Origin of the sequence: Pseudomonas sp. DNDY-54, from assembly GCF_019880365.1 — a bacterium.
Lineage (GTDB): Bacteria > Pseudomonadota > Gammaproteobacteria > Pseudomonadales > Pseudomonadaceae > Stutzerimonas > Stutzerimonas stutzeri_P.
In genome coordinates, this window is sequence record NZ_CP082271.1 from 1023562 (window position 1) to 1254247 (window position 230686).

Below are 230686 nucleotides of genomic sequence, written 5' to 3' on the forward strand. Positions count from 1 at the left end.
GACAACCAGAGCCCGTCGACGCAGTGCCGAATTACGGTTCCGAGCAAATCCTGAGCGACGATCTGGGCGTCCCGATCGAAAAAGCGTTCGTCGAGGTACTGCTGAGGTGGTTCGGTGAGGCTGTTCATCGGGGCTCCGGCTCAGGCTGGTCTGCCTGTTCCGACCGCGTAAGCGGGGCGAATATTCCCCAATCGGCGAACCGATTTGATGCCAGTCGTCAGACAGAACGCTGGATCAGGTGCTTTAACCGCATTTCATAGCGACGGGTTTGATTTTGGAACTTAAAACCACGCGTGAGCGAGGAGGGTTTCAGGTGCCACCCGCGGGGGGAGCCATCTCAGCGTCTGACCTCACGGGCCGTGGGTGGCATTGGTCAACAGGCTATCGCCACCTTGCTCGTTGAAGCGGCGCGCGGCTGCCCGGGCACATACGCTTAGCGCCTGTGCGTGCTGTGTTGGCAGAGCCGCTCTGCAACGCCCGCACATTGTCGCTGGCGCCGTAGTGAAAAATACCTGCAACGTTGGCCGTGCCGATTTGGCTGACGTGTGCGTAGTTGCCTTCGTTGAATTGCGAGGCCTGGATGATGTTGCTGCCGCCGTCCTGCTCACGATCCAGCGTCTACCTCGCCGACTCCAACCTGAACGGTCGCGATGTTGTCGTCGTTCCCGGCTGTCGCCACTTTGAACGCGTTGCCGACCCCAGACTGCGAGAGGCTGGCGGTATTACGATCTCGGACTTACGCCTGCAGTCGATAGCTCGGAGCTGCCCGAGATGCGTGCGGGTAGTTCCTAAAGCGAAAGGCCGCGCTAATGCGCGGCCAGCAAGTGTTTCGTTAGGTGATGAAGTTTTACGAAACGGGCTGAAGGTGCTGCTCTGGCTAAACGTTGAAGCGAAAGTGCATCACGTCGCCGTCTTTGATGACGTACTCCTTGCCTTCCAGACGCCACTTGCCCGCTTCTTTCGCGCCGGCTTCACCCTTGTATTGGATGAAGTCGTTGTAGGCGACGACTTCGGCGCGGATGAAGCCCTTCTCAAAATCGGTGTGGATAACGCCTGCGCCTTGTGGCGCTGTTGCGCCGACCTCGACGGTCCAGGCGCGCACTTCCTTTACCCCAGCGGTGAAGTAGGTTTGCAGGTTGAGCAGCCCGTAACCGGCACGGATCACGCGATTCAGGCCCGGCTCGTCGAGGCCGAGGGACTCGAGGAACATATCCTTCTCTTCGCCATCGTCGAGCTCGGCGATTTCCGCTTCGATCTTGTTGCATACCGGGACTACGACAGCGCCTTCTTCGGCGGCGATGGCGTTTACAACGTCAAGGTGAGGGTTGTTCTCGAAGCCGTCTTCGGCAACGTTGGCGATGTACATCACCGGCTTGCTGGTCAGCAGGTGAAAGCCCTTGGCCAGCTGGACCTCGTCGTCACCCAGCTTTTTCAGCAGCGTGCGCGCCGGCTTGCCTTCGGAGAAGTGCGGGATGAGTTTTTCCAGCAGCGCTTTCTGCGCCACGGCTTCCTTGTCGCCGCCCTTGGCGTTACGGGTGATGCGCTGCAGCTGCTTCTCACAGCTGTCGAGGTCGGCGAAGATCAGCTCCAGCTCGATAATCTCAATGTCGCGCTTGGGATCGACCGAGTTGGAGACGTGAATGACATTGTCGTCGTCGAAGCAACGCACCACGTGGGCGATGGCATCGGTTTCGCGGATGTTGGCGAGAAACTTGTTACCCAGGCCTTCGCCCTTGGAGGCGCCTTCGACGAGGCCGGCGATGTCGACGAATTCCATGGTGGTTGGCAGGATGCGCTCGGGCTTGACGATGTCAGCCAGCGCCTGCAGACGCGGATCAGGCATCGGCACGATGCCGCTGTTTGGTTCGATGGTGCAGAAGGGGAAGTTTTCCGCAGCGATACCGGATTTGGTCAGCGCGTTGAACAGGGTGGACTTGCCGACGTTGGGCAGGCCGACGATGCCGCAATTGAATCCCATGGTGTCTTGCCTCGGTATTGGCTGGCAGCGCTGCGCTACCGGCTTGGCCAAACTGCGTTAAACGACTTGAGCGTCGGGCCTGGTGCCCAGTCAGTCGTTGCCTTGTCTCGTATGCCGTCGCTGCGTACAGGCACTCAGGCCTTCTGGCTGTGCAATCGTTGCATGGCGCGTGTCCAGTCACCCGCCAGAATCTCGGGCAGCACCTCGAGGGTGAAATCGATACTGGCGTCGAGCTTCTCGCGTTCCGTCTGCGGCGCGCGGCCCAGCACATAGCCGGTCACCAGGCTGCTATGCCCCGGATGGCCGATGCCCAGACGCAGGCGGTAGAAGTTGTTCTGATTGCCGAGCCTGGCGATGATGTCGCGCAGACCGTTATGCCCGCCATGGCCGCCACCCTGCTTGAGCTTGGCGACGCCGGGAGGCATGTCGAGTTCATCATGGGCAACCAGGATGGACTCGGGAGGAATTCGGAAAAATCCGGCCAGTGCCGCCACCGCTTGACCGCTACGGTTCATGAACGTGGTGGGAATCAACAGGCGGACGTCCTCGTCCTGATGGCGAAACTTGCCAACCAGGCCGAAGTACTTACGATCTACGCTGAGATTGACGCCCTTGTGGGCAGCCAAGCGCTCAACGAAAAGGGCCCCTGCGTTATGCCGGGTCTGGTCGTATTCGGGGCCTGGGTTACCCAGGCCGACGATCAGTTTCACGGCAGTCACGACAGAGGCCCTTCCTCAGATGCTTGCGAGCAGATTACTCGGCAGCGTCTTCTTCTTTCGGAGTGTCTTCCTTGCTCACGCGCGGTGCGTGAACGTTGGCAACCGGCAGGTCGCTGCCGTGTGCCAGGGCGACCAGCTCAACGCCTTTCGGCAGCTTGAGGTCGGTCATGTGCAGAACCTGACCGACTTCAACGTTGGCCATATCGACCTCGATGAACTCCGGCAGATCCTGCGGCATGCAGGAGACTTCCACTTCGTTGATGTTGTGCAGGATTTCGCCACCTTGCTGCTTCACGCCAACCGAGGTTTCCTGGTTGAGGAAGTGCAGCGGAACGGTAGCAGTCAGCTTGTGACCTTCGACAACGCGGACGAAGTCAGCATGCAGAACGAAGCCTTTGGCCGGATGACGCTGCAGTGCCTTGATCAGAACGGACTCGTTCTGGCCGTCGACGTTCAGGGTCAGCACGTGGCTGAAAGACGCTTCGGTTTCCAGCAGCTTGGTTACGTCTTTCAGCAGCAGGCTGATGGATTGCGGAGCCTTGTCACCACCGTAGATTACGGCTGGAACGAGGTTGGCGTTACGACGCAGGCGGCGGCTCGCACCTTTCCCCAGGTCGGAACGCACTTGGGCATTCAGGGTGAAGTCAGTCATTGTGTTTCTCCAGGATAACAACGCGCCCGATGCACTCGCGACCAGCGCTATCGGCGGTTGGGCAAAAAACCCCGCACGAGGCGGGGCACATTTTCGTTCTGCGCGACGGGCTAAGTTTCTGGCTTAGCGGAACATCGCACTGATCGATTCAGCATTGCTGATGCGGCGAACCGCTTCAGCCACCATTGGTGCGATGTCCAATTGGCGAATACGGGTACAAGCTTGTGCCGCTGCGGACAGCGGGATGGTATTGGTCACGACCAGTTCGTCGAGGACCGAGCCTTCGATATTCTCGATGGCGCGACCGGACAGAATAGGGTGAGTGCAATACGCGAAGACCCTGGACGCGCCATGATCTTTCAGGGCAGTTGCGGCATGGCACAGGGTGCCGGCGGTATCGACCATGTCATCAACGAGGATGCAGGTACGGCCTTCGATATCACCGATGATGTGCATCACTTCGGACTGATTGGCTTTCGGACGACGCTTGTCGATGATCGCCAGATCCACGCCCAGTGATTTGGCAACGGCGCGAGCGCGCACCACACCACCAATATCGGGGGACACGATCATCAGGTTCTCGAAGCGCTGAGCCTGGATGTCATCGACCAGGACTGGCGAGCCGTAGATGTTATCTACTGGCATGTCGAAGAAACCCTGGATCTGGTCGGCGTGCAGATCAACCGTGAGGACGCGATTGACGCCCACCACATCGAGCATGTCGGCCACTACCTTCGCACTGATCGGCACACGTGCGGAGCGCGGACGGCGATCCTGGCGGGCATAACCAAAGTAGGGGATGACGGCTGTGATGCGGGTGGCGGAGGACCGGCGGAAGGCGTCTGCCATTACCACCAGTTCCATCAGGTTATCATTGGTGGGAGCACAGGTCGGCTGGATCAGGAATACGTCCTTACCACGAACGTTTTCATTGATCTCGACACTGATTTCGCCGTCGGAAAACTTGCCGACGTAGGCATCACCGAGAGGGATATGCAGCTGACGTACAACACGCCGGGCCAGGTCGGGGTTGGCGTTCCCCGTGAAGACCATCATCTTGGACACGCGCAGTACCTGCCTGAGGGTGGATCCGATGAAACAAAAAGCTGTTCGAAAGGCCAGGCGTTTTGAACAGCTCTCGTGATATTTGGCAGGGGCGGCTGGATTCGAACCAACGCATGCCAGGATCAAAACCTGGTGCCTTACCGCTTGGCGACGCCCCTGTAGATGTAACCTTGAAAGTGCTTGCGGTTGTCTAACCCCGAAAGGTTATGGCAGGGGCGGCTGGATTCGAACCAACGCATGCCAGGATCAAAACCTGGTGCCTTACCGCTTGGCGACGCCCCTGTAACGTACAACCTAACCACTTACTTCCTGTGCCAGTTGCGCGAGCCGTCGGTGCAGCATCGAAATGTTGCGCCCTTGAGCGACGAAAGCTGGTAAATCGGCTGGAAGTTGGCGGCAAACTCTATCAGCCTCACCTTTGTTTGGGAAGCTCCCAAACACACAAGATCCAGTGCCGGTCATTCTTGCTGGAACTAAATTGTTCAACAAGCTCAAAGCGTTACGTACTTCTGGATAACGCTTCTCGACCACCGGCTGACAGTCGTTACGACCGCCCCCTGCAAGAAGGCTGCGAACTGTAATGGCCGGGGTATTGCGTGTCAACTCTGGGTCGGAAAATATTTCCGCTGTACTAACAGAGACTTGCGGGGCGATGACGAGGAACCAGGGCTCGCTCAATTCGACCGGCTGGAGACGCTCTCCGACCCCTTCGGCAAAGGCCGCGTGGCCTCTGACGAACACCGGTACGTCGGCGCCGAGCGCTAGGCCGATCTCGGCCAGCCGATCCACTCCCAGGCGCGTTTGCCAGAGGTGGTCCAGGCCAAGCAGAGTAGTGGCGGCATCGGAGCTGCCACCGCCAATGCCGCCGCCCATGGGGAGACGTTTGGTCAGCTCGATATCAGCGCCGAGGGTGCAGCCGCTTCGGGCCTGGAGCAGTCGGGCCGCGCGGACAATGAGGTTGCTGTCATGGTCGACACCGGGCAACTCGGGCTTCAGCTTGATCTGGCCATCGGTCCGGGCTGTGAAGGTCAGCTCGTCGCCATAGTCGAGAAATTGGAACAGCGTCTGTAGCTCGTGATAGCCATCAGCGCGACGCCCCAGAATGTGCAGCATCAGGTTGAGTTTGGCTGGAGCGGGAAGTGTCAGTGACGACATCAGCGACCGAGCTGGCGCGGCTGCCAGTCCTTGACCACAAGAGTGATCTTCAGGTCGCGGCCTGCGAGCTTGATACGCGACGGCAAGCTGTAACCGTCTTCCTCGCTGTAACCGAGATATTCGACGTCCCAGCCATCCTGCTGCAGTTTGGCGAGACGGCCATCGGCGTCCAGCTGAATGCGACTGCGACTGTCCGGCGCGGGCAGGCCGCGCACCCACCAGAGCAGATTTGACACGGGCAATTGCCAGCCGAGCTGGCTCTCAACCAGCGCTTCTGGTGAATCGGCTTCGTATCGACCTTGCCCTGCCACTTCAAGTGCAACGGCTTCCGGGCGACCAGTCAGGCGGGTCGCGCCACGACCCAGCGGGCCTGATAAACGAATGTCGAAATAGTCCTGGCGCTGTAGCCAGAACAGCGTGCCGCTGCCTGAATCCTGCGGCGCCTGGATACCGATCTTGCCGCTGATCTGCCAGCCGTCTATTTCACTGATTTGCGCTTTATGTGCATTCCAATCTTGAGCGTTACCGGGCCCTTCGACAGATTCCTGCGGGCCTAGCCCAGCGCAGCCGGCCAACAGCAGGGCAAGGAGGGGAGGCAGCACGTTGCGCATCAGATTCATGGGTCAGAGTTTCTCCGAGCCGGTCAGGCGTTTTATGGTTTCTTGTAGCACTTCGCTGTCTGGCTGTTGCTTCAGCGCTTCAGTCCAGACAGTCCGGGCGGCGCGCTGCTTGCCGGAGGACCACAGCACTTCCCCAAGATGGGCGGCGATCTCGTGGTCAGGGAAGCGCTCATAGGCTTTGCGCAGCTGGGCTTCGGCCTCGTCGAGATTGCCCAGGCGATAGTTCACCCAGCCAAGGCTATCGAGAATGGCTGCGTCATCAGGATTGAGCTGGTAAGCCTGCTCAATGAGCACGAGGGCTTCGTCGTAGCGGTCGGTGCGGTCCGCGAGGGTATATCCCAGCGCATTGATGGCCATGGCATTGTCGGGCTCGCGCTCGATGATGAAGCGCAGGTCTCGCTCCAGTTGCGCCAAGTCGCCGCGCTTTTCGGCAATCATGGCCCGGGTATAGAGCAAGTTCAAATCGTCTGGAAACTGCGACAGCGCTTGGTCGGCGAGCTGCCACGCGGCTTCGAGCTGCTGCTTGCCTGACAGCGCTTCGATTTCAATTAAATACAATTGGATCGCATAATCCGGCTGCTCGTCGCGGGCACTGGCCAGCAGTCGTGACGCTTCCTGCATCCGGTCGAGGGAAAACAGAAGCTCGGCTTGCATGAGCTTTGCGGGCAGATATTCGTTGCCCGGGCCAACCTTGGCGAAAGCAGCGAGTGCCTGCTCATGCTCGCCCAGTTCGCGGTATGCGCGGCCGAGGTTGAAGTGAGCGGGATCCAGATGGCTGCCGCGCTCGATCAGATCTTCCAGGTAGACAATGGCTTCGCGCCACGCCTCTGCTTCGAGGCAGACCAGTGCCATCGAAAAGCGCAAGTCGTCGTCGCCTGGATGTTGCTGGACGAGCGTGGCGAATTCGCCCATGGCCTCGTCCAGGCGGTCCTGCTCGACCAGCAGACGCGCATACGTCAGTCGGAGGCGTTTGTCCTCGGGGTGCTCGCGAAGGCTTCTCTCTAGTAACGGTAGCGCTTCATCGCTGCGTTCAAGGATTTGCAGGAGTCGAGCCTGCAGTAGAACCGAAGGGATTTCACGCTGGCCGGCGGGCTGTTCTTCAAGCAGCGCGAGCGCTTCTTCAGGGCGGCCGTCCTGTTGCAGCAGTACAGCCTTGCCAAATTTCAGCTGTGGGTTTTGCGGGTGCTTGATCAGTAGCTGATCGAAGCTTTTGAGTAGCCCGGCACGCGTGTCTGGGTCCGTTTCAGCGGCGGAGAGTGCGAGAAAATCGAAGTGCGTATTGCCTTGACCCTGTAGCACCTTTTCCATGTATTCCATGGATTCTGCGTAGCGTCCGGCACGCGCCAGTTGTACGGCCGCAGCACGCTGTGCGTCGAGGCTGTCGGTCGCGTTGCCTGCCCAGATCAGTGCAGTGTCAAGAGCCGCCTGCTCGGCACCGAGGTACTCGGCGATGCGGAAACCACGCTCGGCGACGCCAGCATCCTGCGTCGCATTGGCCTGCTGGACGTAGTTGCCCAAGGCAATGTCGAACCGATTGCGCTGGCCAGCCAGTTCGGCCACCAACAACGCATAGAGCGTGTCGCCGCTGAATGAGCCCGATTCACTCGGGCTTGCTTCGACAACTTCCGGCGAAACGTCCTCGACCGGCGGGCTGCTGTCGGGAGTGCTCTGCATGAAGCTTTGGCAGCCACCGAGAAGCAGGACGGCGCTGAGGGCGAGGAGTTTTTTCATAGGAATAAAGGCTGGTCTGCGGTCGCGGCATGATGACACAAGCCGTCAGGCAAGCACATGGGCTGGCTCGCCGGGTAAATCGGACGGCTCGAGCAGACTCAGACAATGACCGGCAACGGTTGTTCTGAAGCAGGCGAAGTAGGAGAATCGCGCGCTCCGTTTTCGAATCAGCGACCTGCATGGCTTTCATCGCGCTTGGCATCAATCACAAGACCGCATCGGTGGATGTGCGCGAGCGTGTTGCGTTCACGCCCGAACAGATGGTCGAGGCGCTTCAGCAACTCTGCCGTGTCACGCCGACGCGCGAGGCAGCGATCCTGTCGACCTGCAATCGCAGCGAGTTGTATCTCGAACAGGACCAGATCGAAGCTGACATGGTGCTGGCATGGCTGGCCAGTTACCATCGATTGAATCTCGCGGATCTCAAAGCCTGCGCCTACGTTCACACCGACGACCAGGCGGTTCGGCACATGATGCGCGTTGCATCGGGTCTGGACTCCATGGTGCTCGGTGAGCCGCAGATACTCGGCCAGATGAAGTCCGCCTATGCGGTTGCGCGTGAGGCCGGTAGCGTCGGGCCGCTGCTGGGTCGCTTGTTCCAGGCGACGTTCAGTACAGCCAAAACCGTGCGGACCGATACAGCTATCGGCGAGAACCCGGTCTCGGTGGCCTTCGCGGCGGTTAGTCTGGCCAAGCAGATTTTCGCCAATCTGCATCGCAGCCAGGCCTTGCTGATCGGAGCAGGGGAGACCATTACGCTGGTGGCGCGCCACCTGCATGAGCAGGGCGTCAAACGCATCGTCGTGGCCAATCGGACACTCGAGCGCGCCAGTGCGTTAGCAGAGCAGTTCGGTGCGCATGCCATCCTGCTGGCTGACATCCCTCAAGAGCTTTACAACAGTGACATCGTCATCAGTTCGACCGCCAGCCAGTTGCCGATTCTCGGTAAAGGAGCGGTGGAGCAAGCGCTGAAAAGGCGCAAGCACAAGCCGATGTTCATGGTCGACATCGCCGTGCCGCGCGATATCGAAGCGCAGGTCGGTGAGCTGGACGATGTCTATCTTTATACAGTCGACGATTTACACGAAGTCGTAGCGGAAAACCTCAAGAGCCGCCAGGGTGCCGCCCAGGCCGCTGAAGAGCTGGTCGCGGCCGGTACTGATGACTTCATGGCCCGGTTGCGTGAGCTGGCCGCGGTGGATGTGCTCAAGGCCTACCGGCAGCACGCCGAGCGGATTCGCGACGAAGAAATGCTCAAGGCTCAGCGGCTACTGGCCAACGGCGGCGCGCCCGAGGATGCGCTTGCACAACTCGCCCGCGGGCTGACCAATAAGCTGCTGCACGCACCCAGCGTTCAGCTTAAAAAACTTTCAGCCGAAGGGCGTGTAGAGGCACTGAGCATCGTTCAGGAACTCTTCGCCTTGCATGACAGCACGGATAAAACATGAAAGCGTCGCTGCTCAACAAACTCGACACGCTGCAGGACCGTTTCGAAGAATTGACGGCATTGCTGGGGGACGGCGAAGTAATCAGTGACCAGACCCGCTTCCGCGCCTATTCGCGTGAGTATGCCGAGGTCGAGCCGGTCATTGCCACGTATCGCGAGTTTCTAAAAATGCAGTCCGACCTTGAGGGTGCCCAGGCATTGCTCAAGGACAATGACCCCGATGTGCGCGAGATGGCCGAGGAGGAAGTGACCGAAGCCCGCGCCAAACTCGAGGACATCGAGGCTCGCCTCCAGCGCATGCTGCTGCCGAGGGACCCAAAGGACGGTCGCAACGTCTTTCTCGAAATTCGAGCGGGTACGGGCGGCGACGAAGCGGCGATTTTCTCCGGGGATCTGTTTCGCATGTATTCCCGCTATGCCGAGCGACAGGGGTGGCGTGTTGAAATCCTGTCTGAAAGTCCCGGCGAGCATGGCGGCTACAAGGAAGTCATTTCGCGGGTCGAAGGCGACAATGTATTCGCCAAGCTCAAATTCGAATCCGGTGCGCATCGTGTGCAGCGAGTGCCCGAAACCGAGTCTCAGGGACGTATTCATACCTCCGCCTGCACCGTTGCGGTGCTACCGGAGCCTGACGAGCAGATCGCAATCGAGATCAATCCGGCCGATCTGCGGGTTGACACCTACCGGGCCTCGGGCGCCGGTGGTCAGCACATCAACAAGACCGACTCGGCGGTCCGCATCACGCACATGCCCAGCGGCATCGTGGTGGAATGCCAGGAAGAGCGCTCGCAGCACAAGAATCGCGCGCGCGCCATGTCCTGGCTCGCTGCCAAATTGCAGGACGTGCAAGACAGTGCGGCGCACAAGGAAATTTCGGATACCCGCAAGCTGCTGGTTGGTTCGGGTGATCGCTCCGAGCGCATACGGACGTACAACTTCCCACAGGGGCGGGTAACCGATCACCGCATCAATTTGACGCTGTACTCGCTCAACGAAGTGATTGGCGGCGCGGTTGAGCAGATCATTGAGCCGTTGCTACAGGAGTACCAGGCAGACCAATTGGCGGCGCTGGGTGATTGATCGCAAGGCGTCGCATCGTGCAGCCCGTTCGTTCGGTCCTGTGACAACCCGCTCGATTGCGGTATGCCGCGCCTGATATCCGGCTCCCACGGAAACACCCACATGGCTACCATCGAATCACTTTTACGTGCTGCCGCTCTGCCGGGATCGCCCTCTGCCAGGCTCGACGCCGAATGGCTGCTGGCAGCAGCGCTGGGAAAGCCTGCTAGCTACCTGCGCACTTGGCCGGAGCGTGATGTGCCCGCCGATAGCGAAGCGCGTTTCGTCGCTGACCTGGCGCGGCGCCGCCAGGGGGAGCCCGTGGCCTATATTCTCGGTCGGCAGGGTTTCTGGAGCCTCGATATCGAGGTGGCGCCCCAAACGCTGATTCCCCGGCCGGATACCGAGCTATTGGTCGAAGCTGCACTCCAACTGTTGCCCGTGACCCCGGCGGAGGTACTGGACCTCGGCACCGGCAGTGGTGCAATTGCTCTGGCGTTAGCGCATGAGCGCCTGGCATGGCGTGTCACTGGCGTCGATCGTGTCGGCGAAGCTATCGCCCTGGCGGCGCGGAATGCCCAGCGCTTGCGCCTCGATAATGCAGCTTTCTACGAAAGCCAATGGTTCTCTGAGCTCGCTGGAAAGCGGTTTGCTCTGATCGTCAGCAATCCGCCTTATATTCCGATGGGCGACCCCCACCTTGAGCAAGGCGATCTGCGGTTCGAACCGAGCAGTGCGCTGGTGGCCGGTCCGGACGGTTTGGACGACATTCGTCAGATCATCGCGAGCGCGCCGTTGCATTTGCTGAATAACGGTTGGCTGTTGTTGGAGCACGGCTACGATCAGGCGCTCGCCGTTCGCGAGTTGCTTGTTGAACGGGGATTCATCAATGTCGAGAGCCGCAGGGATCTCGGCGGGCACGAGCGCATCAGTCTGGGTCGCCTGCCATGACGTATCAGCTAGGAGAACGACATGCTCAGCGATGATGAACTGCTGCGCTACAGCCGACAGATCTTGCTGAAACAGGTCGACATCGACGGCCAATTCAAGCTTAAGCAAAGTCGAGTGCTCATTGTCGGCCTGGGAGGGCTGGGCTCTCCCGTGGCGCTGTACCTGGCCGCCGCTGGTGTCGGCGAGCTGCACCTGGCGGACTTCGACAGCGTTGATCTAACCAATTTGCAACGGCAGATCGCTCATGACACCGCGTCGGTTGGTGTGCATAAAGTGGATTCGGCTATGTCGCGTTTGTCAGGGCTCAATCCATTGCTGACGCTGGTACCGCACCGCACCGCGATGAACGCTGACTCGCTCCGCGCCGCGGTGGCCGCGGTGGATCTGGTGCTCGATTGCACCGACAACTTTGCGGTGCGCGAAGCGGTCAATGCGGCCTGCGTCGCCGCTAAGAAGCCGTTGGTCAGCGGCGCCGCAATCCGCCTTGAGGGTCAGCTGTCAGTGTTCGATCCGCGGGTGGCCACCAGCCCGTGTTATCACTGTCTTTATGGGCATGGCAGCGAAGCTGAGTTGACCTGCAGTGAGGCGGGGGTGCTAGGGCCAGTCGTCGGCATGATTGGCACGCTGCAAGCGCTTGAGGCCATCAAGCTGCTGGTGGGGTTCGGTGAGCCCTTGGTGGGTCGCTTGTTGCTCGTAGATGGATTGTCCAGCCGATTCCGCGAGCTGAAGGTCAAGAAAGATCCGGCCTGCGTCGTATGCGGTAACAGCCATGGCTGACAATGCACCGATCGGTGTCTTCGACTCCGGTGTTGGCGGCCTGTCGGTACTGCGTGAAATTCGCGCGCGACTCCCACAGGAGTCGCTGCTCTATCTTGCCGACAGCGGGCACGTGCCCTATGGCGAAAAAAGTCCCGAGTTTATTCGCGAGCGTTGCCGATCAATTGCCGCGTTTCTGCTGGGGCAGGGGGCCAAGGCGCTGGTGTTGGCTTGCAACACGGCGACTGCCGCAGGCGTGAGTGAGCTTCGCGAGCTGTACCCGGATATTCCGCTGGTGGGGATGGAGCCTGCGGTCAAGCCCGCCGCGCAGGCGACTCGCAGTGGCGTAGTAGGGGTGCTGGCAACCACCGGTACCTTGAAAAGCGCAAAGTTTGCCGCGTTACTTGACCGCTTCGCCAGCAATGTTCGCGTTATTACCCAGCCCTGTCCCGGCCTGGTTGAGTGTGTGGAAGCGGGTGAGCTTGACAGCGAGGCGACCCGCTCCTTGTTGCAAACCTTCGTCCAACCTTTGATCGAACAGGGTTGCGACACGCTCATTCTCGGTTGTACCCACTATCCCTTTCTCAAGCCGCTGCTGGCCGAGCTGCTGCCCACGACGATTACGCTGGTAGACACCGGGGAGGCGGTTGCGCGGCACCTTGAGGCGATCCTGTCGACGCGAGACCGGCTGGGAGACAAGCCGGCCGCAACACGCTTCTGGAGCAGTGGCGATCCTCGTCGATTAGCCGACGTGTTGCCGGTACTTTGGGGCGAAACGGGGATGGTCGACGAATATCGAGGCTAGGAACTCCCCGCTGCGCCTGCTTTCTGTATTTCATGAACGCTCAGTAAACACGCGATGCCTACTTCGATAAGGAACTTCAAGAATGAAAAAACTGATCACTATTGCGGCGGTTGCCGGGCTGTCGTTGGGTCAGGCCGCCGGTGTTCATGCGCTGGATTTAACGGCTGCCGTTGGGCAGACCGGTGAGTCGACGATGACTTATCGCCTCGGCGCCCAGTTCGATTTCAACCGGAGCTGGTTCCAGACAAGCGTCGGTCGGCTCACCGGTTACTGGGATGCTGGATACACCTACTGGGAAGGCGACGAAACCTCCAGTAATCACAGTGTTTCGCTGGCGCCGGTGTTCGTTTACGAATTCGCTGGCGATTCGGTGAAGCCATATGTGGAAGCCGGTATCGGCATCGCAGCCTTCGAAAATACCGAAGTGGAGAACAAGGATCTCGGGTCGTCGTTCCAGTTTGAGGATCGATTCGGCGCAGGGCTGCGTTTCGCGGGTGGGCATGAGGTCGGGATACGCGCGATTCACTACTCCAACGCGGGTCTCAAAAATCCGAACGACGGTATCGAGAGTTACGCGCTGCATTATCGTGTGGCGTTCTAGGTCTTTCAAAACAGCGCAGCTGACGGCGAGACCGTGCCGTCAGCGTGCGTCCAGATAAGCAGATACAGAGCCTTTACGTTCTTCAAGGCAGTCTTCTGAACCCAGTTCAAATTCTCTACAGATCAGTGGGCGTCGCGTATAGATTGTGCAGCGCATGCTGTCTCGGTCGAGGGCTGCGCACCAACCGTCCTCCAGCCGGCGCATAACCTGACCGCCCCAGTCGTCCTCATCAATGAACCGTTCGGGAACCCCGGTATCGGTGAGTAGCAGGACTTCGAGCCGGCAGCAGCAGGCGGCACAGGTTGAGCAGCTGACGCTCTGTTCTGGCAGTTGACGGTGGGGAATGGTGGCGTTGGACATGACCGCAGTCTACGCCCCTTGTGGACAGGCTGCAGGCGTGACTTGCCTATGGGCGAGGCGCCAGCACGAGCGTGCTGGCGAGGTGGGTTCAGCTGTTCTCTTCGAGCTGCTTGTTCTTCCAGCCTTCGCCACCCGGCAGCACGAGGTTGAGGATTAACGCAATGATGGCGCACAGCGAAATGCCGGACAGGCTGAACTCGCCGTAGCCGAATACCATGCCACCAATGCCAAACACCAGTGTCACCGACACGATGATGAGGTTGCGCGCTTCAGCCAGGTCCACCTGGTGGCGGATCAGTGTACTGAGGCCGACAACGGCAATCGAACCGAACAGCAAGCAGAGAATTCCGCCCATTACCGGCACGGGAATGCTCAGCAGTCCCGCTCCGAATTTGCCGATGAACGCCAGCACGATGGCGAAGATTGCCGCCCAGGTCATGACCTTCGGGTTGTAGTTCTTCGTCAGCATGACGGCGCCCGTAACTTCCGCATAGGTCGTGTTCGGCGGGCCACCAAACAGGCCAGCGGCTGATGTCGCAAGGCCGTCGCCCAACAAAGTTCGGTGCAGGCCGGGCTTCTTGATGAAGTTCTTCCCGGTTACGCCGCCGATCGCTACCACACCGCCAATGTGTTCGATCGCTGGTGCCAACGCCACCGGGACCATGAACAGGATCGCGCCCCAATGGAACTCCGGCGTAACGAAATTCGGAACCGACAGCCAAGGAGCTGACGCGATACCGGCGGTATCCACGACCCCAAAGACGAATGAAAGACCGTAACCCACCGCGACGCCTGCCAGGATAGGCACCAGGCGGAACAGACCCTTGCCGAGGACCGCAACCAATAGCGTCGTCAGCAATGCCGGCATCGAGATCATCATTGCCGTCTCATAAGGGATCAGTTGGGCGCTGCCGTCTCCCGCTTTACCCATCGCCATATTCACGGCCACAGGCGAAAGGGCCAGCCCGATGGAGATGATTACCGGAGCGATCACCACAGGCGGAAGCAGCCGGTCGATGAATCCGGGGCCTTTCAGGCGAACCGCGAAGCCGAGGATCATATAAACGACGCCCGCAGCGACCACGCCGCCCAGTACCGCAGGTAAGCCGAAGTCGCCTTTGGCGGCGATGATTGGCGCAATGAACGCGAAACTTGATGCCAGGAACACCGGCACTTGGCGTTTGGTCACCAGCTGAAAAAGCAGCGTGCCGATGCCGGCTGTGAACAGCGCAACGTTAGGGTCCATGCCGGTAATCAGTGGCATCAGCACCAGGGCACCGAAGGCTACGAACAGCATCTGCGCACCCGCCAGTACCTGGCGTCCGAGCGGCTCTTCCATGGTTTGCGACATCTTAGATGTCCTTCTGCTTGGTGCCGAAGATCTTGTCTCCCGCGTCGCCCAGCCCGGGCATGATGTAGCCGTTCTCGTCCAGTCGATCATCAATGGAGGCGGTATAGATAATGACGTCCGGGTGTGCTTTCTCGACGGCCTCTATCCCTTCGGGGGCGGCGACCAGAACCAGTGCCCGGATTTCCTTACACCCGGCTTTCTTGAGCATGTCGATTGCAGCAACCATCGAACCGCCCGTTGCCAACATCGGATCGATGATCATCGCCAGGCGCTGATCCAGATCGTCTACCAGGCGTTCGAGATAGGTATGCGCCTGCAGCGTTTCCTCATTGCGGGCGATGCCGACCGCGCTGACCTTCGCGCCAGGTATCAGGCTGAGCACGCCATCGAGCATGCCGATACCCGCTCGCAGGATCGGTACTACAGTGATCTTTTTGCCGGAGATCTTTTCAACCTGGACCGGACCACACCAGCCGTCGATGCTGTAATTTTCGAGCGGCAGATCGCGAGTCGCTTCGTAGGTCAGGATCGAACCGACCTCCTGCGCCAGTTCGCGGAAGTTCTTGGTACTGATGTCGTGTCGGCGCATCAGTCCAAGTTTATGGCGAATAAGCGGGTGGCGGATCTCTCGGATGGTCATGGGTGGCTCCGGCGGTCAAATAAACCGGCGTAGATTAATGCATCAGGGTGTTAGCGGCTATTGATGCATCAAACGGGGCTTGCCTGCCTATGGGGGCATCGGTATCGTCGCGCCCCTTAATTTTGTGCGCAGCCGAACAAGCTGCTTCCATTCTCAATTGTTTTGGAGCATCGCGATGTCCGCCGATCTCGCACACATTCGCCAGGTCATGGCTGAAGCTGATTGTTTACACACCGAAGCCGAAGTCGAAGCGGCGATCGATGCAATGGCCGCAACGATCAATGAAGAGCTGGCCGAGCGTAATCCCGTTGTTTTTTGCGTGATGAACGGCGGGCTGATTTTTTCCGGCAAGCTGGTGCCCAAACTGAACTTCCCGCTGGAGCTCTCTTACCTACACGCGACTCGGTACCGCAATGAAACGAGCGGCGGCGAGCTGTTCTGGAAGGCCAAGCCAGAGGTGTCGTTCATCGATCGCGATGTGTTGATCATCGATGACATTCTCGATGAGGGTCACACGCTTGGCGCGATTATCGATTTCTGTCGGCATTCTGGTGCGGCCGCCGTGCATACCGCTGTTCTGGTCGACAAAGATCATCAGCGTAAGGCGCGTCCAGATCTGAAGGCTGATTACGTCGGGCTCAGCTGCGTTGATCGCTACGTATTCGGCTACGGGATGGATTACAAAGGGTATTGGCGGAATGCTCCTGGTATCTATGCGGTCAAAGGAATGTAGAAGTCTCTGCCAGGGCTGAGCGTCGTTCAGCCCTGACGGCAACCGCAACGGATGTCGTCCTGCCCCACCTTGCATCCATCAGAGCCCTCACTCTCCAGCGCGTCGGCATTGTCTTACGTTTCCTTCCACGAGCCTTACGCTCGTGTTTTGGTTGCTCCGCAGTGTTTCGTTTTGCCCCAAACGCAGCACATCGGTAACGCTTCGACGCGCTGTGCGTTCTCTCCAATGTCAGATGTGGCAAGACGCTGCTTAGAGGAACTGCCTATCAGCCAAGCCAATAACTGATCGTCGGCCCCATTTGACTGAAAATTCCACCAACGCCGTCGCAGCTGCTCTATTTCGGGGGTTGCACCAATTTCCGTTCCGGCTAAGCTCTCGGTAGCTTCGCTACGGGCGGCAGTGGAGACTGCAAGGTTCCTCTGCACCCCCGTAGCGGCAAGGCTGTTCATACTTAAGGATTACAAAACAAATCAAACCTTAGTGCGCTTAACCCCCTGCTGCCGTGTGGTTAGGGTGAACGTACTTCGAACCAACCAGGAGCGCCTCATGACAAAAACAACAAGGCAAGGAATCTTCCAGCCAAAGACCCTGGCCCTCGCGGTCGCATTGGGCACCGCCGCACCGGCTTATGCAGTAAATTTTAATATTGGGGAAATTGAAGGTCAGTTCGATTCGTCGATGTCGATTGGTGCTAGTTGGGCGATGGATGATCCTGATATGGATCTGGTCGGCAGTGCTAATGGTGGTACTGGCTACACTCAGACTGGTGACGATGGTCGTCTAAATTTCGAGAAAGGCGAGACTTTCTCGAAGATCTTCAAAGGCATTCATGATCTCGAATTGCGCTATGGCGATAGCGGCGCGTTCATTCGTGGTAAGTACTGGTATGACTTTGAACTGAAGGATGAAGATCGTCTTTTCAAAGATATCAGCGATAGCAACCGTAAAGAGGCTGCGCAATCCTCCGGTGCCCAGATTCTCGACGCCTTCCTCTACCATAACTATTACTTAGGCGAACTGCCCGGCACGGTGCGTGTCGGCAGGCAGGTCGTGAGCTGGGGTGAAAGTACCTTCATCGGCAACTCGATTAACTCGATCAACCCGCTCGACGCCGCGGCCTTCCGCCGCCCTGGCGCGGAAATCAAGGAAGGTCTAATTCCGGTCAATATGCTGTACGTGTCCCAAAGCCTGAATGATCGCCTGAGCATGGAGGCGTTTTATCAACTGGAATGGGACCAAACCATCGTCGACAATTGCGGAACTTTCTTCTCAAGCGCGGACGTAGCGGCCGATGGCTGTGATAGTAATTATCACGTCGGGCCTGCGGCACTGGCGGGCGTTCTTAATAGTTCGTTGGGCGGAATCGCATCGGAGAACGGCGTCAGCTATTCGAGCGAAGGCGTAATGATTCCCCGGGGCGGAGATCGTGATGCAAGAGACTCGGGGCAGTATGGTTTAGCGTTGCGCTGGTTGGGGGATGCTACCGAGTACGGCTTTTATTTCATGAACTACCATAGTCGTACCCCAATTCTAAGTAGCAGTACCGCGGGTGCTTCTACCTTCCTGGCCGCCCAAGGGGCAGGTAACGATGCTGGTGCTGCGATCTTAGGGCCGGTTATCCAGCAAATCATGGCTGCGAATCAAAGCTTAACTTTAGGGCAGGCAGCTGCTGTCGCGCAACGTACGGCGGCAGGGCCACTAGCTGCGAGCGCGGGCGAGGCTATCGGTGGCGCGGTATTGCTAGGTAACGGCCAGTACTATCTGGAATATCCAGAAGACATTCGCCTCTACGGCATGAGCTTCTCCACCACCCTACCCACTGGCACTGCCTGGTCAGGTGAAGTCAGCTATCGGCCGAATGCACCCATCCAGATCAACACCACAGACGTGTCTGGAAATCTAACCAATGTCGCGCGGGCTGGCCTGGATAACAGGGGTTACAACCGCAAAGAAGTAACTCAACTGCAAACGACCTTTACGCACTTTTTTGATCAGGTGCTAGGTGCCGGTCGCGTAACTGTGGTTGGTGAAATTGGATTTGCCCATGTGGGCGGTCTCGAAAGCACCAGTGACCTGCGTTACGGGCGTGATGCGAATTTCGGTTCTCCGGTAGGAGGGCAGCCAGCTAATGCGGAGTCCGAAGCGCGCCATGGCTGGGACGGTTTCGTAACATCCAATTCCTGGGGCTATCGCCTTCGCGCGCTTGCTGATTACAGCAACGTATTCGCGGGTATCAACCTGACGCCCAACGTCTCTTTCTCCCACGACGTTGACGGCTACGGCCCTAACGGCCTGTTCAACGAAGGTGCCAAGGCGGTTAGCGTTGGCGTGGATGCTGTATACCAGAACACCTATACCGCCAGTCTGTCCTATACCGATTTCTTTGGAGGGGACTACAACATGCTGACGGATCGTGATTTCCTCGCGCTGAGCATGGGCGTGAACTTCTAAGGAGGCAGCTTCATACGTCAGCCTGCGAAGGCCCTCCACGGGCCGCCGCGGGCTGATAAGCGATACGCAAGGCCTCCGGCCAAAACAAGATCAAGAGGAACTGGAAGCGTATGAAAACAACAAGAAAACTATTCAGTGTCTTAGCCCTGTCGTTGCTCGCAAGCAGCGTTATGGCTGCAGTATCTCCCGAAGAAGCCGCAAAGCTTGGTAACTCGCTGACTCCGCTCGGTGCGGAAAAGGCAGGCAATGCTGACGGAACAATCCCAGCCTGGACTGGCGGTCTATCCGCTGATGCAGCGCCGCTAAAAGACGGTCACCTCACGAACCCCTTCAAGGATGAACAGCCAGAGTTCGTCATCACCGCGCAGAACGCAGATCAATACAAGGACAAGTTGACTGCAGGCCAGCAGGCAATGTTCAAGCGGTATCCGGACACTTACAAGATTCGCGTATTCCCTACACACCGTAGCGCTGCCGTGCCAGACCGCATCTACGACGCGGCCAAGAAGAGCGCTTTGAATGTTGAGCTCGTGGATGGCGGGAACGGTATCGCCAACTTCGCCGACAGTCGCTACTACGCGTTCCCGATTCCTAAAACTGGCCTTGAAGTCGTTTGGAACCACATCACTCGTTATCGTGGCGGCAACGTACGCCGCAACATCGTGCAAGCCACGCCGCAAACAAACGGTAGCTACACCCTGGTGCACTTCGAAGATGAAGTAGCATTCCCAAGTGATATGAGTGACCTGGATGCGGAGCGCGCGAAGAACGCGCTGCTGTTCTTCAAGCAGCGAGTGACCGCACCCTCGCGCCTCGCGGGTAACGTCTTGCTGGTTCATGATTCGCTGGATCAGGTTAAAGAGCCGCGTCAGGCTTGGATCTATAACGCGGGTCAGCGTCGTGTGCGTCGTGCGCCACAGGTCGCTTATGACGGACCAGGTACTGCAGCCGATGGTATGCGGACCACCGACAACTTCGATATGTTCAGCGGCGCTCCGGACCGTTACGACTGGAAGCTGGTTGGCAAGAAAGAGTTGTATATCCCGTACAACAGCTATGAAATCAATTCCAGCGAAGTGAAGTACAGCGACATCCTCAAAGCAGGTCACGTCAATCAGGACCTGGCTCGTTATGAGCTGCACCGCGTATGGGAGATCGAGGCCAACCTGAAAGACGGTGAGCGAAACATCTACGCTAAGCGTCGTTTCTTCGTGGACGAAGATACGTGGCAGATCGTTCAGTCCGAGCTCTATGATGGTCGTGGTCAGCTGTGGCGCGTTGGTGAGGCGCACCTGCTGCAGTATTACCAGCACAAGGTCCCCGCCTATGCCTTCGAAGCGCTCTACGATGTGATTTCCGGCCGCTACATTGCGATCGGTATGAGCAACGAAGAGAAAGCTCACGAGTTTGGCTACAAGGCGTCGGCACGAGACTTTACCCCCGCTGCGCTACGGAACGCCGGGGTGCGCTGATCAGATAACATCTGTGTAGTGAATAAGGCGGCCTGTTGGCCGCCTTTTTTTTTGTTGTTACGCGGGGGATGATACGTTTTAGCCATTATTGCCCTGGCATCGGCCCAGGCGGGCCGCCTGTTGCATACGAGTCGACAAACCGAGCGTATTCGTGCAGGTTGTTCCGCCTAAGCGCTCCGATTCAGCTTGGGTCCTCTCGCTTCGAAAGATAGTGGATGCGCTGATTGCGCTGTTCAACGGATTGATACGAATAAGAGAACGCTAGCTATGTCTGTACGCTTCAATCCTGGTGTACTTAGCACAGAAGCCACCGCGCGGCTTCAGGCTGCGCCTATTCCCCGTCTACCTCCATTGCACGTTTCCAGGCCGCGGCTGGTTGAAGCTTTGCTCGAAGCCCACTGTCGGCTGCGTTTGCTATGCGCGCCGGCCGGCTTTGGCAAAAGTGTATTGATGAGCGAATGTGCTCGACTCGTACCGGTTGATACGCGCCTCGTTTGGCTTGATCTTGGGGGGCGACCTTTCTCGGCTGAGGCGTTGTACGCCCAGCTGAGTCGAGCCCTGAACTCCTCATCCTTGTCGGGCGGAGATGTGCAGCAGGATCTGATCGACTTGCTCGGCAATCAACCGCAGCCGCTTTGGATCATGTTGGACGACTATCCCAGGGAGACTGCGGCAGATTTTGATGCCTGTCTCGACCTGCTTATTGAAAGGGGCCCCGATTCGGTCAGTTGGTGGGTGACCAGCCGCCGACAGCCTGCCTGGAAGCTGCCACGCCTCTTACTTCAGGGCGACCTGTTTGAAGTGGAAGCGGAGACGCTAGCGCTCAATCCAGGTGAACTCAGACAGGTACTCAAAGCTCACTGCCTAGAGCTTGCTGACGATACGTTCCAGCAGCTAATGGCGGGAAGCGAAGGGTGGCTGGCCGGCGTAAGTTTGCTGCTGCTGAATGCGAACGAACAGGCGGTACGTGAACGGCTCGTAGCGGGGACACCGTTGCTCAGGGATTACGTACAGCGAGAGGTACTCGAGGGGCAGAGCGAGGATATCCGGCGGGCGTTGTTCGCGCTGGCGAGAATGCCACGTTTCTCTGCTCAGCTCTGCGAGCACGTCCTCGACGGAATCGGTAGCGACATTCTTGATGTGCTGAAAACATTTCAGTTGTTCATCCGCCAGATTGACAACTGCGGTGAGTGGTTTCGACTGTGGCGTCCGCTGGTGTTGGTGCTGCAGCGGGTGCCTGAATCGACATCGCCTACGCAGACCCACTTACGGGCCTGTCAGTGGTTTGCGACCCGAGGCGAGATGCGCGAGGCGGTGGAGCATGCGCTGTGGGCAGGGCAGCCAGAGGTGGCCGCCAATTTTCTGCAACGTTACGGACAGGAACAGCTACTCATCGGCGATAACGTCTCGCATTTCATGAAGTGGCGCAGCGAACTCCCGCAAGACCTGTTCAACAGCACGACTCGGCTAATCGTGCTGCACGGCTGGGCGCTGATCATTTCCGCTCGGCTTGATGAGGCCGACGATTGCTTGGCCGACCTGGCGAAATTTTTCCCCCAGCCCGATGCGCGACGCCAGGCACAGCTGCTCGCTCAATGGCTGGCATTGCGCGGCTTTCTGGCCAGGTTGCGTGGCGAGCCTGAGGCCAAAAGCTATTGTCTCCAGGCGCTGGAAGTCTTGTCCGATCACGCATGGGCACAGCGGGTGCTCTGCTACCAGGCGTTGTCGCAGCAGGCGATGGCTGAAGGTCAGCTCGAGCTGGCGCAGCGCTATAACAGCGAAGGCATGAAACTCGCACGGCTCAAAGGCAGTGTGCTGTATGAGGCAATGCTCAACGTCGATCGAATTCAGCTGCTGGAGGCGACTGGAGAATTGGAGCGGGCTGTCGGCGTGCTAGAAGAATCGCTTTTGGTGCTACGAGACAGTGTTGGACACAGCCCGATTATTGGCCGCTTGAAGCTGCTGCAAGGTCATTTATTGGCCTACCAGGGCTTCGATGAGGCTGCCCGCCAAGCCTTCCAACAAGGGCGGGTCGAGACCGAAACCTGCGGTGATTCCTATGTGTTCTTCGGCTATGTTGGGCTGGCGGAATTGGCTGCCCGCAACCAGGAAATTCCGACGGCTTATCACTGGTTACGCGAAGCCGAGCGGTTGACCCAGTGGCGGCATGTACCCGAAGCACGCTTCCGCGGCATCCTGCTACTGATAACCGGGCTAACCTGGCTGCATCAGGGGCAACTCAAACAGGCCAGAAGCGCATTCCAGCAGGTGTTGGATCTCTATCAAGGTCATACTTACCTGGCGCCTTCCGGTTTCTACGAACTCCTTCCTCGAGTACAGCGCTATCTAGCCGTGATCGATTTGATGACGGGGCGCACCATGTTGGCGATAGACACTCTCCATGAATTGATCGAGCAAAACCTTCGCTCACAGCGGCTGGGGCTGGCTTGCGAATGCCGATTCACCCTTGCAGAGGCGCTTCAGCAAGAGGGCAAGCATGACGAAGCCCAGCTTGAGCTTCATAAAGCGCTCTTCGAGGCTGCCAGGCAGCACTTGGTCAAGCCGCTCTACGAACTACAGCATCGCCAGCCGCAGTGGCTTGCCAAGGTTTTGCCTGCTGGGAAAGGGGAAAGTCTGCGTGACCGGCTACTGCAATTCGAACGCGTTCCCGAAGACGGCGTGGCCACCGTGGATGAGGTCATCCTGAGTAATCGAGAACTCACGGTGCTGCGTCTTATTGCGCAGGGTTGCTCCAATCTGGAAATCGCCGAGCAGCTGTTTATCTCGCTGCATACCGTCAAGACTCATGCGCGCCGAATCAATACAAAGTTAGGCGTAGCCAGGCGTACCCAGGCGGTGGCGCGCGCTAAGGCATTAGCTTGGCTCTAACCGAACCAAGCCAAGTGCGGGTACGACAACTCGGCGCTTCGCTTCTGCATACACACATGCAAGACGACAGCGCCGGAGAAGGTTGGGTGAGTGTTTTATTGTTGTCAGGAGGGGCAAGGGTTTCAGCTTCGCAATGTCAGCATTCAGGCGATGCTTACTGAGCGAGTGGGTGCGAGTGTTTGGTCAGTCTATAAGAAGTCGCTTGCTCGCCACGCTCGATCGCGAGACTGAACTGCAGGCTGGTGATCAAGCGTTCGAGTTGATCCGTGTCTCGCCATTGGCTGGAGCTTATGAAGCGCTTTACCGCTACGCCAGCGGCGTCGGTCAGCGTAAGCAAGATGCTGCCGTCGGGTTTCTCGATGCTGAAGTTGACGTTGTAGTCTGGTTGAAATACGTCGCTGATCTTCTTGAATGGACTGTCCATGCCGGATACCTGAATGAGATGACTGCACCCAATGGACCGAGGACGGATTAACTAGTTTCGCCCTCTTGGCATGACCCCCCTGTGGCAAAACGTAGCGATGCCAGGGCAACAAGACTGATGAGGGCGCGCCTTAAGTCGATTCGCCAGCTGTCGTCAGCTCCGCCAAGACTTCAGGATTATTCTTGAACGCCTTCGCAAACAAATCCCGGTGTCTGGCCATGTAGATGCCGATGTCATCGGCTTGCTGCTCACTTAGGGATGGCGAAGCCAACTGAAGGGCAGCGGCCAACGCCTCGGCCAATTCAAGCATTTTGTCGTGACGATCAGCTTCGGCTTTATCCATGAACAGGCGCTCCAGATCCCGGCTGCTGCGGTATACCACTTCGACGGCCATTTACCACCTCGGCTCAGTAAGTACTGGTTGTCTGTACAGCATAAGCTGCCGGGTGCATATTGAAAAGCGCCTATGTCACTTCGCCAGCTTATTCTTCAAAGTGTCCCTGGAGTCGTTCAGCTCGAAACTCAAGGCTGCTGCTGCGGTAGCCCGGACGCAGCGGGGGCAGTGGAGCGCAGGACTGCCAGCGTTGACCAGGCTGCAGGTCACCGGGGCCGCGGTATTGCGGAGCATCGTAGTTCGATGTAACGAGATTGAGGCCGGAGCCCGGTGCGTACGCGCCGACTTCCCAGCGCAGAGTTCGGAGCGGGCGCTGGCTGTGGTTGTCGAGCGTTATTCGTAGTGGCTGCGCGGCCGGACAGCTAGCGGGCTCGTACGTCAACCGCAGCTCGAGTTGAGCCAGAAGATGCTCTTCACGCTGCTCCTGCCAGATCACCCAGGCCGCGACGACGCCCAGGCCAAGGAGCGCTCCCAGAGAAATTGGAACCGCTCGGAGCGGGTAGCGAATCACCAGTATTACCCAGCTGGCTACCAGCAGAGCGCCGATTAGCATCGCGAATTATCACTTGAATGGTCAGGCATCGATACCTCGATTGTCGGGTGATTCTGTACGCATGCTAACGCGAGCCCGGGCAGGTTTCGACGTTCTCTACCAGCACGTTGTTTCACGTGCTCGTCAGTCCTCTTCGGCCGACTGTGCATGACTGGCGAGTCGCTCAAGCGCCGCCTTGAGCTTGGGGTCCGTAATGCCGCGTGCAGTTTCCTGAATGTTGTTCGCTGCGCGTACCGACAATATCGGGGCGGGCCCAGGCGTATGCCGGGGCGTCTCGGGAGGCTGGACCTTGAACTGAATACGACTGAGGCCACTGAAGGCTTCCATGCATAGCAACTGACGCTGCAACCGGCGCTGCTGGTAACGCAAACGAGTCGCCCAATGACCATCGGTAACGATGAGCAGCAGCGTGCCTTCGCGCCATGACGCCACCCGGCAAAATTCCCGTGCTGCTGGTTGCAGCTGGCTTTCGACCAGTTGTTGCAAGCGTTCAAGCCGTCTCGCCTCGCCAAACAAGGCCTTCAACGGCTTTGCCTCACGCAGCAGCGTCGCAGGCGCGCGAGCCGGAAGGGGACGCAAGGACATGGTCAGGCCGTGGTAGAGAGTGAGCGGCAATCTTAGCAGATGCATTCCTGCGTTATAGCTCGAGCGTTATCCCTGTCTGACGGCTGCTAGTGTGTAACGCCGCGCTACATGGTGACGGTGCTAATGGCTGCTGGCAGATTGCCTGCGGCGAGGCGAATGTGACCGTAAAGTCGGCGGGTTTGCGCTCTCGCCGGCTACCGTTGCTGCGCAGTAGGCACCTTTCCTATCGGGCGTTTCCGAGTAGAATGCCCCCTTTGCACGCAACCGTGGTGGCCCTGCGGTCGTGCCTCCATCCCCAGCATGGAAGTCTTTGTCGATATGTTTGCGCCTTTAATGAAGAAGCTCTTTGGTAGCAAGAATGACCGTGAGGTCAAGCGCATGCTCAAGGCGGTACAGTCCGTCAATGCGCTCGAAGAGCAGATGCTGTCTCTGTCCGATGAGCAGCTGCGGAGCAAGACTGAAGCGTTCAAGGCCCGCCTCGGCCAAGGCGAGACCCTCGACCAGATCCTTCCCGAAGCCTTTGCTGTTTGCCGTGAAGCCGGTAAGCGTGTCATGGGCATGCGTCACTTCGACGTACAGTTGATCGGCGGTATGACGCTGCACGAAGGCAGAATCGCCGAGATGCGTACCGGTGAAGGCAAGACCTTGGTAGCGACGCTGGCGGTTTACCTCAACGCCTTGGCTGGCAAGGGCGTCCACGTGGTGACGGTGAACGATTACCTGGCCCGGCGAGACGCTAACTGGATGCGTCCGCTGTATGAATTTCTCGGCTTGACGGTCGGCATCGTAACGCCGTTCCAGCCCCCGGAAGAAAAGCGCGCGGCTTACGCTGCCGATATTACCTACGGTACCAACAACGAGTTCGGCTTCGACTACCTGCGCGACAACATGGCGTTCAGTCTTGAAGAGAAGAACCAACGTGAACTCAATTTCGCGGTCATCGACGAGGTGGACTCCATCCTCATCGACGAAGCGCGGACCCCGCTGATCATTTCCGGCCAAGCGGAAGACAGCTCCAAACTCTATCAACAGATCAATCAGCTGATTCCGTTGCTCAATCAGCACATTGAGGAAGAAGAGGGCGTCGTTACCCAGGAAGGCCACTTCTCCATTGATGAGAAAACCCGTCAGGTCGAGTTGAACGAAGCGGGCCATCAGTTCGTCGAGGAAATGCTGACCCAGGCAGGTTTGTTGGCAGAGGGCGAAAGCCTCTACTCGGCGCACAATCTGGGATTACTGACACACGTCTATTCCAGCCTTCGCGCGCACAAGCTGTTCCATCGCAACGTCGAATACATCGTGCAGAACAACCAGGTGCTGCTGATCGACGAGCACACCGGCCGTACCATGCCGGGCCGTCGCCTTTCCGAAGGGCTTCACCAAGCCATCGAGGCGAAGGAAGCGCTGCCGATCCAGCCGGAAAGTCAAACCCTCGCATCGACGACGTTCCAGAATTACTTCCGCCTGTACAAGAAGCTGTCGGGCATGACCGGCACGGCTGACACCGAAGCGTTCGAGTTCATGCAGATCTACAGCCTGCCGGTCATGGTCATCCCGACCAACAAACCGCTCGCGCGCAAGGACTACAACGACTTGGTCTATCTGACTCAGGAGGAAAAATTCGCTGCGATCATTGCCGATATCAAAGATTGCCAGAACAATGGCCGTCCGGTTCTTGTCGGTACTGCCACGATCGAAAGTTCGGAATACGTATCGCGTCTCCTTGAGAAGGAGGGCATCGAGCACAAGGTGCTCAATGCCAAGCATCACGACAAAGAAGCTGAGATCATCGCCCAGGCTGGGCGTCCTGGTGCGGTGACCATCGCGACCAACATGGCTGGTCGTGGTACTGACATATTGTTGGGCGGTAACTGGGAAGTCGAAGTCGCAGCGCTTGAGAATCCGTCAGACGAGCAAGTTGCGCAGATCAAAGCCGATTGGCAGAAGCGCCACCAGGCGGTACTGGAAGCGGGCGGGCTGCACGTCATTGCGTCCGAACGTCACGAATCGCGTCGTATCGACAATCAATTGCGTGGCCGCGCGGGTCGTCAGGGGGACGCTGGTTCGAGCCGTTTCTACCTGTCGCTGGAAGACAGCTTGATGCGTATCTTTGCCTCCGATCGGGTGAAGAACTTCATGAAGGCGCTGGGTATGGAGTCCGGCGAGGCTATCGAGCATCGCATGGTTACCAATGCCATCGAGAAGGCTCAACGCAAAGTCGAGGGCCGCAACTTCGACATGCGTAAGCAGTTGCTTGAGTACGACGATGTCGCCAACGAGCAGCGCAAGGTCATCTACCACATGCGCAACAGCTTGCTGGCCGCCGACGAAATCGGCGAGACCATCAGCGAGTTCCGCCGTGAAGCGCTCGACCATGCAATCAGCCAGCACATCCCGCCGCAGTCTTTGCCAGAACAATGGGATATTGCCGGTTTGGAAGCGGTGCTCTACAGCGATTTCGGGACGCGTCTGCCGGTTCAGCAGTGGCTCGACGAGGACGAGAAGCTCTACGAGGAAACCCTGCGTGAGCGCATCCTGCAGGCGTTGGTCGACGCTTATCACGAGAAGGAAGAGTTAGCTGGCGCCGAGGCGCTACGCACCTTTGAGAAGCAGATCGTCCTGCGTGTGCTCGACGACTTGTGGAAGGATCATCTGTCCACAATGGATCACCTGCGTCATGGCATTCACCTTCGCGGATATGCCCAGAAAAACCCGAAGCAAGAATACAAGCGTGAGTCCTTCACGCTGTTTCAGGAACTGCTCGAATCCATCAAGCGCGACAGCATCCGCGTGCTTTCCCACGTACAGGTTCGCCGCGAAGATCCAGTAGAGGAAGAGCAGCGCCTGCGTCGAGAGGCTGAAGAGCTGGCGCAGCGCATGCAGTTTCAGCATGCAGAAGTGTCTGCACTGGAGCCGTCCGAAGAGGAGCCGGAAGCCGAGGGTGGTGTAGCCACAGCCGCCGCGCCAGTGCGCACCGAGCAGAAGATCGGACGCAACGAACCCTGCCCGTGCGGCTCCGGCAAGAAGTACAAGCATTGTCACGGACAGGTTCAGTAACTGGCCCGTCCTAAGCGACCCACGCCGCGACCGGCTTAGCCGCTCGCGGCGTTTTTCTCCCCGCTTTATAAGATGGCTGAAAGCCATCCAATCGTATTAAGGAGTGCATCAATGGCTGTCGGTCTTGGTCCCTTACCTACACTGCATCCGGTGCCTGGCTTCGAGCTCGGCATTGCCTCGGCCGGTATCAAGCGGCCCGGGCGAAAGGATGTCGTGGTGATGCGTTGTGCGGAAGGATCGACCGTTGCCGGCGTGTTCACCCTTAACGCGTTTTGCGCTGCACCCGTAGTGCTAGCCAAGCAACGAGCGCAGGGAGCAGTGCGTTACTTTCTCACCAATACCGGCAACGCCAACGCCGGCACCGGCGAGCCGGGTATGCAGACGGCGATGCGCAGCTGCGCCAGCCTCGCCAGTTTGGCGGGGGTGGCCGAACAGGCGATTCTCCCATTTTCCACCGGCGTGATCGGAGAGCCGTTGCCAGTCGAAAAAATCGAGGCGGCGTTGCCCGCTGCCCTGGCAGACCTGGATGAAAATCATTGGGCCGAAGCGGCCACCGGCATCATGACCACGGATACCCTGCCTAAAGGTGCCAGCCGGCAATTCGAGCATCAGGGCGTTACCGTGACCGTCACCGGTATTTCCAAAGGTGCTGGCATGATTCGCCCGAACATGGCGACCATGCTCGGCTACATCGCCACGGATGCCAAGGTCAGCCAGGTGGTGTTGCAGGATCTGGTGCGCGATGCGGCGAACAAATCCTTCAACCGCATCACCATCGATGGCGACACCTCAACCAACGACTGCTGCATGCTGGTAGCGACGGGCAAGGCGGCGCTGCCGGAAGTCACCGAGGCCAAGGGAGAGCTGTTTACCAAGCTCAAGCAAGCCGTGTTCGAGGTGAGCATGGACGTGGCGCAGTCGATCGTTCGTGATGGCGAAGGCGCGACCAAGTTCGTCACTGTTGTGGTTAATGGCGGTGCGAATTATCAGGAATGTCTCGATGTCGGCTACGCGGTTGCCCACTCGCCGCTGATCAAAACCGCTCTGTTTGCGTCGGATCCGAACTGGGGACGCATTCTGGCGGCCGTCGGCCGGGCCGGCGTGCCCGATCTGGATGTCAGCAAAATTGACGTCTATCTCGGCGGGGTCTGCATCGCCGCCAAGGGTGGTCGCTCCTCCAGTTACACGGAAGATCAGGGCGCCGCGGTGATGGCGAAGGAAGAAATCGAGATTCGTATTGAGCTAGGGCGGGGCAGTTGCAGCGAGACAATCTGGACAACCGATCTGTCCCATGAGTATGTGCGTATCAATGCCGAATACCGTACCTGATGCCGCGGCGGCAAGGCGCACACGCCGGCACCGGTTTCTAACCCAGGTTCGCTGGCCATCCGGAGCAGCCACATGAAACGACTGCACGTGGCTGCTGGCGTAATTCGGCGCAGTGACGGCCATGTGCTAATCGCCAGGCGCCCGCTGGACAAACACCAAGGAGGGTTGTGGGAATTCCCTGGGGGCAAGGTCGAGGAGGGCGAGACGGCTGAGACCGCGCTCGCTCGTGAGCTGGCCGAAGAGTTGGGCATTGATGTGGCGGCCGCGCGACCGCTGATCAAGATCAGGCATGATTATCCGGACAAGCAGGTCCTGCTGGATGTCTGGGAAGTCCTGACATTTTCTGGCGAACCGCACGGCGCAGAGGGCCAGCCGTTAGCCTGGGTGGCTCCCGACGATCTGCCCAGTTACAGCTTTCCTGCTGCGAACCATCCAATAATCTCTGCGGCACGCTTACCGGATCATTACCTCATTACCCCGGACAATCTCCGTCCTCGTGAATTGCTCAATGGATTAGCGTTAGCGCTTGATGCAGGGATCCGCCTTGTCCAGTTGCGCTCGCCCTCCCTTGATGAGGCTGACTACCGGTCGCTAGCAGCTGAGGTTTTGGACATGTGTATCGGCCGTGCGAGGGTTATGCTCAAAGGGCCTTTGGAGTGGGCCAGCGAGTTTCCAGAAGCCGGCTGGCATTTGACAACCCAGCAATTACGCCAGCATGCCAAGCGGCCGATAGTGCCGGGGCGCTGGCTGGCGGCCTCATGCCACAATGCGGCTGAAATGAATTTGGCCTCGATGATGGGGGTTGATTTCATTACGGTCTCGCCGATACTGCCTACCGCGACCCACCCCAAAGCACAGCCTCTGGGCTGGCAATGCGCCGCTGAGTTATTAACCGGCTTCGGTCTACCCGCTTATTTGTTGGGGGGGCTCGGTCCGGGCGATTTAGCTCAAGCGTGGCGCGCGGGCGCACAGGGCGTCGCTGGCATCCGGGCGTTCTGGCCGGATAAGACGGCTTGATCGAGCTATGGCCGGGTGTCCGATTTGGACGAAGCTTCCGAATTGCCGGGCGAAGTCGCTGTCGTATCGGGTTACCGTCGCATAGGTTGAGTCAATAGCGTCAGGCTATCGACATGATTCCTTCAATCAATTAACCGTATGCGGGAGTCTGGAGTATCGTAGGCCCCGTTAAAGTTCTGAATCCCAAAAGGAGTTAGCAGATGTCTCTGATCAACACCCAAGTCCAGCCGTTTAAAGTCAACGCTTTCCACAACGGCAAGTTCATCGAAGTCACCGAAGAGTCCCTCAAGGGCAAGTGGTCGGTGCTGATCTTCATGCCCGCAGCCTTCACCTTCAACTGCCCGACCGAGATCGAAGACGCTGCCAACAGCTACGCTGAGTTCCAGAAGGCCGGTACCGAGGTGTATATCGTCACCACCGATACCCACTTCTCGCACAAGGTTTGGCACGAGACTTCCCCTGCCGTCGGCAAGGCCCAGTTCCCGCTGATCGGCGACCCGACTCACCAGCTGACCAACGCGTTCGGCGTACACATCGCTGAAGAAGGTCTGGCACTGCGCGGTACTTTCCTGATCAACCCGGAAGGCGTCATCAAGACCGTTGAGATTCACTCCAACGAGATCGCTCGCGACGTTTCCGAGACGCTGCGTAAGCTGAAAGCCGCTCAGTACACTGCCGCTCACCCGGGCGAAGTCTGCCCAGCCAAGTGGAAAGAAGGCGAAGCCACTCTGGCCCCGTCGCTGGATCTGGTTGGCAAGATCTAAACGGCCATAGGACGCTGCGTCTTGCGCAGCGTCACCAAGGTTGTTTTTCGGACGATTCGTCGGTCCGAGCTCCAACGCCTGGGCGTGATCCGTCCGGGCGTTTTATTACCTGAATTTCGTAAGAAGGGGATCGCTGCTCATGTTGGACTCCAATCTCAAAACGCAACTGAAAACCTACCTGGAGAAGGTCACCCAGCCGTTCGAGATCGTTGCGTCCCTCGGTGACGGTGCTAAGTCCCAGGAAATGCTCAGCCTGCTGGAAGACATCACCAGCCTGAGCGACAAGATCACCCTACGTACCGACGGCGATGACGTGCGCAAACCGTCGTTTGCACTCAACCGTATCGGTGGCGACATCAGCCTGCGTTTCGCTGGCATCCCGATGGGCCACGAATTCACCTCGTTGGTGCTGGCCCTGCTGCAGGTCGGTGGGCATCCGTCCAAGACCGCACCTGAGGTCATCGAGCAGATCAAGAATCTGGACGGTGAGTACAACTTCGAAACCTACTTCTCGCTGTCCTGCCAGAACTGCCCGGACGTGGTCCAGGCGTTGAACTTAATGGCCGTGCTCAATCCGAACATCCGCCACGTCGCCATCGACGGTGCACTGTTCCAGGAAGAAGTCACTGTTCGCCAGGTCATGTCCGTACCGAGCATCTACCTCAACGGTGAACTGTTCGGTCAGGGCCGCATGGGCGAAGAAGAAATCCTCGCCAAGCTCGACACCGGCGCGTCAGCGCGCGACGCCGAGAAGCTCAGCGCGAAGGACGCCTTCGATGTGCTCGTCGTCGGTGGTGGCCCCGCCGGCGCCGCAGCGGCCATCTATGCTGCGCGCAAGGGCATCCGGACCGGTGTCGCGGCCGAGCGTTTCGGCGGCCAGGTGCTCGACACCATGGCCATCGAAAATTTCATTTCGGTCAGCGAGACCGAAGGCCCGAAACTGGCGCGCGCGTTGGAAAACCATGTACGCGAATACGACGTCGACATCATGAACCTGCAGCGCGCCGCACAGCTGATCCCTGGCTCCGATGGCAGCCTGCACGAGATCAAGCTGGAGAACGGCGGCTCGCTGAAGGCCAAGACGCTGATCCTCGCCACCGGCGCCCGTTGGCGCGAAATGAACGTGCCGGGTGAGCAGGAATACCGCGGCCGTGGCGTGGCCTACTGCCCACACTGTGACGGCCCGCTGTTCAAGGGTAAGCGCGTCGCGGTCATCGGCGGCGGCAACTCGGGCGTGGAAGCGGCCATCGACCTAGCCGGAATCGTTGCCCAGGTTACGCTGCTCGAGTTCGACAGCCAGCTGCGCGCCGATGCCGTGCTGCAGAAGAAACTGCACAGCCTGCCCAACGTCACCGTAATCACCAGTGCGCTGACCAGCGAAGTCACTGGCGACGGCAAGAAGGTGACCGGGCTGACCTACAAGGACCGCAACTCCAGCGAGTTCCACGAGCTGGAACTGGAAGGCATCTTTGTGCAGATCGGCCTGCTGCCTAACTCCGATTGGCTGAAAGGCACCGTGGAGCTGACGTCGCGCGGCGAGATCATTGTCGATGCGCGTGGCGAGACTTCGCTGCCGGGTATCTTCGCCGCCGGCGACGTCACCACCGTGCCGTACAAGCAGATCGTCATCGCCGTCGGTGAAGGTGCCAAGGCCTCGCTGAGCGCCTTCGATCACCTGATCCGTAGTTCTGTCGACGACTGAGCCTGACGCTCGCAGCTGTTCGCAACAAAAAAGGGGGTGCAGATTTCGATCTGCTCCCCTTTTTTTGTAAGCGGGGCTTATTGCGGTGCTGCCGACGGGGTTACGGGAAGGATAGATAGCGCAAACAAGGGGTCTACTCGATTACACCGGGTCCGCTTTGATCGGGTGGAAACGAGCGAAGACGGCGGTTTTTCATCGCCTCTTCGTCATGTACCAGTAGTCCATGGAGCGAATCCACCTATGAAGAGTGCGGATACGCCGCAACACTCTCGAGGGGCCGTAGTGACCCTTGTGAACCGAAACAATGAGCCCCAGCACGAAAAGGCTGTCCACGATCAGCTTGCCCAGCGCCTGGCGGCGCTGCAGGGCTTCGCCTTTCTCGGTGAGTATGACCGCAGCGCCAGCTATGCACAGCCGCTTTACTTCGTTCCTTCCGCCACGCTGGTTGGGAGCAAGCTGGCACGCGAGCTCGGGATCACGAGCGAGCGGGACCTGTTCGGCGGCGTCGTGCCGCATGCGTTCACTGAAACGAAAGCGATCACTCATCCGCTGGTGCGCCTGGACGCTGATTCGCCTATCGGTTGGTCGCGGGATTTCGCTCGGCAGGTCACGGGCAGTGTTCTGCCCGGCTACAGCGCGTTCTCGTTGCCCGATGCGCGCGAGGCCGGACGGCGATTATTGAATGAAGGGGCGCTGAGAATCAAGCCGGTACGAGCCACCGGTGGCCGGGGGCAGGAGGAAGTCACCTCTGTCCAAGCGCTTGATCATGCGCTGGAAAAGATGGACGAGGCGGAGCTCGCTCAATATGGACTGGTCCTGGAAGCAAACCTGGATCATGTCACCACATTCAGCGTAGGCCAGATCCGCGCGGCGGGGAGAACCTTGAGCTACTACGGCACCCAGCGACTGACCCAAGACAATACGGGTGAGACCGTTTATGGCGGATCCGATCTGCTGGTCGTCGAAGGCGATTTCGAGGCATTGCTTGGCCTGGATTTGCCTGAGCGCACCCGTCTAGCCGTCTCACAAGCACAGGTCTATGACGATGCCGCGTCGGCCTGCTTCCGCAATTTCTACGCGTCCCGGCGCAACTACGATATCGCCCAAGGCATCGATGCGAGAGGGCGCGCCTGCTCGGGGGTGCTGGAGCAATCTTGGCGCATTGGGGGTGCCAGCGGTGCGGAAATTGCCGCCCTGGAAGCGTTCGCTCAAGGCGGCCACGGCTCCGCCATTCGGGCGTCGACCGTTGAGGTCTACGGTGAAACAACCGTGCCCGAAGGAGCAACGGTCCTATTTCGCGGGGACGATGCGGAAGTCGGATTCATAACCAAATACGCGATGGTGAAGGATCATGGCAACCCATAGTGAAAGCGTTGACATCCTTGTCGATGATGAGCACATCGCCGGTACGTTTCTCTCACCTCCGACCAAGCTCCCCGGCGTGCTGTTCGTGCATGGCTGGGGCGGTAGCCAGGAACGCGACCTCACACGTGCACGAGGCATCGCCGGGTTGGGCTGCATCTGTCTGTCATTTGATTTACGGGGGCATGCGTTGACTTTGGCGCAGCAGCAGACCGTCACCCGTGAGCAGAACCTGCGAGACCTGATGGCCGCCTACGATTTGCTGGCGCAACACCCGAATATCGATCCTGCCGCAATCGCCGTGGTTGGGACCAGCTATGGCGGTTATCTGGCAGCGCTGCTCACCTCTTTAAGACCCGTGAGATGGCTGGCGATGCGGGTGCCCGCCTTGTACAGAGATGATGATTGGGCCGTGCCGAAGCGGCAGCTGGACCGCGAGTTGCTCAACCAGCTACGCGGCCGGCGGGTGGCGCCAGAGGAGAATCGCGTGCTGGCCGCCTGTGCCGAGTTTCGTGGAGACGTGCTTATTGTGGAGTCGGAGCATGATCATCTGGTCCCGCACAGTACGATCATGAGCTATCGCGCTGCGTTCCAGCAGACGCACTCGCTGACGCACCGGATTATTCTTGGTGCCGACCATGGTTTGACGAACGAGAATTGTCAGCGGGCTTATACGGATATTCTTGTCAAATGGGCGACCGAAATGGTTGTCGGTGCACGCATTGATCAGCAACACGGCATGGCCGCCGCGCGGTAATGCCTCCTTTGCCCGGGTCTCGCCATGGCTCATGGAACCAAGGGGCCGGCGTGACAAGGGGACCGCTTAGCGCGGGGGTGTCGGCGGCTCGATCGGACCGACGAAGCGGCTCCAGCGTCGGTCCAGGACCTGCTGTTTAAGCACCTCGATGATGTCAACCAGTAGCTCCTCCAGTGCGAGATCGGTGTTCTCGTCCTGATACACCCAGGTTTCAAAACACTCGTCAGCCAGGCTGCGGGCCAATCGCTGAAACTGGGCGCCCTGCAGTCCGTCTACTGCGCCCTGTAACAGGCGCGCTGCGATGTCACTGAGTGCCTCGTCCAGTGTATCGGCGACGCGGTCGCCCAGAGGCAGGCGTCGCAGGCGGCCTACCTCCGGATTATTCGCCAATGCCTGATGGATCAGGCCGCCGACATAACCCTCTATAGCACCACGGTTGTCCCGGTAGCCGCTCTCCAACATGCCGTTCAGCCGCCGCGAAAGGTCGTCCAGCAGCCGCTCCTTGCGAGGCCGCACCACCTCTTCCAGCAGTCGTCGGGACAGATCATCGCTCGCCCCAATTTCCTGCTGCATCCGGCTGAATAGCCGAACCATGACGCGATCGGAGAGCTCCTCCAGCAGTAGCAGGTAGTATCGGTGGATCAGTCCGTAAACCGGCCACCGCCTCATATCGATAAGACCCAATCGCTGCAGGCGTACCAGCAAGCTACCCACTCGCAATACGCGTAGCCAGCGGAAGCCGGTCAGCGGAATACAGCCCAGGACGTCGTACCAGTGGGCGAATGGGTAGTAGTACCAACGTGCGTAGCGGCGCTCGAACAACGCAACCGTCCAACCGAGCAGGACGTCAAGCAGGAACACCGCGACGAAGCCGAGATCGATCAGCTGAAAATTACGATGGATTTGTGTTTCGTAGCGCTGATGCAAGTCGGGTAGCCACTCGGCAAGCGCCTGGTTGATTGGCTGCACGATGAACAGGCTGTCGAACAGGATCAGCCCGAGATTGATGCACACCAGTACCACGATGAACATTTCCCAGGCCGCATGCAGCCCGTCCCGGAGGCGGTCCTGCCGAGCTGCTGTCGGCTCAGGCATCTGGGTTGGCAGGTGCGCTGGCGGCATGCCAAAGAATCTCGGCACAACCCTGGCGTCGCGCAATCAGACGCGCCACAACGAAGAACAGGTCCGATAGACGATTGAGATAGGACAACCCCACCGGACGCAGCGGCTCGACGGCGTTGAGCTGCTGGCAGCGGCGCTCGGCGGTGCGCGCCATGCTGCGACACAGGTGTGCGAGCGCAATCAGTCGCGTGCCGCCCGGCATGATGAAATCCTCGAGGGGGCCGAGCTCATCATTCCAGTGATCGATCGCGGCCTCCAACCGTGCCACCTCGGCGTCTGTCAGGGCCTGGTAGTCCGGCATCGCCAGTTCACCGCCCAGATCAAACAGGCGATGCTGACAGGGGCCTAATACCTCGATCAATTCGGCCAGGTCCGGCCAGCGCGTCTGTGCTTCTGCCAGTTCGGCAAGCAGCAGGCCCAGCTGGCTATTGAGCGTGTCGACCTCACCCATGGCTTCGATGCGTGGATGATCCTTTGGCACTCGGCGACCATCGGCCAGGCCGGTTTCTCCGGTGTCACCGGTGCGGGTGTAAATCTTGGATAGTCGATTGCCCATCTGTGGTTCCTGATTCAGCTTGAGTTGGCGTCGGCGGCCGATGTCAGCGGCAGGCGCAGGGTGAAAATCGTGCCCTGATCGGGCCTGCTCTGCACTTCCATCTGGCCCTTGTGATTGTTGGTGATGATGAAATACGAGACGGAAAGGCCCAGGCCGGTTCCCTGACCGACCTCTTTGGTGGTGAAAAACGGTTCGAAGATGCGCTTGCGGATGTGCTCGGGAATCCCTCCGCCATTGTCTTCGACCTGGATCTCGACCCATGGCGGATTCAGACGGGTCCTTAGCGTTATCTGGCCGCGGCCTCGCTCCGGTTTATGGTGGATGGCTTGCGCGGCATTTTTCAAAAGATTCAGCAGCACCTGTTCAAGTTCGTTGCCAATGCAGGGGACGCGGTCCACCTGTGGGTCGAAATCGCGGATGATTTCGATTGAACGGAAGTCGAATCCGTCCATCAGCGCGAAATCGCTGCCGGCAATTTCCAGGGCCTGATCGATCAGGACACTCAATTGGCATTCGGCTAACTGCCGGTTGCTCAGGCGGCTGAAACTCAGCATGTGGCTGACGATTTTGGCTGCTCGGGAGCCTGCCTGCTGGATGCCGTCCAGTAGCTGGGGAATTTCACGGCGCTGCAGATATTGATTCACCGCGTCCAGCAGGACGCCGGTCTCATCGGCGGCTTCGCGGTTTCGTTCCAGTTCCGGTGACAGCCGTCGGCGGATGTTCTGTGTGTTATGGAGGATCGCGCCGAGTGGGTTGTTAATCTCGTGCGCCATGCCGGCGGCGAGACTGCCGACCGACAGCATTTTTTCCGACTGCACCATAATTTCTTCCATATTGATGCGTTCGGTAATGTCATCGATGCGGATTACAACCCCACGCCCGCCACCGCCCATCAGGGGATACAGCGTCAGCGCGAAGTGGCGGGGCTCCTCGTAGACGGTCCACGTGACCCGCTCGATCTTTTCCACCTGATGGTGTTCGGAGGTTCTGCGAATCTGTGTCAAAAACGGCCTGAGTGGCTCGAATGCGATGAACACAGGCTGGTTCAGGGCGTCGTCGATGGAGGTGCCCGAAAGTGTGCTGGCCTGCTGGTTCCACTGGGTCACGTAGAGCTGTTCATCCAGAGCGATGAGCACCGACGGCATGGAGTCGATGATGCTGTTCAGGTAATTCTGAAAGCCGGTGAGCTTCTTCTCGATCTTGCTGCGGACCTGAACTTCCAACTCGAGCTTGCGGTTGGAGTGGCGGGTTTCTTCTGCCAGCCCCTGTGCATGATCGAACGCCTCCTGAGCATCGTCACGGGCACGCTTGAGTTGCTGCTCGCGGGCCTCCATACGCGACAGCATGGTATTGAAGGCATCAGCCAAGCGCCCGATTTCGTCCTGGTTTCGCGGCGTTGCCCGCAGGGAATAATTTTCCTCTCGCGTGACCTGGCGGGACAGGGTCTCGAGGTCCCGGATCGGGCGGGTAATAAGCTGCCGTATCTGCCGTGCCACGAGTACCCAAAGCAGCAGGCTGGCTAGAAGGATGGCAAGACTGGCAGTCAGCGTGCCCGTATAAAAGGCGCCTGGTAATTCGCTGCTGGCGACGATCAACAAGTGCCCGGGTGGACCGGCGGTTTGCGGGAGTTCCACCAGTAGGTTGGCGCGCATCTCGGTCTTCTGCCATGCGCGCAGTGCGCTTACCTGCTGCGGTAAGTCCAGCGGATCGCCACGAAACAGTTGCGCCAAGCTCTGGCCGGTGTTGTCGTAGATCGCCGCTGCGCGGAGCGGTGCGTAGTCGTTCAGCTTCTGCAGCAGTTCGTCCGCGGCCGCGTCGGATTTCAGCGCTCGATTGCTCAGTTCCGGCGTCGCGAACAGCGCGCCGAGTGTGTGCATAGCTTGGGGCGCGACGCTCTGACGGGAGATCCAGTAGGCCGCGCTGATGAACGCCAGGTTGGACACCAGCAGCACGGCTGCAAGCAGCACGAGCAGGGCGAGCAGCAACTTGCGACCGACCGGGAGATTTTCAAGACGCTGGCGCAGGGTCATGACAGGTAACAGGCGAGGGGCGTTTCAGCAGGGTAGCGGTGCCTCAGTCTTCGGGCAATCCGCGACCGCGCAGGAACGCTTGTATTTGCTGTAGCAGTCCGCTCAGCTCGGGCACCTCGAGACCCTGCTCGTGGGCAGCCTGGCAGGCCTGACCGAGCAGATAGCTGATTTCTGTCCGACGCCCGCTCTTCACGTCCTGATGCATCGAGGAATAGTTGTTGGCCGTTGCCTCGATAATGCGGAGCACTTCGGCTTCGAGTCCATCGGCTGCGCCGCCCTGATTGCAGGCAACAAGCAACTCGCTGAGCTCATTGCAAAGCCGGTGCACCTGTTCGCGGTAGGCAAGCAGATCCCCGTTGCGGCAATCATGCAGGACGGTCAGCGGATTAATGGCGCAATTGATGGCGAGCTTGCGCCACAGCTTGCTCATGACAGCGTGGGTCCAGCTGTATGGAATATTCGCCGCCTCAAGCTCGGCGAGCCACGGCGGCGGCTCGCCTTGACCTGCCTCACCCAGCCAGTTATGGCCCTGACCCGCATGAACAATGTCGAAGCTCGCCTGACGAAACGCCCCTTCGGTGCTGGAAACGAATACGCAGCGGCTTTCAGGCCAGCGGGCCGCAATGGCTTGCTGACTGCCCAGCCCGTTCTGCAACAGGAGGATTTCCGACCCGGTGGATAGCCGAGGCGCAACCTCGGCAATGGCGGCTTCCGCGTCGTAGGCTTTGCAGGCCACTAGCAGTCGGGTAATCGGCTCAGTTGCATCGGCTAGTTCGGCGGGCACGCGGTAAATCCGTGAGACTCCCTGCTCGACTAGCTTCAGGCCGCCGGCAACCTGGTATTCCGCCAGTCGATTCGTACTGCGCAGAACCAGCCGCACCGGTAAACCGGCGCGAAACAGGCGCGTGGCCCAGAGCCCGCCAAGGCTCCCAGCGCCGAGAACATGCCAGGTGCTGTTCATCAGGCGGGTTGTTTGTAGCGTAGCGGCACGATGCGGCCGGTGGTGTATGCGTCTGGCAGTAGGGCCGCGGCGCGCTCGATGATCTGCGGGACTTCGACCGGCAATGCGCTCGCATCGAGGCTGACCATGCCGATACCCGCCTTCACCGAGATGAAGCCTTCACTGGTCTTGAATGCCTTCAGATTGAGGCCTTCATGCAGTCGTTTGTAACTGCTCGGCGAGCAGCTGGCCAGGTTGTCGGTCAGGGTAAGCAGGCCAAAGTGGCGCTCATCCAAGCGCGTGAGTATGTCCAGCGGCCGCACCAGCTGTTGCAGACGCCTCGCCACGCCTCTCAGCAGTTCCTGATGGAAATGCTCGCCATAGCGCTCTCGCTGGCTGCTGATCTCCGGCAAACCTATCGACAGGTAGCACAACGCGCCGCCACGACTTTCGATCTGGCGCAGGCTGTCGCCGAGCCGCTGGCGGAGGTATCGCGCATTACCGAGCCCGGTAATCGGATCGATCAGATTCCTTTTCTCAAGGCTGGCAATGTTTTCGGTCAACAGGCGGTTTTCCCGCATCAGCCTTTGCAGCGAGGCGCACAGCCGATCGGCCGCATACACCCGGGGCACCAGTTGGTCGTTCATCGCCGACTTGCCAATGAAATCATCGACGCCTTGGTCGAAGGCTTTGCTTAGCACGTCTTGGCCGTCACGCCCGGTCAGCAGGATGATGTAGGTGTAATGATCCGACATTTCGTCCTGCTGGCGGACCTGGGCGGTCAGTTCCAGGCCATCCATTTCAGGCATCAGCCAGTCGGCAAGCAGAATGCTTGCCGGGCGCTCCTCGATCAAGGCGAGGGCAGCGCTGGCGCTATTGGCGAACCGAACGTCTTCGTAACCGGCCTTGGAAAGGGCTCGGCCGATCATCACGCTGGAGAACTTGGCGTCGTCGACCACCAGGATGCTGAGTTGAGGGTTGGGCATTCATTGGCTCGAAGAAGGGAAGTGCCGTAACACTGGTGGTCGGGCGTAATCGGCCCGAGCAGTTATAATGATGGCCCATTTGAACCGTCAAGCTAAGCGCGCTGGGTCACACCGTTGCGCCGTTTATATAGGAGGAAGCTCATGCCTTCGTTCGACGTGGTGTCCGAATTGGACAAACACGAAGTCACTAACGCGGTCGACAATGCGCTCAAGGAACTGGAGCGCCGTTATGACCTGCGCGGTAAAGGCACCTTTGAGTTCAAGGAACTCACGGTCAGTCTGACAGCCGATGCCGACTTTCAGCTGGAGCAGATGCTCGAAATCCTGAAGCTAAGTCTGGTCAAGCGCAAGATCGACATTCAGTGCCTCGAGTTCAAGGATCCTTACCCATCCGGGAAGTCAGTGAAGCAGGACGTCGTGCTGCGTGAAGGTATCGATAAGGAGCTTGCCAAAAAAATCGTCGCCCATATCAAGGATGCCAAGCTGAAGGTGCAGGCGGCCATCCAGGGTGAGCAGGTTCGGGTGACTGGCAAGAAGCGCGATGACCTGCAGGAAGCGATTGCGCTGCTGCGCGCCAAGGACTTCGGCATGCCGTTGCAGTTCAACAACTTCCGCGACTAATCCCCTCTCAGCACGCACGCACGCGTGCTTTCGCTTTAGCCGAGCGGCCTGTCGGTGCGCTCGGTATGCATAGGACCTGTTACTGATGGATTTGAGTGTCGATTATCTGGTCGATTTGTCCGAGGCCTGGTTGCCCGTCGTTCTGCAATACGGTGCTCAGCTGCTGCTGGCGCTGGCTACGTTCCTGCTCGGCTGGTGGCTGATCAATACCCTCGTCAGCAAACTGGGCGGTCTGCTACGGCGTCGCCAGGTCGACCCTTCGCTGCACGGCTTTGTCGAGAGCCTGTTGAGCATCATCCTGAAGGTGCTGCTGCTGGTCAGCGTGGCGTCAATGATTGGGGTCGAGACGACATCGTTCATCGCGGTGATCGGTGCGGCCGGTCTGGCGATCGGTCTGGCACTGCAGGGCAGTCTTGGGAATTTCGCCGGTGGTGTGTTGATCCTGTTGTTCCGTCCGATTCGTGTCGGCGAATGGATCGAGGCGCAGGGCGTCGCCGGGACCGTACATGCAATCCAGATCTTTCACACAGTGCTCAAGTCGGCTGATAACAAGACCATCGTGGTGCCCAACGGCAGCCTGTCCAACGGACACATCACCAATTACTCACGCGAGCCGCGGCGTCGTGCCGATATCAACATTGGCATTGACTACAGCGCGGATATCAAACTGGCGCGAAAGATTCTGTTGGAAATCGCCCAGGATGAGCGTGTACAGCGAGACCCGGAGCCGGTGGTTTTTGTAACGGGGCTGGGTGACAGCTCGGTGAATCTGTCGCTGCGGGTCTGGGTGGCTACCGGAGACTTCTGGCCAGTGACCTTCAGCTTCACTGAGCAAGTGAAAGAGCGCTTCGATGAAGCGGGGATCGGTATTCCGTTTCCGCAACGTGTCGTGCATCTGGTTCAGAGCTGAGGTTCATAGCGAAAAAGAAAGCCGGCGATTGCCGGCTTTCTTTTTTATCAGCTTCGTTCGGTGCTGGTCAGCGGCTCGGCCGTTTCAGGCTGCCGGCGGCTGCGTGACCACTGCCAAACGATCAGTACCAAGGTCGGGACGCCGAGCAGTGCCGTAACCAGGAAGAAGTCGCTGTACCCGAGCTGTTCGACCATCACGCCTGAGTAACCGCCCAGCAGGCGCGGCAACAACAGCATCAACGAACTGAGCAATGCATACTGCGTCGCGGAGAATTTCAGGTTGGTGAGGCTCGACAGATAGGCTACGAAGGCCGTCGACGCCAGTCCCCCGCTGAAGTTGTCGCAGGAAATGGTGACGATCAGCATGTTCAGGTTCGCGCCCATTTCCACCAACAGCATGAACATGAGGTTGGTGGCCGCAGAAGCAACGCCGCCGACGAACAGGATCGGCAAGATACTGAAGCGTACGATCAGCAATCCGCCAAACGCCGCGCCAAGCAGGGTCATGATCAGCCCGAATAGCTTGCTGACGCTGGCGATCTGATCTTTGCTGAAACCCTGGTCGATGTAGAAGACATTGGCCATGACGCCCATCACCGTGTCCGACATTCGGTACGTGGCGATCAAACCCAGCAGTAACAGCGCCTGCCAGCGGTAGCGCAGGATGAAGTCGGTGATAGGGGTTAGGACGGGGCCCATCAATATCCGTCCGGGGCCAGACAGACAGCCCCAGCAGATCAGCAGGTACATGGTCCCGCGTGGCCAGTAGCCGCCCCAGTAAGACTGAAACATGCCGGTGGTCGACACCATGAGGATAATGAGCACGATCACCGACACGGCCTGATGCACGAAATCGAAGCGTGCCGGGCGCTGGCGCTGCCCTGCCTGGCTCAGCATCTGTCGAACGGGAACCAACAGAGCACGGCCCCAAGGCGACAGTGATCCAACGATGAACAGCAAGTACAGAATTGCGCGCGGCCAGGCCTGTGCAATCAGCGCGTTGATCATCGCCGGAACGGATATCAGCAGTACCAGCAGCAAACCAACGCCCGCCAGCTGATGGTTAAAACTGAACATCGAGGGCTCGTTGGACAGCGGCGCGGCGCCTTGCGGCTCCGGAATCAGCAAACTAGTGACCAGCCCCGGCAAGATGAGAAGGGCGAAGGCGATGTAGGTAGTCGCCCAGGCGCTCTGGCTGTATTCCAGATTGGTCGATCCCAGCCATTCGGCAAGAAACAGCGCGCCGGCACTGGCCAATAGCATGGCGATGCGATAACCGGTCATGTAGCTCGCCGCTAGCGTTGCCTGCAGTTTGTCCTCGGCGATTTCCAGGCGATAGGCGTCGATAGCGATGTCTTGCGTCGCCGAGGCGAAGGCCACCGCGACGGCGAGGGCAATCAGCATGGTCAGATTCTGCTGCGGGTTGCACAGCGCCATGCCGATAAGGCCGACGGCGATGACCGCTTGCGACAGCACCAGCCAGGAGCGTCGCCGGCCCAGGGCGCCGATCCAGGGTAGGCGCCACTGGTCGAGCATGGGCGACCAGACCCACTTGAAGGCATAGGCCAGGCTGATCCAGCTGGCAAAGCCGATGGTCTCGCGTGAGACACCCGCTTCACGCAGCCACACCGAGAGCGTGGAAAACACCAGGATTGCAGGCAGGCCGGCGGCGAAGCCGAGCACCAGTAGCGTCAGTGAGGCAGGGCTGGCGTAGGCAGCGAGCGCGGCGCGCCAGGTTTCACGGGACATATGACGGGACGGATATAGACATGAAGCGCGCACTCTACCCGCTGTGCTCCGCCGAATGCCAGCCATGCCGACGTATGTCCACGCGGTCGTTGACGATGGTCACGCCCTCGGCGCGCAGCCGCATGCGCTGCTCGTGTCCTGCGGCGCTGCCGGCGGGCAGGCTGAGCCGTCCACCGGCCGCGATTACCCTGTGCCAAGGCAGGCTGGTGCCTTCCGGCAGCTGCGACATTAGCCGACCGACCCAGCGTGCGGCTCGTCCGAGACCGGCCATCGCCGCGACCTCGCCATAGCTCACTACTTTGCCTGCCGGGATCTGTGCCATGACCAGGAAGACCGCTGAGCGGCGCGACTCGGCGTCGACAGCGGGGGGTAATAGAGGTGTTTGCTCACTCATTCCGGAGTTTCCTGTAGACGGCGGGTAGCGTCAGCAGCATCTGAACTCCCGTTCCGTTCAGCGGTCAGTGCTTGCTGTGACTAGACGCATAGGGATAATGCCTGCCTTTTTAACCGCTCCTACGCAGAATTTCAGCCCTCCCTATGTTTTCCAGAACCCTGCTTTGCCTATCGCTTTCCGTATTCACGCTGCCATCGCTTGCCGATACCGTCTGGTTGAAGAACGGCGATCGCCTGACCGGCAAGATCAGCGTGCTCGACGGCGGCAAGCTGTTGATCGAGACCGACTACGGCGGGTCGATCCCAGTGAAATGGAGCCAGGTCGCCACCCTGGAGAGTAATCAGCAGTTGCTGATCAAGCAGGATGATGTCTCCGGCGAGATGGCCAAGTCGCTCCAAGCGGCTGACGACGGCAAGGTCACGCTAAGCAACGGCGGCGCGGTGCGCACGGTTGAACTGGCCAGCATCACGCAAATGATCCATCCCAAGCCGGTTATTCAGGATCTGACCTGGAAAGGCAACGTCGACGTTGCGCTGGACTACAAGCGTGCAGAGACCGATACGGACGACTATGACGTATCCTTCGACACCTCGGCGCGCCACGGCCTTTGGCGTCATAACGGAATCGCCAATTACAACCGCGAATTCCGTGACGGAGTGACCGCGACGGATAACTGGGACGCCGAATACGCCCTGGACCGCTTCATCGATGAGCATTGGTTCTGGCAAGGGCGCTTCGAATACAAGCGCGACAAGGTCGAAGATGTTCGCCGCCAACGGACCCTGGGTACCGGTCCTGGCTACCAGTTCTGGGATAACGAACTGGGCGCGTTCTCGCTGGCCTCGCTGGTCAACCGCAGCGACTACGAGTTTGCCGATGGCAACAAGGAGAGCTTTTACTCGCTCGCCATGAAGTGGGACTACAACCGCTATCTGGTCGGTAAGACCTTCGAGCTGTTCAGCAATGGCGAAATCGGCAAACCGCTGGAAAACGTGGCCGATTACGAATTCGATGCTGAGGTTGGGTTGCGCTACAAGGTGACCGACTGGGCCTCGTTGAATATGAAGGCGGAGAAGGACATCGTCAGCGGCTCGGACAGCGAGATGGACGAAACGCGCTACAGCATCGGCTTCGGCGTGGGCTGGTAAATCAGCTCCAAATAAAAACGGGCGCCTAGGCGCCCGTTTTTTTGAGGGGCGGTTACAACCGTAGCCCGCCATCGAGCTCAAGAATACGCCCGGTGTAATAGTCGTTCTCGAAGATGTAGGCAACCGAATGGGCGATCTCCATTGGCTTGCCAAGGCGCTTGAGCGGGATGCCCGCGGTCATCTTTTCCAACGCTTCGGGTTTCATGCTGGCGACCATCTCGGTCTCGATGAAACCGGGCGCAACGCCGGCGACTCGAATGCCGTAGCGCGCCAGCTCCTTGGCCCAGACGACCGTATCGGCTGCCACGCCGGCCTTGGCCGCCGAGTAGTTCGCCTGCCCCATATTGCCGACACGAGAGATGGACGAAATGTTGACGATAGCGCCCTGGCGCTTCAGTTCGATCATCTTCGCGGCCACTTCACGCGTGCAGAGGAAAACACCGGTCAGATTGACATCGATCACCGCCTGCCATTGGGCCAGGCTCATCTTCGACAGCTCGCCATCCTTGACCTTGACGGTCAGCCCGTCACGTAGGATGCCGGCATTGTTGACCAGTCCATCGAGGCCGCCGAAGTCGTCGCTGACCTGGCTAACCATGTGACTGACTTGTTCTTCATTGGCGACGTTGCACAGGTAGGCCCGCGCATCTCCGCCGGCTGCCTTGCAGGCTGCCACCGCCTCGTTCAGCCGTTCCTGATTGAGATCCACCAGTGCCAGCCGTGCGCCTTTGCCGGCGAGGTATTCGCCCATCGCACGGCCAAGCCCCTGGCCACCGCCGGTGATGATGATGACTTTGTCTGTTAACTGCATGCCTGACTCCTTCGATACATGCCGACCCCGCCAAACGACGTCGGCTGTTGAAACCGTTATGCTGGTGCCTCGCCGAACCGATAAACCCTCGAGGAGCCCCAGTGAGCGCTGAAGCCGCCAAGCATGCCCGACAACTCCTGCTCAAGGAATACCGCGGCGTGCTCTCGACGCACTCCAAGGCCATGCCCGGATTTCCCTTTGGCTCAGCGGTCCCTTACTGCTTGAACGAAGCAGGCTGGCCGCTGATCCTCATCAGTCGGATTGCCCAGCACACGAAGAATCTTCAGGCCGACCCGCGTTGTTCGTTGCTGGTTGCCGAGCGGGGCGCAGACGATGTGCAAGCGACCGGCCGGTTGACTTTACTGGCCGAAGCGGTGCTCGTTACTGACGAGGCAGCGGTCATGGCGGCGGCGGAACGCTATTACCGCTATTTTCCAGAGTCGAGTGACTACCACCGCGTTCACGATTTCGATTTCTGGAGGCTTCAGCCGGTGCGCTGGCGTTACATCGGCGGCTTTGGCGCCATTCACTGGCTGGACCATGTCGCCTTGGCTAACCCGTTTGCGGGTCTGCAGGCCGGCGAGCGCGGCATGTTGGAGCACATGAATCAAGACCATGCCGCGGCCATTGCCCATTACGTACAGCAGGCAGCACTGCCCGCCACGCCAGAGGCCTGCATGGTTGGCATCGACAGCGAAGGTTTTCATCTTCGTATAGGCCATGCCATTCATTGGCTGGCGTTTCCCCACAGCTGTACCAGCTCCGGCGCGGTACGGCAGGCACTGGTGGCGATGGCCAGGCGCTGATTAAGTCTGGGGTAAGCGCATCGGCGAATAATCCGGTTACAGCCTCTTTCGCGGACGGGTTGAATTCAGGTCAGCCTGCCGTCATCTACACGAATTCGGAAGCCGTTCTTCCGCCAAGGACTATCGATGCGAATTTTCTTACTGCTGTTTCTCCTGTTTCCGCTGGCCGAGCTGGCATTGCTGATCAAGGTTGGCAGCTCTGTCGGTGTGCTGCCGACCATCCTGCTGCTGATCATTAGCGGCATGGCCGGCATCCTGCTGATGCGCTTGGCCGGTTTTGCCACCGCCTGGCGTGCCCGAGAGCGCTTGGCTCGCGGCGAGTTGCCCGAAAGGGAAATGCTCCAGGGCCTGATGATGGCTGTCGCAGGCGGGCTTCTATTTCTGCCTGGTTTCCTTAGCGACATTATTGCGTTGCTGGTACTTTTCCCGCCCTCGCGCAAGCTGTTTCTGGGCTTCGTCGGGCGTCGTGTTGAGGCGCAAGCCCAGCGTCGCAGGGCCTTCTCCGACGACCTGCGTGAGCAGCAGGCGCATCGGGACGGGCCGCAGCGGCCCAACGTCATTGAAGGCGAGTGGGAGCGCCGCGATAAATAAGCGTGCTTCGACGAAAAGGCATGCAGAGGCATGCCTTTTTTATCGTCACGAATGCAAAAAATCCGCGTTCAGCCCTTGAAATCATTTTTGACGCCCGCATGTAGCGGTCACCGCAAGGTCGCTGTCGCATTTTGACAGTCCGTCTTCTGCGGCTCGCATTGCGGGCCGCAACCGGCACCGCCGGATTTGCCCAACCCGCCGATGAGTATGCATCGGCATGGAAACCACTGTACTAGGAGAGATCGACAATGAAGCTTCGTCCTCTGCATGACCGCGTCGTAATTCGTCGCAGCGAAGAAGAAACCAAGACCGCAGGCGGCATCGTGCTGCCGGGCTCCGCTGCCGAGAAGCCAAACCGCGGCGAAATCGTCGCTGTAGGCACTGGCCGCGTTCTGGACAACGGCGAAGTCCGTCAGCTGGCCGTCAAGGTTGGCGATCAGGTTGTATTCGGCCCTTACTCCGGCAGCAACACCGTCAAGGTTGACGGTGAAGACCTGCTGGTGATGAGCGAGAACGAAATTCTCGCCGTCGTCGAAGCCTGATCAGCGCTCGCTTATAGCGAACAGCGTTCCATCAACAGAATTTGAGGAAGAATCAACATGGCTGCTAAAGAAGTTAAATTCGGCGATTCCGCTCGCAAGAAAATGCTGGTTGGCGTCAACGTCCTGGCTGACGCGGTAAAAGCGACCCTCGGCCCGAAAGGCCGTAACGTCGTCATCGAGAAGAGCTTCGGCGCTCCGACCATCACCAAGGATGGCGTTTCCGTCGCCAAGGAAATCGAGCTGAAGGACCGTTTCGAGAACATGGGCGCGCAGCTGGTCAAGGACGTTGCCTCCCGTGCCAACGATGACGCTGGCGACGGCACCACCACTGCTACCGTTCTGGCTCAGTCGATCGTCAACGAAGGCCTGAAGGCCGTTGCTGCCGGCATGAACCCCATGGACCTCAAGCGCGGTATCGACAAGGCGACCATCGCCATCGTTGCTGAGCTGAAGAACCAGTCCAAGCCATGTGCCGATTTCAAGGCCATCGCTCAGGTTGGCACCATCTCCGCCAACTCCGACAACTCCATCGGCGCCATCATCGCCGAAGCCATGGAAAAAGTCGGTAAAGAAGGCGTGATCACCGTTGAAGAAGGCTCGGGCCTGGAAAACGAACTGTCCGTCGTAGAAGGCATGCAGTTCGACCGTGGTTACCTATCTCCGTACTTCATCAACAAGCCGGACACCATGGTGGCCGAGCTGGAAAGCCCGCTGCTGCTGCTGGTCGACAAGAAGATCTCCAACATCCGCGAAATGCTGCCGGTGCTGGAAGCTGTGGCCAAAGCCGGTCGTCCGCTGCTGATCGTGGCTGAAGACGTTGAAGGCGAAGCGCTGGCGACCCTGGTCGTCAACAACATGCGTGGCATCGTCAAGGTTGCTGCGGTCAAGGCGCCTGGCTTCGGCGATCGCCGCAAGGCCATGCTGCAGGACATCGCGATCCTGACTGGCGGTACCGTGATTTCCGAAGAAGTCGGCCTGAGCCTGGAAACCGCTACCCTGGAGCACCTGGGTAACGCCAAGCGCGTCGTACTGAACAAGGAAAACACCACTATCATCGATGGTGCTGGTCAGCAGGTCGACATCGAAGCCCGCGTTGCGCAAATCCGCAAGCAGGTCGAAGACACCACGTCCGACTACGACAAAGAGAAGCTGCAAGAGCGTCTGGCCAAGCTGGCTGGCGGTGTTGCCGTGATCAAGGTCGGTGCCGGTACCGAAGTCGAAATGAAAGAGAAGAAGGCCCGCGTTGAAGACGCCCTGCATGCCACTCGTGCAGCCGTCGAAGAAGGCGTGGTTCCTGGCGGCGGTGTTGCGCTGGTTCGCGCCCTGCAGGCGATCTCCGAGCTGAAGGGCGAGAACGCCGATCAGAACGTGGGCATCACTCTGCTGCGTCGCGCTGTCGAAGCGCCGCTGCGCCAGATCGTTGCCAACTCCGGTGGCGAGCCGAGCGTTGTGGTCGACAAGGTCAAGCTGGGCAGCGGTAACTACGGTTACAACGCTGCGACCGACGAGTACGGCGACATGATCGAGATGGGTATTCTCGATCCGGCCAAAGTAACCCGTTCTGCTCTGCAGGCCGCGGCTTCCATTGCCAGCCTGATGATCACCACTGAAGCGATGATTGCTGAAGTGGCTGATGACAAGGCAGCTGGCGGCGGCATGCCAGATATGGGTGGCATGGGCGGTATGGGTGGCATGGGCGGCATGATGTAAGCCAGCCGGCACCCGCAAAAAAAAAGCCCCGCCTAGAGCGGGGCTTTTTTATGCCTGTTGTCCCGTCCTGAATAAGGTTTACACCTTCGGCCCGAGAATCTGGAGGTCTCGATGGATCAAGGTGTAAAGCGGACTCAGCGTGATTACTCGCTGACTTTTAAATTGGCTGTGGTTGATCAGATCGAAAAGGGCGAGCTGACCTACAAGCAGGCACAGGGTCGGTATGGGATCCAAGGCCGGTCTACTGTTTTGGTATGGTTGCGTAAGCATGGTCGGCAGGATTGGAGCCAGGGGGCCTCGATTCGAGCCGACAGGAGCCAAACCGTGGCCGACCCGAAAGATCTGACGCCCGAGCAACGCATCAAGGAGCTGGAGCAGCAACTGCAGTTCGTGAGCCAGAAGGCCCAGTTCTTCGAAGCTGTGGTCGATGTGTTGGAGAAAGATTACGGCGTTTCGATCGTAAAAAAGCGACCCGGCAAGTCCTCTCGCAAGAACAAGTCAAAGGGCTGACTATCGTCAGGGCTTGCCAGTTTCTTTCCATCAGTCGTCAGGCTTACTACAAGCGCAACCGTGCCGCTGATCAGCGCCATATGCAGGCCGAGCAGGTGGCTCGCTATGTCGAACGAGCTCGGCTACGCCAGCCGCGGATCGGCACGCGCAAGCTGCATCACCTTCTGCACAACCAGCCCGATAACAGCCTGAAGATCGGGCGCGACCAGCTATTCAGGATCTTGGCCGAACGTCGTCTGCTGGTGCTGCCCAAGCGCGCGTACCACAAGACTACCCATAGTTTTCATCGGTTTTATCGGCATCCAAACCGGCTCAAGCCTGGCCCCGAGCAGATCACGGTGGCTGCGCCTGAACATGTTTGGGTGGCTGATATCACTTACCTACCTGCTCGAAGTGGTCCTCTGTATCTAAGCCTAGTCACTGACGCCTACTCACGAAAGATCATCGGCCATCATGTCCATAAGGGCTTGCATGCCGAGTCCGTGGCGATCGCCTATAGGCAAGCACTGAGAGGGCGCCAGGGTCATCAGGTGCTGGTCCACCACTCTGATCGCGGCATCCAATATTGCTCGGCGCTTTATCAGGCGCTGCACAAACGCCACGGTGTGCAGTGCTCAATGACTGACGGCTACGACTGTTATCAGAACGCGCTTGCGGAGCGGGTGAATGGAATCCTGAAGAACGAACTGCTGCTTCGCAGCCCCAATGATTTGGAACAGGCTAGAACGATGGTCAGCGAGGCCATCAGGATCTACAACACGGAGCGGCCGCATCTGGCCCTGAAATACAAAACGCCCGATGCGGTGCATCGGGCGTTTTAGGGACCGAAATCCAGCTGAAACGGTGTAAACCTATTTCAGGACTAGACATGTCATTCAATGAATCCAGTCGTTTCGAATCGATGCTGTGACCCTGCGTAGTTGAACGAGTCGACTGCTGAAGCTCGCATCCTTTCCAAGATGTGCGCCACTTGTCATTTTTTCGCGCGTCAGCCAGATATGTCGTCTATGGTGAGCTTCTCGATTCACCTAATAACAAAGGCTTGCGCAATGAAGCTTGAAATTGCACGAGGACTTTTTCTGGTCGGTTCACTGGGTGTCGCCTCCCTGTGTGCGGCCGCATGGAGCGAACCGGACGCGCGGGTTATAGCGCGGAGCGATGTGAGCGATTACTGTGCAATTCCACGCGAAGCCAGCGTTTCGGTGTTGGACGTTCGACCTGATCATGACCTGCTGTTGTTCATGTACGGTTTGTCGCAAAGCTTGGTGGGGCGAGGCTAACCGCAACTGCATTGACCCGTCCGCCAGACGATGCGGACGGGTCACATCACCCGTCGTCAACGAGCCGCTGCTGCTGCCTGCGTCGCAACGCGTTCCGGGCTTGCCAGTACGGTATATACAGCCGGTAGCACGAACAGTGTGAACAGCGTGCCCACCGTCATGCCGGTGGCGATCACCATCCCGATATCGAAGCGACTCACGGCTCCGGCTCCGCTAGCGAGTATCAGCGGAACCATGCCGAATACCGTAGCTGCGGTGGTCATCAGCACGGGCCTGAGTCGAATTGCCGCCGCTTCCTCCACCGCTTCGCGACGACTCATGCCCTGTTCCCGGCGCAGTTGGTTGGCGAATTCGACGATCATGATTCCATGCTTGCTGATCAACCCGATCAGCGTCACCAGCCCGACCTGGGTGTAGATGTTCATGCTCGACAGCCCGAGAAACAGCGGCACTAGCGCACCGCAGATCGACAAGGGCACCGTAACGAGGATGACTAGTGGATCGCGGAAACTCTCGAATTGTGCTGCCAGCACCAAAAAGATGACCGCCAACGCAAGCGCGAAGGTCGTGTACAGGGCAGTGCCTTCCTGGATGTACTGACGGGACGCACCTGCATAGTCGTAGGTGAACCCCTGTGGCGCTTCGTCCTGCGCGATGGTGCGCAGCGTATCGATGGCTTCGCCCATGCTGACGATCGGAAAGCCTTGAATGGTGGCGGCATTCAGTTGCTGGAACTGGCTCAGTTGAGTCGGTCGCGCACGGTCACGCACAGTGATCAAGGTCGACAGCGGAACCATCTCGCCCTGGTCATTCTTTACGTAGTAGTTGCGCAGCCAGCCAGGATTGTCCCGGTAGGCCTGCTCGACCTGGGCGATCACCTTGTAGCTGCGGCCTTCTATGGTGAAGCGATTGATCTCGCTTTCGCCGAGTAGGGTCGCCAACGTCACGCCCAGATCTTCCATCGTCACGCCCATCTGGGCTGCCTTTTCGCGGTCGATGTCGACTACGATTTCTGGCTTGTCGAATGCGAGGTCCACGTCGAGAAAGGCGAATTTGCCTGATGCCTGCGCCTTTTCCTTGATGCGTTCGGTCACCTGAAGCAACGACTCGTAGTCGCTCGCCGTGTTGATCACGAACTGGAAGGGCAGGCCTTCTCCTGTGCCTGGCAGGGATGGCAGGTTGAAGCCGAAGACCTGCAGGCCAGGAATCTTGTCGATCTGCGCCTGGACCTCGGGCAGCACCTCCATTTGAGTGCGGTCCCGCTCGTCCCACGGCGTCATCAAAAAGCCGCCAATACCGCTCTGCACGCCGTTGAAGCCATTGATCTGGAACCAGGAGTAGTACTCCGGGAAGGCCTGGAAGATCTCCAGAAACTGATCCGTGTAGGCATTGAGGTAATCGAGGTTGGCGGTCTGAGGCGCGCTGGCCATCATGAAAATAATGCCCTGATCCTCCTCGGGCGCCAGCTCGCTTTCGGTGAACTTGAGCAGTACGGGGATCAGGCCGAGTACGAGCACGGCGAATACCAGCACCACCGGGCGGGTGTTCAAGGTGCCGTGCAGTGCATGCTGGTAGCGCAGCTTCAGCCGATCGAAGATCAGATCAAGCCGGTGTGCAAGCCCCGAGGGATTTTCTTCGTGGCGCAGCAGGCGCGAGCACATCATCGGTGACAGCGTCAGCGCCACCACGCCGGAGATCAGCACCGCGCCGGCCAGCGTCAGCGCAAACTCCTGAAACAACGCGCCGGTCAGGCCCTGCAGGAAGCCGATCGGTGCATAGACGGCCGCCAGGGTGATGGTCATGGTCACAACCGGCATGGCGATCTCGCGAGCGCCGTCGAGCGCGGCCTGGAAGGGCGTTTTGCCTTCTTCTATATGGCGATGAATGTTTTCCACCACCACGATGGCATCGTCCACCACGAGACCGATCGCCAAGACCATCGCCAGCAGCGTCAACAGGTTGATCGAATAGCCCATGGTCTGCATGAAGAACATCACACCGATCATCGACAGCGGGATGGTGACCACCGGTATCAGTACCGAGCGGAGTGAACCTAGGAACAGGAACACCACGACGATGACGATCACCACCGCTTCGGCGAGCGTCTTGACCACTTCATCGATCGAGGCCTGAATAAAGCGGGTGGCGTCATAGGCGATGGTGACTTTCAGGCCTGGCGGGAGTTGCGATTCGATCTCCGGCATCACCGCACGCACTTCGCTGATGACATCCAGCGGGTTGGCGCTAGGGGTTCCCTTGATGCCGATATAGACCGAGGGAATGCCATCGAACGAGCTGATCGCGTTATAGCTTTCAGCGCCCATTTCGACCCGCGCCACATCCCCAAGCAGCACGCGGCTGTCGCCCTGGGTCTTCAGGGGAATGGCGGCGAAGGCTTCAGGGGTCTTCAGTTCAGTATCGGCGTTGATGCTGGTGACGACGTATTGGCCTTTCACCTCCCCAGCGGCGGCGAGGAAGTTGTACTGGCGTACTGCCTCGTTCACATCGGCGGCGGACAGGCCATAGGCAGCCAGCTTCACCGGGTCCAGCCAGAGGCGCATGGCGAAAACCTGGTTGCCGAGGATCTCCGCTTCGGCCATGCCGGGCAGGGTGGCCAGTTTGGGCTGGATCACGCGCGACAGGTAATCGGTGATCTGCGGGTTGCTCAGTTGTTCGCTGTAGAAACTGATGTACATGAGCGCCGTGGAGTCGGCGGCCTGTTTGTTTAGCACCGGGTCCTCAGCGTTCTGCGGCAGCTGGTTCTTGACCGAGTTGGCCTGGCTCAGCAGCTCCGTATAAAGACGATCGGTGTCGGCCCCTATACGGGCGTAGACGGAAATGATTGAGACGTTCTGCTGGCTGACCGAGGTCATGTAATCGACGCCCTCAGCGCTGGCCAGACTCTGTTGCAGCGGTTGCGTGATATAGCCCTGAATGGTTTCGGCGTTAGCGCCGGGATACGCGGTGGTGACCGTAATCAGCGCGCTTTCCATCTGCGGGTACTGGCGAATCACCAGGCTGTTGAACGCCTGAAAGCCAAGCAGCACGATCAGCAAGCTGATCACGCTGGCCAGCACGGGGCGGCGGATGAAGGGATCGGTAAAAGCCATGACGATCTATGTCCTGTAGTCGGCGCCCTAGCGGGCGTTGGACTCGCTATTTGGCTCAAGTTCGAGCGTGCGCTTCTCGGCGATGGCGACATGCGCGCCGTTGTCCAGCTTGAGCTGGCCGGCAATGACGACCTGCTCACCCACATCGAGCCCTTCGAGGATCACGACGCGGCCGTCGCGGCGCTCTCCGGTCTTGACGAAGCGGCGCTCCACCACCAGATAAGGTTCGCTGCGCTCGGGTGCTTCAGTGACCACCTCGGTATCGTCCTCGGGGGTAGGCGCCTGTCCTTCTTTAACTACCAGCACCGAATTGCCGTAAAGCGTGTACGTGATGGCGGTTTCCGGTACGACGACCTGCGGTTCTTCGCTGGGTAGTAAGACCTGCAGATCGGCAAACATACCGGGCAACAGGCGCTCGCCGGGGTTGGCCAGCTCTGCACGCACTTGCACGTTGCGGGTGGTGATCTCCACCTTGGGATTGAGCGCAACGATCTTGCCCTCGAACTGCTCACCTGGAAACGCGGCGACCTGGAGGTGGACGGGTTGCCCGATGGCCAGCAAGGGCACCTGTTGCTCGGCCAGGTAGAAGTCGACGAACAGTGTCGATAAGTCCTGCAGCGTGGCAATGGGGGTGCCTGCGGCGACGAAGTCGCCGACATCAACCTGGCTGATGCCGATGGTTCCGGAAAACGGTGCAAGGATGCGCTTCTTCGCCAGGCTGGCCTTCAGCTGTGCAACCGTGGCCGCCGCTTTTTGTGATTCGGCGTTGAGTCGATCGAACTCGCTGCGTGAAATGGCCTGACGGTCAACCAGGCTGCGGGCCCGTTCGAACTCCACTTTCGCCAGGTGCAGATCGGCTTGGGCAGCGGTCAGGCTGGCCTGCTCGATTTCGCTGTCGAGCAGGACGATCGGCTGACCTTTGCTGACCTTTTCTCCAGAGCGGAACTGCACAGCGCTGATGGTGCCGGCAATTTCCACCGAGAGGTCGATGCCCTGGGACGCGGTCAGCGTTCCAATCGCCGGAAGCCGGCTTTGCCAGGGCAGGCGGCTCGACTCGACAACCTCAACGTTGATCGGCGGCTTCGGTGCCTTGAATTGCTGGATTTGCGAGTAGATGGAGTTGAACTTGAAGGCGGCGAGGATCAGCACTACGACGATCACCGCGCCCAGCATGAGCAGCATGCGGCGCAACATGTTCCGTGTTCCTTGGATAGAAGCGAGCCGGCTGGCTACTGCCAAGAAAAATGAGGCAGCCGTTCGGGGTGCACACAAGAAGCCGAGCGCCGCCGTGATGCGGGCTCGGCTAGGGTTGTTCCGACCAGAGCGGCCAGGAAGCAGCGAAAGTAGCTCCGAACCCGGCGCGTGTAAAGCGATAGGTCGACCCGCCGATGGCGGGGTTTTTCAGCCTAGGCGTCGGACCGGGCGACGCCTGTGGATCACCCACCGCGCGCCCGGTACCTACGGGGCCACGGCGCCATCCGTGGTGGCACCGTAGAGTCAAAGCGGCCGTGTCAGCCGGCGAGACGGTGCGTCACTTCGCTGAGCTGGGCCGACAGACCATGCAGGTTTTGACTGGCCTTCTCGGTGCGCTCGACATTGTCCTGGTTGGTAGTAGCGATGGCGGTGATTTCGGTGAGGTTGCGCGAGATGTCTTCCGCAACGGACGTCTGCTCTTCGGCGGCGGTAGCGATCTGCCGATTCATGTCACGGATCGCCTCCACTTCATGAGTGATGCGCTGCAGCATGCTGCCCGCTTCGGTGACCTGTTCCACGCCCTCATCGCTGCGAGTCTGACCGCCCTCGATCGCGCGCACAGCATCCACCGCACCGGTCTGCACGGTATCGATGATCTGATGAATCTCGGCAGTCGAATCCGCCGTGCGCCGGGCCAGGGTTCGCACTTCGTCGGCGACAACCGCGAATCCACGGCCCGCATCACCGGCGCGAGCGGCTTCGATGGCGGCATTCAGTGCCAGCAGGTTGGTCTGATCGGCAATGCCACGAATGACTTCCAGGACTTTGCCAATGCGCCCGCTGTCCGCCTCTAGCCGGCGAATGACGTCGGCGGTGTTGCTGATTTCACCGCGCATCTGGGTAATTGTGTGGATGGTTGAACGCATCATGTTCTCGCCCTGCTGAGCGGAATGATCTGCCGCATCGGCAGCGCGCGCGGCTTCGGCGGCGTGGCGGGCAACTTCCTGTGCAGTCGCCGACATTTCGTGCATGGCGGTCGCTACCTGATCGGTGCGGGAAAATTGCTCGCGAGTGCCCTGGCCCATGAGCGTGGCGATGGCGTTCAGTTCGCCGCTGGCGCTGTCCAGGTCGGTCGTGCTGCGTTGCAGACGAGTAAAGGTGTCCGCGAGGAAGTCGCGCAAAACGTTTGCCGCGACCGCCAGGCGGCCCAGCTCGTCGGCGCGACTGGTATCCACGCGCTCCTTGAAGTTGCCCTGGCTGAGATTGGCAATGTGATCGATCAGATGACGGATCGGGTTGATCAGGTTGCGATTGACCAGCCAGAGGCTGAGGAGGCCGATCAAGACACCACCGGCCAGCATGATCAACGTACCGGCAATGATCGCCTGGTCGGCAGAGCGGCCGATCGACTCGGAACTGCTCAGCGCCGACTCCCGAAGCTGATCGACCAGTTCGCTCAGCTGTTCGCCGGTAGCGCGGTCGATGCCTTTAACGGCGTTGTCGCCAGCAACCGGATCGTTGCCGGCGGCGACAAACGCATCCAATCCTGTGCGATAGGCAGCGCCCAACGCGCGGTGTTCGTCAGCGAGCGTTTGGATCTGACCGGCCAGCGCTGCATCGTGCTGACTGGCCTGTACGAGGGTGCCGAGTAATGTCTGCACTTTGCGCTCTTGGTCCTCGAAGCGTTGCCAGTTTTTGGTCCGGCTCTCTGACGAGGTGCCGCGTAGCAACACGTTCTTCCATTCCTGCACCTGGACCTTGAATTCCAGGTTGGCCTCATTGATCAGGCGCGAAGCTTCGACCGGGCCCTTGAGCAATTGCTGGAAGGCGGCGATGTCTTTGGAGAGGAATGAAAAACTGGCGAGTGCGATGATGAGTGTCAGCAGCAGGCTGCCACCAATCAGTGCTAACAGCTGAGCGCGTAGGGATTGTTTCAGAAACATCGGGCGTTCTCGTATCGAAAGATGCCCTTGCGGTTATCGCAAGGATACGAGCGGTCCGTCCTGTGACCGCTAGGTCAGATAGCTTGTCGACCTGCCGTTTCGATACTTGAGGCTTTTCAGACCAACCGCAGGTGGTTGTCCCAGAGCCCGGCGGGCAACGCGAGTGGCGTGCTGACAAAGCTGTCCGAACGGCAATCGATCCGTCGGCAACGACCCTGGCCTGAGCTCACCACGAACCCGTCATTGACCGCAGCGACCCCGGCGCAGTCCGGCAAGTGGACTTCATCGCGCAACGCGGCGGTATCCAGGTCCCAGATGAAGACCTTGTTACCGCGCGGTGCGGTGACAGCCAGCAGGCGCAGCGCATCATTGATCGCCAGGCTTGCGGTGTATTGATTCATGGTCTGACGTTGGGCCTCGCCCAACGGGAAGGCCTGGAAGGACTCCCCGGGTCGTTTGATGGCCACCAGCGGCACTTGGTGCATGGGGTCGCCTTCGTATTGCTGCCCGGACACCACGGTGCCGTCTGCGGCAACTGCCAAGTGGCGCACGCTGTTCATCTGCTCGGGCAACTGCTCTTTACTGATCAGGGTGCCGTCGCGACGCACCAGCACCAGGCTTGGTTCCATGGCGTCGAGGTTCATCATCTCGCGGCTGTCAGCTTCGGTGCGAATACCACCGTTGGCGATCACCAGCGTCTCGCCGTCCGGCATCCATAGCAGTTGATGCGGCCCGATCCCGTGCGTCGAATGCTCGTCTATGCGCACGAGTCGGCGATCCTCGACGCGGTACACGCCGAGTACACCGCGGCCCGCATCGGTAGTGTCATTTTCAGTGGTGTAGAAGCGATCACCGCTGGCATGGAACACGCCGTGGCCGTAGAAATGCCGATCCGCTGGCGACGCCAGAACCTGCAGTAGCGTGCCGTCGCGGCTATCGACCAGATAGCTCTCCCGGCTTGGGCGACGACCCACGAACACCGCCAGCGGCAGGTGCGGGTGGGCATACACGTCATGGCAGCGCTCGTTGACCGGCGTGGCGAATACCCGGCTGCCATCGAGCCGATAGCCGACCGCATAGTGGCGGCCATCGACATCATTGCGTGCAGAGAGCAGCAACGGTTGCGTGGTGTGTCGCGCGAGTGTCCAGCCGCCGACCGCGGATGCGGCAATCAGCGCACTGCCCAGACCGAAAAAGGCGCGGCGCTTCATGGTCAGTCTCCGTCGTGGGCATTGAAGCCAATCTGTACACCCAAGGCCCGCGCCAGCTCGTTCTGGTGCAGGCGATGCAGGACGTCTAGCTCCTGGTAAAGCTCGTCCAGCCGTGCGCGGCCGGCTTCGTCAGCGATCAGTTCGCTGAACGGCAGCATGATGTCCGCCACGTGCTTGCGAGTGGTCGCATAGGCAACATCGATGCGCTCGACGAGCTCGGCTTGCTCCTTGGGGATCAACCGTTTGAAGCCATTGTCATCGCTGCCTTGCCACAGGTGCTGAGCGCCCGCCAGCGTCGCGTCGAGGCTGCCGAGCGTAGCGTCACTGCGCCAGGCCTCGGCTTGGAACGGTTGCGGGAAACCCTTGCTTTGACGGCCCAGTGGCGCGCCCAGTTTCTTCTTCAGGCCATCCAGGGCGGTGACCTGAACGCGCAGCAGGTCGGCGATCGCCTCTTGAGCGTCGGCGTAACGCTCGTTGGGAAACTCGCTCAGTTGGGCCGCGAAGCCGTCTTCGCCTTCCCACGCCTGGAGCATGTCCGCCGTCAGCTTCTGCTGGTGCGTGCCAATGGCCTCAAGCAGCCGGCAATAACGCGCCTTGTTCTGGCTGTCGCTCAGGTCGACTGCCTTGTCGTACAGCACGTATTCGTAGGCTGAAAGCCCCTGCAGGACGACGCTGCCATTCTCCAGGTCAGCCTGGGTCAACTCCGGTTTGTTTTTCAGCAGCGCGGTCACCTGACGACCCACGAGGTTCTTCTTGTCGGGCCAGAACTGGACTTGCCAGGCACGGTTGCCTTCGCCCATCGGCCCCACCAGCATCGGCTGCAGGCCTGCCCACGCGAACTGCGCATTCAGGAAAGCCTCGCGGGCGTCGCCTAGCTCCTCGTTGCCAGCACAAAACGCAATGCCGCTGGCGGCCAGGCGACGGTTGGTTTCGGCCCACTGGGTGTAAGTTGGAAGCAAGACGTCATCGGCCAACGCCTTGCTGGTCTCCGCATAGGGATCGGAGGGGGCGCACGCGCTAAGCAGCAGACCCAGTGCGGTGAAGGTGAACGCGGAAAGGTAGCAGTTGGGGTTCATGTTGCTCCTCGACAGGGCGGGACGGCGGACAGTCCGGCGCTAGAGTGATTCCAGAAAGGCCAGCAAGGCGCTGCGTTCATCATTATCGAAGCCAAGCACCGACTGCTTGGCCTGTTCCGCTTCGCCGCCGTGCCACAGTATGGCTTCGAGCAGGTTGCGGGCACGCCCGTCGTGCATGAACTGGGTATGTCCGCTGACTTGTTCAGTCATACCGATGCCCCACAACGGTGGCGTACGCCACTCGCTGCCGGTGGCCTCGAATTCGGGACGGTGATCGGCGAGCCCAGGTCCCATGTCGTGCAGCAGCAGATCGGTATAGGGCCGGATGACTTGATTGGCGTGCTCCGGCTCCGCGGCATCACCCGTGGTAAATGTCGGCACATGACAGCTCTGACAACCGGCGCGGTGGAACAGCGTCTTGCCGGCAAGTACCTGGGGGGCATCAACGTTGCGCCGCGCCGGTACGCCGAGGTTTCGGGTGTAAAACAACACCATGGCAAGAATGTTGTCGCTGACTTCTGGGGTGCCGCCATCGGGCATCGCCCGGCAATCGCGCTGTCTTTCGGTACAGCTGCTGCCGGTCAAGAGGCTGCTGGTAAGCCCCATGTCGTTGAAGAACGCATCGGCGTTCTGCTGGTTCAGGTTGGGTTGTCCGGCCTTCCAACCGAAGCGGCCCAACGCACTCTCGCCGGTGACTTGATCGTATACGCGGTTGGGGCGGCCAGAAATGCCGTTACCATCGCGGTCGTCCGGATCGGCGTTCGCCAGCAGGGCAGATTCAGGGATGGCTTCCAGCAACCCGAGCCCGATCATCGCTGGGGCCACGCGGACAGAGAACTGAGTCTGCGGATGCATCTGGCCGTAGCCCAACTCGGTAATCGCCAGCCGCGGAGACCGCAGCTCCACTTCGAAGCCGTCGGCGAAGCGTTCGGTTCTTGTCTCGTAGCTGATCCGCACCTTGCCTTCGGGTTTCACGCCCGGAATAGCCATATCCTGCAATTGGCCGCCATAGGTGGGTTCTGGGGCGATGCCGCGCTGCCTGACGACTTCGGCGTGCTCCGGCCCGGCAGGAATCGACAGGCGCACCAGCGTCGACACTGCATTCCCTTCAGCGCTTTGCGGAGGGTGTCCGCGTCCATCCTTTATATGGCAGCTCTGACAGGCATTGGTGTTGATAAGCGGGCCGAGACCGTCGCGGGCCGTCGTGGAGGAGGGGGCGATCACCCAGGGATTACGGAAAAAACTGTTGCCCACGCTGAAGTCCAACCGGCGCACCGGTGACAGGTTGGCCGAAGGCATCGAAAAGGCGTTCTGATCAAACTTCATGACGGTGGCGTCGCCAGCGGAGCGCGCCTCGCCGGGTTCGGCCTGCGTGAAGCGTGGCGCTTGGTCCCCACATCCAATTAGGCCCAAGGCCAGGAAAGCGGGAGCGGCGCGTAAAAACGGGTGCATCGGGTAATACCAGTGCGTGACAGGGCGGCAATCTTAGCAGGCTAATGGAGCTTGAATAAGAGGAATTTGCATTTGAGGGATGAGCGCAAGAGGTCAGGATGCGATCATTGGCCCAGACGAAAAAGGGCGGCATTGCGCCGCCCTTTCGTTACAACGGACGCCTAATCAGAACTGATGATCAGCGGTGTCCGGGTTCAGATCGCTGATGCCCAGTGCGGCGGCCGCTTTCTCGATGGATGCAGTCTGCTGCACCAGCGCGGCGATCGCGGCGCGCACCTTCTCCTGACCTTCACTGTTGTCCGGACCGATCAACTGATCGAAGGCTTCGCCGTTGTCGGCGCTGGTGACCAGCACTTGCAGCTTGGCTTCGGTGGTTTCCAGATCGGTCTTGAGCGTGCTGTTGAGTTGCGGATCGGTGCCTTCTACCAGCGACGCCAGGCTCGGGCCGCTGAGCGTACTGCCATCTACGCGCTGATATTCGCCGAGGTAGACGTTGCGAATACCTTTGGCGTTGAAGAAGTGCGAGTTATGCGTGTTGTCGCTGAAGCAATCGTGCTCGTCTTCTGGCGAGTTGGCTTCCAGTGCAACCTTCATGCGCTCGCCGGCCAGCTCGCCCAGCGACAGGCTGCCCATGCCGAAGAACATCTTGCGCAGACCGTTTTCGGCGGATTCGCTTTCCAGGCTGGCGCGGTAGTTATCGGCGCCGTCTGCTTTCCACTCGCCGACCATTTCTTCCAAGTCGTTGACCAACAGCTCGGTGGCCGCCTTCAGATAGGCGCGGCGGCGGTCGCAATTGCCGCCAGTGCACCCTTCGCCTTCGATGAAATCGCTGACGGGACGCTCGCCGGCGCCGGCGTTGGTACCGTTGAGGTCCTGACCCCAGAGCAGGAACTCGATGGCGTGGTAGCCAGTGGCAACGTTGGCTTCCGAACCGGCCAATTCGTTCAGACTGGCCAACTTCTCGCCGGTGATTTCGCTGACATCGACCTTGTCTTCGCCAATCTGCAATTCCTTGTTGGCGATGATGTTGGCGGTGGCGCCAGGGTTGCCGAGCGCGTGCTGATAGTCGCCCTTGACGTAGTCGATCATGCCCTCGTCGAGCGGCCAGGCGTTGAGCTGGCCTTCCCAATCATCGACCACCGGATTGCCGAAGCGGAACACTTCGCTCTGCATGTAGGGAACACGCGCGGCCAGCCAGGCGCTCTTGGCGGCGTCCAGCGTTTCTTCGGTCGGATTGGCGAGCAGCGCATCTACGGCTTTTTGCAGTTCCAGTGCGGTGCTGTGCGCGTCGCTGAAGATAGCGTGAGCCATGTCCGCGTAATGCTTGACCACGGCCTGCGCGGCCTCGTTGGTTACGGCATCGGCCGCAGTTTCTGTTGCTGGCGCGCTCGCTGCCGGCTCGCTTTGGGTGGTGGCTTGTGGCGCGGCAGCCTGGTTGGCTGGCTCTTTGTCTTCGCCGCAACCAGCGAGTGAAATGGCAACAGCCAAGAGGCTGGCGGTGGCCCAGACGGGAGTGCGTAGCATGGCGGGTTCCTTTGCGTGCAGGGTGGTATGAGCTGTTCGGCAGCGACGCTGCGACAAACTGATGCAGACCATAATGCGAAAGATTTGCATTTTGTGCAAAGAAATTGCGTGGAGCAGGTCGCGTATCCCATCAAGCGCAGTCGCTAGAATGCCGTCTTCCAAGCCCGGACATCCTACGGAGATGCCTTGATGAGCGTGAGCGCTGCTGTCGTGTGTGTACTGCTGTTTCTTGCCGCTGCTTATGCCGTGGTTCTCTACAACGGGCTGGTGCGCCTCAAGCATGGCGTGAGCAAGGCCTGGTCGAATATCGACGTGCTGCTGCGTCAGCGCCACGAGGAGTTGCCCAAGCTGGTGGAGACCTGCAAGCAGTACATGCAGCATGAGCGCAGTACGTTGGAACAGGTCGTCCTGGCGCGTAATGCTGTAGCTGCTGCACGTGACAAGGGCGATGTCGGTGCGCTGGGGAAAGCCGAAACCGGCCTGCGTGCCGGTCTGGGCCAATTGTTCGCGCTGGCTGAGAACTATCCGGAGCTGCGTGCAAATGAAAGCTTCCGTCATCTGCACCAGCGCATCAGCGGTCTGGAAAGCGGTATCGCGGATCGGCGCGAGTTGTACAACGAATCGGTCAATCTGAATAACGTGCGCATCGAGCAATTCCCCGATGTGCTGTTGGCTCGCGCGTTCGGTTTCCGGGATGCGCCCCTGCTGCAGTTCAGCGAGGTGGAAAAGGCGGATGTCGACCTTAAACCGCTGTTCGGTTGAGCAGGAAATAGATCGGTGCTGCTAACCGCTGTGGGCGTAGCGATGTGTCTGGCGGGGGGCTGGTTGTGGATCAGTCGCTGGTCAAAGGTGCGTCACTTGCTGGACACGCCCACATCGAGAATTCGCTCGGCGGCACAAGGCTATGTCGAGCTGGCTGGCGTGCTTCGCACCCACTCGGACGTGCCGCCATTGATGGCGCCCCTAACCGCCAAGCCCTGCCTGTGGTGGCGCTATCGAATCGAAGAGTATCAATCCGGAGGCAAGCGCAGCAGCTGGCGGGTGGTCGAACGGGGCTGCAGCGAAGGACTGCTGCGACTGTCGGATGCGTCCGGCGACTGCCTGATCGACCCTCGCGGTGCGGAAGTGCTGCCGGCACGACGCGATTGCTGGACCGGCAACCAGCGCCACCCCCGAGGTATGCCATCCGGTGGCGTCATGGCATGGCTGACGGGGCATCGCCAATATCGCTACACGGAGGAACGCTTGCACGCCGATGAGCCGCTGTATGCCATCGGCGATTTTCGGACGACAGGCGGCGGACGGCAGGGCCTTGATCTGGACGTCGCTCAGCGGGAGGTCGTACGGGAATGGAAAGATGACTACGCCGGACTGCTGCAGCGTTTCGACAACAACCGCGATGGTCAGCTCGACCAGGCGGAGTGGAGCCGCGTGCGTCTTGCTGCCAGCCTCGAAGCGCAGGACCGGCATCGCCTCGCCAGCTCCGAGGCAGCGGAGCATCGACTGATGCGCCCGGAGGAGCGTTTGCCGTTTGTGTTGTCCAGTCATGGCGAGGAAGTGCTCGCTCGGCGCTTTCGCTGGCAGGCAGCGGGTGGCGCGCTCCTGTCACTTATGGGCGCGTGGATCCTGGCGGCGCAGGTGGTCGGCTAAGAGGGTTGTGGGCTCCGGCCCACTCGCTGCGGCTCGCCGAGCGATTCAGCTGCGTTTCTGCGCGATCCAAATGGTGTGTCGCGTGCCACGGTTGCCGTGCGCGAAGACCTGGACCTCTTCGGCGGTAAAGCCTGACTTGCTGAGCCGCTGGGAGAAAGCCTGGTCAGCGCTGGCCGACCACACCGCAAGCAAGCCTTTAGGCCGCAGTGCCTTGGCGCACGCCTCCAGCCCGGTCGACGAGTACAGCCAGCTGTTGCTCTTGCGGGTCAGCCCTTCCGGGCCATTGTCGACATCGAGCATGATCGCGTCGAAGCCCTTTGGCTCGCTGTTCACGATGTCCGCGACATCACTGCGGACCACGCGGGCGCGTGGATCATTGATGGGCATGCCGGCTTTTTCGCCCAGCGGGCCGCGGTTCCAGTCGATCACACCGGGTACGAGTTCGGCGACGTGAACTTCGGCGTCGCGGCCGAGATGTTTGAGCGCTGAGGCGAGGGTGAACCCCATTCCCAGGCCACCAATCAATACCCGCGCGTTGGGGCGATCGGCGATTCTCTTGCAAGGAATTTCCGCCAAGGCATCCTCTGAACCGTGCGTGCGCGTGTTCATCAGCTGATTGCCATTGCCACCCTGAATCTTGATGACGAAGTTGTCACCGTAGGCGAACAGGCAGAGTGCGCCGCCGTCATCCGGAATTGCGGCGGTATCGATCAGTACAAAACGCTTCATGAAGGTTGCTCGTGGCTGGCAGAAAGGGCGTGACGCTAGGGCGCTCGCCCATCGAATCCCGCGTTATTGCGGTTCCGAATTGAAGCGGCGTTCAAAACGCAGGGATTGCCGGAGCAGAGCGGCTAGCTCGGCTGCCGGCAGTGGTTTGCTGTAGTAATACCCTTGGCCTTCGTTGCAGCCTTCGTCGATCAGGTAGCGTTCCTGCTCCGCGGTTTCGACGCCCTCGGCGATGACCAGCATGCCTAGGCTCTTGCCCAGCTGGATGATGGCCCTGACGATGGTTGTGTCGCCTTCATCGGCTGGCATGTCGCGAACGAAGCTTTTGTCGATCTTGATCTTGTCCAGCGGCAGGCTCTTCAGATAGCTGAGCGAAGAATAGCCCGTGCCAAAGTCATCGATCGCAATCAGCGCGCCGGAGCGACGCAGGCTGTGCAGGTTGTGTGTGGCGGCGGCGATGTCTTCCATCAGGCCGGTTTCCGTGACTTCCAGCTCCAGTGTTTCCGGCGGAAGGCGATGCGTCTTGAGCAGATTGCTGATCATCAGCGGAAGCTCGGCATGGTGCAGTTGAACGGTCGACAGATTGACCGCCATGCGCAGCTCGCTGAAGCCTTGCTGGTGCCATTCGCTCAACTGCCGGCAGGCTTGGTCCAGCACCCATTCGCCAATGGCGATGATGCTGCCGTTCTGCTCGGCGAGCGGGATGAAAATATCGGGCGGAACCATCTTCCCGCTCGGGTGCGACCAGCGTAGCAGCGCTTCGACGCCTGTGATGCGCTTCAGCTGGTAGTCAATCTGCGGCTGGTAGACCAGATGAAACTCGCCACGCTTTACGGCTTCAGCCAGGTCGTTCTGCAATTCCCGGCGCGTTCGCATTTCACTGTCGATGCTCGCCACGTAGAACTGATAGCGATTGCGCGAGCGATTTTTGGCCAGTGTCATCGTCTGCTCGGCTTTCTGTAGCAGCTTCTCCGTGTTGTCGCCGTCTTCGGGGTACAACGTGATGCCAATGGTGGCGCGCAACCGGATGTGCTGATCATCCAGCGTGACCGGTCGCTCCAGGTCGTCGAGTACCTTCTGCGCCAGCTCCGCGGCTTCGTACGGCTGTTCGAAGCCGAACAGCACCAGTACAAACTGGTCGCCCCCCAGGCGGGCAAGCGCTCCGACACGACCGCTCAGGCTGCGCAGGCGATCCGCCAGCGCAACCAGCATGCGGTCGCCGTTCTGATAGCTGAACTGTTCGTTCACGCCTTTGAAGTCATCCAGGCCGAGGCAGAGCACGGCCACGCGGCGCTGCAATCTGGCCGCTTCGCCGAGAATGTTGTCGAGCTGTTGCTGGAGTTGTTGGCGATTGGGTAGGCCGGTCAGCGAGTCGTACTGAGTCATCCGTTGCAGGCTGCTCTCTGCGGCATGGCGCAGCTGCATGTTGTGCTCGATGGATGCGAGCAGACCGTTCGCTGTCTCGACCCATAGACCCAGCTCGTTTCGCTCATGCCCCTTTGGCATCGGCAATGAGTGCTCGCCTGGACGGCCCGGATTGATGCGGGACATATGCTCGATAAGCTTGGTCAACGGGCGCGTCAGCAGCCACTCGTAGATCAGGTAGAGCAGCAGGCCCAACACCAGGGCCCGCAGAATGCCGACCACGAAGATTACCGCCGAATCGCTGATGAACTCTTCGCCATACGGCGCGGTGTCGAGCGTGATACGCAGATCGCCATAGTATTCGTTGTACGGCGGGCGGCCGATCAGCGGAATGCTGAAATCCTGGTCGCGGCCAAGTACCGGATCGGTAAGCCAGCGAGAGGGGGCTGGCATGAGTGGGCGGGATTTGGACGCGAGGGGTTCGTCGCCCGGATGCCCGATTGATGCCTTGCGAATCGACTCGTGCTGGAACAGCCCTTCCATGACCTGCGCGCCCATTTCCCGGTCCAGGCTGTAGATCGCCTGCGTAGAAGGATCACGGGTCATGCGCAGGATTCGCTGGGCCTCCGCAGCGATCAACTGGCGGGTTTTGTAGGCATCGAAAACAATTTGCGCGCAACTCAGTACCAGCCCAACGGCCAGCGCTGACAGCAGAACGATACGAAGCAATTTCCGCGACAGGCTGTTGCGCAATGCGGTCAAAAGAATTTCCTTTTTCCGAGCCGGTGCCCAGCGCAAGTATTGGTCGTCATAGTGGAGGCGTCAAAGGCGGGACAGTGCTTATAAGGCAAAATGTAATCACAACCCGTGACGGTTAGCAGAGGCTTGTTCCTGTCGTTCCTGCGGCCGAGTGAACGCATGGAAGCCTCATTCTAGACAGCTTTTGGCGATAATTAAATGACTTGTGACTGGTTAGTCACCGGCGCGGTCTCCTTGACCTCGCAGCCCCTGATGACCATACGAATAATTGTTTCGGCGGCGGCTTCATAATCCGCGTCATCGAGCGTCGCCTTGCCTGTCACCGCGGAAATCTGCCAGTCGAAGTCGGCGTAGGTCTGGGTCGCTGCCCAAATACTGAACAGCAGGTGGTTGGGGTCCACCTTTGCCATCAGCCCCTGGTCGATCCAGCCCTGGATACGGGCAACGTTGTGGCTGGCCTGAGCATTTAGCTGCGCCGCCCGCTCGGCTGGCAGATGCGGCGCACCGTGCATGATCTCGCTGGCAAACACCTTAGAGGCGCAGGCGTGCTCACGGGAAATGCGGATTTTGGTGCGGATATAGGCGCGGAGCACATCAGCCGGTTCGCCAGGCTGATTGAACGGAGCAGATGCCTGCAGCAGCGGCTCGACGATGCTGTCGAGCACCTCACGGTAGAGGTTGTCCTTGCTCTTGAAATAGTAATAAACGTTGGGCTTTGGGAGCCCGGCGCGGTCGGCAATGTCGCTGGTCTTGCTGGCGGCGAATCCCTTCTCGGCGAATTCTTCGCTCGCAGCGCGCAGGATCAGTTCTTTGTTGCGCTCACGGATACTGGACATAGAGCCTGTTCGATTCACGGCCACCCAGGCGGGTGGCCTGCTGCGGCATGCTAGCACCGGGCTCGCAGGCGTCTCAAGGCAGCGACGCGCAACGAACTTCGGTGAAAAAAATGACTGAGGCCGCGGGCCTGGCAGTGGTCGGCGATCAGTAATGTAGCGCGCTACTCAACGAGGCCCGGCGCGTAAGAACTTCATGTCGGTGTAACGCTTGAGGCACAGCGCGGGTGCTTCGACCAACCGCCATCACAGCACGGCGAGGCACAACGTGATAACCATGCTCGACAGGGCGAACACCGCGAGATTTATGTCAGCGACAAACCAATGGAAGAAAGGCAGCCATTAGGCTGCCTTTCTTCGTTCGTCGGGCTCTATCAGAAGTGGGCTTTGACTAGCAGGCTGGCGGTGTTCTGGTCAGTGGGGCCCACAAAATTGCGGCTGACGAAACCGCCATCCTCAATGCCGTATTTGTCCGACCAGTAGTCATACTCGATACCGACGTAGAGCTTGCCCGGTTCGCCATCCAGCGCCTTGCCCAAGTCGTATTTAATCTGCGGGTTGATGTGCAGGTTTTTCGAGATGAAGTTGCCGCGCCGCTCAGAACCCGCGTCATTAACGACCCAGTCGATGAAACCGTCGAAGAGGATGTCGGATTTGCCCACCGGGAACGTCAGCGCCCACGTCGGCGTAACCTGCCATTGGCCGCCTGGCTTGCCGGTAGTGCCGTCGGGTTTGCGGTAATAGACGTTGATGGCCAGACGGTCGAAGCCTGGCACCTCGAGGTCCACCGCCGGGCCGAGCAGGTAGTTCTGGTTCGGTACACCATTGGTGCTCTCGCCACGTTCGTAGGTTGCGGCGAGCAACACGTCCTTGATCGGGCCGAAACTCATCTCCTGGCCGCTGAGTTTGCCCAGCGAGAGGCGAGGACTGAACTCACCGTAGTAGGTGTGACCCTCTCCGCCTGACAGGCCGTTGTACCACTTGCTATCGACAAACAGGAACATGTCGCCCCAGTTCCAGCCACTAGCATGCTCGAAGGTGATGGTCTGCTGGATCTCGCCATCATCGATCTTGTAATCCTTGCCATACAGGTAGGACAGGCTGTTGTTCTGCCAGTGCAGCATGCCGTCAGCAAAGGCCGGGGCCGCGAACAGGCCGGCGGCTAGCGCCAGTGAGAGGGGTGCGAGTTTGAAGTTCATGCAGGTGCCCTTCGATTTTGTTGTTGTAAGGATGCGGGGTTGCGCCTGGCCTCGCCGCGGCCAGGCGCAGGCGGCGGATCAGCCGGTGGGGGTCAGGTACTGATTGGGATCGCTGGTTGTAGCCTTGGACGTGGCTTGGGAGTAGTTCGGGATATTGACCGCCAGGGTGTTGGTGCCGATCGAGTCCTCGATCAGGTTGTCCGGATCGTATTCCTCCATTTCTTCCGGCTCGCGAGGCAGGAACAAGTTGAGCAGGATCGCGCTGAACGCACCGATGGTGATCGGCGAGCCGAAGATGTTCTTCAGGACTTCGGGCAGGTTGGTCAACACGTCTGGCACGGCAGCAACACCCAGCCCAAGGCCGAGCGAGATGGCCACGATAAGCATATTGCGACGATTCAGACCGGCTTCAGCGAGGATCTTGATGCCCGCGATGGCAACGGTGCCGAACATGATCAATGTCGCACCGCCGAGTACCGGCTTGGGCATCAGCTGCAGCACACCGCCGACGACCGGGAACACGGCCAGCAAGATCAGAATGCCGGCGATATACAGCCCGACATGGCGACTGGCGACGCCGGTCAGCTGAATCACACCATTGTTCTGGCTGAAGGTGGTCATTGGCAGGCTGTTGAACGTAGCCGCCAGCAGCGAGCTGCAGCCGTCGCCGAGAATGCCGCCTTTGATCCGCTTCATGTACAACGGGCCTTTGACCGGCTGACGCGAGATCATCGAGTTGGCCGTCAGGTCGCCGGCGGTTTCCAGCGGCGTGATCAGGAAAATCACCGCGATCGGAATAAAGGCCATCCAGTCGAAGGCAAAGCCGAACTTGAACGGCTGGGGAACGCTGACCGCAGGGAGCGTGGCGAGGCTCGAGAAATCCACCATGCCCATCATCCAGGCGGCCACGTAGCCCACCACCAGCGCAACGATGACGGCGGATAACCGCAGCAGTGGAATACCGAAACGATTGAGGACCACGATGGTACCCAGCACCAGGCCCGCCAATGCCAGATTGGGTAGCGCGCCGGGATTCTCGGCGCCATAGCCGCCTGCGATATCTGTCATCGACACTTTAATCAGCGACAACCCCATCAGGCTGATGATGGTGCCCGTCACCACGGGTGTGATGATCCGGCGCAACTTGTCGATGCAGCGGCTAACGGCAATCTCCACGAAGGCGGCGCAGAAGCTCACGCCGAACAGCGTGGCGAGGATGTCCTCCGGGCTACCGCCGCGATTCTTCACGATGAAACCGGCCGCCAGTATCACGCTAAGAAAGCCGAAGCTGGTGCCCTGCAGGCAAAGCATGCCGGCGCCGACCGGCCCGATGCGTTTCGCCTGAATAAAGGTGCCGATGCCCGAGACGAACAGCGCCATGCTGACCAGATAGGGAACGTAGTCGCCCAAGCCAAGCACGCTACCGATGATCAGCGTAGGTGTGATGACGCCGACGAAACTCGCCAGCACGTGCTGTATGGCGGCAAAAGTGGCGGGAACAGGACCCGGGCGATCTTCGAGCTGATAGATCAGGTCCTGATTGGGAGCGTCACCGCTCCTGGGTTCGGTTGCGGTCATGAGTAAGCCTGCCATTCGTTATTGTTCGGTCATGGGCTTTCGAGGTTGCACGGACCTCTGTCACTGATCGCCGAAAAGTTGTTCGGACGGTCAGGATGTGCCTGACTATAACAACCTGTGAACAGGCTTTTAAACAATTAATTTGCAAATTGTGCACAATTCTGCCGAGCGACAGCTGAGCCAGAAGCCGCCCTTGGCCAGCAGGGCTGTCCCGTCGGGCTCAGCGCTTGGCTAGCAGTTCCTGGGCGACGTTTTCGGCGAGGCCCGCGCCGGCTTCGCTCATGGTCAGGTAGGTGTGATCGGCGCCGGCTTGCTCAATTTGCTGGGCGATGTCTTCATACATGGCGTGCGAGACGATCAACCCAGCGAAGCCTTTGCCGCGAAGTTTGCGGGTTGAAATGATCTTGGCCTCGGCGTCATTCATCGCCAGGATCACTGCCTCGACGTTGTTCATCTCCAGGCTCTCCCAGAACATCTGGTCTTCGGCGTCGCCGAAAAGCACGTTCCGGCCGCGTTCGCTGCTCTTCTCAACCGTGACGGGATCGGAGTCGAGGCTGACCAGGCGCCAGCCTTTACCTTGCAGGTGATCGTAGGCGGCACGCCCAGTGCGCCCCATGCCCATGATCAGAATCTGCGCATCGCCCAGCGAGACCGGCTGTTCGTCGGGGTGGCGGATGTTGCGCTCGAGGGGAATCAGCCGTTTGGCGAGTCGATCGTATAACGGGTGGGAAATACGGTTGAGTTGAGCGGAAATCACGAACGACAGTGCGACGGTGATTGCCAGCGGCGTCAGCCACGCAGGCAGCACCACGCTGGCGACGATCAGACCGAACTCGCTGTAGTTGGTCAGGCTGGACGCGCTGAGAAAGGCGCTGCGCGCGCGCAGGCGGAACAGTAGAAAGAGGAAGAAAAACAGCGCGCCTTTAAGTGGCAAGAGCAATGCCACCGCGCCGGCGAAGAGCATGGCGCTCATGTCTGGCAAGCCGCCGATGCCGATCTGCAGGAAAAAGCCGACCAGAAAGACTTCCTTGATCGCCCATAGTGAGTTGGATAGCTCAGTGGCGCGCTTATGCTTGGCCAGCATCGCGCCGAATGCCAGCGCACCCAGTTCAGAGCTGAGGCCGACATATTCGAAGCCGAGACCACCCGCGACCAAGGCCAGCATCAGGCCCAACAGCACCATCAATTCCTCATGGCCGCTGTGATCAAGCAGGCGGAACAGCAGAGGACGCAGCAGCGGCAGGCCGAACACCAGCAGGGCCCAGGCCGACGGTACCTTGCCGCTGGCGATGCTCATCACCACCAGTGCAATCAAGTCCTGGATGATCAGCACGCCGATGGCGACCCGCCCATGGAAGGCTCGTAGCTCGCGCTTGCCTTCAAGGACCTTCGCGGCCAGCACGGTGCTGGAGAACGACAGCGCAATCGCCAGCAGCAGGCTTTCGCGGAAACTGATGTCGAGGAAGACCAGAGTGGCGGGCAGAACGACAAGGCTGGAAATGCCGAAGTGCAGCAGGCTGCCGCCTATCACCTCGCGCCGCACCAGGTTGCCCAGTTTGAGCTTCAGCCCGACGGTGAACAGCAAGAGCAGCACGCCCAGGTGCGCGAGGTGCTCGAGGATCACGCTGTCGGTGGGGCCAACGCCGAAATAATCACCGAATCCGGCAAGGGCGAAACCCGCGCACAGGTAGCCAATCAGCGGCGGGAGTCCTATCGCACGCGCCGCAAGGCCGAGGATGAACGCGAAAGCGATCCAGGTTGCTTCGATCATCGATCAGTCCTTCAGCAGTCGGTGCGGGGCGCAGGGAGGCGGGGCATTTTAACGACGATGCACGGCTTGTCGAGTGCCGCGGTGCAGCGGAAAAAAGCAAGCCCGCACATGGCGGGCTTGCTGTTCACTTAAACGGTAACGGCTCGCGGGGCGCTTCTGATTTTTGGGCGCGCCGTATCCCGCATTCGCCGCGGGGGGGGAGCGCCCACAGGACTGGTGTGAATCTGTTGTTTTCGTGGGAGGCCCGACCTCGGGGCAAACTTGCTTAAGTAAACAGCGTTGCGCGCGTGACGGGCTTGCTTGCAACGAGCGGCACCGTCAGCGGTGAGCACCGGTCAAGGCATGGCGCTCGGGTCCGACAAGTACGTTGAACAGCAGGTTGAGGCTTACCGCGCTGATGGTCGCCACCGCAATGCCGCTGTGGGTGATCGGTTCCATCCAATGCGGCAAATGTGCGAAGAACTCGGGACGCACCACAGGCACCATGCCAAGACCGATGCTTACCGCGACCAGCAGCTGGTTGCGACGGTCACCGATGTCGGCTTCCTGCAAGATCTTGATGCCGGTGGCCGCTACCATGCCAAACATGGCGATACCTGCGCCGCCAAGCACGGCGGCAGGAATCGAGGCGACCATGAACGCAGCTTTGGGCAGCAGACTCAGGCTAATCAGGAACAATCCGGCAATAGCAGTGACGTAACGGCTGCGTACGCCCGTCATCTGCACCAGGCCGATGTTCTGAGCGAAGGACGAATGGGTGAAGGTGTTCATGAAGCCGGCGAAAAAGGTTGCGCCGGCATCGCATAACAGCCCGCGACGCAGTTGCTTGGGATCGACGTCCTGCCCGGTGATCTTGCCCAGCGCGAGAAACATCCCGGCGGATTCGACGAAGATGATCACGACCACCAGACACATCGACAGGATCGGCGCGAGCAGGAACTGCGGCGCGCCAAAGTGATTTGGCGTGACCACCTGGAACGCCGGCGCCGCGCTGATGCCGGACAGGTCGACCATGCCCAGGCTGCCGGCTAGCACGTAACCCAGCGCCATGCCGACCAACACCGAGACATTGACCCAGAAACCGCGCATGAACTGGTTGATCAGCAGAATCACGGCGAGTACGGCTGCAGCAACGCCAAGATAGGGCAGGGCACCGAATTGCCCGGTGCCGCTGCCGCCACCCGCCCAGTTCACCGCAACCGGAAACAGCGACAGGCCGATGGCGGTAATCACCGTGCCGGTCACCAGCGGCGGGAATAGCCGGACGATCTTGCACACGAACGGGGCGATCAACAGCCCGAAGAAGCCGGCAGCGATGGTCGCGCCGAAAATCCCGGTCATGCCCACGCCCGGCATCCCGGCCATCACCACCATGCTGCTGACCGCCGCGAAGCTGGCCCCCATCATCACCGGCATACGGATGCCCACCGGACCGATGCCCAAGGACTGCACGAGCGTGGCAACGCCGGCCACCAGCAAGTCGGCATTGATCAGAAACGCGATTTCGTCCCTTGATAGCCCAGCGGCCTGGCCCACGATCAGCGGGACGGCGACAGCCCCGCCGTACATCAGCAGCACGTGCTGGAAACTCACCAGCAGCATCTGCAGCAAGGGCAGCCGCTTATCGGTGGCTGGCGCGGTTTCCCGCTCGGTCACATCGTTCATGCAAAACACCTCGGACGCTTTTGTTATTGGAGGGTCGCGACGGCCCCGCTGAACGTGCGGGGCTGTTAATGGTGGTGGAGTTCTATTTGGGCCGCACCGCTTTCAGCGGTGCAATGGCTGGCTGATTTCCTGGCTCGTCTGTTTGCTCGATTGCCCCATGCCGAATTGGAGGGCGAAAAAAAGCCGCGCTCGAAAGCGCGGCTGCTGGCAGCGATCACTCGATCGGGGCGCCCTTGTCGATCCAGGCGCCGAGCAGGTCGCGCTCTTCCTGGGTCATGTTGGTCATGTTGCCCAGCGGCATGATCTGGCTGGCGACCGACTGCGCGTGGATCTTCGCCGCCTGCTGGCGGATCTGCTCTGGCGTATCGAACATCACGCCTGCGGGCGCTGCGCTGAACAGCGGGCTGCTCGGCTGAGCGGCGTGGCACGTGGTGCAGCGCTCGTTGATGATGCGATGGACTTCGGCGAATGCGCTGTTGCCGGCCTGCTCGGCCGGCGTTGCTGCAGCGGCCTGTTGTGCCTCAATGCTCTGCTCGCGCGGGCTGGTCGGCACGGCGTTGGGTACGCCACCCTGACGGTTGGGCGCGGTGACGAATGCCAGACAGATCATGCCAACCGCGGCGGCCGGCAGTGCCCAGGCGAAACGATTGCTGTCGTGACGGGTGTTGAAGTAATGGCGCACCAGTACGGCCATCACCGAGATACCGGCCAGGATCAGCCAGTTGTACTGGCTGCCGTAGGTGCTCGGGAAGTGGTTGCTGATCATGATGAACAGCACGGGCAGGGTGAAGTAGTTGTTGTGACGCGAGCGCAGCAGGCCTTTTGCGGGGAGGACCGGGTCGGGCGTGCGGTTCTGCTCGATAGCCGCTACCAGCGCGCGCTGGGCCGGCATGATGATGCGGAACACGTTGCCGACCATGATGGTGCCGATCAGCGCGCCGGTGTGGATATAGGCCGCACGACCGCTGAAGACTTGGGAATAAGCCCAGGCGGCGAAGATCACCAGGATGAACAGCACCAGGCCGAGCAGCGCGGGCTTCTTACCCAGGGGCGAATCGCAGAGCAGGTCGTAGACGAACCAGCCGACGATCAACGAACCAAAGCCGATGGCGATCGCCATGGCCGGCGCCAGATCACTGCCCGGCGCGATCAGGTACAGGGATGGATTGAGGTAGTAAACGACCATCAGCAGGGCAACACCCGAGAGCCAGGTGGTGTAGGCCTCCCATTTGAACCAGTGCAGGTTCTCCGGCATCTGTGGCGGAGCCAGCTTGTACTTTTCCAGGTGATAGATACCGCCGCCATGGATCGCCCAAAGATCGCCGGAGAGGCCATCGCGGGGGTTGGCGCGGTTAAGGTTGTTTTCCAGCCAGACGAAGTAGAACGAGGCGCCGATCCAGGCGACACCAACGATCATGTGAATCCAGCGAATAGTAAGGTTCAGCCATTCGGTCAGATGTGCTTCCACGATAATTACCTCTTGCACGGCCGGCGCGCCAACCGATGTTTCTTCTTATTCGACTCGTCGCAAGTGTTCCGCTTGCTCTGAAGCACGCCTGTTCGGTGGCGGCGATGTGAGCCGCGCCGATGAGCACTTCGATGATCAGCGGGTCGCTTGCTCGGAGTCCCGGTGGGGGTCGAGGAGAAGCTGCTCGTCCTCGGTGAAAAAATGCTCGTCGCAGTTGTTGCCAGAACCGCTGCGATCGACCACCAGGAATTCATCCCGCTTTTCGATCGTCAGCACCGGGTGGTGCCAGACGCCGCGGTGGTAATTGACGCCCTGCCTGCCGTTGCTGCGGAAGGCGCGGACGTTACCCGGTACAGGTGCATCGCCAAGTGGCGCGACCACGACCAGAAAGGGATTGCCGAGCAGCGGAATGAAAGCCTGGCTGCCCTGCGGATGTCGTTCGAGCATGCGAATGACCAACGGCATCTCCAGCGCGTCGGCGGCGAAAATACTGATGATGGCCTGATCGTCCGGCTGCGCGGTCTCGACCGACGCCAGCTTGTGATAGCGGCGGGTGGAACCGTTATTGATCATGAAGTAGTCGCTGCCTTCGGTTTCGATGACATCACCGAAGGGGGCAAAGGCTTCCTTGGTCAGCGGTTCGATCTTGAGTGTGCGCATGCTGTGCTCGTATATGTTTGCTGTTTTGTAAGCCACCGTCTTGGGGGCAGGTTTCGGTGGGCTGAAGCCCACCCTACAGAACTGATTTGTGGGGGCGGTGCCGTTGAGGCGGTTAGGACCGTAGGGTGGGCTTCAGCCCACCTTGGCTCCGTGGCTAATGTGGGCTAAGCCAGTCTTCGGAGCTGGTGGGCTAAAGCCCACCCTACGGCCGATTCGGCGGCTATTACGCCAAATGGCGTCGCCTTCTTACTTCACCGCCTTGCCGAACAAGCGCAGCCGGCTCACACCACCGTCCGGGAAGATGTTCAGGCGTACGTGAGTGATCGGGCCGAGCTTGGCGATCTGCTCGCTGAACTCGTGCTCGGCGTGCATTTCCAGCTTCTGGCTCGGCAGCAGCTCGCGCCAGAACAGGCTCTGGGTTTCGATCTGGCTGTCGGTACCGCCTTTAACGTAGGCCGCCTGAATGCTGCAGCTGTCCGGGTAGTTACCCTTGAAGTGCAGGGTGTCCACAACGATGCGTTCAATTTCGCCGGGCGCGCCCAGCGCGACGATGACCCAGTCATTGCCCGGTGTGCGGCGGCGGGCGGTTTCCCAGCCATCGCCCATGTTGATGCCGCGACCCGGGTTGAGAATGTTGCTCATACGACCGAAATGCTCGTCCGAGCAGGCCAGTGCGCGACCACCATTGAGCGCCGAGGCCAGGTCGAGCTGCTCGTTGTCGCCCACGCGGCTCCAGTCGCGGTACGGAATGCCATGCACGCGCAGACGAGCCACGCCGCCGTCCGGGTAGATGTTGAAGCGCAGGTGGCTGACCGGCTTGTCGAACGCGATTTCGTGGTAGTGATGGCTGTTGCCTTGCAGCTCTACCGCGGGAAGGATTTCAGTCCACTGGGTGTTGTCGTCCGGGTCGCCTTCGGCGAGGAAGCAGGCTTCCAGCGAGGCAGACGGCGGGAAGTTGCCGGTGAAGAAGCTGGTGTCGATGTCGACGCCCTTGACCGAGCCGGGTACGCCGAGGCGAATGACCGCTTGGTCGAAGCCTTCGAAGCGCTTACGGCGCGACTCCCAGCCATCCATCCACTTGCCGTTGTCATCGAACACGCCCTCCTTCCATACGGCCGGCGTCGGCTGGAACAGCCGGTTGACGTCGGCAAACCAATCGTCTGTGACGGAAATGGCTTTGGTGCCCAGGCGGGCGTCAGCCAGGTTGACGTATTTTTCGAAAGGTACGGCGTAGCTCTTCATACGTTGTTCTTCTCTTCGTGTCGTCTGATGGGTCTCTTGCTTACATCGCCTGCAGACGGAACAGTGCGATTTTGTTGATCTCAGCCAGGGCGCGTGCAAATTCCTGATCCTGCGAGTTGTGCATGCGCTCTTCGAACGCCGCCAGGATCTGGTGCCGGTTACTGCCTTTGACGGCCATGATGAAGATGAAGCCGAACTTCGCCTTATAGGCATCGTTCAGTTCGGTAAAGCGGGCGAATTCTTCCGGGGTGCATTCATGAATGCCGGCCCCGGCCTGTTCTGCGGTGCTTGAGGCGGTCAACTCGCCACGTACCGCGGCCTTGCCGGCAAGGTCCGGGTGGGCATTGATCAGTGCCAGCTGGGTGTCGTGGTGCGCGGCCAGCATCGCCTGTGACATGCGGGTGTGCATCACCTCGACGTAATCGAGCGTCTCGTCCACGCCTGCCTGATACACGGTGTCCGCCACCCAAGGCGAGTGCTCGTAGACGTCGGCAAAGGTTGCGATAAAGGTGTCGCGGTCGAGGGTGGAGGGCTTGATGGTTTTGAAGGGTGTCATTGGCTGCGTTCCTGGGTGAAGGGGTGGGCCGAGTGCCAGTGACGGGCAATGTCGACACGGCGGGCAAACCACACCTGCTCGTGACCCTTGGCGTACTCGATGAAGCGCTGCAGCGCGGCCAGGCGTGCGGGGCGGCCGAGCAGGCGGCAATGCATGCCAATGGACAACATCTTCGGCGCGCCCTCACAGCCTTCGGCGTAGAGCACGTCGAAGGCGTCCTTTAGGTATTCGTAGAAGTCGTCACCCTTGTTGAAGCCCTGCACCTGGGTGAAGCGCATGTCGTTGGTATCCAGCGTGTAGGGGATTACCAGATGCGGCTTGTCCGGCGTCGACTCCGGGTCCCAGTAGGGCAGGTCGTCGTCGTAGGTGTCGGAGTCGTATAGGAATCCGCCTTCTTCGCGAACCAGACGCCGGGTGTTGGGACCGGTACGGCCGGTGTACCAGCCCAGCGGACGTTCACCGGTGATGTCGGTGAGGATGCGGATGGCCTCGAGCATGTGTTCACGCTCTTGCGCCTCGTCCATGTACTGGTAGTCGATCCAGCGATAGCCGTGGCTGCAGATGTCGTGACCGTCGGCGACCATGGCCTTGATCACATCCGGGTGGCGCTGCGCGGCCATCGCTACGGCAAAGATGGTCAGCGGGATGTCGTGCTTGCGGAACAACTTGAGCAGGCGCCAGACGCCGGCACGGCTACCGTATTCGTAGAGCGACTCCATGCTCATGTTGCGCACGCCCTGCAACGGCTGAGCGGCCACCATCTCGGACAGGAAGGCTTCGGATTCCTTGTCACCATGCAGCACACAACGCTCCCCGCCTTCTTCGTAATTGAGTACGAAGGACAGGGCGATGCGGGCATTGCCCGGCCATTGCGGATGGGGTGGATTCTCGGCGTAGCCGATGAGATCGCGAGGGTAGTCAGCGCTCACTGTTGTTATTCCTTATCTGATCCGCGGGTCGCCGCTGCGAGATACTGGGCGACCGTCATGGACCAATTGTATACAAAATGATTTGCAGTTTGTAAATCAAAAACCTGAAAATCTATTCGTCATGGTCTCTGGACAGGCCCTCTTCTTTCATGAGTCGTCTCTTAGGCTCGCTAAGCAGCCCCTTGAGAGTGATAGTGACCAGCAGAAAGTGGGCCAAAATGACTTGGCTGAAAACTGTGTACAATTTTCGTTGAAACTGTCTTTGCTTTTTTAGACAGGATGCTATGCTCGACCCATTTCCACCATTCACCACCAAGAGGAGGCGAGCATTGGCGATTGATCGTTGATGCTGAAATCTATGGGACGTCTGACTACTCATGTACTGGATGCCGCTCACGGCTGCCCAGGCAGCAATATCAGCATCGAACTCTATCGCGTTGAAGACGAGCGCCTGGAACTGGTGACGACGCGACAAACAAACAGCGACGGCCGTTGCGACGCCCCTCTGCTGGAAGGTGACAACTATCGTTCCGGCGTATACCAGCTGCAGTTCGCGGCTGGCGATTACTACCGCGGGCGAGGTGTTGTGCTGCCGGAGCCGGCTTTCTTGGATGTAGTGGTGCTGCGTTTCGGCATTAGCGCTGAGCAGGATCATTACCATGTGCCGCTTTTGATTTCGCCGTATAGCTACTCGACTTATCGGGGTAGCTGATGGCTCCTGCCGTGTCTGCAGCGACACGGCAGTATGTCTCCCATGCGTGAAACTTTGACTCCCCTGAGTCCCCGACCCGCCTTGATGGCGGGTTTTTTTATTGAGACGGCTGCCTGGTTGGTACGCGCAGCATGCTCGCGGAGCTCCGTAGGGTGGGCTTTAGCCCACCGAAAGAACGCACTTCGCCGCCGGTGGGCTGAAGCCCACCCTACGGCACTTGCTGGGCGACTGGCAGCGGTGTGGGCGGCGCTGAACTTCAGCCCGAGCGACAAGTGCTCGTCGGCACCGATTCATGGCTGGTGCTCGCTTGTAATGGACTCAGCTCCGTAGGGTGGGCTTTAGCCCACCGAAAGAACGCACTTCGCCGCCGGTGGGCTGAAGCCCACCCTACGGTACTTGCTGGGCGACTGGCAGCGGTGTGGGCGGCGCTGAACTTCAGCCCGTGCGACAAGTGCTTGTCGGCACCGATTCGTGGCAGGTGCTCGCGTGTAATGGACTCAGCCTCCTCAGCGTCCTCAGCGACTCATCAATGAAGCCGCCCCCGCGCCCCCAAACAGCGCAGCGCTGGTCCGGTTGAACCAAACCTGCCCTTTACCCGTGCGCAGATAGCGCGCCGCGCCATGCGCCCCCAGCCCGTAGGCCAGCTTGCAGCATAGGTCCAGCGCCGCCCAGGTCAGAATCATCACCAGCAGTTGCGGCATGAACGGGCGATCAGCGCTGAGAAACTGTGGCAGAAAGGCGGCAAAGAAGAGGATGTCCTTGGGGTTGCTGGCGCCAAGCCCGAATGCCCGCCAGAAGAGCTGACGAAACCGCGGGCTGACCTCTGCAGTCGTCACGCTGGGCCCGCTGGCGGGGCGGCGGGATTCCTGCCAGCTCTGCCAGGCGAGATAGAAAAGGTAGAGCGCACCGACGATCTTCAACAGGCTGAACACTTGCTCCGATGCCAGCAGAAGGGCGCCGAGCCCGAGGGCGGAGGCGCTGAGCAGGCAGATCGATGCACTGACCCCGCCGACGAAAGCCGGCCAGGAGCGCCGCAGCCCGTAGTTGAGGCTGTTGCTGATCATCAGAAGCGACAGCGGGCCGGGGATCAGAATGACCACCAGCGCCGCGCTTGCAAACAACAACCAGGTCTCCAGACTCATTTCGGTGCTCCTCGACAGGTCTTACGGTCAGATATCCGGGCTGCCGGACGCCGCAGGCATTCTCTTGCGACATGGGCCCGGGTTAAACGTGCATCGGTGAAAACGGCAAAGCCCCACCGCTGACGCGGTGGGGCCTATGGATTCGCGCAGCTTACAGAAACGCGAATTTTGCGATAAAGACCGCACAGAGCACATACAGGCTGATCGAGACCTTGTCGTGCTGACCGGTCAGCAGCTTGAGGGTCGCGTAGGTCAAAAAGCCCAGCGCAATCCCGTTTGCGATTGAAAACGTCAGCGGCATCATGACCACGGTGACAATTGCCGGAATCGTGTCGGTGTGATCTTTCCAGTCGATATTCGCCAGGCCGCTCATCATCAACATAGCGACATAGATCAGCGCTCCGGCTGTGGCATACGCAGGGATCATGCCGGCCAGGGGAGCGAAGAACATCGCAACCAAAAACAGCGCGCCCACGGTGACAGCAGTCAGCCCGGTGCGACCGCCCGCCGCCACACCTGAAGCACTCTCAACGTAGCTCGTCACCGGTGGGCAGCCAACAAAGGCACCCACGACACTCGAGGTGCTGTCCGCTTTTAGTGCACGCGAAAGGTTCTGAATCTTCCCATCGTCGTCGACCAGATGCGCGCGGTGTGCGACGCCCATGAGGGTGCCAGCCGTGTCGAACATGTTCACGAAGAGGAACGCCAGGACCACACTGATCATCGCCACATTCAGGGCGCCGGCGATGTCCATGGCCAACCAGGTTGGCGCCAGGCTGGGCGGCATCGAAACCAGGCCGTTGTACTCGACCAACCCCATCGCCCAGCCGATACCGGTGACCACCAGCATGCTCAGCAGAATCGCGCCGAAGACGTTGCGGTGGCTAAGCACGGCGATCATCAAAAAGCAGATTGCCGCGAGCAGCGCGTTGGGGTCGCTGAACGAGCCCATGGTCAACAGTGTGGCAGGGCTGTCGACGACGATGCCGGCGGTCTTCAGGCCGATCAGCCCAAGAAACAACCCGACCCCGGCACCCATGGCAAAGCGCAGGCTCATCGGGATGCTGTTGAGCAACCACTCACGCAAGCGTGAGAGGCTCATGATCATGAACAGGATGCCAGAGAGGAATACCGCGCCGAGCGCGATTTCCCAGCTGTAACCCATCTCGCCAACGACCGTGTAGGTGAAAAATGCGTTCAGTCCCATGCCCGGCGCGAGACCGACCGGCCAGTTGGCGTACAAACCCATCAGCAGACAGCCGAGCGCTGCGCCGATACAGGTCGCAACGAACGCGGCGCCGTGATCGATGCCGGCATCGGCCATGATGTTGGGGTTGACGAAGATGATGTAGGCCATGGTGACGAAGGTCGTCAGGCCGGCGAGCAGTTCGGTCTTGACGCTGGTCCGGTGGGCGCTGAGTTTGAAGAGTCGGTCGAGCAAACCGGCATTCTTCGTTGGCAGCCCGAGGGTCTGCGGATCCTGCTTGGTGGTTTCCACAAGGTGTTCCTCATCGTTCTTGTTGTCTATCACCCAGAGCGGTGCTCTCGAGGGCAGGTGATGGTGAGGGCTCTTTCTGTTCGGATTTTTTGACCGAAAGGTCAGGAAGGCTTGACGCGATTATGCTTTTGTATACAAGAATTGCAACCGGATTTCCTTTAAAGACTACTGACGGTGCGAGTCTGGATACGGATAGGTGCTAAATCGATGCGTTGTAGTCGTGCTCAGCATTGAGTCTGGCGCAGCTTATTCAAGGATTGTGCACAATATTGGCTGTTTTATTTTGCTGTTTTACGTTCGTAGACTGCCAGCCGCTTGCCTAAAGCAGTAAAGTTCGGTCTGCCGATCTCCCCACGCGAGTCACCATGAACGAACAGTTGCAGCCTTTGAAAAAGCCGACACGAAACGGCAAGGCCCGTACCGGGACCCAGGACGACATCGTTTACGCGCATATCTTCGACGCCATTCTCGAGCAACGCCTGGCGCCGGGCACCAAGCTCAGCGAAGAAGCACTGGGCGAGATCTTCGGTGTCAGCCGCACCATCATTCGCCGCGCGCTATCGCGTTTGGCTCATGAAGGGGTTGTGTTATTGCGCCCGAATCGCGGCGCGGTGGTGGCCAGCCCCAGCGTCGAAGAAGCCCGGCAAATCTTCTTTGCCAGGCGAATGGTTGAGCGCGCCATCACCGAACTCGCGGTCCTGCACGCGACTGCTGAGCAGTTGGCGGAGCTGCGGCAAATGGTGACTGACGAGCAGGATTGCTTCGCTCGCGGCGATCGCGGCGCCGGTATTCGCCTGTCTGGCGAATTTCACCTGAAGCTGGCCGAGGCGGCGAAGAACGCGCCGTTGGTGAGCTTCCAGCGCAGCCTCGTTTCGCAGACCTCGCTGATCATCGCTCAGTACGAGAGTGGCAACCGCTCGCATTGCTCGTTCGACGAACATAACGAGCTCATCGATGCCATCTCCGCGCGCGACAGCGATAAAGCTGTCAGCCTGATGATGCACCACATGGATCACATCGACAGCAAGCTCAACCTGGATGAAGACAGCGCGTCGGATGACCTGCACGCCGTCTTCTCGCACATCGTCCAAGGCCAGAAAAAACTGCGCCCGACCAGTCGCAAGGGGTGATCGGTCAGCCTTAGCTGTTCCACATGGCTGACTGAGCCAGCCGTTGCGTTTAGTTAGGTAGGTGGGGTGAGGCTGCGGATCTTGTCCCGGCACAAACCTTCGCAGCGTGGTCGTCAAATCCAGATGGCTTCAGTTAGGTAGGGTGGGCTTCAGCCCGCCAGATCATCCTCGCCCCGTCGCGGTGGGCTGAAGCCCACCCTACAACGAAAGTAAGCCGGCGACATGGCTGCCGGCATGCAGATAGGAAGCCCACCGAATCCCGTTCAGCGCACCACGCCGTATCGGACTCTGCGTTACACAGCGGCGGCCCAGACTTTCTGCCGCACCGAGACGCCTGCGGCTAAGGCTCTTCCACCCCGCGATATGCCAAGCCTTATCGGTTAGGTAGGGTGGGCTTTAGCCCACCAAGGGGTCTGCGCTCCGTCGCGGTGGGCTGAAGCCCACCCTACAACGGGTAAGCCGGGGACATGGCTGCCGACGTGCGGATTGGCAGCTCACCGAAATCCGTTCAGCGCACCACGTCGTATCGGACTCTGCGTTACACAGCGGTGGCCCAGACTTTCTGCCGCAATGAGACGCCTGCGGCTAAGGCTCTTCCACCCCGCGATATGCCAAGCCTTATCAGTTAGGTAGGGTGGGCTTTAGCCCACCAAGGGGTCTGCGCTGCGTCGCGGTGGGCTGAAGCCCACCCTACAACGGGTAAGCCGGGATATGGCTGCCGACACGCGGATAGGCAGCCCACCGAATCCCGTTCAGCGCACCACGTCGTATCGGACTCTGCGTTACACAGCGGTGGCCCAGACTTTCTGCCGCACCGAGACGCCTGCGGCTAAGGCTCTTCCACCCCGCAGCAATGCCAAGCCTTATCAGTTAGGTAGGGTGGGCTTCAGCCCACCAAGGGGGCTCCGCTCCGTCGCAGTGGGCTGAAGCCCACCCTACAATGAATGTAAGCCGGGGACATGGCTGCCGACGTGCGGATTGGCAGTCCACCGAATTCCGTTCAGCGCAACACGCCGTCTCGGACTTAGCGTTACACAGCGGCGGCTTTAGGCTTTGCGGTGCACCGAGACGCCGGCGGCGTAGGTTTCTTTTACCGCCCGGTCATCACCCAGAATCATCAGGGCGAAGAGCTTTTCCTGCAGCGTCGTGGCCTGGCTCAGGCGATAGTTGATCAGGGGCGTTGCCTTGTAGTCGAGCACGACGAAGTCGGCGTCCTTGCCTGGCTTCAGGTTGCCGATCTTGTCGTCGAGATACAGCGCCCGCGCACCGCCCAGGGTCGCCAGGTACAGCGCCTTGAACGCGTCGAGCTTCTGCCCCTGCAACTGCAGCACCTTGTAGGCCTCGTTGAGGCTTTGCAGTTGCGAGAAGCTGGTGCCGCCGCCGACATCCGTGCCCAGGCCCACCCGTACGCCGTAGCCTTCCACCTTGGCCAGGTCGAACAAACCACTGCCGAGAAACAGGTTGGAGGTGGGGCAAAAGGCGACTGCCGAACCCGTCTCGCCGAGGCGCTTGCACTCGTCATCGCACAGGTGGACCCCGTGGGCAAATACCGAGCGTGCGCCGATCAGGCCGTAGTGGTCGTAGACGTCCAGATAGCCCTTACGCTCCGGGAACAACTCCTTGACCCACTCGACCTCCTGCTTGTTCTCGGAGATATGGGTGTGCATGTACAGGTCCGGAAATTCAGCGAACAGCTTGCCGGCGAGGGTCAGTTGCGCCGGCGTGCTGGTCGGCGCGAAGCGCGGAGTGACGGCGTAGTGCAGGCGACCCTTGCCGTGCCAGCGCTCGATCAGTTCCTTGCTGTCGATGTAGCCGGACTCGGCCGTGTCGGTGAGGAAGTCCGGCGCGTTGCGGTCCATCAAAACCTTACCGGCGATCATCCGCAGGTTGAGCTTTTCCGCCGCTTCGAAGAAGGCATCCACCGATTGCTTGTGCACCGTGCCGAACACCAGCGCCGTGGTGGTGCCGTTGCGCAGTAACTCGCCGAGGAACAGATCGGCCTGCTCGCGAGCGTGGGCCATGTCACTGAAGCGTCCTTCGTTGGGAAAGGTGTAGGTTTCCAGCCAGTCCAGCAGTTGCGCGCCGTAGGAGCCGATCACGCCGACCTGCGGGTAATGGATGTGGGTATCGATGAAGCCTGGGGTGATTAGCGCGTCAGGGTACTCGACCACTTCGGTGTCGGCTTTCAGGGTTGGAAGCAGGTCAGCAGCATTGCCGATCTGGGCGATCTTGCCGTCCTCGACAACCAGCAGCCCGTCTTCGAAATATTCGTTAGATTGCTCAATGCCCACCTCACGAGGGTCGGCAAGGCAGTGGAGCAGGGCGGCACGGTAGGCTTTAGCTTGGGACATGGTGGTTCTCAGAATCGATGTGTATGTGTAGTCCGCCCGGTATCAAGAGATGATTCCGAAGGCTCGGGTTCTATTCGTAGGAGCCAGCTTGCTGGCGAAGCTTTAGATTGAGTCCATTCGCGAGCAAGCTCGCTCCTACAGCACCGTCGCGCGCCGCGAGCTGATGCCTTGATGCAGTTCAACCCGCCTGCGAGCGGCGCGATGCTGGTACAAGCATGGGCACCGGCTTTTCACCGTCGACGGTCTTTTCACCGAAGTTGGCGTTGTAGGTGGCGATCACTTCCCCGGCAATGGACACGGCAATCTCGATCGGCAATTTGCCCTTCACGTCGGCAATACCCATCGGGCAGCGCATGCGTTGCACCGTTTCCGGTTGGAAGCCGCGGTCGCGCAAGCGGTGTTCGAATTTGGCGCGTTTGCTCTTCGAACCGATCAGCCCGTAATAGGTAAAATCGTTGCGTTTGAGGATGGCCGCGGTCAGTTCGAGGTCGAGCTGGTGATTGTGGGTCATGACGATGAAGTAACTGCCGGCAGGCATGTTTTCCACCTCGTCTACCACGTCGTCATTGACGACCTTTTCCACCCCGGCAGGAATCTGGGCCGGAAATTCGTTTTCACGCGAATCGATCCAGCGCACCTTGCACGGCAGGCTGGCCAGCAGCGGCACCAGCGCGCGCCCGACATGCCCGGCACCGAACACGGCGATATGCGCCTGCGGCTGGCCCATGGGTTCGAACAAGAGCACGGTGGCGCCTCCGCAGCATTGGCCCAGGCTCGCGCCAAGGGAAAAGCGCTCCAGACGGGTATTGCGGCAGCGGTTTTCCAGCATCTCGCGGGCAATCTCTTGCGCCTTGTATTCCAGGTGGCCGCCGCCGATGGTGTCGTACAGCCGCTCACGGCTGACGACCATCTTCGAGCCGGCGTTGCGTGGCGTTGAGCCACGCTCCTCGATGATGGTCACCAGCACGCAGGGTTCGCCCTGTTGCTGTAGGTCCGCGAGTGCGTCGATCCAGGCCGTGTTGCTCATGGTTTTGTCCCTCGAAGGTGAAAGATGCACCACGCGTCTTCCACCGAAACGATCATGTAATACCCGGTGGGCTAAAGCCCACCCTACACCTGGCCTCGGCTTCCCTCGTAGGGTGGGCTTTAGCCCACCAACGAGGTTTTGCCTATTGGTGTACTGAAGCGGAGCGCCGCCCAGCCCACCCTACAAATTAGGCCGGCGTGGTTTCCGCTGTTGCGACTGCATTAGTAGTCCGCTTCAACGTGCGCATCTGCTCCACACCCCAGAGCACCCGCTCGGGCGTCGCTGGCGCGTCGATCTTCGGTTGGGCCTTGTAGTCAGCCAGGCTCGCCACGGCATCCTTGATCGCGCACCAGACCGAAATCCCGAGCATGAACGGAGGCTCGCCGACGGCTTTGGAATGGAACACCGTGTCCTCGGGGTTCTTGCGGTTCTCCACCAGCTTGACCCGCAGATCCAGCGGCATGTCCGCCACCGCCGGTACTTTGTAGCTCGCCGGGCCGCTGGTCATCAGCTTGCCCTTGTCGTTCCAGACCAGCTCTTCCATGGTCAGCCAGCCCATGCCCTGGACGAAGCCACCTTCGACCTGGCCGATGTCGATGGCCGGATTCAGCGAGGCGCCGACGTCATGCAGGATGTCGCTGCGCAGCATCTTGTACTCGCCGGTCAGGGTGTCGACGATCACTTCCGAACAGGCCGCACCATAGGCGAAGTAGTAGAACGGTCGACCGCGCGCCAGGCTGCGGTCGTAGTAGATTTTCGGCGTGCGATAGAAGCCTGTGGACGACAACGACACCTGACCGAAATAGGCCTGCTGAATCAGCTCGTCAAAGGACACGTACTCGTCGCGAATGCGTACCTGGCCATTCCTGAACTCCACATCTTCTTCGGTCACTTGGTAGTGCCGGGCGGCGAATTCGATCAGGCGCTGCTTGATGGTCTGCGCCGCGTTCTGGGCCGCCTTGCCGTTGAGGTCGGTGCCACTGGAAGCGGCGGTCGGTGAGGTGTTCGGCACCTTGTCGGTATTGGTGGCGGTGATCTGGATGCGGCCAATGTCGACCTGGAACACCTCAGCCACCACCTGGGCCACCTTGGTGTTCAGGCCCTGGCCCATCTCGGTGCCGCCGTGGTTCAGGTGGATGCTGCCGTCGGTATAGACGTGTACCAGCGCGCCGCCCTGGTTGAGAAAGCTGGCGGTAAAGCTGATGCCGAACTTCACCGGCGTCAGCGCCAGGCCTTTTTTCAGGATCGGGCTCTTGGCGTTGAATACGCGGATCTCTTCGCGACGGCGGGCGTACTCGCTGCTGGCTTCAAGCTCGGCTGTCATCTCATCGAGCATGTTGTGCTCGACGGTCTGGTAGTAGGGCGTAACGTTGCGCTCGGTCTTGCCGTAGTAGTTGCGCTTGCGCACCTCCAGCGGGTCTTTGCCGAGCTGGCGTGCCACCGCGTCCATGATCTCCTCAATGGCGACCATGCCTTGCGGGCCACCAAAGCCGCGGTAAGCGGTATTGGAGGCGAGGTTGGTCTTGCAGCGATGGCCATTGATGGTCGCGTCGCCCAGGTAATAGGCGTTGTCGGAGTGGAACATGGCGCGGTCGACAATGGAACCGGACAGGTCCGGTGAGTAACCGCAGTTACCGGCCAGGTCGATCTCGATGCCGTGCAACAGGCCATCGTCATCGAAGCCAACGTCGTACTCGACGTAGAACGGATGACGCTTGCCAGTCATGGTCATGTCTTCCATGCGAGGCAGACGCATCTTGGTCGGGCGGCCGGTGAGGTGTGCGATCACCGCGCACATGCACGCCGGTCCTGCAGCCTGGGTTTCCTTGCCGCCGAAGCCACCGCCCATGCGACGCATGTCGATGACGATCTTGTTCATCGAGACGCCGAGCACTTCTGCAACCAGCTTCTGTACCTCGGTGGGGTTCTGCGTCGAGGTGTAGACGATCATGCCGCCGTCTTCGCTGGGCATGACCGAGGACACCTGCGTTTCCAGGTAGAAGTGCTCCTGCCCGCCGATGTGCAGCGAACCCTGCAGCCGACGCGGTGCGCTGGCCAGGGCAGTGGCCGAGTCGCCGCGCTTGTGGGTGTGGCTGTCGAGCACGAAATGCTTCTTGCGCAGCGCATCGACCACGTCGATCACCGGCTCCAGGTCTTCGTATTCGATGATCGCGGCCATGGCCGCCTTGCGCGCGGTTTCCAGGCTGTCGGCGGCGACGGCAATCGCCGGCTGACCGACGTATTCGACCTTGCCGTCGGCCAGCAGCGGATCACCGGGCATAACGGCGCCAATGTCCAACTGGCCAGGAACGTCCTTGGCGGTAATGGCGATGGCGACACCTGGCACGTCATAGCAGGGGCTGGTATCGATACTGGCGATGCGAGCATGCGCACGATCGCTCATACGCGCATACACGTGCAGCTGGTTGGGGAATTCCAGCCGGTCATCGACGTATACCGCTTCGCCGGTGACATGCTTGGGCGCGCTGTCGTGCTTGACGCTGCGACCGACGCCAGTGACCAGATCCTGAGTGAACATGGCGGCAAGTTCTTCCTGAGTTTTGGTTGGCTTATGCATAGGAAGTGACCCTCGTTTCATAGGTCGGCGCTTGTTGCTCGTGGAAGCATTTGCGCAGCAGGTTCTGTGCGACCAGCAGGCGGTACTCGCGGCTGGCACGGAAGTCGGTCAGCGGCGTGAAGTCTTTTTCCAGCGCCTCGCAGGCCTTTTCGATGGTGTCGGCGTTGAACGGCGCGCCGATCAGTGCTCGTTCACAAGCAGCCGCGCGTTTCGGGATGGCGGCCATACCGCCGAAGGCGAGGCGGGCATCTTCGATGATTCCGTTCTCGAGCTTTAGATCGAACGCGGCGCAGACGGCGGAGATGTCGTCGTCCAGGCGTTTGGAGACCTTGTAGGCGCGGAACACCCGATTGGTCTGGGCACGCGGCACGATGATTTTTTCGATGAACTCGCCCTGTTCACGGGCGGTGACCTTGTAGTCGATGAAGTAGTCCTGCAGCAGCAGAGTGCGGCTGTTGCCACCCTTGCGCAGCACCACTTGAGCACCCAAGGCGATCAGCAGCGGTGGCGAGTCGCCGATGGGCGAGGCGTTGCCGATGTTGCCGCCCAGGGTGCCCTGGTTGCGGATCTGCAGCGAGGCGAAGCGATGCAGCAGTTCGCCGAAGTCCGGATATTCGGTGGCCAGTGCTTCGTAGCAATCGGTTAGCGCAGTGGCGGCGCCGATCTCGATGCTGGTATCGGTGATCTCCACTTTTTTCATTTCGGCGATATGCCCGACGTAGATCATCGCCGGCAGTTCGCGGTGAAATTGGGTGACTTCCAACGCGAGGTCGGTGCCGCCGGCGAGCAGGCGTGCGTCGGGGTTGGCGCTGTAGATCTCGGCGAGGTCGCCCACCGTCAATGGGGACAGGCAACGCTTGTCCCCGCTGTTCAATTCAGCAGTTTCACGCGGCTCGATGGCTTTCAGTTGGGCGATGGTCTCGGCTTCACGGGCATCGAACTGGTCTGGCTGCTTACCGCAGCAGGCCTGTTCGGCGGCTTCAAGAATTGGGCGGTAACCGGTGCAACGGCAGAGGTTGCCGGCCAGGGCTTCATGGGTGTCAGCCTTGTCGTAACCGTCTGCCGACTTCTGCAGGGCGAACAGGCTCATGACAAATCCGGGCGTGCAGAAACCGCACTGCGAGCCGTGGCAATCGACCATCGCCTGCTGAACGCTGTGTAGTTGGCCTTGATGCTTGAGGTCTTCGACGGTGATGAGCTGCTTGCCGTGCAGCGCGGAGACGAAGGTCAGACAGGAATTGAGCGTGCGGTAGCGCAGCTTTTCTCCGTCCAGCTCTCCGACTACGACGGTGCAGGCGCCGCAATCGCCAGAGGCGCATCCTTCTTTGGTGCCAGGCTTGCCGCGATATTCGCGCAGGTATTCCAGCACGGTGGTATTCGGATCGAGTGTCTGCTCACGGCGCAGTTCTCGATTGAGAAGAAACTGGATCAAGGCGGGCCTCCGGGCGTTTTTGTTCTGGGCTCTGGCGGGGGAAATTAGCCTTATCTGACTTTTCGGTCAATAAATACTTGACCCAAAAGTCAACGCGTCAAGCGGACGCACTTTTCCCAGCAATAGCCAGGCCATGGCAGATGCCACCGCTTTGAGTATGGTTCAGGAAAATGATCAGATCACGATGGATACGCCGCAGCGAAAAGCCTCTCACTGCGACGCATGCACCAGGTGGTTTTTGCGGCGATTCAGGTCGTCAGCCGGCTATGAGATCCCGAGCAGCCTGGCTGTGATTGGCGATCAACCCACGGACGTCGAGTCCTTCGATCTGACCGTCGATGACTCGCCACTGGCCGCCAACCATGACGCGATCGGCCCGGTCCGCGCCGCACAGCAGCAATGCGGAGATCGGGTCATGGCTGCCGGAGAAGCGCAGCTCATCGAGCTTGAACAACGCGAGATCGGCCTGCTTGCCAACCGCCAGTTCACCCACGTCATCGCGGCCTAGCAGACGGGCGGAGCCGCGTGTGGCCCAACCCAGCACTCGTTCCGGCGTGATCTGCTCGGCCCCGTAACGCAGCCGCTGGATATACAGTGCCTGACGGGTTTCGAGGATCATGTTAGATGCATCGTTGGAGGCCGAACCGTCCACGCCCAACCCGATCGGCGCGCCGGCGGCCTCCAGCGCGAGGGTAGGGCAGATGCCGGATGCCAATCGCATGTTCGAACTTGGACAGTGGCATATCCCGGTACCCGCTTCGCCCAACCGCTGGATCTCGTCATCGTTGAAGTGAATGCCGTGCGCCAACCAGGTGCGTTCGGACAGCCAGCCGACGCTATCGAGGTAATCAACGGTGCGCAATCCGAAGCGCTGCTTGCAGAACTCTTCTTCATCGAGCGTCTCAGCCAGGTGCGTGTGCAGGCGCACGTCGTGATAGTCGGCGAGCGCGGCGCTGGCTCGCATGATTTCTGGCGTGACTGAAAACGGCGAGCAGGGCGCCAGTGCGATCTGGATTTGAGCGCCGGTGCCGCGCTCGTGATAGCGACTGATCAGCCGCTCGCTGTCCTCCAGAATCGCTTCCGCGGTCTGTACCGTGTGTTGCGGGGGCAGGCCACCGTCGGCTTCTCCGAGGCTCATGGAGCCACGCGTCAGCATGGCGCGCATGCCCAGTTCGCGAACCGCGTCGATCTGTATGTCGATAGCGTTTTCCAGGCCGTCGGGGAACAGGTAGTGATGGTCAGCGGCGGTCGTGCAACCGGAGAGCAGTAGCTCCGCCAATGCCACTTTGCTGGCCAGTGCCAGGCGGTCCGGTGTCAGGCGGGCCCAGACCGGGTAGAGCGTCTTCAGCCAGGGGAAGAGCGGCTGGTTCACCACAGGCGCCCAGGCGCGGGTCAGCGTCTGGTAAAAGTGATGATGGGTGTTGATCAGTCCCGGTAGCACGACATGCTCACGCGCATCGAAGGTGCTGTCGACAGGTGCTGACGGCGATTGCCCGGCATCGAGCAGCTCGACGATAACGCCATCCTCGATGACCAGGCCACCAGGGGCTTGCTGGTCGTTGGCAGTAAACACGACGAGAGGATTTTTGATCCAGATACGGCTGGCAGTCATGGCCGGCGTCTCCTGAGTTGAGTTCAGAATTGCCAGCTCAGTTATGCCCTGTCTGCTGATCCAGGGGGTGCCCTGTTAGGCGGGGCGCGCGCAGAGCACCATAAAGGCTCGTACTCAACTTGTCATCACTTGGGTGCGGGCATGAAAAAGCCGGGCATTGGCCCGGCCTTTTCGATCCCTTCGATCAACCGCCCAGGTAGGCGTCGCGCACCTTGGGGTTGCTCAACAGCTCTTCACCGCTTCCCTGCATCACAATGTGGCCGTTCTCCAGCACGTAGCCGCGATCGGCGAGCTTCAGCGCCTGGTTGGCGTTCTGCTCGACCAGGAAGATGGTTACCCCGTCTTCGCGCAGCTGCTCGATGATCTCGAAGATCTGCTGGATGATGATCGGCGCCAGGCCCAGCGATGGCTCGTCCAGCAACAACAGCTTGGGCTTGCTCATCAAGGCGCGGGCAATGGCGAGCATCTGCTGCTCGCCGCCGGACATGGTGCCGCCGCGCTGCTGGAAGCGCTCTTTCAAGCGGGGAAACAGCAGCAAGACCTTGTCGAGTTGCTCCTGAAAATCCGCCTTGTTGGTGAAAAAGCCACCCATGGCCAGGTTTTCCTCGACGGTCAGGCGGGCAAAGATGCGCCGCCCTTCAGGCACCACCGCAATGTCCTTGCGCATGATGTCGCAGGTCTGTTTGCCGACCAGTTCCTCGCCCTCGAAACGGATGCTGCCCTCGGAGGCCATGGGTGTGCCGCAGAGGGTCATCAGCAGCGTCGATTTACCCGCACCGTTGGCGCCGATCAGCGTGACGATCTCGCCCTTGCGGACCTCGACGTCGACGTTGTGCAGCGCCTGGATCTTGCCGTAGAAGGTCGAGACGTTTTCGAAATACAGCATGGTTACGCCTCTCCCAGATAGGCTTTGATCACATCCGGGTTGTCCCGGATCTGCTCTGGCGTGCCGTCCGCCAAGGGGCAGCCCTGGTTGATCACAACGATATGGTCGGAAATGCTCATGACCAGCTTCATGTCGTGCTCGATGAGCAGCACCGTGACGCCGTGGGAATCGCGCAGCATGCCGATGAGTGCCTTGAGGTCCTCTGTTTCCTTCGGGTTGAGGCCAGCCGCGGGTTCGTCGAGCATGAGAATGCGCGGGCGCGTCATCATGCAGCGCGCAATCTCCAGGCGCCGCTGCTGACCATAGGCGAGCGTGCCGGCCGGCCGGTTGGCGACGTCGGTGAGGTTGACCTGCTCGAGCCAATGCGCGGCGAAGTCCATCGCTTCATGTTCACTCTCGCGGAAGGCCTTGGTCTTTAGCAGTCCGGACAGAAAACCGGTGTTGAGGTGGCGGTGCTGGGCGACCAGCAGGTTCTCAACAGCGGTCATGTCCTTGAACAGGCGAACATTCTGAAAGGTGCGAACCACGCCCTTTCGCGCGATCTTGTGCCCAGGCAGGCCATGGATCGGCTCACCGTTAAGCAGGATCTCGCCTGACGTTGGCTGATAGAAGCCGGTCAGGCAGTTGAATACGGTGGTCTTGCCGGCACCGTTCGGGCCGATCATCGAAACCACCTGTTTGTCTTGTACGCTCAGGCCCACTCCGTTGACGGCCAACAGGCCGCCGAAGCGCATGGTCAGGCCGCGTACTTCAAGAATCGGGCGGCTCATCGCTTCAGCTCCAGGTGCGGGCGTTGCATGGGCAGCAGCCCCTGCGGACGCCAAATCATCATCAGTACCATCAAGGCACCGAACATCAGCATGCGGTACTCGCTGAACTCACGCATCAGTTCGGGCAGCAGGATCATCACGATAGCGGCGAGTATCACGCCTAGTTGTGATCCCATGCCGCCGAGCACGACGATGGCAAGGATGATGGCCGATTCGATGAAGGTGAACGACTCGGGCGAGACCAGGCCCTGACGCGCGGCAAAGAAGCTGCCCGCGAAACCGGCGAAGGTCGCGCCAAGGGTGAACGCGGAAAGCTTGATCACGGTGGGGTTCATGCCCAGCGCGCGGCAGGCAATCTCATCTTCACGCAAGGCTTCCCAGGCGCGGCCAATGGGCATGCGCAGCAGCCGGTTGATCACGAATAGCGTCAGCAGCACCAGCAGCACGGCGATCAGGTAGAGAAAGATCACTTTGTTGATGGACTGGTATTCCAGTCCGAAAAACTCGTGAAACGTCTGCATCCCTTCTGCCGCTCGACGGTCGAACGACAGGCCGAACAGCGTCGGTTTGTCGATGCCGCTGATCCCGTTGGGGCCACCGGTGAGGTCGGTCATATTGCGCAGCAACAGACGGATGATCTCGCCGAAGCCAAGCGTGACGATTGCCAAGTAGTCGCCGCGCAGACGCAGCACCGGAAAGCCCAGCAAGAAGCCGAAAAGTGCAGCCATCGCGCCGGCAATTGGCAGCGCGACCCAGAACCCGATTCCGTAGTAGTGCGAAAGCAGGGCATAGGTGTAGGCGCCAACCGCATAGAAACCGACGTAACCAAGGTCGAGCAGGCCGGCCAGACCGACGACGATGTTCAGGCCGAGGCCGAGCATTACGTAGATCAGGATCAGCGTGGCGATATCCACCGCGCCGCGAGAGCCGAAGAATGGCCAGACCAGCGCGAGCAGAATCAGGCCAATGATGATGTAGCGCTGGGTTGACGGCAGCGTCAGGAAGTTACCTGCGCCGGCAGGTACTCTCGGCAGGTTAGGACTCGCGGCCCAGCCTGCCGCTGCGTGGTGACGGAACAGCTGCCAGAAGAACATGGCAACGGCACACGCGGCGATGATCCAGAAGGTCTTCGCGTCGCTGCCATGGACTTCGAGACGAATACCAACCGTGGTGAGCTTCAGGCCAAAAACCGGTACCGCGACGGCGATGACCAGCAAAGCGCTGAAAAAGGCAGTACGAAGATTGCGGGTCATACCTTTTCAACCTCCGGACGACCAAGGATGCCAGTCGGGCGGAACAGCAACACCAGTACCAGCAGGCTGAATGCGACCACGTCCTTGTATTGGTCACCGAAGATATCGGCACCGAACGCTTCCGCGACCCCCAGCACCAGGCCCCCGAGCATGGCGCCGGGAATGCTGCCGATGCCGCCGAGTACCGCGGCGGTGAACGCCTTGATTCCGGCAAGGAAGCCGATGTGCGGGTTGATCACCCCGTATTGCATGCTGATCAGTACCGCCGCGATTGCGGCAAGTGCGGCGCCAATAACGAAGGTCAAGGCAATGATGCTGTTGGTGTTGATGCCCAGCAGGTTGGCCATCTTCAGGTCTTCAGCGCAGGCGCGGCAGGCGCGGCCCAGGCGGGAGCGGGAGATGAAGAACGTCAGGCCCATCATCGCCACGATGGTGACCACGAAGATCAGCACCTGCATGTAGGAAATCACCACGCCGTTCATGGCACTTTCACCAAAGATGAAGTTGCCAGGCATCAGGTTGGGGATCGCCTTGTCCTTGGAGTCCTGAGACAGCAGGACGACGTTCTGCAGGAAGATCGACATGCCAATGGCGGAGATCAGAGGGATCAGTCGGTTGCTGCCGCGCAGCGGTCGGTAGGCGACCCGCTCGATGCTGTAGCCGTAGGCGCTGGTGACGATCATCGCGGCGGCGAACGCGCCGATCATGAGGATCGGCAATGAATCGAGCCCCATCATGGTCAGGCCGACGATGGCGATAAAGGTGACGTAGGAGCCGATCATGTACACCTCGCCATGGGCGAAGTTGATCATGCCGATGATGCCGTAGACCATCGTGTATCCGATGGCAATCAAGGCATAGGTGCTGCCAACGGTGAGGCCGTTGATCAGCTGTTGGAAGTAGTGGTAAAGCTCAGGCATTACGTTCTCCTGAACACCCGCACTCCTTGCTAGCGTGCCGCTGAAACGCTATCGGCTGGCCGTACTTCGTTGAAAACAGTCCGTTGGGCCCCGCCAGCGAGTTCGTGGTGAACACCTGAGCGGCGCTTGTTCGGCTGTTGTTCTACGCGTCTTGCCTGTCTCGCCTAGTTTCCAACGGTCTGCTCGACCGCAATGCGGACCTGCTTCGAACACGCAGCATGGAGAAATGCAGCGCCAAGGGCTTGGTGCGGATCACGCACACGCCAGGTTCGAGGCGGGCCAGCGGTGCAGGCCACTCGCTTGGTTGAAGGTGTTGCTGGGGCGTCCCGTGCTTGTGGCCGGGTTGGCCCCGATCAGCTAAAACAAAGCCCACAGCGAATGCCGTGGGCTTTGGGTCGGTTAGTTATCGGTTCACTTGGCTTCGGTCTTGGTGCCGTCCTGGTGCCATTCGTAAACCACGAAGTTGAAGTCTTTCAGGTCACCCTTCTCATCGAACGAGAGGTTGCCGGTTGGCGTATCGAAAGTGTTGCTGCGCAGCGCTTCGGCCACCTTGTCGGTGTCGGTGCTGCCTGCTTTCTCGATTCCTTCGGCAATGACCTGGACCGCGGCGTACGCTGGGAATACGAACGGGCCGCTCGGGTCCTGCTTCTTCGCCTTGAACGCATCGACCAGTTCCTGGTTACGCGGGTCTTGGTCGAAGGACTTCGGCAGCGTCACGTAGAGGCCTTCGGAAGCCGGGCCGGCGATCGCTGAAATTTCCTTGTTGCCGACACCTTCCGGCCCCATGAACCGTACGTTCAGGCCACGCTCTTTCGCCTGACGCAGCAGCAGACCCAGTTCAGGGTGATAGCCGCCGTAATAGACAAAGTCGACGCCTTCCTGCTTGAGCTTGGAGATCATCGAGGAAAAGTCCTTGTCCCCGGCGTTGATGCCTTCGAACAGGCCAACCTTGACGCCTTTTTCTTCCAGGGTCTGCTTCACTGCAGTGGCGATACCTTCACCGTACTGCTGCTTGTCATGGATGACAGCCACATTCTTCGGCTTGACGGTATCGGCGATGAAGTTGCCGGCGGTCGGGCCCTGCAGGCTGTCCAGGCCGATGGTGCGGAAAATCAGCTCATAGCCACGCGAGGTGATATCCGGGCTCGTCGAAGCCGCGGTAATCATCAGAATGCCTTCGTCTTCGTAGATGTCGGACGCTGGTTGGGTCGAACTGGAGCACAGGTGGCCGACCACGAAACTGATTTCGTCATTGACGATCTTGTTGGCGACCGCGACCGCTTGCTTGGGGTCGCAGGCATCGTCATATACCACGCCTTCCAGTTGCTGCCCGTTGACGCCGCCCTTCTTGTTGATCTGCTCGATGGCCATCTGGGCACCGATGAATTGCATGTCCCCGTACTGCGCAACGGCCCCGGTAACCGGGCCGGCCAAACCGATCTTGATGTTGTCGGCGGCGAGTGTGTAGCTCGCTGCTCCCGTCAAAGCGATAGCCATGAAAAGTTTGGAAAGACGCTGTTTGGTCTTCATATGCGCTCCACTTGCCTCATTATTGTTTTGAATCCTGCTGGCTGCAGTGTCGTTCAGGAACAAACGTCCCCAAACGGTACGGCAACTGTACCGGCACAGTGTAGAAGCGTCAGCACTTGTTTGCACAGTCAGCAATTGGATCCGTTTGATGAGTTTCACCCGGACGCTATCATTACGCCCTTTTCGAGTTGGGTAACTCTCATGAGCGAAGATCCAAGCACTCTCTATGCCAAGCTGCTGGGCGAAACCGCGCCGATCTCCTGGGCCGAACTGCAGCCATTCTTCGCCCGAGGCGCGCTGCTACGGGTCGCCAGCGAGGTTGACCTGATCGAAGCGGCACAGGCGGTGGCTCAGGATGACCGCGAAACAGTAGCCGAATGGCTGGCTAAAGGCCATATGGCTGCGCTTGCGGCAGACCAAGCGCAGGACTGGCTGGAACGCGACCCGCCGCTCTGGGCCGTGGTGGTCGCACCCTGGGTCTTGGTTCAGGAACGAGCAGTGAAACCCAGCGTGCACTGATTCAGCTCAGGCTATCCACGCACCCAACGCATCCGCGCCCAGCCACTGAGGGCATCGACTGCCAGCACCATCAACAGCATGGCCAGGATCACAGTCGAGGCCTGGGCTTCCTGGAAGAGGCTCAGGCTCATGTAGAGCATCTGCCCGAGGCCGCCGGCGCCGACAAAGCCGAGCACACTGGCCATGCGAATGTTGTTTTCCCAGCGATACAAGGTGTAGGCCATCAGCTGTGGCCACAGGACCGGTAAGGTGCCGTAACAGAACGCGCTGATCCGATTGCTGCCGGCGAGCCGCAACGCCTCGGCGGGAGCGCTCGGTGTGTTTTCCAGGGCTTCGGCGAATAACCTTCCCAGTACACCGGCTGTGTGCAGGGCCAGTGCCAGGGTCCCTGCATTTGGGCCAAGACCGGCGGCCAGGACCATCAACGCTGCCCACACCAGCTCGGGGATGGCGCGAAGCGCATTGAGCATTAGCCGTGACACGCCTTTGGCTAGCGCGCCGAAGCGGCCGGATGCCGGTAGCGCCAGGAGCAACCCGAGCAAGGCGGCCAACAACGTACCTACCGCCGACATCGCCAACGTTTCCAGCGCGCCGTAGCCTATTGCGCGAAGATGGGGTGCTGATAGATCGGGCGCGAGGAAGCCCGACGCGTAGCTGGCCATCTGCGCCAGGGCGTCACCGTTTAAGAGCGCGCTGGCCTCGAACTGTAAAAACGCGAACGAGCCCACCACCGCTGCGATCAAGATCAGCGGCAGCGCGTAGCGAGACAGCACCCTCACACGAACCTCCGGCGTAACGCCTGACTGATCACGTCTGCCATCAAGACCAGCAACAGAAAAGTCAGCAGCATGCTCGCCACCTCGCCGCCAGCGAACATGCGCATTGACAGGTCCATTTGCTGGCCCAGACCGCCAGCGCCTACGAAACCCATCACCACTGACGCGCGTACCGCGCATTCCCAGCGGTAAACGGTATACGACAGCATTTCGCCGGTGGCCTGAGGCAGTACGCCATAGGCGAACGCTTGCAGGCGCGTGCTGCCCGCACCGAGTAGTGCGCGGGCCGGCAAGGGGTCGGCCGACTCGAAAATTTCGGCATAGACCTTGCCGAGCATGCCGGCATAGGTGATCGCGATGGCCAGCACGCCTGCCGTTGGGCCAAGGCCCACCGCGCGGACAAAGAGTAACGCCCAGACGATCTCCGGCACGCTGCGCAACACGATCAGCAAGCCTCTTACCGGCCAACGCACGGCTTGCGCCCACCATTGAGGACGGCCGGCGCGACTGAGTGCCGAAATCGACAGAGCACGCGTGGCCAGCAGGGCGCAGGGCAGCGCCACGACCAATGCCAGCGTCATGCCGGCTGTCGCAATGGCCAGCGTCTCCAACGTGGCGCGCCCGAGCAGTTGAAGAAACTCGTCACCGTGCGCGGGTGGCCAGAACGTCGAGAGGAATGCGCTCATGGTGTCGGCGTTGCTGCCATCGAACAGCACACCCAGGTCGAGCTCGCTCAATGACAGACCAGGCCATAGCAAGGCCAGCGCCAGCAGGGTTACCAACAGGCGGGGGGCCGTGGCCGGGTCGCGTGGTGCGGTGGTGGATTTCAGCATCGCGGGATGTGCAAAGGCTGGCTTGGCAAGCGCAGTGGGGTCGGCGAATTTTCCAAGTCGTCGTTGCTGTACAGCGCCTTGAGCTCATCTGCCGTCACCTCCGCTGACGGCTTGTCAAACAGGATGCATCCCGCACGCACGCCGATCACCCGGGGGAAATGTTCCAGTGCCAGTTCGACCGCATGCAGGCTCGCCAGGAGCGTGGCGTCGCGTCCCACGGCGTCCCGGTTGAGGATGTTCAGCGAATACGCCGCAAGCACTGGGTCCATGGCCGACACGGGTTCATCCGCGAGAATCAGCTCGGGCTGCTGGTAGAGCACGCGGGCGATGCCAACGCGTTGCAACTGCCCGCCCGAAAGCTGATCGCAACGCACATACAGCTTGTCGGACAGATCGAGCCGCCCGAGTGCATCTGCTGCGCCTTGCGCATCCAGTGGATGCATCAGGCTGACCAGGCTGCGCCCGAGTGACCAGCGCCCCAGACGCCCGGCCAGCACAGCCGTGATGACCCGTTGCCGGGGCGGTAAAGGCGGCGCCTGGTGAATCAACCCGATGCGCGCGCGCAGTTTCTGCCGCCCGCCCGCGCGCAACGACCAGGGTGCACATCCGAGCAGCTCGAGTTGGCCGCCGCTCGGCTGGAGATGACTAGCCAACAGGCGCAACAGGGTTGTCTTGCCGGCGCCGGACGGACCGATGATTGCGACCCGCTCACCTTGGGTGATATCCAGGGCGATGTCCTGTAACGCCATCTGACCATTTGCGTGACGATGGCTCACGCCGGATAGCCGCAGCAACACTGCAGGCGCCGTCGAGCTGCGGCTTTGCGTGAGAGTGGTGGTGATCGTGCTGCTCATCTTGCTACCTAGCTCCGCTCAGGCAGAGCTGCCCGGCATCGCCACGAGGGCATCGGTGTCGCACGGCTGGGCGGGGCGCCGAGCCGCGACGATTCAGAAGGTCGGCCGTTTCCGGTCGGGTGCGAGGGTTACTTGAGCAGGCCAGCGGCGCGCGCGGCTTCCTCGATACCCTTGTAATTTTCCGGGCGGGTCTCGATGAAGCGGCTGGCAGCCTGCAGGTCGAGAATCTTCTTGTGTTCCGGGTTCGCCGGATCCAGGGCAAGGAAGGCCGCTTTGATTTTCTGTACCAGCGCTGGCTCAAGATTGCCGCGCACCGTCCAGTTGTAGTCGTAGTACGGCGGTGTGGTGGAAATGACGCGAACCTTATCGGTGTCGACCTTGCCGGCCGCAACCAGCTTGTCCCAGACCGATGCGTTGAGCACGCCGGCATCGGCTTTGCCAGCTTCGACCCATGCCGCGGTGGCGTCGTGAGCGCCGGAGTAGGCGATGCGCTTGAAGAACTGCTCGGGGTCGATACCGTCACGGATCATGAAGTAGCGCGGCATCAGGCTGCCGGACGTCGAGGACACGGAGCCGAAGGCAAATGTTTTGCCCTTGAGGTCCTGAAGTGTCTGCACATCGGGGTTGGCGGTGATGAATTTGCTGGTGAACGTCTCGTCCTGCTCGCGCTGCACGAGGGGGATTGCATCACCGGTTTTCAGCCGGGTCTGGACGAAGGTGAAGCCGCCGAGCCAGGCGAGGTCGAGGCGGTCTGAAGCGAGAGATTCCACTACGGCGGCATAGTCGGAAACCGGAGTGAACTTCACCGGCATGCCCAGCTCTTTTTCCAGGTATTGGCCCAGCGGCTCGAACTTGCGGATCAGCTCGGTCGGCGCTTCATCAGGAATAGCTGAGACGCGAAGGACGTCAGCAGCATGTGCAGTGACAAAAGACAGGGATACGGCAAGGCCGGCGACGGCTGCCAGGGTGCGCTTCAGCATTGTGGTTCTCCGGTTCAATAGCGGAAAAAGCGGGCGGATTATAGAGGGAGACGGGTGCGCCGGCGCAAGCCGTGTGGATGTCGATGGGCTTCGGATTGACCGATCGTGCACGATTGTCTGCCCCGATCGCTCGAAAGCAGTCGGCTCGGGCGTCATCAGGCAGGCCGCGAATGACGGCTAGACTGTACGTATCGCCTGCCAGGCTGGTGTCGCGCCAGCTAATTAATGACTCGGAGAGGAAACACTGCGGGCACTACCTGATCAGAGCGTAGGGGGCGTACTGCACTCCTATCTAATGAAGGGGCCTTCCATGCGTGATCGGACTTCGTGTCAAGGTTTCATCCCGCCTTATATTCTCCGCCGTATCATCGATAACGGTTCGGTGCGCCAACGCGAGCGTGCGCTTGGGACCTTGGCTCATGTGAATAATCTTCTGCCCAACCCTGGCCCCCCCAACCGCCAACCGGTGGCCAGTGTGATGCCCGAACGCGGCCGACCAGGGGAGCCGCGACGCAGCATTCATGATGCCCAACATCAGATGGTGCTGCCTGGCGTACTGGCGCGGATAGAAGGCCAGCCGCCCACCGCAGACGCGGCGGTTGACGAGGCGTACGACGCGCTCGGCAAGACGCATGAATTTTTCTGGCAGGTCTTTGGTCGGGACTCGATCGACAACCATGGCTTCCCCCTGATCGGAACGGTTCACTACGGCGTGGGCTATGAGAACGCGTTCTGGAATGGCGCCCAAATGGTGTTCGGTGATGGCGACGGTGAGATCTTCAATCGGTTCACGCTGTCGCTCGATGTTGTGGCGCATGAGCTCGCCCACGGCATCACCGAAAGCGAGGCTGGGCTGGTCTATTTCAACCAATCCGGCGCGCTGAACGAGTCGGTGTCCGATGTGTTCGGCGTGCTGGTCCGGCAGTTCAGCCTGGGGCAGACGGCGGATCAGGCCGATTGGCTGATCGGCGCCGAGTTGCTGACCGACAAGGTACAAGGCCGGGCGCTGCGCTCGATGGCCAATCCGGGAAGCGCCTACGACGATCCGTTGCTGGGCAAGGACCCGCAGCCGGGGCATATGCGTGACTTCATCGATACGCGCGACGACAACGGCGGCGTGCATCTGAATTCTGGCATCCCCAACCGTGCGTTTTATCTCGCCTCGATGGCCATGGGTGGACACGCGTGGGAAAAGGCCGGGCGTATCTGGTATGACACCCTGTGCGACCGCCGCCTGGCCAACGATGCGGATTTCACCGCTTTTGCTCAGCTCACGTTAGACAACGCGGTCACGCGTTTTGGAACCGGTGCGGAAACGCGGTTGGTGCAGCAGGCCTGGGTCGATGTGGGCGTATCTGTGGGTTAAGGAGGCTTCATGAAGCAATTACCGACACTGGGCAAGGAGGCGACCATCCGGCTGTCTCGGCAGGGTGGGTTTGCAGCGCTGCAGGCGCTGAGCCGTCCGCGCGAGATCGATTTCGCGACCTGTGACGAGCAACAACGAGGGCAAATCTGCTCGGTGCTCGAAGGGTGTCTGCCGCTCGCCACCGAGAATGGCGGGCAGGCGGACCGCCGTTATTACCAGATCGAGCTGCGCTACCGCACCGATGATCAGGATGACGAGATGGTGCTTCAAGTGCCGGAAGAACAAGCGCCCGGGGAGCTGGTGCGGTTGTGGGACAAAGGCGAAGTGCTCTGAGACGGGTTTGGCCGCACACGCCACCGTGCGGCTAGAATCGTTGCCTCACCCCTCGAGGAGCCATTGCATGTCTGAGCTGCCATCCATCGCCTTTGCCGGCATCGGCCTGATGGGCCTTCGCATGTGTCGACGACTGCTTGCGGCCGGCTATCCGTTGACTGTCTGGAACCGCTCGCCGGAGAAATGCGCGCCATTGACCGAAGCGGGTGCACGGCAGGCTCGCAGCCCAGCCGAACTCTGTGATGCGGCGGACATCGTCCTGCTTTGCCTGGCCGATACCGCGGTGGTGCGCGAGGTCGTGTTCGGCGCCGGTGGCATCATCGAGGGTGCACGGGCAGGGCAGCTACTGGTCGATCACTCGAGCCTGGAACCGGCCGCCACCCGCGCCATGGCAACCGAGTTGGAAACACGCAGCGGTATGCGTTGGGTCGATGCGCCTGTTTCCGGCGGCACGGCGGGCGCCGAGGCGGGAAGCCTGGCGATTATGGCGGGCGGCCTGCGCGAAGATGTCGAGCGGGTGCGCCCCGTATTGGCGCACTTGGGGCAGCGGCTCACGCACATGGGCGACGTCGGCGCCGGGCAGGTCACCAAAGCGTGTAACCAAATGATCGTCGCCTGCAATGCGCTGGTCATTGCTGAAGTGGTGGCGCTGGCGGAGCGCTCCGGTGTCGATGCGAGCCTCATCGCGCCGGCATTGGCCGGCGGGTTCGCCGACTCCAAGCCGTTACAGATACTCGCCCCGCAGATGGCGAATAGCGAATTCGAACCGGTGAAGTGGCACGTTCGCACGCTGCTCAAGGATCTTGATACCGCCGTCCAGCTTTCCCGCGAGGAGGGCAGCGCCACGCCGATGACCGGGCTGGCTTCGCAGTTGATGCGCCTGCATGGCAGTCAGGGCCACCTCGATAACGATCCCTCGACGTTGGTCGACATGCACCGGAAGCACGGCCAATGAAGATCGCTGCCAACCTCTCCATGCTGTTCAACGAACGGCCTCTTGCCGAGCGCATCATGGCGGCGCGCGTCGCCGGATTCGACGGTGTGGAAATCCAGTTCCCCTACGAATTGCCGGCGGTCCAGCTCAAGGAATTGCTCGAGCGTGCCGGGTTGCCGCTGGTGCTGATCAATTTACCCGCGGGTGATTTCATGCAGGGCGGTCCAGGGCTGGCGGCCGTGCCATCGCGACAGGCGGCGTTCGATCGCGCACTGCAGGAAGCGTTAACCTACGCCGCCATGGCGCGACCGATGTGCGTGAATGTGCTTCCGGGCCGCCTGGCCGAGGGCGTCACGCGCGAGCAGGCCCTGGAAACACTGGCCGACAACCTGCGCAAGAGTGCCGAGGCGTTTGCGCTGCTCGGGATTCGGGTCGTATGCGAGGCCATTAACCCGCTGGATATGCCGGGTTTTCTGATCAATACCCCTGAGCATCTGCAGGCGCTGCTAGAGCGTGTCGATCACCCCAACTGCCAGGCGCAGCTGGATCTCTACCACATGGCTCGGCAGGCGCTGGATATCGTCGCCGGTATCCGCTTGCTGGGCAGGCGGATTGGTCATGTGCAGTTCGCTGATCATCCCGGCCGCGGTGCGCCCGGCACGGGTTCCATGGCGTTCGAGCCGCTGATTGATGCCTTGCATGCTGTTGGCTATGCCGGCTGGTTGGCCGCCGAGTATCGGCCCGAGGGTGCAGATACGACGGCGGACCTCGGCTGGCTCGCAGCATGGCGTGAACGCTGAGCCGTTGCATCGTCCGGCATAAGCGAAGGTGATGGTGACAGACACGCGAGCGCTAGAACTCTAGAGTCACTTCCCAGAATCGGTCGGCACACGACCGGCGCATAACAATAAATCGAGAGCGACGTCATGCAGCCATCCACCCAAGCCGCGAACGCCTGGCGCGTCCTGTTCCTGCTATTTCTGGCCAACCTGTTCAACTTCTTCGACCGCACCATTCCGGCCATCATCGCCGAACCGCTGCGCCTGGAGTGGAACCTCAACGACTTTCAGCTGGGCCTGATTGGTACCGCGTTCACCATCGTCTATGCGATTGCGGGCGTGCCGTTGGGGCGCATGGCGGATATCGGCTCGCGTCGCAAGATCATGGGTTGGGGGCTGACCGCCTGGAGCGGGCTGACCGCCGTCAACGGCCTGGCCTGGAATTTCTGGACGTTCCTGTTGGTACGCATGGGTATCGGCATTGGCGAGGCGAGCTACGCACCCGCAGCGAATTCGTTGATCGGCGACCTGTTTCCTGCCCATAAGCGTGCTCGCGCGATGGGTATCTTCATGCTCGGTCTGCCACTGGGGTTGTTGTTGGCCTTCTTCACCATCGGCTCGATGGTCGAGTACTTCGGCAGCTGGCGCGCACCCTTCTTCATTGCGGCGGTGCCAGGCCTGGTACTGGCGCTGTTCATCTTTTTTGTCAAGGAGCCCCAGCGTGGCGCCGCAGAGACGGTGAAGGTGTCGCAGGCACGCGTCGAGCAACCAATCCGCAAAGTGCTGGCTATCCGCACCTTCTGGTGGCTGGTGCTGGCCGGGTTGGCGTTCAACTTCGCCACTTACGCCTGTAACGCCTTCATGGTGCCGCTGCTGATGCGCTATCACGCGGTGCCGCTGGTGGAAGCTTCTATTGCTACCGGTGTGATCGTCGGGTTGACCGGCCTGGTCGGGTTGACATTGGGCGGCTGGGTGGCCGACAAGATCCATCAGCGCTTTGCCCGGGGCCGGCTGATCTTCGCGGCAGCCAGCATGCTCATTGCGACTGCTGCCACCGGCTACGCACTACTCGCCGGGCGTATCGAGGTCGGTGTTTTCGTCGCTGTGTTCAGCATCGGCTGGCTGTTCTCCTACAACTTCTACACCTGCGTCTATACCGCCATTCAGGATGTGGTCGAGCCGCGGCTGCGAGCGACAGCCATGGCGTTGTTCTTCGCGGGCCTTTATCTGTTGGGCGGTGGCATGGGTACGGTGGTGGTAGGCCTGCTGTCCGACCATTTCGCCGAGGCGGCCATGCTGGCGGCTGGCGCCAGTGAAATGAGCGAAGTGTTCCGGGCGGAGGGGCTGCACGGCGCGATGTACCTAATTCCCGGCTCGTTATTGCTGACCATGGTGTTCCTGTTCCAGGCGTCGCGTACGTTCTGCCAGGACTCCAAGCGCATGACCGATGGCATGACCGACTCCGCGGCGGCTGCCGAGGGCGAGGCCGCGCTGGCCTGACCCGCACCCAGATGCCGCGGATGCAACCGCGGCATGCTAGCCAGCCACAACCAATCGACGATTGGCCGACATTTAGTGGCTGGCTCGCATAAACTGCGCGGCCGTTTTTGGTAGTCCGGACCGCCCATGCACACTCCGTCTCCCGCCCGCGCTTGCGGCATCGACTTCGGCACCTCCAATTCAACCGTCGGCTGGTGGCGTCCTGCTAGCGAACCATTGATTGTTCTTGAAGGTGACCAGCACACCTTGCCCTCGGTGGTGTTCTTCAACGCGGAGGAGCGTCGACCGGTGTATGGGCGCCTCGCCCTGTCCGAATACCTGGAAGGCTACGAAGGGCGCCTGATGCGGTCGCTCAAGAGCCTGCTAGGTTCCAAGCTGCTAAAGAGCGAAACCACGGTGCTTGGCAGCGCCATGCCGTTCAAGGAGATCCTCGGCTTGTTTCTCGGCACGCTCAAACAGCGCGCCGAGGCGGAGGCCGAACGCGCATTTGACGACGTGGTGCTGGGGCGTCCGGTGTTCTTTGTCGACGATGATCCGCAGGCCGATCGGGAGGCGGCGCAAACGCTGGCCGCCGCGGCGAACAAGATTGGCTTCAAGGACGTCTCGTTCCAGTACGAACCGATTGCCGCGGCATTCGACTACGAGTCGCGAATCGAACGTGAAGAGCGCGTGCTGATTGTCGACATCGGCGGCGGTACCTCCGACTTTTCGCTGGTCCGGCTGTCACCCGAGCGCCGCGACATCGACGACCGTCAGGAAGACATTCTGGCCACCTCCGGCGTGCACATTGGCGGGACCGACTTCGACAAGCAGCTCAGTCTGCAGGGCGTGATGCCGTTGTTCGGTTACGGCAGCCGGATGAAAAGCGATGCGCCGATGCCAACCAGCACGCACCTGAACCTTGCCACCTGGCACACCATCAATGCCGTCTATGCGCCTGCTTCGCTGCGCGCGCTGCAAAGCATGCGCTATGACATCGTCGATCCGACCGGAATCGACCGCCTGTTCAGCCTGATTGAGCAGCGTGCCGGGCACTGGTTGGCGATGCAGGTGGAACAGGGGAAGATCGAGCTGACCGATCATGATCGATACGTCATCGATTTTGCGCGGATCGAGGCCGGGCTAGAGGCGAGCCTGACCCGCAACGGTTTCGAGGCGGCAATCGATCCCCTGCTCGAACGAATTCGCGGCACGGTCAGTCAATTGCTGACCAGTGCCGGGCTCAAGCATGAGGACATCGATACGGTGTTCTTCACTGGCGGTTCGAGCGCGATCCCGGCCCTGCGCGACAGTGTTACTCGCTTGTTGCCACGGGCGCGCCACGTCGAAGGAAACCGCTTCGGCAGTATCGGCAGTGGTCTGGCCATCGAGGCGCGCAAGCGCTACGGTTGATCACCCGCGGACGCCTGCAAACCGCATGGCGGCGGGCCTGTTAGGAGTTCCCATGGGATACAAGCTGCGCCCGCACGATCCCGCCTCTGAAGTACGCAAGGTGGTGCGTCAGGGTATCGACAACGCCATCGAAGCGCTGGGCGCACCCGTTGCTGAGCGTGCAGAAGGCATCCACCAGGCGCGTAAGCGTTTCAAAGAACTGCGCGCGCTGCTGCGCCTGGTACGTGAGCCCCTGGGGCGTGAATTCAAGCGTGAAAACCAACGCCTTCGCGACCTTGGGCGTGCCTTGGCCGAGTCCCGTGATGCGGCGGCCATGCTGGAGTGCTGGGACCTGCTGGCGGAGCGATTTCCTAAACCTTTTGCCGAAGAGGGCTTGAGGAAAACACGGCGGCGGTTGCGAGACCGGGCACGCCGCAGCGAGACCGAGACCAGCGGGATCGATGAGCGAATCGTCGACGCGACCGCAGAGCTTCAGTCACTGTGCAATCGAATCGAGACGTGGACGCTGGATGAGAACGGCTTTGAGCTGTTCGCTGCAGGCGTCAAGCGCACATACGCAGATGGATGTGCCGAGCTGGCCAAAGCACGTCTCGATCTGAGCGATGAGCAACTGCACCAGTGGCGCAAGCGGGTCAAGGATCACTGGTACCAGACGCGGCTGCTCGCGCCGAGCTGGCCAACGCTGATGCGGCTGCGCGGCGACACGCTTAAGCGTCTGGCCGACATGCTGGGCGATGATCACGATCTGGCGATGATGCTTCAGTTGATGCAACGGACCCCCGATCTGTTTGGTGAGCCGGACCAGCTAGCGCGGCTGGAGGTCATGATTGCCGAGCGCCGCAGCGAACTGCAGAGCAGCGCGCTGAAAACTGGCGGCGAACTTTATGTGGATGCGCCAGACGCACTGGTTGCGCGCTGGCGGCGCTATTGGAGCGACGCGCAGCGCTGAGGGTGTCGTTGAAGGTTGCCAGCAGATTCCGGTAGTTCAGGCGGCTCGACTGTTGATCTCGTGAATGGCCAGCATCTTTTCGAGTTCAGTGCGGAGGAAGGCATCCTGACAGCCCGGCAGGTATTCGAGGAGCTTACGGATGACCCATTGTTGGCCTTTATCGACGAAGGGCAGGCGCTCGTCCAGCGACTCGATGGCCATGGCCTTGCCGTAAAACGCACCGGTTTCGCGATTGGGCTCGATGCCCAGATGGTTGAGGCAGTTGAGCACCAGCCTGCAGCTGTCGACTTCGCCCTGGCGGATCTGCTCGAGCAACCTCCGCTGCGCCGGATCTTCGCATTGTTGCAGGCTCTCGCCAGCAACCTTGGCGCCGGCGCGCTCGGCGCTCAGCAGATCCTGCAGCAGTTTCGCTTCGCCTTCGGCCGTGTTCAGGGGGTTCTGTTCACTCATGCGCGGTCTCCTCTGGCAGCTGGGCCGGCGCACGCTTAAACAGCGCGCGCCGGAACGGATGCGTCGGTTACAGCTTTTTCGCGGAAATGATCTTTACGGGCGTCAGGGGAACGTTCTGCATCATGCTGCGGTTGCCGGTTGGTACCTGGGCAATCTGGTCAACAACGTCCATGCCGCGGACGACTTTGGCGAAGACCGCATAGCCGAAGTCCCGGGTGCCGTGATCGAGAAAATCATTGTCGCGGTGATTGATGAAGAATTGGCTGGTCGCCGAATTGACGTTCTGTGTACGCGCCATCGCCAACGTCCCGCGAACGTTGTGCAGCCCATTGTCGGCCTCGTTCTTGATCGGTTCACCGGTCTTTTTCTGGCCCAGGCCTTCATTGAAGCCGCCGCCCTGAATCATGAAGCCGGGGATTACGCGATGAAACACGGTGTCGTCGTAGAAGCCGCTTTCGACGTACTCGAGAAAATTCTTCACGCTGATCGGCGCCTTTTCGGCCTCCAGCTCGATTTCGATTTCCCCCATGCTGGTGTTCAGCAGCACGTGTGGATTGTCCGCCGCCAGCAGGTTTCCGGCGAGCAAGAGTGAACAGGCGGCGAGTAGGAGTCGTTTCATGGTGTAGTCCTGGTGAGGGTGGAAGCCTGAGCCAGTCCGCCGTTGGCAGACTGCGATTGCGCATCGTACGTCTTGATCAGGTCGATGAGAATCTGTGTTGCCGGGCCGAGTGGTTTCTCGGGATTAGTGTAGAGATAGAACAACGGGCGGCGAATGCTCCCTTGGACCAATGGCAGCGGTTTGAGCACGCCTTCTGCCAGCTCGCGGCCGATCATGTGCCGCGGCAGCCAGGCGAACCCGAGCCCGCTGCTGACGAAGCCCACCGAGGTCGCCAGGCTGCCAACCGTCCAGCGCTGTTCAGCGCCCAACCAGCCGCTGTCGCGTGGCTGCCGTTGGCCGGAGTCGCGCACCACTACCTGCATCTGGCTTTGCAAATCCTGCACGCTCAGTTTTCGCTGTAGCTGATGCAGCGAGTGCTCGGCATGCGCCACGGCGATGAACTCGACCGTGCTCAGTTCCGCGCCAAGATAGCCGGTGATATCCAAACCGGTGATGGCGAGGTCGGCCGTGCCGTCCCTGAGCACATCCTCGACGCCTGACAGCACCTCCTCTCGCAGTCGTACGCGGCAACCACGGCTCTTCGGCATGAATGCGGTCAGCGCCCGGATCAGCTTGGCGTTGGGGTACGCGGCGTCCACCACCAGGCGAACTTCCGCTTCCCAACCTTGCTCCATGTGATGGGCCAGCTCTTCAAGTTGTCCGGCCTGCGTGACCAGTTGTCGCGAGCGACGCAGCAGAACCTCGCCGGCATCGGTGAGTACCGCCTTGCGCCCATCGATACGCAACAGCGGCACGCCGAGCTGTTCCTGCATGCGTGCCACCGTGTAACTGACCGAGGATTGGGAGCGATGCAGCATCTCGGCAGCCTGGGCGAAGCCACCATGGTCGATCACCGCTTGCAGGGTTCGCCATTGATCGAGCGTGACACGTGGCACTTTCATTCCATTGTTTTCCTGTCGCGTCTGTCTGGTACGCTGGCACGTCTTCACGAGGAGCCTGCATAAAAATGAAAAGAATCTGCTTCGCCGCGCTCACCATCATCCCACTGAGCGCCCTGGCCGTCAGCTATCCCGTGGAGCTGGAGCAGGAGCTCAACGGCGCCGAAGTGCTGGCGTCCACCGAAACCATCGACCGGGACATGGCCGGCCTGGTGCTACAGAACTTCGGTGATCGTCCAGTCGAGTGCGCGGCGGTGTTCCGCAATGGACCCGAATCGCCGCGTACCCGCCGCACCACGCTGGCCGCCGGTGAACGCAAGCCAATGACCGCCAAGTTCAAACGCGACGTGATCCGTCTTCGCATCAAGCTCACCTGCGAGCCGCAGTGAGCTGAGCGGCCACGTCACGCTGAGCGTAGCGCGTAAGCGAACGCTTGGTCGCTGACGCTGCCCGTCAATGGCTGCGGACAGGCGATGCTCACGGAGCCCTCTGGCCGTTGAACAGGTTGCGCTGCACAAAGGCGCCTCTCCGGCGGCTGGACGCGTTAATCTATGCGACGTTTTTCGACCTTGAGGTATCTCCCTTGTTTGACCAATTCGCCCTGCATGAACGCCTGCTCAAGGCGGTCGCCGAACTCAAATTCGTCGAACCGACGCCGGTGCAGGTAGCGGCCATTCCCCCAGCGCTGGAAGGGCGTGACCTGCGGGTGACGGCTCAGACAGGCAGCGGCAAGACCGCGGCATTCGTGCTGCCGATGTTGAACCGGCTGATCGGCGATGCTGTGGTGCGTACCGACGTACGTGCGCTGATTCTGCTGCCGACCCGCGAGCTGGCCCAGCAGACCCTCAAGGAAGTCGAGCGTTTCTCGCAGTTCACCTTCATCAAGTCGGCGATGATCACCGGCGGCGAGGATTTCAAGGTTCAGGCGGCCAATCTGCGCAGGGTGCCGGACATCCTCATCGGCACGCCGGGCCGGATGATCGAACACCTCAACGCCGGCACCTTGATCCTCAAGGATGTGGAACTCCTGGTCCTCGACGAGGCCGATCGCATGTTGGACATGGGCTTTGCCGACGACGTGCAGCGCCTCGTCGGCGAGTGCGCCAAGCGTCAGCAGACCCTGCTGTTCTCAGCCACCAGCGGTGGCGCGGCGTTACGCGAGATGTCCGCCAGCGTGCTGCGCGATCCGTTGCACCTGCAGCTCAACCGCGTCAGCGAACTGAACGAGGGTACGCGTCAGCAGATCATCACGGCCGAGAATACCGAGCACAAAGAGAAGCTGGTGCATTGGCTGCTGGCCAACGAGACCTACAAAAAAGCCGTGATCTTCACCAATACTCGGGTCCAGGCTGACCGTCTCTACGGGCGTCTGGTGGCGGAGGGTGTGAAAGCCTTCGTGCTGCACGGCGACAAGGACCAGAAGGACCGCAAGCTGGCCATCGATCGGGTCAAGGAAGGCGGCGTCAAAGTGCTGGTCGCCACTGACGTGGCGGCGCGCGGGTTGGATATCGAAGGGCTGGATTTGGTCATCAACTTCGATATGCCGCGCTCGGGTGACGAGTATGTGCACCGCATCGGTCGTACCGGGCGTGCCGGCGCGGAAGGGCTGGCGATCTCTCTGATCTGCCACAACGACTGGAATCTGATGTCCAGCATCGAGCGCTACCTCAAGCAGCGTTTCGAACGAAGAGTCATCAAAGGCTTGAAAGGTAGCTACGGCGGGCCGAAGAACCTAAAGGCATCAGGCAAGGCGGCGGGTACCAAAAAGAAAAAGGACGACAAGAAGAAAGTTGCCGACAAAAAAGCCAAGCCGGCAACCAAGCCAACCGCCAAGCGGCCGAAAAACGCCAAGCGTGAAGAACCAGCCTCACAGATCGTCAGTCAAGACGGCCTGGCGCCGCTGCGGCGCAAGAAGCCGGCCGTAGAGTAACGATATCGGCCAGGGTGGCATTGGCGACCTTGGCTTACCCATCCGTCAGCGTTTCACCGCCGGTGCGATATCGGCGTCTTTCTCTGCCTGCTCCACATGCTGCAGACGCTTGTCGTAAGCCTCGCACTCATTGCCGAGTTGGTCGGCGGTCTGCTTGACCTCCATGTCGCGCAATTCCTCATTGATCTCGGCGGCGCGTTCAGGATTGCTCTCGGTCAGCTGGTTGACTCGGTCGGCCAGCTGCTTGGCCTTCTCGTTGATTTGGTCAGTGGTGCACTCGGCAGCGAACACCGGTTGGCTTGCCAGCAGGGCAAGCGTTAACGGAATCATCAAGCGTTTCATGACGGGCTCCTTCCAGTTGGTCTATGCGGTGGATCGTCCCTGACGCGCTTTAGTTCAGCCTTATCCCGTTGTGCTGATGATCGAACCATGCCGCCGCCGGCACGGTCCGTATTAGCAAGAACCGCCACGCTGACGCGGTGCAACAGGAGAAAGGACATGACCTATAACTGGGATTTGATGCTGCGCTTGCTCCGCGAAGCGCAGAAATCCGGCAACGAACCCTTCGCGCCGCGCCAGTATGCTGATGAACACGCGATTGCCATGGAAGACGCCGGCCAACCGCTCCCCAACCTCGACTCGCTGAAAGCGGACGCGCAGAACTACGAGAGCCTGTTGTTCGAAGGTGGTTTCATGGTCACGCGCCCTGAAGAAGAGGGCGGCAATGGCGAGAACTTTGTGCTGACCGAGCGGGGTTCGCGGTTACTGCAGATGCTGGAAGGGGGCAACGGTGGGACTGCCTATCGCCAGCGCCTGGACGAACAGGGTGAAGCGGCGCTCACCCCAGAAGTCTTTGACGGGCTGGCGGCAGGCTGATCAGAACGCCCTGCTGGTGCGGGGCGCCGTTTGCCGATTAACGCAGCGGACCAACGCTGCCGCATGATTTGTTCGCCGCATGCTTCTGCAGGACAGGCAGTTGTGGGCGGTACTTGCCGCTCTTCACGTCCAGCGACAGTGCATAGTCGCCCCACCATGGCCCCGCCGCCCAATAGGTGCTGGGAATGCAGTGCTGGCCCAGATACTTCAGCAGATTGTCCGTCGCGACCACTGCCGATGGCGAGAAGTCAGGCGAGCCGTGCTCGCCAATGAAACCGCGCAGTCGGTGTTTGCTCAGCCATTCAACGAAGGGCTTGGCTCGCACCACCCCAATCATCGGGTCGTAAACCGCACGGGTGTCTGCATAGGTCCCCGAGTAGTCCTTGTCGAAGTACAGGTGTGCCTCGAACATCAGGTTGTTCTTCGGATCGCGCATCCAGGCATCCTTGACCAGCTGGGTGTTGTAGGACGGCCAGTGAAAGGCACTCGACCAGCGATCTCCAGCGATGACAACCCAGTTTTTCGCATCGATGGTGCGGATGCTTTTCGCGGCGGCAAGCGCGGCAGCGGGCCATTTGCCGTTAGTGGTATGGGGCTCGTTCATCAGGCCGTAGCCGTAGACCGCGGGATGCTTGGAAACCTTCTGCGCAATACGCCGCCAGGAATCGGCGAAGGCGCTGATCGGCACCTCGTTGGAGCCGATCATCTTGCCGTAGTAGCGGTAGTAGTTATGCATGTCGAGGATGACTTGCATGTTGTATTTCTTGGCGTGATCGAGCGTCGCCATCATGCGCGCCAGTTCGGCGCTGTTCAGCTCGCCATTGAGCCTCGGTTGGATGCGTTCCCAGCGAAACGGCAGGCGCACCAGCTTGAGGTTGCGGTTGGCGTAGCGCTTGAAGTCCGCTTCGCTCGGGTAAATGTACTGTTTCAGGTATCGCCCAGGCAGCGGGTCGTCGGAGCCGAACTCCGCACCGGCCAGGTTGATACCGACCAGGTTGATAGGGTTAGCGGGCGCCGAACCGCCTGCGTCCGGATTTGACGCACCGGTACCTGGCGTTGGCTGGCTAAATCCGCTGCTGTTCACCGAGACGGTGCGCGGGTAGCCGACGGCCTTTCCGTTGATGGCGCCCCCGTCCATCATCACCGTCATGTTGCCGCCGGAGTAGTAGATGAGGTTGATGGTGCGTACCTGCCCATCGGCGAACCGGACTTTCGCGCCTTTGTGGAAGGCCGCCTTGTTCTCGGCAGTCGCCTTGACCGATATGCCCACGAATTTGCTCGTGTTGTAAATGCCATTAACGAAGTCGCCACCGTTGAACGAGTTCAGCGCCGTGGTCAGGGACGGCGAAGAGCCGACCGGCGGCGGTGTGACCACCGGCGTAGACGGCTGGCTCGGCTTGACGGGCGCTGGAGCCGGCGCGGACGTCGCGGTAGTCGAGAACAGTTTGTTCGGGTGCCCGTATTTTTTGCCGCTAAGCGCCGCGCCGGAAAGCATCACGCTTATGTTGTTGCCCGCCATGTACACGGCGTTGATCTTGCGCACCTGGCCGTCGACCAGCTTCACCTGGGAGCCCGCCTTGAAAGCGGAGCGGTTGGCGTTGTTCAGGGGAATCGAGAAGCCTGCCGACTTGCGCCAGACGCCGTTTAGCCAGTCATTGTTCGTGTAGTTGTTGATCGACGTGCTATGGGCTGTAGTGCTTGGCTTCGCGCTGCTGTCGGGGGTTGGCGTTATGGCGGTATTGCCGCCCGCGGGAGAAGCGCCCAGCACCGCCACGCTTTTTGGATACCCGTTTTTCGAGGCGTTCAGCGTCGAGCCTGAGAGCATGAGGCTCATGTTGGCGCCGGAGTAATACACCACTTTGATCGTGCGGACCTGCCCATCGGCGGTTCTGACTTGAGCGCCCTTTTTGAAGTTCGCTTTGTTGCTGGCTGTGGCTGGAATGGACAACCCGGCCGACTGACGCCAGCTTCCCTTGAGCCATTGCGGGCCGGTGAAGTCGTTGACCTTGGCGGTTGCTATGGAGTGTAAGGAGGACGCCGTTGCGGTTGAGGTAGCGGCAAGTACTGTTTGCGTTGGGGTGGACACAAGAACAGCCGCGAGCAGTGCAGTACTGAGCAGTGCGTTACGTGTGCTGGACGTCATCTTGACGAGCATTGCGATCTCCAGAACTTAATACGACAAAAGGCCGAAGCCTTTTAAAAGTACGGAAGCATCCAGGGGATCCATGCGAAATGACGAAGCACTGACCAACGACGCTACCCGGGCATTGCGACAGACCTGAATAGCCACAGGCGCCGCGTGGATAGGCTTTATATAGGTCGCATGTTCAAATTTGAAGTTAATTTGGCGTCATTAAAAAGTTCATTTTTTATTAGGGGTTAATATTTAGCTAATAGCCATCAATGACATGGCAATTAAATATTAAAATGCCGTTATACGATAAGTTATTGATTTAATGTTAGTTAAAGAGTTTCTGTTGCTTTTGAACGAAGCAAAGGCGGGCAATTAGCGTTTCGCTTGTACCGATGAACCTGCCACTAAGTGAGTGGCCGGTCTTGTTGCAGATTGTTTCAGGCGATGACGATCACAGCACATGGCAGAGTCATTTGCTGATGAGCCGGGGAGAGCAATGGAGGGGCACGCGCTGGGCGAACAACCCCATGCGGCCTTCAGCGCCTGTGCTGAAGACTCTCTGCAGTGAGTTCCAGCGCCTTGCGCATGTCCAGGCGAGCGGAACGGCCGATGTCCTGGTTGTCCAGCTGATAACTGCGTTCGGATGGCAGGATGGGGGCGGTCAGGTCATCGGCTTCAACCGCTTCGAAATCGCTGTTGCGGCCGATGGTCAGGGCGCTGCGACGCAGCAACTCCCGCAACTGTTCCGGCTCCAGTGCGGGATTGATCGACAGCATCGCGCCGATAATGCCCGTCACCATGGGGGTGGCATATGACGTGCCACAGTGCACGTCGCCGCGCGTGCCAGCCTCAAGGGTTGCTGCTCGCGTGCAGGCAGAGGCGGTGATATCGACGCGCATATCGATATTGGAGGAAGGGCGTTTGGTGACGTAATCGGGGTGCTCCACCGGTACGTCCTTGCTGTAGTCGCGCTCATGGGCACCGACCACCAGCAGTTGATCGGTGATGAAGGAAGACGGCAAGCGGTAGTCGTCCTGTCCGGAGCGAGCCGAGCCGTTGCCGGCCGAATTCACCACCACCACGTCGGGGTGCTCTCGGCGCAACCAGAGAAAGAATTCTTCGAGCAATTCTTCATAGCCACTCATGGCAACCCCGGAGCGCACCAGCGAATCGATGCGCTCACCGTCGACGTCGAGCGTGCCGACGCGATGGATGCCCCAGCTCCAGTTCAGCACCCGCACGCCATCCTCGACCAGATTCACCGAGGCGGCGACATTGGCCGTAATGCCAGCATCGGAGTTGCGTTCGACAATGACCTCGAAGCCAGAGCTGGCCGGTTCCAGTGCGCTGAGAAAGCCGCTGTCGCCAGGCTCGGCGCTGCGTGCCGCTAGAATTCCGGTGACGCTGGTCCCGTGGTCTGCAGGTGATTCGGCGTCGCGGGCATAGACACAGGTTTGCGGCTTGGTCGGCTCGCACCCGCCGAGGTACGCCGCAAATTCCGGCGAGTCGAAATCGACATCACGCTCGATGATGCCGATCCGCACTGGGTGCGTCTTGATGGCGGTTTTCTGCGCCGATAGGCGATGCAGGTAGAAATCCACCGCATCGAGAAAGCGATTAGCGACCCATTCAGTGTTGCGTGGCTTGGGCTGGCTGTCCTCTTCCAACAGTTCTTCGGCGCCGGACTCTTCGACGACCACGGCGTCCACGCTCGTCTCGCTGCCCAAGCGCAGCACCAGGGCGTCGCGCTCGGTCAGGTCCTTCACCGGCAGTCGCAGCTGATAGGTGTTTAACGGGGCGATGGCCCCCACAACCTCGGCGCCGTACTTATCGGCAAGGCGTTGCGATTCCTCCAGGCCATCGTGGTCTTCTTCGATAATGACGCTGACCAGGTCCACGTACGTGGTTAAGCCGTCCATATTCTTGGCGACGTCGTCCGGCCCCGCCGCGATCACATGGCTTCCGTTGAGCGTGAGCCAGATCGGGTTGCTGCGCCGCTCGCCCTGTTCCAGCCATAGCGGACCGCTCTGATGATCGTCCCGCTTCACGGTCAGCCGCAGGCGACCGTCTTCCTCCCGGCTGGCGTCGACAGCCTTGCCGCGTAGCATCACGTTAAGATCATCGGTGCCCAGGCCTTCGCTGCGCAGGCAGAAGGTCAATTGTTCCGTCGAGAACAGATCCCCGCAGCGCTGCAGGTCCTTGAGCCGTAGCGCTTGCTCGTTGGCTGTTGCGTTGCCGAGGCCAAGCGCAAGGGTAAGCGCGGTCAGGGAAGTAGCGAGCGGTCTCATGGACGACGTTGCAGGTAGTGAACGCTGAACAGGTCCTGTGCATCGGTCCACTGGCCGCTGCAGTCGAACCCGGCGCTGTTGGCCAAATCAGCGAAGGACTGGAGCGTGTACTTGTAGGAGTTTTCAGTGTGCAGACTTTCGCCTGCATCGAAATGGAAACGCTGACCTTCAATGGTGACGTCTTGCGCCTCGCGGCTGATCAGGTGCATCTCGATACGCGAATCCTGCTCATTGAAGAATGCCTGGTGCGTAAAACGGGACGGGTCGATATCGCTGTCCAGTTCCTGGCGAATGCGCTGCAGCACGTTCAGGTTGAAAGCTGCCGTCACATGAGCGCGATCGTTGTAAGCCGCCTCGAGGACGTCTCGGTCCTTGACCAGATCGACCCCAATCAACAAGCCGCCACCAGGCGGCAGGATCTCATGCAGATGGCCGAGCAGCTTGCGTGCCTCTAGCGGGGTGAAATTGCCGATGCTCGAGCCGGGGAAAAACACCAGCGGGTGGTGGAGGGTGAAGTCGTCCGGCAGCTTCAGTTCGTCCGAGAAGTCTGCACAGGCCGCATGCACTTCCAGCCAGGGGTAATCCGCCGCCAGGCGCTGGGTGCTGGTCAGCAGGAAATCTTCGGAGATGTCGATGCCGAGATAACTGACCGGTCGCAGGCCCTCAAGCAACAAACGGACCTTGCGGCTGGCGCCGCTGCCCAGTTCGATCAGGTCGGTTTGTGGCCCGGCTATCTCTAGAATTTCGTTCGCCGCGTTGGCCAGAATCTTTTCTTCCGTGCGGGTCACGTAGTACTCGGGTTGCTGGCAAATCTGCTCGAAAAGCTCGGAGCCGCGACGGTCATAGAAAAATTTTGGCGAGATGTGCTTGGGCGAAGCGGCAAACCCGGCCAATGCCTCGTCACGCAACGAGGTGTCATGGGTCGGCTGCGTCTGGTCATGGAAATGGACGGCGAGTGCCATGTTTCATAACTCCCTGGCCAGGCGCAGCCCGGCGAATTGCCAGCGCATCGCCGGCTGGAAAAAGTTGCGGTAGGTGGCCCGAATGTGTGCTTCCGGCGTGGCGCAGCACCCACCACGTAACACCATCTGGCCGGACATGAACTTGCCGTTGTACTCGCCGAGGCTGCCGTCCAACGGACGGAAGCCGGGGTAGGGCCGATAAGCGCTGGCTGTCCATTCCCAGACATCGCCGAACAGCTGAGCCGGCCCGTCGTGGGGAACACTGGCAGGTACAGGTTGCAGAAAATCGTTTTCGAGGAAATTACCGCGGCGGGGCTGATCCGTAGCGGCCACTTCCCATTCGGCTTCGGTGGGCAGCCGAGCGCCAGCCCAGCGAGCGTAGGCGTCCGCCTCGTAAAAACTGACATGACACACCGGCGCTTCCAGGTCCAGCGGCAGCAGCCCGCCGAGCGTCATCTCATACCAGCCATGATCGTCACGGTGCCAATACAACGGGGCGTTCCAGCCGTGTTGACGGCTATGCGCCCAGCCATCTGAGAGCCACAGTTCGCTCCGTGCGTAGCCACCATCGGCAATAAAGGAGAGGTACTCGCGGTTGCTGACCGGTCGATCGGCCAGCTGAAAGTCCTCGACGAATTGCCGATGCCGAGGCGTTTCGCAATCGAAGGCGAATCCATTGCCGGCATGACCGATGTGGCGCACCCCGCCAGCGTACTCATGCCAGCGGATACGATCGTTATGCAGCGCCGGTGTCGGTTGCAGGTCGCTGCGGTAAACCGGGTGCAGAGGGTTCTGCGCGAGGATGTGCTTGATGTCCATCAGCAGCAGCTCCTGATGCTGCTGCTCGTGCTGCAGGCCCAGCTCGACCCGCCGCGTGATCTCGGATGCGTGCCGTTGTGGCGGGTTACCCAGCAGCGCTTCCATTGCCCGGTCGACATGCTGCCGGAAGCGGTAGACATCCTCTACGCCGGGACGCGAGATCAGCCCACGCTGAGCACGGGGGAAGGGCGTGCTGTGGGTCTCGTAATAGGAGTTGAACAGGTGGTCATAGGAAGCGTCGAGCGGTTTGTAGCCTGTCAGGTAGGGCTTGAGCAGAAAGGCTTCGAAAAACCAGCTGACATGTGCAAGGTGCCATTTCGGCGGGCTGACGTCGGGCATGCTCTGGACGATATAGTCCTCGATCTGCAGCGGTGCACAGATCGCTTCGCTGGTGGCGCGCACCTGTCGAAAGCGTTGCAGCAGGTAATCCAGTTCGGCGAGTACCGGTTGCTGTTCAGGCTGTTCTGCCAGATTGCTCATGGCGGTCCCCCTTGTTCTATAGCCGTAGCTGGCGCCCGGAGTGGCAGAAAAACCGCCTCTATAGCGACCCGAAGCGAGGCGCAAAAGTTTCTGCGAATGCTGTTACGAGCGCCGTTACGGGGGCTCGCTTGTGCCTTTTGATAAAAGCAGTACAACGGCCATGGCGAAAGGCGCCGACTCGTTATTTGGCTGCGCGTTTGGTCGCTCGACGCCTCGCGCTAAGGCGCTTCGATCGGCGGGGTCGGGCGGATGAGGATCTCATTGACGTCCACATGAGCCGGCTGGGACAACGCATACACCACGGCGCGGCCGATGTCTTCGGGCTGCATGGCGTAGGCGGGCGGCTCGTCGAACAGTGGCGTGTCGACCATGCCTGGCTCGATCAGCGTCACGCGCACGCCGGTGCCGCGCAGTTCCTCGCGTACGCTCAGGCCCATGCCGGTCACCGCCCATTTGCTGGCGCTGTACATCGAGCCGGGAATCACGAAACGTCCCGCGGCTGAACCGGTTAGCAGCAGATGCCCGCGGCTGGCCTTGAGTGCTTCGAGCGTGCAGCGCAGGGTCAGGCCCACGCCGTAAACGTTGGTCAGCAGCATGTCGCGCCAGACGTCCGGGTCGGCGCCGCTGAAGCCCCCTTCGCTGCCTGGCATGCCGGCATTGGCATAGACCGCATCGAGCTGGCCGAAATGATCTAGCACCTGCCGCACCATGGCCTGTTGTTCGGCGTATTCCTTGACGTCACAGCGGATCGCCAGCGCGCGCTCGGGGCCGCCGAGCTCGCGCACCAGCGCAGCAAGCTTGTGCTCGGAGCGCGCCGCCAAGGCAACGCGATAGCCGGCTTCGGCGGCGAGCCGGGCGGTGGCCGCGCCAATCCCTGAGGAGGCGCCGGTGATCAAAAGAACGGAATCGCTCATATCGTCCTCGTTCGGTTTAGGTAAGCAGCAGGCGGATCAGTAATTCGGCGGGGTTTCCGGGATGCCGGTGCCATCCGTGATGGACGGCATGGTCCAGGGTTCGAGGCGCTGATCCTTGTCCTCGACGTCCAGCCGCGCCTGCTCGATGACGCTGCCCAGATGCTGCGGGTTGGTGTACTCGTCCCGCGACACGCTAGGCACGCGTAGCAACTCGGTCCCGCTGCCGGACATGACGGTAAAACCGAAACTGTCCTCGTCCGGATTGGCGCTGGTGACGCAGCCGCAGGGCAGGAAGGCTTCCGAGACGAGCTGCATCGCTTCATCCAGGTTCAGGGCTTGGTTATTCATGGTGTTCTCCATCGACGGGCTGTCTGAAGTGGACCGCCAAGCGGCGACACCGTTTCCTTCAGGTCGACAGGCTGTGGCGGGTCGGCCTTGTAGATGGGCCGCTGCGGCAGCATATTCAGGGCATGACAGACTCCCTCGTACATGACGCGCTGGCCGCCTTTCACCCCGCAGTGGCCACCTGGTTCGGTCGCAGCTTTCCGGCACCGACACCCGCTCAGGCCCGCGCCTGGCCATTGATTCGCGCCGGCCAGTCAACGCTGGTCGCTGCGCCTACCGGCTCGGGCAAGACGCTCACGGCCTTTCTCGCCGCTATCGATCAGCTGGTGCAGCAAGGGCTGGCTGACGGCGGTCTTGCCGACCGGACATCGGTGCTCTACGTCTCGCCCCTCAAGGCGCTGTCGAACGACATTCACGTCAACCTGGAACAACCGCTGGCCGGTATCTCGGCCGAGCTGCAGGGGCTTGGCCTGCTCGCATTGGAAATCCGCACCGCCGTGCGCACCGGCGACACCCCCCAGGCCGAGCGCGCGGCAATGCGCAAGCGGGTGCCGCATATTCTGGTGACCACCCCGGAGTCGCTCTACGTGCTGCTGGGTTCCGACTCAGGTCGGCAAATGCTGGCTGGCGTGCGCAGCGTCATCGTCGATGAGATTCATGCCATCGCCGGCAACAAGCGCGGCAGCCATCTGGCCCTCTCGCTGGAACGGCTGGAGGCGTTGTGCGCAGGGCCGCTGGTGCGCGTCGGGCTGTCGGCGACACAGAAACCCATCGAAGCGGTTGCGGACTTCCTGGTCGGTGCTGGGCGGCGCTGCGAGATAGTCGATGTCGGCCATGGTCGTGCACGCGATCTGGCGCTGGAGGTACCGCCAGTGCCGCTGGACGCGGTAATGAGCAACGATGTCTGGGAGCTGGTCTATGACCGTCTCGCTGCGTTGGCAGGCGAACACCGGACCACGCTGGTCTTCGTCAACACGCGCCGCATGGCCGAGCGGGCCGCCCGACACCTGAGCGAGCGCCTGGGCAATGCTGTGGTTGCGGCCCACCACGGCAGCCTGGCGCGTGAGCAGCGGCTGGATGCCGAGCAGCGGCTCAAGCGTGGCGAGCTGAGGCTGCTGGTGGCTACCGCCTCGCTCGAACTCGGCATCGATATCGGTGACGTCGAACTGGTCTGTCAGCTGGGCTCGCCGCGCTCAATCTCGGCGTTCCTGCAACGGGTCGGGCGTGCGGGGCATCAGGTCGGCGGCGTCTCCAAGGGTCGGCTCTTCCCGAGCTCGCGCGATGATCTGATCGAGTGCGCTGCGTTGCTGGACAGCGTTCGTCGCGGTGAGCTGGACACCCTGATCATCCCGGTCGCACCTCTGGATGTGCTGGCGCAACAGATCGTCGCCGAGGTGTCCTGCCAGGAGTGGCAGGAAGTGGCGCTGATGGAGCTGATTCGCCGCGCCATGCCATACCGCACGCTCAGCGATGACAGGTTTCAAGCGTTATTGGCGATGCTTGCTGAAGGCTATAGCATGCGCCACGGTGCGCGCGGCGCCTACCTCCATCGTGACCTGGTCAACCGCAGCCTGAGAGGGCGGCGAGGCGGCCGTCTGACCGCACTGACCTCAGGCGGCACCATTGCCGACAACTCCGATTATTCGGTGCTGCTGGAGCCTCAGGGCTTCAATATTGGCACTGTAAACGAAGATTTCGCGGTGGAAAGCCTGGCGGGCGATGTCTTCCAGCTGGGCAACACCTCCTACCGCATCATCAAAATCGAGTCTGGCCGTGTGCGGGTCGAGGATGCCCAGGGAATGCCGCCGAACATCCCGTTCTGGCTGGGCGAGGCGCCGGGGCGCAGTGATGAACTCTCGGCGGCGGTTGCGCGGTTGCGCGGGGAGATCGATGAGCGCCTGACCGAAGCCGAAGCCCGTAGGAGCGAGCTTGCTCGCGAACTCGACGCTGCCGAGGTATCGCCTTTCGCGAGCAAGCTCGCTCCTACAGAGGCGGAAGGCGCCGATGCTTCTGATGGCTCGTCGAGACTGCAAACTGCAATCGACTGGCTTACCGGCACCCTCGGCCTGCCGGATGCCGCTGCTTGCCAGATTGTCGAATACCTCGCGCGCGCCCGTTCGGCGCTGGGCGCGCTGCCGACCCAGCAACGGCTGGTCATGGAGCGTTTCTTCGACGAGTCCGGTGGCACCCAACTGGTTATCCATTCGCCCTACGGCAGCCGGATCAACCGGGCCTGGGGTCTGGCGCTGCGCAAGCGCTTCTGCCGCACCTTCAACTTTGAACTGCAGGCAGCGGCGACCGAGGATGCGATCATCTTGTCGCTGTCCACCAGCCACAGTTTCCCGCTCGATGAGGTGTGGCGGTACCTGCGTTCCAACAGCGCCGAGGCCGTATTGATCCAGGCATTGCTCGACGCGCCGCTGTTCGGTGTGCGCTGGCGATGGAACGCGACCACCGCGCTGGCACTGCCGCGCATGGCGGGCGGGCGCAAGGTAGCGCCGCAACTGCAGCGGATGAAAAGCGAAGATCTGCTCGCCAGCGTCTTTCCGGACCAAGTCGCCTGCCTGGAAAACATCGTCGGAGAGCGCGAGGTGCCGGACCATCCGCTGGTCGCGCAAACCCTCGATGACTGTCTGCACGAGGCCATGGACAGTCGGGGCTGGCTGGCACTGCTGCAGCGCATCGAGTCGGGCACGATCGCGCTGCTTGCGCGTGACCTGCCGGCGCCATCACCCCTGGCGATGGAAGTGCTGGGCGCGCGTCCTTATGCGTTTCTTGACGACGCGCCGCTGGAGGAGCGCCGCACCCAGGCCGTATTGAACCGGCGATGGGCCGATCCGGAATCGGGCGACGGCCTGGGCGCGCTGGATGTCGCCGCGATCGAGGCGGTGCGCGCCGAAGCCTGGCCCCAGGCGCGCAATCCAGACGAGTTGCACGAAGCGCTGATGGGGCTCGGCTGTATCGCCGACGACGAGGCGAAGGCCGAGCGGGATTGGCCGGCGTGGTTGGCGGAGCTGGCACGTGGGGGGCGGGCGACGCGCTTGCAGGTCGCCAATGAGCGAGCGCTCTGGCTGCCGCTCGAACGGCTCGCTCTTGGCCATGCGATCTACCCGGCTGCGCCCGGCGAGCCCGCGTTGACGCTGTTGCCGGGCTTCGATGAGGTGCCGGCGGAGGATGACGCAGCGGTGGAGTTGGTGCGCGCTCGGCTGACGGCGTTCGGCCCCTTGCCAGTGTCGCTGATCGCTCGACCGCTGGCGCTGCCGGCCTCCACCGTCGCGCTTGCGCTGACACGGCTGGAATCCGAAGGCTACGTATTGCGGGGTCGCTTCACGTCCGGCGCGAGCGAGGACGAGTGGTGCGAGCGGCATCTGCTGGCGCGCATCCACCGTTACACCGTCAAGCGTTTGCGGCGCGAAATCGAGCCGGTGGAACGCGCCGACTTCATGCGTTTCTTGTTCGACTGGCAGCACCTGTCCGAAACCACGCGCATGGAGGGTCGCGATGCGCTGGGCACGATCGTGGAGCAGCTCGAAGGCTTCCAGGCCGCAGCTGGAGCCTGGGAGAGCGAGTTGCTGCCGGCGCGCCTGAAGGACTACGGCGGCACCTGGCTGGATGAACTCTGTCGCTCCGGTCGCATCGTCTGGACGCGTCTGGCAGGGCGGATCAAAGCCAGCAGCGGGCCGGTGCGCGGCACACCCATCGTCCTGTTGCCTCGCCGGCAACTGACCGCCTGGTACGCCTTGGCCAGCGACGCGCCTCAGCCAGAGCTGTCTTCACGCGCGCAACGGGTATTGGAGACGCTGCAGGCGCAGGGCGCCTTATTCTTCGATGAACTGCAGCAGGATGCGCGGTTGCTGCGCAGCGAACTGGAAGATGCACTCGGCGAGTTGGTGGCCGTCGGGTTGGTCAACGCAGACAGCTTCGCCGGGCTGCGGGCGCTGTTGGCGCCCGCGGCCAAACGTACCCGCAGCAGTCGGCAGAGCCGCGGTGGCGCCTTTATCGGCGGTATGGCGGATGCCGGACGCTGGGCGCTGGTGCGCAAAGGCGGGCCGGCGCCGGTCGAGACCTCGGCGCGCCGGCCCGCGCTCGACCCCGAAGCCCTGGAACACATCGCCATGACGTTGTTGCGGCGTTACGGTGTGGTGTTCTGGCGCCTGCTGGTGCGAGAGGCCGACTGGCTTCCGCCGTGGCGGGACCTGCTGCGGGTCTATCACCGGCTTGAAGCGCGCGGGGAGATTCGCGGGGGTCGTTTCGTGGCGGGCGTGCCGGGCGAGCAGTTCGCCTTGCCCGAAGCGGTGGGGCTGTTGCGTGAGGTTCGCAAGCGCGCGGCCGATGGAGAAATGATCGCCATCTCAGCGGTCGATCCACTGAACCAAGTGGGCACTTTGCTACCGGGCGAGCGGGTACCGGCAGTGGCAGGGAACCGCATCCTCTATCGCGACGGTGTACCGCTGGCGCTACTGATCGCAGGCAAGCCCGAGCTGCTGGCTGAGCTAGATGAGGACGATCAGCGAAGGGCGCGGCAGTTGCTGGCTGTCGGGCGGCGTTAATGACGTTCTGGAAATACAAAACGACGAAGGCCGACTGCGATCGCTCGCGGCCGGCCTTCGTTGTGTCGCGTCGCTATTAACCTGCGACCAGGACGCGGATCGCCTCCAGGCGAAGCGCCGCTTTTTCCAGCATCTCCAGACCTTGCTCACGCTGCGTGCGCAAGGCTTCGATCTCACTGTCACGCACGCTCGGATTGACCGCCTGCAGCGCGGTCAGGCGTGCCAGTTCCTCGTCGAGGCTGGCCTTGAGTCGGCGCTGCCCTTCGGCCACACGCTCGGCATGGCGCGGCGCGACCTTGGCTTCGGCATCGGCGATTTGCACGGCCAGCACGTCACGCTGGGCCTGGACGAACTTGTTGGCGCTGGCACGCGGCACGCTTTCCAGCTGGTCAGTCAGGGTTTCGAATGCAACTTTGGACGCCAGGTCATTGCCGTTCGAGTCCAGCAGGCAGCGCAGCGCCAAAGGCGGCAGGAAGCGGTTCAGCTGCAACGCACGCGGCGCCACCACTTCACTGACATACAACAATTCCAGCAGTACGGTGCCGGGCTTGAGCGCCTTGTTCTTGATCAGCGCGACCGCCGTGTTGCCCATGGAGCCGGACAGCACCAGGTCCATGCCGCCCTGGACCATCGGGTGTTCCCAGGTGAGGAACTGCATGTCTTCGCGGGCCAGCGCCTGCTCGCGGTCGTAGGTGATGGTCACCGCTTCGTCGTCGCCAAGTGGGAAGCTGGCGTCGAGCATCTTCTCGCTGGGGCGCAGGATCAGTGCGTTTTCGGAATGGTCTTCGCTGTCGATGCCGAAGGCGTCGAAGAGTTCTTCCATGTAGATCGGCAGGGCGAACTGGTCGTCCTGCTCCTCGATAGCTTCGACCAGCGCCGCGCCCTGTTCGCCACCGCCAGAGTTGAGCTCCAGCAGGCGATCGCGGCCGGCATGCAGGTCGGCTTCCAGCCGCTCGCGCTCGACGCGGGCCTCTTCGATGAGCTTCTGGAATTCCTCGTCATCACCTTCTTCCAGCTGGCTCAGCAGCCGCGGGCCGAATTGATGCTGCAGGGCGTTGCCGGTCGGGCAGGTGTTGAGGAAGGCGTTGAGCGCCTCGTGATACCACTTGAACAAGCGTTCCTGCGGGCTGGTTTCCAGATAGGGCACGTGCAGCTGGATGACGTGTGCCTGGCCGATCCGGTCGAGACGACCGATGCGCTGCTCGAGTAAATCCGGGTGCGCCGGCAGATCGAACAGCACCAGATGATGAGCGAACTGGAAGTTGCGGCCTTCACTGCCGATCTCGGAGCAGATCAGGACCTGCGCACCGAACTCTTCGTCGGCGAAGTAGGCCGCGGCGCGGTCGCGCTCGAGGATGCTCATGCCTTCGTGGAACACCGTGGCCGGAATGCCGGAGCGCACGCGCAATGCATCCTCCAGATCCAGCGCGGTTTCGGCGTGGGCGCAGATGACCAGCACCTTGAACTTCTTCAGCATTTTCAGCGTGTCGATTAGCCACTCGACGCGAGGATCAAAACTCCACCAGCGGTTCTGCGCGTCCGGCTCGTCCTGCTGGCTCTGGAAGCTGACTTCCGGATACAGCTCGGCATGCTCGCCCAGCGGCAGTTCCAGATATTCGGCAGGGCAAGGCAGCGGGTAGGCGTGCAGCTGGCGCTCCGGGAATCCGCGCACGGCGGCGCGGGTATTACGGAACAGCAAGCGCCCGGTGCCGTGACGGTCGAGCAGCTCGCGGATCAGGCGGCTGCTGGCTTCGATGTCGCCATCGGTGGCCGCGGCAAGCAGGGCTTCGCCTTCGGCACCGAGGAAGTCGTGAATGGTCTGGTGTGCTTCCTGGGACAGCCGTCCCTCGTCGAGCAGTTCCTGCACCGCGCGTGCGACCGGCTGGTAGCTGGCACTTTCAGCGCGGAAGGCTTCGAGGTCATGGAAACGATTCGGGTCGAGCAGGCGCAGGCGGGCGAAGTGGCTTTCCTGGCCGAGCTGTTCGGGTGTCGCGGTCAGGAGCAGAACGCCGGGAATGACTTCAGCCAACTGCTCGACGAGTTTGTATTCGGCGCTGGCGTTTTCAGGATGCCAGACGAGATGGTGCGCTTCGTCCACGACCAGCAAATCCCAGCCGGCAGCAAAGGCGGCGTCCTGGGCGCGCTCGTCGTCTTTCAGCCACTCCAGCGAGACGAGGGCGAGCTGGGTGTCTTCGAAGGGATTGCTCGCATCGCTTTCAATGAAACGCTCGTCATCGAACAGCGCGACCTCCAGGTTGAAGCGGCGGCGCATCTCCACCAGCCACTGGTGCTGAAGATTCTCCGGCACCAGGATCAGCACACGTTTGGCGCGTCCGGACAGCAACTGGCGGTGGATGACCAGGCCTGCTTCGATGGTCTTGCCGAGACCCACTTCGTCCGCCAGCAGTACGCGTGGTGCGATGCGGTCGGCGACTTCCCGCGCGATGTGCAGCTGGTGCGCGATGGGCTGCGCACGCACGCCGCCCAGGCCCCACAGCGAGGAGGTCAGCTGTTTGCTCTGATTTTCCAAGGTGTGATAGCGCAGCTTGAACCAGTTCAACGGGTCGATCTGGCCGGCGAACAGACGGTCGCTGGCGAGGCGGAACTGGATGAAGTTCGACAGCTGGGTTTCCGGCAGGGTGCGGGCTTCGTTGTTGGCTGTCAGGCCGTGATAGACCAGCAAGCCGTCGACGTCGTCGACTTCGCGCACGGTCATCTTCCAGCCTTCGAAGTGGGTGATTTCGTCACCCGGCACAAACCGCACGCGGGTCAGCGGGGCGCTGCGCGCCGCATACTGACGGGTTTCGCCCGTCGCTGGGTAGAGCACGGTGAGCATCCGGCCATCTTGCATCAGGATGGTTCCCAGACCGAGTTCCGCTTCGCTGTCGCTGATCCAGCGTTGCCCCGGTAGATACTGCTGCGCCATGCTGCCTCCCGCTGTGAAAAAAGCGCGCTATGGTAACGGAACCCCGCCAATAGAGCGACGATAGATGCCGATCCGATAACGCTTTGCAGTGTAGCGTTGCTGCTAAGATCGTCTGCAGTCAGTCCGATCAACCGCCGTTGGTGGTAATAGCCGCACCGATTGACCGGGGCTGCTTATGGGAGAGCACAATGCTGCCAATCATTCCGCCCGGCGCCGTTCAGGTCACCGCGCAACAGGATGTGGTCAAGCCGCGACCTGATATCGCGCCGGTGACGCCCGTCCAGCCGAGCGCCAATGAGAGCTCGGTGAGCCTCGATCGTCGCCATCCTCAGGAAGCCGAGCAGATGCTGCGTGATGAGCAGCGCCGACGCCAACGTCGCCGTGGCTACACGCCCCAGGAACTGGCCGAGGGCGAGACGGCAGAAGAAGACCAGGAGGCGCTCGATGAGTTACCCCGGCAAGGGCTCTGGGTAGATGTCGAGGTTTGAACAACCATTCGCCTTGCAGATGTCCGAATGTTGATCGACCTGCCGGACGCGCATATTCGCTATCAGCCGAAGTGGGTCGATGCGCAACGCGCTGATCAATGGCTGCAACAGCTGTCGCAACAGACCCCCTGGACGCAACCTCAGATAAAACTCTACGGGCGCAGTATCGCTGTGCCTCGACTGGTCGCCTGGTACGGCGACACGGGCGCGGCTTATCGGTATTCCGGACTGGTTCATGACCCCTTGCCGTGGACACCGTTGCTCACCGACATCCGCAAGAGGGTGGAGCAGGAAATCGGCGAGCCGTTGAACGGCGTACTGCTCAATTTTTATCGTAATGGCCAGGACGCCATGGGCTGGCATAGCGACGACGAGCCTGAGCTCGGCGTCCAGCCGCTGGTGGTATCGCTCAATCTGGGTGCGACACGGCGATTCGACTTTCGCCGCAAGGGCGCAAGCCGTATCGAGTATTCACTCGAGCTTGAGCACGGGTCACTGCTGGTCATGAGCGGCCCTACGCAGCATCATTGGCAACACCAGATCGCCAGGACGCGCAAAGTGGCCACGCCCCGCATTAACCTGACGTTCAGACAGATCATTAGCGAGCCCGCCTTATGAGCAGTGACGAAAAGCTGATCGACTTCAGCGCCGAGCGTGAAAAACGCATTCACGACATCAAGGAAAAACGTCTAGTGGAAATGCGCCAGGCGTTTGAGCAGGCGTTGCCGTTAGGCAAGCCGAAGAAAAAAACCAAATCCAAACCTAAGAAGCGCTGACAAGCATTCGCTGTTGCCCAGCAACAGGCCTTTGCACGACACCCTCGATCGTCGCGTTCCTCCGACGGTCATTCGCCCGTACCCCGTTTTCTTGACCCAGATCAGCTCATACGGCACCTAATTTCAAAGGCGCCGTGGCGATTGACCTTGGTCAATTTTTTATTTCGGTAGGAGGGCGACTATGCAGCCATCAGACAGCACAACAGCTTGGAGGAAGGAAATCATGTTCGTCGATAATGTGGTGCTCGCAGGGGTGGTCACGGTCGGCCTGATGGTCGCCTTCCTCGGCGGTTTCGGATATTTCATCTGGCAGGACGCGCAAAAGAAGCGTTGATCCGGCTGGTGTTACAGAGCACGCAAGGCATTTTGGGCGACCTCGGTCGCCCATTTTTTTGCCTGTTTTTTAACGGCTTTGCTGCGGTTGCACAAACACGGCGGTGGTGAAAGGTGGCACCTCGAACTCATCGTTCGTGACCTTTGCTTGACGGCTAACCGCGTCGCTTGAGCGCTGCAGTACGGGATGCAGCTGATGGCCGGTCGCACCCGGCAGCCGAACCCGATCACCCGAGGCGTTCAGTACCACCATCATTGACCCATACCGGCGGTCAAGATCACGACCGGCCCTTGGCCCATCGGCCAGGCTGAAGGCGATCACTCCAGGTTTCTGTTGAGCGCCGGTGTTGTGGAAGCGCAGACGACGTTGTACCTCACGCGCATTGTCGAGCTGAAACAGCGGGCTATCGGTACGTATCCTCAGCAGTTCGACAAAGCGCCGCTTCGCAGCAACGATGTCCGACGCGCTCGGCTTTGCATGCGGATCGGCGATCACCTGGCGGATCAGCGGCCAGTTGTCCGCATCCTTGTCGGCACGCGGCAGGCCCTTGTTCCAGTTGTTGTCCTGGTAGCTGAAATCCACCGCGTTGAACCAGTCACCCGAGTCGTAGCTGTCACGCTGCATGGACTTGGAACGCAGGATGTCCGAGCCAAGGTGGATGAAGGGCACGCCCTGACTGAACAGCGGCACGGACAGCGCAACCAGTTGCAAACGCACGCGGTCCGAGACCGATAGCGTAGCTGGCAGCTTGTACTGGTTGTTGTCCCACAAGGTCTGGTTGTCGTGTTTCGAGACGTAGTTGACGGTCTCTTGCGGGTCGAGCGTGTAGCCAGCGGGCTGGCCGTTGTAGTCGACGTCCTTGCCCTTGCGCGTGCTGCCGTCAGCGGTGACGAACTGGTAATCGCGTAGGCCGCCGGCGATGCCGACGCGGATCAGGTCGGCTGCGTGTAACAGCTGCGCCTTTTCCTGCGCGCCTGCGCCGTTCAGTTCGTTCGGCAGGACGTAGAGGCCATTGGCAAACCCCTGGTTGCGACGGATGTTCTCGCCACTGTCGAAGGGGCTGCCGCCGCGAACCGCATCGCGTTGGCGGTCATTGAAGGTGCCGATGCCGGTGCCGGCCATGTTCAATTGCGTGGCGTTGATGCCGCGCGCGTTGCTGGCGACTTCGCCGAAATCCCAGCCTTCACCGTAAAAATAGGTGTCCCGGTCGATTCGGCGGACCGCACGATACGCATCGACCAGATTCTTCCGTAGATGGTGGCCCATCAGATCGAAGCGAAAGCCGGCAATCTTGTAGTCGCGCGCCCAGACTTTCAGGGAGTCGGTCATCAGCTTGGCCATCATGCGATGCTCGCTGGCGGTGTTCTCGCAGCAGGTCGAGGTTTCCACTGCGCCTGTGATGGGGTTCCGGCGGTGGTAGTAACCGGGCACGATTTTGTCGAGCACGGACTTTTCACCCAGACCCGACGCATTGGTGTGGTTGTAAACCACGTCCATGACCGTGGCGAGGCCAGTGTTGGCGAGCGATTGGACCATCTGGCGGAACTCGATGATGCGCTGCACACCTTCCGCATCGCTGGCGTAGCTGCCCTCGGGGGTGGTGAAGTGGAAGGGGTCGTAGCCCCAGTTGAAAGGGTCGAGCGCGCGCAGGTCGTTGTAGAGCGCTTGCGCCTGCCCGCTGGCAGGATCAAAGCCCTGCAATACCTGACGGATGCTTGTAGCGCCACAGTGTTCCGACCAGTTTGCCCGAGCCTGGGTCGACAGCTCGCAAAGTTTGCCAAACGGATCGTCCAGGCCCACGCGACGGTCCGGGTCCTCGTCGATGGTGGCGACGTCGAACACAGGTAGCAGCTGCACGTGCGTAAGCCCGGCGCTTTGCAGGTCACGCAAATGTCGCATGCCGTCGCTGTCCGGTTGGGTGAAGGCACCAAAAGTGCCGCGTAGGGCGGCCGGCAGGCTGGTATCGCTGGCGCTGAAGTCGCGAACGTGGGTTTCGTATATCACGCTCGCTTCGGGTCGCTCCGGATGCGGCGGGCGCACGGCATCCCAGCCAGCGGGCTTGAGGTCCGCGGCGTCCAGGTCAACGACCTGAGCGTACTGGCTATTGCGCGACAGGCTCAGCGCATAAGGGTCGCTGACCAGCGTCGTCTCGACCTTGCCGGTAGTGGGCCGATACGCCGTAATCTCGTACTGGTAATAATGTCGATCCAGCGAAGGCGGTCCGTCCAGGCTCCATACACCGAGCCGCTCACGCATCACCTTCGGGTAGCCGGACAACAAGCGCTTGGCCTCATCGAAGACGTGCAGGCGAACCCGTTGCGCCGTCGGAGCCCAGAGTTTGAAGGCGACGCGACGCGCGTCGACGTGTGCACCGAGCTCACCGTTGTAGGCGAACAACATGTCCAGCAGCCCGGCGGTTTGCACTTCAGTCGCATCGATTACCCGGTCCTCGGCATCGTAGGCGACCACCACCAACTGACTCACCACGGCGCGACGCAGCTCGTGGGCACCTGCGGAAAGATTGAATGCGGATGCATCGGCGAGATGAGGATATTGGCGCTTGAGCCCCTCGCGAAGCGTCCCGGTTCGCAGTTCGAGCGCCGTGCCACCGCTGACGGTGCGCGCCTCGCCGTCAAGGCGGATGCTAGCGTTTTTGGAGTAGCGCAATTCAAGCCGGCTGGCGCCTGGTGCGCCGCCTACCAGCGCGACGGTGAACGGGTCCAACCAATGCGCACGCGCGCCCTTGATCGCAACCGCGGTCCCACTCAGCGGTGTGCTGGAAAGCTGCGGGTTGCCGCTGAGGCTGAACACGCGACGACCAAGCTCATCAAATCGCCACGTCAGGTCGCCGCCGCCCAAGTCCTTGTCATCGCCCCGGTGCATGATCAGGTTCAGGCAACTGGCATCGGTGGTCAGGGGGATTCGGTAAAAGGCGCCATGCTCGGGATCTGTGCCGGCTGCGGTTAGCGGCTGATCCCAGCTTGTCTCGGTCTTGCTGCCGCTGCAGCTTGGGGTGTTCCAGAGGTGCGGGCCCCAGCCAGCATAGTCGCCGTCGGCTCGCTGGTAATACAGCAGGGCCTCGTCAGGGCCGGGGTCGAGTGGTGCAGCCTGTGCCGGTTGAATGGCCAGCGAGAGGCTGCCGAAGACGAGCGCCGCCAGGCGCCGATATGCGATCGAGCGAGTGAGCATGGATGAGGTCCCGGTCTTGTTTTTGTTGTATCGCTTGCCCGATGGTCGACCCGTGCGGACCGACGTGCATCCTCCATGAATGAGGCGAAGGGGGCGTAGCCAAGGGCCTTAGTAGCCTTGTGCTTTCACGCTGCGCGGCGTGGGTTCAAGCGTTCCGGTAGACCGGTTGGTTATCAGCGGGCGCGCGCGGCTTCGAACCGCCGGGATCGGGCTCGGTGCGGTCGTCGATGCAACGGGAGCGCAGGTGCCTACTGACTGCTGGAGTCGGTCGACCGATAGCGCGCGTCTGGTGCACCACGTTTGGGGCAGGTCGTTACTGCGCAGCGAAGTCTCGATGCTTGCATGCCGAAGAGGCGCTAGATGGCGCCTCTGTGAAATTGCCGGTCAGCGTTGCGCTTGCCGGTGTGGGGTAGCCTTAACCGATGCTGATCGGCGGCAGCTCTTTCAGCTCGACCGTCTCTTCACGGCGTGGCGCCAGTACCTCCGCCTCACCGTCCACTACCTGCTCGTCGTTCTGGTTGAACACCCGTGTGGCGATGCGCACGCGGTTTTTTGGCAGCTTTTCGAGTATCTCCAGGCGCACAGTGAGCGTGTCGCCGAGCTTAACCGGACGGGTGAACTTCATCGTCTGGCCCAGATAAATGGTACCGGGGCCTGGCAGCGTGCAGGCGACAGCTGCGCTGATCAAAGCGCCGCTGAACATCCCGTGAGCAATACGCTCCTTGAAGGGTGTGCCGGCTGCGTACTCCGCATCGAGGTGGACCGGGTTGTGATCGCCAGACATGGCGGCGAACAGCTGGATGTCCCGTTCCTCAACGGATTTTTCGAAGCTTGCGGTTTGACCGACTTCCAGGGCGGAGTAGGGCGTATTGGTCAACGTGCTCATGCATAAACCTCTGATGCGGGAACGGACGTAAGACTCTGCTGCGACAGCCGCTGCCAGCAGGTCATGGATAGCGCGGCCATAGGACGCTTTGTGCGCAGCATTCTAGAGCGCCGGGAACAGGTTGTCCCGACTGGTCCCGGATTACTGCGTGGTCGGAGATTCACATCACTGATTAAGTAGCCCAGCTATTGCGAAGCGATACGGAGCTGTTAAGTTCGCCGAAGCCCGCCGCGAGTGGGCCAGACACTCTCAGGTAACGAGGCCAATAACAAATGCAACCTGACTTCTGGAACGACAAACGCCCCGCGGGTGTGCCCAACGACGTGGATATGGGAGGCTTCCGCTCCGTAGTGGAAGTGTTCGAGCGCTCCTGCAAGACGCACGCTAACCGCCCGGCATTCAGCAACATGGGCATGACGCTGACCTATGCCGATCTCGAGCGTTACTCCGCGGCGTTCGCGGCCTGGCTGCAGAACCATACCGACTTGCAACCCGGCGACCGCATCGCGGTGCAAATGCCCAACCTATTGCAGTACCCGATTGCCGTTTTCGGTGCCCTGCGGGCCGGGCTGATCGTGGTCAATACCAACCCGCTGTACACGGCACGGGAAATGCGCCACCAGTTCAAGGATTCCGGCGCACGCGCGCTGGTCTACCTGAATACTTTCGGCAAGCTCGTCCAGGAAGTCGTGCCTGATACCAATATCGAGGTGCTGATCGAGGCGCGTATCGGCGACATGCTGCCGTCCCTTAAAGGGCTGCTGGTCAATGCAGCGGTCAAGCATGTGAAGAAGATGGTGCCGGCTTACAGCTTGCCGCAGGCGATCTCGTTCAAGCACCTGCTGCGCGACGGCGGCCGTCATAGCCTGAAGCCAGTGACGCTGACGCTGGATGATGTCGCGGTGCTGCAGTACACCGGTGGGACTACCGGGGTGGCGAAGGGCGCAATGCTCAGTCACGGCAATCTGGTGGCGAATATGCAGCAGGTTCGCGCCAACATGCAGCAGCTGGACGAGCAGGGGCACAGCATCATCAAGGAAGGTCAGGAGATCATGATCGCGCCGCTGCCGCTGTACCACATCTACGCGTTCACGGTTAATTGCATGTGCATGATGGTGACCGGCAACCACAACGTGTTGATCACGAACCCGCGCGACATTGATGGCTTCGTCAAGGAGCTTCAGAAGTGGCAATTCACGGCTTTCCTCGGTCTGAACACGCTGTTTGTTGCGCTGATGTCCCACCCGGAATTCAAGAAGATCAATTTCTCCTCGCTCAAAGGCACCAATTCGGGCGGCACTGCGCTTGTTTCCGCCGTGGCTGAGCGTTGGAAGAGCATGACCGGCGTCACGGTGACCGAGGGTTACGGGTTGACCGAAACCTCACCGGTGGTCTGTGCCAACCCGCACGGTGATCGTTCACGCCTGGGCACAGTCGGGCTGCCCGTGCCAGGCACGACGGTGAAAGTTATCAACGACGACGGCGACGAATTGCCGCTGGGTGAGCGGGGCGAGCTCTGCGTCAAGGGGCCGCAAGTGATGAAGGGCTACTGGCAGCGTCCGGAAGCCACAACCGAAGTGCTCGATGACGAGGGCTGGCTGAAAACCGGGGACATCGCGGTGATCGATCCGGACGGTTTCGTGCGTATTGTCGATCGCAAGAAAGATCTGATTATCGTCTCGGGTTTCAATGTCTACCCGAATGAGATCGAAGACGTGGTGATGGCGCACCCGAAGGTGGCCGCATGTGCTGCGATCGGCGTGCCGGACGAGCGATCAGGGGAGGCGGTGAAGTTGTTCGTGGTGCGCAGTGACGACAGCCTGACGAACGAGGAACTTCAAGCCTATTGCAAGGAGAATTTCACCGGCTACAAAGTGCCGAGGCACGTTGTGTTCCGTGATTCGCTGCCGATGACCCCTGTTGGCAAGATCCTGCGCCGAGAGCTGCGAGACCAAGTCTGACGCTGCAAATCACCAGCTCCCCTCTCTGCTCAAAGTGACTGGTCATTACGTACCAGTCACTTTGTGTCTTTCCGCGAGCTTTCGGCCACTGTTCGGGCTGTTCCAAAACTGCTAACCTCGACCCCGCTTTTTGGCCGGAATCGCGGTACAAAAATTAACAAAAACACAACAAAACAGCTGCTATATGCAGTAAAGCTGTCGCTTAGGAGTGGGGTTAATGACCGATAACTTCTGGAAGGATAAATATCCTGTCGGGGTCAAAAGCGAGATCGATCCTGATGAATACCAGAACATCCAGGCTGTGCTCAAACAGTCCTGTGAGCGTTTCGCGGATAAGCCGGCTTTCAGCAATCTTGGCAAGACCCTGACCTACGGTGAGCTCTACACCTTGTCCGGCGAATTTGCCGCCTACCTTCAGCAAAACACTGACCTGCAGCCCGGCGACCGGATTGCGGTACAGCTGCCCAATTTGCTCCAGTACCCGGTTGTCGTATTCGGTGCCATGCGCGCCGGTCTCATCGTGGTTAACACCAACCCGCTGTACACGTCGCGGGAGATGGAGCACCAGTTCAATGATTCCGGCGCCAAGGCGCTGGTCTGCTTGGCGAACATGGCACACCTGGCCGAAGAAGTGCTCCCCAAGACTGGGATCAGGCATGTTGTCGTCACCGAAGTTGGCGACATGCTTCCGGCAGTCAAGCGCCTGCTGGTCAACGCGGTAATCAAGCATGTGAAGAAAATGGTGCCGGCGTATAACCTGCCGAAGGCCATCAAATTCAAGGATGCCATGGCGCTCGGTCGTGGCAAGACCGCCCGCGAAGCCAACCCGGCAAGCGATGACATCGCCGTATTGCAGTACACCGGTGGTACGACAGGCGTCGCCAAAGGCGCGATGCTGACTCACCGCAACATCGTTGCGAATATGTTGCAGTGCCGGGCGCTCATGGGCTCGGAGCTGGGTAATGGCTGCGAAACCATGGTTGCGCCGCTGCCGCTGTATCACATCTACGCGTTTACCTTTCACTGCATGACGATGATGCTGATCGGTGCACACAACGTCCTGATTACCAATCCTCGCGATCTCTCCGCTTTCATCAAGGATCTCGCCAAGCACCGGTTCACCGGTTTCGTTGGACTGAACACGCTGTTTGTCGCGCTGTGCAACAACGAAGAATTCCGCAAGCTGGACTTCTCGTCACTGAAGGCGACCTTCTCCGGCGGCATGGCGCTGCAGCTCGCGGCAGCCGAGCGCTGGCAGCAAGTAACCGGCTGCTCCATCTGTGAAGGCTTCGGTATGACCGAGACCAGCCCGGTGGTGTCGGTCAACCCGTTCGGTGGCATCCAGATCGGCACCATCGGCATCCCAATGCCGTCGACGTTATGCAAGGTCATCGACGACGAGGGTAATGATCTGCCGATGGGCGCCACAGGCGAACTGTGCGTGAAAGGGCCGCAGGTCATGAAGGGTTACTGGCAGCGGCAGGATGCGACCGACGAGGTGCTCAGTGCTGACGGCTGGCTGAAGACCGGTGACATCGGCATCATCCAGGACGACGGCTACATGCGGATCGTGGATCGCAAAAAAGACATGATCCTGGTGTCCGGCTTCAACGTGTACCCCAATGAGTTGGAAGATGTGCTCGCGACGCTTCCGGGTGTGTTGCAGTGTGCTGCGATTGGCGTGCCTGACGAGAAGTCTGGTGAGGCGATCAAGCTGTTCGTCGTCGTCAAGCCCGGCGAAAGCCTGACCAAGGAACAGGTTATGCAGCACATGCATGACAACGTCACGGGCTACAAACGGCCCAAGACCGTGGAGTTCCGCGAAAGCCTGCCGACCACAAACGTCGGGAAGATCCTACGCCGCGAACTCCGTGACGAGGAGTTGCGAAAGCTCGGGCACAAGTAGTTAGCCGGCTTGGCAGTCAGAAAAAAACCCGCCCCGGCGGGTTTTTTTATGGCTGTTGAATCGAGCGCCTAGATCCAATCCGTGTGATGAGCAGGCACTCTAAAGGGGCGCGTTACGACGGAGGTCGTTATTTTCAGCTAGGAAACCTGCTCCGAGCATGAGCCGGTAGAGTAGTTTTCGAGAGTCAGTTAAGTGGCGCCGGATTTTCGTCGCCATACTATTCCTGACAAATACTACGAGACCGATTCAGAATGCTTTCAAACCTGCGTCTGAGATCCAAACTACTTCTGTTGGCCCTCGGGCCCATCCTGCTGCTAACCATCTTGCTCAGCGGGATCACGGTGATGCGCCTCCATCAGCTGGCCGAAGAGCAGGAGGTGCAAACCCGTGACAGTCTGATCCGGGATAGGCAGGCTGAACTCAAGCACTACGTGGATATTGGCTACAACGCGATCAAAGCCATATATGAAGCTTCCGCGCCGATGGATCTGACGGCACGTGCCGAGGCCGTCGCGCTGCTGCAGGAACTGAGCTACGGTAGCGAAGGCTATTTCTGGGGTTACGACACCAAAACCCTGCGGCTCTTTCAGGGCAACACCGGAGACCGCATCGGTGAAAGTTTTTATGATTTCCGCGATGCTGAAGGCACGTACCCGATCCGCGAACTGGTCCGGGCCGGTGTCGATGGTACCCACTATGTGCATTACAGCTTCGTGCTCGGCGCAGATAAGGCAATCGTGCCGAAGGTGGGTTACTCGCGGCACCTGCCCAAGTGGGACATGATCTTCGGTACTGCCCTCAATCTCGACGGTGTCGAGCGCGACGTGCAGGCCGCGCGAGCCGAGTTCCAAGAGCGGATCGATGCGCTGGTTACGCTGATGATCGGCTCTGCCATCGCTCTGCTGGCACTGATGGGCCTGCTTGCGGTGGTGATGGGCAAAGCTATCCTGCGGCCGCTGCTGCTGATCAAGGCCAATCTGGATGACATGGCCCAAGGAGAAGGTGATCTGACCCAGCGCTTGCCGGTCACCAGCCGCGACGAGCTGGGAGAGCTGGCCACCTCGTTCAACCGTTTTGTCGAGAAGATCCACCTGCTAGTTCAGCAGGTCGCTAGTACTACGAATCAGATGGGCGGGCTGGTTGGGGCCGTCGCCAGTCAGGCGCAGCGTTCCGAAGCGGCCATGGCTGCTCAGCGCCACGAAACCGATCAGGTGGCCACTGCCATCAACGAAATGTCGGCGGCCGCTCATGAAGTAGCAATGAGCGCCCAGCGTGCAGCGGAAGCGGCACAAGAGACGGACCAGCAGGGCCAGGCGGCTAAGAAGGTGGTGGACGGTAGCGTCCAGCAGATCCATTCGCTAGTCGGCGAGTTGCGCGAAAGCGGTGAGTCGCTTGATGGCCTGCGCAAAGACGTCCAGGGCATCGTCGGCGTACTCGACGTGATCCGCGCGGTGGCCGAACAGACCAACCTGCTGGCACTCAATGCGGCGATCGAGGCCGCGCGCGCCGGTGAGGCCGGTCGCGGTTTCGCAGTGGTTGCCGATGAGGTCCGTGCTCTGGCTAGTCGCACCCAGCAGAGCACTGTCGAGATCCAAGGCATGGTGGATCGTCTGCAGAGTGCCACGGCCAAAACCGTTACCGGCATGGAACACGCGAGCAAGCAGGGCGAAAGTACCCGTGAGCAGTCAAACCAGGCTGGGCGCTCGCTGGATGCTATCGCCGTACTGATCGGCACCATTAACTCGATGAACGCACAAATTGCCAGTGCCGCAGAGGAGCAAACCGCCGTAGCTGAGGAGATCAACCGTAGCGTGCACCATATCGCCGATGCGGTTGACGGTGTAGCCCAGGATGCGACCGAGGGGGCGCAGACAGCATGCGAACTCAACGGCCTCGCCGACCAGCTGCAGAACCTGGTTGGTCAGTTCCGTATCTAACCGATTGTACCGAGATGGTGCCTCCCATCTCGGACTGGGGCCTGAAGCTTTATTCGGGTTCCATCAAGCCGACCGGCGGTACTACCGCTTGGCGCAGCAGTGCGAACCGAGGCGGCGAATACCGGGTCTAGCTCCCTATGGCCGCGTCCGCTCCAGCGGCTGTTGATCGCCAGCGCGCTTCGCTATGCCGTGCTGGAGCCATCTGAGAATGCTCTATCGCAGTCCATAGATGCGCGTTTGCAGCTGGCTTCGCCTGCATATCCGTCGCTCACTACGTTTCAACGGCCTGATGTGCCGTAGGGGACGATGGCGCATGCCATTTTGCGGCCTGCCCATCAATCTCGTTACAAGGATGAGTTACCCATGCACAAAAAAAATAATGCACGTCGGGTAGTTGCTTCTCTTGCTTTATTCGCTTCCACCGCAGCCTTGGCTGCACCCACCGCTGACACAGCCGCTTTCAGCGATTACTGGTCACCGGACAAGCCGGATTCACGGGCGTGTCGATCGCCGCTGCTAGTGGGCACGCCGTTGGGCCTGCCGCGCTGCATGCAGGCCAGCAATGTCATGACGCACCTGCAGAATCTGCAAGACATTGCCTCGCTGAATAACGGCAATCGCGCCTCCGGGCAGCCGGGCTATCAGGCGTCGGTCGATTACGTGCGTAGCACGCTGGAAAAAGCGGGTTATCAGGTCAGGGTGCAGGCGTTTCCCTTCCTGGCGTTTTATCCGCAGGGTCCGGGCTCGCTCGCCGCTGTAACGCCTCAGCCCGTCCAGTACACCTGGGAAGAGGATTTCACCTACGCTGATCAAACGGATCCCGGCAATGTCACCGCCCCGGTCGTACCGGTCGATCTGTCGCTTGGGCTTGGCAATACCTCTACCAGTGGTTGCGAGCCTGCGGATTTCGCGGGCTTTCCGGCTGGTGCCATCGCATTGATGCAGCGCGGCACGTGCGCGTTCGAGGACAAGGCTGAGAACGCCGCGGCGGCGGGTGCGGTTGGTGCGATTATCTTCAACCAGGGCGATACCGAGGACAGGAGGGGCTTGATGGCCGCAACCCTCGGCGAGACGTATGAGGGCGGTATCCCTGTGCTGTTTTCCACGTACGACAATGGCGTTACGTGGGCGGGGACCGAAGGTCTTCAACTGAGCATGAATGTCGATGTGGTGCGTGAGCGGACCGAAACCTTCAACGTCCTGGCCGAGACCCGTCGTGGCAATCCGAACAACGTGGTGATGGTCGGCGCGCATTTGGATTCGGTGTTTGAAGGGGCCGGTATCAACGACAACGGTTCGGGCAGCGCAGCGTTACTGGAAATGGCGACGCTGATGAGCAAGGCACATCCGCTCAATAAAGTGCGCTTCGCCTGGTGGGGCGCCGAGGAGTCCGGACTGGTGGGCTCGACCTACTACGTCACTCAGCTGCCGGAGGAGGAAAAGCAGCAGATCAAGGCCTACTTGAACGTCGACATGATTGGCTCGCCAAACTTCGCGAACTTCATCTATGACGGCGACGGCTCGGACTTCGGTCTACAAGGCCCACCCGGTTCTGGTGCGATCGAGCGTCTGTTCCGCTCCTACTTCCAGCTGCGCAACGCGCCGTCCGAAGGCACGGAGATCGATTTCCGCTCCGACTATGCGCAGTTCTTCGATGACGGCATTGCGTTCGGTGGACTTTTCACCGGCGCCGAAGACATCAAGAGCGTGGAGCAGGCCCAGCGCTATGGCGGTACCGCCGGGTTGGCATACGATCCGTGCTACCACAGCGAGTGTGATGACCTGACCAACATCTCCACCGAGGCGTTGGAGTTGCATGGTGATGCGTTGGCCTTCACGACGAGCTGGCTGTCGTTGTCGACCAAGGTGATCGATGACCAGATAGCCGCTGCAGCCGAGCAGAACATCGGTGCCATGCGCACCCAGCAAGTGCAGGAAAAATCTCGCTGGGGTCTCTGGATCCGTTGATCCACTCAACACCGCGCCGGCTTGCCGGCGCGGTCCTTTCCATCAGTCCCTTTCCCTACGGCCAGCCGGCCAAATCTGCGACAATCGCGGCCTTCACGAAATCGCTTACGGCTGTCCATGACCGACGCAACGCCCGCTTTTGACCAACTCCTGAAAAATCTCGACCAGGCAATGTTTGCCGACCGCCATCGCTTGCGTCGTCAGCTGCATGACCTGCGCAAAAAAGCCGGCGCAGCGCCGCTGGATGACGAGCGCCTCGCGCAGTGGATGGCGCGTTTCCAGGCCTCGGCTGCCAAGGCCGAAGCGCGCCGGCAGAGCGTGCCAAGCATGCGCTACGACGACAGCCTGCCGATCGCTGCCAAGCGCGACGAGATCAAGGCCGCGCTGGAAAAGCATCAGGTGTTGATCATTGCCGGCGAAACGGGCTCGGGCAAGACCACCCAGTTGCCGAAGATCTGCCTGGAGATCGGCCGCGGTGTGCACGGTCTGATTGGGCATACCCAGCCTCGCAGACTGGCGGCACGCAGTGTCGCGACGCGGGTGGCTGAGGAAATCGGCACGCCGCTGGGTGAGCTGGTGGGTTATCAGGTTCGCTTCGAGGACCAGAGCAAGGACAGCTCACTGATCAAGCTGATGACCGACGGCATCCTGCTGGCCGAAACCCAGCACGATCGCTTTCTGGAAAAGTACGACACCATCATTGTCGACGAGGCTCACGAACGCAGCCTCAACATCGACTTCCTGCTCGGTTACCTGAAGACGTTGCTGCCGCGCCGTCCCGACCTGAAGGTCATCATCACGTCGGCGACCATCGACCTGGAGCGTTTTTCCGAGCACTTCAATGGGGCGCCCATCGTTGAAGTGTCGGGCCGTACGTTCCCGGTGGAGACCTGGTATCGCCCGCTGGCGGCGGAAACCGACGAGGACGGCAATCGGGTCGAGGATGACCTCACTGTCGACCAGGGCATTCTCGTCGCGCTGGATGAGATCGATGCGCATGAAAAGAGCATCGGCAAGCGGCCCGGCGATGTGCTGGTATTCCTGCCCGGCGAACGGGAGATCCGTGACGCCGCCGAGGTGTTGCGTAAGGCTAATCTGCGATTTACTGAGGTGTTGCCGTTGTACGCCCGGCTGACGCCGGCCGAGCAGCAGAAGATTTTCCGGCCCGCAGCCGGACGCAAGATCGTGTTGGCGACCAACGTGGCTGAAACCTCGTTGACCGTTCCCGGCATCCGCTACGTGATTGATTCGGGTACGGCGCGCATCAGTCGTTACAGCTACCGCGCCAAGGTGCAGCGGCTGCCGATCGAGGCGGTGTCCCAGGCCAGCGCCAACCAGCGCAAGGGTCGTTGCGGGCGGGTTGAGCCGGGGATCTGCATTCGTCTTTACAGCGAAGAAGATTTCCTTGGGCGACCAGAATTTACCGATCCGGAGATCCTGCGTACCAACCTGGCTGCGGTGATCCTGCAGATGCTGCATCTGCGGCTTGGCCAGATCGAAGACTTCCCCTTTATTGAGCCACCGGACGGCAAGGCCATCAGTGATGGCTTCAACCTGCTGCAGGAGCTCTCCGCGGTTAATCGCGAGAACCAGCTGACGCCGCTGGGCCGACAGCTGGCACGTTTGCCCATCGATCCGCGCCTCGGTCGCATGCTGCTCGAAGCGGCGCAGCTCGGCAGCATGGCCGAGGTGCTGATTGTCGCCAGTGCGCTGTCGGTGCAGGACGTGCGCGAGCGCCCATCCGATCGCCAACAGCAGGCTGACCAAGCTCACGCGCAGTGGAAAGATCCGGATTCTGACTTCGCCGCGCTGATCAATCTCTGGAGAGGCTTCGAGGAACAGCGTCAGGCGCTGGGCTCCAATCCGCTGCGAACCTGGTGTCGCAAGAATTTCCTCAATTACCTGCGCCTGCGTGAGTGGCGGGATGCTCACCGGCAGCTGACGTTGATCGTGCGCGAGTTGAAGCTCAACGATAACGCGCAGCGCCGTGGCGGCCAGCCTGCTGCCGAGCATGCGAATGCAGCCCCACGTAGGGTGGAAGACGGCGAAGCCTCTTCCACCGACAGGCCAGCGCTGACGAAGGACAAGAAGGTCAACGTCAAGCTCGCCCAGCAAGCCGAAGCCAGCGAAGCAGCGCAGAAAGCCAAGAGTTACGCAGCCGTACACAAGGCGATCCTTTCCGGCCTGCTCAGCCAGGTCGGACACAAGACCGAGGAGGGTGACTTCCTCGGCGCCAGACAGCGGCGTTTCTGGGTGCACCCGTCCAGCGTTATCGGGCGCAAGAAGCCGAACTGGATCATGGCGGCCGAGCTGGTCGAAACAACCAAGCTGTTCGCGCGCATGGTGGCGAAAATCGAACCGGACTGGATCGAGCCGCTGGCCAAGCATTTGACCAAGACCAACCACTTCGAGCCGCACTGGGAAAAGAAGCGCGGCCAAGTGGTGGCGTTCGAACAGGTCACGCTCTACGGCATGATCGTGGTGGCGCGACGCCCGGTGCATTTCGGACCCATCGATCCAGCCGCGGCGCGAGAGCTGTTCATCCGCGAGGGCCTGGTGCGTGGCGAAATGCTCAGCCGCGCCAAGGCGCTCACCGCCAACCGTGAGCTGCTGGAGCTGTTCGACGAACTGGAAGCCAAGGCTCGACGGCGCGACATCATTGCTGACGAAGACACGCTGTTCGCCTATTACGATGCGCGCGTGCCGCAGGACATCTACCAGACCGCCAGCTTTGAGAGCTGGTACAAGCGCGAGAGCGCAAAAAATCCGCAGTTGCTGGTCATGCGCGATGAAGACGTGCTGGCCCGCGATGCCAGTGAAGTCACAGCGGCGCAGTATCCCGATCATCTGCGCATCGGCGAGCTGCAGCTGCCGCTGGAATACCACTTCGAGCCCAACCATCCGCGTGACGGCGTGACCCTGCGTGTGCCGGCGCCTTTGCTGCCCCAGTTGCGCAGCGACCGCCTCGACTGGCTGGTGCCGGGGCTGATCGAAGCCAAGGCCGTGGCGTTGGTGCGCAACCTGCCGAAGGCGATCCGCAAGAATTTCGTGCCGGTGCCGGACTTCGTCAAGGCCGCGCTCTCAAAGATCACCTTCGCTGACGGTGCGTTGCCGGATGCGCTGGGCCGCGAACTGCTGCGCATGACTGGCGCCCGCGTCTCGGACGATGCCTGGGCGGAAGCGGCCGTGGGGCTGGAAAGCCATCTGAAGATGAACATCGAGGTGGTCGACGCCCGTGGGAAATTCCTCGGCGAAGGCCGTGATCTGGCCGAACTGACTGCGCGCTTCAATGAAGCCAGCCAGGCCGCGCTGGCGCCCCCGCAGCAAAAAGCCGAACAGAAGCCGGTCGAGGCCAAAGGCTTCGCCCAGGTGGCGGAGAAGGCTCAGGCGAAGATGGCGGGGCTGTCCATGACCGTCTACCCAGCGCTGGTGGAAGAGGGTGGGGTCGTCAAGGAAGGCCGCTTCCCGACCCAGGCCGAAGCCGACTACCAGCACCGCCGTGCCCTGCAGCGCTTGTTGCTACAGCAACTGGCCGAGCCAGCGAAGTACCTTCGCAACAAACTGCCAGGCCTCACCGAGCTGGCGTTGCTCTATCGCGACATGGGCAAGATCGATGCGCTGGTTGAAGACATCCTGCTGGCCAGCCTCGACAGCTGCATTCTCGCTGACGAAGCGCAGCTGCCCCGCGACGGTGCTGCCCTCGCGTCACTGGCGGAACGCAAGCGGGGCGACTGGGCGTCCCACGCCGAACGTCTGGCTCGGCTGACGTTGGATATCCTCAAGCTCTGGCACGGACTGCAGAAGCGCTTCAAGGGCAAGATCGACCTGGCCCAGGCGGTTGCCCTGAACGACATCAAGGCGCAGCTGGGCAATCTGGTCTATCCCGGGTTCGTTCGCGAAACGCCCGGCGAATGGCTCAAGGAGTACCCGCGTTACCTGAAGGCGATCGAACAACGCTTCGACAAGATCGGCGCCCAGCTGCAACGTGATCGCGTCTGGTCCGGTGAGTTGGCCGGCTACTGGGAGCAGTACCAGGCGCGGCTGAAAAAGCATCAGCAGGAGGGCAAGCGCGACCCTGAGCTGACACTTTATCGCTGGATGCTCGAAGAGTGCCGCGTCTCGCTCTGGGCGCAGCAGCTGGGGACGAAGATGGCAGTGTCGGATAAGCGGCTCAATAAGCAGTGGAGCCAGGCCGAACCGTGACGGTCAGGCGGTGAGCTCCCAGCGCTAAGGCATCCCAGAGCTGAAACCAGGCTGAAGCCGGGTTGGCCGGCTGCCGGGACGTGCCGGCTCGCTGGGCGGTGTGTGTTGTTCGCAACGCGTAAGTCTGCGCGACGCTCACCGAGCCGTTCATTCGTTCATTCGTTCATTGGAGGCAGGCTGCGATTCGGCATCCTTCGCCATTGAACCTGTTCGCCTTCCTGCTTGGTCTGGCCGTTGCGTGAGGCCCGCTGGATTGGCGCGACCTACGGCTGGGCTACCCTCCGGCTGGGCTATTTGCAGTGCTCGAATTGCTCGTCGCCGCCAAGCAACGGCTGCGGCTGCGGCTGCGGCTACGGCCTTGGTCATCGCCTGGAAAGCTGGTGCGGCCGAGCCGCCGCGCAGCAACTATCTAATCCTTTCCTCCAACTGGCCTGCCGCTCCACTGCGGTGGAGTCGACAACACACTGCCGTTTCGCCGCCGTCGCCTCTTGTTTGCCAACGCTAACGCTGACGGCTACCAACGCTCATCAGCTCGGGGCGTTGCACCTGTTGGCATTGATCACCGGCTTGCCATAGGTCCCTTCGTAGATCGCCTGCACCGTTCCCTAAAGCGTAGACGTAATACTATTACATAACCTACTATGCTCCGCCTTCTAACGTCGCGACAGCCAGCTGGCTCGAGAAAACGCTTCGGAAGGCAGGTACGGACAGACGCTGTGATCACTGGGCGGCTGCTTCGTGTTTGGCCAGCCTGCAGCGTGTAAACCATAAGGAACGTCATGTATTTCAGAAACAAGCACCGCCTTGCGCTGCTCGCGGCGACGATCGCTACCTGGTTGAGTGTTACCGCAGGTCCGGTCTCCGCGAATGACAAAGTGTTCGACGTTGTCGCCCCGTTCGAGATCGGCGGGCTGGATCCGGCAATTTCGGGGTTCGTGTTTCAACGGATGCAGATAACCGAAACGCTACTGGAGTCCGATACAAAAGGTCAGCCGTTGCCTGCACTGGCTGAGCGCTGGAGCGTTTCAGATGATGGAAAAGAATGGCGGCTGACGATCCGGCAGGGCGTCAAGTTTCACGATGGCAGCGCGCTCACCGCCGAGGTGGCCGCGCATTCGCTTAGCGCGGCGAACACCAGGACTGGCATGCTGCGCAGCGCGAAGATCGATGCGATTACGGCAGACGACAACGACGTCGTCATCCGACTGGCCGAGCCGTTCAAACCACTGACGGCGGTGCTGGCGCATTCGTCCACCAACATTCTGGCCACGGCTTCCTACGACGCGGAAGACAACGTACGGTCCGTCATTGGCACTGGGCCTTATCGGTTGACGCTCCTGGAACCGCCGCAACGGCTCGCTGCAGAGCGCTTCGAGGACTACTGGGGAGAGAAACCCAGCATCAAAAAAACGACCTACCTCGGCGCGGGACGCGGGGAGACCCGCTCGCTCATGGCTGAAAGCAATGGTGCTGAACTCGTCTTCCAGCTTGACCCGCCCAGCATCGCCCGGCTCAAACGCTCCAAACATGTGAAAGTACTGATGGGGCCAGTACCGAGGGTCGTTGTCTTGGCCGCGAATGCCGGCAGCGGCGCCACGGCGCCGGTCGAGGTGCGCAAAGCCATCAGCTTGGCCATACAGCGCGAAGGCATCGCGGCCGCGGTGCTGCGAGCGCCAGGCACGGGCGCTACACAAATGTTCGCTGACAGCGCACCGGCCTGGCACGACGAGCGCCTTCCTGCGCTCGCCTACGATCCCGACGCTGCACGAACCCTTCTCGAGGCACAGGGTTGGACCCCGGGTGCCGATGGCATCCGGCAGAAAGATGGCGAACGCCTGCGTCTGAAGTTGCTCACTTATTCCGATCGGCCGGAGCTTCCGCTGATCGCCACGGCGCTGCAGGCCCAGCTTCGCGACGTGGGCATAGACGTCGAGGTGTCGGTGGCAAACGCCAGCGCCATCCCGGCCGCCCACAACGATGGCACCCTGCAATTGGCGCTCTATGGCCGCAACTATGCGCTCGTGCCGGATCCTCTGGTCACGTTGCTTGCCGACTTCGGCAACGGCGGCGCCGAATGGGGCCCGCTCGGCTGGGACAACCCGCAGTTCGAGCAAGCCATGAGCACGTTGCTGGCGAGCGATGATCCGGCCGAACAGCAACATTTGCGCAACCAGATCGTCGCGCTGATCCAGCATGATCTGCCGTTGATTCCGATTGCCTGGTATCGCCAGTCCATCGCGGTCTCGAACGCGGTCGACAACGCCGCGATCGATCCCTTCGAGCGTACCTTCGGGCTTAGCACGATGCGGTGGGCCGAATGAGTCGTCTGCTGGGCTTCCGTTTGCTGCAAGCGGTCATGGTCGCCGTATTGGTAGGCGCCCTGACGTTCCTGCTGATGACGCTGCTTCCAGGGGATGCCGCTTACCGGATCGCTGCCGGCCGTTACGGCTACGACATGGTCAACAGTGCCGCCGCCGAAGCAGTGCGGGCCGAGCTCAATCTGGACCAGCCCGTGTTCTGGCGCTTCATGGCCTGGATCGGCGACCTGCTGACATTGGACCTGGGCAACTCGCTGGTGACCGGGAAGCCGGTTACCGAAATGGTTGCTCATGAACTGGGAAGCTCTGTGCGCCTGGCCGTCGGTGCGGTGCTCCTGTCGTTCTTCATCGGCCCGCCAGTGGGCATCATCGCTGGACTTCGCCCAGGTGGTTGGCTGGACCGCGGCCTGCTGATACTCAGCACGGCAACACGGGCAATACCCCATTTCGTACTCGGGGTGATCCTGGTGCTGATCTTCGCGGTGTCGCTGGCGCTTGTGCCATCGGCAGGCCACGGCAGCTTCGCTCACGCCGTATTGCCCACGTTCACGCTGGCACTCGGACTAGCCGCGGTGTCATCGCGCGTCGCTCGAGACGCCACGGTCGCTATCGCATCCTCGGCTTTTTATGCGTTTGGCCGGCTCAAGGGGCTTGGCTCAACCCGCGTGTTCATGCGCCACGGTCTGCGCAACATCGGTGTGCCGGTCGTGACATACCTGGGCGTGCAGTTGGTGTACCTGATTGAAGGCGTGGTGGTGGTGGAAACCTTATTTGCCTGGCCCGGCATCGGCCACGGCCTGGTGCACGCGATCGTCCAGCGTGACGTGCCTATGGTGCAGGGCGCTGCCCTGGCGATGGGGTTGATGTTCGTCGTGCTCAATACCTGCGTCGACCTCGCCAACCACCTGATCGACCCGCGCCGGGGGGATGCATGAGTCTGGAAATTGCTATCGCCGACGCGGCCCCTCAACCGCGGGCACTGTCGCGGCTGATCGGTGTTGCCATTCTTGGCCTGCTGGTGGTGTTCGCCGTGAGCGTACCGTTGGTTTGGGGCCTGGATATCGCCAAGCAAGACTACTCAGCGATCCTCTCCGGACCGGACAACGCGCATCCGCTGGGCACCGACCACCTCGGTCGGGACATGCTTGCACGCCTGGCTGCGGCGGTCCGCCTGTCACTGGGCCTGGCCTTGGTCAGCGTGATCACCGCTGCGGTGCCCGGGGTGTTGCTGGGCATCCTCGCGGCCTGGAAAGGTGGCATCACGGACAAGGGCCTCAGCCTGTTTACCGAACTGTTCATGGCGCTGCCGGGCTTGCTGCTGGTGCTGTTGATCGTGGCGATCTTTCCCGGTTCGTTCGTCGCACTGTATGGCGCGGTCGCGCTGGTGCTGTGGATCGAATATTTCCGCATGACGCGTGCGCTGTCCCGCACCGTACTGGCATCGCCGGCTGTGGCGGCTTCCCGCCTGCTGGGTTTCGGCCCGCTCTACATCATCCGTCGCCATCTGTGGCCCGAACTGGCTTCAGTCCTGATGACGATCGCGGCGTTCGGCGCGGCCTCGGCCATCATGGCCATCGCAGCGCTGGGTTTCGTCAGTGTTGGTGTGCGTCCGCCAACCGCCGAATTAGGGCTGATGATTACCGAGTTGCTGCCGTATTTCGCTGAGGCGCCCTTCATCATTGCGCTGCCCATTCTGGTGATCTTTCTCATCGTTCTGTCGCTCATGCTGATGGCCGGGGGGCGCAAGCCATGAAACCGCTGTTGAAGACCGAGGCGCTGGAGATTCGCACCGCCACCGCTCAGCTCGTGCAGCCGCTCTCCATTGCGCTGTATCCGGGACGCGTCCTGACCATCATCGGTGAGACCGGATCGGGTAAAAGCCTGTTCGCACAGGGTATCGTCGGTAATTTGCCGCCGGGTCTACACGCCCGTGGGCGGATCGAGTTTGGCACTGGCTTCAGTGAAGAAGGCCGCGCCGACGGGCGCCAGGCGCTATGGGGCCGTGACATCGCGGTGCTGCCGCAGGAGCCTTGGCTGAGCCTCGATCCAACCATGCGAGCACTGGGACAAGTCTCGGAAACCTACCGCTATGTGCGTGGCACAGGGGCGGAGGCGTCGCACCGTCTGGCCCGTCTGGACATGGCCCGCATGGGCCTCGAACACGCAGAGGCAAAATTTCCGTTTCAGCTATCGGGCGGCATGGCCCAGCGCCTGGCGTTCGCCGCGACCCACGCCGGTGGCGCACAGATCATGATTGCCGACGAGCCAACCAAAGGCCTGGACAGCGCACGCATCGGTGGAGTCGTTGAGTTGTTGCAAGCCGGCCTCGCCCATGGCGGCGCACTGCTGATCATCACACATGACATCGAGGTCGCTCGCCGTCTGGGGGGCGATGTGATGATCATGCACAAGGGAAAAGTCGTCGAGAGCGGCAGTGCCGAACAGGTGCTCAGCAGGCCAGCGCAGGAATACACGCGACAACTGTTGGATGCCGACCCCAAACGCTGGGCGCCGCGCAGCCGCCCGATTTTCACGAACGAGGCCGTGGTGCAGGTGAACGACCTGGCGGTGGCGCGTGGCGGGCACACCTTGTTCGAAGGGCTTTCCTTCAAAATACGCCGTGGTGAAATCGTCGGGGTTACCGGTCCGTCCGGCTGTGGAAAATCCACGCTGGGCGACGTCATTCTGGGTCTGATGAGCGCTCGTGAAGGCACGGTGACGACACAGGCAGGGGCTCCCCGCGTGGCGTTCCAGAAGCTTTATCAAGACCCCGTCGCTGCGTTCCCCCCGTCGGTCACTCTCGCCCGCAACCTTGCTGATCTGGTGAGCCTGCATCGCCTCGACTCGAGTCGCATCGACATGCTGCTGCAGCGCCTGCGGCTGGAGCCTTCGCTGCTAAACCGCTTGCCAGGCAACGTCTCCGGCGGGGAACTGCAACGCTTCTCCCTGCTGCGCGTGCTGTTGCTCAAGCCCGTCTTTATTTTTGCCGACGAGCCCAGCTCGCGGCTCGATCTCATCACCCAGCAGGAAATGGTCGAGTTGTTGGTCGAGACGGCCAGAGAAAACGCCACCGCCGTATTGCTTGTCAGCCACGACGAAGCATTGATCGATGCCGTATCGGATCAGCGCGTTCGTCTGGGTTCTTTGAACCCAAGCACCAATACAGCCGAGCACGCGGACACGCTTACTCAACTGCAGCCCTATCCAAGCGTCAAAAGAGCCTGAAATGACCTTACTGCCACTCCGTTCCCTCGGCCTCGCCCTGTTGGTGAGCCCCTTAGCCATGGCCGACTCAGCGCAATCGAAATCCAACGGGTTCATCGAAGACAGTTCCTGGAACCTGCTCAACCGCACCGTTTATGACAACCGTGAGTACCGCAACGGTGGCAGTAATAGCGGCGCACGCAATGCTTATAAACCTCGCGCTGAGCGCAATGGCTATGCCGAAGAGTGGGGCTACGGGCTGATGGGTACCCTGCAGTCGGGCTTTACTCAGGGCACCATTGGCGTGGGTGTGGATGCGCATGCCTATTTTGGCGCACAGCTGGACAGCGGTGGCGGGCGTGCGGGCAAGGCGCGACTGCTCGGTGTGGATAACGATGGCTACCCCAAGGATGCGTTCAGCCGGGCCGGTGCCGCCGTAAAGCTGCGCCTGTCTTCAACCGTCCTCTCGTATGGCGAGCAACGCGTGAAGACACCCGTGTTCAGTTCATCTGACAGCCGTCTGCTGCCGGAAACCGCCACCGGCATCTTCATCAACAGCAGCGAGTTCGAGACGTTGCGATTCGTTGGCGGACACTTCACTGAAAGCACTGACCGCAATGCCAGCAGCCATGATCAGGGCTTCGTCGTCAATTATTCCAACGCCAAGCAAGGCGATGCCCTTGATCTGGCCGGAGTGGTGTTCACGCCAGGCAAGAACCTCAGCGCCAGCGTTTATACATCGCGCTACGAAGACACATGGACCCGTCATTACGTGGGAGGAACATTCGTCAAGCCGATTGACGACGATCGCTCGGTGGCGCTGAACCTGAACCTGTACCGCACCGCTGACACCGGCAAGTCACTCTCGGGCGACATCGACAACACCACCTGGAGCGTGATGTCCACCTACAGCGACGGCCCGCATAGCGTCAGCCTGGGCTATCAGAACGTCGATGGCGACACACCGTTCGACTACGTGACCCGTGGCGCGATCTTTATCACCAATGCCGTTCACATGTCCGATTTCAATGCGCCTAACGAGCAGTCCTGGCAAGCCCGCTACGAGTTGGCGATGGCGGATTTTGGCCTGCCCGGTTTAGTGCTCAGTGCGGCTTACGTCCGGGGCAGCCAGATAGATGGCAGCCGCGTCGACCCACGAGGTGGCTATGCCTATCTCGGCTATGGCGATGATGGCAAGCACTGGGAGCGCGACCTGGAGGTGCGTTACGTGGTTCAGGGTGGCACCGCAAAAGGCACAAGAATCTCCCTGCGCCACAACGTACACCGCAGCAATGGCGCACAAGCGGAGCTGGATGCCGATCAGATACGCCTGGCTGTCGAATATCCCCTATCAGGTGTGTTCTGATCAGCCCCCGCGCGCATCGCGAGTGCACGGGGTCCTTTGCTTTCAGCGCGCGATCACATGCGCTGTGCGACGTCCTCCAGCGCCGGACCGTCTTGCGTTGAACGGTCGCGCTGGCGCCACGTTTGCTACAGCGCGCGATGCCAGGCGATGCGGATCAGGGCGCGAGCGTGGCTTCGATTGCGGCGATGTCGATCTTGGTCATCTCCATCATCGCGTCGAATGCGCGCTTAGCTGTTGCGGGGTCGGGATGGGTTATCGCCTCAGTCAGGACGCGTGGGGTAATTTGCCACGACAACCCCCACTTGTCCTTGCACCAGCCGCATACGCTTTCCTGGCCGCCATTTTCGACAATCGCGTTCCACAAACGGTCGGTTTCGGCTTGGTCGTCAGTCGCGATCTGAAACGAAAACGCCTCGTTGTGCTTGATCGACGGGCCTCCATTCAGCCCGAGGCAAGGGATGCCGATGACCGTGAATTCGACGGTCAGGACATCGCCTTGCTTGCCCGCTGGGTAATCGCCCGGCGCGTGATGGACGGCAATCACCGCGCTGTCAGGAAACGTATCGGCGTAGAAGTGTGCAGCCTCCAGCGCGGTACCGTCGTACCAAAGGCATAGGGTGTTCTTGCTGTTCATTTTGGCTTTCCAGGGATGGCCGTGGCTGTGTGTTCTGACGACGCCAGGCAGCCGGAATCATTGCCGCCTGGCTGTTTCCGCCGCTCATCGAAAGCGTAGTCCCTTATCCGTCGGCGAGCGAAAGGGTGCTGCGCCGTCTGCGCCGGGTGAGTAACAAGCAGGCGTCAGTGGGGAGTGAGTCGAAGCGGAAGGACGGGTAGGAGGTTGTCTCGCAAGAGACGAGGCGAGGCGCGGCGGGGTGCGAAACAGCCATAAGACGAGGTGCTCAGATAGAAGCACCTCGCTTACGGGCTGTGATCAAAGTTCGATCGCGACCAGCCCTGAGCGGCTATTCGGTGGTGAAACGATACGGTTAATCCACCACGAAACTGGTAGTGGTGCCGTTATACAGCCGGTCGACCGTTTGCCCGGCAACCGTCTGGCCGCCGGCATCTGTTTCATGGCTGGCAGCGAGTATGTAGCGGCCGGGGGTAGGCATCGTTAAGGCGACCAGGCCTTGCTCATCCGTTTTCATTTCCTGGGCTTGGTTGTTCGGCGCGATCAGCATGACGGTCATGTCTGCCAACGGCTTGCCCTTGTACAGGAGGGTGAAGCGACTCCCGTTGGCTGCTACCGGGACCAGCTCCAGATCCATCCGAGCCTCTGTGTCGGTGCGTCCCCAGCGGGCATGCATCAGCGCTGCGGTGATTTCGCCCTCATCGTTTTCCCAGGGCTTCCAGACCTGATCGTTGACGGCACGGATGTCGTCCGGCCCATCGACCTCGGCTTCGAGGTGATCATCCCGCACGACAAGCTCGTTTGACTGGGTTGGGGCCAATAGCTTCGTCGTCGGTGCCAGTGCGGCGATGGTCTCTCCGCGCTCGATGACGTCCTGATCGGGCTCGCCGAGGTAGACCCGGACGGGGCCTTTCCCGTCTCGTTCGAGCCAGAGTTCATGGGCACACACCGGCAGCGCGAGGGTGCCGAGCATGAAGAGACTGACTAAGGGTTTGAACATAAAGACCTGTCCTTTTCTGAGGCGTCATCGCCGCGCGTCTGGCGGCAACAGGAAGAGAAAGCGCCGCGATTGGCTTCGCGGCGCACGTCGATCAAAGCGTCCAGTTCACGCTGAACATCAGGTTGCGCGGCTCGCCGTAGGAGACGCTGGTGTTGCTGTTGATGCTCGAGTAGTAGGTTTTGTCGAACACATTGTTGAGGTTCAAGCGCGTATCGACGTGCTCGTTGACGCGGTAACCGAGCATGAAGTTGGCGAGGGTGTAGGCCTCTTGGTCGATGCGATAGGAGGTCATCTCCCTATAGGTGCTGTTCTGGCTGCTCAGGCTACCGCCGATGCGCCACTGGTCCAGTGAGCCGCGCAGGTGGTAGACAGTGGACAGCTTGAACTGATGGCGCGGCTGCTTCGGATCGAACAGCTTCCCTTCGTTGGCAGTGGTGGTGTCCTTGCGATACGTGGCCTCGACATAGGTGTAGCCGGCGCTGGCTTCCCAGCCCTCGGCCAGTAGACCGGCCACTTCCAGGTCGACGCCTTTGCTTTCGACTTCGCCGGCGGCTTCGTAACAGGAAATACTGATATTCGGGCAGAGCGAGCTGTCGAGCAGCTTGGCGCGGTTTTCCTGGAGCATCCGGAACACAGCAACCGACGCGTTGAGGCGGCCATCGAAGTACTCGCCCTTCAGGCCGATCTCATAGTTGGTCCCGGTCATGGGCTCGATGACGCCGCCATTGGCGTCTAGGTTGTTCTGTGGCTTGAAGATGTCCGTGTAGCTCGCGTACATCGAGTAGGTGTCGTTCAGGTCGTAAACAACGCCCGCATAGCGGGTCAGGTTACGTGTGACCTTGTAGCTGGTGTCGTTGATGTTCCCGTCGGTATCGTTGTAGTCATACCAATCCAGACGACCACCAAGGATCACATGGAGCGGGTCAGCGACGTTCAGGCGGGTGGCGGCGTAGACACCTTTCTCTTCAGTGTCGTATTTCAGCGTCCATCGGTACATGTCGAAGGAAGGCTCGGGTACTGCGCCGCTGTCCCAGTTGGACGGATCGAGATTGGGGCCGGTAGGTGCGTCCAGCCAGCCGCCGTGGCCGTCGAAGACTTCCGTGCGTGTGCTGGCGCCCACCACGGCTTCATGCTCGCGACCGAATAGCTTGAAGGGGCCGGACAGGTTGCCATCGTAGCTACCGTAGTTGTTTGTGTAGGTGTATTTGCCGCTGTACTGGTTAAGCGTGTCGCCGGTATAGCCGAAATAAGATCCGAGCATATGGATGCGACCCCACATCTTGTTCGCACCCAGACGCAGCTTCCAGTCGTTGTCGAAGCGATGCTCTAGCTGGGTGAACAGGTGGCGCGTGTTGGTGTTCCAGTAAGCCCACTCGTTACCCAGGTAGGTATCGCGTGACAATCCGAGGTCGCTGCCGTCGGCTGCTGTCGGCAGACCGCCCCAGTCAGAGTCTTTGTTGTCGTTCTGGTAGGACGCACCGATGGTCAGCATCGTGTCGTCGGTGATGTCCGCTTCGGTGATGGCATAGACGAAGCTGTGTTCGCTGCCGCCGTAGTCCTTGAAGCTTCCGTTGTCTTCATATGCGGTCACGACGCGACCGCGCAACGTGCCGGTCTCGTTCAATGCGTTGGACGCGTCCACTTCGGTGCGATAGCGGTCCCAGCTGCCGGCGCTGGCGCCAAGGCTGACATACGGCTCGGACTTGGGGCGCTTGCGGATCAGGTTGATTGCCGCCGCCGGGTTGCCTGAGCCCTGCATCAATCCCGTTGCGCCGCGGACCACTTCGACGCGATCCAGCATGGCGCTGTCAGGCGCGGTAATGACGTCTTGGGAAAACTGCGACAGGCTCATCGGCAAGCCGTCATACATGATGTTGTCGACCTGGAAGCCACGCGCGTAATAGCGCTGACGCTCCGGGCCGCTTTGCTGAATCGACAGACCCGTGGTGTTGAGCACGATATCGTTCAGGTTGTTCAGCCCCTGGTCTTCGATGCGTTGCTGCGTGACCACGCTGACCGACTGCGGCGTCTCGCGAATCGACATGGGCAGCTTCGTCGAGGAATTCACCACGCCGGTGGTATACGCGCCGGTTCCCTCAGTCGCGCCGCCCGCTGGCGCGCGTTCAGCGGTAATGTTCATGCCCCCCAGATTCAGCTCGTCTCCCGTTGCACCCGCATGGCTGACAGTCGCTGCGGAGCCGTGTAGGTCCGCTGTGAGGCCCGTGCCGGCCAGCAATTGGCGTAACGCTTCGATCGGCTCCAGCGTGCCGCTGACAGCCGATGAGGTTCGGCCTGCCAGCGCATCGGCGGGGTAATCGACGCGAACGCCACTTTGCGCCTGAAATTGTTGCAGCGCGTCGGCAAGTGGCTGGACAGGAACGTTCAGCTCCACAGGTTGCGCATGCGCAACGGCATACGCGCCCAGCAACGCAGAGAACGTCAGGGATTGAATGAAGGATGGTTTCACGTGTTCGGTCCTTGGCATGCGTGGTGGCGATGGGCGCGGGCGTTGCTGGGCGGTCTGCCAGCGACACGGGGGCACTTCGCGGGGCTCGGCATCGTCGTTCAGATCAATCCGATGAACGGCGGCGAGCGGCAAGCCTAGGCAATTGAGAATACTTTGTAAACGAGAATATATCTCGAACGACTATGATTGCTAAACGACTAGATTTCTCGTTTATTGTCGGTGCGGCTGACGTCGTCCGTTTCCGTTGCGGCGGGCACACAGCGTTCCACTCGCTTCAACCGCGCGGTCTTGTCCAGGCTGAGCCGCATTAAATCCTCTGCCAGCACCAGTTGCCCGCTGTAATGGTTGCCTGCCTCAACTCGAATATCTTCGATCGAGAGGCCGCGGTTAGGCGTGCTTTGGTAACGCGCACTGAAGTGCGTTAGCACCAGATGGGGTACCTGAACGGACTCCGCGAACGCCGCGACTTGCGCCGCCGTGCTGTGGCCAAAGTCGGCTTTTCCGGCGTCAGAGATGCTTTGTGTATAGGTCGCTTCGTGAACCAATATGTGGGCGTTCTGGCAGGCGTCACGGAGCAGTTCGGGCCGGTCATTGTCGCCCCCGATGACGATACGCCGCGGCGTGCGGGTGAGCAGCACATAATCCTTGCTGCGTAGCAGACGCCCGTCATGCTCAACATCGTTGCCGTGCATCAGCTCGCCCCAAAGGGGACCGCGGGGAACCCCATCAAGATCAAGCTTGTCGGTGTTCAGGCGCGGGTCCGGGCGGGTTTCGGTGAAGGTATAACCCCAGCTGGGTACGCGATGGGAGAGGGCGGTGGCCTCGACCCGCATCTGCTGATTGCTCCAGTAGTCGAGCGATTCGGTGGCGTGAAAATTGAGTTCATAGGGCAGCCAGCTCTGGCTCATTTCCAACGTGGCGCGTACCCAGCCCTCGATTACCGCCGGGGCGATGATATCCAGCGGCTGCTGGCGTCCGGACATGCCAGCACTGGCCAGGAGTCCCGGCAATCCATAACAGTGGTCGCCGTGGACATGGGTGATAAAGATTGCACGCAGGCCGTGCAGCGTCAGTGGGGTTCGCAGCAGCTGATGCTGCGTGGCTTCGCCGCAGTCAATCAAGTACCAGCCCTTGCCACTGTCCTCGAGTAACCCCAGTCCGCTGACGTTCCGGGCGCGGGTCGGGGTGCCGGATGAGGTCCCAAGAAAAAGCAAATCCACGTGCGGGCTCCCTTGTTTGCGTGTCGCCAGTATGGCGAGTGTGATCGTCGAGGATAAGGCTGTGCGTGCTTGCAGATCGCGTCACGACTGCTTATGCATTTGAGCTACTAAGAAAGCACGAACTTATATTAAGAATAGCTAAAGCCTCCCGTTATGCTGGCGGTCATCGACACGGCCTGTTGGCCCGCTTGGGGTTGAATGATGGAGTTTGGTGTTCTTGGTTTTGTGATCGCTGGCCTGGTGGTTGGGTTCATCGTCGGCATGACGGGCGTCGGTGGCGGCTCGTTGATGACGCCGATCCTGCTCTGGTTCGGCGTTAACCCCGCAGCAGCCGTCGGCACCGATTTGCTCTATGCCGCCATCACCAAAGCCGGTGGGATCTGGGTTCATCAGAAAAACCGCAACATCGACTGGCGTATCACCGGTTGGTTGGCATTGGGCAGCCTGCCGGCAGCGGCGCTGACGCTGTGGGTGTTGACTGGTTTGCACGGCGATCAGGACGCGCTCAATGCGGTCATCAAACAGTCGCTGGGTTTCGTTCTGGTGCTCACCGCGCTGGCGGTGTTGTTCAAGAAGCGCCTGCTGGCATTCGCCTCTCGCATGTCCGGCCCAACGCCACGTCTGTCGCCTCGTGGCTTGAACGTGTTAACCGTAGTGGTCGGCCTGATTCTCGGTGCGATGGTGACGCTCACCTCAATTGGAGCTGGCGCGCTGGGTACCGTGGCGTTGTTTTTCCTGTACCCCATGCTGTCGACTCGCCGGCTGGTAGGCACGGAAATCGCGCACGCCGTGCCGTTGACGCTGGTTGCCGGCCTCGGCCATGCCGGTATGGGCAATATGGACTGGACCATCCTGACCTATCTGTTGATAGGCTCGTTGCCGGGTATCTACCTGGGCAGCAACCTGTCCGGTCGCGTGCCGGAGACCTTTTTACGCCCCTGCATGGCGGTAATGTTGGCCACCATCGGCTATAAGCTGATCTGACCGCAGCCTTTTACCGGAGGCGCGACGTGCCGCGCTTCATTTGTGAAACGCCGCGGAGACGTTGCCGAAGCCATGACGACCGCGACCTTTCGCTTCTATTCCAAACTCAACGCGTTCCTTCCACGCGAGCGCCGGGGGCAGGCGTTCAGCTGCACCTGCGCGCAACGGGCGACGACCAAGCACATGATCGAAGCGCTTGGCGTGCCGCATACGGAGGTGGCGCTGGTGCTCGCCGATGGCGACCCTGTGGGGCTCGACTGGCTGATCCGGGACGGCCAACGGATTGCGGTGTACCCCAGATTCGAGCAGATCGACATCGGCAGCTTGAGCAGAATGAGTTCGCCGCCGGACCAGCCCCTGCGTTTCGTAGCGGACGCCCATCTTGGCGGGTTAGCTCGCCTGCTGCGCATGGCCGGTTTCGATACGCTGTTCGACAACCATTACGAGGATGCGGCGATGGTCGAGCTGGCGAATCGCGAGCGCCGCGTGCTGTTGACTCGTGATCGGGCGCTGCTGATGCATCGTGCGGTGCTGCATGGCTGTTATGTATGGGCACTGAAGCCGGCCGAGCAGCTGCGTGAACTCTACGCCCGGCTCGATCTCGCCGCCCAGGCGCAACCCTTCAGCCTGTGCCTGGGCTGCAATACACCGTTACGAGTGGTGCACAAACAGGACGTGATCGACCAGCTACCGGAACGGGTGCAACAACGTCATGACCGCTTCCTCGGCTGCGATAGTTGCAACAAGCTGTTCTGGGAAGGCTCGCACTGGCAGGACATGCGCGCGTTGCTCGAGTCCCTTACGCGCGTTGACTAGCGCTCCCGTTGGTCACCTTTGCTCAGATCAGCCCCGTTCACCTGTTGCCGTGGCTCAGTGCGCCACGGCAACAGTCATCTGCCGGAGGCTTATTGCTGTTCGCAGTTGATCATCCAGGACACGCCAAAGCGATCTGTAAACATCCCGAAGCGCTCAGCCCAAAACGTCTTTTCCAGCGGCATGATGACCTGCCCACCGTCGGACAGCCCGGCAAACAGGCGTTCAGCTTCCGCTACGCTCTGTGGATGCAGCGAGATGGAACAGCCTTTGATTCCTTCGTATGCGCCGCCTCCACAGGCGGGATCACCGGGCATCGTGTCGGACGCCATCAACTGGTAGTCACCGAGACTCAGGCCGACGTGCATGATGCGTTCACGGTATTCGGCGGGAAAATGCTCGGCATCCGGCGCCTGCGCAAAGGTCATCATCTCCAGCTCGCCGCCCAGCACCTGCTGGTAGAGGGTGAAGGCATCTCGCGCTTGGCCATCGAACGTCAGGTAAGGGGTGATTTTCATACGATGTCTCCTGTCAGGTTATTGGCCGATCTGCACGCGCAGCCGTTCTTCCTGCGCGCGCAGCTCGGGGGTGAACTCGGCACCGAAGTCTTCGGCTTCGAATATTTGGCGGATTTCTATGTCCGAATCGCCGACGGCCGACGATGGGCAACGCTTCACCCACTCGATGGCGTCCTGCAGTGAGGGCGTCTGGAATAGCCAATAACCGGCGATCAGCTCGCGGGTCTCGGCGAACGGGCCGTCCACCACTGAAGGTTGGCCATCGCTGAAGCGCACCCGCGCACCGCGACTGCTGGGGTGCAAGCCTTCGCCGCCCAGCAGGACGCCCGCGTTTGCCAGTTCTTCGTTGTAGTGCCCCATGGCCGCGAGGATGTCCTCGCTGGGCATCACCCCTGCCTCGGTATCGCGGTTAGCCTTGATCATCACCATGAATCGCATCGTCTGGCTCCTTTTTACGATTTGAGAAAAACAGCCTAGTCGGCTCCGCCCGGATCCGCTGGCTCTGATCATTGGTCGTTTAATGGGAAGGGAAATCGACAGCCGGGCGCGATTTCTTGTGGCGGGGGCGCCGGCTGTTTTAGCGGCGGGCTATTTCGTGAAAGGTGATCAAGAACGAGCGGCGCGGCCGTGCCGAAACCGCCCAACGTTGGGCGGTCGGCTTAAACGATTCAAATCGGTTGAGGAGCACTTATCCGCGAGAGGGGATGTTCAAGCCTTTTGCGACAGCGGGACGAGCAACGAACGCATCCAGCACGCGCTGCACATTGACGAAACGTTCGAACTCGACCAGTTCACGTGCCTCGTAGAAACCAACCAGGTTGCGCACCCAGGGGAAGGTCGCGATATCGGCGATGCTGTAGCGCCCACCCATGAGCCACTCGCGGCCTTCCAGGCGCTTGTCCAGCACGCCCAGCAAACGCTGGCTTTCCGCGACATAGCGGTCGCGTGGCCGCTTGTCGTCATAGTCTTTGCCCGCGAACTTATTAAAGAAACCCAGCTGGCCGAACATCGGGCCAATGCCGCCCATTTGAAACATTAGCCATTGAATCGTCTCGTAACGGGCTGCCGCGTCCTCCGGCATGAACTGGCCGGTCTTGTCGGCCAGGTACAGCAGAATCGCGCCGGACTCAAACAGCGCCAGCGGCTCACCGTCCGGCCCGCTTGGGTCGAGGATTGCCGGGATCTTGTTGTTCGGGTTCAGCGAGAGGAATTCTTCGGAGAGCTGGTCGTTGCTCTCGAAACTCACCAGATGTGGCTCGTACGGCAGGCCGGTCTCCTCCAGCATGATCGAAACCTTCACCCCGTTTGGCGTGGGCAGTGAATAAAGCTGCAGACGGTCCGGATAACTGGCTGGCCATTTCTGCGTGATGGGGAAGGTGGACAGATCGTGCATAGGACCTCCTGGGATGTGATGGAAGGATAGTCGCTGAAGTGGGTGAAGCCGCTGACGTGTTGTATGCCTGCGCTGCTAAGACAACCGTTTCTTATGGTGCGGTCCATGCGTAAATGATCCGGCAGCGGAGTCATGGGTCGTTACACTTGACCGATAAATACTTGAGTCGACTTTATGGCGGCCACGGCCATGTATATTTCCGCACTTGGATCTAACTTAGACGCAGTAGAAAGCGTGTCAGATGATTCTGCGGCGCAGGAATTACCGGACCGTCTCGTTAAGCGCAGCCGCATCATTCCGACGGGTATAAAGCTAGAAGTGTGGGCGCGTGACGAGGGAAGGTGTGTGACGTGCGGCGCGACCGATGAACTCCATTTCGACCATATCCTCCCTTACTCGAAGGGTGGTACATCATTGAAAGCGGCAAATGTGCAGTTGCTCTGTGCGCGGCATAACTTAAGCAAGAGCGCGAAAATCCAGTGAGGTGGGCGCGTGGTTTGACGAGTATGGCGTTCGTCTCAGCGGTTTCTGCTGCCTTTAATGTCAGCGTGTCAGCAGCCGAGCTGGTGACTGGCACGTATCACCTCGAGATCGAATCGAAATGTGGCGAAGGTAATGTCACTTGTGAGTCGATTCTGATGACGGGACTGAACAAGCACAGTGGTGAACCCGTAACGCTGACAGGAGAAACCTGGCATACGGTCTGCGCCGACGGGTCTCCCTGCCGCTTTCTTGGCTATCGGTTCTTCGACGGCGAGCTCACCTATTTCATCCATCAGAGCGGCTTGCTGGAAGTTATCGCAGGTGATCGAGACCTGAAGCTCAGCGAACAGGGCGAGTGGCGAGACTAAGCGCTATTGAAAGCGTGAGCGGTAATCCATCTAAGGGGCTGGCTCCGGACCACTCGCTGCGTCTATGGTTTGTGCTCCAACCCTCTGCCGTGGAGCTGCCTGTGTCGCTGACCAACCCTTACGACTCCCAAAACATCTTCGCCCAGATCATTCGCGGCGATGCGCCCTGCTACAGGCTATACGAGGATGACGACGTGCTCGCCTTTCTCGACCTGTTTCCGCAGTCCTACGGGCATACGTTGGTCATTCCCAAGCGTTCTGCCGCGTGCAACATCCTCGATGTGGATGCCGATGCGTTGTGCAAGGTCATGCTGGCGGTTCAGAAGCTTACCCGCGCGATCGTCGACGAATTGCAGCCTGACGGTGTGCAGGTCGCGCAGTTCAATGGCGCCCCGGCGGGGCAGACGGTGTTTCACCTTCACGTTCATATCGTGCCGCGTTATGCCGGCGAAGGCTTGGGCATTCATGCAGCTGGCAAGGCTGACCCGGAGGAGCTGGCCAAGCTGCAGCTGCGGCTGCAGCAGAGAATCGGCGCGCAACGTGTTTGATGGCGGGTTAAGCGAAAAAGCGGCATCTGCCGCGGTGGTGGCGACCGCGGCCATACAGCGGGTGCCTGCGGAATGCTGACTTAGCCGATTGTGCCTAGCCGGCCGCTAACTGGGTCAGTGCATGCAGCACCAGACCGACCAGGCCGCCCACCAGGGTGCCGTTGATCCGGATGTACTGCAGGTCTTTACCGACGCTCTGTTCCATCTGCTCGACCAGTTCGCGGCTCTCCCAGTTCTCCACGCGCTGCGCGATGTAGTGTCCGATCTTGCCGCGATAGCGCTCCAGCATCGCCGGGGCGGCAGCCATCAGCTGTTCGTTGATCCAGTGGCGCATGGTGGCGTCCGCCGCCAGGGAATCACCGAGACCCTGGGTCAGCTTGACGATGCGCCTGCCGATACGGGAGTCCGGGCTGTCCAGGTCGGCGCGCAGCCAGTCGGTCAGCTCGCGCCAAAGCGTCTGGATGTATTCGGCGGTGGCGGGATGGTCAAGCAGCTGCGCGACGATCCGCTCGACTTCTAGCCGATAGGCCGGGTCGTGCTTGAGGCGACCGATGTATTCGGCGACGTGCTCGTCGAAACGCTCGCGCAGCGGGTGCTCGGGGTCTCCGGCAATTTCTGCAATCACTGCCGAGATGCCGTCGACGAACTTGTTGGCCGACCAACCGCCTACCGCTTTGCCGAGACCCAAGTAGCGCAGGGTACGAACCTCAGCGGTGATCGCATCGGCCACCAATGCGCGGGTATCGTCATCTTGCAGAAGGGCATCAAGCTTGAGCAGCCCTTCGTCCAGCATCGCCTGGTGTTTGTTTTGCCGGGTGAGCATTTCAAGCACTTGACCGCAGACCGGCGCCAGATCAACCTGCTGTGCCCGCTTGATCAACTTGCTTTGCACGAAGGCTTGCACACGCTCGTCGTACAGCGAATCCACGCCGAATCGCGCCATACCCGTTAGTTGACGCCCCACTGCCTCGGCATTGCTCGGATGGCGCAGCCAGTTGGCCAGGCGACCCCCGAGGTCTAGCGCTTCGAGCTTGGCCAGGACCAGCGGTGTGGACAGAAAATGCGTGGTGATAAACGTGGAAAGATTGCGGCCGATGCGCGCCTTGCTCCGCGGGATAATCGCGGTGTGCGGAATCGGAAGGCCCAGCGGATGACGGAACAGGGCGGTGACGGCGAACCAGTCGGCAATCGCGCCGACCATGGCGGCTTCGGCGAACGAGGCGACATAACCCCAGACCGGATGGCGCGGCTCCATGGCGGTCGCAACGATATAGAGCAATGCGGCAAGTATCAGGAGAAGGCCGGCGACCAGCTTCATGCGGGAAACCGGTGATTGCCAGCGGCGATGCAGAGGGCTCATGAGATTCCTCTTTTCAGGTGCGGCGGATGGGGAGGGTGCTCAGGCCTATCGGAGAGGGAGCACCGGATCTGCCTATACCAGACAGACCCGGGCAGAGATGCGCGGGTTCGGAAACCCGCTGACGTGCCGCTTACTCGTCGTCTTCGTCTTCTTCGCGCAGCAGTACGAAGGTGCCATCTTCGAGGCGCTCGCAGACGTAGAACATTGAAATAGTGCCGTCCTGCTCGGTCACCGCAGCGTAGTCGTCGGCCTCGACGGTGAAATAGCCTTTGGAATCGGAGCCATGTTCACTGGCGAACACGGCGGTGAAGAAGGCGTCCTCGGGCATCCCGTCAAAATAATCGGCACGCGCCTTGGCGTCCCAATCCTGCGGCGGTTCGAACTGGCCGGTGATGATGACGCGGGCGTCGCCCATATCCCGCTCTTCGCCATCGGGATCGGTTTCATGGGCACGGTAGATGGTGCAGCTGAGGGCATCCGGGTCGGCCAAAATACTGTCGCGCGTGGGTTGGATATCAGCAGGCATGGGATCAACTCCGGTCACAGGTGGGATTGCCGGCAGTGTGGTGGAGTCCTGTTGCGGCTGCAATCGCAACTTGGCGAGGCGCAGCAGATTTCCCGGCAGCCGTCGCCATCGGACCGCCGGCAAGCGGGTCAGCGAACGCCGTCGAGCCAATGCGGCTCCAATACCTAGCGCGTCTTGCGTCCTACAGCGAGGTCACCATGAGCCAGAGCCGTCCAGATCAAACCGAGCACGACAATCCTGCCGAGGAGTCGCCGGATATCACCATGACCGACAGCGGCGAAAAAGAGCCGGGCGAGGATCCGGATTTCGATGACAGTGAGATCGAAGGCGAAACGGATGATCGTGGATAAGAGCGATCGCTAACGAACCGGCGCGTACCGATCACGCCAGCCTATCGGCACCACCGGCGCGCTTGAGCGCGGGCCATCATAAGGAGAGCGCTATGGACACCTTTCACGTCAATCCGACCCCCATGGGTTGGGAACTCACCGACACGCAATCCCAGGAAACAGTGCTGCGCACCCTTACCAAGGACGAGATGTTCACTGAGCTCGATACCTTCATGGAGGGCAAGACCGCCTCGGTCGAAGTGTACGATCGGCATGGTGGGCTGGAGGAGGAGAGACCCTATCCAGGCAGCAGCCATCCCATTTCGACCCGATAGACCGACGACTGCTTAGGGCATGGCGGTGGCTTTGGTGTTTACGTGTTCGCTCGGCCCCGGCCCCTCACCCCAACTCTCTCCCGGGAAGGGCGAGGGGGCGTGAACGGTGTCGTTATCAATTGGCGCGGCGCGCGGCAAGCTGACGTACCATCGCCGTTTCGCTTGCTGACTGGAGATCCCCTCATGCGCATGTTCCTTGCACTTATCCCGCTATTGGCGCTGGGCGGCTGTTCGTCATGGCAGGCGGCACCCGAAGACATCAAGCCGGTGCCGGAGGACCGTTTGCGCGGATATCAGATGCCCGTGCCCAACGGTGGCGAAGTGGTGGTAACACGTGACTTCGGCGTCCGCGGTGGTGGCTGCTATGTGGCAGTGATGGTCGATCGCAAGCTTGCAGCCCGTATCCATGTTGGCGAGCAGGTGCGTCTGCACGTGCCTGCTGGAATGCGCATCGTCAGCATCGAGTCGGACCCGGAAGATGACACGCTATGCGGTAAGGGCAATTTGCTGCGCGAGAAGGCCGCCCGTGTCGCGACGGGCGAAACGTTGCAGTTTCGGATCAGCGCGGACAATCGCATCGGCTTCGATATTCAACAGGTTGACGCGAAGTAGGGCTCGGCCTGCACCGGTCAGTGGCGATCGTCCTTCGCTATTGGCCGAACAACGGCGAAACATTTCTTGAGCTGGCATCGCCGAACCTCGCGCAGGTTTCTCGCTCCCATCTAGGCACAACCGTTGTGTTCGGTCGCCGGCCGCCTGCGATGCGCAGCGCCTTGCGCCGACACCGCCGAGCAGTCGCCGGTAAGGAGTCAATGCGTGAATAAGGCCATCTCATCCGTGATCTTCGTTGCCGGGTTTGCCCTGAGCCCGGCATTGCTGGCGCAAGAGTCGCCCGCGTACGGCCCCCATCTCGAGGGGTTCGACTACCCCCATCCCGTCATGCATTTTGAGTTTTCGTCTCAGCGGCAACCCTTGTCGATGGCGTACATGGACGTACCGCCTGAGGGCAAGGCCAACGGGCGAACAATCGTACTTCTGCACGGTAAGAATTTTTGCGCGGCGACCTGGCAACAGAGCATTGCGGTGCTCGCACAGAATGGTTATCGCGTGATCGCCCCAGACCAGATCGGCTTTTGTAAGTCCAGCAAACCTGCGGCCTACCAGTTCAGCTTTGCGCAGCTGGCACACAACACGCAGGCCCTGCTGCAATCGCTGGACATCGAACAGGCCACGTTAATCGGCCATTCAATGGGCGGCATGCTGGCGTCACGGTTTGCCCTGAATCATCCGCAAATGGTCGATCAACTGGTGCTGGTCAACCCGATCGGTTTGGAAGACTGGCAGGCTGAAGGCGTGCCTTATGCGCCCATCGATCAGCTGTACCAGAGCGAGTTGAGCACTGACTTCGACAAGATCAAGGCCTATCAGCAGACGTTCTATTACAACGGCAACTGGGAGCCGCGCTACGACCGCTGGGTGAATATGCTCGCTGGCATGTACGCCGGGGAGGGCAAGGACATCGTCGCCTGGAACCAAGCGCAGACGTCCGACATGGTGTTCACTCAGCCGGTGATCCATGAATTCAGCAAGCTGAGCGTACCGACCCTGCTGCTCATCGGAGGCAAGGATCGCACCGCGCCTGGGGCCAATCGTGCTCCGAAGGAGGTCGCGCAGCGGCTGGGCAATTACCCCGAACTCGGCCGACGCGCTGCCGCCATGATCCCCAACGCGACGCTGGTGCCGTTCCCCGAGTTGGGGCATTCGCCGCAGGTCGAGGCCCCGGAGGTTTTCCACAAGGCCTTACTGCGGGCACTCAACGATCGCTGATCGCAGAGCGACGGGCCGACGTCAAGCCGACCCGCTGTGCGTTACAGCGGCCAGACCCAAAGAATGACCGGTACGGCGACCAGCACGACCAGCGCCGAGAGCGGCAACCCAAGCCGCCAATAGTCACCGAAGCGGTACCCACCGGGTGCCATTACCAAGGTGTTCGATTGGTGCCCGATGGGCGTGAGGAACGCGCATGACGCACCAATCGCCACCGCCATCAGCAATGGATCGGCCGAGGCCTCCATGCCGCGTGACAGGCTGATCGCCACGGGCGCGGCGAGCACGGCAGCGGCGGCGTTATTGACCACATTGGATAACAGCATCACGCCCGCCATCAGGATCGCCACGGTCGCAGCAGGCGGAGCTGACTGGCCGATCTCCAACAACGCGTCCGCGATCAGACGAGAGCCGCCTGTGGTTTCAAGCGCTTCGCCAATCGGCAGCATCGCCGCAATCAGGACGATGATCGACATGTCGATGCTCTTGTAGATATCACCGGTGGGCACCAACCCGACAAGAATCATTGCCATCGCGGCGCCCACCAGCGCGATGGCGGCCGGCATGACGCCCACGGCGATCAGCGCCAACGCGACGGCGAAGATGCTGCTCGCCAACAGCACCTGGCGAGGCGCGGTAATGCGCAGGCCGCGCGAGGCCAGCGGCAGGCAGCCGAGGTTGCTGAGCGTCGATTGCAGCTGATCCTCGCGGGCCTGCAACAGCAAGATGTCGCCCGCGGCGAAGCGGATCTTGCCCAGGCGTTGCCGCAGCCGCTGGCCCTGACGTGCGACGGCGAGGACATTCATGCCATACCGCTCGCGCAACGACAGGCCGGTCGCCGTTGTACCGATCAGCGATGAGCCGGGCGTGACGATGGCCTCGGCCAGTGCGCGTTCCTTGTGGCGATCGGTTTTGGATTCGTTGGCGTCGGGCTGTGCGAGCGTATCGCCGTTCTTTTCCGCTTGTTTTTCCTGTTCGGCTTTCTCGCGCGCTTCCGCCTTGCTGTCGGCTTCTGCGGCGAGCTCCAGATGCGTCACATCGAGGAATCGCTTGAGACTGTCGGAGTCGGCCTCGACCAACAGCACATCCTCGTCGCGCAGCACTTCGTAGATTGAGGGCATGGCCTGATAGTGACCCTCACGCACCAGGGCGATGACCATGACCTCCGCCTCGTCGCCGCCCGCGGCAATCAGCTCGTGCAGCGTGCGGCGGGTGTATTTGCTCTGCGCCGGAACCTTCAGCTCGGTCAGGTACGCGCTGATCTCGAACAACTCCTGGTCACTGCCCTGGTTCTCACGACGTGGTATCAACCGCCAGAGCAAGGTGATCAGCAACACGCCAGCCGCCGTGATTGCCAGACCCACCGGAAGAAACTCGAACATGCGAAAGGGCGCTTCGCCGACTTCGCGTCGATAGCCGGCGATGATGATATTGGGGGGCGTACCGATCAGTGTCAGGGTGCCGCCGAGTAACGATCCGAAGGCCAACGGCATCAACAGATAGGAAGGCGAACGGCCGCTCTGCCGTGACATCCACACCGCCACCGGCATGAACAGTGCCAGCGCGCCGACGTTGTTCATGAACCCTGAGCACAGTGCGACGATCGCGGTGAGCGTCAGCACCTGCACCCACGGCTTATCGCCAACTTTGGTCAGGTGCCGTGCCAGGGAATCGACCACGCCGCTATTGAGCAGGCCCCGGCTGAGCACCAGCACGGCAGCGACCGTAATGACAGCCGGATGCCCGAGGCCCATGAAGGCCTGCTCGGGGGGCACGATGCCGGCAAGGGTGACGACTAACAGGGCACCGAGCGCGACGATGTCGTAGCGCCAGCGATTCCACACGAACAGGCCCAAGGTCGCAGCCAGCACGGCGAATACGATCAACTGATCGCTTTGCATGGGGAAACTCCGAAAAGCAGCTGCACCGCAACCAAGGTGCGGCGAGCAGAGCGGTTGAGTGGAACCAGACATGGTGCGGAGCGGGCGCTATTACAACGCCATCCCGTGCGTGACATGGACCGCTGGGCCGGCGTCCCGTTCGACGGGCGTCACTCAGCGGGGAAGCGAATGGCGACTTGGGCTCCGTTGTTATTGCTGCGCGTCACGGTTGCGTTGCAGCTGTGCGCGAGCGCATCAACCAGCGCCATCCCCTTGGCTCTGTTGCTGGACGCGCTGGGGGTGAGCTCGGCTTCGCTGAAACCGCGTCCCTGATCCGCCACGCAGACCTGAGCCATCCCCGGCTCGAGCCGCCGGATTGTAAGGTGGACCCGATTCACCATGCCGTGCTTGATGGCGTTGATGATGAGCTCGTTGACGATCAGCCCGAGATTGGACGCAGTCTGGAACGAGACGCTGACCGACTGCGCTTCGGTCAGCAGGGTGGCCTCTTCTCCACTCTCGATACGCAATACGCTGCGCGCCAAGTCGGGCAGGTACTCGGCGAGGTCGACGACCCCGCTGGTGTACTTGTGCAGCTCGTTCTGCACTGCACCCACACCTTGGATGCGGCTGATGGCGCCTTGCAGAAGAGTCTTGGCTTCCTCACCGCTGGCGCGATTCTTCGAGATCTGAAGGAAGGCGATAATCAGTTGGAGGTTGTTCTTTACCCGATGGTTGAGCTCGGCCAGCAGGACGCGCTGGTGCTCTTCGAGTTCGCGCTGCTCGGTGATATCGATGCAGCTGCCGAAGTAGCCGGCGAATTCCCCGTTGCGAAAAAACGGCGCTCCGTTATCTAGAAACCACCGATACACCCCATCGCGACGGCGGAGACGGTAGGGCATGGTGAATGCCTCTCGGGCATCGAAGGCATTGTTGTATATGGCTACGCAGCGGTCGTAATCATCAGGATGAACATCCTCCGCCCAGCCATAGCCGAACAGTTGCTCGTGCGGCTTGCCTACGTAGTCCAGCCACGGCTTGTTGAACCAGTCGCAGAGCTTGTCGGTGCGTGACCGCCAGATCATTACCGGAGCGTTATCCGCCAGCTCGCGAAATTCGCGCTCGCCCATCCCGTCCCGCAGTTCACCGGAGCTTCCATCCGTCTGGCTCATCTTCCTGCTCCTGTGCGATCGCTGGCGTATCGAGGGGAAAAGATCTCCAGTGAAGCCGGCAAGGGCGTCGGCAACACCGTGCAGCCGTTGAGCATAGCGTGCGCCACCGCAACACACCGTGCCAGATCTTCTGGTTCGTAGGGTTTGCGCAACAGGCCTAGTGCGGCGTCGGCGTTGTTGCGTGCCGCCTCGAGCTGGCCACTGATGAATACCGAGGCGATGCCGTACCGCTCAAGCAAGTCGCGCGCGAGCGATACGCCTTCATCTTGCCCGCCAAGATTAATGTCAACCAGCGCGATGTCAGCGCACTGGCTTTGAGCGAGTCGCAGCGCGTCTTGGTCACCATAAGCGGGACCGACAATGTGGTGGCCTGCCTCTTCCAGGGTTGAGGCAGCAATCAGCGCGAGTATCGGATCGTCTTCAACCAACAGAATACGCATGAAATCCCTGATAGCGGTGGCACGGATAATGCCGCGTGCCGCCAGGAAGGGCGGCACGCAACGGTGTTTTGCAATGACAACAAGCGCAACGTGACCGTTCCGCTTCGGGCTTCGTTAACGATTGGGCCAACGTGAGGTTGTGTGCTTCGGCGGCAACGACGTGGCGTGTGCGCTGAGATGGGTGATGTGGCATGGCGCGTTATCTAGCGTGAGGCGCTGGCCAAAGCTGACATCTGCGGGCAAGGTTGTAACCGACCCACTGACCGACGACCGCCTATGCCCGAGCACATCCTTCTCCACTGTCGCGACGGTTATGCCCTCGCCGCGCAACTCTGGCTGCCCGACGGTCACGCACGCGGCTCTGTGATCGTCAGCAGTGCGACCGGCGTTCTGGCGCGCTATTACGCGCGCTATGCCGCTTTCCTGCGTGATCAGGGGTACGCCGTGCTGACCTACGATTACCGCGGCATCGGCGGGTCGCGGCCCCCGAGTTTGCGTGACGTCAGCATTCGCTGGCGTGACTGGGGCGATTACGATTTCGACGCGGCGGTGCGCTGGATGCGTGCGCGCGACCCGGAGGGGTTGTTGGTCGCGGTCGGGCACAGTATCGGTGGTTTCCTGCCGGGCTTTTCCACCGCCGCGACTCAGGTCGATCGGTTTCTCAGCGTGGGCGCGCAATTCGCCTACTGGCGGGACTACGCTGCCCCGCAGCGCTGGAAAATGTTCGTCAAATGGCACCTGTTCATGCCGACGGTGACGGCGCTATGCGGGTATTTTCCGGGGCGACGGCTGGGCTGGCTGGAAGATTTGCCCGCCGGCGTGGCGCGGGAGTGGGCTTTTCGCCGGGCGCGGCTGGAACACAGCTATCCGGTCCATGAGCGTGACGAGGTGGTGCAACGCTTTGCCGCGATCCGTGCGCCCATCCTCGCGGTGAGCATCAGCGACGATGAATACGGCACCTTAGCTGCCATCGAGCGCGGACTGAGCTATTACCAGAACAGCCACTGCGAGCATGTGCGCCTCAGCCCGGACGGACTGGGGTTGGTGCGCGTAGGGCATTTTGATCTGTTCCACGAGCGTCACCGGTCGGGCTTTTGGCAGGCCACCCTGGCTTGGATAGACGAGGGCAGAAACCCCTGGACGTCGCAACCGGGCGACTCGACCGACCGCAAGGCCTGCTGAGCGCTGTGCGAACGGCCTGAGCGGGGTCGAGTCGTCAGCCCTTGGTGTCGGCCGTCTCGAGGGTGGTGGTATCGCCACTCGCCTGTCGATCTGTCGGCTGCGATAGCAGTTGCTGGATGGCCTCGGCGTAGGCCGGGCGACCCACACGCATCGCGTTGTTATGGTTGCCGCCTTCTACCAGCAGCAGTTGTTTGGGCTGTCGTGCCGCGGCGTACAGCTCTTCGCTGAAGCGTGCGGGTACGTATTGATCATGAGTGCCATGTACCAGCAACAACGGCATACCGACCTCATCGATTTTGTCGATGGAGTCGAACTTCTGCGACACCAGCCAGCGGATCGGCCACGAGGTGTCGGCGACCTCCGTGGCGATGTCGGCGAGGGTCGTAAAGGTCGACTCGATGATCAGCGCACGCGCCTCTCGTGGCTCGCCCTGGCGGTCCGCTTTACGGCCCAACTCGGCGGCCAAGTCCACCGCCACGGCTCCGCCCAAGGAATGTCCGTAAATCAGCCGTTTGGCAGCATCGGGCTGGAGCGTCTTCAGGTGGTCCCAGGCGATGCGTGCATCTTCATAAACGCTGGCTTCGGACGGCAGCTCACCAAGGCTTTGACCGAAGCCGCGATAGTCGATCGCCAACACCGAGAAGCCCAGCGAGCGGATCTGTTCCAGCCGGAACAGGTGACCGGTGAGGTTCCAGCGCGAGCCGTGCAGGTAGAGCAGCGCTGGTGCATCGGCCTGCTCGCCGGGCCACCACCAGGCGTGAATCTTTTGGGCGTCCCCGAATTCAGGGGTGCTTAGCACCAGTTCCTCCACCTCGCTGGGCAGCCCTCGATACCAACTCGCGGTGCCCGGCTCGATCCGAAACACCAGCTCACGCTCTTTCTCTTCGAGCATCGAGCAGCCAACCGGGAGTACAGCCAGCACTGCAGCGACAACGAGTGATGACAGGGCACGAGCCCGGGTGCGAAAAATCGGCAATCTTGGCATGCGGTTGGAGCACCTCCTGTGGAGCGGACATTGAGCGTTCAGCGGGCAGCGCGTGCAAGCGGCTCGCGACGACAAGTCATTACGGCAGATTGCAGCGTTGCGCTGTGCTGCCGCCGCGGGTCACGTCGCGAGGGCAGTCGTTCGCGGGTTGGCCAGGGGCTGGGGTTGAGCGGTTCCGCAAACGTCAGCGCATCCGATCACGGGCTTCCGGACGGCGCTCAATCGCACGCGACGGCGGCGCTTGTCGTCTTGTCATCGTCGTTGCGTACGTTCCAGGCCCACCAGAACACCAACAGGCCGATCACACCGGTGGCGGCGCCGATGTACCCGGTGGAGGACCAGCCAAGCCCCGCGCTGATCGCCATCCCTCCCAGCCACGGGCCGAGCGCATTGGCGACGTTGAACGCTGAATGGTTGGAGGCTGCCGCAAGGGTTTGTGCATCGGCCGCAACATCCATCAAATGTGTCTGCAGCGCAGGCGACAGCGAAACCATGGTGCCCACGGCAAACGCGGCGGGCAGGAGGGTCCACAGCGAATGGGTGGCGAAGGGGAAAATCAGCAGGACGAAAATACTCCAGAGCAGCAGCCAGGCGATTGCTTTGAAGCCCAACCGGTCGAACAGCCAGCCGCCGAACAGGTTGCCGATGATTGCCCCAAGCCCAAACGCGGCCAGGCCCACCGGGATCCACTTCTCGCTGGCACCGTTGATGTCGAGCAGCGTGGGTGCCAGATAGCTGAACACGCAGAACATACCGGCAAAGCCGATCGAGCTGATGGCCAGCGCCAGCCACACCGGCTTTCGATTGAAGTCGCGCAGTTCGCGCATCGGGTTGTTGCGGGGCTCGCTGCGGTCCAGTGGCAGAAAGAGGGCGACCAGCAGCACAGTCAGCAAGGCAACCATCCCGACCAAGCCGAACGCCCAGCGCCAGCTCAACCATTGCCCCAGCCAGGTCGCGGTGGGGTTGCCGATCAGAATGGCGATCGTTAGGCCAGCCAGCACGCGGCTGACCGCTTTGGCCCGTTGATCGGCCGGCACCATCGAGGCGGCCACCAACATTGCCACACCGAAGTAGGCGCCGTGGGGCAGGCCGGCAATAAAGCGGAACACCATCAGGGAGTGGTAGTCCGGTGCCATGGCGCTGGCGAAGTTGCCCAGCGCGAAAAAGCTCATCAGAAGCAGCAGCAAATGGCGACGAAACAGCCGTGCGCCGAGAATCGCCAGCAGTGGTGCTCCGACCACGACGCCCAGCGCATAGGTGCTAATCACGTGGCCGACCTGCGGCTCGCTGATGCCCAGCCCCTGCGCCACGTTGGGCATCAATCCCATGATGGCGAACTCGCCGGTGCCGATGGCAAACCCGCCCATGGCGAGGGCCAGTTCGATCAGCAGGATGGCGCGCGGCGAAAAGCGCGGTGTCGGCGGGTGGGCGTGCGCCGTCATGGTCGACCTCGGACGATGGGGTGAAAGGCGGGTATGGGAAGGGCGCGATTACCCCGTGCACGTTGTGCATGTAGTGGTCAAGCCATCCCGGACAGTGGGTTAAGTTTTTCTTCGGCTACAGCGGGCGGCAGTCCGGCATTGGCCTGATGAGGCCTCAACCAGTTATAGCGATGCATCAAGTAATGGCTGATGTCCCGCTGCGCCTCTCTGGCTGTCATGTAGCCCGTCGACGGTATCCATTCTGTCTTCAGGCTGCGAAACAGCCGTTCCATCGGCGCGTTGTCCCAGCAGTTGCCGCGTCGACTCATGCTCTGCTGCATGCGGTAGCGCCACAGCCGCTGCCGGAACAGGCGGCTGGCGTATTGGCTGCCCTGGTCGGAGTGAAACATCACGTGCTGCGGCCTACCGCGCTGCTCATGGGCCATATCAAGCGCACGGGCAGCCAGCTCCGCATCGGGTTTTTCGGAGAATGCCCAGCCGACAACGCGGCGCACGTGTAGATCCAGCACCACCGCCAAGTAATGCCAGCGGCCCTGTGCCCAGATGTAGGTAATGTCGCCACACCAGACTTGGTTGGCGCGTTCGACAGTGAACTCGCGGTTCAACAGGTTCGGAATGTCGGGCCGCTCCACCGTCGCTTGCTTGTAGGCATGAGAGCCGGGCTGCTTGCTGACGAGCCCCAGCTCACGCATCAGGCTACGCACCTGGAAACGCCCGATCACCACGCCATCCTCCCGCATCATGCCTAAGATGCTGCGGCTGCCTGCAGCTCCACGGCTCTCGCTGAATAGCTGATTGACCTGGCTACGCAGGGCCACGCGACGCGCATCAATGCGATGCCCCCGGGCACGGTGGGCGTAATAACACGAGCGGGTTACTTCAAACACTGAACAGACCATGTCTACCGGCTCCTGCTCACTCAACTGGTCTATCAGCGCGTACGTTCGAACTCGTCTGACATCAAGAGAGCGGTAGCCTTTTTTAGAATCGCTTTCTCCCGCTCCAGTCGGTTGATCCGGGCTTCCAGCTCCTGGATTTTTTGCTGCTCAGGAGTGAGCGCCTTGCTCTGCGGGGTGATACCGCTGCGCTCCTGCTGGAGCTGCTTGATCCATCGGCGCAAAGCGGAATCCACCACACCCAGTGAACGGCACGCCTCGATGTGGCTGTAGCCTTGATCCAAAACCAGAGCCGCAGCCTCTCGTTTGAACTCGGCGGAAAAAGTACGTCGCTGCTTGCTCATCAGACATCTCTCTATCGGCAAGATTTTCGCCTAAATCGGTGTCCGGGATCAGTAGACCACTACAGCAAGGGGAGGCAGACCGCTTCGGATCAGTACACAAAGAGCGAAGGATGGCGCGATGGTTCAACGACGCGTCACGGGACGCAGGTTTCGCGGCCCGTGGCGAAGCAGCTGCGACAGCTACTCAGCTGTCGATCCGGCTCAGCAGTGCATGGGTATCTGTTGCGCCCATCATGGCTGCGGCGGCGAGTGGTGTCGCGCCGTTGCTGTCAGCCGCATGTGGGTTCGCGCCTTTGGCAATCAGGTACTCGACGATCTCGGTGCGGTTGAACATCGCCGCCATCATCAGCGCGGTCTTGCCATCCGGCGATGCGCCTTCGACATCAGCGCCGTGTTCGACCAGCAGCTTGATGATCGGCAAGTCGCCCTTGAAGGCAGCGCCGGCCAGGGGTGTCTGGCCCTTGTTATTGCGCAATTGCGGGTCAGCGCCGTGTTCCAGTAGTACGCGGGATGCGTCGAGATGGCCATGGTAAGAGGCGAGCATCAGCAGGCTGTCACCGTTGTGGTTACGGATATTCGCCGGTAGCCCGCGACCGAGCAGGTCGGCAAGGCGGGCGGCGTCGCCTTTGCGAGTACTGTCGAAGACCTGCTCAGCGAAGGCCAGGGCGGCATCGTCCAGTTCGGGCTTGGTTTGGGCAGGCTTGGTCATGCGACGGTTCCTTGATTGAGACAGAGCGCCGACGAATTCGTCGGCGCGTGGGGATTGTGACAAGCGAAAAGACAAAAGACGCCATGACAATCGCTATGCGCGGAATAGCGCGCGTTAATTACCCGTCAGAACCTGTTTACAACGTGCGCAGGAAAGCCACCAGATCGGCCTTCTCGTCCTGAGTCAGGCCACGCTGCAGCACCAGATTGAAGAATTCCACGGTGTCATCCAGCGTCAGCAGACGACCGTCGTGCAGGTACGGCGGCGAATCCTTGATGCCGCGTAGCGGGAAGGTCTTGATCGGTCCGTCTCCCACGGCCATGACGCCGTGGTACTCCTGAGGCGCGTAAAAGCGCTCGGTCTGTAGGTTATGCATGAGGTGATCGGTGTAGTAGGGCGGCACATGGCAGCCTGCACAGGCCCCCTTGCCATGAAAGACCTGCTCTCCACGCAGCTCTTGTTCGGTAGCCTTGGCCGGATCAAGCCGACCCTCGACGTTGAGTTTAGGCGCGGGCGGGAAGTCCAGCAGCGCCTGAAATTCACCCATGAAGTGCACCTGGCTGCCGCGCTCAAGCACGTTCACGCCCTTCTTCGCGGCCATCACGATGTCACCGTCGAAATAGGCGGCACGCTGCTCGAACTCAGTGAAATCCTCTACCGTCTTCAGTGCGCGCTGGGAGCCGAAAATCTGCTGCACGTTCACACCGCGCAGGGTTGGCGTGTCGATGCGGTGGCGAAATTTTTGCGGCCGAACATCACCGGCCAGGTGAGTGGCAGCATTGGTGTGGCCGTTGGCATGGCAGTCCAGGCAGGCGACGCCCGTGTGTGGATGCTCGCTGCGTCGGTCGTCGGTGGCATTGAATTGCTGTTGCGGGAAGGTCGACACAAGCAGTCTCAGCCCTTCGAGCTGCTTGGGGTTGAGAATGCCGTTGAACAGCTCGAAGTAATTGCGGATGTTCACCAGCTTGCCCTGCGAGACGTCGCCAAGATCGGGGCGCGTGGTGAGATAGATCGGTGGCGGAAACTCCGGCAAAAAGTGGTCGGGCAGATCGAAATCCAAGTCAAAGCGCGTCAGGTCTCGGCCCTCGATTTCGTTGACCTCATCAATGTGGAACTGGGGGAAAACCATCCCGCCTTCCGGATGGTTCGGGTGCGGCAACGGCATGAATCCGGCTGGGAAGCGCTGTTGCTCGCGGACTTCTTCTGGGCTCAATTGCGCCAGTTCGGCCCAGCTACCGTCCGCCAATTTGACGCGCACGCCGGTTTGTATCGGTTTGCCTCGAGCCATGGTGACGCCTTCCGCCGGGTTGTCGCCCAGGTCATAGCGGTCCCTCAGCAGCACCATGTGTTTCTCAAGGATGGCGGGCTTGTCGGCGGACATGCGTTGCATGATCGACTCGAAATGCTCGGTTATAACGACCGGACTGTAACTGGTTGGCTTGTCGCCCTCGGCGGCATGCACGACGGGCGTAAACGGAGCGGTGCCCAGCGCGAAGGCCAAGCAGGAGCGAGCGAACGCATTCATTGGTGGATTCCTGTATCGACGGGGTCGTACAGAAGGCCTAGAGCCAAACGAGGTCGTCTGCTAAATAGCGTCGGTCTATCACGGCGATAGGAAATTTCTAGCAAGGCTCGGCGCAACATAGACGCCAGCTGCACCGCGGGCTGACGGGGGATGGCGAAAGGCTTTAGATGCGCCCGGTTTGTGTCGTTCCCAGCTTTATTACGAAACGGTCCAGCCGAAGCGAGCTGCCGTCCTTGTCAGGCTATGGCAGTATTCGCGCTCCTCGATCGAAGGGCAGCCATGAAACCCGTAGACCTTCAACGCCTGGTGACCCAAACGATGCCCTACGGCAAATACAAGGGGCGCCTGATCGCCGATCTGCCGGGCAATTACCTGAACTGGTTCGCCCGGGTCGGTTTCCCGCCAGGTGAGCTTGGACAGCTACTCGCTTTGATGCAGGAGATCGACCATAACGGCCTGTCACCCTTGCTCGAACCCCTGCGGCGGCGCTAGTCGCGAAACCGAACAGCGCGTGGCGAGCTATCGCCCTTGTTCAGCCTGTAATGCCGCCAGCGCCGGCGCGGCATAAATGCCGATCTCGACCGCGAGCGCCATGACCCGATCCAGATCGCTTGTGTAGACGAGAACAGCCTGTAATTCGTCGTCCAGCGGCTCGCTGAAATCCACCAGTACATAACCGCCTTTCTCGGGATAAAGGCTGCTGAGCTGTGTCTGGATGCGGTTGAGCGCTTTCAACGGTTCGGTCTTGGCAAGCTGCTTGGCTTTGAGCACGAAGGGAACATCCGGACCGAACGAGCCGAGAATCTGCTCGAACAATGCCTGGTAATCATCGGCCTGGAACAGCACGGTATCCGGCAGGCTACCTACGACCATCCATTCACCCAAGGGAATGGGGAAGTCATCATCGTAAATGATGTCCGGATTGGCCTGAAGAAAGCCCTGCGGGTCGGCATACGCCTGAGCCGCTTCATCGGCGAGTCGGGTGATCTCTTCGTCGCTCATGCAACCGGAGCTGATCAGGCGGATCAGTTCCGCAAGTGGGTCTCTCATTGGACGGTCCTGCTGAGTGGAGTCGCAAGAATAACCGATAGCCGTCCCTGGCCGGCGCGCAGCGTGCGTCGAGGCATCTGATTCCAGGTCGTTACGCGCGGTTGCGAACAACGATGACGGCGTTCTCACGCTGTGATCGTTTTGTCTGCCTTTTCAAGGCGCCGCTGCAGATTCTGTTAGGTTTTCGTGCACAATAGCCGCCATATAAACAGACGCGGCATGAACGATCGCATCGGCGTTGGCCGGCTTCGCTCCTGTTCCGACGCCCGACTATGATCAGCCAATATTCGAGAGGAACGACTGTGCATAACGTCGTCATCAGCGGTACCGGCCTTTACACCCCTGCCCAGAGCATTTCCAACGATGAGCTGGTTGAGTCTTTCAACACCTACTCACGTCGTTTCAACGATGAGAATGCGACAGCGATCGAAGCGGGTGATGTCCAGCCAATGCCGGAATCCAGCTCGGCGTTCATCGAAAAGGCGTCCGGCATCAAGAGCCGCTTCGTCACTGACAAAGCCGGCATCCTGGATCCGGACCGCATGGTTCCTCGCATCCCGGAACGCAGCAACGACGAGTGGTCCATTCTCTGCGAGATGTCGGTCAAAGCCGCCCAGCAAGCGCTGGAGCGCGCCGGCAAGACAGCCGCCGATATCGATGGCGTAATCGTTGCCTGTTCCAATCTACAGCGCGCCTACCCGGCGGTTGCGATCGAAGTACAGGCCGCACTGGGCATCAAAGGCTTCGGTTTCGACATGAACGTGGCGTGCTCCTCGGCCACCTTCGGTATCCAGAATGCAGCCAACTCGGTTCAGCTGGGCCAGGCGCGGGCGATCCTGATGGTCAATCCGGAAATCTGTACAGGCCACATGAACTTCCGCGACCGTGACAGCCACTTCATTTTCGGCGACGCGTGCACGGCGGTCATCGTCGAGCGCGCCGATCAGGCCACGTCTGCCCATCAGTGGGATATCGTCAGCACCCGGCTGGTTACCGAATTTTCAAACAACATTCGCAACAACTTCGGCTTCCTCAACCGTACTGCCGAGGAATACATGACCAACCCGGACAAGCTGTTCGTCCAGGAAGGCCGCAAGGTATTCAAGGAAGTCTGCCCGATGGTGGCTGAGCTAATCGGTGAGCACCTGAAGGAAAATGATATTGAAGTCGGTCAGGTCAAGCGCTTCTGGTTGCATCAGGCCAACCTGAACATGAATCATCTCATCGTGCGCAAGCTGCTCGGCCGTGACGCGAGCCCGGAGGAGGCGCCGGTGATTCTGGATACCTATGCGAACACCAGTTCAGCCGGTTCGGTCATTGCGTTTCACAAGCATCAGGATGATCTGCCCAGCGGCAGCCTGGGCGTGCTCAGCTCTTTCGGCGCCGGTTACTCCATAGGCAGCGTGATTCTGCGCAAGCACTGATCGCCGCGCGACGACAAAAGGGTGGACTTAGGTCCGCCTTTTTTGTGCCTGTTTTTCACTCCGGAAGGCGCGGTGGGCGGCCAAAGCAGACGGAGGGCTTGTGCACTGCTGCGATAAGCGGCCGTCCTTTTAGTTCCTTGTGTAATAAAACCTTTATCGAACAGCCACTTGACTGACACACCGGCTGGCCAAGATTCCCGCAGCACAAAGAGCCAGCCTCCTGTGTTCACCAACGCTGACCTTTAAGGGGAATTTTGATGATCCGTAAGCACTTCGCCGGTTTCGCCGCCAGCGCCCTCGCTCTGGCCGTTTCCGCCCAGGCTTTCGCCGGCACCGTCACCACCGATGGCGCCGATATCATGATCAAGACCAAGGGTGGTCTGGAAGTAGGAACGACGGACAAGGAGTTCTCTTTCAAGATCAACGGTCGTCTGCAAGCCGATGCCGACAGCTTCGATGGTTTCTACACCCAAAACGGTGAGCGTGCTGACGAGACCTATTTCCGCCGGGCACGTATCGAGATATCGGGTGTGGCCTTTACCGACTGGGGTTATACGTTCAACCGCAACTTCGGCGACAGCTCGAGCAGCTGGGATGAACTGGCGATCCACTACAACGGTTGGAAGCCCGTGCAACTATCGATAGGCCGCATCAACCCGACTTTCGGTCTGGAAGAAGCGGTCAGTTCCAAATGGATCACTGCGATCGAGCGGTCGGCCATGTATGACCTGGCGCCCTGGCTGAATAGCCATGAAGACGGCGAAGGCATCCGGTTGCGCGCAACGGCAGGCATGTTCCATGGTGAGATCGGTGGATACCGTCAGAGCGGAAACGAGGATGAAGATGGCCAGAACAACACCTCCTTCATCGCTCGTGGTGTGGTCGCGCCGATCGTTCAAGATGACCAAGTGCTGCACTTCGGCCTGAATTTCGCTACACGTGAGGTCGAAGCGGGCTTTGAAGAAGAAATCGAATCGCGCCTGTCGGTCCGCGGCACCACCGAAGACGGCCCGAATGGTAACCGCGCATTGTTTGGTGGCGCCGCGCTTGACGGCACTGACCAGGCCTGGGGCCTCGAAGCGGCGTACATGATCGGCCCATTCTCCGTCCAGGGCGAGTACCTCACCCGCAACGCGGATGGCGACGCCGCGCTGAACGGCAATGACAACGATCTGGAAGCCACCGGCTACAACGTCCAGCTCGCCTACACACTTACCGGTGAGTCACGCAGCTACAAGCTTGATGGCGGCAAGTTCGACAAGATCAAGCCCGAGAACAAGCAACTCGGCGCGTGGGAGGTCTTCTACCGTTACGACAACATCACGGTTGACGAAACGGCCATGTTGCCGGTTGGTGAAGGTGGCGCCGTGCCAGTGGCCGGCTTGACGGTCGACAGTGCCGAGGCCGCCGCGAAGACTCACACCATCGGCGTCAACTGGTATGCCAACGAGGCGGTAAAGATCTCCGCCAACTACCTGAAGACCAGTGTGGATGACGTGGTCAACGCCAATGGCGACGACGACGGCGACGCCATTTCCCTGCGCGCCCAATACGTCTTCTAAGCAACACCGCTACGCTCGCGATGCTCCTTATAAAGCCCCATGTTTATGGGGCTTTTTTTCGTCCCGGTTACAGGCCAGACTGGCGCGCATGCCTATTCAGACCCTGTCCCGCCTTGCCGATATCGATCCCGCTCGTTGGGATGCATTGCTTGCCGATAATCCTCAGCCATTTCTAAGGCACGCTTTCCTGTCCGCTTTGGAAGACAGCGGCAGCGTCGGGGGTCGCACCGGTTGGCGTCCGCATCATCAGGTCCTCAGTGATGCGCAGGGTGACGTGATCGCCGCGCTACCGCTGTACGGCAAGACCAACTCCAACGGCGAGTACGTGTTTGATTGGGCCTGGGCCGACGCCTGTCATCGCGCCGGCATCGACTACTACCCCAAGCTGCTCTGCGCGGTGCCGTTCTCTCCAGTGACCGGCGCACGGCTACTCGGTGATCGCGAGGCGGCGGCGCGGTTGCTTGATCAGCTCACGGCCGAGCTTGACGCGCAAGGGCATTCCAGCCTGCACGTTAACTTCACCGAGCCGGACGCCGACGCCGTATTGCACGCGCGCGAAGGCTGGCTGGAGCGCATCGGTTGTCAGTTTCATTGGCACAACCGCGGCTACCGTGATTTCCAGGATTTCCTTGACGCGCTGACGTCGCGCAAACGCAAGCAGCTGCGAAAGGAGCGCGAGCAGGTGGTGGGGCAGGGGATCGAATTCGACTGGCGCGAAGGCCACCAGCTCAGCGAGGCAGAGTGGGATTTCGTCTATGCGTGCTATGCCAACACTTATCACGTGCGTGGCCAGGCGCCGTACCTCACGCGCAGCTTTTTCAGTTTGCTGGCCGAGCGTATGCCGGAAGCGATCCGCGTGGTGCTCGCCCGTCAGGGTGGCCGGTTAGTGGCGATGGCATTCAGCCTGATGGACGCATGCGGGCTGTATGGCCGCTACTGGGGTTGCCTCGCCGAATTCGATCGGCTGCATTTCGAGACTTGCTTCTATCAGGGCATCGACCAAGCAATTGCCGCGGGCTTGCCTCGGTTTGATGCCGGTGCGCAGGGCGAACACAAGCTGATCCGGGGCTTCGAACCGGTGATCACGCGCTCCTGGCACTACCTGGAGCATCCAGGGTTGCGTGCTGCGGTCAGCGACTTTCTCCAGCAGGAGCGGGCGGGCGTGCTGCGCTATGCCGAGGCGGCGTGCGACGCACTGCCCTACCGGCAGGCCTGAGTCATTTCGCTTTCGACGCTGCGCTGACGCCTTCGAGCGTAGCAAACGAGGTGTCTTTGGCGGTCAGCAAAAAGTCGCGCATGAAGGGCGAATCCAGCATGTCGGCCCGAATGCCGGCAAACAACGTCGCGAACAGGCCTTTCTCGCCGAGCCGTTTGGCAGTGACGTAGCCGCGCGTGCTGTATTCATGCAGTGCCCAGTTCGGCACGCAGCACACGCCGCGACCGGAGGCCACCAACTGCATCATCATCACGGTAAGTTCCGAGGTACGAACCTGCGCGGGTTCGATGTCGGCGGGCTCAAGGAAACGGGTGAAAATATCGAGGCGGTCGCGCTCTACCGGGTAGGTGATCAGGGTTTCGCTGCTCAAGTCTTCGGCCCGCACGTAAGGCCGGTTCGCCAGTGGGTGCTGATTTGCGACGGCCAGCAGCGCTTCGTAGGTGAACAGCGGCACATAGGTGATGCCGGGCAGCTCGACCGGATCGGAGGTGACAACCAAGTCCAGATCTCCCCTGGCCAAAGCCGGCAGCGGTGCGAAGGAAAACCCCGACGCCAGGTCCAGTTCGACTTCCGGCCAGGCATCGCGGAACTGATCGATAGTCGGCATCAGCCACTGAAAGCAACTGTGGCACTCGATCGCCATGTGCAGGCGTCCGGCAGTACCACCGGCCAGCCTGGCGAGGTCGCGTTCAGCGCTGCGCAGTTGCGGCAGCACGCTGTCCGCCAGCTGTAGCAGGCGTAAACCGGCACTGGTGAAGCGAACCGGGCGGGTCTTGCGCACGAAGAGCTGGACGCCCAGGCGTTCCTCCAGCTCCTTGAACTGGTGCGACAGGGCGGACTGAGTGAGATGCAAGCGTTCGGCGGCTTCGACGAGGCTGTCAGTTTCGCGCAGCGCATGAAGGGTTTTCAGGTGACGAATTTCCAGCATGCGGCGGACTTCCTGCTGCTTCGGTTAACAAGGCGGGATTTCGAGTGCTGCCAAAGAGATCGGCGTCTTGAACATCGCTCATTGTGATGGCCAAGTGTGTCCCAGCGAGATGCCCGTTGTCGAATCGTCGAAGCAGATGTGTAAGTCAGCCACTGCACCCGCGTATCACATCCAGATACGACTCAGCAGATAGGCCAGGGCGCACAGAGCCAGAAAGGCTATGAGCACCCATGCACCGTCGCGCGCCATCATGCCCAATCCGAGACAGCTCAGCGCCGCGCCGGCGAGGGAGTTGCCGAACGGGATCAGTTCCAGCGGTGGCATCGTCGCGGCAATCAGTACACATACCAGCGCGTTGACGTACACCGCGACGCCCTCTGTGAGGAATGTCAGCCGATGTCGCAGCAGGCGATCGATCTGTTTGGCCGGACGCTTGAGGAAGGCTAGGGCGCGACGGTATTTGCTGCGTGACACGCAGCGCTGAAGCAGCCAGCGAGGCAACCAGAAGTGATTACGTCCGATCAGCAACTGAAGCGCGATCAGCCCCACCATCACGGCAAAGAACGTCGGCAAGCCGGGGATGCCCGACAGTGGCGAGAAAACAAGCAAGCCCGGTACCAGCAGCAGCGCGCCGAAGCTGCGGTAGCCTGTCGCTTCAAGCATGTCGTCAATGGTAACGGGGCCGTCGGGTTCGCCTGCGTGTCCAAGCTGGTCGAGAAGCGACCTGAGATTCTGCGGCTGTTGCTCACCTATCATCCGTTGTTCCCCGCTGCGTCTGATAGTTAGAGAACAGACGCAGCAAAAGGTCCAACATGAATAGATTTGATAGCTAAGACAAATAACATGAGGTTGTCTCACTCGGCGATGGCCCCGACAATCTACCAATCAAAAGCGAAACGAATTGGAGATTGTTATGGCTGTCGCTCATTCCCTGGGGTTTCCGCGCATCGGCGCCGACCGTGAACTGAAAAAGGCACTCGAAGCGTACTGGAAGGGCGACTTGAGCGAGGATGAGCTCCGGCAGATCGGACGCCAGCTGCGCGCCGCGCATTGGCAGCTACAAGCTGACGCCGGCATTGATCTACTGCCGGTGGGAGATTTCGCCTGGTACGACCAAGTACTGACACACTCGTTGATGTTCGGAGTGGTTCCCGAACGGTTCCGCCCCGAGGATGGCGTACCCACCCTGGATACCCTGTTCGCCATGGCGCGCGGGGTCACTAAAGGTTGCTGTGGCGGCGCGCAGGCGCAGGAGATGACCAAGTGGTTCGATACGAACTATCACTATCTCGTCCCCGAGTTCACCGCGGATCAGCAATTCGGGCTGTTCTGGACGCAGCTGTTTGAGGAGGTCGAGGAAGCGCGAGCGCTGGGGCATGCGGTCAAACCGGTACTGATTGGCCCGCTGACCTACCTCTGGCAAGGCAAAGCCAAGGGCGAGGCCTTCGACAAGCTGGAGCTGCTCGACCGGCTACTGCCAGTCTATGGTGAGGTGCTCGAGCGACTGGCGGCGCAGGGCGTCGAATGGGTACAGATTGACGAGCCGATTCTGGTACTGGATCTGCCTCAGGACTGGAAGAATGCCTTCGAGCGCGCCTACAACCTGTTACAGCGTGCGCCGTTGAAGAAGCTGGTCGCGACCTACTTTGGCGGTCTGGAAGACAATCTGGGCCTGGCCGTCTCGTTGCCAGTGGATGGTTTGCACATCGATTTGGTACGCGCGCCGGAGCAGTACCCGGTCATTCTCGATCGACTGCCGGCCTATAAGGTCCTTTCGCTTGGCATGGTGGACGGCCGCAACGTCTGGCGCTGCGACCTGGACCGCGCCGTGAACGTGCTGCGTCATGCTGCCGAGCGGCTCGGCGAGCGGTTATGGTTGGCGCCTTCCTGTTCGCTGTTGCATACACCCGTCGACCTGGCGAGAGAGGATCGGCTGGATGCTGAGCTCAAAAGCTGGCTCGCCTTTGCCGTACAGAAGTGTGCAGAAGTCTCGATACTGACGCGCGCGCTGAACGTTCCGGACGATGAACAGGTACAGGATGTGTTGCGTGCTAGCCGTGCGGTACAGGCTGCTCGCTCGCGATCGCCGCGTATCCACAAACCCGAAGTGCAGGCGCGTTTGGCTGCAATCGAGCCGCGCCATAGTCACCGTCAGTCACCCTTTGCTGAGCGAATCGACAAGCAGCGCGCGCGGCTCGATCTCCCGAGGTTCCCGACCACGACCATTGGCTCCTTTCCCCAGACGCCGGGCATCCGCCTGGCGCGTCAGGCCTTCAAGCAAGGTCAGCTCGCGCTGAGTGATTACACCGAGGCGATGCAGGCGGAAATCCGTCATGCGGTGGCGGTACAGGAGCAGCTGGGCCTGGACGTGCTGGTGCACGGCGAGGCCGAGCGTAACGATATGGTGGAGTATTTTGCCGAGCAGCTCGACGGTTACGCGTTCACACGTTTTGGCTGGGTGCAGAGCTACGGCTCGCGCTGCGTCAAGCCGGCGATCATCTATGGTGACCTGAGCCGTCCGGCACCGATGACGGTGGAGTGGATTCGTTACGCTCAGCAGCAAACCAAGAAAGTCATGAAGGGCATGCTGACCGGTCCGGTGACCATGCTGATGTGGTCATTCACACGCGACGATCTCAGTCGTGAGCAGCAGGCCCGGCAGCTGGCGTTGGCGATCCGCGACGAGGTCTGCGATCTCGAGGCGGCGGGCATCAGAATCGTACAGATCGACGAGGCGGCGTTTCGCGAAGGTCTTCCGTTGCGCCGGGCTCAGTGGCAAGGCTACCTCGACTGGGCAGTTGAGGCGTTTCGTCTGAGTGCCAGCGGTGTGCGTGACGAAACGCAGATCCACACCCACATGTGTTACAGCGAGTTCAACGATGTGATCAAGTCGATCGCCGCGATGGATGCCGACGTCATCACCATCGAAACGTCGCGTTCGCAGATGGAGCTGCTTGAAGCGTTCCGCGCGTTTGACTATCCCAACGACATTGGCCCGGGCGTGTATGACATCCATTCGCCGCGGGTGCCGGATACCGGTGAGATGGTTCAGTTGCTGGAAAAGGCTTGCGAGCGTATCCCGGCCGAGCGGCTCTGGGTCAATCCGGACTGCGGCTTGAAAACCCGCAGCTGGCCGGAGACCGAGGCGGCGCTGGTTAATATGGTTGCTGCCGCGCGGCAGCTACGTACCGCACAGCGAGCAAAGGTGGCCTGAGTCGCCTCTCGGAGTCGTGCATTACGCCAAGCAAAACATGCCAGCCCGCACCCCGTGCGGGCTGTCTTGTTTTTGGCTACTGTAGCGGTCTCATTCCCGCGATCCGTTCTGTCATGACCCCTGCCATCGATCTGCTGAAAAAGGCCAAGGCCGAGCATCACATCCACAGCTACGAGCACGACCCGAAGTCCGCCTCTTACGGACTGGAAGCGGCCGAGAAACTTGGCCTTGAGCCCGCGCGGGTATTTAAAACGTTGTTGGCCTGCAGCGAAAAGAACGAGTTGCTGGTGGCGGTGGTGCCGGTCGCCGGGAGCCTCGATCTGAAAGCGCTGGCGCAAGCGGCCAAGGTGAAGAAGGTCGACATGGCTGATCCGATGGCAGCGCAGCGCGCAACGGGTTATCTGGTGGGCGGTATCAGCCCGCTGGGCCAGAAGAAGCGGTTGCGGACGTTCATTGACAGCTCGGCACAGACGCAGCCGAGCATCTATGTCAGCGCGGGGCGCAGAGGGCTCGAGGTGGAGTTGGCAGCGCAGGCGCTGGCCGAGCATACCGGAGGATGCTTCGCATCGATCGGGCGGCCTTGACCTTCGCAAAGATGAGTCAGAGCGGCGGCAGGATCTCGCCGAGGTCGGTGTTGTTGATGCCGGGGATATGAATCTCGTTTTGCACCAACTGCTGACCTTCCATCTGCGGTTGGGTTACCCAGGTCAGGATGTCGTAATAGCGGCGGATGTTGGCGACGAAGTGCACCGGCTCGCCGCCGCGCGCGTAACCGTAGCGCGTCTTGGTGTACCACTGCTTTTGGGATAGGCGTGGCAGCATCTGTTTCACGTCCAGCCACTTGTTTGGGTCCAGCCCTTCGCCTTCGGCCAGTTTGCGCGCATCTTCCAAATGGCCCCCGCCAACGTTGTAGGCGGCCAGGGCAAACCAGGTCCGATCCGGCTCCTTGATACTGTCAGGCAGATTGGCGTGAACTCGGGCAATGTACTTGCCGCCGCCCTGAATGCTCTGGACCGGGTCAAGGCGGTTGGTCACGCCCATGGCTTTAGCGGTATTGAGGGTCAGCATCATCAGGCCGCGCACGCCGGTTTTCGAGGTGGCCTCAGGTTGCCAATGCGATTCCTGGTAGCCGATCGCCGCCAGTAACCGCCAGTCAACGCCGTGTGCCTTGGCCGTTTCCCGGAAGACCTTTTCATAGCGCGGCAGGCGCTGCTGCAGGTGTTTGGCAAAGGCGTACGCACCAACGTAGCCGAGCACGTCGACGTGGCCGTAATAGCGCTCGCGTAATCGTTGCAGCGTGCCGTTCTCCCGGGCCAAATCGAGAAACTGATTCGCGGCTTCGAGCACGCTGTCGTCTTCGTCCTTACCGATGATCCACGACAGGCTGTTTTGCTCGCCCAAATCGAATGCCACCCGGGCATTGGTGAAATACACCTGGTTGAGTGCCAGTTCGTTGGACTCCACCAGCGTCAGATCAACCTGGCCTTCATCAACCATGCGTAGCAGGTCGACCACCTCGACGGCGTCGGATTCCTCAAAACGCAGATCCGGCAGCTCGGCCTGCAACGACCGAAGCTTTTCCGCCTGGCTGCTGCCTTTGAGGACGAGGATGCGCTTGCCGACCATGTCTTCGGGCTGAGTCGGTCGACGTTGCCCCCGGCGATAAACCACTTGCGTGGTGACGTCCAAGTAGGGCTGGGTGAAGCGCACAATGTTCTTGCGTCCTTCGCTGGCAACCAGGCCAGCCGCGGCCAGGGTCGGACCGCCCGGGCGGTTCAAACGGGTAAAGATGTCTTCGATGCTGTCCGCGGTTTCGATCTGCAGCTTGACGCCGAGATGACTGGCGAAGCGTTTGACCAGCTCGTACTCGAAGCCGGCTTCGCCGTTGCGGTCTTGGAAATAGGTAGATGGGCTGTTACGGGTGATCACGCGCAGTACGCCTTCCTCCTGTATACGCTCAAGCGCGCTGGGCGGTTCAGCGCAGCTGCTAAGCATCAGGAGGAGTCCGGTCGCCAGCAACCAGGAGGTGCAGCGCTTGCGGAACGCGGTTTGGGCAAACATCGGCGCAGTATACGCAAAGGCGAACCGCCACCATATCTCGACAGGATCGACGGACTTTGCTAAGCGAAGCGGCCACGACGACCGTTCCGGGGCCGCTCTGAACCGTTTGGTCATCCTCGTCGGGCTCATGTATGTCGAGACGTTGCAGAGCCGGTCGTGTGCAGCAGCTTGCCGCGATCGCCTCGGACCGGGAGAATTCGCCCGCCATGGTTGGGCTGTCCGCCATGGGCTGATTGTTCTGTTTTTCCTCGTGGGATTTCCTTCGAATGACCGTCCCCTCTGCAAAGCCCTGGTTCGTTTACCTGGTGCGGGCCGCCAACGGCGCGCTGTACTGCGGGATAAGCGACGACGCTCAGCGGCGCTTTGCCGCGCATCAGAACGGTAAAGGGGCGCGCTTTTTCCATTCGAGTCCAGCGGTGGCGTTGGTCTACGTCGAAGCTTGTGAGAGCAAGGGCGATGCATTACGGCGTGAGCGAGCGATCAAGCGATTGAAGAAGCCGGCCAAGGAGCTGCTCGTTGCTACGTCCGCTGGCTGCGGCCCGGTGAATAGTCAGGCAATCAGCTGAACGGGTAGGCTGCCTCATCGCGCGCGAGTAAGCTGCTGGTCCCCCTAAACGTACGGCGGAGCCTGCAATGCACGAGATCATTCTGCACCACTATCCCACTTCTCCCTTCGCCGAAAAGGCGCGTCTGATGCTGGGTTTCAAGCAGCTGTCCTGGCGTTCTGTGGCCATTCCGCCGGTCATGCCCAAGCCAGATCTCACTGCGCTGACCGGTGGATATCGGCGCACGCCGGTGTTGCAGATCGGTGCCGATGTGTACTGCGATACTGCGCTGATGGCCCGACGCCTCGAGGCCGAGAAAAGCACACCGGCGTTGTTTCCGGAGGGCCAGGAATTCGTCGCTGCGACGTTGGCGCAGTGGGCGGATTCAGTGCTGTTTCTGCATGCGGTGAGCCTGGTCTTCCAGCCCGAGTCCATGGCGGCTCGGTTCGCTCAAGTGCCCAAGGAATTCGTGCAAGTGTTCAGCAAGGATCGCGCGGCGTTGTTTAGCGGCGGATCCGTGGCTCGCATCCCACTGGAGCAGGCCAAGAGCCAATGGCCGGTGCTGATGGCGCGGCTGCAGCAGCAACTGGCACGTGAGGAGGGCGAGTTTCTGTTAGGCGGCGCGCCCTGCGTGGCCGACTTTGCGGTCGCCCATTGCCTGTGGTTCCTCAAGGGCACACCGGTCACCGCACCGCTGGTCGACGATTATCCAGAAATCGCTGCCTGGCTGGGCAAGGTACTGGGTGTCGGCCATGGCGCTTACAGCGAGCTGTCGGCTGCAGACGCGCTGGCTGCCTCGCGCGCGACCACGCCGGCCGCGTTACCGGACGAAGCGTTCTTCGACCCCAACGGTTTTCAGGCTGGCCAGCGGGTCACCATTTCGGCGGTGGACTACGGCACGGACCCAGTGGAAGGCGAACTCGTGTTTGCGGGCGTTGAAGAGCTTATCGTGCGTCGAGAAGACGATCGCGCCGGCCTGGTCCACGTGCATTTCCCACGCATCGGCTATCGCATCGACGCGCTTTGATGCATAAGCCCTCGCGGCTCGGCCCATCGCCGAGCCGCGAGTAGCTCGGGCACGTTTACAGCGCGATGAACAGCAAGGCGACGCCCAGCAGTAGTCGATAGATCACGAATGGCAGCATGCCCAAGGCGTCCAGCGCCTTGAGGAAGAGCTTGATGCAGAGGAATGCAGCGATGAATGAAAGCGCTGCACCGAGGAAGATGTCATTCCACTGCGCTGCTTCCCCTGACTGGGCGAGTTCGACAGCCTTAAGCCCGCCGGCGGCGAGAATCAACGGAATCGACAGCAGAAACGAGAACCGCGCGGCGGATTGACGGGTAAAGCCAAGCAGCAGAGCCGCGGTCATGGTGATGCCCGAGCGGGATGTGCCCGGGATCAATGCCAGCGCCTGCGCAACGCCAATAATCAGTGCGCTCTTCCAGGTCATCTGCTCCATTTCGGCAACACGCCTGCCCTTGATATCGGCATACCACAGCAGCAACCCGAAAATAATCGTGGTGGCGGCAATGAACAGCATTGAGCGTGTGTACTGCTCGATGTAGTCCTCCAGTAGCAATCCGATAATCGCTGCCGGTAGCGTGCCGATGATAATCGCCCAGCCCAGGCGACTTTCTGCGCTGACTTGTTGGCGAAATACATGCGCCAGCCAGCCACGGGTGGTGGCAATCACTTCATGTCGAAAGCAGATGAGCACGGCGAACAAGGTGCCGACGTGCACGGCTACGTCAAACGCCTGGCCTTGGTCCGGCCAGCCGAGGACCTGGGACGGGAGAATAAGGTGGGCAGAGGAGGAAATCGGGAGAAATTCGGTGATGCCCTGAAGAAGGGACAAAACAATCAGGTGAAGCCAATCCATTGTGAATCCTTACCAGAACGGGACATGCGCGTTTGCCGCTTCAATCAAGCTGCCATGTGACTGACAAAACGAGGTTTCATTCCCCGCGAGCGCAACGCGCGCAAATACAGGCTTTGCCTTGCGCCTCATCTGGTATTCGCCGTTGGACGTCTGGGACTATGACAACGCTAAAGCACCAGCAGGGCTGAGCAGCGGTTGTTGAGTCGCAGTGACCGCAGGCGTTGGGTTGACCGCAGAGAGGGCACTTGCTTGGATCAGGCGTATCGGTCATGGCCGTCTCCGCGGTTGTGCAGATCGCTGCGGTGCGAGAGATGCACCAAGCGGTATGCCGCCTTACCGGACGGCCCGGCGGCTATACCCATACGTTACTTCACGCGCTGACCGGGCTTTGCACCGCTGTCAGGGCTCAGCAGGTAGATCTCTTCACCGCCAGGGCCGGCGGCCAGCACCATACCTTCGGAGACGCCGAACTTCATCTTGCGCGCGGCGAGGTTGGCGACGTATAGGGTCAGGCGACCTTCCAGCTTGCTTGGATCCGGGTAGGCGCTCTTGATGCCGGAGAACACGTTGCGCTTGGCATCGCCGATGTCGAGGGTCAGGCGCAGCAGCTTGTCGGCGCCTTCCACGAACTCGCACTTCTCGATCAGCGCGATGCGCAGGTCCACGGCGGCAAAGGCGTCGAACGCGATTTCGGCCGCGATGGGCTCCTTGGTCAGCTCTCCATTGCCGCTCGGCTGGGCGGCGGTTTCAGTGGAGGCGAGGTCTTCCTTGGAAGATTCGATCATGGCTTCGATTTTGGCAGGCTCGATACGGGTCAATAGCGGGGTGAAAGCTTTCAGCTGATGGTTGGTCAGCAGCGTTTTCAGGTCGGTCCAGCCCAGCGGCTCGACGTTCAGGAAACGCTCGGCATCGGCGGCCAGGTTCGGCAGCACTGGCTTGAGGAAGATCACCAGTTGGCGGAACAGGTTGATGCCGGTGGCGCAGATGGCCTGGACTTCATCCTGCATGCCGTCCTGCTTGTTCAGTGCCCAGGGCGCCTTGTCGGCGATCCAGGCATTGGCGCGGTCGGCCAACGCCATGATCTCGCGCATGGCGCGGGCGAAATCGCGGTTCTCGTAAGCATCGGCAATGGACGGAGCGGCGGCCTGGAAGGCGTCGGTCAGTTCCGGGGCGGCGTTGCGGTCGACCATCATGCCGCCGTTGCCTTTGTGGATGAACCCGGCGCAACGGCTGGCGATGTTGACGACCTTGCCGACGAGGTCGGAATTGACCTTCTGCACGAAGTCTTCGAGGTTCAGGTCCAGGTCGTCCACGCCGCGGCCGAGCTTGGCGGCGTAGTAGTAGCGCAGGTATTCGGGGTTCAGGTGTTCAAGGTAAGTGCGCGCCTTGATAAAGGTGCCGCGCGACTTGGACATCTTCTGCCCATTGACCGTCAGGTAGCCATGCACTGCAACAGCGGTGGGCTTGCGCAGGCCGGCGCCTTCGAGCATGGCGGGCCAGAACAGGGTGTGGAAGTTGATGATGTCCTTGCCGATGAAGTGATAGAGCTCGGTGGTGGAGTCCTTCTTCCAGAACGCATCGAAATCCAGTTCTGGGCGACGCGCACAGAGGTTCTTGAAGCTGGCCATGTAGCCGATCGGCGCGTCCAGCCAGACGTAGAAGTACTTGCCGGGCTCATCGGGGATCTCGAAGCCGAAGTAGGGCGCATCGCGGGAGATGTCCCACTCGTGCAGGCCGCCATCGAGCCATTCGGCGATCTTGTTGGCGACTGAGTCCTGCAGGCTGCCGCTGCGGGTCCATTCTTTCAGCATCGCCTCGAAGTCGGGCAGCTTGAAGAAGAAGTGCTTGGAGTCGCGCAGCACTGGCGTGGCGCCGGAGATGGCCGAGCGTGGGTTCTTCAGTTCGGTGGGCTCGTAGGTGGCGCCACACTTTTCGCAGTTGTCGCCGTACTGGTCTTCGGCGGCGCACTTCGGGCAGGTGCCCTTGATGAAGCGGTCGGCGAGGAACATGCCTTTCTCGGGATCGAAGTACTGGGTCACCGAGCGCGTAGCGATGTGGCCGGCGTCGCGCAGGCGGGTGTAGATCATCTCCGACAGCTCGCGGTTTTCTTCCGAGTGGGTCGAGTGGAAGTTGTCGAAGTTGACCAGGAAGTCCGCGAAGTCGGCGCTGTGCTCGGCCTGCACATTGGCGATCAGTTGCTCGGGCGTGATGCCTTCCTTTTCGGCACGCAGCATGATGGCCGAGCCATGTGCGTCATCGGCACATACATAAATGCACTGGTTGCCGCGCAGCTTCTGAAAGCGCACCCACATGTCCGTCTGGATGTACTCGAGCATATGGCCAAGGTGAATCGAACCGTTGGCGTAGGGCAGGGCACTAGTAACGAGGATCTGACGGGCTTCGGACATGGGGGAAATCTGCAGTCGGGGTTGCGAAGTGAGCTGGTCACTATAAAGGTGCGACGTTTTTTTTTCACCCGCACTGGCGCGGCTGATGCCGGTCAGATGCCAAGTGCCGCGCCATGTTGACGCGGTAGATGAGCCCATACGGCACCACGGGGTAAGATGCCCGTCTGTTTTACTAGGTTTTCTTGGGAGTAGTCATGACCGTCACACGCGAAGCTGTGGAAGCCGTACTGCGTCAGTACACCGACCCTAACCTGAACCAGGATCCGGTTACCGCCGGTTGCGTGCGTTCCATCGAGATTCAGGGCGACCGCGTCAGCGTGCAGATCGAGCTGGGCTACGCCGCCGGGCTGTTTCGCAGCGGCTGGGCGCAGATGTTGGCGATGGCCATCGAGCAGCTTGAAGGCGTGACCCGAGCGGACGTGCAGGTCGATTGCGTGATCCGCTCGCACAAGGCGCAGGATCAGCTCGAGTCGATGGTCAATGTGAAGAACATCATCGCGGTCGCCTCCGGCAAAGGCGGGGTGGGGAAATCCACTACGGCGGCCAATCTGGCGCTGGCGTTGGCCCGTGAAGGCGCACGGGTTGGGGTGCTGGACGCGGATATCTACGGGCCGAGCCAGGGCATCATGTTCGGCATTCCTGAGGGCACCCGCCCGGAAATCCGTGACAACAAAGCGTTTATCCCGCTGGAAGCCCACGGCGTGCAGATCATGTCGATGGCCTTCCTGGCCGACGACAAGACGCCGATGGTCTGGCGTGGCCCGATGGTTTCCGGCGCGCTGTTGCAGCTGATCACGCAGACGGCCTGGAATGATCTGGACTACCTGATCGTGGACATGCCGCCGGGCACCGGTGATATCCAGCTGACCCTGGCGCAGAAGGTGCCGGTAGTGGGGGCGGTCATCGTCACCACGCCTCAGGATCTGGCGCTGCTGGATGCGAAAAAGGGCGTGGAGATGTTCCGCAAGGTGAACATCCCGGTGCTGGGTGTGGTGGAGAACATGGCCATCCACATCTGCTCGAACTGCGGGCACGCGGAGCATCTGTTCGGCGAAGGCGGTGGCGAGAAGCTGGCGGCGCAGTACAACGTCGAGCTGCTGGCATCGTTGCCGCTGTCGATGGCGATCCGCAGTCAGGCCGATGCCGGTAGACCAACCACCATTGCCGACCCGGAAAGCCAGATCGCGATGATTTACCAGCAGATGGCTCGCAGCGTGGGGGCGCGGATCGCGATGAGCGGGCAAATAATCGCGCAGTCGATGCCGAACATCGTCGTAACCGACGACTGATCGTCGCAGGCGCGCTTGAGCGCCGCCTGCGACGAAGACGTGTCGGGCGCATTGGTTTCGTCCTGCGGAGTTGCTAGAGCGCAATCCGCATAACCCTGTAGAAGCGAGCTTGCTCGGGAAGGGGCCGTAAAAGCATTCGCGAGCAAGCTCGCTCCTACGGGGCATGCATGCCTTTCGGCTCAGCGTCGGTCTGAACCGCCCAGTCTCTCGGTCCTGCCGAATCCGCGACAAACCTCAGGCATAAAAAAAGCCCCGCCGAGGCGGAGCTTCTTTCAGCAGAGAAGCTTCAGGTTAGATAACCTGAACTTCCTCAGCTTGCATGCCCTTCTGGCCGCGAGTAGCGACGAAGGAAACTTGCTGGCCTTCTTTCAGGCTCTTGAAACCGTCGCCCTGGATGGCGCGGAAGTGTACGAAGAGGTCGTCACCGGATTGCGGAGTGATGAAGCCGAAGCCTTTCTCATCGTTGAACCACTTAACGGTACCGGTTTGGCGATTGGACATTTGAAATGTCTCCTTGAACAAGGTGTAGAGATAATTTGAACGGGCAAATACCCCGAACGGTGACTGTGTGCAAGGAGTTAGGAGTCGTAGCAATGATCGGATCGAAATCTAAACATGTAGCGATTCACGGTGACACATGCAGCAGCAGCCAATGAAAGATACTCCATTTCTGTCGCAATGCGAGCATTATTTTCAGTTTCCAGCCGAAGCGTCAGAGATGCGACGCATGGACCCGGCTCGTGGGCTTTGAACCGGCTCTGTGTGCTCGGTAAGATGCACGCCTTTCTTCATCCATTAACAGCCCAATCAGGACGCCCGCCATGAGCATCAAATCGGACAAGTGGATTCGCCGGATGGCGCAGGAGCACGGGATGATCGAGCCCTACGTCGAGCGCCAGATGCGCGGCGAGGGTAGCGAGCGTCTGATCTCCTACGGCGTCTCAAGCTACGGCTATGACGTACGCTGCGCCGACGAATTCAAGATTTTCACCAACATCAACTCGGCAATCGTCGACCCGAAGAACTTCGATGAGAAGAGCTTCGTCGACATCAAGAGTGACGTCTGCATCATCCCCCCGAACTCGTTCGCCCTGGCGCGCACCGTCGAATACTTTCGGATCCCGCGTAACGTGCTGACCATCTGCCTCGGGAAAAGCACTTATGCCCGCTGCGGCATCATCGTCAACGTGACGCCGCTGGAGCCAGAGTGGGAAGGGCATGTGACGCTGGAGTTCTCCAACACCACGACGCTGCCAGCGAAGATCTACGCCAACGAGGGCGTGGCGCAGATGCTGTTCCTGGAGTCGGATGAAGAGTGTGAGACGTCCTACCGCGATCGCGGTGGCAAGTATCAGGGGCAGCGTGGCGTGACGTTGCCGAAGGCGTAAGCCGTTCGAATCATGGATTGACTCGCTTACAGGTACGGGTGGTGGCTGATGCTGCCACCCGTATCGTTGTTTTCAGGCCTGTGGTTTGACAACGACAGGTTTCACCAGGGGAGTGCTTCACCCTGGTAGTCGACAAAGCGATGGCCGCCCTGGCCTGCAGCGCGCTTGACCTGCTCGATCATGCCACGGCAGCTGGTTTCGATATCCAGTGGCGCTTCCGCTCCACCCATATCCGTTTTGACCCATCCGGGGTGCATCGAGAGCACGGTCAGGCCGCTGGCTTCTTCGAGGCCGGCAACGAATGTACGCGTTAGGTGATTGAGCGCCGCTTTGCTCGCACCGTAGAGCGGCATGCCCATGCCGGGTCCTGACTCAACGCTTCCCATGATTGAACTCATAAAAGTGATGACGCCGGTTTGCGGCTTGACCAAGGAGAGCATGCGTTTGGCCAATCGAACCGGCGCGACCGCATTGGTCATGAATAGATGGCTGACATCGTCGTGCGTCGCCGTCCGCGCGGAGAGCTCTCGTGAACCGGAGATGCCAGCGTTTATATAAAGCATATCCAGCGAGGTACCGGACAGGCGCTGGGCCAGCGCGTCGACGGCCGCGGCATCCTCAATATCCAGCGCCTCGATACGGACATTCGAGAGAGACTTCAGCTCATCGGCACGCTGGGGGTCACGGACGGTTGCGATCACTTGCCATCCGTCGTGGGTGAACTGCTTGGCCAAACCAAGGCCAAGGCCGCGCGACGCGCCGATGATCAGAACAGTGTTAGACATATAGGAACCCCTAGAATGGCTGGCCAGCAAGCATAGCTGATCGCAATCCCTGGGTGGCCGGGCAGGCGTTAGGCCGGCGTTCTATGCTGCAGAAACGAAAATGCCCGCATCGTTGAATGCGGGCATTTTCTTATTGCTTCACGGGCTGGCAGCGCCGTCCCATGATGACTAGGCGTTAGCCAGCGAAGTTCTTCGCAACGAAATCCCAGTTAACGACGTTCCAGAACGCTTCGACAAACTTCGGACGCGCATTGCGATAGTCGATGTAGTAAGCGTGTTCCCAGACGTCGCAGGTCAGCAATGGCTTGTCGCCAGCGGTCATTGGGTTGCCTGCACCGATAGTGCTGGCCAAACCGACGCTGCCGTCGGACTTCTTCACCAGCCAGGCCCAGCCGGAGCCGAAGGTGCCAATGGCGGTCTTGGTGAACTCTTCCTTGAACTTGTCAAAGGAGCCGAAGGCGGCGTTGATGGCATCTGCCAGGGCGCCAGTCGGCTGGCCACCGGCGTTCGGCGCCATGCAGTTCCAGAAGAACGTGTGGTTCCAGACCTGAGCGGCATTGTTGAAGATGCCACCGGACGAGGTCTTGATGATGGTTTCCAGATCCTTGCCTTCGAACTCGGTCCCAGGGATCAGGTTGTTCAGGTTGGTCACGTAGGCTTGATGATGCTTGCCATGGTGATACTCGAAAGTCTCTGCGGAAATGTGCGGCTCGAGGGCGGTCTTTTCAAACGGAAGCGGCGGCAATTCGAAAGCCATGGTGTATCTCCTGCTCAGGTGTCGAGAATAGATGCGGCTCGGAAGGAGGCAGTCTGCGCTGTTGGCCAGCGCCTCGCGGAACGGAGAAAAACTACTGCACTGATGTTCGTCCGTTTACGCCTGTCGTTCCCTTCGCTCGCTACATGCGTGCGCATTCTTGGCCGTTCACGGGCGGCCGTTATGGCGGGCTGAAGCGTTCCGCTCCATGCCCGCGAACCAAGGATCATAGCACCCAGCCTGCGGCAAAACCACGCGGCAACTGTGTGGAAAAGCCGAGTCCAGAGCCTCGTAACCGAGGCTCGCGCAGGGCTTGGTGATTATCGTGGCCCTCTGCGTGGACCACCGATTACAACGGGCGTTCATCAGTCGAGCAAAACCAGCTGTGCAGCAATGGCGAACATCATGACCGCCACGCCCAGATCAATCAGACGCCACGTCAGCGGCCGTGCAAGCGACGGCGCAAGCCATGCTCCACCCAGTGCAAGCGTCAGAAACCACAGGGTCGATGCGCTCGCCGCGCCCAGCGTGTACGCGCCAGGTTCAGGCTGCTGAGCGCCTAGCGAGCCGATCAGTAGCACCGTGTCGAGGTAGACGTGCGGGTTGAGCAGCGTGACTGCAAGCGCGGCTAAGAGAACGCTCTGCAGCGACCGGGGTGCTCGCTGGGTATCTTCCCGAAGCGCTTCGGGGCGCGCCGCGCGGCGCAGGGCGACGACACCATAGAACAACAGGAACAGCACCCCACCCCAGCGGGCAACTTGAAGTAGTAGGGGGCTGTCCGCCAGCACCGCGGCGAGGCCAAAAACCCCAACGCTCACGAGCAGAACGTCACACAGAATGCAGAGCGCCGCGACCGGCAGGTGGTGTTCGCGTCGCAGGCTTTGCGCCAGAACAAACGCGTTCTGCGCGCCAATCGCGATGATCAATCCGGCGGTGACCAACAGCCCGTTGAAATAGCTCTGCCACATGGAGGTTCTGCCTGTTTTCGTAGAAGGAACGCTCGCAGTCTGGGTGCTCCTGTCGTATAAGAAAAAGTAAATATAGTAATGATGCATAAGGAGAGCTGATGTTCGACTACAAGCTGCTCGCCGCGCTGGCTGCGGTCGTAGAGCAGGCTGGGTTCGATCGGGCCGCGCAGGCGTTGGGGCTGTCGCAATCAGCCGTCTCGCAACGCATCAAGCTGCTCGAGGCGCGATTAGGACAGCCGGTGCTGCTGCGAGCGACACCGCCTCAGCCGACCGAAGTTGGGCGGCGACTGCTTAACCACGTCCAGCAGGTGCGATTGCTGGAGCGCGATCTTCAGGCGCACGTTCCGGAACTCGACCAAGTCCGCCTGCCGGAACGGTTGCGCATTGCCCTTAACGCCGACAGCCTCTCGACCTGGTGGGCCGAAGCGGTAGCGCCATTTTGTACAGCGAATGGAGTGGTGCTCGACCATGTCCTGGAAGATCAAGACGTTGGGCTCAAGCGTATGCGAGCAGGGGAGGTGGCCGCCTGTGTGTGTTCTGTAGAGCGGCCGCTGGCAGGCGCGCGTAGCCAGTTCCTCGGCGCCATGCGATACCGTGCGCTGGCCAGCCCGGCCTATGTTGCCCGGCACCTTGGCGCTGCTCCGTCGGCCGAGGTGTTGTTGCGCGCACCGGCAATCGTGTTCGGTCCGGATGATCAGCTGCAACATCGCTATCTGGCCTCGTTAGGCCTGAGCGGTCCCTTCAGCCATCACTTGTGTCCGTCGTCGGAGGGGTTTGTCCGCTTGTTGCAGTGCGATCTCGGATGGGGCCTGGTGCCTGAACTTCAAGTTCGTGAGGAGCTGGCCAACGGCGTGCTGATCGATGTGTTCCAGGGGAAGCCGATCGACGTTCCGCTTTACTGGCATCACTGGCGCAACGGCGGGGATCTCCTCGCCGAGCTCACGCGACAGCTGTCGCGCTCGGTGAAACAGTGGCTGGTCAATTGAAGGTTCAGCTCAACACGCGCTGGCCGCGGTAGATGCGCACTGAAGGCGCAGGCTGACCTTCTGGTCGTACAGGTGCCGCCGTGACCAGAGAAGGCAGATCACTGTAAGTGGCCAGCTCCTTGCCGAGGTCGCGGGTCGCCTCGTCACCGGAGTTGAGGCACGCCGTCAGCATCGCAGGAATGGCGTCCGGTTGACTCAGCCTGATGTCCAGTTGCTGCTCATCACGCAGGCGACGCCGCAGGTGTTGCATGCAATCCAGTACGGCTTTATTGAATTCCATGTCGATGCTCCTCGTTCGGCTTGTCTTCGTTGCTGGAACCTTGGCCCGACATCCGTGTCGGAAAGCGCTATCCACTGGCACAACTGATGAAGCAACAGGCGTACCAGTTCCCGGTTTCGCAGCCCTTACACCCCGTGGAAGTCTCTCAGAATGCCGGCATTGCTGGCTTCTGGGGGGCTTGGGATCTCCGGTCGACAGTCGTGCTTATGCTTTCGAGCCGTGTGTTTACGCCGATTTGCACGATCGTGAACCGCCATGGCGTGAGACGCTTGATCGAGGTGCATTTTTGCCAATCGATGCCGCTGAAGTGGCTTTGTTGAATCGCTATACTGCGCGCTGCTTCTCGCCTCGCGCCACCAAAGGTATCCCATGCGCAACGATGCTCACGACGAACTGGATAACGTACCCAGCCTGACCGCCGGCCGCGACCGCGACCCCTATCCTGCGCCGGAGCTTGAGCCGATCAGCAAGCCGGTAAGCCGTGATCCAGACGAGGCCCGGCCGCGGCAGAAGCGCCGGGCAGTCAGCACCGTGCCGTTGTGGATCATGATTGTGGCGCTGTTCGGCTTGTTGCTGGCGCTGGGCTGGTGGGGCGATCAGCAGGTGTCCAGGCTGGAAGCGCAACTGGTTGCCACCCAGGAAAGCTTTGCGCGCATCAGCGAGGACGCCACCGGCCAGTTGCAGGACATCTCGGGAAAGATCGTGGCGACTGAGTCCAGTGTCACCACCGAAGGCGAAGCCTTGAAGCTGCGTATCAAACAGCTGGAAAAACAAGTGCTGGACCAGGCGGAGCAGCTCCGGGCCGTCAACACCGAGCAGCAAAGCCTGACCGGCAGGCAGGGCAATCAGGACAAGCGTCTCGACGAGCAGGGCATACGTATCGGGCGCATCTCGACCGAAGCGCGTGAGTATCAAACAACGGCCACGACGCTTGCGGAGTCGGTCAAAAACGTCGCCGACGAGCAGGCAACGCTCAAGTCGTCACTGGCTGGACTAGCCGGATCGGTAGATGAGCTGCGCAAATTGTCTGCCCGGATCGATGGGCTCAGCAAAGATATCGCTGCATTGAAGCAGCGAGGCGACGCCAGCCAGGCGGTCAGTCGTCTCGAGCAGGATGTTTTGATTCTGCGCAGCGAACTCGACAACCGACCCGCCGCCACACCAGGCGTCAATACCCTTGAATTTGACGCCTTCCGTGCGCAGATGACCCGCAACATAGGCACGCTGCAATCGCAGATCGCCAATTTGCAGGAGCAGATCAACCGTCGTTGAGGCTGCGCCAGGCCGCTCTGTACTGATCTCAAGGCACTTGGTTGGTCGCTGCGTGTGCGGCGTAGCTACCAACCGAGCGCAACAGATCCGCGTCACCAACCCACGAGCGCCGCGGTTTCCCGGCGCCCCCGCCTTATGGGTTGTCGCACTCGAACCCCAGGCAGCCAGCTACGCGGTAGCGCCTGCCAAGCTTTTCGCGCCCTGTCCATTTGCGACGACTTCACATATCGGCGAAGAATATTCGGTCGTCGCTTCGGATTGTTCCGTTGTGGCCGCTACCTGAATGGTCCGAGATCGCTGATGCGTGTTGACCATTGACCATTGACCGTTGACCCGGTTGACAGGCATACGGCGCCATTCGACAGCGTCTGGTGTTTGATGTCGCGGTGCTACTATGCGGCCGAGCTCCTAAGGCAACCCTTCTTTTCGGTTCTAACCAATATGCCGTCAGTGATTAATCAACTGTTGAGTCGTCTGGCACCCTCAGTGCCTGGAGGGCTCGGCAGCAGGGAAGTGAAGCATCTGGCCAGTCCGCAATGCCACCCGTTTGTCTTGAATCAACGCCGCGCGACGTTAATTCTCCATCGAGCCCGGCAGCTGGCTCTGATGCTCGTGGTTCTGATGGCACTGTCGAGCCTCATCGACCTCATCGCCTTCTCGTACCCCTTATGGATTGGTTTGGCGAGCTTCCGAATCGTGGCGTGTGCTGGACTCGCCTGCTTGCTGCTGTTCTGTCGGCCTGACGGCACGCTGTTCGATGGCTATCGAGCCTTAGCCGTTCTGTTCCTCGTACCTTCGGCGTTCCATGTCGCGTCGCAAATGCTGCTGGCCGCCTACCCGCACGCCGGCTTGTCCGCGGTACTGGCCGGGGGTTATGCATTGCTGCCCGTGGTACTCATCGCGGGCATTGCGCTTTTTCCCCTGACGCTGCTCGAGAGCATTCTCACGGCCTCGGTGGTATTAGGAGCCCACGTCCTTGCCGGTTACGTAGGGTGGGAGGCGATGAGCTGGCCCGTCTTTGCGGCGAGTTCCTCCGTGCTCTTGCTTGTCGCGGCAATCGCAGCGCTGGCCAGCTTGACTCAGCTTGTGTTCACCATGACGCTGGTGCGTCAGACCATTCGCGATCCGCTGACGGGTGTGTTCTCTCGCGGCAGCGGCGAAGAGATTCTGCAGCTTCAATGGAACATGGCACGCCGAAACGATACGGGCCTGGCGCTGGCGTTTATTGACCTGGACCAGTTCAGGGCGATCAACGGCACCTGGGGGCGCGAGGCGGGGGACCAAGTGCTGCGCGACTGCACGCGGAACATGCTGGCCAGTCTGCGAAGCTCGGATACTGTGCTGCGTTGGAGCGGAACGGCGTTCGTCGTGATCATGCCCGATACAGATATGGAACAGGCGAAGAGAGCGATGGAGCGTTTGGTTCAGCGCGGCTTGGCGCGGCGGCCTGATGGTGTGCCATTGACCGCAAGCATTGGCCTGGCAGAGCGCTGCTTCGACTTTGCCGAGAGCCACCTTGGGCTGCTGGACATTGGAAACGATCGCATGCGAACCGCGAAGACGCAGGGCCGCAATCGTCTTTGTTTCGGCGCCGAATCGGATGGTCAAAGCGCGCCCTGAGTGCCGCCGCGAGCGTATTTCAGACAGGCCATATCAGAGCAAGTACTTTGACGCTGAACCGTTGTTAGTGCTCATCGAAGCTGACCTAGCGGGCGAGTGATTCAAAGCTACTGACCGTTTACGCCGTAAACGTGCTTGAGATAGCTGACGAATGCTTCATCTCGGCACATGGTCTTGCCTGGAGAATCGGAAATCTTCGCCACGGGCTGGCCGTTGCAACTGGTCATCTTGATCACCATGTTGGTCGGCTCGACGCCTGGAATGTCGCACGTCAGCTGAGTCCCGATGCCATAGCTGGTATTGCTGCGCCCGGCCAGTGCTCGGTAGATGCCGAGCGCCTTGGGAAAGTCCAGCCCATCGGAGAACACCAGTTGCCGAGTCATCGGATCGATACCCAAGCGTTGATAATGACCAATTGCCTTTTCGGCCCATTCGACCGGGTCGCCTGAATCGTGGCGCAGCCCGTCGAACAGCTTGGCCAGATACAGATCGAAGTCCGCCATGAAGGCATCCATGGTGATGCAGTCAGTGATGGCGATGCCCAGCGCGCCGCGATATTCGCGCGCCCAACAATCGAGGGCTGCGCTCTGGCTGTCGATCAGACGCGGTCCGAGCTGCTGGTGCGCCATGATCCACTCATGCGCCATGGTACCCATGGGCTTGAGGTTCAACGTTCGGGCGAGATGGATATTGCTGGTACCGACGAAATTACCGGGGAAATCATGCTTCAGTCGCTGGACGACCATCGCTTGCACGGCGAAGGAAAAACGACGGCGGGTGCCAAAATCAGCCAGGTTGAACCCCTTCAGTTCGTCTTCAGTGGCTTCGCTACGCAGCCATTGGAGCTTTTCGTCGAGCCGAGCCTCGGCTTGCTCAAGCGTCACTTCGGGGTAGCGTGCGCGATTGCGCACTTCGCTGATGATTGCGAGTAGCGGCACCTCAAACAGGATGACGTGAAGCCAGGGGCCGCGCAGGTAAACAACCAGCTCGCCGGCTTCGAGCTCGACCCGAACATATCGCAGGTCAAAGCGGAACAGGCCAAGGAAACGAATGAAGTCCGGCTGCATGTAGTGAATGCCTTCCAGGAAGGCAAGCTCGGCCTGGCTGACTCGCAGATCAGCAAGCGCCTCGATCTGCCGGCGAATCTCGTCCAGATAAGGCGTCAGGTCTTCGCCCGAGCGGCTGCGAAATGCCCATTCGACTTCGGCGTTGGGGTAGTGATGCAGCACCGCCTGCATCATCGTCAGCTTGTAATAATCGGTGTCCAGCAGGCTTTGAATGATCCGGTCGGAAAATATGGCGACGCTCATTGACTGCTCCTGAAGCTCGGGGTGCGGGTATCAAGCTCCCCCGATACCTTCGATCACCTTACCGGTGCCGCCGCAGTTTTGGCACTCCCCATCCTCGCTGCGGCCGCTGCCGTTGCAAACCGGGCAGACGTTTTCACCCGTGCCGGGTGTTCCCGGTGGAGCGTCGTCACCGGGGTTGGTCACGGGGGTTACATTGTCGTTGTTATTCATTTTGATGGTTTCTCCTGTGGCATCGGTAATATCCGATTGTTATTGTTGAAGCCGTGTAGTGCAGGCGCGGCGGGAAACGACGCGTCGGTTTATCGCCACTGGGTTGTTTACAATTAAAACTCTCGATAGCCTTACCAGTAGTTAAATAAAAAAGGGCAAAGGTTTTGCCTTTGCCCTTTTCTGCCGATACACATCAGCTGTTGCTGTTACGTCCACCGCCGTGGCTGTTTTGACCGCCCTTGCGGCCTGCTTCAGAGGCCTTCTCACGGTCATTTGCGAAGTTGCCGCCGCTGTTGTGGCCGCCCTTCTTACCAGCTTCCGACGCCTTTTCCCGATCGTTGGCAAAATTGCCAGGGTTCTTGTTAGCCATGTCTTTTTCTCCTCAATGGATAGAGACGCAATAGGGCTGAACAGCAATATCAGCCTTATTGTTTGAGAGCTTGGTTGCGTCTCAGGAGTTTCCCTGAATAAACAAGCGGCAGACGAGTGGTTAAGAGGAGCAAGTTAGCGCTGGAAACTTCTTAATCAAAGCGAAACGGCAGAGTTAAAGAGTGTGGCGTTAATAAATGACGGGCGTCGCGGGTTACGCGGCCAAGGTCAATTGGCGCTGGGCCAGCAGGCGCATCACGTAGCCGATCTTGAGCGCAGTAGGGCCGAGGATCACCAGCGCGTGGCTGAGCACCACCGTGCCTAGAGTCAGGGCGTGGTCAAAGAAATAAGCGCCCGCGACGCCTAGGACTAGCAGTACCAGACCCATCGCCATTGAGAGGTTGGCAATGATGAGCAGGCGGTGCGGATCAAGCGGGTGCAGGGTCATTGTAGAGTCCTCGTGACGATGGTCTGAATGACGGGCCGGCGCCTTGCCGGCCCTTTGCATGTTATTCCAGCGCCGAAGCCGGGCCGAAAAACTCGTAACGGGCCTGTTGCTCTGGGACGCCCAGTGCGCGTAGCTGCCGGCGTATGGCGGCCATGAACGGTTTTGGGCCGAGGAAATAGGCGTCCAGGTTGCGGTCGGCAGGCAGCCAGGCATCCAGTCGCTCCTCGGTCATCAAGCCGATAGCGTCCGGTTCAAAACCCTCGCTGCGGTGTTCGTCATAGCAATAGAAGCGTTTGAGATGACTGTGCCGCTCCGCCAGCGCATCAATGGTTTGACGGAACGCATGGGCGTCGGCGTTGCGTGCGCAATGGATGAAGTGAATGGGCCGGTCGGTCGTGATGGCTTCTTCAAGCATCGCCATCGTCGGGGTAATGCCGACGCCGCCGCTGATCAATACCAACGGCTTTTCGCTAGGCTGCAGCGTGAAATCGCCGGCTGGCGCAAACAGCTCAAGGCGGGCGCCGGGTTTCATCCGGTGTAGCGCATTGGAGGCGACGCCGCCAGGCTCGCGCTTGACGCTGATGCGGTAGTCGCGACCATTGCTGGCGGCTGAGAGCGAATAGTTGCGGCGGACTTCCTGACCCTCTATCTGCAGACGCAGCCCGATGTATTGGCCGGGCTGATGGGCCACCACCGCACCGCCATCCTCCGGCTCCAGATAAAAGGACGTGATCTCGGCGCTCTCCGCGACCTTGCGCGCAATCCGGAACGCACGCGCACCGCGCCAACCGCCCGCTGCGTTGGCCGTGGCGCTGTACAGCTGCTCCTCGCTGTCGATGAGAATGTCAGCGAGCTGTCCGTAGGCCGCGGCCCAGGCGTCGATTACGTCGTCCGTGGCGATCTCCTCGCCGAGCACTTCGCGTATCGCGCGTAGCAGGCACGAGCCGATGATGGGGTAGTGCTCGGGCAGTACCTGAAGGGCTACGTGCTTGTTGATGACTTGCGATACCAACCCGCCGAGCTGATCCAGACGGTCAATGTGCTTGGCATACATCAAGACGCCATTCGCCAGCGCACGCGGTTGGTCGCCGCTGGCCTGGTGAGCCTGATTGAACAGCGGGCGCACCTCTGGGTGTTCAGCCAGCAGCAATTTGTAGAAATGGTGGGTAAGGGCTTCACCGCCGGTCTCCAGCAGCGGGACGGTGGCGGTAATCAAGGCACGGTGTTCAGCGCAAAGCATGGAAGGCTCCAGTGATTGAAGGGTCCCGTCTCTGGTGATGCGCGCATGAGCGAGCAATGTCGGACAGGTACGCTTTCCTTTCAATATCCGTTCCATGCTGGAATTGACCGTAATCAAGGGCATCGAGGCCGACGATGGTGGATATGACCTTGTTTATTAGGGTTATGAGTACCCTGTAAGGTCATGATGACCTTCACATCCCTCCATAACGGCCATCCCAATCGAACCGCTACGCGTCTCCGTGCTCTATAACCATGACTATCGATGACCTTATGGAGGCGACATGGAGAACTACCACATCACTCACGATGACGACCGCTGGGTGCTGCGCGAGGAGGGAGACAAGCGGGCATTGCTCGAAGCAGCGACCAAAGAGGACATCATCAACGAGACCCGCGACTACATGAAGTTGCGCACCGCCTCGGTAAAAATCCACACCCTTGATGGCAAGATCGAAGAGGAGCGGACGTACCCGCGTGATCAGGACCCGCGCGCGACCAAGGGCTAGGTAGTTAACGATGGGCGGCTAGGACTGGCGCGGTCAGCCGGTCTACGTCGCCTCTCAGTGTACGGTGATGCGCGCACATGAATAATGCTCGCGGCACAGTGCCAACATCTCCAGTAACGCTGTTCATCTCATTTGCCGTAGGCGACGCCCGTTGCGCCGGGCAGGACGGCCACATCAAGGCGGCAGCACCGCTACCGTCCGCGTTCACGGGCGATACCGGTCGCAACTCCCAGCAACCTAGAACGGCTAATAAGCGGCGGGCATTCAATCGAGCATCTCAATCCGCAGGGAGTTGGTGGTGCCTGGTTGGCCTAGCGGTACGCCAGCGGTAATCAGTACCGTGTCGCCAGTGCCTGCCATGCCGGTTGCACGCGCCAGCTCCAGCGCGTTCAGGCAGACGTGCTCCATGTCCTGCATTCGCGCGTCGATTGCCGAATAAACGCCCCACGCCACGGTCAGCTTGCGTGCTGTCGCCACGTTGGGTGTCAGGCTCAGGATTGGCGTGCTTGGGCGTTCCCGAGACGCGCGCAGGCTGGAGCGACCGGACTCGGTGTAGTTGACCAGCACAGCGATCGGCAGGATGCCGCTGATGCGGCGAATCGCACAGCTGATGGCATCGGGTAGTGTGGCTTCAGCGCTGGGCCGTTGGACGTCCATTTGAGCCTGGAAGTCCGGGCCATTCTCCACTTGGCGGATGATCTTGCTCATCATGCCGACCGCTTCCAGCGGGTAATCACCCGACGCGGTTTCCGCCGAGAGCATGACCGCGTCGGCGCCTTCGGCCACGGCATTGGCGACATCGGTTACCTCCGCGCGCGTTGGGGCAGGGGAGAAGCGCATCGACTCAAGCATCTGCGTCGCCACCACCACCGGCCGTCCCAGCTGGCGGCAGGTGCGGACGATCGTGCGTTGGATTCGCGGGACATTCTCGGCCGGCACTTCAACACCCAAGTCGCCGCGCGCGACCATGATCGCGTCGCTCAGGCGTGCAATCTCGCGCAGATGTTGAACAGCGGACGGCTTTTCGACCTTGGCCATCAGGAAGGCGCGTCCGTCGATCAGCTCGCGCGCTTCCTGTATGTCCTGCGGCCGCTGCACGAACGACAGCGCCACCCAGTCCACCCCCAATTCCAGGCCGAAGGCAAGGTCGCGGCGATCTTTCTCGGTCAGAGGGCTCAACTCCAGCATCGCTTCGGGCACGTTGACCCCTTTGCGGTCGGACAGCTCACCGCCGGCTATCACGCGCGTGTCGATGGCGTCCGCATGTTTGGCAATGACCGTCAGGCGCAGGCGACCGTCATCCACCAGCAGGCTCATGCCGGGCTGCAGCGCGTCGATGATCTCTGGATGCGGCAGGTTCACCCGCGTGGCATCTCCGGGTGTCGGGTCGAGATCAAGCCGCAGGCTCTGGCCGCGTGCGAGCTGCACCTTGCCTTCGGCAAAGCGACCCACGCGCAGCTTGGGCCCCTGCAGATCCATCAGGATGCCGATCGGCTGGTTCAGCTGGCGTTCCACTTCGCGAATCCAGGCGAAACGCTCGGCGTGATCGGCATGCTCGCCATGGCTGAAATTGAGGCGGAACAGGTTCACCCCGGCCTCGACCAATTCGCGAACGTCGTCGATGCTGCGGGTCGCCGGACCCAGGGTGGCGAGGATCTTGACCTTCTTGTCCGGTGTCATGGCAGGCCCTATTGGCAGTTAGCGGTACGGAGCGGCCGCCCTAGCAGGACGGCGGAAGAATTAGGATGGCGCGAAAATCGTTGACGTTGGTCCGTGTCGGGCCGGTCATCAGCAGCGCATCGAGCGCCTGGAAGTATCCGTAGCCGTTGTTGTCCGCCAGCTCGTCGGCGGCGTTCAGGCCAAGGGCTTCAGCGCGGCTATAGCTGTCCGGGGTCATCAGGGCGCCGGCGTTGTCTTCCGAGCCGTCGATGCCGTCGGTGTCGCCTGCCAGTGCATAGACGTTGGGCAGCCCCTGGAGGTTTTCCGTCAGACCGAGGAGGAATTCAGCGTTACGCCCACCGCGGCCGTTACCGCGCACCGTCACGGTGGTTTCACCGCCGGAAAGGATCACGCAGGGCGGCTTGATCGGCTGGCCATGTAGCACCACTTGCCGCGCGATGCCGCCATGGACCTTGGCCACTTCCCGTGATTCGCCCTCCAGGTCACCGAGGATCAGCGGCGTGATGCCGGCAGCGCGGGCTTTTTCGGCCGCCGCATCAAGAGACTGCTGCGGCTTGGCGATCAGCTGGAAATGGCTACGCGACAGGCAAGGATCATCCGCCTTGACCGTCTCGGAACGTGGATCTTCCAGCCACGCGCGAACGTTGTACGGAATCTCGATGTGATAGCGAGCCAGAATCGCCAGCGCCTGGGCCGAGGTGGTCGGGTCCGCCACGGTTGGGCCGGAGGCGATCACCGTGGCCTCGTCACCCGGCACGTCGGAAATGGCATAGGTGTAAACGCTGGCTGGCCAGCAAGCCTTGGCCAGACGGCCGCCCTTGATCGCCGAGAGGTGTTTGCGCACGCAATTCATCTCGCCGATGTGCGCGCCAGAGCGCAGCAGTGCCTTGTTGATCGCCTGCTTGTCGGCAAGGCTGATGCCCTCGGCCGGCAGCGCCAGCAAGGATGAGCCGCCGCCAGAGAGCAGGAAGATCACCCGGTCGCTTTCTTCGAGGTTGCTGACCATCTGCAGCACGCGCCGGGCCACGCGCTCACCGGCATCGTCCGGAACCGGATGCGCGGCCTCGACCACCTCGATCTTGCGGCAGTCGGCGCCGTGGCCGTAGCGTGTTACCACCAGCCCGGAGAGTTCGCCTTCCCAGACCGCTTCGATGGCTTCGGCCATGGCGGCTGCCGCTTTACCTGCACCGATCACGATGGCCCGGCCGCTGCGGTCAGCCGGCAAATAGTTGGCCAGCACCTGGCGTGGATGGGCGGCATCGATGGCGGCGGTGAACAGGTCGCGCAGAAAGGCTTGCGGGTCGAGGTTCATGTACAACTCCATCAAATAGGTCAGGTGCCCGATTCCAGACCTTAGGGCTCGGCATTGCAAGTACAAAAAGGCAAGCCCTAAGGTTTGGAATCGACCCACCCGGCAGTCAGGCCGTGACTCCTCGTGCCGAGCAGGTCGAAAGGGGTGCCGCCCGAGGGCAGCGATCGGATCGCAGATGCGCAGGGCTGAGGTTGTGGGGGACGCTGTGATTCCGACCCCATGCACCTCCAATCCGACCCTTTGAGCATCGCTGGACCAAACGTTGCGGCTCCCACCACCTGGTCTGTCTGTCCCTGAAGGTGGGTGCTTGGCTCGGCGCAACGTGCTCGAAGGCTGAGGTTTCTGTTTAGTCCTTGCGGATCGAGAAGTTGGCCATGTGCTCCAGACCCTTGATCAGCGCCGAGTGGTCCCAGCCGCTGCCGCCGATGGCTGCACAAGTGCTGAACACCTGCTGTGCGTTGGCCGTGTTGGGCAGGTTCAGGCCCAGTTCACGGGCGCCAGCCAGGGCAAGATTGAGGTCCTTCTGGTGCAGATTGATGCGAAAGCCCGGGTCGAAGGTGCCCTTGATCATGCGCTCACCGTGCACTTCGAGGATCTTCGAGCCGGCGAAGCCGCCCATCAGTGCTTCGCGCACCTTGGCCGGATCGGCGCCGTTCTTCGCGGCGAACAGCAGTGCTTCGGCCACCGCCTGGATGTTCAGCGCGACGATGATCTGGTTCGCCACCTTGGCGGTCTGACCGTCACCGTTGCCGCCGACGCGGGTGATGTTCTTGCCCATGACTTCGAACAGCGGCAGGGCGCGGGCGAAGCTTTCTTCGCTGCCACCGACCATGATCGACAGGCTGCCGGCCTTGGCGCCGACTTCGCCGCCGGAAACCGGCGCATCGAGGTACTGCGCGCCGGTGGCGTTGATTTTCTCGGCGAACTGCTTGGTGGCGGTGGGGGAGATCGAGCTCATGTCGATCACCAGCTTGTTCGGGCCGACGCCTTCGGAAACCCCGTTCTCGTTGAACAGGACCTCTTCGACCTGCGGGGTGTCCGGCACCATGATGATGATGAACTCGGCTTCCTGGGCCACTTCCCTTGGATTGGCGAGGGCGACTGCGCCGCCTTCCAGCAGCGCCGCCGGCGCCTTGCCGTAATGTTCGGACAGGAAGATGTCGTGACCGGCTTTCTGCAGGTTCTGAGCCATGGGCAAGCCCATGATGCCGGTGCCGATGAATCCGATTTTAGCCATGATCTTTCTCCTCTTAATTCGTTTGGCAGGCCGCTTAAAAACTACCTGCGTTGGCAATACTTCGTTAAAAACAGCCTCAGAATGCTCATTTAGAACGCTAAACTCCGCTTCTTCGGCTGTTTTTGCCTCGTCTTGCCTGCCTCGCCTACGTTTTCCAACAGCCTGCTAAAGGATGTTGTGCGCCTTCATCCAGCCAAGGCCGGCTTCGGTGGTGGTGGCCGGCTTGTATTCGCAGCCGACCCAGCCCTGGTAGCCGATGCGGTCCAGGTGTTCGAATAGGAAGCGGTAGTTGATCTCGCCAGTACCCGGCTCGTTGCGGCCGGGGTTGTCGGCCAGCTGCACGTGGTTGATCGCCGCCAGGTTGGTTTCGATGGTCCTGGCCAGATCCCCCTCCATGATCTGCATGTGATAGATGTCGTACTGCAGGAACAGGTTGCTGCTGCCGACCTTGTCGCGGATCTCCAGCGCATGGGAGGTGTTGTTGAGGAAGAAGCGCGGGATGTCGCGGGTGTTGATCATCTCCATGACCAGGCGGATGCCGGCGTCTTCGAGCTTCTTCGCCGCATAGCGCAAGTTCTCGATAAACGTCATCTCCAGTGTGCCGAGGTCGGCGCCCCGCGGAGCGATGCCGGCCAGACAGTTGACCTGCGTATTGCCCAGCACCTTGGCGTATTCAATGGCCTTATCGACACCCGCGCGGAATTCCTCGACGCGCTCCGGATCGCAGGCGATGCCACGGTCGCCACCGGCCCAGTCACCGGCCGGCAGGTTAAACAGCACCTGGGTCAGGCCGTTGGCATCCAGCTTCGCCTTGATCTCCTCGGCGGGGAAGTCGTAGGGAAACAGGTACTCGACACCGCTGAAGCCAGCCTTGGCTGCGGCGGCGAAACGGTCCATGAAGTCCAGCTCGGTGAAGAGCATGGAGAGGTTGGCGGCAAAACGTGGCATGGGTTACTCCTTGTGATCTGTAGGGATCATTTCGGTGGATGTGCTGCGCGACATCCATCCTTTGGTTTCAGCGGTGTTGCATGTGGTGGATATGCTTCGCGATATCCACCCTACGGTTGCTTCGGTGCCGTCGGTTGGCCTTGCGTAGGGTGGAAGACCGCGAAGCGTCTTCCACGCGTGTGTCATGTCCACGCGTGTGTCATGTCCACGCGTGTGGCAAGTCGCGCTCGGTGTAACGGCTAATCCAGCAGTGCGACAGCCGTCGGTGCATCTTCCCGGCCTTCGGCCAGTGGTTCGAACTCGTTGATGGCGTCGATCTCGGTGCCCATGGCGATGTTGGTGACGCGCTCGAGGATCACCTCGATCACCACTGGTACCTGGTGCTCGGCCATCCAGGCCTGGGCCTGTTCGATGGCCGGGCGCAGGTCTTCCTGGCGGAACACGCGGATTGCCTTGCAGCCCAGGCCCTCGACCACCGCGACGTGATCGACGCCGTAGCCTTCCATGCCGCTGTGGTCGGCATTGATGTTCTCGAAGCCGAGCTGTACGCAGTAATCCATCTCGAAACCGCGCTGCGACTGACGGATCAGGCCGAGGTAGGCGTTGTTCACCAGGATGTGGATGTAGGGCAGCTTGAACTGCGCACCCACCGCCAGCTCTTCGATCATGAACTGGAAGTCATAGTCGCCCGACAGCGCCACGACCTTGCGGGTCGGGTCTGCGGCAACCACACCCAGCGCCGCCGGGATGGTCCAGCCGAGCGGGCCGGCCTGGCCGCAGTTGATCCAGTGGCGCGGCTTGTAGACGTGCAGGAACTGCGCGGCGGCAATCTGCGACAGGCCGATGGTGCTGACGTAGCAGGCGTCGCGGCCGAACGCGTTGTTCATGCACTGGTACACCCGCTGCGGCTTCATCGGCACGCTGTCGAAGTGCGTCTTGCGCAGCAGGGTGCGCTTGCGTTCATGGCAGTCGGCTGCCCAGGCGCTGCGATCCGGCAGCGAGCCCGCGGCCTTGCGTTCCTTCGCCACTTCGACGAACAGCTTCAGCGCGGCGCCCGCGTCGGAGGTGATACCGAAGTCCGGCGAAAACACCCGGCCGATCTGGGTCGGTTCGATATCCACGTGCACGAAGGTGCGGTCCTTGGTGTAGACCTCCACCGAGCCGGTGTGGCGGTTGGCCCACCGGTTGCCGATACCCAGCACGAAGTCCGAAGCCAGCATGTTGGCGTTGCCGTAGCGATGGCTGGTCTGCAAGCCGCACATGCCGGCCATCAGCGGATGGTCATCGGGAATCGAACCCCAGCCCATCAGCGTCGGGATCACCGGCACGCCAACGGTCTCGGCGAACTCCACCAGCAGCGCTTCGGCGCCAGCGTTGTAGATGCCGCCGCCGGCAACGATCAGCGGACGTTCGGCGGCGCAGAGCATGTCGATGGCTTTCTCGATCTGCTTGCGGCTGGCGGTCGGCTTGTAGACGGAAAGCGGCTCGTAGGTCTCGACATCGAATTCGATTTCGGCCATCTGCACGTCGAAGGGCAGGTCGATCAGCACAGGGCCAGGGCGACCGGAGCGCATCACGTGGAAGGCCTGCTGGAACACGCGCGGCACCAGCGCCGGTTCGCGGACGGTAACCGCCCACTTGGTCACCGGCTTGGCGATGGATTCGATATCCACGGCCTGGAAATCTTCCTTGTACAGCCGCGCACGCGGCGCCTGGCCGGTGATGCAGAGAATCGGGATGGAATCGGCCCAGGCGGAGTAGAGGCCGGTGATCATGTCGGTGCCGGCAGGGCCCGAAGTGCCGATGCACACGCCGATGTTGCCGGCCTTGGTGCGGGTGTAACCCTCGGCCATGTGCGAGGCGCCTTCGACGTGGCGGGCGAGAATGTGGCGGATGCCGCCGTCTTCACGCAGGGCGGAATACAGCGGGTTGATCGCGGCACCGGGGATGCCGAAGGCGGTGTCGATGCCTTCCTTGCGCAATACCGCAACGGCGGCATCGATTGCTCTCATTCGGGCCATGCTCGTTCCTCCTGACTCTTAGAATCGGTTCACGATCTGCTGCGCGTCGGTCCTGCTGCGTTAGAACCAGGCTGGATCGCCAGCCCGGTCAGAATGCTCATTTGCACCAGCAAACTCGAATGCGAGCTCAGTCCGCTTCCTCGCTTGCTTCTGCTTTGCAAGTCCCTCGCTCGCCAGATCGTGGCTGTTTTTTTATTCGATAGTTTTTATACGTGGCCCAAGCATGAAGGCCTGGCGTAGACGATGGAATTGGCCGAGACTTCAGTTCTGTCGATATCAGGAGTATCGAATGGATCGTTATGCCGCCGTACATAGCTTCGTTTTGGTAGCGGAAGCGGGCAGTTTCGCTGCCGCTGCATTGAAGGAAGGGGTGACGCCCGTAGTGATGGGGCGCCGCCTCGATGCCCTGGAGCGTCACCTGGGCGTCAAGCTGATGCATCGCTCCACCCGTGGGCTGGCGCTGACCGATCTCGGCGAGCAATACCTGGAGCGCGCCCGTGCCTTGCTCAAGGACTTCGACGAGGCCGATGCCAGCATCGCCAAGGACCGCACCTCGGTACGCGGCCATCTGGTGATCTCCGCGCCGGCGGCTTTCGGTCGAAAACATATCGGCCCGCACGCACCGGCCTTCCAGGCGCGTTTCCCCGATCTGCAACTGTCATTCAACTTCACCGACAGCGTGGTCGACCTGGTGCGCCATGGTTACGACATGGGCATCCGCATCGGCGAGGTGACCGATCCCAACTACGTGGCGGTCAAGCTGTTCCCCAATCGCCGGGTGGTCTGCGGCGCGCCCGACTATTTCGAGCGCCACGGCGTGCCCCGTGAGCTGGAAGACCTGACGCGGCACAACTGCCTGGCCTTCAACCTGCAGGGCGGGCAGCAACGCGGCTGGACCTTCCTGCGCGACGGCAAGCAGGTGGCCGTGCGGGTGGATGGCAACCTCGACTGCAACGACGGCGAGCTGCTGTTCGACTGGGTCAAGCAGGGCCTCGGCATCGGCTGGCGCTCGACCTGGGAGATCCAGGCCGAACTCAAGCGCGGCGAGCTGGTGACCGTGCTCGATGACTATGCGCTGCCGGCTTATGACATCCAGGCGGTCTACCCGCAGCAGCGCTATCTGCCGGCCAAGGTGCGCTTCTTCATCGACTACCTGAAAGACATCTACAACGCACCCGGTTATTGGGAAGCACGCTGAGCCGGACCTCGCCAACAGGTGGGCCGCGCCGCGATCCGCTCTAGCCGTAGGGAGGGCTTCAGCCCACCGGTTGACTCAGGCGGTCGGAGCGTTTTCGCAAGCGCGGTGGTTTCGTGACGATTTGGTGGGCTAAAGCCCACCCTACGAGGAGGAGTAGCGGCCGACTCGGTGCTCCGCGTACGGGTAATCGGTAGGCGAGGCTCCGCCCCGCTCTAGCCGTAGGGTGGGCTTCAGCCCACCGGTTGGCCACTCAGGAGGTCGGAGCGTTTTCGCAGCGTCGTGATTTCGTGACGATTTGGTGGGCTAAAGCCCACCCTACGAGGGAGGAGTGGCGGCCGACTCGGTGTTCCATATACGGGTCGTAGGTAGGCGAGGCGCCGCCCCGCTCTAGTAGGGTGGGCTTCAGCCCACCGGTTGACTCAGGTGGTCGGAGCGTTTTTCGCAGCGTCGTGGTCTTGTGACGATTTGGTGGGCTTCAGCCCACCGGTTGACCTCAGGAGATCGGAGCGTTTTCGCAGCGTCGTGGTTTCGTGACGATTTGGTGGGCTAAAGCCCACCCTACGTGTGTACCGCGTGGCTTGGGTTGCTCGAACCACGCCACATCGAGGCGAGTCACAACCAGGACATGTAACCGTGCGAGGCAACCCGTGGATACGCTAAAAATCGCGACCTTCAATATCAACGGCATCCGTGCCCGTCGTTCCAACCTGCTGGAATGGCTGGAGCGCGAGCAGCCGGACGTGGTCTGCCTGCAGGAATTGAAAGCGCAGGACGCCGATTTCCCCATCGATGACATTCGCGCGGCTGGCTACGGCGCGATCTGGCACGGACAGAAGTCCTGGAATGGTGTGGCGATCCTCGCAAAGGGCGATGATCCGCTGGAGATCCGCCGCGGCCTGCCGGGCGATCCGGACGACAGCCACAGCCGATACCTGGAAGCGGCGGCGCACGGCGTGATCGTCGCCTGCCTCTACCTGCCCAACGGCAACCCACAGCCCGGGCCGAAGTTTAATTACAAGCTGGCCTGGTTCGAGCGCTTCATCGAGCACGCGGCTGGGTTGTTTGCCAGCGGTCATCCCGTGGTACTGGCCGGTGATTACAACGTGGTCCCGACAGACGAGGACATCTACAACCCTCGCTCCTGGAAAAAGGATGCCCTGTTGCAGCCGGAAAGCCGGGCGTGCTTCGAGCGTTTGCTGGCGCAAGGTTGGACCGACGCCGTACGCGCGAAATACCCGGACGAGCGCATCTACACCTTCTGGGATTACTTTCGTCAGCACTGGCAGAAGAATTCCGGCCTGCGCATCGATCACCTGCTGCTCAGCACGGACCTGGTCCCACGCTTGAAAGCCGCCGGCGTTGACCGCTGGGTGCGTGATCAGGACCACGCCAGTGACCATGCGCCAACCTGGATCACGTTGGCGGCGGGCGCTCAATCCGGCGCGGCCGACTCCCAGAAAAAGCCGGCCAAGCGCCGATCGTCGTCAAAATCCGGCTAGGCCCGAATGGGCGCTAGGCTCTAGGTAGGGCGCTCCGGCAAATTCCAGCGAGGGCGCCAGGACCCTTGGGTCGCCCCCGATTTTTCCGTTGGAAACGCGAGCGGAGTGCCCATCGATGAACCAGGATTCCGAGCGGGATAGCGGCAGAGCCCCTTCACTGATGGTGGAGAGCAGTGAGCGGGATAATCTGTCCATCTGCGAAATGCTGACGGAGGCCTTGTATTCGGTCCGCCGGCACCTGCGCATGGAAGTCGCTTTCATCGGTGAGTTCCGTGACGGGCGACGCGTGTTTCGCCATGTCGAGGGTCAGCCTCGCTCGATGTCACTGGCGGTAGGAGAGGGCGGGCCACTGGAAGAAAGTTACTGTCAGCGAATCGTCGATGGCCGTCTGCCTGAACTCATTCACAACGCTGCGGAATTCAAGGAAGCGCTGGCGCTGCCAGAAACGCTGGCCGTGCCGATCGGGGCGCACATCAGCGTGCCTATTCGTTTCAGCGACGGGTCGTTGTACGGCACCTTTTGTTGCTTCAGCACGCAAGCGGATGACAGCCTGAACGATACCGACCTGGAGGCTTTGCGGCTGTTCGCGGGGTTTACCGGGCGATTACTGGAGCGTCAGGCGCTCACCGGCCAGCAACGAGGTGAAAGGCTTGAGCGTCTTCAGGCGCTCATGGCTGCGCGTGATGTCTGGGCTGTCTATCAACCCATCTTCAATCTGGCCAATGACGCGATCGTCGGTTATGAGGCGTTGGCCCGATTTCGGCCCGAACCCTACCGCTCGCCGGACGTCTGGTTCGACGAGGCAGGGGAGGTCGGCTTGCGTACAAAGCTGGAGATCATGCTGCTGGAAACCGCGCTGGAAGGCCTGCCATTGATCCCCGACGACATGTACCTATCGCTTAACGTCTGCCCGGACGCGCTTCTGGACGGGTCGGTCGTGGCGTTACTTGCCAAGCATCCGCTGCATCGCCTGATGCTGGAAGTGACCGAGCACACCTCGATCGTCGACTACGCTTTGATTGCCGACATCCTCGGACCGTTACGCCAGCAAGGGCTCCGCTTGGCCGTCGATGATGCGGGCGCCGGCTATGCCAGTTTTCGCCACATCCTCAAGCTCAAACCTGACGTCATCAAGCTCGACCGGAGCCTGATCAACAATCTCGACAACAACTCAGATTCCTGTGCACTGGCCGCGGCGCTGATCCGCTTTGCCGAGCAGACCGGCAGCAAGATCATCGCCGAAGGTGTCGAGACGGACGCTGAACTAGCGACCCTGCGTGGGCTTCAGGTCACCAAAGCGCAAGGGTTTCTACTCGGTATGCCGGGGCCGTTGAGTCACGCGGCGCATTGAACAGCCTGACGGCCTGGTCGCGTGGACTGCCGGACGGGCGGTGAAATCGTGATAGTGGTGAGGTCATCGTTCTGGCGGGACGCTGAATCGAAGTTGGGGGAGGTAGCTCCCCGCGTGGTGATCCCGATCGAAGCCACCTACAATCCAATCCGTTAGCGACGCCTCGATGACGCAAACGCCATCGGTTGATTTCTCTCCTGCGTTTCAGACCTCCCGGAGTTGAACGATCCCATGCATCGCCCCCGCCGCGCCCCGGTCTGGATAGCCGCTCTGGCTTTACTGCTGCATCTGTTCGCAATGCCGTTAATGGCCGGCGGTGCGCGGGGTTCGGGCTTCGTCGCGGCGCATTGCGCGATGGCGGATGCCGGCACCCGTGACCCACATCTCGTCGCGACACCTGACCGGCACGCGGCGCACGACAACCATGGGTCGTCTGACCGCGAACCGGCACCGAAGCCTTCGCATCACGTGAATATGCCCTGTTGTTGCGCAGCAGGCTCGGCATCGCTGGCCGCGATTCCTGCCAGCACACCGGAGCTGCATGTGCCTCGGCAGGTGCGGCTGAGCGTTCTGGCGCTCATGACCGCAGCACCACTCTCACCGCGTTACCGTTGGCCCCGCCTCAATCCCCGCGCGTCTCCGCTCGCCTGATCTGACACACCCTGTCTGTCATGTAGCCCACCCGCGTCGCATCAGCGATGCGGGCGGTCGCTGTCCGTTGCCGTTGACCGCTGTGGTCAATGGCCGATCTCCTTGAGTGAGCGCGTATGCCTTCAAACCCAGCTGATGCCCATCCCGAGGCATCTCCCCGGATCATCCGCACGCAGCAACCGCTGCTCGCCTTACTGATCCGTTTGCATTTTTACGTCGGCCTGTTGGTCGGCCCCTTTATCTTCGTTGCCGCCCTCAGCGGATTGATCTATGCGCTGACGCCGCAGATTGAACACCGGCTCTACGCGGAACAGCTGTACGCCGATAGCACAGGTGCGGCGTTACCGCTGGCCCGGCAGATCGCCGTCGCCCAGCAGTACATGGGCGAGGCGGCGACGCTGTCGGCGGTTCGTCCAGCGCCAGAACCGGGTGCGACCACGCGCGTCATGTTCAAAGCGCCGGGGTTGGGCGACTCGGAAAGCCGTGCCGTGTTCGTGGACCCGGTAACCGCTGAAATTCGCGGCGACCTCAAGGTCTATGGCACTACCGGCGTGCTGCCATTGCGCACCTGGCTTGACCAGTTTCACCGCAGCCTGCTGCTCGGCGAGGCGGGGCGCGTCTACAGCGAGCTGGCCGCGTCCTGGCTGTGGGTCGCGGCGTTGGGCGGCTTTGTGTTGTGGCTATCCCGACGGCGGCGCACGCCCGGCACGGCACCGTCAAAAGGGCTTAGGCGCTGGCACGCCTCGCTTGGGGTGTGCCTGCTGATCGGACTGCTATTTTTCTCCGCCACCGGCCTGACCTGGTCGCGCTGGGCAGGTGACAACATCGGTGTCGCGCGGGCGGCGCTGGGCATGTCGACCCCGAGTGTGTCGACCGCGCTTGTTGCGGGCGCGGCCGAGCCGGCCGGTGAACACGCTCACCACACCGGCACGACGGTTGCGCCTACAAGCCGGCCGGGTCCCTCTTCAGCAGATGCGACGTTATTCGACGCCGTCCTGGCCGCGGCACGCAGCGCCGGGATTGACGCCGGCAAGATCGAGATCGTGCCAGCCAGCGGGCCGGGTCGCGCCTGGACGGTGACCGAAATCGATCGCAGCTGGCCAACGCAGGTTGATGCGGTGGCCGTCGATCCCCGCACGATGTACATCACCGACCGCATCGACTTCGCAACCTTCCCGATGGCCGCCAAGCTGACGCGATGGGGCATCGACGCCCACATGGGGTCGCTGTTCGGCCTCGCGAATCAGCTGCTGCTCGCCGTCACGGCGTTTGGGCTGGCGACGCTCGTGGCGTTCGGTTACCTGATGGGGTGGCGACGCTGGACACAACGCCGGGTCCGCCAGCCGAGATTGGTCGAGGTACTGGCTGGGCTATCGGCCCGTGCTCGCTGGCTAGCCGCGGCTGTTGCGCTGGTGGTGGGTTATTGCTTGCCGGTGCTGGGTGCCAGCCTGGCGCTATTTCTGGTGATTGACTGTTTACTGGCCGCACCATGGCGATCCAGGTCCGATGTGGTTCGGCAGACGCAGGATGGCTGAGTGGCCGGTGGGCTATTGCGGAAAAGGCTGGGCGCTGGCGTTGAGCCGGTCGTCGCCAAACCCCCAGCGGATCCGTTCGTCTAAGTAGTATCTGACCGACTGTTCAAGTCCCACACCCAGCTGGGGTGCGGGTTCCAGGCTCGCTGCCAGTGTTTGCTCACAGTAGGGTGTGAGCGGCTTTGAAGGGATGGATTCCATGACTGACGATATTCAGCCGAATCAGGATCATCGCTTTGCTGTCGTCGATGATCCGGTCTCGATACTTAACCGCTGAGCCTTCGGGCCAGTGCCTTACATCAGGGTTCGGCTTGCCAGCCACCGCCCAATGCCTGGTAGAGGCTGATCAGCGCATTGAGCCGGCTCTCGCGAAGCTGTACGGCCGCCAGTTCGGTATTGAACAGGTTGCGCTGGGCATCGAGGGTCTCCAGGTAGGACGAATAGCCCGCGCGGTAGCGGTCCTCAGCGTAGGTCAGGGAACGCCCGAGTACCGCGCGGCGAGCCGTGACGCGCGCGAGCTGCTGGCGCAGATTACTGATCGCCGAAAGGCTGTTCTCCACTTCCCTGAAGGCGTCCAGCGCCGCGGCGCGGTAGGCGAGGGCCGCCTGGTTGCGCTGGGCGACCGCGATGTTCACGCCTGCCTCCAGGCGGCCAGCATCGAAAATCGGGGCGAGCACGCTGGCGCCAAGGTCCCAGACACGCACCGGGTCGTAATCAAGTGAGTTGACGAACAGCCGACCGAGTCTGGCCGACAGCTGCACCTGAGGCAGGAACCGGTCACGCTGGGCCTGCAGATTCAGGCTGCTGGCCGCGAGCAGCAGCTCGGCCTGCTGGATGTCCGGGCGGCGGCGCAGCAGCTCTGAAGGCAGCACGCCCGGCACCGGAGGCGGCTCGATGGCCAGCAGCCCGGCGCCGCGTTCTACGTCCCCTGGGAAGCGGCTGATGAGCAGGCGCAGCGCATTTTCCTGCTCCCGGATGGCCTGCTGCAGCTGCGGCAGCAGCTCGGCGGTGGCTTCGTATTCCGATTGCGCCTGGGTCAGCTCCAGCTGCGAGGTGTAGCCGAGGGCTGCGCGGTCCTCGGCGACGCGCAGCGCCTCTTGGCGAGAGTCGACGGTTTCACGTGTGACGTACAACTGGCGGTCCAATGAGAGCAGCGACACATACGCTCGGGCGGTGGTACTTGCCACTGCCAGCCTGATCGCGTCACGCTCGGCCTCGGTCGCGCGATATTCAAGTTGCGCCGCTTCCCTCAAGCGCCGCAGCCGACCCCAGAGGTCGACCTCGTAGGACACTTGCAATGACGGCTGAACGGCCGTGGTGTGGGTCATGCCGAGGACGCTGAGTTCGCGGGTGCGTTGCGCTCCCAGCGCCGCGTCGAGCGATGGCAGCAGAGCGGCGCGTGATAGCTGGATCTGTTCGCGTGCCTGTTCCACGCGCGAGGCGGCGCTCAGCACATCCGTGTTGTTCGCCAATGCGGCCTCGACCAGCGCCGTCAGCTGAGGATCACCGAACGCCTGCCACCAGGTCTTGGACAGGTCGGCCGTGTTCGCTCCCGACTCTCGCCACTGTGCCGGTGGGGTGAACGCGGCTTCCGGCGGAAGCGGCTGCCGGGGCGGCATGCAGCCGGCCAGCGTGACCAGCAGCAGACCTGATAGCAGGCGGGGTAGCGTGCCGTGCAGGCCGGTCATTGGGCGCTGTCCACCGTGGATCGATCCGCTGCCTCTGAGGCTCCGGTATCCACATGAGTTACCACAGACAGCCCGGGGCGCAGCCGCCTGGCGAGTGGCTGATCCGGAGCGATGGAGATGCGCACCGGTACACGCTGAACCACCTTGGTGAAGTTACCGGTGGCGTTGTCCGGGCGTAGCACGCTGAATTCCGAACCGGTGGCAGGGGCCAGGCGCTGTACTTGGCCGCGGAGCCGCGCGCCGTCCAGGGCATCGACTTCAATCTCGACCGGCTGACCGGGACGCATGGCGAACGTCTGAGTCTCCTTGTAGTTGGCGATTACCCAGAGCTGCTCCGGCACCAGGTACAGCAGCTGCGAGCCGGCCGTCACGTATTGGCCCTGGCGCACCGTGACCTCGCTGACCTGCCCGTCGCGCGGTGCGTCGATTACCGTATTGTCCAGGTCGATTTGCGCGCGCTTGAGCGCCGACTCGGCGATTTCCACCTGTGCCTGCAAACTGCCGCGTGAGACTTCGCTGGCCTTCAGCGTTTGTTCGGCGATGGCGATGGCCGCCCGCGCCTGTTGCACCTGGGCCGAGTCGGCGCGTGCGGTTGCACGGATCTGATCGCGCTCGCGGATCGAGACCGAACCCCGTTCAGCCAGCTCGTTGACACGCTTCTCATCCGCCAGGCCCCGTTTCAGCTCTGCTTCGGCAGCGGCCAGTTCGGCGCGGCGGGCGGCTAGCGTCGCCCGGTTGGAGGCTAGGGTCTGCGCCAGATTCTCGAGCTCGAAGCGGCGCGCTGCAAGCTCGGCCCTGCGCTGCTCGACCAGCTGGCGGTACTGACGATCATCGATGCGCACCAATGGCTGGCCTTGCGCGACCTCTTCGAAGTCCTGCACCAGCACCTCGGTCACATAGCCGCTGACCTGCGGGGCCAGCACGGTGATCTGTCCGCGCACATAGGCATTCTCGGTGACCGCCATGCGGCCGGTGAACGGCCACAGCTGCCAGGCATAAAGGATCGCCACGACGCCGATGAGCGCTACCAGCACCATCAGGATTACCGAACGGCGGCTCGGTTTGATGGTTTTCGGCGGATCGTCCGGGGTCGGTCCCGCGTCGGTGGCAGCCGCAGAGGTCTGCGTGGGTTGGGCTGGCTGCAGGCTTTGCTGTTCCTCGGGTTGGGTGCGTTCGCTCATGGAGAGGCGGAATTCCTGTTCTGCTGCGCAACGCGCAAGGTGCGATAGAGCGTCCAGCCGAACACGCCGATGGAAAGCATGCCGATCAGCCGGAATACATCATTGAAGGCCAGCACGTTGGCTTCTCGCGTGGCCGCTTGACTCAGCTGCACCGCGCTCTGTGCCTGGCGAAGTCGAGGGTCGTTCTGGCGCGGTATGAGCGCCTGGCTCTGGGCCTGCAAGCGTCCCGCAACCCGTGGGTCGCCGGCCACCACCTGTTCGGCGAGGTGGCTGGAATGGTACTTCTCACGCATCACCTGATAGGTACCGAACAGTGCTGGTGCGGCCAGGCCGCCGAGGCTCTGGGTCATGGTGAACAAGACGATGAAGGTCACCAGATAGTTCGGACCGTTGCGCAGCGCCCGGCCGATACCGGTGATCAGCAGCGGACCGAGGAACATGCCACTGGCGAAGGCCAGCAGGCCCTGGCTGAGAAACATGTCGTGCGGCCGCGTGAGGTTGGTGGCGTCGATGTCGAGAAAGCTGCCGATGGCGATTAGCACGATCGACAGCAAAATCTGCGGAAAGGCCATGGCCGGGCTGAAGGTCATCGCACTTCCGGCGATGCCCATGACCAGGCCCAGCAGGATCACCGCATACAACGGCTGCAGCTGTTCAGTGCCCATGCCGAGGGTCTGCAGCAGGCCGACCGCGCCGTAGGTCTGTTCGGACAACAGCAGGCGCAGCATCAGCGCACCGAAGGCGAAGCGCATCATCTCGGCGGTGCCCAGCCAGCGTGTATGCAGCAGGGGGTTGCGCCGGTGATGCTCGATCATGAACGCGGCGCAGATCAGCAGCAGCGCGGCGATCAGGGCGTAGCCCAGCCAGGGTTGCTCGGTCCACCAGAGGATGCGGCCCTGGGTCAGCACCGCCGCGATCAACGCGAGCGCGGGGGCCAACAGGGCGAAGGTGAGGAAATCCAGCGGTTCGAACACCTTGATGCGTTCGCCTACCGGCAGTTTGAGCACTACCACGGCAGCCAGCGAGCAGAGCGCCAAGCCGCTTTCGAACACATACAGGCGATGCCATTCGCCTATGTCCAGCAGAGCGGGTGACATCAGCCAGGCCAGGGGTGTACCCAGCTGAGAGATACCGAAGCCGAAGATCACCGCCTTGGGTAGATCGACCTTGCGAAACGCCTGAAGCATGTAGAACAGGCCCAGGGAGGAGGTGGTCGCAGCGGCCAGGCCACTGGCTGCGCGGACGAACACGGCCATCTCAAAGCCTTCGACGAAAACATGCGCGATGCTCAGCAATGCGTAGAGCGTCAGGCCAATCTCGGCAAAGCGGCGCAGGCCGTATTGCTGTCGAAACTTGATCATCAGCAGGTTGGCCGACACGCTGACCATGAAATAGGCCGCCGGAAGCCAGGCCGCCTGGGACGGCGTCAGACCCAGATCGCCCTGGATGCTGGGCAGGTTGGCAATGAACAGTGCGTTACCCAGCCCGCCGGTGATGCCGACCAGTACGGCAACACAGGCATAGGCGATGCGCAGCGGCATGGGATGCAGCAGGATCGCCGGCGAGCCCGGCATCGAGGGGCGCTCTTCGGGCTCCCAGCGAGGAACCGGTGAAAGGTATTGCGGCATCGTAGACATGGCTCGAAGGGCGGTTACAACGATCGGAGCGCCGCGACAGGGCGGCGGTCATTCCTTTCGGACAACCTTTTGCGTGAAATGATTGGTCACATTCGTCAAAGCATGGTGCTGCTCTCAGTAGCGGCCGCGCAGCGGGGTGCCAGAGGAGTGAACGCGGAAGGCAGCTTGGCGTTTTGAGACGGCTTATATCAGCGTGCCTATCCGCTTCAGCGACGGCCAGTTATACGGGACCTTCTGCTGCTTCAGCGCCAAGCCCGACGGCATACACATCTTGCGAGGATGGTCACAACATGTTGTTTTCAGCCCGCACCGAGCAGGTCGACGCGGCAATTCACCGGCAGGACATCGACCTGGCCGAAACGGTGGAACAGCTCGGTGATTATTTCGAGGGCGTCGCCGAAGAGCAGCAGATGCGGGTAGTGAACGAGGCGAGCGGCAGCCTGCACGCCGATCCGGATCTGCTGCGCAGGGCGCTGGCTAACCTCATCGCCAATGCGCTGCGCTATGGCGCCACGGGGACGGAGGTCCGGGTAAGCAGCGAGCAGACGGCTGACAACGTGGTGATCACTGTCGAAAACAGCGGCGAGCCGATTGCAGCCGAACACCTGCCGCGGTTGTTCGACCGCTTCTATCGCTGCGATCCGTCCCGTGCCCAACCGGGCGACTCTGGCGGGCTGGGGCTGGCAATCGTGCGCTCGATCATGCAGTTGCATGGCGGTGAGGTGCGGGTGACCAGCGACGCAGCGATCACCTGCTTCAGCCTGTCCTTTCCTCGCTGAACGCTGTGGTCCCACCGGGCAGATGAGCTGAACCTTTATCGAAACGGCACAGTCGACTTAACAGGTTGGCCGTGTTTGTTCCGGCCGTTCTTAGGCGCTCAGGAGGACTGTTCAATGGATACCAAAGACACGATTTCCGTACTCAACGATCTCATCGAAACCAGCAAAGACGGTGAGAAGGGTTTTCGCGAATGCGCTGAGGATCTGAAGAACCCGCAGCTGAAAACCACTATGACTCAGCGTGCCCAGGATTGCGCCACCGCAGCCGCGGAGCTGCAGCAATTGGTCCGCACCCTCGGTGGTGACCCGGAAACCACAACCAGCACCGCTGGCGACATGCACCGTCGCTGGGTGGACCTGAAGTCCATGGTCACCGGCAAGGACGACGAAGCCATCCTTAACGAGTGCGAGCGGGGCGAAGACGTTGCCCTCAAGAGCTACCGCAAAGCGCTCGAGAAAGACCTGCCGATGGACGTGCGCTCAGTAGTCGAGCGTCAGATGCAGGGCGTGCAGCGCAACCATGACCAGGTCAAGGCCCTGCGCGACGCGGAGCGCGCCCGTAGCTAACGTGTGAGCGGCGCAAGCGTGCGCCCCCCGGAGAAAATAACGCCCCGACTGGTTCGGGGCGTTTTTCTGTTTGCTGGTCTGCGACAGGGGAGTTTTGTCGCCTCGCTCTGACGGCTTGCGGCGCTAACAGTCAGGGCTGCTAAGCTGATCTCTTCGTTTCTCCGCGAGCGGGCTGATATGAATTCATTTACTAACCCCCCGGTCGATGACACCCGTGCGCAGCGTGGCGAACTGGCGCAGCTGGTTCAGGGGCTCGTCAGCGGCGACGGCATGCATCCCACCGCAATTGAGCCGCTTCACCTGATCCATTGCCAGACGCCTGGAGAGATGATTTACGGCGTCCACAAGCCGGCGCTGTGCATCATCGTCCAAGGTAGCAAGCGCGTGCGTCTGGCTGACGAGCTGTACTGTTATGACCCGCTTCATTACCTGGTGGTCTCAGTAACGCTGCCGGTCGCCGGGTGTGTGGTTGAGGCGTCGGCTAGCGAGCCTTATATCTGTATCCGGCTGGACATCGATCCCCCGCTGATCGCCGGGTTGATCAGCGAAGCCGAGCCGCTCATGGGCCGCGCCGAGCCGAACGGGCGTGGCCTGTACCTGGATCGGATCGATGCACCGCTGCTGGATGCCACGCTGCGGTTGGTACGACTGCTAAACAACCCCAAGGACATCCCGGTGCTGGCGCCATTGGCCTTGCGTGAAATCTTCTACCGTCTGCTGTGCGGCCCGCAGGGGAGGCATCTGCAGGACGTGGCGCTGCAGGGCAGCCAGTCGCATCGGGTCAACCGGGCAATCGAGTGGCTGAACGAGAACTACGTCGAGCCGCTGCGCATCGATGAACTGGCGCGCCGGGTCAATCTCAGTAGCTCCAGCTTGCATCACCGCTTCAAGGCGCTGACGGCGATGAGCCCGTTGCAATACCAGAAGCAGCTGCGTTTGCAGGAGGCTCGACGTTTGCTGATGGCCGAAGGGTTGGAAGTCTCGGCGGCGGGGTATCGCGTCGGGTACGAGAGCCCCTCGCAGTTCAGCCGCGAGTACAGCCGACTGTTTGGCGCTTCTCCGATCAAGGATCTGGCACGCCTGCGCAGCATCGCCTGACACGGGTGTTGTCGCAGCGTTCGTCAGGGCGGTGTAGGTTGCGCGGGGTCGTGCTCGCTCGCGTCGATTTCGAAGGCAATGCTCCAGTTGTTCAGCGGGTAAGGCTTGTTCACCAAGGCAGCGATGTTTGCGTCGGGCGACATCCCCTCATCCGGCAGGTACTCGTAGCGGGCGTCTGCCTGGGTGGGATCGCTGTCGCGCAGTTCTCCGGCGCCGTCGACGGCGTGGCTGGCATAGCGGATGCGCGGCGTTCCGACCAGGTCGCGACCCGCGATCAGCCGCACAACGGTATCGGCGGCAATGTCGACGGCTTCGATCGCGACCTCACCTTGCGCGTCGCTCAGTGTGAAGCCACGGTTCTTGATCGGTCGCGCTTCATAACCCAGATAGGGTCGGC

The 230686-nt window shown here is 60.8% G+C and carries 202 protein-coding genes, 2 tRNA genes and 1 pseudogene (2 of these 205 running past the window's edge); 89 read left to right on the forward strand and 116 right to left on the reverse strand.

Annotated features, from left to right (window positions below; translation table 11 throughout):
* The 10 genes from K4O48_RS04855 to K4O48_RS04900 form a co-directional block, all read right to left on the reverse strand.
* Positions 1-128 carry the 5' end (the start) of a DNA-3-methyladenine glycosylase gene (locus tag K4O48_RS04855; protein WP_222910945.1) on the reverse strand. The gene continues 571 nt to the left of window position 1, outside the view, so only the first 128 of its 699 coding nucleotides appear in the window; it begins with the start codon at positions 126-128; its stop codon lies beyond the left edge, outside the window.
* Between the two features lie 749 nt (positions 129-877).
* A complete protein-coding gene (ychF, locus tag K4O48_RS04860) occupies positions 878-1978 on the reverse strand; it encodes a redox-regulated ATPase YchF (protein WP_222910946.1) in 1101 nt (366 codons plus the stop codon).
* Between the two features lie 134 nt (positions 1979-2112).
* A complete protein-coding gene (gene pth, locus K4O48_RS04865) occupies positions 2113-2697 on the reverse strand; it encodes an aminoacyl-tRNA hydrolase (protein ID WP_222910947.1) in 585 nt (194 codons plus the stop codon).
* A 34-nt stretch (positions 2698-2731) separates the two neighbouring features.
* Entirely contained in the window at positions 2732-3349 is a 618-nt protein-coding gene (locus K4O48_RS04870) for a 50S ribosomal protein L25/general stress protein Ctc (protein ID WP_222910948.1), read from the reverse strand.
* 123 nt (positions 3350-3472) lie between these two features.
* On the reverse strand, positions 3473-4414 hold the full coding sequence (locus K4O48_RS04875; RefSeq protein ID WP_222910949.1) for a ribose-phosphate pyrophosphokinase: 942 nt from the start codon (positions 4412-4414) through the stop codon (positions 3473-3475).
* A gap of 83 nt (positions 4415-4497) precedes the next feature.
* Positions 4498-4572, reverse strand: a tRNA-Gln gene (locus K4O48_RS04880).
* A 49-nt stretch (positions 4573-4621) separates the two neighbouring features.
* Positions 4622-4696: transfer RNA gene (locus K4O48_RS04885), tRNA-Gln, on the reverse strand.
* 12 nt (positions 4697-4708) lie between these two features.
* On the reverse strand, positions 4709-5569 hold the full coding sequence (gene ispE, locus K4O48_RS04890; RefSeq protein WP_222910950.1) for a 4-(cytidine 5'-diphospho)-2-C-methyl-D-erythritol kinase: 861 nt from the start codon (positions 5567-5569) through the stop codon (positions 4709-4711).
* Positions 5569-6189, reverse strand: coding sequence for a lipoprotein insertase outer membrane protein LolB (gene lolB, locus K4O48_RS04895; RefSeq protein WP_222910951.1), 621 nt, complete (start codon positions 6187-6189; stop codon positions 5569-5571). Before lolB ends, ispE begins: the two co-directional genes overlap by 1 nt.
* A gap of 3 nt (positions 6190-6192) precedes the next feature.
* Positions 6193-7920, reverse strand: a complete 1728-nt coding sequence (locus tag K4O48_RS04900; protein WP_222910952.1) for a tetratricopeptide repeat protein — start codon at positions 7918-7920, stop codon at positions 6193-6195.
* 179 nt (positions 7921-8099) lie between these two features.
* On the opposite strand from K4O48_RS04900, the gene hemA reads away from it, so the two are divergent.
* From hemA to K4O48_RS04930, 6 genes are all read left to right on the forward strand, one after another.
* Positions 8100-9368: a glutamyl-tRNA reductase gene (hemA, locus tag K4O48_RS04905; RefSeq protein ID WP_222910953.1), complete on the forward strand. Its 1269-nt coding sequence runs from the start codon at positions 8100-8102 to the stop codon at positions 9366-9368.
* Positions 9365-10447, forward strand: coding sequence for a peptide chain release factor 1 (prfA, locus tag K4O48_RS04910; RefSeq protein ID WP_222910954.1), 1083 nt, complete (start codon positions 9365-9367; stop codon positions 10445-10447). Before hemA ends, prfA begins: the two co-directional genes overlap by 4 nt.
* 102 nt (positions 10448-10549) lie before the next feature.
* On the forward strand, positions 10550-11377 hold the full coding sequence (prmC, locus tag K4O48_RS04915) for a peptide chain release factor N(5)-glutamine methyltransferase (RefSeq protein ID WP_222910955.1): 828 nt from the start codon (positions 10550-10552) through the stop codon (positions 11375-11377).
* Between the two features lie 21 nt (positions 11378-11398).
* A complete protein-coding gene (locus K4O48_RS04920; protein ID WP_222910956.1) occupies positions 11399-12154 on the forward strand; it encodes a molybdopterin-synthase adenylyltransferase MoeB in 756 nt (251 codons plus the stop codon).
* Entirely contained in the window at positions 12147-12938 is a 792-nt protein-coding gene (gene murI / locus K4O48_RS04925; RefSeq protein ID WP_222910957.1) for a glutamate racemase, read from the forward strand. The genes K4O48_RS04920 and murI overlap by 8 nt, the downstream gene beginning before the upstream one ends.
* 82 nt (positions 12939-13020) lie before the next feature.
* Entirely contained in the window at positions 13021-13539 is a 519-nt protein-coding gene (locus tag K4O48_RS04930) for an acyloxyacyl hydrolase (protein ID WP_222910958.1), read from the forward strand.
* Between the two features lie 39 nt (positions 13540-13578).
* On the opposite strand, the gene K4O48_RS04935 is transcribed toward K4O48_RS04930, so the two are convergent.
* The 3 genes from K4O48_RS04935 to upp form a co-directional block, all read right to left on the reverse strand.
* Positions 13579-13899 (reverse strand): YkgJ family cysteine cluster protein, encoded by a 321-nt coding sequence (locus K4O48_RS04935; RefSeq protein ID WP_222910959.1) that lies wholly within the window; start codon positions 13897-13899, stop codon positions 13579-13581.
* Positions 13900-13987: 88 nt separating this feature from the next.
* A complete protein-coding gene (locus K4O48_RS04940; RefSeq protein WP_222910960.1) occupies positions 13988-15250 on the reverse strand; it encodes a uracil-xanthine permease family protein in 1263 nt (420 codons plus the stop codon).
* Between the two features lies 1 nt (position 15251).
* Positions 15252-15890 (reverse strand): uracil phosphoribosyltransferase, encoded by a 639-nt coding sequence (gene upp / locus K4O48_RS04945; RefSeq protein WP_222910961.1) that lies wholly within the window; start codon positions 15888-15890, stop codon positions 15252-15254.
* A gap of 175 nt (positions 15891-16065) precedes the next feature.
* Between upp and K4O48_RS04950 the strand changes: the two genes are divergently transcribed.
* The 4 genes from K4O48_RS04950 (at position 16066) to K4O48_RS04965 (ending at position 23435) form a co-directional block, all read left to right on the forward strand.
* Positions 16066-16623 carry a hypoxanthine-guanine phosphoribosyltransferase gene (locus K4O48_RS04950; RefSeq protein ID WP_222910962.1) on the forward strand — a complete coding sequence of 186 codons (558 nt, stop codon included), beginning with the start codon at positions 16066-16068 and terminating at the stop codon, positions 16621-16623.
* Between the two features lie 546 nt (positions 16624-17169).
* Entirely contained in the window at positions 17170-19074 is a 1905-nt protein-coding gene (locus K4O48_RS04955; protein WP_222910963.1) for a DUF1302 domain-containing protein, read from the forward strand.
* A gap of 110 nt (positions 19075-19184) precedes the next feature.
* Entirely contained in the window at positions 19185-20546 is a 1362-nt protein-coding gene (locus K4O48_RS04960) for a DUF1329 domain-containing protein (protein ID WP_222910964.1), read from the forward strand.
* Positions 20547-20813: 267 nt separating this feature from the next.
* Positions 20814-23435, forward strand: a complete 2622-nt coding sequence (locus K4O48_RS04965) for a LuxR C-terminal-related transcriptional regulator (protein ID WP_222910965.1) — start codon at positions 20814-20816, stop codon at positions 23433-23435.
* A 154-nt stretch (positions 23436-23589) separates the two neighbouring features.
* Here the strand turns inward: K4O48_RS04965 and K4O48_RS04970 are convergent, their stop codons facing one another.
* The 4 genes from K4O48_RS04970 to K4O48_RS04985 form a co-directional block, all read right to left on the reverse strand.
* Positions 23590-23859, reverse strand: coding sequence for a DUF3509 domain-containing protein (locus K4O48_RS04970; RefSeq protein WP_222910966.1), 270 nt, complete (start codon positions 23857-23859; stop codon positions 23590-23592).
* Positions 23860-23989: 130 nt separating this feature from the next.
* A complete protein-coding gene (locus tag K4O48_RS04975) occupies positions 23990-24253 on the reverse strand; it encodes a YebG family protein (protein ID WP_222910967.1) in 264 nt (87 codons plus the stop codon).
* 88 nt (positions 24254-24341) lie between these two features.
* On the reverse strand, positions 24342-24806 hold the full coding sequence (locus K4O48_RS04980) for a multidrug transporter (protein WP_222910968.1): 465 nt from the start codon (positions 24804-24806) through the stop codon (positions 24342-24344).
* Between the two features lie 123 nt (positions 24807-24929).
* Positions 24930-25391: a DUF721 domain-containing protein gene (locus K4O48_RS04985; protein WP_222910969.1), complete on the reverse strand. Its 462-nt coding sequence runs from the start codon at positions 25389-25391 to the stop codon at positions 24930-24932.
* A gap of 318 nt (positions 25392-25709) precedes the next feature.
* Between K4O48_RS04985 and secA the strand changes: the two genes are divergently transcribed.
* From secA to K4O48_RS05020, 7 genes are all read left to right on the forward strand, one after another.
* Positions 25710-28448 carry a preprotein translocase subunit SecA gene (secA, locus tag K4O48_RS04990; protein WP_222910970.1) on the forward strand — a complete coding sequence of 913 codons (2739 nt, stop codon included), beginning with the start codon at positions 25710-25712 and terminating at the stop codon, positions 28446-28448.
* A 111-nt stretch (positions 28449-28559) separates the two neighbouring features.
* Positions 28560-29777 (forward strand): bifunctional glutamate N-acetyltransferase/amino-acid acetyltransferase ArgJ, encoded by a 1218-nt coding sequence (gene argJ, locus K4O48_RS04995; RefSeq protein ID WP_222910971.1) that lies wholly within the window; start codon positions 28560-28562, stop codon positions 29775-29777.
* 72 nt (positions 29778-29849) lie between these two features.
* The gene (locus K4O48_RS05000; RefSeq protein ID WP_222910972.1) at positions 29850-30794 is read left to right on the forward strand and encodes a Nudix family hydrolase; all 945 of its coding nucleotides are present in this window, start codon (positions 29850-29852) and stop codon (positions 30792-30794) included.
* Positions 30795-30994: 200 nt separating this feature from the next.
* Complete coding sequence (ahpC, locus tag K4O48_RS05005) at positions 30995-31558, forward strand: alkyl hydroperoxide reductase subunit C (RefSeq protein WP_102837994.1); 564 nt, start codon at positions 30995-30997, stop codon at positions 31556-31558.
* 139 nt (positions 31559-31697) lie between these two features.
* Positions 31698-33260 (forward strand): alkyl hydroperoxide reductase subunit F, encoded by a 1563-nt coding sequence (ahpF, locus tag K4O48_RS05010; RefSeq protein WP_222910973.1) that lies wholly within the window; start codon positions 31698-31700, stop codon positions 33258-33260.
* Positions 33261-33500: 240 nt separating this feature from the next.
* Positions 33501-34625 carry a DUF3182 family protein gene (locus K4O48_RS05015; protein ID WP_222910974.1) on the forward strand — a complete coding sequence of 375 codons (1125 nt, stop codon included), beginning with the start codon at positions 33501-33503 and terminating at the stop codon, positions 34623-34625.
* Complete coding sequence (locus tag K4O48_RS05020) at positions 34612-35379, forward strand: alpha/beta hydrolase family protein (RefSeq protein WP_222910975.1); 768 nt, start codon at positions 34612-34614, stop codon at positions 35377-35379. The genes K4O48_RS05015 and K4O48_RS05020 overlap by 14 nt, the downstream gene beginning before the upstream one ends.
* 66 nt (positions 35380-35445) lie before the next feature.
* On the opposite strand, the gene K4O48_RS05025 is transcribed toward K4O48_RS05020, so the two are convergent.
* The 5 genes from K4O48_RS05025 to K4O48_RS05045 are packed head-to-tail and all read right to left on the reverse strand — an operon-like array spanning position 35446 to position 41013.
* Positions 35446-36474 (reverse strand): ion transporter, encoded by a 1029-nt coding sequence (locus K4O48_RS05025; protein ID WP_222911995.1) that lies wholly within the window; start codon positions 36472-36474, stop codon positions 35446-35448.
* A complete protein-coding gene (locus K4O48_RS05030) occupies positions 36467-37057 on the reverse strand; it encodes a cob(I)yrinic acid a,c-diamide adenosyltransferase (protein WP_222910976.1) in 591 nt (196 codons plus the stop codon). The genes K4O48_RS05025 and K4O48_RS05030 overlap by 8 nt, the downstream gene beginning before the upstream one ends.
* Before the next feature lie 14 nt (positions 37058-37071).
* Positions 37072-39087 carry a sensor histidine kinase gene (locus K4O48_RS05035; protein WP_222910977.1) on the reverse strand — a complete coding sequence of 672 codons (2016 nt, stop codon included), beginning with the start codon at positions 39085-39087 and terminating at the stop codon, positions 37072-37074.
* Positions 39088-39130: 43 nt separating this feature from the next.
* Positions 39131-40048 (reverse strand): putative 2-dehydropantoate 2-reductase, encoded by a 918-nt coding sequence (locus tag K4O48_RS05040; protein ID WP_222910978.1) that lies wholly within the window; start codon positions 40046-40048, stop codon positions 39131-39133.
* Positions 40048-41013, reverse strand: coding sequence for a response regulator (locus K4O48_RS05045; protein WP_222910979.1), 966 nt, complete (start codon positions 41011-41013; stop codon positions 40048-40050). Before K4O48_RS05045 ends, K4O48_RS05040 begins: the two co-directional genes overlap by 1 nt.
* Positions 41014-41154: 141 nt before the next feature.
* On the opposite strand from K4O48_RS05045, the gene K4O48_RS05050 reads away from it, so the two are divergent.
* Complete coding sequence (locus tag K4O48_RS05050; protein WP_222910980.1) at positions 41155-41634, forward strand: YajQ family cyclic di-GMP-binding protein; 480 nt, start codon at positions 41155-41157, stop codon at positions 41632-41634.
* Positions 41635-41719: 85 nt separating this feature from the next.
* Positions 41720-42544: a mechanosensitive ion channel family protein gene (locus tag K4O48_RS05055; protein WP_222910981.1), complete on the forward strand. Its 825-nt coding sequence runs from the start codon at positions 41720-41722 to the stop codon at positions 42542-42544.
* A gap of 47 nt (positions 42545-42591) precedes the next feature.
* Here the strand turns inward: K4O48_RS05055 and K4O48_RS05060 are convergent, their stop codons facing one another.
* Both K4O48_RS05060 and K4O48_RS05065 read right to left on the reverse strand, forming a co-directional pair.
* Entirely contained in the window at positions 42592-44292 is a 1701-nt protein-coding gene (locus K4O48_RS05060) for an AmpG family muropeptide MFS transporter (protein ID WP_222910982.1), read from the reverse strand.
* Positions 44293-44326: 34 nt separating this feature from the next.
* Positions 44327-44686 carry an MGMT family protein gene (locus K4O48_RS05065; RefSeq protein WP_222910983.1) on the reverse strand — a complete coding sequence of 120 codons (360 nt, stop codon included), beginning with the start codon at positions 44684-44686 and terminating at the stop codon, positions 44327-44329.
* Between the two features lie 143 nt (positions 44687-44829).
* Here K4O48_RS05065 and K4O48_RS05070 point away from each other — a divergent pair, with 143 nt between their 5' ends.
* Complete coding sequence (locus K4O48_RS05070) at positions 44830-45834, forward strand: DUF481 domain-containing protein (protein ID WP_222910984.1); 1005 nt, start codon at positions 44830-44832, stop codon at positions 45832-45834.
* A gap of 52 nt (positions 45835-45886) precedes the next feature.
* Here the strand turns inward: K4O48_RS05070 and K4O48_RS05075 are convergent, their stop codons facing one another.
* Complete coding sequence (locus tag K4O48_RS05075) at positions 45887-46645, reverse strand: SDR family oxidoreductase (RefSeq protein ID WP_222910985.1); 759 nt, start codon at positions 46643-46645, stop codon at positions 45887-45889.
* Between the two features lie 101 nt (positions 46646-46746).
* Between K4O48_RS05075 and K4O48_RS05080 the strand changes: the two genes are divergently transcribed.
* From K4O48_RS05080 to K4O48_RS20435, 6 genes are all read left to right on the forward strand, one after another.
* Entirely contained in the window at positions 46747-47451 is a 705-nt protein-coding gene (locus K4O48_RS05080; protein WP_222910986.1) for a HugZ family protein, read from the forward strand.
* Positions 47452-47577: 126 nt separating this feature from the next.
* Positions 47578-48042: an FxsA family protein gene (locus K4O48_RS05085; RefSeq protein WP_222910987.1), complete on the forward strand. Its 465-nt coding sequence runs from the start codon at positions 47578-47580 to the stop codon at positions 48040-48042.
* 248 nt (positions 48043-48290) lie between these two features.
* A complete protein-coding gene (locus K4O48_RS05090; RefSeq protein ID WP_019340746.1) occupies positions 48291-48584 on the forward strand; it encodes a co-chaperone GroES in 294 nt (97 codons plus the stop codon).
* A 57-nt stretch (positions 48585-48641) separates the two neighbouring features.
* Entirely contained in the window at positions 48642-50294 is a 1653-nt protein-coding gene (gene groL, locus K4O48_RS05095) for a chaperonin GroEL (RefSeq protein ID WP_222910988.1), read from the forward strand.
* 111 nt (positions 50295-50405) lie between these two features.
* Positions 50406-51625, forward strand: a protein-coding gene (locus tag K4O48_RS05100; protein WP_222910989.1) for an IS3 family transposase whose coding sequence is annotated in 2 segments (ribosomal slippage) — positions 50406-50754 and positions 50754-51625 — 1221 coding nt in all. Because the reading frame shifts where the segments join, the coding sequence is not laid out codon by codon here.
* A 228-nt stretch (positions 51626-51853) separates the two neighbouring features.
* Positions 51854-52084: a hypothetical protein gene (locus tag K4O48_RS20435; RefSeq protein WP_248495708.1), complete on the forward strand. Its 231-nt coding sequence runs from the start codon at positions 51854-51856 to the stop codon at positions 52082-52084.
* Between the two features lie 56 nt (positions 52085-52140).
* On the opposite strand, the gene K4O48_RS05105 is transcribed toward K4O48_RS20435, so the two are convergent.
* The 7 genes from K4O48_RS05105 to K4O48_RS05135 all read right to left on the reverse strand — a co-directional run bounded on the left by K4O48_RS05105 (position 52141) and on the right by K4O48_RS05135 (position 63594).
* Positions 52141-55194 (reverse strand): multidrug efflux RND transporter permease subunit, encoded by a 3054-nt coding sequence (locus K4O48_RS05105; RefSeq protein ID WP_222910990.1) that lies wholly within the window; start codon positions 55192-55194, stop codon positions 52141-52143.
* Between the two features lie 27 nt (positions 55195-55221).
* Positions 55222-56388, reverse strand: coding sequence for an efflux RND transporter periplasmic adaptor subunit (locus tag K4O48_RS05110; RefSeq protein WP_222910991.1), 1167 nt, complete (start codon positions 56386-56388; stop codon positions 55222-55224).
* 317 nt (positions 56389-56705) lie between these two features.
* Positions 56706-57755 carry a methyl-accepting chemotaxis protein gene (locus tag K4O48_RS20660; protein WP_409518938.1) on the reverse strand — a complete coding sequence of 350 codons (1050 nt, stop codon included), beginning with the start codon at positions 57753-57755 and terminating at the stop codon, positions 56706-56708.
* Between the two features lie 692 nt (positions 57756-58447).
* Positions 58448-59542 carry a DUF1513 domain-containing protein gene (locus K4O48_RS05120; protein WP_222910993.1) on the reverse strand — a complete coding sequence of 365 codons (1095 nt, stop codon included), beginning with the start codon at positions 59540-59542 and terminating at the stop codon, positions 58448-58450.
* A 2-nt stretch (positions 59543-59544) separates the two neighbouring features.
* The gene (locus K4O48_RS05125) at positions 59545-60618 is read right to left on the reverse strand and encodes an imelysin family protein (protein ID WP_222910994.1); all 1074 of its coding nucleotides are present in this window, start codon (positions 60616-60618) and stop codon (positions 59545-59547) included.
* A 39-nt stretch (positions 60619-60657) separates the two neighbouring features.
* Positions 60658-62070, reverse strand: a complete 1413-nt coding sequence (locus K4O48_RS05130) for a di-heme oxidoredictase family protein (RefSeq protein ID WP_222910995.1) — start codon at positions 62068-62070, stop codon at positions 60658-60660.
* A gap of 165 nt (positions 62071-62235) precedes the next feature.
* Positions 62236-63594, reverse strand: a complete 1359-nt coding sequence (locus tag K4O48_RS05135; RefSeq protein WP_222910996.1) for an imelysin family protein — start codon at positions 63592-63594, stop codon at positions 62236-62238.
* 189 nt (positions 63595-63783) lie between these two features.
* Between K4O48_RS05135 and K4O48_RS05140 the strand changes: the two genes are divergently transcribed.
* Together K4O48_RS05140 and K4O48_RS05145 are read left to right on the forward strand one after the other, a co-directional pair.
* Positions 63784-64356 (forward strand): LemA family protein, encoded by a 573-nt coding sequence (locus tag K4O48_RS05140; protein WP_222910997.1) that lies wholly within the window; start codon positions 63784-63786, stop codon positions 64354-64356.
* 42 nt (positions 64357-64398) lie between these two features.
* Positions 64399-65244 carry an E3 ubiquitin ligase family protein gene (locus K4O48_RS05145; protein WP_222911996.1) on the forward strand — a complete coding sequence of 282 codons (846 nt, stop codon included), beginning with the start codon at positions 64399-64401 and terminating at the stop codon, positions 65242-65244.
* Positions 65245-65289: 45 nt separating this feature from the next.
* Here the strand turns inward: K4O48_RS05145 and K4O48_RS05150 are convergent, their stop codons facing one another.
* The 12 genes from K4O48_RS05150 to puuE form a co-directional block, all read right to left on the reverse strand.
* Positions 65290-65973, reverse strand: coding sequence for a spermidine synthase (locus K4O48_RS05150; RefSeq protein ID WP_222910998.1), 684 nt, complete (start codon positions 65971-65973; stop codon positions 65290-65292).
* A gap of 63 nt (positions 65974-66036) precedes the next feature.
* Positions 66037-68097, reverse strand: a complete 2061-nt coding sequence (locus tag K4O48_RS05155; RefSeq protein WP_222910999.1) for a bifunctional diguanylate cyclase/phosphodiesterase — start codon at positions 68095-68097, stop codon at positions 66037-66039.
* A 191-nt stretch (positions 68098-68288) separates the two neighbouring features.
* On the reverse strand, positions 68289-68930 hold the full coding sequence (locus K4O48_RS05160; RefSeq protein ID WP_222911000.1) for a TetR/AcrR family transcriptional regulator: 642 nt from the start codon (positions 68928-68930) through the stop codon (positions 68289-68291).
* 371 nt (positions 68931-69301) lie between these two features.
* A complete protein-coding gene (locus K4O48_RS05165) occupies positions 69302-70126 on the reverse strand; it encodes a DUF5020 family protein (RefSeq protein ID WP_222911001.1) in 825 nt (274 codons plus the stop codon).
* A gap of 78 nt (positions 70127-70204) precedes the next feature.
* A complete protein-coding gene (locus K4O48_RS05170) occupies positions 70205-71704 on the reverse strand; it encodes a uracil-xanthine permease family protein (protein ID WP_222911002.1) in 1500 nt (499 codons plus the stop codon).
* A 220-nt stretch (positions 71705-71924) separates the two neighbouring features.
* On the reverse strand, positions 71925-73475 hold the full coding sequence (locus tag K4O48_RS05175) for a cation:proton antiporter family protein (RefSeq protein ID WP_222911003.1): 1551 nt from the start codon (positions 73473-73475) through the stop codon (positions 71925-71927).
* A gap of 318 nt (positions 73476-73793) precedes the next feature.
* Positions 73794-75140 carry a nucleobase:cation symporter-2 family protein gene (locus K4O48_RS05180; RefSeq protein WP_222911004.1) on the reverse strand — a complete coding sequence of 449 codons (1347 nt, stop codon included), beginning with the start codon at positions 75138-75140 and terminating at the stop codon, positions 73794-73796.
* Between the two features lie 214 nt (positions 75141-75354).
* Positions 75355-76608: a urate hydroxylase PuuD gene (locus K4O48_RS05185; RefSeq protein ID WP_222911005.1), complete on the reverse strand. Its 1254-nt coding sequence runs from the start codon at positions 76606-76608 to the stop codon at positions 75355-75357.
* Between the two features lie 135 nt (positions 76609-76743).
* Entirely contained in the window at positions 76744-77268 is a 525-nt protein-coding gene (locus K4O48_RS05190) for an ureidoglycolate lyase (RefSeq protein ID WP_222911006.1), read from the reverse strand.
* Between the two features lie 246 nt (positions 77269-77514).
* The gene (gene alc / locus K4O48_RS05195; RefSeq protein WP_222911007.1) at positions 77515-78510 is read right to left on the reverse strand and encodes an allantoicase; all 996 of its coding nucleotides are present in this window, start codon (positions 78508-78510) and stop codon (positions 77515-77517) included.
* A gap of 40 nt (positions 78511-78550) precedes the next feature.
* Positions 78551-79066 carry a 2-oxo-4-hydroxy-4-carboxy-5-ureidoimidazoline decarboxylase gene (gene uraD, locus K4O48_RS05200; protein ID WP_222911008.1) on the reverse strand — a complete coding sequence of 172 codons (516 nt, stop codon included), beginning with the start codon at positions 79064-79066 and terminating at the stop codon, positions 78551-78553.
* Positions 79063-79995, reverse strand: coding sequence for an allantoinase PuuE (gene puuE / locus K4O48_RS05205; RefSeq protein WP_222911009.1), 933 nt, complete (start codon positions 79993-79995; stop codon positions 79063-79065). Before puuE ends, uraD begins: the two co-directional genes overlap by 4 nt.
* Positions 79996-80353: 358 nt before the next feature.
* Here puuE and uraH point away from each other — a divergent pair, with 358 nt between their 5' ends.
* The gene (uraH, locus tag K4O48_RS05210; protein WP_222911997.1) at positions 80354-80707 is read left to right on the forward strand and encodes a hydroxyisourate hydrolase; all 354 of its coding nucleotides are present in this window, start codon (positions 80354-80356) and stop codon (positions 80705-80707) included.
* A 515-nt stretch (positions 80708-81222) separates the two neighbouring features.
* Here the strand turns inward: uraH and K4O48_RS05215 are convergent.
* Both K4O48_RS05215 and K4O48_RS05220 read right to left on the reverse strand, forming a co-directional pair.
* On the reverse strand, positions 81223-81849 hold the full coding sequence (locus tag K4O48_RS05215; protein WP_222911010.1) for a LysE family translocator: 627 nt from the start codon (positions 81847-81849) through the stop codon (positions 81223-81225).
* Between the two features lie 151 nt (positions 81850-82000).
* Positions 82001-83347, reverse strand: a complete 1347-nt coding sequence (locus K4O48_RS05220) for an NCS2 family permease (protein ID WP_222911011.1) — start codon at positions 83345-83347, stop codon at positions 82001-82003.
* Between the two features lie 365 nt (positions 83348-83712).
* On the opposite strand from K4O48_RS05220, the gene K4O48_RS05225 reads away from it, so the two are divergent.
* Positions 83713-84477 (forward strand): GntR family transcriptional regulator, encoded by a 765-nt coding sequence (locus K4O48_RS05225; protein WP_222911012.1) that lies wholly within the window; start codon positions 83713-83715, stop codon positions 84475-84477.
* Between the two features lie 1046 nt (positions 84478-85523).
* On the opposite strand, the gene guaD is transcribed toward K4O48_RS05225, so the two are convergent.
* From guaD to K4O48_RS05275, 10 genes are all read right to left on the reverse strand, one after another.
* Positions 85524-86828 carry a guanine deaminase gene (gene guaD / locus K4O48_RS05230; protein WP_222911013.1) on the reverse strand — a complete coding sequence of 435 codons (1305 nt, stop codon included), beginning with the start codon at positions 86826-86828 and terminating at the stop codon, positions 85524-85526.
* A gap of 178 nt (positions 86829-87006) precedes the next feature.
* Positions 87007-87855, reverse strand: coding sequence for a xanthine dehydrogenase accessory protein XdhC (xdhC, locus tag K4O48_RS05235; protein ID WP_222911014.1), 849 nt, complete (start codon positions 87853-87855; stop codon positions 87007-87009).
* A 187-nt stretch (positions 87856-88042) separates the two neighbouring features.
* Positions 88043-90433: a xanthine dehydrogenase molybdopterin binding subunit gene (gene xdhB, locus K4O48_RS05240; RefSeq protein WP_222911015.1), complete on the reverse strand. Its 2391-nt coding sequence runs from the start codon at positions 90431-90433 to the stop codon at positions 88043-88045.
* Positions 90426-91865: a xanthine dehydrogenase small subunit gene (xdhA, locus tag K4O48_RS05245; RefSeq protein ID WP_222911016.1), complete on the reverse strand. Its 1440-nt coding sequence runs from the start codon at positions 91863-91865 to the stop codon at positions 90426-90428. Before xdhA ends, xdhB begins: the two co-directional genes overlap by 8 nt.
* Positions 91866-92121: 256 nt before the next feature.
* Entirely contained in the window at positions 92122-93477 is a 1356-nt protein-coding gene (locus K4O48_RS05250; protein ID WP_222911017.1) for an 8-oxoguanine deaminase, read from the reverse strand.
* A 184-nt stretch (positions 93478-93661) separates the two neighbouring features.
* On the reverse strand, positions 93662-94363 hold the full coding sequence (locus tag K4O48_RS05255) for an ABC transporter ATP-binding protein (RefSeq protein WP_222911018.1): 702 nt from the start codon (positions 94361-94363) through the stop codon (positions 93662-93664).
* A gap of 2 nt (positions 94364-94365) precedes the next feature.
* Positions 94366-95133: a high-affinity branched-chain amino acid ABC transporter ATP-binding protein LivG gene (gene livG / locus K4O48_RS05260; RefSeq protein WP_222911019.1), complete on the reverse strand. Its 768-nt coding sequence runs from the start codon at positions 95131-95133 to the stop codon at positions 94366-94368.
* Positions 95130-96386 carry a high-affinity branched-chain amino acid ABC transporter permease LivM gene (locus tag K4O48_RS05265; RefSeq protein WP_222911020.1) on the reverse strand — a complete coding sequence of 419 codons (1257 nt, stop codon included), beginning with the start codon at positions 96384-96386 and terminating at the stop codon, positions 95130-95132. Before K4O48_RS05265 ends, livG begins: the two co-directional genes overlap by 4 nt.
* Positions 96383-97306 carry a high-affinity branched-chain amino acid ABC transporter permease LivH gene (gene livH / locus K4O48_RS05270; protein ID WP_073302524.1) on the reverse strand — a complete coding sequence of 308 codons (924 nt, stop codon included), beginning with the start codon at positions 97304-97306 and terminating at the stop codon, positions 96383-96385. The genes K4O48_RS05265 and livH overlap by 4 nt, the downstream gene beginning before the upstream one ends.
* Positions 97307-97717: 411 nt before the next feature.
* Positions 97718-98836 (reverse strand): branched-chain amino acid ABC transporter substrate-binding protein, encoded by a 1119-nt coding sequence (locus K4O48_RS05275; protein WP_222911021.1) that lies wholly within the window; start codon positions 98834-98836, stop codon positions 97718-97720.
* Between the two features lie 201 nt (positions 98837-99037).
* Between K4O48_RS05275 and K4O48_RS05280 the strand changes: the two genes are divergently transcribed.
* Positions 99038-99355: a DUF2288 domain-containing protein gene (locus K4O48_RS05280; protein ID WP_222911022.1), complete on the forward strand. Its 318-nt coding sequence runs from the start codon at positions 99038-99040 to the stop codon at positions 99353-99355.
* 11 nt (positions 99356-99366) lie between these two features.
* Here the strand turns inward: K4O48_RS05280 and phnE are convergent, their stop codons facing one another.
* The 4 genes from phnE to K4O48_RS05300 all read right to left on the reverse strand — a co-directional run bounded on the left by phnE (position 99367) and on the right by K4O48_RS05300 (position 102798).
* Positions 99367-100134 carry a phosphonate ABC transporter, permease protein PhnE gene (gene phnE / locus K4O48_RS05285; RefSeq protein ID WP_222911023.1) on the reverse strand — a complete coding sequence of 256 codons (768 nt, stop codon included), beginning with the start codon at positions 100132-100134 and terminating at the stop codon, positions 99367-99369.
* Positions 100131-100964 carry a PhnE/PtxC family ABC transporter permease gene (locus K4O48_RS05290; protein WP_222911024.1) on the reverse strand — a complete coding sequence of 278 codons (834 nt, stop codon included), beginning with the start codon at positions 100962-100964 and terminating at the stop codon, positions 100131-100133. The genes phnE and K4O48_RS05290 overlap by 4 nt, the downstream gene beginning before the upstream one ends.
* Positions 100958-101818 (reverse strand): phosphonate ABC transporter ATP-binding protein, encoded by an 861-nt coding sequence (locus K4O48_RS05295; protein WP_222911025.1) that lies wholly within the window; start codon positions 101816-101818, stop codon positions 100958-100960. Before K4O48_RS05295 ends, K4O48_RS05290 begins: the two co-directional genes overlap by 7 nt.
* 128 nt (positions 101819-101946) lie before the next feature.
* Complete coding sequence (locus K4O48_RS05300) at positions 101947-102798, reverse strand: putative selenate ABC transporter substrate-binding protein (RefSeq protein ID WP_222911026.1); 852 nt, start codon at positions 102796-102798, stop codon at positions 101947-101949.
* Between the two features lie 310 nt (positions 102799-103108).
* Between K4O48_RS05300 and K4O48_RS05305 the strand changes: the two genes are divergently transcribed.
* From K4O48_RS05305 to K4O48_RS05335, 7 genes are all read left to right on the forward strand, one after another.
* Positions 103109-104164: a M4 family metallopeptidase gene (locus K4O48_RS05305; RefSeq protein WP_222911027.1), complete on the forward strand. Its 1056-nt coding sequence runs from the start codon at positions 103109-103111 to the stop codon at positions 104162-104164.
* Positions 104165-104173: 9 nt separating this feature from the next.
* Positions 104174-104497 carry a protealysin inhibitor emfourin gene (locus K4O48_RS05310; protein WP_222911028.1) on the forward strand — a complete coding sequence of 108 codons (324 nt, stop codon included), beginning with the start codon at positions 104174-104176 and terminating at the stop codon, positions 104495-104497.
* Between the two features lie 67 nt (positions 104498-104564).
* Positions 104565-105452, forward strand: coding sequence for an NAD(P)-dependent oxidoreductase (locus K4O48_RS05315; protein WP_222911029.1), 888 nt, complete (start codon positions 104565-104567; stop codon positions 105450-105452).
* The gene (locus K4O48_RS05320) at positions 105449-106231 is read left to right on the forward strand and encodes a hydroxypyruvate isomerase family protein (protein ID WP_222911030.1); all 783 of its coding nucleotides are present in this window, start codon (positions 105449-105451) and stop codon (positions 106229-106231) included. The genes K4O48_RS05315 and K4O48_RS05320 overlap by 4 nt, the downstream gene beginning before the upstream one ends.
* Positions 106232-106357: 126 nt before the next feature.
* Positions 106358-107710: an MFS transporter gene (locus tag K4O48_RS05325; RefSeq protein ID WP_222911031.1), complete on the forward strand. Its 1353-nt coding sequence runs from the start codon at positions 106358-106360 to the stop codon at positions 107708-107710.
* Positions 107711-107836: 126 nt separating this feature from the next.
* Positions 107837-109102: an Hsp70 family protein gene (locus K4O48_RS05330; RefSeq protein WP_222911032.1), complete on the forward strand. Its 1266-nt coding sequence runs from the start codon at positions 107837-107839 to the stop codon at positions 109100-109102.
* Between the two features lie 52 nt (positions 109103-109154).
* Entirely contained in the window at positions 109155-110051 is an 897-nt protein-coding gene (locus K4O48_RS05335; protein WP_222911033.1) for a CHAD domain-containing protein, read from the forward strand.
* A 36-nt stretch (positions 110052-110087) separates the two neighbouring features.
* Here K4O48_RS05335 and K4O48_RS05340 read toward each other — a convergent pair whose 3' ends face one another.
* From K4O48_RS05340 to K4O48_RS05350, 3 genes are all read right to left on the reverse strand, one after another.
* Entirely contained in the window at positions 110088-110501 is a 414-nt protein-coding gene (locus K4O48_RS05340; protein ID WP_222911034.1) for a DUF6306 domain-containing protein, read from the reverse strand.
* Between the two features lie 67 nt (positions 110502-110568).
* Positions 110569-111120 (reverse strand): peptidylprolyl isomerase, encoded by a 552-nt coding sequence (locus K4O48_RS05345; protein ID WP_222911035.1) that lies wholly within the window; start codon positions 111118-111120, stop codon positions 110569-110571.
* A complete protein-coding gene (locus K4O48_RS05350) occupies positions 111117-112061 on the reverse strand; it encodes a LysR family transcriptional regulator (RefSeq protein ID WP_222911036.1) in 945 nt (314 codons plus the stop codon). The genes K4O48_RS05345 and K4O48_RS05350 overlap by 4 nt, the downstream gene beginning before the upstream one ends.
* A 65-nt stretch (positions 112062-112126) precedes the next feature.
* Between K4O48_RS05350 and K4O48_RS05355 the strand changes: the two genes are divergently transcribed.
* Both K4O48_RS05355 and K4O48_RS05360 read left to right on the forward strand, forming a co-directional pair.
* Positions 112127-112447: a 3-phosphoglycerate kinase gene (locus K4O48_RS05355; RefSeq protein WP_222911037.1), complete on the forward strand. Its 321-nt coding sequence runs from the start codon at positions 112127-112129 to the stop codon at positions 112445-112447.
* Between the two features lie 194 nt (positions 112448-112641).
* Complete coding sequence (locus tag K4O48_RS05360; protein ID WP_222911038.1) at positions 112642-113988, forward strand: DEAD/DEAH box helicase; 1347 nt, start codon at positions 112642-112644, stop codon at positions 113986-113988.
* 45 nt (positions 113989-114033) lie between these two features.
* Here the strand turns inward: K4O48_RS05360 and K4O48_RS05365 are convergent, their stop codons facing one another.
* Positions 114034-114330: a hypothetical protein gene (locus K4O48_RS05365; protein WP_222911039.1), complete on the reverse strand. Its 297-nt coding sequence runs from the start codon at positions 114328-114330 to the stop codon at positions 114034-114036.
* Between the two features lie 156 nt (positions 114331-114486).
* Between K4O48_RS05365 and K4O48_RS05370 the strand changes: the two genes are divergently transcribed.
* Positions 114487-114864 carry a transcriptional regulator gene (locus K4O48_RS05370; RefSeq protein WP_222911040.1) on the forward strand — a complete coding sequence of 126 codons (378 nt, stop codon included), beginning with the start codon at positions 114487-114489 and terminating at the stop codon, positions 114862-114864.
* A gap of 37 nt (positions 114865-114901) precedes the next feature.
* On the opposite strand, the gene K4O48_RS05375 is transcribed toward K4O48_RS05370, so the two are convergent.
* The 6 genes from K4O48_RS05375 to K4O48_RS05400 all read right to left on the reverse strand — a co-directional run bounded on the left by K4O48_RS05375 (position 114902) and on the right by K4O48_RS05400 (position 122809).
* On the reverse strand, positions 114902-117019 hold the full coding sequence (locus K4O48_RS05375; protein ID WP_222911041.1) for a glycoside hydrolase family 5 protein: 2118 nt from the start codon (positions 117017-117019) through the stop codon (positions 114902-114904).
* A gap of 515 nt (positions 117020-117534) precedes the next feature.
* Positions 117535-119286, reverse strand: coding sequence for a S8/S53 family peptidase (locus K4O48_RS05380; protein WP_222911042.1), 1752 nt, complete (start codon positions 119284-119286; stop codon positions 117535-117537).
* Entirely contained in the window at positions 119283-120248 is a 966-nt protein-coding gene (egtD, locus tag K4O48_RS05385) for an L-histidine N(alpha)-methyltransferase (RefSeq protein WP_222911043.1), read from the reverse strand. Before egtD ends, K4O48_RS05380 begins: the two co-directional genes overlap by 4 nt.
* Positions 120249-120251: 3 nt before the next feature.
* Positions 120252-121547 (reverse strand): ergothioneine biosynthesis protein EgtB, encoded by a 1296-nt coding sequence (gene egtB, locus K4O48_RS05390; protein WP_222911044.1) that lies wholly within the window; start codon positions 121545-121547, stop codon positions 120252-120254.
* Positions 121548-121765: 218 nt separating this feature from the next.
* Positions 121766-122461: an SDR family oxidoreductase gene (locus K4O48_RS05395; protein WP_222911045.1), complete on the reverse strand. Its 696-nt coding sequence runs from the start codon at positions 122459-122461 to the stop codon at positions 121766-121768.
* Between the two features lie 36 nt (positions 122462-122497).
* Positions 122498-122809 carry a hypothetical protein gene (locus K4O48_RS05400; protein WP_222911046.1) on the reverse strand — a complete coding sequence of 104 codons (312 nt, stop codon included), beginning with the start codon at positions 122807-122809 and terminating at the stop codon, positions 122498-122500.
* 122 nt (positions 122810-122931) lie between these two features.
* Between K4O48_RS05400 and K4O48_RS05405 the strand changes: the two genes are divergently transcribed.
* Positions 122932-127356, forward strand: a complete 4425-nt coding sequence (locus K4O48_RS05405; RefSeq protein ID WP_222911047.1) for a DEAD/DEAH box helicase — start codon at positions 122932-122934, stop codon at positions 127354-127356.
* 76 nt (positions 127357-127432) lie between these two features.
* Here the strand turns inward: K4O48_RS05405 and rapA are convergent, their stop codons facing one another.
* Positions 127433-130282, reverse strand: a complete 2850-nt coding sequence (rapA, locus tag K4O48_RS05410; protein ID WP_222911048.1) for an RNA polymerase-associated protein RapA — start codon at positions 130280-130282, stop codon at positions 127433-127435.
* Between the two features lie 188 nt (positions 130283-130470).
* On the opposite strand from rapA, the gene K4O48_RS05415 reads away from it, so the two are divergent.
* From K4O48_RS05415 to ccoM, 4 genes are all read left to right on the forward strand, one after another.
* The gene (locus K4O48_RS05415) at positions 130471-130770 is read left to right on the forward strand and encodes an aspartate-semialdehyde dehydrogenase (protein WP_222911049.1); all 300 of its coding nucleotides are present in this window, start codon (positions 130471-130473) and stop codon (positions 130768-130770) included.
* A 27-nt stretch (positions 130771-130797) separates the two neighbouring features.
* A complete protein-coding gene (locus K4O48_RS05420) occupies positions 130798-131388 on the forward strand; it encodes an alpha-ketoglutarate-dependent dioxygenase AlkB family protein (RefSeq protein WP_222911050.1) in 591 nt (196 codons plus the stop codon).
* Positions 131385-131546, forward strand: a complete 162-nt coding sequence (locus K4O48_RS05425) for a hypothetical protein (protein ID WP_222911051.1) — start codon at positions 131385-131387, stop codon at positions 131544-131546. Before K4O48_RS05420 ends, K4O48_RS05425 begins: the two co-directional genes overlap by 4 nt.
* 223 nt (positions 131547-131769) lie before the next feature.
* Positions 131770-131880, forward strand: a complete 111-nt coding sequence (gene ccoM / locus K4O48_RS20570) for a cytochrome c oxidase subunit CcoM (RefSeq protein ID WP_282579618.1) — start codon at positions 131770-131772, stop codon at positions 131878-131880.
* A 69-nt stretch (positions 131881-131949) separates the two neighbouring features.
* Here ccoM and pulA read toward each other — a convergent pair whose 3' ends face one another.
* Together pulA and K4O48_RS05435 are read right to left on the reverse strand one after the other, a co-directional pair.
* On the reverse strand, positions 131950-135069 hold the full coding sequence (gene pulA, locus K4O48_RS05430; RefSeq protein ID WP_222911052.1) for a pullulanase-type alpha-1,6-glucosidase: 3120 nt from the start codon (positions 135067-135069) through the stop codon (positions 131950-131952).
* Positions 135070-135484: 415 nt separating this feature from the next.
* Complete coding sequence (locus tag K4O48_RS05435; protein WP_222911053.1) at positions 135485-135955, reverse strand: MaoC family dehydratase; 471 nt, start codon at positions 135953-135955, stop codon at positions 135485-135487.
* A gap of 272 nt (positions 135956-136227) precedes the next feature.
* Between K4O48_RS05435 and fadD2 the strand changes: the two genes are divergently transcribed.
* The 10 genes from fadD2 to K4O48_RS05485 all read left to right on the forward strand — a co-directional run bounded on the left by fadD2 (position 136228) and on the right by K4O48_RS05485 (position 154818).
* Complete coding sequence (fadD2, locus tag K4O48_RS05440; protein WP_222911054.1) at positions 136228-137916, forward strand: long-chain-fatty-acid--CoA ligase FadD2; 1689 nt, start codon at positions 136228-136230, stop codon at positions 137914-137916.
* 217 nt (positions 137917-138133) lie between these two features.
* Positions 138134-139822: a long-chain-fatty-acid--CoA ligase FadD1 gene (gene fadD1, locus K4O48_RS05445; protein WP_222911055.1), complete on the forward strand. Its 1689-nt coding sequence runs from the start codon at positions 138134-138136 to the stop codon at positions 139820-139822.
* Between the two features lie 251 nt (positions 139823-140073).
* The gene (locus K4O48_RS05450; RefSeq protein ID WP_222911056.1) at positions 140074-141759 is read left to right on the forward strand and encodes a methyl-accepting chemotaxis protein; all 1686 of its coding nucleotides are present in this window, start codon (positions 140074-140076) and stop codon (positions 141757-141759) included.
* A gap of 363 nt (positions 141760-142122) precedes the next feature.
* Positions 142123-143727: a M28 family metallopeptidase gene (locus tag K4O48_RS05455; RefSeq protein WP_222911057.1), complete on the forward strand. Its 1605-nt coding sequence runs from the start codon at positions 142123-142125 to the stop codon at positions 143725-143727.
* Between the two features lie 117 nt (positions 143728-143844).
* Entirely contained in the window at positions 143845-147930 is a 4086-nt protein-coding gene (hrpA, locus tag K4O48_RS05460) for an ATP-dependent RNA helicase HrpA (RefSeq protein WP_222911058.1), read from the forward strand.
* A 779-nt stretch (positions 147931-148709) separates the two neighbouring features.
* Positions 148710-150251 (forward strand): ABC transporter substrate-binding protein, encoded by a 1542-nt coding sequence (locus tag K4O48_RS05465; RefSeq protein ID WP_222911059.1) that lies wholly within the window; start codon positions 148710-148712, stop codon positions 150249-150251.
* On the forward strand, positions 150248-151183 hold the full coding sequence (locus K4O48_RS05470) for an ABC transporter permease (protein ID WP_222911060.1): 936 nt from the start codon (positions 150248-150250) through the stop codon (positions 151181-151183). The genes K4O48_RS05465 and K4O48_RS05470 overlap by 4 nt, the downstream gene beginning before the upstream one ends.
* Complete coding sequence (locus K4O48_RS05475; protein ID WP_222911061.1) at positions 151180-152001, forward strand: ABC transporter permease; 822 nt, start codon at positions 151180-151182, stop codon at positions 151999-152001. Before K4O48_RS05470 ends, K4O48_RS05475 begins: the two co-directional genes overlap by 4 nt.
* Complete coding sequence (locus K4O48_RS05480) at positions 151998-153473, forward strand: ABC transporter ATP-binding protein (RefSeq protein ID WP_222911062.1); 1476 nt, start codon at positions 151998-152000, stop codon at positions 153471-153473. The genes K4O48_RS05475 and K4O48_RS05480 overlap by 4 nt, the downstream gene beginning before the upstream one ends.
* A gap of 1 nt (position 153474) precedes the next feature.
* Positions 153475-154818, forward strand: coding sequence for an OprD family porin (locus K4O48_RS05485; RefSeq protein ID WP_222911063.1), 1344 nt, complete (start codon positions 153475-153477; stop codon positions 154816-154818).
* Positions 154819-154972: 154 nt separating this feature from the next.
* Here the strand turns inward: K4O48_RS05485 and K4O48_RS05490 are convergent, their stop codons facing one another.
* From K4O48_RS05490 to K4O48_RS05500, 3 genes are all read right to left on the reverse strand, one after another.
* A complete protein-coding gene (locus K4O48_RS05490) occupies positions 154973-155452 on the reverse strand; it encodes a VOC family protein (RefSeq protein ID WP_222911064.1) in 480 nt (159 codons plus the stop codon).
* A 352-nt stretch (positions 155453-155804) separates the two neighbouring features.
* On the reverse strand, positions 155805-156449 hold the full coding sequence (locus K4O48_RS05495) for a DUF4198 domain-containing protein (protein ID WP_222911065.1): 645 nt from the start codon (positions 156447-156449) through the stop codon (positions 155805-155807).
* Between the two features lie 91 nt (positions 156450-156540).
* Positions 156541-158934, reverse strand: a complete 2394-nt coding sequence (locus K4O48_RS05500) for a TonB-dependent siderophore receptor (RefSeq protein WP_222911066.1) — start codon at positions 158932-158934, stop codon at positions 156541-156543.
* Here K4O48_RS05500 and K4O48_RS05505 point away from each other — a divergent pair.
* Positions 158917-159054 (forward strand): hypothetical protein, encoded by a 138-nt coding sequence (locus K4O48_RS05505; protein ID WP_222911067.1) that lies wholly within the window; start codon positions 158917-158919, stop codon positions 159052-159054. The two genes, K4O48_RS05500 and K4O48_RS05505, sit on opposite strands and share 18 nt — an antisense overlap.
* A 59-nt stretch (positions 159055-159113) precedes the next feature.
* Here K4O48_RS05505 and K4O48_RS05510 read toward each other — a convergent pair whose 3' ends face one another.
* Complete coding sequence (locus tag K4O48_RS05510; protein ID WP_222911068.1) at positions 159114-160136, reverse strand: ribonuclease Z; 1023 nt, start codon at positions 160134-160136, stop codon at positions 159114-159116.
* A gap of 201 nt (positions 160137-160337) precedes the next feature.
* Here K4O48_RS05510 and K4O48_RS05515 point away from each other — a divergent pair, with 201 nt between their 5' ends.
* Both K4O48_RS05515 and K4O48_RS05520 read left to right on the forward strand, forming a co-directional pair.
* The gene (locus tag K4O48_RS05515; RefSeq protein ID WP_222911998.1) at positions 160338-161120 is read left to right on the forward strand and encodes a sulfite exporter TauE/SafE family protein; all 783 of its coding nucleotides are present in this window, start codon (positions 160338-160340) and stop codon (positions 161118-161120) included.
* A 72-nt stretch (positions 161121-161192) separates the two neighbouring features.
* The gene (locus K4O48_RS05520) at positions 161193-161936 is read left to right on the forward strand and encodes a Mut7-C ubiquitin/RNAse domain-containing protein (RefSeq protein ID WP_222911069.1); all 744 of its coding nucleotides are present in this window, start codon (positions 161193-161195) and stop codon (positions 161934-161936) included.
* 89 nt (positions 161937-162025) lie between these two features.
* On the opposite strand, the gene K4O48_RS05525 is transcribed toward K4O48_RS05520, so the two are convergent.
* The 3 genes from K4O48_RS05525 to K4O48_RS05535 all read right to left on the reverse strand — a co-directional run bounded on the left by K4O48_RS05525 (position 162026) and on the right by K4O48_RS05535 (position 163844).
* Positions 162026-162451 carry a VOC family protein gene (locus tag K4O48_RS05525; RefSeq protein WP_222911070.1) on the reverse strand — a complete coding sequence of 142 codons (426 nt, stop codon included), beginning with the start codon at positions 162449-162451 and terminating at the stop codon, positions 162026-162028.
* Between the two features lie 18 nt (positions 162452-162469).
* The gene (locus tag K4O48_RS05530; RefSeq protein WP_222911071.1) at positions 162470-162889 is read right to left on the reverse strand and encodes a YciI family protein; all 420 of its coding nucleotides are present in this window, start codon (positions 162887-162889) and stop codon (positions 162470-162472) included.
* Positions 162890-163139: 250 nt separating this feature from the next.
* Positions 163140-163844, reverse strand: a complete 705-nt coding sequence (locus K4O48_RS05535; protein WP_222911072.1) for a glutathione S-transferase N-terminal domain-containing protein — start codon at positions 163842-163844, stop codon at positions 163140-163142.
* Positions 163845-164033: 189 nt separating this feature from the next.
* On the opposite strand from K4O48_RS05535, the gene K4O48_RS05540 reads away from it, so the two are divergent.
* From K4O48_RS05540 to K4O48_RS05550, 3 genes are all read left to right on the forward strand, one after another.
* Positions 164034-164327 carry an HNH endonuclease gene (locus tag K4O48_RS05540; RefSeq protein WP_222911073.1) on the forward strand — a complete coding sequence of 98 codons (294 nt, stop codon included), beginning with the start codon at positions 164034-164036 and terminating at the stop codon, positions 164325-164327.
* A 23-nt stretch (positions 164328-164350) separates the two neighbouring features.
* On the forward strand, positions 164351-164695 hold the full coding sequence (locus tag K4O48_RS05545; protein WP_222911074.1) for a hypothetical protein: 345 nt from the start codon (positions 164351-164353) through the stop codon (positions 164693-164695).
* 101 nt (positions 164696-164796) lie between these two features.
* Positions 164797-165243: an HIT family protein gene (locus K4O48_RS05550; protein WP_222911075.1), complete on the forward strand. Its 447-nt coding sequence runs from the start codon at positions 164797-164799 to the stop codon at positions 165241-165243.
* 94 nt (positions 165244-165337) lie between these two features.
* On the opposite strand, the gene K4O48_RS05555 is transcribed toward K4O48_RS05550, so the two are convergent.
* Together K4O48_RS05555 and K4O48_RS05560 are read right to left on the reverse strand one after the other, a co-directional pair.
* Positions 165338-166603, reverse strand: coding sequence for a DUF445 domain-containing protein (locus K4O48_RS05555; protein WP_222911076.1), 1266 nt, complete (start codon positions 166601-166603; stop codon positions 165338-165340).
* 130 nt (positions 166604-166733) lie between these two features.
* Complete coding sequence (locus K4O48_RS05560) at positions 166734-167129, reverse strand: hypothetical protein (RefSeq protein WP_222911077.1); 396 nt, start codon at positions 167127-167129, stop codon at positions 166734-166736.
* A 197-nt stretch (positions 167130-167326) separates the two neighbouring features.
* On the opposite strand from K4O48_RS05560, the gene K4O48_RS05565 reads away from it, so the two are divergent.
* The 4 genes from K4O48_RS05565 (at position 167327) to K4O48_RS05580 (ending at position 169620) form a co-directional block, all read left to right on the forward strand.
* Positions 167327-167479, forward strand: a complete 153-nt coding sequence (locus K4O48_RS05565; protein WP_222911078.1) for a hypothetical protein — start codon at positions 167327-167329, stop codon at positions 167477-167479.
* Between the two features lie 92 nt (positions 167480-167571).
* Positions 167572-167793 (forward strand): hypothetical protein, encoded by a 222-nt coding sequence (locus tag K4O48_RS05570; protein ID WP_222911079.1) that lies wholly within the window; start codon positions 167572-167574, stop codon positions 167791-167793.
* Positions 167794-167976: 183 nt separating this feature from the next.
* Positions 167977-168405, forward strand: a complete 429-nt coding sequence (locus tag K4O48_RS05575; protein ID WP_222911080.1) for a 3-isopropylmalate dehydratase — start codon at positions 167977-167979, stop codon at positions 168403-168405.
* Positions 168406-168609: 204 nt separating this feature from the next.
* A complete protein-coding gene (locus tag K4O48_RS05580; RefSeq protein ID WP_222911081.1) occupies positions 168610-169620 on the forward strand; it encodes an alpha/beta fold hydrolase in 1011 nt (336 codons plus the stop codon).
* A 41-nt stretch (positions 169621-169661) separates the two neighbouring features.
* Here K4O48_RS05580 and K4O48_RS05585 read toward each other — a convergent pair whose 3' ends face one another.
* From K4O48_RS05585 to K4O48_RS05595, 3 genes are all read right to left on the reverse strand, one after another.
* Positions 169662-171521, reverse strand: a complete 1860-nt coding sequence (locus K4O48_RS05585; protein WP_222911082.1) for an SLC13 family permease — start codon at positions 171519-171521, stop codon at positions 169662-169664.
* 149 nt (positions 171522-171670) lie between these two features.
* Positions 171671-172672, reverse strand: coding sequence for a sensor histidine kinase (locus K4O48_RS05590; RefSeq protein ID WP_222911083.1), 1002 nt, complete (start codon positions 172670-172672; stop codon positions 171671-171673).
* Positions 172669-173112, reverse strand: coding sequence for a response regulator (locus K4O48_RS05595; protein ID WP_222911084.1), 444 nt, complete (start codon positions 173110-173112; stop codon positions 172669-172671). Before K4O48_RS05595 ends, K4O48_RS05590 begins: the two co-directional genes overlap by 4 nt.
* Before the next feature lie 276 nt (positions 173113-173388).
* Here K4O48_RS05595 and K4O48_RS05600 point away from each other — a divergent pair, with 276 nt between their 5' ends.
* Positions 173389-174294 carry an alpha/beta fold hydrolase gene (locus K4O48_RS05600; protein WP_222911085.1) on the forward strand — a complete coding sequence of 302 codons (906 nt, stop codon included), beginning with the start codon at positions 173389-173391 and terminating at the stop codon, positions 174292-174294.
* Between the two features lie 34 nt (positions 174295-174328).
* On the opposite strand, the gene K4O48_RS05605 is transcribed toward K4O48_RS05600, so the two are convergent.
* The 5 genes from K4O48_RS05605 to K4O48_RS05625 form a co-directional block, all read right to left on the reverse strand.
* Complete coding sequence (locus K4O48_RS05605; protein WP_222911086.1) at positions 174329-175279, reverse strand: alpha/beta hydrolase; 951 nt, start codon at positions 175277-175279, stop codon at positions 174329-174331.
* A 218-nt stretch (positions 175280-175497) separates the two neighbouring features.
* Complete coding sequence (locus K4O48_RS05610; RefSeq protein ID WP_222911087.1) at positions 175498-176721, reverse strand: MFS transporter; 1224 nt, start codon at positions 176719-176721, stop codon at positions 175498-175500.
* Between the two features lie 77 nt (positions 176722-176798).
* A protein-coding gene (locus K4O48_RS05615) for an IS3 family transposase (RefSeq protein ID WP_222911088.1) occupies positions 176799-177961 on the reverse strand; the annotation gives its coding sequence in 2 pieces (ribosomal slippage) (positions 176799-177706 and positions 177706-177961; 1164 coding nt in all).
* A gap of 184 nt (positions 177962-178145) precedes the next feature.
* Positions 178146-178670 carry an ankyrin repeat domain-containing protein gene (locus K4O48_RS05620; RefSeq protein WP_222911089.1) on the reverse strand — a complete coding sequence of 175 codons (525 nt, stop codon included), beginning with the start codon at positions 178668-178670 and terminating at the stop codon, positions 178146-178148.
* A gap of 136 nt (positions 178671-178806) precedes the next feature.
* Positions 178807-180195, reverse strand: a complete 1389-nt coding sequence (locus K4O48_RS05625; protein WP_222911090.1) for a cytochrome B6 — start codon at positions 180193-180195, stop codon at positions 178807-178809.
* A gap of 279 nt (positions 180196-180474) precedes the next feature.
* On the opposite strand from K4O48_RS05625, the gene K4O48_RS05630 reads away from it, so the two are divergent.
* On the forward strand, positions 180475-180687 hold the full coding sequence (locus tag K4O48_RS05630; RefSeq protein WP_222911091.1) for a DUF3820 family protein: 213 nt from the start codon (positions 180475-180477) through the stop codon (positions 180685-180687).
* A 27-nt stretch (positions 180688-180714) separates the two neighbouring features.
* On the opposite strand, the gene K4O48_RS05635 is transcribed toward K4O48_RS05630, so the two are convergent.
* Complete coding sequence (locus K4O48_RS05635; protein ID WP_222911092.1) at positions 180715-181245, reverse strand: hypothetical protein; 531 nt, start codon at positions 181243-181245, stop codon at positions 180715-180717.
* Positions 181246-181547: 302 nt separating this feature from the next.
* Here K4O48_RS05635 and K4O48_RS05640 point away from each other — a divergent pair, with 302 nt between their 5' ends.
* From K4O48_RS05640 to K4O48_RS05650, 3 genes are all read left to right on the forward strand, one after another.
* Positions 181548-182669: a beta-ketoacyl-ACP synthase III gene (locus K4O48_RS05640; RefSeq protein ID WP_222911093.1), complete on the forward strand. Its 1122-nt coding sequence runs from the start codon at positions 181548-181550 to the stop codon at positions 182667-182669.
* A gap of 257 nt (positions 182670-182926) precedes the next feature.
* Positions 182927-184231: an OprO/OprP family phosphate-selective porin gene (locus tag K4O48_RS05645; RefSeq protein WP_222911094.1), complete on the forward strand. Its 1305-nt coding sequence runs from the start codon at positions 182927-182929 to the stop codon at positions 184229-184231.
* Positions 184232-184319: 88 nt separating this feature from the next.
* Positions 184320-185447 carry a GNAT family N-acetyltransferase gene (locus K4O48_RS05650; protein ID WP_222911095.1) on the forward strand — a complete coding sequence of 376 codons (1128 nt, stop codon included), beginning with the start codon at positions 184320-184322 and terminating at the stop codon, positions 185445-185447.
* Position 185448: 1 nt separating this feature from the next.
* Here K4O48_RS05650 and metR read toward each other — a convergent pair whose 3' ends face one another.
* Positions 185449-186375: a transcriptional regulator MetR gene (gene metR / locus K4O48_RS05655; RefSeq protein ID WP_222911096.1), complete on the reverse strand. Its 927-nt coding sequence runs from the start codon at positions 186373-186375 to the stop codon at positions 185449-185451.
* A gap of 165 nt (positions 186376-186540) precedes the next feature.
* Positions 186541-187131, reverse strand: a complete 591-nt coding sequence (locus K4O48_RS05660; RefSeq protein WP_222911097.1) for an exopolysaccharide biosynthesis protein — start codon at positions 187129-187131, stop codon at positions 186541-186543.
* A 157-nt stretch (positions 187132-187288) separates the two neighbouring features.
* Between K4O48_RS05660 and metE the strand changes: the two genes are divergently transcribed.
* Together metE and ybaK are read left to right on the forward strand one after the other, a co-directional pair.
* The gene (metE, locus tag K4O48_RS05665) at positions 187289-189589 is read left to right on the forward strand and encodes a 5-methyltetrahydropteroyltriglutamate--homocysteine S-methyltransferase (protein ID WP_222911098.1); all 2301 of its coding nucleotides are present in this window, start codon (positions 187289-187291) and stop codon (positions 189587-189589) included.
* A 113-nt stretch (positions 189590-189702) separates the two neighbouring features.
* Positions 189703-190173 carry a Cys-tRNA(Pro) deacylase gene (ybaK, locus tag K4O48_RS05670; protein WP_222911099.1) on the forward strand — a complete coding sequence of 157 codons (471 nt, stop codon included), beginning with the start codon at positions 189703-189705 and terminating at the stop codon, positions 190171-190173.
* Between the two features lie 16 nt (positions 190174-190189).
* Here the strand turns inward: ybaK and mltF are convergent, their stop codons facing one another.
* The gene (mltF, locus tag K4O48_RS05675) at positions 190190-191650 is read right to left on the reverse strand and encodes a membrane-bound lytic murein transglycosylase MltF (RefSeq protein ID WP_222911100.1); all 1461 of its coding nucleotides are present in this window, start codon (positions 191648-191650) and stop codon (positions 190190-190192) included.
* A 266-nt stretch (positions 191651-191916) separates the two neighbouring features.
* Between mltF and K4O48_RS05680 the strand changes: the two genes are divergently transcribed.
* Positions 191917-192216, forward strand: a complete 300-nt coding sequence (locus tag K4O48_RS05680; protein ID WP_222911101.1) for a GIY-YIG nuclease family protein — start codon at positions 191917-191919, stop codon at positions 192214-192216.
* Positions 192217-192283: 67 nt separating this feature from the next.
* Entirely contained in the window at positions 192284-193222 is a 939-nt protein-coding gene (locus K4O48_RS05685; protein ID WP_222911102.1) for a glutathione S-transferase family protein, read from the forward strand.
* Between the two features lie 55 nt (positions 193223-193277).
* Here the strand turns inward: K4O48_RS05685 and K4O48_RS05690 are convergent, their stop codons facing one another.
* The 3 genes from K4O48_RS05690 to metG form a co-directional block, all read right to left on the reverse strand.
* Positions 193278-194075: an undecaprenyl-diphosphate phosphatase gene (locus tag K4O48_RS05690; protein ID WP_222911103.1), complete on the reverse strand. Its 798-nt coding sequence runs from the start codon at positions 194073-194075 to the stop codon at positions 193278-193280.
* 76 nt (positions 194076-194151) lie between these two features.
* A complete protein-coding gene (locus K4O48_RS05695) occupies positions 194152-194346 on the reverse strand; it encodes a cysteine-rich CWC family protein (protein ID WP_222911104.1) in 195 nt (64 codons plus the stop codon).
* A 94-nt stretch (positions 194347-194440) separates the two neighbouring features.
* Positions 194441-196483, reverse strand: coding sequence for a methionine--tRNA ligase (gene metG / locus K4O48_RS05700; RefSeq protein ID WP_222911105.1), 2043 nt, complete (start codon positions 196481-196483; stop codon positions 194441-194443).
* A 194-nt stretch (positions 196484-196677) separates the two neighbouring features.
* Here metG and apbC point away from each other — a divergent pair, with 194 nt between their 5' ends.
* Complete coding sequence (gene apbC, locus K4O48_RS05705) at positions 196678-197772, forward strand: iron-sulfur cluster carrier protein ApbC (RefSeq protein ID WP_222911106.1); 1095 nt, start codon at positions 196678-196680, stop codon at positions 197770-197772.
* A 291-nt stretch (positions 197773-198063) separates the two neighbouring features.
* Here the strand turns inward: apbC and K4O48_RS05710 are convergent, their stop codons facing one another.
* Positions 198064-198273: a cold-shock protein gene (locus K4O48_RS05710; RefSeq protein ID WP_003282211.1), complete on the reverse strand. Its 210-nt coding sequence runs from the start codon at positions 198271-198273 to the stop codon at positions 198064-198066.
* 320 nt (positions 198274-198593) lie between these two features.
* On the opposite strand from K4O48_RS05710, the gene dcd reads away from it, so the two are divergent.
* A complete protein-coding gene (gene dcd / locus K4O48_RS05715; protein ID WP_045161043.1) occupies positions 198594-199160 on the forward strand; it encodes a dCTP deaminase in 567 nt (188 codons plus the stop codon).
* 101 nt (positions 199161-199261) lie between these two features.
* Here dcd and K4O48_RS05720 read toward each other — a convergent pair whose 3' ends face one another.
* From K4O48_RS05720 to K4O48_RS05730, 3 genes are all read right to left on the reverse strand, one after another.
* Entirely contained in the window at positions 199262-199945 is a 684-nt protein-coding gene (locus tag K4O48_RS05720; protein ID WP_222911107.1) for an SDR family oxidoreductase, read from the reverse strand.
* 175 nt (positions 199946-200120) lie between these two features.
* Positions 200121-200702, reverse strand: coding sequence for a superoxide dismutase (locus tag K4O48_RS05725; RefSeq protein WP_222911108.1), 582 nt, complete (start codon positions 200700-200702; stop codon positions 200121-200123).
* A gap of 362 nt (positions 200703-201064) precedes the next feature.
* Entirely contained in the window at positions 201065-201667 is a 603-nt protein-coding gene (locus tag K4O48_RS05730; RefSeq protein ID WP_222911109.1) for a LysE/ArgO family amino acid transporter, read from the reverse strand.
* Between the two features lie 98 nt (positions 201668-201765).
* On the opposite strand from K4O48_RS05730, the gene K4O48_RS05735 reads away from it, so the two are divergent.
* Complete coding sequence (locus K4O48_RS05735; RefSeq protein ID WP_222911110.1) at positions 201766-202653, forward strand: LysR family transcriptional regulator ArgP; 888 nt, start codon at positions 201766-201768, stop codon at positions 202651-202653.
* A gap of 4 nt (positions 202654-202657) precedes the next feature.
* Here K4O48_RS05735 and K4O48_RS05740 read toward each other — a convergent pair whose 3' ends face one another.
* A complete protein-coding gene (locus K4O48_RS05740; RefSeq protein ID WP_222911111.1) occupies positions 202658-202933 on the reverse strand; it encodes a hypothetical protein in 276 nt (91 codons plus the stop codon).
* A gap of 369 nt (positions 202934-203302) precedes the next feature.
* On the opposite strand from K4O48_RS05740, the gene K4O48_RS05745 reads away from it, so the two are divergent.
* Both K4O48_RS05745 and K4O48_RS05750 read left to right on the forward strand, forming a co-directional pair.
* Entirely contained in the window at positions 203303-204205 is a 903-nt protein-coding gene (locus tag K4O48_RS05745; protein ID WP_222911112.1) for an ATPase, read from the forward strand.
* A 441-nt stretch (positions 204206-204646) separates the two neighbouring features.
* The gene (locus K4O48_RS05750) at positions 204647-205825 is read left to right on the forward strand and encodes a GGDEF domain-containing protein (protein WP_222911113.1); all 1179 of its coding nucleotides are present in this window, start codon (positions 204647-204649) and stop codon (positions 205823-205825) included.
* Between the two features lie 107 nt (positions 205826-205932).
* Here K4O48_RS05750 and pncB read toward each other — a convergent pair whose 3' ends face one another.
* The 5 genes and pseudogenes from pncB to hmpA form a co-directional block, all read right to left on the reverse strand.
* Positions 205933-207135: a nicotinate phosphoribosyltransferase gene (pncB, locus tag K4O48_RS05755; RefSeq protein ID WP_222911114.1), complete on the reverse strand. Its 1203-nt coding sequence runs from the start codon at positions 207133-207135 to the stop codon at positions 205933-205935.
* Positions 207136-207165: 30 nt separating this feature from the next.
* Positions 207166-207345, reverse strand: a complete 180-nt coding sequence (locus tag K4O48_RS05760) for a hypothetical protein (RefSeq protein ID WP_222911115.1) — start codon at positions 207343-207345, stop codon at positions 207166-207168.
* Positions 207346-207538: 193 nt separating this feature from the next.
* Positions 207539-207697: pseudogene (locus tag K4O48_RS05765) on the reverse strand (general stress protein); the annotation flags it as partial.
* A 231-nt stretch (positions 207698-207928) separates the two neighbouring features.
* On the reverse strand, positions 207929-208162 hold the full coding sequence (locus K4O48_RS05770; RefSeq protein ID WP_222911116.1) for a hypothetical protein: 234 nt from the start codon (positions 208160-208162) through the stop codon (positions 207929-207931).
* A gap of 61 nt (positions 208163-208223) precedes the next feature.
* Positions 208224-209402 (reverse strand): NO-inducible flavohemoprotein, encoded by a 1179-nt coding sequence (gene hmpA, locus K4O48_RS05775; protein WP_222911117.1) that lies wholly within the window; start codon positions 209400-209402, stop codon positions 208224-208226.
* A gap of 283 nt (positions 209403-209685) precedes the next feature.
* On the opposite strand from hmpA, the gene K4O48_RS05780 reads away from it, so the two are divergent.
* Positions 209686-209910: a DUF2188 domain-containing protein gene (locus tag K4O48_RS05780; protein ID WP_073300966.1), complete on the forward strand. Its 225-nt coding sequence runs from the start codon at positions 209686-209688 to the stop codon at positions 209908-209910.
* A gap of 264 nt (positions 209911-210174) precedes the next feature.
* On the opposite strand, the gene pyk is transcribed toward K4O48_RS05780, so the two are convergent.
* The 5 genes from pyk to gcl form a co-directional block, all read right to left on the reverse strand.
* Positions 210175-211590 carry a pyruvate kinase gene (pyk, locus tag K4O48_RS05785; protein ID WP_222911118.1) on the reverse strand — a complete coding sequence of 472 codons (1416 nt, stop codon included), beginning with the start codon at positions 211588-211590 and terminating at the stop codon, positions 210175-210177.
* Positions 211591-211630: 40 nt separating this feature from the next.
* Positions 211631-212902: a glycerate kinase gene (locus tag K4O48_RS05790; RefSeq protein WP_222911119.1), complete on the reverse strand. Its 1272-nt coding sequence runs from the start codon at positions 212900-212902 to the stop codon at positions 211631-211633.
* A 346-nt stretch (positions 212903-213248) separates the two neighbouring features.
* Positions 213249-214139: a 2-hydroxy-3-oxopropionate reductase gene (locus K4O48_RS05795; protein WP_222911120.1), complete on the reverse strand. Its 891-nt coding sequence runs from the start codon at positions 214137-214139 to the stop codon at positions 213249-213251.
* A 165-nt stretch (positions 214140-214304) separates the two neighbouring features.
* Entirely contained in the window at positions 214305-215087 is a 783-nt protein-coding gene (gene hyi, locus K4O48_RS05800) for a hydroxypyruvate isomerase (protein ID WP_222911121.1), read from the reverse strand.
* A gap of 239 nt (positions 215088-215326) precedes the next feature.
* The gene (gcl, locus tag K4O48_RS05805) at positions 215327-217108 is read right to left on the reverse strand and encodes a glyoxylate carboligase (RefSeq protein ID WP_222911122.1); all 1782 of its coding nucleotides are present in this window, start codon (positions 217106-217108) and stop codon (positions 215327-215329) included.
* Positions 217109-217397: 289 nt separating this feature from the next.
* Here gcl and K4O48_RS05810 point away from each other — a divergent pair, with 289 nt between their 5' ends.
* From K4O48_RS05810 to K4O48_RS05830, 5 genes are all read left to right on the forward strand, one after another.
* Entirely contained in the window at positions 217398-218306 is a 909-nt protein-coding gene (locus K4O48_RS05810) for a LysR substrate-binding domain-containing protein (RefSeq protein WP_222911123.1), read from the forward strand.
* A gap of 647 nt (positions 218307-218953) precedes the next feature.
* A complete protein-coding gene (locus K4O48_RS05815; RefSeq protein WP_222911124.1) occupies positions 218954-219805 on the forward strand; it encodes an exodeoxyribonuclease III in 852 nt (283 codons plus the stop codon).
* A 115-nt stretch (positions 219806-219920) separates the two neighbouring features.
* The gene (locus K4O48_RS05820) at positions 219921-221156 is read left to right on the forward strand and encodes an EAL domain-containing protein (protein WP_222911125.1); all 1236 of its coding nucleotides are present in this window, start codon (positions 219921-219923) and stop codon (positions 221154-221156) included.
* A 231-nt stretch (positions 221157-221387) separates the two neighbouring features.
* Positions 221388-221807 (forward strand): DUF2946 family protein, encoded by a 420-nt coding sequence (locus K4O48_RS05825; protein ID WP_222911126.1) that lies wholly within the window; start codon positions 221388-221390, stop codon positions 221805-221807.
* Positions 221808-221923: 116 nt separating this feature from the next.
* The gene (locus K4O48_RS05830; RefSeq protein WP_222911127.1) at positions 221924-223342 is read left to right on the forward strand and encodes a PepSY-associated TM helix domain-containing protein; all 1419 of its coding nucleotides are present in this window, start codon (positions 221924-221926) and stop codon (positions 223340-223342) included.
* Between the two features lie 296 nt (positions 223343-223638).
* Here the strand turns inward: K4O48_RS05830 and K4O48_RS05835 are convergent, their stop codons facing one another.
* From K4O48_RS05835 to K4O48_RS05845, 3 genes are read right to left on the reverse strand one after another with little or no spacing between them, the layout of a single operon-like run.
* Complete coding sequence (locus K4O48_RS05835; RefSeq protein WP_222911128.1) at positions 223639-225027, reverse strand: efflux transporter outer membrane subunit; 1389 nt, start codon at positions 225025-225027, stop codon at positions 223639-223641.
* Positions 225024-226208 carry an HlyD family secretion protein gene (locus tag K4O48_RS05840; protein WP_222911129.1) on the reverse strand — a complete coding sequence of 395 codons (1185 nt, stop codon included), beginning with the start codon at positions 226206-226208 and terminating at the stop codon, positions 225024-225026. The genes K4O48_RS05835 and K4O48_RS05840 overlap by 4 nt, the downstream gene beginning before the upstream one ends.
* A complete protein-coding gene (locus K4O48_RS05845) occupies positions 226205-227782 on the reverse strand; it encodes an MFS transporter (RefSeq protein ID WP_222911999.1) in 1578 nt (525 codons plus the stop codon). The genes K4O48_RS05840 and K4O48_RS05845 overlap by 4 nt, the downstream gene beginning before the upstream one ends.
* 353 nt (positions 227783-228135) lie before the next feature.
* Here K4O48_RS05845 and K4O48_RS05850 point away from each other — a divergent pair, with 353 nt between their 5' ends.
* The 3 genes from K4O48_RS05850 to K4O48_RS05860 all read left to right on the forward strand — a co-directional run bounded on the left by K4O48_RS05850 (position 228136) and on the right by K4O48_RS05860 (position 230289).
* Positions 228136-228624, forward strand: a complete 489-nt coding sequence (locus K4O48_RS05850) for an ATP-binding protein (RefSeq protein WP_409518924.1) — start codon at positions 228136-228138, stop codon at positions 228622-228624.
* A gap of 114 nt (positions 228625-228738) precedes the next feature.
* Positions 228739-229191: a PA2169 family four-helix-bundle protein gene (locus tag K4O48_RS05855; RefSeq protein WP_222911130.1), complete on the forward strand. Its 453-nt coding sequence runs from the start codon at positions 228739-228741 to the stop codon at positions 229189-229191.
* A gap of 177 nt (positions 229192-229368) precedes the next feature.
* Positions 229369-230289, forward strand: a complete 921-nt coding sequence (locus K4O48_RS05860; protein ID WP_222911131.1) for an AraC family transcriptional regulator — start codon at positions 229369-229371, stop codon at positions 230287-230289.
* 23 nt (positions 230290-230312) lie between these two features.
* Here K4O48_RS05860 and K4O48_RS05865 read toward each other — a convergent pair whose 3' ends face one another.
* Positions 230313-230686, reverse strand: the 3' end of a protein-coding gene (locus K4O48_RS05865; RefSeq protein ID WP_260523727.1) for a phosphate ABC transporter substrate-binding protein. 1078 nt of this gene lie beyond the right edge of the window; 374 of the gene's 1452 nt are visible here — the last part of the coding sequence; its start codon lies beyond the right edge, outside the window — the gene reads right to left on this strand; its stop codon occupies positions 230313-230315.

What these genes read in the sequence shown, in the direction of transcription:
- K4O48_RS05485 (WP_222911063.1), top strand. Translation starts at nt 153,475, where the DNA reads ATGACCTTACTGCCACTCCGTTCCCTCGGCCTCGCCCTGTTGGTGAGC.
- K4O48_RS05585 (WP_222911082.1), bottom strand. Translation starts at nt 171,521, where the DNA reads ATGCAAAGCGATCAGTTGATCGTATTCGCCGTGCTGGCTGCGACCTTG.
- K4O48_RS04935 (WP_222910959.1), bottom strand. Translation starts at nt 13,899, where the DNA reads ATGTCCAACGCCACCATTCCCCACCGTCAACTGCCAGAACAGAGCGTC.
- K4O48_RS04980 (WP_222910968.1), bottom strand. Translation starts at nt 24,806, where the DNA reads ATGCTAATCGGCGCTCTGCTGGTAGCCAGCTGGGTAATACTGGTGATT.
- K4O48_RS05415 (WP_222911049.1), top strand. Translation starts at nt 130,471, where the DNA reads ATGCTGCCAATCATTCCGCCCGGCGCCGTTCAGGTCACCGCGCAACAG.
- K4O48_RS05770 (WP_222911116.1), bottom strand. Translation starts at nt 208,162, where the DNA reads ATGACCCTGCACCCGCTTGATCCGCACCGCCTGCTCATCATTGCCAAC.
- K4O48_RS05590 (WP_222911083.1), bottom strand. Translation starts at nt 172,672, where the DNA reads ATGAGCCAGACGGATGGAAGCTCCGGTGAACTGCGGGACGGGATGGGC.
- K4O48_RS05280 (WP_222911022.1), top strand. Translation starts at nt 99,038, where the DNA reads ATGAGCGAAGATCCAAGCACTCTCTATGCCAAGCTGCTGGGCGAAACC.
- K4O48_RS05225 (WP_222911012.1), top strand. Translation starts at nt 83,713, where the DNA reads ATGAACGAACAGTTGCAGCCTTTGAAAAAGCCGACACGAAACGGCAAG.
- hmpA (WP_222911117.1), bottom strand. Translation starts at nt 209,402, where the DNA reads ATGCTTTGCGCTGAACACCGTGCCTTGATTACCGCCACCGTCCCGCTG.
- K4O48_RS05855 (WP_222911130.1), top strand. Translation starts at nt 228,739, where the DNA reads ATGGATACCAAAGACACGATTTCCGTACTCAACGATCTCATCGAAACC.
- xdhB (WP_222911015.1), bottom strand. Translation starts at nt 90,433, where the DNA reads ATGCATAAGCCAACCAAAACTCAGGAAGAACTTGCCGCCATGTTCACT.
- K4O48_RS05380 (WP_222911042.1), bottom strand. Translation starts at nt 119,286, where the DNA reads ATGAGACCGCTCGCTACTTCCCTGACCGCGCTTACCCTTGCGCTTGGC.
- fadD2 (WP_222911054.1), top strand. Translation starts at nt 136,228, where the DNA reads ATGCAACCTGACTTCTGGAACGACAAACGCCCCGCGGGTGTGCCCAAC.
- K4O48_RS05545 (WP_222911074.1), top strand. Translation starts at nt 164,351, where the DNA reads ATGGCGTTCGTCTCAGCGGTTTCTGCTGCCTTTAATGTCAGCGTGTCA.
- K4O48_RS05255 (WP_222911018.1), bottom strand. Translation starts at nt 94,363, where the DNA reads ATGCTGTATTTCGAAAACGTCTCGACCTTCTACGGCAAGATCCAGGCG.
- K4O48_RS05065 (WP_222910983.1), bottom strand. Translation starts at nt 44,686, where the DNA reads ATGAGTGAGCAAACACCTCTATTACCCCCCGCTGTCGACGCCGAGTCG.
- ccoM (WP_282579618.1), top strand. Translation starts at nt 131,770, where the DNA reads ATGTTCGTCGATAATGTGGTGCTCGCAGGGGTGGTCACGGTCGGCCTG.
- K4O48_RS04950 (WP_222910962.1), top strand. Translation starts at nt 16,066, where the DNA reads ATGTCCGCCGATCTCGCACACATTCGCCAGGTCATGGCTGAAGCTGAT.
- K4O48_RS05535 (WP_222911072.1), bottom strand. Translation starts at nt 163,844, where the DNA reads ATGCACGATCTGTCCACCTTCCCCATCACGCAGAAATGGCCAGCCAGT.
- K4O48_RS05420 (WP_222911050.1), top strand. Translation starts at nt 130,798, where the DNA reads ATGTTGATCGACCTGCCGGACGCGCATATTCGCTATCAGCCGAAGTGG.
- K4O48_RS05565 (WP_222911078.1), top strand. Translation starts at nt 167,327, where the DNA reads ATGAGCCAGAGCCGTCCAGATCAAACCGAGCACGACAATCCTGCCGAG.
- metG (WP_222911105.1), bottom strand. Translation starts at nt 196,483, where the DNA reads ATGTCCGAAGCCCGTCAGATCCTCGTTACTAGTGCCCTGCCCTACGCC.
- K4O48_RS05480 (WP_222911062.1), top strand. Translation starts at nt 151,998, where the DNA reads ATGAAACCGCTGTTGAAGACCGAGGCGCTGGAGATTCGCACCGCCACC.
- K4O48_RS05025 (WP_222911995.1), bottom strand. Translation starts at nt 36,474, where the DNA reads ATGCCTGAGCCGACAGCAGCTCGGCAGGACCGCCTCCGGGACGGGCTG.
- K4O48_RS05610 (WP_222911087.1), bottom strand. Translation starts at nt 176,721, where the DNA reads ATGACGGCGCACGCCCACCCGCCGACACCGCGCTTTTCGCCGCGCGCC.
- K4O48_RS05160 (WP_222911000.1), bottom strand. Translation starts at nt 68,930, where the DNA reads ATGTCCAGTATCCGTGAGCGCAACAAAGAACTGATCCTGCGCGCTGCG.
- K4O48_RS05850 (WP_409518924.1), top strand. Translation starts at nt 228,136, where the DNA reads ATGTTGTTTTCAGCCCGCACCGAGCAGGTCGACGCGGCAATTCACCGG.
- K4O48_RS05345 (WP_222911035.1), bottom strand. Translation starts at nt 111,120, where the DNA reads ATGAAACGACTCCTACTCGCCGCCTGTTCACTCTTGCTCGCCGGAAAC.
- livG (WP_222911019.1), bottom strand. Translation starts at nt 95,133, where the DNA reads ATGAGCCGCCCGATTCTTGAAGTACGCGGCCTGACCATGCGCTTCGGC.
- K4O48_RS04930 (WP_222910958.1), top strand. Translation starts at nt 13,021, where the DNA reads ATGAAAAAACTGATCACTATTGCGGCGGTTGCCGGGCTGTCGTTGGGT.
- K4O48_RS05740 (WP_222911111.1), bottom strand. Translation starts at nt 202,933, where the DNA reads ATGGAATTCAATAAAGCCGTACTGGATTGCATGCAACACCTGCGGCGT.
- fadD1 (WP_222911055.1), top strand. Translation starts at nt 138,134, where the DNA reads ATGACCGATAACTTCTGGAAGGATAAATATCCTGTCGGGGTCAAAAGC.
- K4O48_RS05515 (WP_222911998.1), top strand. Translation starts at nt 160,338, where the DNA reads ATGGAGTTTGGTGTTCTTGGTTTTGTGATCGCTGGCCTGGTGGTTGGG.
- K4O48_RS05635 (WP_222911092.1), bottom strand. Translation starts at nt 181,245, where the DNA reads ATGAGAGACCCACTTGCGGAACTGATCCGCCTGATCAGCTCCGGTTGC.
- K4O48_RS05035 (WP_222910977.1), bottom strand. Translation starts at nt 39,087, where the DNA reads ATGACCCTGCGCCAGCGTCTTGAAAATCTCCCGGTCGGTCGCAAGTTG.
- ahpF (WP_222910973.1), top strand. Translation starts at nt 31,698, where the DNA reads ATGTTGGACTCCAATCTCAAAACGCAACTGAAAACCTACCTGGAGAAG.
- K4O48_RS05645 (WP_222911094.1), top strand. Translation starts at nt 182,927, where the DNA reads ATGATCCGTAAGCACTTCGCCGGTTTCGCCGCCAGCGCCCTCGCTCTG.
- rapA (WP_222911048.1), bottom strand. Translation starts at nt 130,282, where the DNA reads ATGGCGCAGCAGTATCTACCGGGGCAACGCTGGATCAGCGACAGCGAA.
- K4O48_RS05030 (WP_222910976.1), bottom strand. Translation starts at nt 37,057, where the DNA reads ATGGGCAATCGACTATCCAAGATTTACACCCGCACCGGTGACACCGGA.
- guaD (WP_222911013.1), bottom strand. Translation starts at nt 86,828, where the DNA reads ATGTCCCAAGCTAAAGCCTACCGTGCCGCCCTGCTCCACTGCCTTGCC.
- K4O48_RS05860 (WP_222911131.1), top strand. Translation starts at nt 229,369, where the DNA reads ATGAATTCATTTACTAACCCCCCGGTCGATGACACCCGTGCGCAGCGT.
- K4O48_RS05325 (WP_222911031.1), top strand. Translation starts at nt 106,358, where the DNA reads ATGCAGCCATCCACCCAAGCCGCGAACGCCTGGCGCGTCCTGTTCCTG.
- K4O48_RS04900 (WP_222910952.1), bottom strand. Translation starts at nt 7,920, where the DNA reads ATGAAAAAACTCCTCGCCCTCAGCGCCGTCCTGCTTCTCGGTGGCTGC.
- K4O48_RS05450 (WP_222911056.1), top strand. Translation starts at nt 140,074, where the DNA reads ATGCTTTCAAACCTGCGTCTGAGATCCAAACTACTTCTGTTGGCCCTC.
- ybaK (WP_222911099.1), top strand. Translation starts at nt 189,703, where the DNA reads ATGACCCCTGCCATCGATCTGCTGAAAAAGGCCAAGGCCGAGCATCAC.
- K4O48_RS05790 (WP_222911119.1), bottom strand. Translation starts at nt 212,902, where the DNA reads ATGAACCTCGACCCGCAAGCCTTTCTGCGCGACCTGTTCACCGCCGCC.
- K4O48_RS05335 (WP_222911033.1), top strand. Translation starts at nt 109,155, where the DNA reads ATGGGATACAAGCTGCGCCCGCACGATCCCGCCTCTGAAGTACGCAAG.
- gcl (WP_222911122.1), bottom strand. Translation starts at nt 217,108, where the DNA reads ATGGCCCGAATGAGAGCAATCGATGCCGCCGTTGCGGTATTGCGCAAG.
- K4O48_RS05470 (WP_222911060.1), top strand. Translation starts at nt 150,248, where the DNA reads ATGAGTCGTCTGCTGGGCTTCCGTTTGCTGCAAGCGGTCATGGTCGCC.
- secA (WP_222910970.1), top strand. Translation starts at nt 25,710, where the DNA reads ATGTTTGCGCCTTTAATGAAGAAGCTCTTTGGTAGCAAGAATGACCGT.
- prfA (WP_222910954.1), top strand. Translation starts at nt 9,365, where the DNA reads ATGAAAGCGTCGCTGCTCAACAAACTCGACACGCTGCAGGACCGTTTC.
- K4O48_RS05620 (WP_222911089.1), bottom strand. Translation starts at nt 178,670, where the DNA reads ATGACCAAGCCTGCCCAAACCAAGCCCGAACTGGACGATGCCGCCCTG.
- groL (WP_222910988.1), top strand. Translation starts at nt 48,642, where the DNA reads ATGGCTGCTAAAGAAGTTAAATTCGGCGATTCCGCTCGCAAGAAAATG.
- K4O48_RS05140 (WP_222910997.1), top strand. Translation starts at nt 63,784, where the DNA reads ATGAGCGTGAGCGCTGCTGTCGTGTGTGTACTGCTGTTTCTTGCCGCT.
- apbC (WP_222911106.1), top strand. Translation starts at nt 196,678, where the DNA reads ATGACCGTCACACGCGAAGCTGTGGAAGCCGTACTGCGTCAGTACACC.
- K4O48_RS04985 (WP_222910969.1), bottom strand. Translation starts at nt 25,391, where the DNA reads ATGTCCTTGCGTCCCCTTCCGGCTCGCGCGCCTGCGACGCTGCTGCGT.
- egtB (WP_222911044.1), bottom strand. Translation starts at nt 121,547, where the DNA reads ATGAGCAATCTGGCAGAACAGCCTGAACAGCAACCGGTACTCGCCGAA.
- K4O48_RS05465 (WP_222911059.1), top strand. Translation starts at nt 148,710, where the DNA reads ATGTATTTCAGAAACAAGCACCGCCTTGCGCTGCTCGCGGCGACGATC.
- K4O48_RS05820 (WP_222911125.1), top strand. Translation starts at nt 219,921, where the DNA reads ATGAACCAGGATTCCGAGCGGGATAGCGGCAGAGCCCCTTCACTGATG.
- K4O48_RS05330 (WP_222911032.1), top strand. Translation starts at nt 107,837, where the DNA reads ATGCACACTCCGTCTCCCGCCCGCGCTTGCGGCATCGACTTCGGCACC.
- K4O48_RS05275 (WP_222911021.1), bottom strand. Translation starts at nt 98,836, where the DNA reads ATGAAGACCAAACAGCGTCTTTCCAAACTTTTCATGGCTATCGCTTTG.
- K4O48_RS05265 (WP_222911020.1), bottom strand. Translation starts at nt 96,386, where the DNA reads ATGACCCGCAATCTTCGTACTGCCTTTTTCAGCGCTTTGCTGGTCATC.
- K4O48_RS05375 (WP_222911041.1), bottom strand. Translation starts at nt 117,019, where the DNA reads ATGCTCGTCAAGATGACGTCCAGCACACGTAACGCACTGCTCAGTACT.
- K4O48_RS05475 (WP_222911061.1), top strand. Translation starts at nt 151,180, where the DNA reads ATGAGTCTGGAAATTGCTATCGCCGACGCGGCCCCTCAACCGCGGGCA.
- K4O48_RS05050 (WP_222910980.1), top strand. Translation starts at nt 41,155, where the DNA reads ATGCCTTCGTTCGACGTGGTGTCCGAATTGGACAAACACGAAGTCACT.
- K4O48_RS05575 (WP_222911080.1), top strand. Translation starts at nt 167,977, where the DNA reads ATGCGCATGTTCCTTGCACTTATCCCGCTATTGGCGCTGGGCGGCTGT.
- K4O48_RS05680 (WP_222911101.1), top strand. Translation starts at nt 191,917, where the DNA reads ATGACCGTCCCCTCTGCAAAGCCCTGGTTCGTTTACCTGGTGCGGGCC.
- livH (WP_073302524.1), bottom strand. Translation starts at nt 97,306, where the DNA reads ATGCCTGAGCTTTACCACTACTTCCAACAGCTGATCAACGGCCTCACC.
- K4O48_RS05355 (WP_222911037.1), top strand. Translation starts at nt 112,127, where the DNA reads ATGAAAAGAATCTGCTTCGCCGCGCTCACCATCATCCCACTGAGCGCC.
- K4O48_RS05125 (WP_222910994.1), bottom strand. Translation starts at nt 60,618, where the DNA reads ATGAACCCCAACTGCTACCTTTCCGCGTTCACCTTCACCGCACTGGGT.
- K4O48_RS05600 (WP_222911085.1), top strand. Translation starts at nt 173,389, where the DNA reads ATGCCCGAGCACATCCTTCTCCACTGTCGCGACGGTTATGCCCTCGCC.
- K4O48_RS05290 (WP_222911024.1), bottom strand. Translation starts at nt 100,964, where the DNA reads ATGCTGAAATCCACCACCGCACCACGCGACCCGGCCACGGCCCCCCGC.
- K4O48_RS05060 (WP_222910982.1), bottom strand. Translation starts at nt 44,292, where the DNA reads ATGTCCCGTGAAACCTGGCGCGCCGCGCTCGCTGCCTACGCCAGCCCT.
- K4O48_RS05530 (WP_222911071.1), bottom strand. Translation starts at nt 162,889, where the DNA reads ATGCGATTCATGGTGATGATCAAGGCTAACCGCGATACCGAGGCAGGG.
- K4O48_RS05425 (WP_222911051.1), top strand. Translation starts at nt 131,385, where the DNA reads ATGAGCAGTGACGAAAAGCTGATCGACTTCAGCGCCGAGCGTGAAAAA.
- K4O48_RS05405 (WP_222911047.1), top strand. Translation starts at nt 122,932, where the DNA reads ATGACAGACTCCCTCGTACATGACGCGCTGGCCGCCTTTCACCCCGCA.
- K4O48_RS05015 (WP_222910974.1), top strand. Translation starts at nt 33,501, where the DNA reads ATGAAGAGTGCGGATACGCCGCAACACTCTCGAGGGGCCGTAGTGACC.
- K4O48_RS05745 (WP_222911112.1), top strand. Translation starts at nt 203,303, where the DNA reads ATGCGCAACGATGCTCACGACGAACTGGATAACGTACCCAGCCTGACC.
- K4O48_RS05525 (WP_222911070.1), bottom strand. Translation starts at nt 162,451, where the DNA reads ATGAAAATCACCCCTTACCTGACGTTCGATGGCCAAGCGCGAGATGCC.
- K4O48_RS05120 (WP_222910993.1), bottom strand. Translation starts at nt 59,542, where the DNA reads ATGAAGCGCCGCGCCTTTTTCGGTCTGGGCAGTGCGCTGATTGCCGCA.
- K4O48_RS05340 (WP_222911034.1), bottom strand. Translation starts at nt 110,501, where the DNA reads ATGAGTGAACAGAACCCCCTGAACACGGCCGAAGGCGAAGCGAAACTG.
- K4O48_RS05605 (WP_222911086.1), bottom strand. Translation starts at nt 175,279, where the DNA reads ATGCCAAGATTGCCGATTTTTCGCACCCGGGCTCGTGCCCTGTCATCA.
- dcd (WP_045161043.1), top strand. Translation starts at nt 198,594, where the DNA reads ATGAGCATCAAATCGGACAAGTGGATTCGCCGGATGGCGCAGGAGCAC.
- K4O48_RS05695 (WP_222911104.1), bottom strand. Translation starts at nt 194,346, where the DNA reads ATGACCGATACGCCTGATCCAAGCAAGTGCCCTCTCTGCGGTCAACCC.
- egtD (WP_222911043.1), bottom strand. Translation starts at nt 120,248, where the DNA reads ATGGCACTCGCCGTCCATTTCCATGACCAGACGCAGCCGACCCATGAC.
- K4O48_RS05000 (WP_222910972.1), top strand. Translation starts at nt 29,850, where the DNA reads ATGAAACGACTGCACGTGGCTGCTGGCGTAATTCGGCGCAGTGACGGC.
- K4O48_RS05040 (WP_222910978.1), bottom strand. Translation starts at nt 40,048, where the DNA reads ATGAACAGCACCTGGCATGTTCTCGGCGCTGGGAGCCTTGGCGGGCTC.
- K4O48_RS05730 (WP_222911109.1), bottom strand. Translation starts at nt 201,667, where the DNA reads ATGTGGCAGAGCTATTTCAACGGGCTGTTGGTCACCGCCGGATTGATC.
- uraD (WP_222911008.1), bottom strand. Translation starts at nt 79,066, where the DNA reads ATGACACCCTTCAAAACCATCAAGCCCTCCACCCTCGACCGCGACACC.
- ychF (WP_222910946.1), bottom strand. Translation starts at nt 1,978, where the DNA reads ATGGGATTCAATTGCGGCATCGTCGGCCTGCCCAACGTCGGCAAGTCC.
- K4O48_RS05840 (WP_222911129.1), bottom strand. Translation starts at nt 226,208, where the DNA reads ATGAGCGAACGCACCCAACCCGAGGAACAGCAAAGCCTGCAGCCAGCC.
- K4O48_RS05300 (WP_222911026.1), bottom strand. Translation starts at nt 102,798, where the DNA reads ATGCTGAAGCGCACCCTGGCAGCCGTCGCCGGCCTTGCCGTATCCCTG.
- K4O48_RS05690 (WP_222911103.1), bottom strand. Translation starts at nt 194,075, where the DNA reads ATGGATTGGCTTCACCTGATTGTTTTGTCCCTTCTTCAGGGCATCACC.
- murI (WP_222910957.1), top strand. Translation starts at nt 12,147, where the DNA reads ATGGCTGACAATGCACCGATCGGTGTCTTCGACTCCGGTGTTGGCGGC.
- pncB (WP_222911114.1), bottom strand. Translation starts at nt 207,135, where the DNA reads ATGAGCGTCGCCATATTTTCCGACCGGATCATTCAAAGCCTGCTGGAC.
- K4O48_RS05215 (WP_222911010.1), bottom strand. Translation starts at nt 81,849, where the DNA reads ATGAGTCTGGAGACCTGGTTGTTGTTTGCAAGCGCGGCGCTGGTGGTC.
- K4O48_RS05685 (WP_222911102.1), top strand. Translation starts at nt 192,284, where the DNA reads ATGCACGAGATCATTCTGCACCACTATCCCACTTCTCCCTTCGCCGAA.
- K4O48_RS05720 (WP_222911107.1), bottom strand. Translation starts at nt 199,945, where the DNA reads ATGTCTAACACTGTTCTGATCATCGGCGCGTCGCGCGGCCTTGGCCTT.
- K4O48_RS05660 (WP_222911097.1), bottom strand. Translation starts at nt 187,131, where the DNA reads ATGATAGGTGAGCAACAGCCGCAGAATCTCAGGTCGCTTCTCGACCAG.
- K4O48_RS05190 (WP_222911006.1), bottom strand. Translation starts at nt 77,268, where the DNA reads ATGCGCACACTCAAGATCGAACCGCTGACCAAGGAAGCCTTTGCCCCC.
- K4O48_RS05105 (WP_222910990.1), bottom strand. Translation starts at nt 55,194, where the DNA reads ATGGCTTTTACCGATCCCTTCATCCGCCGCCCCGTGCTGGCCAGCGTG.
- K4O48_RS05070 (WP_222910984.1), top strand. Translation starts at nt 44,830, where the DNA reads ATGTTTTCCAGAACCCTGCTTTGCCTATCGCTTTCCGTATTCACGCTG.
- K4O48_RS05435 (WP_222911053.1), bottom strand. Translation starts at nt 135,955, where the DNA reads ATGAGCACGTTGACCAATACGCCCTACTCCGCCCTGGAAGTCGGTCAA.
- K4O48_RS04955 (WP_222910963.1), top strand. Translation starts at nt 17,170, where the DNA reads ATGACAAAAACAACAAGGCAAGGAATCTTCCAGCCAAAGACCCTGGCC.
- K4O48_RS04940 (WP_222910960.1), bottom strand. Translation starts at nt 15,250, where the DNA reads ATGTCGCAAACCATGGAAGAGCCGCTCGGACGCCAGGTACTGGCGGGT.
- K4O48_RS05760 (WP_222911115.1), bottom strand. Translation starts at nt 207,345, where the DNA reads ATGAATAACAACGACAATGTAACCCCCGTGACCAACCCCGGTGACGAC.
- K4O48_RS20435 (WP_248495708.1), top strand. Translation starts at nt 51,854, where the DNA reads ATGAAGCTTGAAATTGCACGAGGACTTTTTCTGGTCGGTTCACTGGGT.
- K4O48_RS05710 (WP_003282211.1), bottom strand. Translation starts at nt 198,273, where the DNA reads ATGTCCAATCGCCAAACCGGTACCGTTAAGTGGTTCAACGATGAGAAA.
- K4O48_RS05305 (WP_222911027.1), top strand. Translation starts at nt 103,109, where the DNA reads ATGCGTGATCGGACTTCGTGTCAAGGTTTCATCCCGCCTTATATTCTC.
- K4O48_RS05595 (WP_222911084.1), bottom strand. Translation starts at nt 173,112, where the DNA reads ATGCGTATTCTGTTGGTTGAAGACGATCCGATACTCGCGCTGATTGCT.
- K4O48_RS05295 (WP_222911025.1), bottom strand. Translation starts at nt 101,818, where the DNA reads ATGAGCAGCACGATCACCACCACTCTCACGCAAAGCCGCAGCTCGACG.
- K4O48_RS05365 (WP_222911039.1), bottom strand. Translation starts at nt 114,330, where the DNA reads ATGAAACGCTTGATGATTCCGTTAACGCTTGCCCTGCTGGCAAGCCAA.
- K4O48_RS05320 (WP_222911030.1), top strand. Translation starts at nt 105,449, where the DNA reads ATGAAGATCGCTGCCAACCTCTCCATGCTGTTCAACGAACGGCCTCTT.
- K4O48_RS05020 (WP_222910975.1), top strand. Translation starts at nt 34,612, where the DNA reads ATGGCAACCCATAGTGAAAGCGTTGACATCCTTGTCGATGATGAGCAC.
- K4O48_RS05135 (WP_222910996.1), bottom strand. Translation starts at nt 63,594, where the DNA reads ATGCTACGCACTCCCGTCTGGGCCACCGCCAGCCTCTTGGCTGTTGCC.
- lolB (WP_222910951.1), bottom strand. Translation starts at nt 6,189, where the DNA reads ATGAATCTGATGCGCAACGTGCTGCCTCCCCTCCTTGCCCTGCTGTTG.
- K4O48_RS05315 (WP_222911029.1), top strand. Translation starts at nt 104,565, where the DNA reads ATGTCTGAGCTGCCATCCATCGCCTTTGCCGGCATCGGCCTGATGGGC.
- uraH (WP_222911997.1), top strand. Translation starts at nt 80,354, where the DNA reads ATGGGACGTCTGACTACTCATGTACTGGATGCCGCTCACGGCTGCCCA.
- K4O48_RS05625 (WP_222911090.1), bottom strand. Translation starts at nt 180,195, where the DNA reads ATGAATGCGTTCGCTCGCTCCTGCTTGGCCTTCGCGCTGGGCACCGCT.
- mltF (WP_222911100.1), bottom strand. Translation starts at nt 191,650, where the DNA reads ATGTTTGCCCAAACCGCGTTCCGCAAGCGCTGCACCTCCTGGTTGCTG.
- metR (WP_222911096.1), bottom strand. Translation starts at nt 186,375, where the DNA reads ATGCTGGAAATTCGTCACCTGAAAACCCTTCATGCGCTGCGCGAAACT.
- K4O48_RS05400 (WP_222911046.1), bottom strand. Translation starts at nt 122,809, where the DNA reads ATGAATAACCAAGCCCTGAACCTGGATGAAGCGATGCAGCTCGTCTCG.
- K4O48_RS05555 (WP_222911076.1), bottom strand. Translation starts at nt 166,603, where the DNA reads ATGAGCCCTCTGCATCGCCGCTGGCAATCACCGGTTTCCCGCATGAAG.
- K4O48_RS05835 (WP_222911128.1), bottom strand. Translation starts at nt 225,027, where the DNA reads ATGACCGGCCTGCACGGCACGCTACCCCGCCTGCTATCAGGTCTGCTG.
- K4O48_RS05795 (WP_222911120.1), bottom strand. Translation starts at nt 214,139, where the DNA reads ATGGCTAAAATCGGATTCATCGGCACCGGCATCATGGGCTTGCCCATG.
- ahpC (WP_102837994.1), top strand. Translation starts at nt 30,995, where the DNA reads ATGTCTCTGATCAACACCCAAGTCCAGCCGTTTAAAGTCAACGCTTTC.
- K4O48_RS05500 (WP_222911066.1), bottom strand. Translation starts at nt 158,934, where the DNA reads ATGCCAAGGACCGAACACGTGAAACCATCCTTCATTCAATCCCTGACG.
- K4O48_RS05725 (WP_222911108.1), bottom strand. Translation starts at nt 200,702, where the DNA reads ATGGCTTTCGAATTGCCGCCGCTTCCGTTTGAAAAGACCGCCCTCGAG.
- K4O48_RS04965 (WP_222910965.1), top strand. Translation starts at nt 20,814, where the DNA reads ATGTCTGTACGCTTCAATCCTGGTGTACTTAGCACAGAAGCCACCGCG.
- K4O48_RS04920 (WP_222910956.1), top strand. Translation starts at nt 11,399, where the DNA reads ATGCTCAGCGATGATGAACTGCTGCGCTACAGCCGACAGATCTTGCTG.
- K4O48_RS05395 (WP_222911045.1), bottom strand. Translation starts at nt 122,461, where the DNA reads ATGAGCGATTCCGTTCTTTTGATCACCGGCGCCTCCTCAGGGATTGGC.
- K4O48_RS05175 (WP_222911003.1), bottom strand. Translation starts at nt 73,475, where the DNA reads ATGATCGAAGCAACCTGGATCGCTTTCGCGTTCATCCTCGGCCTTGCG.
- K4O48_RS05560 (WP_222911077.1), bottom strand. Translation starts at nt 167,129, where the DNA reads ATGCCTGCTGATATCCAACCCACGCGCGACAGTATTTTGGCCGACCCG.
- K4O48_RS05055 (WP_222910981.1), top strand. Translation starts at nt 41,720, where the DNA reads ATGGATTTGAGTGTCGATTATCTGGTCGATTTGTCCGAGGCCTGGTTG.
- hrpA (WP_222911058.1), top strand. Translation starts at nt 143,845, where the DNA reads ATGACCGACGCAACGCCCGCTTTTGACCAACTCCTGAAAAATCTCGAC.
- K4O48_RS05085 (WP_222910987.1), top strand. Translation starts at nt 47,578, where the DNA reads ATGCGAATTTTCTTACTGCTGTTTCTCCTGTTTCCGCTGGCCGAGCTG.
- ispE (WP_222910950.1), bottom strand. Translation starts at nt 5,569, where the DNA reads ATGTCGTCACTGACACTTCCCGCTCCAGCCAAACTCAACCTGATGCTG.
- K4O48_RS05825 (WP_222911126.1), top strand. Translation starts at nt 221,388, where the DNA reads ATGCATCGCCCCCGCCGCGCCCCGGTCTGGATAGCCGCTCTGGCTTTA.
- hyi (WP_222911121.1), bottom strand. Translation starts at nt 215,087, where the DNA reads ATGCCACGTTTTGCCGCCAACCTCTCCATGCTCTTCACCGAGCTGGAC.
- K4O48_RS05570 (WP_222911079.1), top strand. Translation starts at nt 167,572, where the DNA reads ATGGACACCTTTCACGTCAATCCGACCCCCATGGGTTGGGAACTCACC.
- K4O48_RS05370 (WP_222911040.1), top strand. Translation starts at nt 114,487, where the DNA reads ATGACCTATAACTGGGATTTGATGCTGCGCTTGCTCCGCGAAGCGCAG.
- K4O48_RS05735 (WP_222911110.1), top strand. Translation starts at nt 201,766, where the DNA reads ATGTTCGACTACAAGCTGCTCGCCGCGCTGGCTGCGGTCGTAGAGCAG.
- pulA (WP_222911052.1), bottom strand. Translation starts at nt 135,069, where the DNA reads ATGCTCACTCGCTCGATCGCATATCGGCGCCTGGCGGCGCTCGTCTTC.
- K4O48_RS05650 (WP_222911095.1), top strand. Translation starts at nt 184,320, where the DNA reads ATGCCTATTCAGACCCTGTCCCGCCTTGCCGATATCGATCCCGCTCGT.
- K4O48_RS04975 (WP_222910967.1), bottom strand. Translation starts at nt 24,253, where the DNA reads ATGGCCGTCGAAGTGGTATACCGCAGCAGCCGGGATCTGGAGCGCCTG.
- K4O48_RS05780 (WP_073300966.1), top strand. Translation starts at nt 209,686, where the DNA reads ATGGAGAACTACCACATCACTCACGATGACGACCGCTGGGTGCTGCGC.
- hemA (WP_222910953.1), top strand. Translation starts at nt 8,100, where the DNA reads ATGGCTTTCATCGCGCTTGGCATCAATCACAAGACCGCATCGGTGGAT.
- K4O48_RS05520 (WP_222911069.1), top strand. Translation starts at nt 161,193, where the DNA reads ATGACGACCGCGACCTTTCGCTTCTATTCCAAACTCAACGCGTTCCTT.
- K4O48_RS05145 (WP_222911996.1), top strand. Translation starts at nt 64,399, where the DNA reads ATGTGTCTGGCGGGGGGCTGGTTGTGGATCAGTCGCTGGTCAAAGGTG.
- K4O48_RS05810 (WP_222911123.1), top strand. Translation starts at nt 217,398, where the DNA reads ATGGATCGTTATGCCGCCGTACATAGCTTCGTTTTGGTAGCGGAAGCG.
- K4O48_RS04960 (WP_222910964.1), top strand. Translation starts at nt 19,185, where the DNA reads ATGAAAACAACAAGAAAACTATTCAGTGTCTTAGCCCTGTCGTTGCTC.
- K4O48_RS05075 (WP_222910985.1), bottom strand. Translation starts at nt 46,645, where the DNA reads ATGCAGTTAACAGACAAAGTCATCATCATCACCGGCGGTGGCCAGGGG.
- K4O48_RS05495 (WP_222911065.1), bottom strand. Translation starts at nt 156,449, where the DNA reads ATGTTCAAACCCTTAGTCAGTCTCTTCATGCTCGGCACCCTCGCGCTG.
- K4O48_RS05150 (WP_222910998.1), bottom strand. Translation starts at nt 65,973, where the DNA reads ATGAAGCGTTTTGTACTGATCGATACCGCCGCAATTCCGGATGACGGC.
- K4O48_RS05130 (WP_222910995.1), bottom strand. Translation starts at nt 62,070, where the DNA reads ATGCACCCGTTTTTACGCGCCGCTCCCGCTTTCCTGGCCTTGGGCCTA.
- K4O48_RS05110 (WP_222910991.1), bottom strand. Translation starts at nt 56,388, where the DNA reads ATGTTGCGCCGCATGCTGCTCATGCTGGGCGCGGTGATCGTCGTAGTG.
- K4O48_RS05090 (WP_019340746.1), top strand. Translation starts at nt 48,291, where the DNA reads ATGAAGCTTCGTCCTCTGCATGACCGCGTCGTAATTCGTCGCAGCGAA.
- argJ (WP_222910971.1), top strand. Translation starts at nt 28,560, where the DNA reads ATGGCTGTCGGTCTTGGTCCCTTACCTACACTGCATCCGGTGCCTGGC.
- K4O48_RS05180 (WP_222911004.1), bottom strand. Translation starts at nt 75,140, where the DNA reads ATGAACGATGTGACCGAGCGGGAAACCGCGCCAGCCACCGATAAGCGG.
- K4O48_RS05750 (WP_222911113.1), top strand. Translation starts at nt 204,647, where the DNA reads ATGCCGTCAGTGATTAATCAACTGTTGAGTCGTCTGGCACCCTCAGTG.
- prmC (WP_222910955.1), top strand. Translation starts at nt 10,550, where the DNA reads ATGGCTACCATCGAATCACTTTTACGTGCTGCCGCTCTGCCGGGATCG.
- K4O48_RS05165 (WP_222911001.1), bottom strand. Translation starts at nt 70,126, where the DNA reads ATGAACTTCAAACTCGCACCCCTCTCACTGGCGCTAGCCGCCGGCCTG.
- upp (WP_222910961.1), bottom strand. Translation starts at nt 15,890, where the DNA reads ATGACCATCCGAGAGATCCGCCACCCGCTTATTCGCCATAAACTTGGA.
- K4O48_RS05540 (WP_222911073.1), top strand. Translation starts at nt 164,034, where the DNA reads ATGTATATTTCCGCACTTGGATCTAACTTAGACGCAGTAGAAAGCGTG.
- K4O48_RS05250 (WP_222911017.1), bottom strand. Translation starts at nt 93,477, where the DNA reads ATGACTGCCAGCCGTATCTGGATCAAAAATCCTCTCGTCGTGTTTACT.
- xdhC (WP_222911014.1), bottom strand. Translation starts at nt 87,855, where the DNA reads ATGAGCAACACGGCCTGGATCGACGCACTCGCGGACCTACAGCAACAG.
- K4O48_RS04970 (WP_222910966.1), bottom strand. Translation starts at nt 23,859, where the DNA reads ATGGACAGTCCATTCAAGAAGATCAGCGACGTATTTCAACCAGACTAC.
- K4O48_RS05045 (WP_222910979.1), bottom strand. Translation starts at nt 41,013, where the DNA reads ATGCCCAACCCTCAACTCAGCATCCTGGTGGTCGACGACGCCAAGTTC.
- K4O48_RS05845 (WP_222911999.1), bottom strand. Translation starts at nt 227,782, where the DNA reads ATGCCGGGCTCGCCGGCGATCCTGCTGCATCCCATGCCGCTGCGCATC.
- K4O48_RS05490 (WP_222911064.1), bottom strand. Translation starts at nt 155,452, where the DNA reads ATGAACAGCAAGAACACCCTATGCCTTTGGTACGACGGTACCGCGCTG.
- metE (WP_222911098.1), top strand. Translation starts at nt 187,289, where the DNA reads ATGGCTGTCGCTCATTCCCTGGGGTTTCCGCGCATCGGCGCCGACCGT.
- K4O48_RS05455 (WP_222911057.1), top strand. Translation starts at nt 142,123, where the DNA reads ATGCACAAAAAAAATAATGCACGTCGGGTAGTTGCTTCTCTTGCTTTA.
- K4O48_RS04870 (WP_222910948.1), bottom strand. Translation starts at nt 3,349, where the DNA reads ATGACTGACTTCACCCTGAATGCCCAAGTGCGTTCCGACCTGGGGAAA.
- K4O48_RS05170 (WP_222911002.1), bottom strand. Translation starts at nt 71,704, where the DNA reads ATGACCGCAACCGAACCCAGGAGCGGTGACGCTCCCAATCAGGACCTG.
- K4O48_RS05350 (WP_222911036.1), bottom strand. Translation starts at nt 112,061, where the DNA reads ATGAAAGTGCCACGTGTCACGCTCGATCAATGGCGAACCCTGCAAGCG.
- pyk (WP_222911118.1), bottom strand. Translation starts at nt 211,590, where the DNA reads ATGACACCGGACAAGAAGGTCAAGATCCTCGCCACCCTGGGTCCGGCG.
- K4O48_RS05310 (WP_222911028.1), top strand. Translation starts at nt 104,174, where the DNA reads ATGAAGCAATTACCGACACTGGGCAAGGAGGCGACCATCCGGCTGTCT.
- alc (WP_222911007.1), bottom strand. Translation starts at nt 78,510, where the DNA reads ATGAAGAGCTACGCCGTACCTTTCGAAAAATACGTCAACCTGGCTGAC.
- K4O48_RS05830 (WP_222911127.1), top strand. Translation starts at nt 221,924, where the DNA reads ATGCCTTCAAACCCAGCTGATGCCCATCCCGAGGCATCTCCCCGGATC.
- K4O48_RS05630 (WP_222911091.1), top strand. Translation starts at nt 180,475, where the DNA reads ATGAAACCCGTAGACCTTCAACGCCTGGTGACCCAAACGATGCCCTAC.